Source organism: Mesorhizobium norvegicum (assembly GCF_004919685.1).
Lineage (GTDB): Bacteria > Pseudomonadota > Alphaproteobacteria > Rhizobiales > Rhizobiaceae > Mesorhizobium > Mesorhizobium norvegicum.
Window position 1 is genome coordinate 1 of record NZ_SMYZ01000012.1, and the last position, 230,686, is coordinate 230,686.

The following is a 230,686-nucleotide window of genomic DNA, read 5'->3' on the forward strand; positions in this document are numbered from 1 at the left end:
ACTCATCTGCTTACGACACAGCCCGCACGGCGGGCTTGAAACACCGGCCATGATCGTTTATATCAACCTCAAATTCTTGGTCGGTATGACGAAGAGTGGGTCCACCCGGTCCCGCTCTTTTTTATTACCTGCCGATAACTTCGGGTAGAGCGACAGGGCTTCAATGACTGCAACGGCAAGCGAGGGCGACGATCGCATCATCCGCGAAAGCGGCATCGATGCGCGCATCGCGCTGATCGTCCAGCCGGTTCTGCGCGGCATCGGCTTCCGCCTCGTGCGGGTGCATCTGTCGGGCCAGAACGGGCTGACGCTGCAGATCATGGCCGAGCGCGAGGACGGCACCATGACCGTCGAGGATTGCGAAGAGGTCAGCCGCGCGGTGTCGCCGGCACTCGACGTCGATGATCCGATCGAAAAGGCCTATCACCTTGAAGTCTCGTCGCCCGGCATCGACCGGCCGCTGGTCCGCAAATCGGACTTCACGACCTGGACGGGTCATCTGGTCAAGATGGAAACATCGATCGTCGTTGCCGACCGCAAGCGGTTCAAGGGCAAGATCGTCGAAGCCGGCGAAGACGATGTGCTGATCGAGCGCGAAAAGGCCGCCTATGGCGAGGAGCCGACGGTGCGGGTCCCCTATGACGCGATTTCCGAAACGCGCCTGATCCTGACCGACGATCTCATCCGCGACGCCCTGTCGAAGGACAACAGGGCGCGCAAGGAAGCCAAAAGAAATCGCGGCGAACCGGACGACGATGTGCCCGAGGGTGCGGAAGCGGACGCCACGGAAGAACACGAACAGGAACTATGATTGAGCTGCCGGGCGCAAAGGTCCGGCAAACAGGCTCGGGAGAAAAACGATGGTTGTAAGCGCCAACAGACTTGAACTGCTGCAGATCGCCGACGCGGTCGCGCGTGAAAAGTCGATCGACAAGTCGATCGTCATCGCCGCCATGGCCGATGCGATCCAGAAGGCGGCACGCTCGCGTTATGGCCAGGAGACCAACATCCGCGCCGACATCAACCCGAACACCGGCGAGATGAAGCTGCAGCGGCTGATGGAAGTGGTCGAGAAGGTCGACGACTACGCCACGCAGATCGCCATTTCCTCGGCCCGCGAGCGCAATCCCGACGCCCAGCTCGGCGATTTCATCGCCGAACAGCTGCCGCCGATGGATTTCGGCCGCATCGCCGCCCAGTCGGCCAAGCAGGTCATCGTGCAGAAGGTGCGCGAGGCCGAACGCGACCGTCAGTATGACGAATACAAGGACCGCATCGGCGAAATCGTCAACGGCACCGTCAAGCGCGTCGAATACGGCAACGTCATCGTCGATCTCGGCCGCGGCGAAGCGATCATCCGTCGCGACGAACTGATCCCGCGCGAAAACTACAAATATGGTGACCGCGTCCGCGCCTACGTTTACGACGTGCGCCGTGAGCAGCGCGGCCCGCAGATCTTCCTGTCGCGAACCCATCCGCAGTTCATGGCCAAACTGTTCACCATGGAAGTGCCGGAAATCTATGACGGCATCATCGAGATCAAGGCGGTCGCCCGCGACCCGGGTTCGCGCGCCAAGATCGCCGTTATCTCGCGCGATAGCTCGATCGATCCTGTCGGCGCCTGCGTTGGTATGCGCGGCAGCCGCGTCCAGGCCGTCGTCGGCGAATTGCAGGGCGAGAAGATCGACATCATTCCGTGGTCGCCTTCGGCCGCGTCCTTCATAGTCAACGCACTGCAGCCGGCGGAAGTCGCCAAGGTCGTGCTCGACGAGGATGCCGAACGCATCGAAGTCGTGGTTCCCGACGACCAGCTGTCGCTGGCCATCGGCCGCCGCGGCCAGAACGTGCGGCTCGCTTCGCAGCTGACCGGCTGGGATATCGACATCCTGACCGAGGCCGAAGAATCCGAGCGTCGCCAGAAGGAATTCGTCGAGCGTTCGTCGCTGTTCATGGAAGCCCTCGACGTCGACGAGATGGTCGGCCAGGTGCTTGCTTCCGAAGGCTTCACCAGCGTCGAGGAAGTCGCTTATGTCGATTCCGGCGAGATCGCCTCGATCGACGGTTTCGACGAAGACACCGCTTCGGAAATCCAGACCCGCGCCCGCGAATATCTGGAGAAGATCGAGGCCGAGCACGACGACAAGCGCAAGGCGCTCGGCGTCTCGGACGAATTGCGCGAAATCCCCGGTGTCACCACCGCCATGATGGTGACGCTCGGCGAAGACGGCGTGAAGACGATCGAGGACTTCGCCGGCTATGCCGCCGACGACCTCACCGGCTGGAAGGAACGCAAGGACGGCGAAACCAAGGTATTCCCCGGCGTGCTTGCCAATCACGGCGTCGCGCGTGCCGATGCCGAGCAGATGGTTCTGGCTGCCCGCCTCAAGGCCGGCTGGATCACCGAAGACGAGCTTGCGGCCGAAGAAGTCTCGGCTGACGAAGCCGTTGGTGCGTGAGGTGAAACCGCATCGCACCGAACCCGCCCCTGGACGAGATGAACGATCGCACCTGCATCGTTACGCGCAAACAAGCCGAACCGGATGAACTGATCCGTTTCGTCGTCGGCCCGGATTCGGCCGTCGTTCCCGACATCAAGAGAAATCTGCCCGGCCGCGGTTGCTGGGTGAGCGCCGACCGCCTACATATCGACAAGGCTGCGGCGAAGAACCTCTTTGCCCGCGCCTTCAAGGCACAGGTGGTCGTGCCGCCCGATCTTGGCGGCATGGTCGACGGGCTGCTTTCCAGATACGCTCTGGGTATGCTTGGTCTTGCCCGCAAGGCAGGCGCAATTTCGCTTGGTGCTACCAAGGTCGAGAGCGCGGTGCGCGGCGGATTGGCGCTTTTCGTGCTGCATGCGACCGAGGCGTCCGACGACGGCGTGCGCAAGATCAGCCAGGCGCGACGGGCGACAGTCCATCTCGGCGGGCCCGCTATCCTTGCCTACAAACTTTTCTCCGAGGCCGAGTTGAGCTTGGCATTGGGGGGTACAAATGTGATACATGCTGCCGTTCTCGCGGGAGACGCGGGCAGGGCGGTCCAGAAGCGCATGGTTGCGCTCGACCGGTATCGGGGCGGTTCCCCGGACGATCTGGCAATGCTTGCGGCTGTTGCTGACGAAGATGATGCCGCAGAGGATATGGAATGAGCGATACGAAATCGGGTGACGACAATACGCTGAGTGTGACGCCGAAGAAGACCTTGACGCTGAAGCGCCCCGGTATGGAACAGGGCACTGTGCGCCAGAACTTCTCGCACGGCCGCACCAAGCAGGTCGTCGTCGAAACCAAGAAGCGCAAGTTCTCGATGCCTGGCGACAAGCCGGAGCCGGTTGCCGCCCCCGTCTTCACACCGAAGCCGGCGGTTGTGGCCGCGCCCGTTGTGCAGGAAGCGCCGAAGGCGCCGCCACCGCCCCCACCAGCACCGGTCGAACGCGGCGGCATGGTGCTGAACGAACTGTCGCGCAGTGAAATGGAGGCGCGCCGCAGGGCGCTTGAAGGCTCCAAGGTGCGCGAGGTCGAGGACCGTCAGCGCGCCGCCGAGGACGCCAAGCGCCGTGCCGAGGACGAAGAGCGCCGCAAGCGCGAACGCGATGAATCCGCACGCCGCCAGGCCGAGGAAGAGGCGCGGTTGCAGACCGAGGCCGAGTCTCGCCGTCGGGCCGAGGAAGAGGCACGCCGCCGCGCGCCGCTGACCGCCGAACTGGCAACAGTCGACGACGAGGAAGAGGTCAAGCCGAAGCGGGTTGGTGCCGGCGCACCGGTGCGCCGTCCGGTCACGCCCGAAGTGGCGCGTCCGGCCAAGCCGACCAAGAGCGAGGAAGACCGCCGCCGTGGCAAGCTGACGCTGAATTCAGCATTGTCCGACGAAGACGCGAGGGCCCGTTCGCTTTCGTCGATGCGTCGCCGCCAGGAAAAATTCAAGCGCGCGATGCATAATGAGCCGCGCGAGAAAGTCATGCGCGAAGTGATCCTGCCCGAGACCATCACCATCCAGGAACTGGCGCAACGCATGTCCGAGCGCGCGGTCGACCTGGTCAAGTTCTTCATGAAGCAGGGACAGATCCTGAAGCCGGGCGACGTCATCGACGCCGATACGGCAGAGCTGGTCGCCACCGAATTCGGTCATACGGTCCGCCGCGTCGCCGAGTCCGACATCGAGGAAGGCCTATTCAACATCGCCGACAATGCCGAGGACCTGGTGACGCGTCCGCCTGTCGTGACGATCATGGGCCATGTCGATCACGGCAAGACCTCGCTGCTCGACGCCATCCGCAACGCCAATGTTGTTTCCGGCGAAGCCGGCGGCATCACCCAGCATATCGGCGCCTACCAGGTCGAGAAGAACGGTCACAAGATCACCTTCATCGACACGCCCGGCCACGCCGCCTTCACGGCGATGCGTGCTCGTGGCGCCCAGGCGACCGACATTGCCATCCTGGTTGTGGCGGCCGACGACAGCGTCATGCCGCAGACGATCGAATCGATCAGCCATGCCAAGGCGGCCGGCGTTCCGATCATCGTGGCGATCAACAAGATCGACAAGCATGATGCCGATCCGCAGAAAGTGCGCTCCGAACTGCTGCGCCACGAGGTTTTCGTCGAATCCATGGGCGGTGAAGTTCTGGACGTCGAAGTGTCGGCGACCAAGGGCACCAATCTCGACAAGCTGCTCGAAGCGATCCTGCTGCAGGCCGAAATTCTCGACCTGAAGGCCAATCCGGATCGTACCGCCGAGGGTGTCGTCATCGAAGCCCAGCTAGACAAGGGCCGTGGTCCCGTTGCCACCGTGCTGGTGCAGACCGGCACGCTGATGCCGGGCGACATCCTTGTTGCCGGCAACGAATGGGGCCGGGTGCGCGCGCTGGTCAACGATCGTGGCACGCAGATCAAGGAAGCGCCGCCGGCGATGCCGGTCGAAGTGCTCGGCTTGCAGGGCACGCCGCAGGCAGGCGACCGCTTCGCCGTGGTCAACAACGAGGCCCGTGCCCGCGAGATCACCGAATATCGCCAGCGTCTGGCGCGCGAGAAGGCGGTTGCCAAGCATGCCGGCCAGCGCGGTTCGCTAGAGCAGATGATGTCGCAGTTGCAGACGAGCGGGTTGAAGGAATTCCCGCTGGTCATCAAGGGCGACGTGCAGGGCTCGATCGAGGCGATCAACGCGGCGCTGGACAAGCTCGGCACCGACGAAGTGCGTGCGCGCATCGTCCATGCCGGCGCCGGCGCCATCACCGAAAGCGACGTGTCGCTGGCGGAGACTTCGGGTGCCGCGATCATCGGCTTCAACGTCCGCGCCAACGTCCAGGCGCGTGCTGCTGCAGTGGCAGCTGGCATCGAAATCCGCTACTACTCGATCATCTACAACCTTGTGGATGACGTGAAGGCGGCTCTGTCGGGCCTGCTGTCGCCGGAGCGTCGCGAGACCTTCATCGGCAATGCGCAGATCCTCGAGATCTTCGACATCACCAAGGTCGGCAAGATCGCCGGCTGCCGTGTCACCGAAGGCAAGGTCGAGCGTGGTGCGGGCGTGCGCCTGATCCGCGACAACGTTGTCATCCACGAAGGCACGCTGAAGACGCTGAAGCGCTTCAAGGACGAAGTTTCGGAAGTCCCCGGCGGCCAGGAGTGCGGCATGGCCTTCCAGAACTACGAGGACATGCGCGTCGGCGACGTCATCGAGTGCTTCCGCGTCGAGATGGTGACCCGGACGCTCTGAGTTCGAGTGACTTGTCCATACCGGGCGGTGGTCGAAAGACCGCCGCCCAAGGTCTATTGAGAATGGCCCATATGAGACATGCGGCACGGTCCCAACCCGCGCCTCACGCTTTCAGGATTGAGAAAAATGCCCCGTCCAACCACATCCAGCCCATCCCAGCGCATGCTGCGCGTCGCCGAGCAGGTGCGCCATGCGCTGTCCGAAACCCTGCAGCGCGGCGAGATCATCGATCCGCTGATCGAGAACACCGTGGTGTCGGTCTCGGAAGTGCGCATGTCGCCCGACCTCAAGGTCGCCACCGCCTTCGTCTCGCCACTCGGTGCCAAGGATACCGATGCGGTGGTCGAGGCGCTGAACAAGCACGCGAAATTCGTCCGCGGCCGTGTCTCAGGCGCGCTGCGGCAGATGAAGTTCATGCCGGAGTTCCGCTTCAAGCTCGACACCTCCTTCGACAATTTCGCCAGGATCAACGACCTGTTGAAGTCGCCCGAGGTGGCACGCGATCTGGGTCCTGAGGACCAGGGCAAGGACGACAACAAGGACACCGAATAGTGGCGCGCCGCGGCAAGAAGAAGGGCCGGCCGATCTCGGGCTGGCTGATCCTGGACAAGCCGGTCGGCATGGGCTCGACCGAAGCCGTCTCCAAGATCAAATGGCTGTTCCAGGCGGAAAAGGCCGGCCATGCCGGCACGCTCGACCCGCTCGCCTCCGGCATGCTGCCGATCGCGCTTGGCGAGGCCACCAAGACCGTGCCCTACGTGCAGGACGGCGCCAAGATCTATCGGTTCACCGTTGCCTGGGGACAGGAGCGCTCCACCGATGACCTCGAAGGCCCGGTGACGAAGGAGTCCGATCTGCGTCCATCGGAAGCCGAGGTCAAGGCGCTGCTGCCGAAATACACCGGCGTCATCATGCAGACGCCGCCGCAATTCTCGGCCATCAAGATCGCGGGCGAGCGCGCCTATGATCTGGCCCGCGACGGCGCGACAGTCGACATTCCGCCACGCGAGATCGAGATCGGCCGTTTGGACGTTGTCGAGCATAGCGCCGACCATACTGTTTTCGAGGTCGAATGCGGCAAGGGCACCTATGTGCGCTCGCTGGCCCGCGACATGGGCCGCGACATGGGCTGCTTCGGTCATATTTCCGAATTGCGCCGGGTCGAGGTCGAGCCGTTCACGCCAGAGGATTTCGTCACCATCGCCGAGCTGGAAGCCGCCCGTTTCGGTACGCAGGATGAAGACAGCGCGGACGCGACTGACGTCGCTGACGCGACGGACATCGCTGACGCGGTGGAAGCACCGATCGACTTCGACGCCATCGATGCGCTTCTGGTCGACACGTCGGCTGCCCTCGACTGCCTGCCGGAGATCGCCATCAGCGACGACGCGGCGACCAAGATCCGCCTTGGCAACCCGGTCATCATTCGTGGTCGCGATGCACCGGTGGAAGCCGAAGAAGCCTGCGCCACGGCGCGCGGCAAGCTGGTCGCCATCGGCGCCATCGAGCAAGGCATGTTCAAGCCCAAGCGGGTCTTTGCCGGCTGACACCTGTCGTCTAATGTCGAGCCGGGACTCGCGCGAGGGGCATATGGCAAAGGCTGAGGCGATCAAGAAGCGGGCGCCGGTGAAAACAAGGCGGCCGCCGGTCGGTGCGTCGCCCGGCACGCTGATCGCCGACCCCTCGGCGCGGCGCAGCGAACTCAGGCTGACCCTGATCTCGCCGCAGAAATTCAAGACCATCGAAAATGCCAGCATCGACGACCTCAACACCCATTGCGACAAATGGCCGGTCCTCTGGCTCGACTGCACCGGCCTCGCCAACATCCAGCTGATCGAGGAGATCGGCCGCATTTTCAGCCTGCATCCGCTGGCGCTGGAGGACGTCGTCAACACCGGCCAGCGGCCGAAAGTCGATTTCTTCGAGGACCATGCCTTCGTCGTCGTCAGGATGATCGACGATGTCACGTCGCACCGCTATGAGCAGATCGCCGTCTTCTTCGGCAACAATTTCGTCGTCACGTTCCAGGAGCGCGAAGGCGATCCGTTCGATCCCGTGCGCAAGCGCATCGAAAGTTCGGCGCCCAACCGGTTGCGCGCGCGCGGCGCCGACTACCTCGCCTATGCGCTGATCGATGCCGTCGTCGACAGTTATTTCCCGCCGATCGAGGCGGCCGGCGAGCTGGTCGACAGCATCGAGGACGAGATGCTGCATTCGACGCACAAGCATCAGATGCGGCAGCTGCATGAATTGCGCCGCGATGCCAATGTGCTGAAAGGCGTGCTGTGGCCGATGCGCGATGCGCTGGCGACGCTGATCCGCAACGACGTGCCCTATGTGAAGGCCGAAACCAAGATCTTTCTCAACGACACACTCGACCATTCGCTCAGGCTGATCGAACTGGTCGAAACCCAGCGCGACATGCTGACCGGCCTGATCGAGATGCATCTGTCGCTGAGCCAGGCGCGCACCAACGACGTCATCAGCTATCTCACCATCGTCTCGGTCATCTTCATGCCGCTCACCTTCCTGGTCGGCATCTGGGGCATGAATTTCGATCCGGCGTCTTCGCCCTGGAACATGCCGGAACTGAAAGCCTATTACGGTTATCCGGCATCGCTCCTGTTCATGGCCGTTGTCGCGTTCGGGCTGATCGCCTTCTTCAAATGGAAGAAATGGCTCTGACAAGGATAAATCAGGCCATTTCGGCCTGAAAAGCCGGCTTGTGAATTGGGCTGGTGTTTTCCGGGGAATTGCACTATATGCGCCGCAGCATAGCGCTAAGACGCTTTGCTTGCACCGGCCCCTGCTGGACGACATCCCGGCTGAGGGCGACCCGTTTCCTCAAACAGATAAGGAAAAACACGATGTCGATTACTGCCGAGCGCAAACAGGAATTGATGGGTGAATTCGCAACCGCCAAGGGCGACACCGGGTCTCCGGAAGTCCAGGTGGCCATCCTTTCCGAGCGCATCAAGAACCTGACCGACCATTTCAAGGACCACAAGAAGGATAACCATTCCCGCCGTGGTCTGCTCGCCCTCGTCTCCCAGCGCCGCAGCCTGCTTGATTATCTCAAGCGCAAGGACGACGCGCGCTACCAGACGTTGATCGAGAAGCTCGGTCTGCGCCGTTGACGAATTGACCGGCGGGCTTTCTTCGGAGAGCCCGCCGGTCGCGCATTCTGCCAGTCGTATCGGCTGGCCAGACCCGGTTTCGATCGTGCAGAGGGCACTCGAAACCGCCCATGGACGGTCATGGGGCAGGATTGCAGGACGCTCGCGCGCGCTCGCCGCGCCGAAATTACCCGAGCTTCCCGTTGTCTTGCCCGTGGCTGCCCGAGAAAGGAAGCCAGGGAAAGGGCATCCGCGCACCGTGAAACGGCGCGGCCCTTTCCTCATATTAAGGACAAGAGATGTTCAATCACCACAAAGTGGAAATCGAATGGGGCGGCCGTCCGCTCATCCTCGAAACCGGCAAGATCGCGCGCCAGGCTGACGGCGCAGTGCTCGCCACCTACGGCGAGACCAAGGTCCTCGCCACCGTCGTTTCGATGAAGGAGCCGAAGCCCGGCCTCGATTTCTTCCCGCTGACCGTCAACTACCAGGAAAAGACCTACGCCGCCGGCAAGATCCCGGGCGGCTATTTCAAGCGTGAAGGCCGTCCGAGCGAAAAGGAAACGCTGGTTTCCCGCCTGATCGACCGCCCGATCCGCCCGCTCTTCGCCGCAGGCTACAAGAACGACACGCAGATCGTCGTCACCGTTGTCCAGCACGATCTCGAGAACGATCCGGACATCCTGTCGATCGTTGCCACCTCGGCCGCCCTGACGCTGTCGGGCGTGCCGTTCATGGGCCCGATCGGCGGCGCCCGCGTCGGCTACATCAATGGCGAATATGTACTCAACCCGCATGTCGACGAGATGCAGGAATCCAAGCTCGACCTGATCGTCGCCGGCACCACCGACGCCGTGCTGATGGTTGAGTCCGAGGCCAAGGAATTGGGCGAAGAGCTGATGCTCGGCGCCGTCATGTTCGGCCACAAGGGCTTCCAGCCGGTCATCGACGCCATCATCAAGCTGGCCGAAGTTGCCGCCAAGGAGCCGCGCGACTTCACCGCGCCCGACTATTCCGCGCTCGAAGCCGAAATGCTGAAGATCGTCGGCGACGAACTCAGCTCTGCCTACAAGAACGTCGACAAGCAGAAGCGCTACGCCGCCGTCGACGCCGTCAAGGCGAAGGTCAAGGCCGCATTTGCCCCGGCTGAAGGCGAAGACGCCAAGTACACCTCCGAGCAGATCGGCACCGTGTTCAAGGAACTCCAGGCCAAGGTCGTGCGCTGGAACATCCTCGACACCGGCTCGCGCATCGATGGCCGTGACCTCAAGACGGTCCGCAAGATCGTCTCCGAAGTCGGCGTCCTGCCGCGCACCCATGGTTCGGCGCTGTTCACCCGCGGCGAGACCCAGGCGCTGGTCGTTGCCACGCTCGGCACCGGCGAGGACGAGCAGTATGTCGACTCGCTGACCGGCATGTACAAGGAGAAGTTCCTCCTTCACTACAACTTCCCTCCCTACTCCGTCGGTGAGACCGGCCGCATGGGTTCGCCGGGCCGCCGCGAAATCGGCCATGGCAAGCTCGCCTGGCGCGCCATTCGCCCGATGCTGCCGAGCGCTGACCAGTTCCCCTACACGCTGCGCGTCGTCTCGGAGATCACCGAGTCCAACGGCTCGTCGTCGATGGCGACCGTCTGCGGCACCTCGCTGGCACTGATGGATGCCGGCGTGCCGCTGGCCAAGCCCGTCGCCGGTATCGCCATGGGCCTGATCAAGGAAGGCGAGCGTTTCGCCGTTCTCTCCGACATCCTTGGCGACGAGGATCACCTCGGCGACATGGACTTCAAGGTCGCCGGCACCGCCAACGGCATCACCTCGCTGCAGATGGACATCAAGATCGATGGCATCACAGAGGAGATCATGCAGATCGCGCTTGGCCAGGCCAAGGACGGCCGTCTGCATATCCTCGGCGAGATGGGCCACGCTCTCTCCGGCGCGCGTTCGGAACTCGGTGAGTTCGCCCCGCGCATCGAAGTGATGCACATCCCGACCGACAAGATCCGCGACGTGATTGGTTCGGGCGGCAAGGTCATCCGCGAGATCGTCGAGAAGACCGGCGCCAAGATCAACATCGAGGACGACGGCACGGTCAAGATCGCTTCGTCCAACGCCAAGGAGATCGAGGCGGCGAAGAAGTGGATCCACACCATCGTTGCCGAGCCGGAAGTCGGCGAGATCTACGAAGGCACGGTCGTCAAGACCGCCGACTTCGGCGCTTTCGTCAACTTCTTCGGTCCGCGTGACGGCCTCGTCCACATCTCGCAGCTTGCCAACGACCGGGTCGCCAAGACCTCGGACGTGGTCAAGGAAGGCGACAAGGTCTGGGTCAAGCTGATGGGCTTCGACGAGCGCGGCAAGGTCCGCCTGTCGATGAAGGTCGTCGACCAGGCCACCGGCAAGGAACTCGCCCGCGACAAGAAGACCGAAGGCGAAGAAAACGCCGCCTGATCGGCCTGAGATCATGAATCGAAGCGGGCGCGGCTTAGGTCGCGCCCGTTTTCATTTTCGGGACGGGTTTCATTTTCAGCCCGTTTTTCTATTCGCAGATTGCCAAGACAGACCTCATTTCGAGATCGAACAATGTCCGCCGAGCCGCTGAAGACGCTTTTTCATCCCTTTGAGGCCGAGGCTGTTCCTCTGCCGGGAAAGGGCAATCGCGTCCTGTTTCTCGGCACCGAACCGGGTTTTCGCCTGCCTGAAGGCTTCGAGGCCGCGCTTCACCTCGTGCAAGGCTTCCGGCCGCATTTTAGCGCGCTACAGGCGTCTGGCTTCGTCGTCACCGCGCAAGTGGAAGGCGACGGCTTCGATATGGCACTTGTGCTGGCCGGTCGGCATCGCGGCCTGAACGAAGTGCGCATCGCTGAAGCGCTTGAGCGCGTGGCGCCGGGCGGCCTGGTCGTCGTTGCCGGCGGCAAGGACGATGGCATCGCCAGCCTGCGCAAGCGCGTTGACGAGCTTGCGCCGCTTGAGGGGCACCTGCCGAAATATCACGGCATTGCCTTCTGGCTGCGCCGGCCTGCCGATCTGGCCGCCACGGAAGAGTTGCGCACAGCCAATCCTGCCTTGCTCGTTGAAGGTCGGTTCCACACCGCGCCCGGCATGTTTTCCTTCGACCGGATCGACACCGGCTCGAAATTGCTGGTCGAAAACCTGCCCAATGATCTGCGCGGCAATATTGCCGATTTCTGCGCGGGCTGGGGCTATGTGGCTGCCGAGATCGCCGCCCGCTCCCCCGGCATTTTGGCGCTCGACCTCTATGAGGCCGATTTCGCCTCGCTCGAGGCCGCGAAGCTCAATCTGGCAGGGGTCAGCCAGTCGATCGCCAGGAATTTCTTCTGGGTCGATCTGCTGAAGGAACCGGTCGAGAAGCGCTACGACGCGATTGCCATGAACCCGCCTTTTCATCGCAGCCGGGCGGCCGAGCCGGAGATCGGCGCCGGCATGATCCGCGCGGCGGCCAAGGCCTTGAAGCCCGGTGGGCGGCTGTTCATGGTCGCCAACCGTCAGCTTCCCTATGAGCCGATCCTGGCGGCCGCCTTTTCGAGCCATGCCGAACTCGCTCGCGACGGCATGTTCAAGGTGCTTGTCGCGCGGCGTTGAAACGACATCGCGTCGCGCTCAATGCAGATTGGCGACGCGTCGGACCTCGTCGGTGACATGCGCGTCGCCGACCCTGAGCTTGAGGGGGGCCGGCCTGCCGAACAGGTAGCCCTGCACCACTTCGCAGCCGGCTGCCCTGAGCAGCGTCGCCTGGCTTTCGGTCTCGACGCCTTCGGCAATGATGCTGACGCCGAGCGCGCGAGACAGTCCGACGATGGTCGAGACGACCGCGCCGGAGTTGGAATCGGTATCGAGCCGGCTGACGAAGGACCGGTCGATCTTCAGCTTGCCGAACGAGAAGTCGATCAGGTAGCTCAAATTGGAATAGCCGGTGCCGAAATCGTCGACGGCGACCGAGATGCCCATATCCGCAAGCTGCTTCAGGATGGCGGCGGCGCGGTCGCGGTCCTGCATCATCGCCGTCTCGGTCACTTCCAGTTCCAGCCGCGACGGCTTGATGCCGGTGCTCGTCATGGTGTCGCGCACGATACCGACGAAGTCCTTGGTCATGAACTGCACGGGCGAGATGTTGACGGCGACGAAGCAATCGTCGGGCAGATGGCGGGCGTCGCTGCAGGCTTTGCGCAGCACCCATTCGCCGATCGGGCCGATCATGCCGGTTTCCTCGGCGATCGGAATGAACTCCATCGGCGGGATCATGCCGCGTTCCGGATGCCGCCAGCGGATCAATGCTTCGTAGCCGACGATGCGGCCAGTCGGGAGATCGAGCTGGGGCTGGTAGTGAAGATCGAAGTCACCGCGCTCGAAGGCTGTACTCAGTTCGGATTCGATCCATTGGCGATGGTCGGCGACCCTGCCCATTTCGGCATGGAAGACCGACCAGTTGCCGACGCCGCTGGCGCGCGCGTTCTGCAGCGCCAGATTGGAGCGGCGCAGGATGAGGACGGGATCGACGCCGTCCTTCGGCATCGCCACGATGCCCACCGACAGGCTGACCGATTGCAGGTGCGTGCCGAGATCATAGGGCTCCATCATCTCGTCGATGAGCCTCTCTATGGTGCTTTCCAAAGACCCTGAAACCTGGTTGTCAGGGAGCAGAATCGCGAATTCACCGGCACCGATGCGTCCGATCAGCGCGCGCTGCGGCACGCAAGTCTTCAATCGCTTGGTGAAGGCGCAGATCAACTCGTCGCCCTGGCTGTAGCCGATGGCGTCATTGATCTGCTTGAACCGATCGATGTCGATATCGATGAGGAACATCGGCTCGCCGGTCCGGCTTGTCGCGCATGCCGCCTCGGCAATCTTGCCGACCATCGCCGGGCGTGCCACCAGACCGGTCAGCTTGTCGAAATGGGTTTCCGTGAAGACGAAATCCGCCGATTCATCGACGCCGGCGAAGAAGGACATCGCGGCGACCGACGCCGCCAGTGCGCAAAGAGCGGCCATCACTGCGACCATCATGTCCGCGGAGATGCCGGCAAAGCCATCGCCGAGACCGAGCTTCAGGCCCCAGAGTCCGAGGACGAAACTGCCGAGGCCCGAACTCGCTATGGTGAGCAGTCGGAACACCGGTGTTCGCTTCGGGTTGCTGACGGCGGACATTGAAAGATCCCCAGAGTACGGGGCTTTCTAGCGGATACCTCCTTAAAATGAGTTTCCGCGAATGCGTCTAATTTTATTGGACCGAAAGTATTTCTTGATCGGGTTAAAGCCCGTCGCGTTGAAACGGGTTCAGTCGGTGCATTTTAAGCTTTTGTTTTATAAATGTCGTTGTCCCAAAACCGCTGCGCACTTTTGGGCGACACGCATTAGTCTCGTCCGCCGTCGGTCTGCTTCAATTCGTCGAGCGTCGGCATGGAAACGATGTGATAGCCGGAATCGACATAGTGGATTTCGCCGGTAACGCCGGAAGACAGATCGGACAGCAGATAAAGCGCGGAGCCGCCGACCTCGTCGATGGTCACTGTGCGGCGCAGCGGCGAGTTGCGCTGCTGGTAGGAGAACATGTGGCGGGCGTCGGAAATGCCGGCGCCGGCGAGCGTACGCACCGGTCCAGCCGATATGCCATTCACCCTGATGCCGCGCGGACCGTAGTCGTTGGCAAGGTAGCGCACACTGGCCTCCAGTCCGGCCTTGGCGACGCCCATGACATTGTAGTTCGGCATGACGCGGACCGACCCCGCATAGGTCAGCGTGATCATCGACCCGCCGTCCTGCATCAAGGCAGCGGCATGGCGGGCGATCTCGGTGAAGGAGTAGCAGGAGATCACCATGGTACGGACGAAATTGTCCCGGCTGGTGTCGGCGTAGAGGCCCTTCAGCTCGTTCTTGTCGGAAAAGCCGATGGCGTGGACGACGAAATCCAGCCCGCCCCATTCCTTGCCCAGGGTCTCGAACGTGGCGGCGACCGAAGCGCTGTCCTCGACGTCGCACGGCACGACCAGCGAGGCGCCGAGCTTGTCGGCCAGCGGCTTGACCCGGCGTCCGAAGGCATCGCCCTGATAGGTGAAGGCGAGTTCCGCCCCATGTTCGGACAATTTCCGGGCGATTCCCCAGGCGATCGAATGATCGTTGGCGACACCCATGACAAGCCCGCGCTTGCCCTTCATCAATCCGTCCATGGCCGGCAAATCCTTATGCGGAATAGCGCTGGAAAACGAGCGTGGCGTTGGTGCCACCGAAGCCGAACGAATTTGACAAGACAGTGTTGATCCTGGCGTCGTCGATGCGCTTTCGCACGATCGGCATGCCCTCGAATTCAGGGTCGAGGGTCTCGATATGGGCGCTTTCACCGATGAAGCCGCCCTGCATCATCAGGATCGAGTAGATGGATTCCTGCACACCGGCCGCACCCAGCGAATGGCCGGTCAAAGATTTCGTCGAGGTGATGTACGGCATCTCTGGGCCGAACACCTCGCGGATCGCGCCCATTTCCTTGGAATCTCCCACCGGCGTCGACGTACCATGGGTGTTGATGTAGTCGACCGGCGTGGAAACCGTGGCCAGCGCCTGGCGCATGCAGCGGACCGCACCTTCGCCTGAAGGGGCAACCATGTCGTGGCCGTCGGAGGTCGCGCCGTAGCCGACGATCTCGGCGTAGATCTTGGCGCCGCGCGCCTTGGCATGCTCCAGCTCTTCCAGCACCAGCACGCCGGCGCCGCCGGCGATGACGAAGCCGTCGCGATTGGCGTCATACGCGCGCGAAGCGGTCGATGCCTTGTCGTTGAATTTCGACGACATGGCGCCCATCGCGTCGAACAGGTCCGACATCGTCCAGTCGAGATCCTCGTGGCCGCCGGCAAAGACCATGTCCTGCTTGCCCCACTGGATCAACTCGTAGCCATTGCCGATGCAATGCGCTGAGGTCGAGCAGGCCGACGAGATCGAGTAGTTGACGCCGTGGATCTTGAACCAGGTCGCAAGCGTTGCCGATGCGGTCGACGACATCGCCTTCGGCACCGCGAACGGACCGATGCGCTTGGGACTGCCGTTCTTCAACGTGATTTCGGCCGCTTCGACGATGGTGCGGGTGGATGGTCCGCCCGACCCCATGACGATGCCGGTGCGCTCATTGGTGATGTCGCTCTCGCCGAGGCCCGCATCCGCGATCGCCTGATCCATGGCGACGTGGTTCCAGGCCGCACCTTGGCTTAGGAAGCGCATCGCACGGCGATCGATCATGGCCGATGGATCGAGCGTCGGCGCTCCCCAGACCTGGCAACGGAAGCCGTGTTCGGCGAAGGAATCGGAGAAGCTGATGCCGGATCTGGCGTCATGCAGCGAGGCTTGCACCTCGTTGGCATTGTTGCCGATCGACGACACGATGCCGAGGCCTGTGACTACGACACGTCTCATTCGCAACTCCTTCCAGGGGGGCCGGCCGGGGATGCCGGTCAGCCGACCGCCGACTGCTTGGACAGACCGACTTTCAAATCCGTTGCCGCGTATATGGGTTCGCCATCCGCCTTCAGCCAGCCATCGGCGATGCCGAGCACCAGCCGGCCTCGCATCACGCGCTTGAAGTCGATCCCATACTCGACCTTCTTCACCGAGGGCGTCACCATGCCCTTGAATTTCACTTCACCGGTCGACAGCGCCATCCCCTTGCCGGGTTCGCCGAGCCAGCCAAGATAGAAGCCCGTCAATTGCCACATGGCGTCGAGGCCGAGGCACCCCGGCATGATCGGATTGCCGATGAAATGGCAGGCAAAGAACCATAGGTCCGGCTTGATGTCGAACTCCGCGCGGATGAAGCCCTTTTCAAAGGCGCCGCCCGTTTCGCTGATCTCGGTGATGCGGTCGAACATCAGCATGGGCGGGTAGGGAAGCTGGGCATTGCCCGGTCCGAACAGCTCGCCGCGGGCGCAGGCCAGCAATTCATCGTACTCGTAGCTGGATTTACCCGCCATCAATCTCGTCCCCATATCGTTTGGGCTATCGGGTGCCCTTGTCGTTGGTTTCCTAACACAATCTGTTTCAGGCCGGAAACCGGCGTTTGCGCTTAACCTGCTCGTCTGCCTGGGTCAATGCGCGCTATTGATCGCATTCGGACGACAGAATATATGTCCTGAGAGGTCCGGTTTCGGCAGACGTTCATTTTTTTGCCATTCTGGGCGTGTCTTGGGGCGGAACTGTGGGGTTCGACGAGAAGATGGACCTGGACGGCCGGAAGGAAAATGTCGCTGTGGACAAGCGGGTCCGTGAAGCCGGCTTGAGGCCGACGCGTCAGCGCATTGCGCTGGCCGATCTGCTTTTCGCCAAGGGCGACCGTCATTTGTCGGCGGAGGAGCTGCACGAGGAGGCGGTTGCCGCCGGCGTGCCGGTATCGCTGGCCACCGTCTACAATGCCCTTCACCAGTTCACCCAGGCGGGACTGTTGCGCATCCTCGCCGTCGAGGGCGCCAAGACCTATTTCGACACCAACACCTCCGACCACCACCATTTCTACATCGAAGGCGAAAACCGCATATTCGACATCGCCGGCGGTCCGGTGACGGTTGCCAACCTGCCGGAGCCGCCGGAAGGGATGGAGATCGCCAATGTCGACATCGTGGTGAGGCTGCGCCCCAAACGCCGCGCATGATCGGCCAGGCCGGAATGATCAGCGAAGCCAGAATCATCTGCCGGGGATGAAACCCCTCGATCTCGTAATCCGGCTCGAATGGGCAATCGTGGCGCTGGCTGCCGTCGTTTTCTACGGTTCGACCGGTATGTCCTGGTGGCTGTTCGGATTGCTTATCCTGGCGCCTGACCTGTCGATGTCGGGCTATCTGGCCGGACCGCGCGTCGGTGCCCTTGCCTACAACGCCTTGCATATCCTGATCGTGCCCGTGCTGCTGCTGCTCGCCGGGCACATGTGGGGCAATGCGACCGCGATGGCGGTTGCGCTGATCTGGATCGCCCACATCGCCATTGACCGTGCGCTGGGCTACGGTCTGAAGCTGTCAACCGGATTTCAGGACACTCATCTGGGCCGTATCGGGCGCTAGACCTTGACCGCGAGGGATCGCGATCAAGAGCAAGAATCAGTCCTTGACCCGTTCGCCGGGATAAGCGCCCCAGACAACCGACTGGGCAAGCCAGCCGGTGTGGCCGTCGAACGTCATTTCGCACCACTGGCCGTCGCAGGATTTGATCGTACCCATCACGCCAGGTTCGATCATCGCGACCACCCTTGCGTCCTTGTCGGGGCTGTTGAGAAGGTTGATCTGGGCACCCTTGCCGCGCTGCCATGGTGCGACGATTGCCGTGCGCCGGCCGGAAAGCAGCGACTGGTTGATCCAGCCTTCCGACCCATCGGCATCGCGCACGCGGCGCCATGTGTCGAATTCCTGGATGATCTCCATCGGCAGGCCGGCCTTCATGTACATCCAGTCGACCGAGTAGTTGGCGCCGGGGCCGACGCGCGAGTTGACGCGGCCGGATTTCAGGCTGACGAATCGCGGCAGCGGCAAACCGCTCGGCCCGAGCGTGACGACGCTCTGGGCAGGTGCTGCGGCACTCTGCGCGGCCGCAAGAGGAGAATAAAGCAGAGCGCCGAGAAATGCTGCGCTGAGGGCCAGGCGAAGCGACGCGAAACCAGACACTTTCATTCCTTTCGGCGCTTGCCCAACGGCCTCGGCGCCCCTTTTTCTTTGTCTTCGGCGGCACCGCTTGTTACATGGGGTAATCGGCACCGCGACCGGCTTTCAGTTTCGCCGGTCTTGGTTAAAGAGGTCTCAACGAGATCGGGGTACGAGGAAACAATGGCAGGCAAAAAGAAGCCTCTCGTCGTCATCACGCGAAAGCTGCCCGACCCGGTCGAGACCCGCATGCGCGAACTGTTCGACGCAAGGCTGAATGTCGAGGATCGGCCGATGACGCAGCCGGAACTGGTTGCGGCGGTCAAGGAGGCCGACGTGCTGGTGCCGACGGTGACGGACCAGATCGATGCGGCGCTGATCGCCCAGGCCGGCGATAACCTCAAGCTGATCGCCAATTTCGGCAATGGCGTCGACAAGATCGATGTCACCGCTGCGGCCAAGAGGGGCATCACCGTCACCAACACGCCGAATGTGCTGACCGAGGACACCGCCGACATGACGATGGCGCTGATGCTGGCGGTGCCGCGGCGGCTGGTGGAAGGGGCCAACGTGCTCACCGGTGACAAGAAATGGGCCGGCTGGTCGCCGACCTGGATGCTGGGTCGGCGCATCTGGGGCAAGCGGCTGGGCATTGTCGGCATGGGCCGCATTGGCACCGCCGTCGCCAGGCGGGCCAAGGCGTTCGGACTGTCGATCCACTACCACAACCGCCACCGCGTGCTGCCGGCCGTGGAAGACGGGCTGGAGGCGACCTATTGGGAGAGCCTCGACCAGATGCTGGCCCGCATGGACATCATTTCGGTCAATTGCCCATCGACGCCGGCAACCTTCCACCTGCTTTCGGCGCGGCGGCTGGCGTTGCTGCAGCCCACCGCCTATATCGTCAACACCGCGCGCGGCGACATCATCGACGAGGAAGCACTGGTCAAACTGATCCAGGACGGCAAGATTGCCGGAGCCGGTCTTGATGTCTACGAGCATGAGCCGGCTTTGAACGGCAAGCTGCTGAAGCTCGCCGCCAAGAACAAGGTCGTGCTTCTGCCGCATATGGGCTCGGCGACGCTCGAGGGCCGCATCGACATGGGTGAAAAGGTCATCATCAACATCCGCGCCTTCGTCGACGGCCATCGCCCGCCGGATCGGGTGCTGCCGCTCAGGACCTGACGCCGTTGTAGCGCAACGTTCTCCGGTCTTTGGAATGAAAGCCCTGACTTACGAAAGAGCCTTGCGCATGGTGATCGAGGTCGGCCTGATGTAGCCCTCATGCGCCGTCCGCTCGGTCTCATGAAAACCGAAGCGGGCAAAGGCTGCATGGTTTGCGGTCAGCTCGATCCGCGTCTGAAGCTCGATGGCGCCCTTGCCGCGGCTGCGGGCAAGGTCTTCGACCGCCTGCATCAGCCACCGGCCAATGCCTTGTCCCTGGCAGTCCGGCGCCACGGCAAGCTTGCCGACATAGAGTTCCTCCGCCCTTTCAAGGGCAAAGACGCAGCCGACGATCCGGTTGCCCTTGAGCACCACGAAGCCGATCTCCCGTCGCGCCTTGTCCCGCAGGCTGTCGGCGGTCAGCAGGTGGGCCGAGGAGGGCGGGTCGATGACGCCGTCCATCGAGGCGAAGGCACGCATGATCAATGCGAGCACATCGTCCCAGCGGTCGAAATCGGCCGGGATCTGTGTGATGAGGACGGCATCGGTCCGCTCCACGGGGTCAGTTTCTCTTGTAGCGGATCGTATCGAAGCGCGCCGCCAGCGCATCATAGAGCAACAGCCGGCCGACCAGCGGTTCGCCGATGCCGGTGATCAGCTTGATCGCCTCCATCGCCTGCAGAGTGCCGATGACGCCGGTCAGCGCGCCAAGCACGCCGGCTTCGGCACAGGACGGCACCAGGCCCGGCGGTGGCGCTTCCGGAAACAGATCGCGATAGCCTGGGTTGGGCTTGCCGTCCTTGCCGTCTTCGAATGGCTTCAGCACCGTGACGGAGCCGTCGAAGCGTCCGACGGCGGCATGCACCAACGGCTTCCCGACGCTCGCGCAGGCATCAGCCACCGCATAGCGGGTTTCGAAATTGTCGGAGCCGTCGACGACGATGTCATAGCCGGCGACGAGGGCAGGTGCATTGTCCGGGTTCAGCCGGATTGCGTGCGTTTCAACCGTAGTGTTGGGATTGATGCGCGCGATTGTTGCCTTGGCGCTATTGGTTTTCAGCATGCCGACAGTGTCGGTGCCGTGGATGACCTGACGCTGCAGGTTGGACAGCGAAACGGTGTCATCATCGACCACGCCGAGCGTGCCGACGCCGGCGGCGGCAAGATATTCGAGCACCGGCGCGCCCAGCCCCCCGGCGCCGATGACCAGCACCCGCGCCTGCTTCAGCCTCTGCTGGCCGGCGCCGCCGATCTCGGGCAGCACGATATGGCGGGCATAGCGTTCGATCTCGTCGGCAGTCAGGGCGGCAGGGGTCATTGCCGGACCATATAGCGCCAGGAAAACCTTGTCAGGGGCTAATGCATGTCGCCTAAAAGTGTGAAGCGGACAACGACATGCATAAGAGCTAGATCGTTGGCCCAACCCTACCATGGTCGACCGTCAGGAACTGCGCACGACCTGCCAGGCTGGAAAACAGCGCCGCATCGGTTCCGGTCATGAATGCCTGGCAGTTCAAGTCCTCGAGGATGGAAAACAGCGCCGCGCGCCGCCCGCTATCGAGATGCGCGGCGATCTCGTCGAGCAACAGGATCGGCGTCATGCCCGACATTTCGCCGGTCAGCCGGGCATGCGACAGCACGATGCCGACCAGCAGCGCCTTTTGCTCGCCTGTCGAGCAAAGCTCGGCCGGCATCGCCTTGGGACGGTGCCGAACCACCAGGTCTGAACGATGCGGGCCCTCGAGCGTGCGTCCGGCGGCACGATCACGGTCACGGCCCTCGACAAGCGTCCGGCGGAAGCGCTCCTCGACATCGACCGCCGGCGCGGCGGCGATTTCGGCTTCCAGATCGCCCGAAAGGCCGATATCGGCCTGCGGAAACGGTCCCGTGTCGGGCAGCCTGTCGATCATGGCGGCGAGCAGGCGCACCATCTCGGCTCGCGCCGCGGCGATCGCCACACCGGTTTCGGCCATCTGCGTCTCGATCGCGTCGAACCAGCGGTCGTCTCGAGAACCTTCGGTAAGCAAGCGGTTACGACCACGCATCGCCTTCTCGTAGTCGATCGCACGTTGCCCGTGGTCGGGGTCGATCGCCAGCACCAGCCGGTCGAGAAAGCGGCGGCGATCCGCGGCCGGCCCGGTGAACAACGCGTCCATCGCCGGCGTCAGCCACACCACGCGCAGCCATTCCAGCATGTCCTCGGCCGAACGCGCCGGAGCTCCGTTGATGCGCACTCGTCTGCCGCCTTCGCCGGCGGTGTCTCCACCGGAAATGCCTGTTCCGATCTCGACCTGGCCGTCAGGCCCGTCGAGCCGGGCATGCAGCACAAAGCCGCCGTCGCCACCCTCGCGCGCGACGTCTGCGTAGGGCGCGCGGCGCAAGCCACGCCCCGGTGTCAAAAAAGAGATCGCTTCGAGGAGATTGGTCTTGCCGGCGCCGTTGTCGCCGGAAAAAACCACGGCACCTGGCGCCAGATCGATCGTCAGCGCCGCATAGTTGCGAAAATTAGTAAGTGTTAGCTTACTTATATGGTTCTGTGCCGGCAACCGCTATCCGCCTGTAGAGCGGTCCATCGTTTCACGGAAACGCAGAACCGCTCTATCTCTTTGTTTTGACGCAATTCCGGACGGAAAACCGCTTCACACTTTTCCTGGAATTGCTCTAGAAGTTGCCGCAAACATCGCTCTTGCCGCCGGTCCATCACAGGACCGAATTGCTGACACCGCGCCGGCTACACCCGCATCGGCATCAGCACATAGAGTGCGGTCTCGTCGGCCATGTCGTGGATCAGCGTCGGCGAACCCGCATCGGCCAGCATGAACTTGGCCTCCGTGCCGGTCAGCTGCGCGGCAACGTCGAGCAGGTATTTGGCGTTGAAGCCGATCTCGATCGGATCGGACGAATAGTCGGCGGCCAATTCCTCGGTGGCGCTGCCCGAATCCGGATTATTGACCGCAAGCGTCACCTGACCCTCGCTGATCGACAGCTTCACCGCGCGGCCGCGTTCGGAAGAGATGGTCGAGACGCGATCGACAGCGGCAGCGAAGCTCTGTCGGTCGATGATCAGCTTCTTGTCGTTGCCGGTCGGAATGACCCGCTGATAATCGGGGAAGGTGCCGTCGATCAGCTTCGAGGTCAAAACCACGCTGCCGATGGTGAAGCGGATCTTGGTGTCCGACAGTTCGGTGGTGACCGCAACATCCGGGTCGTCGACCAGCTTCTGCAGCTCGCTCACCGTCTTGCGCGGAATGATGATGCCCGGCATGCCCTCGGAACCTGCCGGTGCGTCGATCTCGGCGCGCGCCAGACGGTGGCCGTCGGTCGCCACCGAGCGCAGCTTCAGCTTGCCGCCAACCTCATGCGTGTGCAGGTAGATGCCGTTCAGGTAGTAGCGCGTCTCCTCGGTGGAGATGGCGAACTGGGTCTTCTCGATCAGGCCTCTCAGGGCAACCGAGTCGAGACGGAAGATATGCGAGAAGGATCCGGCCGAAAGCTCCGGGAAGTCGGATTGCGGCAGGCACTGGAGGCGGAAGCTCGATCGGCCTGACGTCACCGTCATGGCGTTGCCGTCCTCGTCCGTCTTCAGCATCACCTCGGCCCCATCGGCGAGCTTGCGAACGATGTCGTAGAGCAGATGTGCCGGAACCGTCGTCGCCCCGCCGCGCTCCACCTTGGCGGGCGTCGCTTCCGTCACCTCGAGGTCGAGGTCGGTCGCCTTCATTTCAAGGCTGGCGCCCTCGGCGCTGAGCAGCACGTTGGACAGGATCGGTATGGTGTTGCGCCGCTCGACCACACGGTGGACGTGGTTGAGCGACTTCAGGAGATTTGACCGTTCCAGGATAACACGCATGACGAAACAGGCTCGCTTGAATGAATGACGGGTCACCAGTGGGCGGCGCCCCGCGAAAGGTCTGAACAGGCTCAGAATCTGCCTAAACTGACAGGAAAAAACCAGCAAACGCAAGCCCGCGCCACCGGTTCGGGCAGGCTACGCCGGCTTTCTGGGGATAAAGGGCACGAAGTCCGCGAGCCGGTGTCGTAAAACCGAAATCCGGGCCGCTTCCAGGCGGCGCCACAAGCCCATTCCGGGCTCCGGGCCGCACTGGCAAGCCATTGAATTCCGGTGTTGTTCCGGTTCGCCCCCGGTTCCGGTCAGGCCTGGTCGTTGATCAACCGCCTCAAGAGCTCAAGTTCCTGCGCCAGCGTGTTGTCGTTGCCGGAAAGGTCCTCGATCTTGCGCACGGCATGCAGCACCGTGGTGTGATCGCGGCCGCCGAAACGCCGCCCGATCTCGGGCAGCGAGCGCGGCGTCATCACCTTCGACAGGTACATGGCGACCTGCCGCGGCTTGACGATGGTGCGCGTGCGCCGGTTGGACAGCAATTCGGTCTTCGACACATTGTAGTGGCGCGCGACGATGCGCTGGATGTCCTCGATACGAACCCGCTTCGGCTCGCCGGTGCGATAGATGTGGCCGAGGATCTCGTCGATCCGGTCGATGGTGATCTGCGGCTCGAAGGATTGACGGAACAGCAACTGGTTGAAGGCGCCTTCCAGTTCGCGTCCGCTGCCGGTCACGGTGCGTGCGACGTGATTGAGGATCTCTTCCGAAATGTTCAGCGATGCGTCATCGACCCTGGCGGTGGCAAGGCGCAATTTGAGCATGCCAAGGCGCATGGCGAAATCGGGCGCCGACATTTCAAGCGCGACACCGCCATTGAGGCGCGAACGGACCCGCGGCTCGAGCGATTCCAGCTCCGACGGCGGCCGGTCGGCGGCGACGACGACCTGCTTGGCGCTGTCCAGCAACATATTGATCAGGTGGCAGAATTCATGCTGGATCGACTTGCCCTGCAGGAACTGCATGTCGTCGATGATGAGCAGGTCGATGTCGCGCAGCTGTTCCTTGAGCGTCAGCGCGTTGTTGTCGCGGATCGCGGTGGCAAAGCGCCACATGAAATACTCGGCCGTGAGATAGACGACGCGCGACTTGGGGTTCTGCTTCAGCGATTCCGCGGCGATGGCCTGCAACAAATGTGTCTTGCCGAGCCCGACGGTTGCGTGAAGGAAAAGCGGATTGAAGCGCACCGCGCTCGATTGCGATTCCGCCACTGCCTTGGCGGCGGCGAAGGCCACCCGGTTCGACGGTCCCTCGATGAAGGAGCCGAACGTGTAGCGAGGGTCAAGCGGTGACCCCAGCACATTGTGGCGGAATTCACTCTCGATCGGTGTGCCCGGACGCGGAGCCGGTGCACGCTCTGTCCGGCCGGGACTGACGGTGCCGGCGGCAAGCGCCGTCTGCGTCTGCCGCGTCATCTTGCTGCGTGCAGGGACCACCTCCGGCTCGGCCTGGCTGCGTCCCTGACGGGTTGCCGTGCGCACGACAATGTCGATCTTGAGGAGATCGGGATCTTCCTGCTTCCACAGCTCGGAGATGAGGTCGAGATAGTGGCCGTTGATCCATGAGCGCAGGAAGGCGGTGGGCACCGAGATGCGGACAATGCCCTTGGAAGCCTCCGCGACCTTCATGCGGCCAAACCAGCTCGAATAGACTTCGGTTCCCAGGCGCGCCTTCAACTGGGTCTTGACCCGGTCGAATTTTTGTTCCGCGTCGCTGGAGACCGCCATGTCGTTTGCTCCGATCAAAGTTCCAGGAAATGGGAGGTCGCCCGTAAGTTCCCTTTCGATGCCGCTCTGCATGATCTTTTCCTTGTCCTTCCGTACCTGTTTTCCGCCGGGGATGCGCCTCCTGCATCCGATTCCGGCGACCTAAGTCTTTGCTACGATGTCCGCTGCCGCCGCCGGCAGATGAACGTCGCCCATTATCCAAGGGAACCGGTGCCGGCCCATGGAAGCCAGTCCGCGTTGGGTATGTCAGGGCAATACGACATCGTCCGGCGAAAAGAGCGCCGGCGCGCCGTCTACCTGCCATGTCTAGTTACGCCAGTCCCCTACCGTATCGAAAAAAGACAAACCAAATCGGTCCGCGGACTTGATCCGCGTTGCAAATCCCGCCAATTTAAGCTGGCCGATTCAGGCTGGGTTTAAGGCCCAGAGCCCGTCCCTTTCGATAGATCGACATTACCGAAATCGCTGTGGATAGGGCAAGGCCACCTCTAACGGATTTTTAAGGAATCTGGTTACTGGAGGCGGGTTCGAGTGGCGTGCCGCAACGGCACATTTTAACAAAGCCATTGTGATTCAAACCCTTTTCCGGCGAATATGAAAAACTGGGCGCTGAGAGAAATATTCTGAAATAATTCGCTTGACAGCTACTTGTCCCCCATCGGGTTGGCCCGGTGTGGACAAGCTGTGGATCACCATCTGTAAGCGTCTGAAAAGTATGGGCTATTTCTGATAGCCAAGAATCTTTAAGTCAGCCCTTTTCAAGCATGCCGACCAACAGCAGGCATGCATATGCCGGCAAAGTATTCCCAATCGTGAAATCCGCACAAGACGCCGTTTCCGGACATTCTTTTTAAGTGCTTGCCGGCAAACGAAAAAACCCGGCACAAGCGGCCGGGTTTAAAGAACGTCAGTCTAGGGAAGTAATGTCAGGCCGACAGAACTTTGACCCGCTGAGCCAGTCTCGACACCTTGCGGGATGCCGTGTTCTTGTGGATCACGCCCTTGGTTGCGGCGCGCATCAATTCCGGCTCCGCGATCTTGAAGGCAGCCTGTGCGGCAGCCTTGTCACCGGAGGCAAGTGCCTCTTCGACCTGGCGGATATAGGTGCGCACGCGCGAGCGGCGGTTCTTGTTGATCGCTGCGCGGCGGACGATCTTGCGCGTTGCCTTTTTGGCCGAGGATGTATTGGCCATGATGCCTCTCTTCTGATCTGGTCGGCGCATGCGGGATGCCGCAGGGCGCAAAAAACAAACGGGCAGCCACGGGGCCGCCTCGGTTGGTGGGGCTTATAGTTCAGCTTTTCCGGCGCGTCAACGCTGCCTGGCCTTCTTTTTGGCGGCCGACGGCCATCTTCTTCGCAGCTAAAGGATTGGCGTCAGCGGTTGGTGAATTTCGGCTTCCGCTTCTCGGCAAAGGCCGCCATGCCTTCCTTCTGATCGTCCAGTGCAAACAGCGAGTGAAACAGCCGGCGCTCGAACCGCAATCCCTCGGCAAGCGTCGTCTCGAAGGCGCGGTTGACAGCCTCCTTCGCCATCATCACCGACGGCAGCGAGAAAGCGGCGATCTTGGCTGCCGCCTTCAGCGCCTCCTCGACAAGCTCGCCGGCAGGCACGACCCGCGACACCAGGCCCGAGCGCTCGGCTTCGGCGGCATCCATCATCCGCCCGGTCAGGCACATGTCCATCGCCTTCGCCTTGCCGACGAAGCGGGTCAGCCGTTGCGACCCGCCCATGCCTGGAATGACACCGAGCGTGATCTCGGGCTGGCCGAATTTGGCCGTGTCGGCGGCGATGATGAAATCGCACATCATCGCCAGCTCGCAGCCGCCGCCGAGTGCATAGCCCGCCACCGCCGCGATAACAGGCTTTCGCGCCCGCGTAAGCTCTTCCCAGCCGACGAAGAAGTCTTGGGCGTAGGCGTCCGCATAGGAGATGGACTGCATCTCCTTGATGTCGGCGCCGGCGGCGAAAGCCTTTTCGGAACCGGTGATGACCATGGCGCCGATACCGGCATCGGCGCCGAAAGCGTTCACGGCTGCGACCAGTTCGGTCAGGACCTGCGAGTTCAGCGCGTTGAGCGCCTGGGGCCTGTTCAGCGTGATCAGTCCGACCTTGCCGTGCGTCTCGGTGATGATCGTTTCATAGGTCATGGCTGCTTCTCCTCGCTCGCGCTCGTCTAACTCACCGCTGACATGTCCGGCAATAGAAGGTCGATCGGCCGCTCTGTACGATCCGTTCGATGTGGCCGCTGCAGCCGGGCTTCGAGCAGGCTTCGCCTTCGCGGTCGTAGACGGCGAAGGAGTGCTGGAAATAGCCCAGCGACCCATCGGTCTGCATATAATCGCGCAGTGAGGATCCGCCGGCCGCGATCGCATCTGATATCACCGAGCGGATGGCTTCGGCGAGGTGTTCGCTTTGGGCCTGGGCTTTCTTTCCGGGTTTGGCGATCGTGCCCGCCTCACGCAGCGGCGACAGGCTGGCGCGCCACAGCGCCTCCGACACATAGATGTTGCCGAGCCCGGCGATCAGCCTCTGGTCGAGAAGCGCTGCCTTCAGCGGTGATCGTCGCCCTTTCATCAATGAGGCAAGCAGCGCGCCGTCCAATGTATTGCCCGTTGGCTCAACGCCTAACCCGGCCAGCATCGGATGGACGTCCGGCCCTTCCGCAAACAGCATGAAACCGAAGCGGCGCGGATCATTGAAGATCACGCGGGATCGGGCGCCTTCCGGAGATACGACATGGAAGACGACGTGGTCGTGATTGGAACTCTTCGAGCGGTCGTGGTGGAAGATACCTGGCATGTCGCTGCCGTCCGCCGTCTCGATGCGGAACGAGCCCGACATGCCGAGATGGCAGATCAGCACGGGACCGCCTTCCAGGTCCATCGTCAGATACTTGGCCCGCCGGCCGAGTGCCGTGATCGTCTTGCCGGTCAGCCGCTGCGAGAATTTCTCGGGAAATGGAAAGCGCAGATCCGGGCGGCGCGCCTCGACACGGGCAATGGTGGCGCCTTCCAGGACCGGCTGCAGTCCGCGCCGGACGGTTTCGACCTCCGGCAATTCAGGCATGACCGCCAATCGCCGTATAGAAAGAAGTGCCGTAAAGACCGTGCGCCAGCCCAAGATGCTCGGCCACGGTTTCGCCGATGTCGGCGAATGTCGTTCTCAGCCCGATGTCGCCGCCCTTGAAACCCGGTCCGGTGCCGATCACCGGAATGCGCTCGCGCGTATGATCGGTGCCTTGCCAGGTCGGATCGTTGCCGTGGTCGGCGGTCAGGATGAGAAGATCGCCCTGCCGCAGCCTTGCAAATGCCTCCGGCAGCCGCCGGTCGAAGGCCTCGAGCGCGGCAGCATAGCCTGCAACATCGCGGCGATGACCGAATTCGGTGTCGAAGTCGACGAAATTGGCGAAGACGAGATCGCCGTCGCCGGCATCGTCCATCGCGCCCAGCGCCTCGTCGAACATGGCCATGTTGCCCGCCCCCTTGCGCACCTGCGAAATTCCGCGATGGGCGAAGATGTCGCCGATCTTGCCGATGGCGATGACACGGCTGCCACGCGCGGTCAGCCGATCGAGCAGGGTCGGTTCCGGCGGTGGCACGGCGTAGTCATGACGGTTGTATGTGCGCTCGAAGGTGGCGGTGGTTTCGCCGACGAAAGGCCGCGCGATCACCCGTCCGATCCTCAGCGGATCAACCAGCCCGCGCACCACCTTGCAGAATTCATAGAGCCGCTCGAGGCCGAAATGGGCTTCATGCGCGGCGATCTGCAGGACCGAGTCGACCGACGTGTAGCAGATCGGCTTGCCGGTGCGGATGTGCTCCTCGCCGAAGCGCTCGATGATCTCGGTGCCCGGCGCATGACAATTGCCGAGAATGCCCGGCACCTTGCCTTCGCGGATGATCGCCTCGGTCAGTTCAGCCGGAAAGGCGGGAATCGTATCCGGGAAATAGCCCCAGTCGAAGCGCACTGGCAGGCCGGCGATTTCCCAATGGCCCGACGGCGTGTCCTTGCCGCTGGAAACCTCCTGCGCGGCGCCATGGAAGGCAGTGCTGAGCAGATCCGTCCCGCTGCTGGCAAAGCCCAGTCCCGTCGCGGTTTCGGCAGCCTTGCCAAGCCCGAGCGAGGCCATGTGGGGGACAAACAGCGGTCCACTGCGAAGCCCTTCGCGATCCGCGCGTCCTTCGGCACAAGCTTCCGCAATATGCGCGAATGTGTTGGCGCCGTCGTCACCGTAGCGGTCGGCGTCGGCCGCGCCGCCGATGCCGAAAGAGTCCAGAACGAAGAGGAAAGCGCGCGCCATCGAGTTGTTGCCAGTTTGAACGACCAGACATAGGGTTCCGCGACTTCATTGGCAATTCGGAAACCAAACGGCAACGGCTTGGCGCGATAGTCCAGTTATGTCGCCCAAAGATGTGCAGCGGTTTGGGCAACGAAAGAATGCATGTCGCAACGATGCGACGGGCATGGGTCTAGGAAAACAGACGGCGGTTTTGTCATGAGCGTTGCGCTGAAGGCGTCTGCTGCCCTCATGTTGGTGCAGGCCGTGCTCTGGTCCGATCCGGCGCATGCCGACTGGCGCGATGACATCGGCACGTTTCGCATCGGCATCGTTGCCGAGCCAGGCGCCGGCAACACCGTTCCGGGGCTGGCTGTGTTGACCGACGCCTACTCCAAGGCCTTGGGCATGAGGGTCGAGTTTGTCGTTGCCCGTGATTATGCCGCGCTGATCGAGGCGCAGGCCAATGCCCGCATCGAATACGCGATCTATTCGGCCACCGCCTATGCGACGGCCTCGCATCGCTGCTCATGTATCGAGCCGCTTGTGGCTCCGGTCGATTCCGACGGCGCGATCGGCATCCGCTCCGTTCTGCTGACACGGGACGGCAAGCTGCCCGATCTGGCGGCGATAGAGAGCCATCGCATCGCCATGGCGCCTTCGGGCAGCGTCGGCGGTTCTCTCTTGCCATTGGCGGCTTTGACGGCGGAAGGCCGCAAGGTTGCGGAAGATGCACCGTTTCTGGTCCATGCCGACTCGGCTGCGGCGGCCGAAACGATGCTGGTCGATGGCAGGGCCGATGGCCTGTTCGGTTGGGTGACGGCCGCGGCCGACGGCCAGCCGCAAACATCGGGCACGCAGGCAAGGCTCGAAGCGGCAGGGCTCTCGGTGGCGGCGCTTCGGGTCGTATGGACGTCTGGCTTGCTGAGATATGGCCCTCACGCCGTCCGTAGCGATCTCGATCCTGAAGCCAAGCGCCGGCTCACCGTGTTCCTCACCAACCTCAAGTCGATAACGCCGGATGTCTACGAGCTCCTGGAATCGAAACATTCCGGGGGCTTCGCTGTCGTGGCGCCAAAAGATTACGAGATGGCCATTGCTATCGTGCGCTTCGTCTCGGGCAGCGGTCCACAGCAGTAGCGCAAAAGTGTGTAACGGTTTTCCGTCAGGAATTACGTGGTAGAGCCGGAGCGGTCCTGCGAACCGCCTGGCTGTCTCTGTTCAACAGTCGCCGCAAGGGACAGTCACGCTTCTGCGGGGGCGCAGATAATAGGTTTCGCCCATCGTTATATTGCTGAAAGCGGAGGTCAATCCAAGCTTCTGTTGGTTGCTCGCCGTCCAGGCGATGACCGGCGTGTAGCCGAGATTGCTTTCGACGCGGATGAGGAAGGTGTTGGCGACCTTGAGCGTTGCTGGAACCGTGGTTTCCGTGGTCGCCGCGGGGCCGGCGCTGGCGACGCCGGCGACCAACTTGCGCGACCATACCACCAGTGCCCTCGTCGCATCGGCCGAGACCTGTATTGCCGTGATGGTGATGGTCGGGGTCGAGCGGTTGTAGGGCTGAAGGGTCACGCTGCCGATCTGCATGATGGCGTCGACATCCGCCTTGACGACGCTTGTCTGCTGGGTGACGAGATCGGCCACCATGCTGCCGATACGACTGACCTTCTTGCTGGTCTCGATGGCCTGTGACGCCTCCATTGTCAGGAAATACATGATCAGCAGAACAGGCATGATCAAAGCGAATTCGACCGCCGCGATGCCGCGGCGATCGGACCAGAATCGATTTGCCTTCCGCCAAACTCCCGCAGTCCTAAGATGTGCCCCCGCACGCATCATGCCCATTGCCCTTTTTCTTTTACTGCTTGTGCATCCGCCTCGAACTCAGTTGTCGAACGGCTCGTTCTGCCAGGTCACCGATGCGAAATGCAGAGTCTTGTTGCCGCCCATCGACTGCGCCAACAGGTCGGTCATGATTGGCCATTTGTAGAAGACGCGAAGCATGTTCCTCGATTCCGCCGCGCCCGCCGTTATGGAAAAGGGCACTTCGGCGGTGCCTTTGGTCAACTGAACATCGTTGTTTTTGATCTTGAAGCCCGCCGTGGCCGCGTCGGCGAATGTTGTATATTGGCGGAGATCCACCAGCAGCTGATTGGGACAATCCTGGGAAACGATGATCTCCAGCTTTGTGCAGATCATGTCCCGCAAATTGGTCCCGGCGACGTCGGTCGCCCTCAACTGGCCGGTGCGCAGCTTGCGCGCGACATCGTCGGTGATGTTGGCCATCACTTCCTGGCCGGCAAACGCGATGCAGCTTTCCAGAATGGCAAAGACAAGCAGGGCGAACGGAACTGAAAGGATTGCGAATTCTATTGCCGTGGCGCCGCGCTGGTCACGAAGGAAACGAGCGAAAAACCTTGGGCGTCTCGCCGTGTGGTCGCCTGCGCAGCCGAATTCCTTGCTCATGTCTGATCCTGCCGATCTCTATACGGTCTCGGAGGGAGCATTAGCGCAAACCGATTGAGGTCCGGTTTGGATGACCGTTAAAGTCAGCGTTGGCGTTTTAACCAGCTGATAACCTGAACGGCATTCGATTGCGCCATCCTACCGGCTGACGCTCATCTCCGCTTCAGAGGCCTTCTCCGCCTCGCTCTTGAAGGAGCTTTCGCAATAGGGCGTGCAGGACATCGTCTGTATTTCGGCGCGCCGATAGATACGCACGGACGAGGCGGCCTGCCGCACCACGGTAACCTGCTCGTCGACGATAGGGCTGCCATCCGTGTCGAGCACGACCAGATTGGTGACGCCGAAGCCTTTGCCGGTCAGCACGATCGTCGAAGCGTCCTGCACGGAAGCGTCGGCGATTGCCGGGTTGCCGACCACGATCGTGTCGGCGGGGCGCGACAGTTTGACGATCTTGGCCTGGTTCATCGTCACCTCGATGCCGGCGCCGGCCATCGCGGGCGCGATGAAGGTCGCGGCGGCAAGAAGCGCGGCAATCAGGATTGACGATCTCGGCTGGGCCATTGAGGCGCTCCACGCAAGCGGACTGATCAACGGAACATGAACGAGATTGGTGAACCAACGGTTAAGCACACGTTGTTGCCGATGGTACAACGGTCGGCAAGGCAGCCTCCGAGCTGCGTTCCGGCCGGGGTCGCAAGCGCCACCAAACCCGCAAACGAAGGGTCGGTCGGCACTTAGCCTGGAGTTAACCACGCAATATGTTCGAACCGGGAAAGGAATCGGTAAGGCTGTTTATTAAGCCGATCGAAAGAGCTTCTCCCTAGATTGGCAGCATCCGATCAACCATCACAGAAGTTGACGGAAGTGCTGTAACACGTGGAGTAGGAGCTCTCAAATGTCTAATCTCATCGCACGTTTTGTGAAGGACGAATCCGGCGCGACCGCTATCGAATATGGTCTGATCGCCGCTCTCATCGCGCTCGCCATCATCACCGGCGCCGGCGCGCTCGGCAATGCACTCAACGCCAAGTTCACCACGATCGGAACCACCTTGAACAGCGCGCCGGGCGGCAGCTGATCGGCCTTATCGCCGAGTACTTGGATTGCGTTCTGGAAAGGGCCGCCGCGTGGCGGCCCTTTTCCTTGCCGCTGCCAATATCAGTATCAGCCGTCTTTTCGTTCCGGGCCTCATCAATCGTTAATCGAACATGCCTAGATTGAGCCCGGTGAAATCGGACAATAGGCGTAGTGCCGATGCTTGAAGCCCTGATCTTCGTCGTTTTTCCGTTCTGCATGTTGTTTGCCGCGATCTCCGACATGCTGTCGATGACGATCGCCAATCGCGTGCCGGTACTGCTCGTCGTTGTCTTCGCGCTGGTTGCGCCGCTGACGGGCATGGAATGGGCGGCCTATGGCGGACATTTCGCCGCCGGCGCCCTGGTCCTTGCCGTGACGTTCGGCCTGTTTGCAATGGGCGGCATGGGCGGCGGCGACGCCAAGCTTCTGGCTGCCACCGCGATGTGGATGGGTCTCAACGTGAATCTCGTCGAGTATCTTGTCGCCTCGACAATCATCGGTGGCCTGCTGACGCTCGCGATCATCCTCTACCGGAAGTCGCTGCTTGCGGCCGTTACCGGCCAAAATCCGTTTCTGCGCCATTTCGCCGACGAGGCAAAAGGTGTTCCTTACGGAGTAGCCCTTGGGCTTGGCGGGTTGCTGACCTATCCGGATTCGCCTTTGATGGTATGGGCGCTGGCCAGGCTGGCGGCCTGAACACAATCTGATTTCTTTTATTGATCCGCGTTGCCCCAATAGGCTTTTCAACAAGGCCGGCCCGGTCATTTCCGCCGGTCAGGCCACATTCCGTCTAATTTATGTAAACCTTAAATTAATCACGATCGTAAGCATTACATTAACCTTGTTTTGACGATTGCCGCTGCAAAGTCCGGCTTGGCTACGTGGTTTGCCAGGGCAAGGGTTCGGACAGATGCCAGCATCGCGATTGATAATTCTGAGCGTGGCGGTGGCCGCGGCGGGTGGCGCTGGGTATGTCGCGAAAAACATGGTGGCACCGCCGCCCCAGGTGGTCGTCGATTCAGGCCCCCAGGCCCCTGCGGTGTCTCTGCAGGATGTGCTTGTGCTTTCGGGCGACGTTCCGATGGGCAGCCCGATCGAGAATAACATCGCCTGGCAATCCTGGCCCGCCGCCGGCGTCAACGCGAATTTCATCACCCGCACCGCCGAGCCTGAGGCACTGGACAAGCTGAAGGGTTCCGTTGCCCGTGTGGCGATGTACGCCGGAGAGCCTCTGCGGCGTTCCAAGTTGATCGGCGAGGGGCAGAGCTTCATGTCGTCGATCCTGCCTTCCGGCATGCGGGCGGTGGCCACGGCCATCTCGGCCGACACATCGGCCGGCGGCTTCATTCTTCCGAACGATTTCGTCGATGTCATCATGACCCGCAGGGCCGATGCCGCCAGCGGTGCCGCCGGCTTCAACACCGAGACCATCCTCAAGAACATCCGTGTCCTGGCCATCGACCAGACCATTCAGGAGGACGAGGAAGGCAAGAAGACCAGGGTGGGCCAGACCGCTACGCTGGAACTGACGCCCAAGCAGGCAGAGATCATCACCGTCGCCCAACAGATGGCGGATCGCCTGACCCTGGCACTGCGGGCGGTCGCGGACACACAGGAAAAGAATCTGGGTGAGGCCGACTATCTCGTTTCCGGCAATGGCCGCAGGGGAACGGTGAGGCTGATCAAGTCGGGCGAAGTTTCCGAAGTAGGGGCAAGGAAATGAGGCTAAATGGTAAACTGCCGGCAATTGTAGCCGCGGCATTCGGCCTGCTGCTCGTCGGAACGAATCTGCAAGGCGTTGTCGAGGCAAAGAACGCGCAGGTCACGGCATCGACGGCCACCCAGCGCGTCAAGCTCGGCCTCAACAAATCGGTGGTCATCGACCTGCCGAGCGATGCCTACGACATTCTCGTCGCCAATCCGGCGGTGGCCGATGCGGTGACCCGCACCGCAAGGCGCATCTATCTGTTCGGCAAGGCGGTCGGCGAGACGAACATCTTTGTCTTCGGCCCGAATGGCGAGCAGATCGTCAGCCTGGATCTGGCCGTCGAACGCGACGTTGCCGGTCTTGAGGACTATATCAAGCGCTTCATTCCGACGTCGACCATCAAGGTGGAACTGCTGAATGACAACGTCGTCCTGACAGGGACGGTCGACACGCCGCTGGACGCAAAACGCGCGGTCGACCTGGCGACGATCTTCGTCTCGGGCGGTGAAGCAACGACGGGACAATATTCGCAGACCGCGGCCGGCGGTTCGTCCCAGAGCGGTGTGGACATCAACAACCCGGACCAGGAGCGCCGCACCAGCAAGATCGTCAACCTGCTCCAGATCATCGGCGACGATCAGGTTACGCTGAAGGTGACGGTCGCCGAAGTCAGCCGCTCGGTGATGAAGCAGCTCGGCGTCAACATGGTCGGGAGCGGTAGCTCCAACGGCATCAGCTGGAATGCGCTGAGTTCTCCATCCTATGGATTGGGCAAGCCACTGTCGCAGTACTCGGGCCTGAGTCTTGGCAATGCGACTTCGCCTCTGCAGGCCTACATCAACGCGATGGAGCAATCCGGGGTCATGAAGACCCTGGCCGAGCCGACACTGACCGCCGTGTCGGGCGAGAAGGCGACGTTCAAGGTCGGTGGCGAGTTCAATCTCATCACCTCGCGTACACAAAACGTTTCAACCGACAACCAGACCGGCGAGATCACCTACACCAACACCAAGCTCGAATACGGCATAGGTCTCGAGTTCCAGCCCGTGGTGCTGTCGGCTGGCAGGATCAGCCTCAAGGTCAGAACCTCCGTATCGGAGCCGACCATGGAAGGTGCCGCCACCCTCGAAGCTGCCGGCAATTTGCCTGGAATGACTATGATGTCGATCCGCAAACGTCTGGCGGACACCACCGTTGAGTTGCCTTCCGGCGGCTCCATGATGATTGCCGGCCTGGTGCGCGACGATGTCCGTCAAGCTGTCGCGGGGTTGCCTGGCCTCACAAAGATTCCGGTACTTGGCACCCTCTTCCGCAGCAGGGACTTCGTGCGCAATGAGACAGAGCTGGTGGTCATCATCACGCCCTATCTGGTGAAGCCCGTGGCGCGCAACGAGCTTGCCAAGCCCGACGACAATTTCAACGCCGCCAGCGACGGCGCCGCCATGTTCCTTGGCCGCGTCAACCGCGTCTACGGCACCATGCAGACCGACAAGCCCAACGGCCGCTACCACGGCGTTGTCGGCTTCATCTACAAGTGAGCGGGGAAGCGGACATGTCTCAGTCAGCATTGAAGGCAAGGACCATCGCCACAACGATGCGCTTTGGCCGTTCGCAGGCCTGCCGGCGAGCCGTTCCGGCCCTGGCGGTTGCGGTTGTGGCGTTGCTGGCCGGTTGCGCCCAGCGCGACAGCATCACGGTCGGCGCCATTCCGGATGACTATCGCACCAACCACCCGATCGTGATCGCGGAGAAGAACCAGAAGATCGACCTGCCTGTTGGCGCAGGTGACCGCGGCATGACCGGCGCGCAGCGCGATACGCTTCTTGGCTTCCTGGATGGCTACGACAAGAGCGCCGCTCCGACGCTGACGATCCAGGTCCCGAGCGGATCGGCCAACGAGGTCGCCGCAACGGCGGCCGCCCGCGGTTTCGCCCGGCTCGCGATCGCCGCCGGCGTCAAGCGCAACCGGATCGTCGTCACCTCCTATCAGGCCGCCTCGAGCGAGGTATCCTCGCCGGTTCGCGTCGCCTTTGTCTCGGTGAGGGCCCAGACCGACAAATGCGGTCGCTGGCCCGATGACCTGATGGAGACATCGGAAAACAAACACTATGCCGATTTCGGCTGCTCCTATCAGAACAATCTTGCTGCCCAGATAGCCAACCCCAACGACCTGCTCGGGCCGCGCAAGTCGACCACCATCGATGCTGAGAATCGCGGCAAGGTGATCGACGTCTACCGTGCAAGAGGCATCTCGGATGAGTTCCTCGGCAATTCGGAAGTGACGTACTGAGCCGCAGTCTCGAACAGAACAGGCTACGCGAAAGAGCATGACGATGAGCAACCTTGCCTACGACGCCCCGGTGGATGGCAGCGATACCTCGCAGCAGGACATCGCCGCGATGCAGGCATTGCGGCCGATCCCGCGCATCTCGATCCAGGCATTCTGCGAGACCGAGGGCGTTGCCAATCCGGTCGAGCGCGCCGGCGAGGACCGCCGCATGACCAAGGCACATCTCAAGGTCCATATGGGCGGCGTCCCCACCGCCATCGAATTCTACCAATCGGCGCCAACGCCCAACCTGATCTTGCTGGAATCGCGCAGCGAGCCCAAGCAATTGCTGGAGCAACTCGCCCAGCTCTCGGAATATTGCGATCCGACTTCGAAGGTGGTGGTGATCGGTCATTACAATGATGTCGGCCTCTACCGCGAGCTCATCCGTAACGGCATTTCCGAATATGTGATCGCACCGGTGTCGATGGCCGACATCGTCAGCGTGGTGTCCTCGATTTTCATCGATCCGGAAGCTGAGCCGCTCGGCCGTTCGATCGCCTTTGTCGGCGCCAAGGGTGGCGTCGGCTCCTCGACGATTGCCCACAATGTGGCTTGGGCGATGTCCTCCCTGTTCAAATCCGAAGTGGTCGTCGCCGATCTCGATCTCGCTTTCGGCACGGCCAACATCAATTTCGACCAGGATCCGGCGCAAGGCATCGCCGAGGCGGTGTTTTCGCCGGAGCGCATCGATGAAGTCTATCTTGACCGGCTGCTCACCCAGTGCGCCGAGCATCTATCGTTGCTGGCAGCACCTTCGACGCTCGAACGGGTCTATGACTTCGATCCGGAGGCCTTCGCTCAGCTCATCGACACCGCCCAGCGCAGCGTGCCGCTTTTGGTGATCGATGTTCCCCATGTCTGGACGGGCTGGACCAAGAACACCCTGATCAAGGCCGACGAGATCGTCATCACGGCGACACCGGAACTGGCCAATCTACGCAACACCAAGAACCTCGTCGACATGCTCAAACGGCTTCGTCCCAACGACCCGCCGCCGAAGCTGATCATCAACCAGGCCGGCGTTCCAAAGCGTCCGGAGATTTCGCCGTCCGATTTCGCCGAGCCGCTCGGCCTGTCGCCAATGTCGGTCATCGGTTTTGATCCGTTGCTGTTCGGCAATGCCGCCAACAACGGACGCATGCTTGGCGAGATGGATGCCAAGAACCCGGTTGTCGCAATGATCAACGAAATGGCGCATGTGCTGACCGGGCGCAGTGAGATCAAGGCCAAGAAGAAGGCCGGGCTTGGCAGCCTGCTCGGCAAGTTCTCGCGCAACAAGAAGTGATGCTTCAGCAGTGGAATCGGTAGTCGATCATGTTTGGTAAAAGAGGCAGCGACGACGGCAACCGGTTCACGCCGGAATTTCGCCAGCCAGCACCGGCGCCTGTCGCGCCGCCGGCTGCCAGTTCTGCCGACACGGCAGTTCTAGCCCGGCCCGCGGCCGCGCCAAGCGCGCCTGTCGCGCCGCCGGCGCGGCGCGCGGTCGAGGCACCGCCATTGGCGCCTGAGCCGAAGCGGGCGCAGCGCGAAAAGAGCGAAACCTACTACGACACCAAGAGCCAGGTTTTCTCCGCGCTCATCGACACGATCGATCTATCGCAGCTCGCCAAGCTTGATCCGGAAAGCGCGCGCGAGGAAATCCGCGACATCGTCAACGACATCATCGCGATCAAGAATTTCGCGATGACGATCGCCGAGCAGGAAGAACTGCTCGAGGACATCTGCAACGATGTGCTCGGCTATGGGCCGCTCGAGCCGCTGCTCGCGCGCGACGACATCGCCGATATCATGGTCAACGGCTCCAAGAACGTCTACATCGAAGTCAACGGCAAGGTCGAGCAGACCGGCATCCGCTTCCGTGACAACCAGCAGCTCCTCAACATCTGCCAGCGCATCGTCAGCCAGGTTGGCCGCCGTGTCGACGAATCCAGCCCGATCTGCGACGCGCGTCTTCCCGACGGCTCCCGCGTCAACGTCATCGCGCCGCCGCTCTCCATCGACGGCGCCACGCTCACCATCCGCAAATTCAAGAAGGACAAGCTGACGCTCGATCAGTTGGTCAAGTTCGGCGCCATTTCACCCCAAGGCGCCGAAGTTCTCAAGATCATCAGCCGTGTTCGCTGCAACATCGTCATCTCGGGCGGTACCGGCTCGGGCAAGACGACGCTGCTCAACTGCCTGACCAACTATATCGACCGCGAGGAGCGCGTCATCACCTGCGAGGACTCGGCCGAGCTGCAACTGCAGCAGCCGCATGTCGTGCGCCTCGAAACCCGCCCGCCCAATCTGGAGGGCGAGGGTGAGGTGACGATGCGTGACCTGGTCAAGAACTGCCTGCGCATGCGTCCCGAGCGCATCATCGTCGGCGAAGTGCGCGGACCCGAAGTGTTCGACCTTCTGCAGGCGATGAACACCGGCCATGACGGTTCGATGGGAACGATCCACTCGAACAGCCCGCGCGAATGCCTGAACCGTATCGAATCCATGATCGCCATGGGCGGCTATTCGCTGCCGCAGAAGACAGTGCGCGAAATCGTCGTCGGCTCCATCGACGTGATCATCCAGGCAGCGCGCCTGCGTGACGGATCGCGTCGCATCACCCACATCACCGAGGTGATCGGAATGGAGGGCGACGTCATCATCACGCAGGATATCGTCCTCTACAACATCAAGGGCGAGGACGCCAATGGCAGGCTGCTGGGAGAGCATGTATCGACCGGCATCGGTCGTCCGCATTTCTGGGAGCGGGCCCGCTATTATGGCGAGGAGCAGCGCCTCGCCATTGCGCTCGAGGCGATGGAGAAACGCGCTGACTGACGCATCCTGGGGCGTAAGGGTTCGGGCCAATGTTTGGAATTGACGGCACAGTACTGGCGTTTGTAGTGCTCGCCGGCTTCAGCGCCGGCGGGGTCGCCTATGCATTCCTGTTCACCCGGATCAGCAACGAGAAACAGGTCGGCAAGCGGCTCGAAACGATCAAGACCGCCGAGACGGATCGTTCCGTCGTCAAGGCCTCGCGCGACCGCGCAGCGGAAGCCGTCAAGCGGCGCAAATCGGTTCAGGATTCGCTCAACGAGCTCGACGCAAAGCAGAAAACCAAGGACAGCGCGGTCAAGAAACCGCCGCTGAAAGCCCAGCTCCGTCAGGCCGGGCTGAAGACCACAATCGAGCGCTTCTATATATACTCCGCCATATGCGGCCTCGCTTTGACGATGGCTGCCTTTGTGGCCGGAGCGCCGCTGATCGTCTTGCCGGGGGTGCTGCTGGCCGGCGCGCTCGGCCTGCCGCGCTGGTTCGTCTCGTTTCGTCGCGCCCGCCGCGTCAAGGCATTCCTCAACGAATTTCCAAACGCGCTCGACATCATCGTGCGCGCCGTAAAATCCGGCCTGCCGCTGAACGACGCCGTGCGCCTGATCGCCAACGAATCGCCCGAACCGGTGAAGACTGAATTTCGTCGAATCGTCGATTCCCAGCAGATGGGCCTGTCGATCCCCGATGCGACCTTGCGCATGCCCGAAACCATGCCTTGCACGGAGGCAAGCTTCTTCGGCATCGTCATCCAGATCCAGTCGCAGGCCGGCGGCAATCTCTCCGAGGCGCTGGGCAATCTTTCGCGCGTGCTCCGCGATCGCAAGAAGATGAAGGCCAAGGTCGCGGCGCTGTCGATGGAAGCCAAGGCGTCCGCCGCGATCATCGGTGCGCTGCCCTTCATCGTCGCCTTTCTCGTCTACCTGTCGAGCCCGGCCTACCTGATGCCGCTGTTCGTCACCAGCGTTGGACACCTGATCCTTGGGTGCTCGGCAGTCTGGATGTCGATCGGCATCTTTGTGATGCGCAAAATGATGAACTTCGAAGTCTAGGATCGCGGCATGACCGAGCAAGTCATCAAAACCCTGACGGATCCGACCTTCCTGATCGCGCTGCTGGTCGCCATTGCGGTGTTTGCGACCGTCTTCACCTTGCTGCCGGCGTTTGGCGGAAACCAGCTCAAGTCGCGCATGAAAACAGTCGCACTGGAACGCGACGAACTGCGTGCCAAGCAGCGCGCCCGGCTTGCCGTCGAGGCGGATCGCCGTCGCAAGGGCCTGCGCGAGGAACAGTCGGTTGGCATGCGCAACATTGTCGACCGGCTGGATCTGAGGCGCGCGCTCGCCGACGAGGGCACGTTGCAGAAACTCAAGGTGGCCGGGTTTCGCGGGCAAAATCCGCTGACGCGGTTTCTTTTCTTCCGTCTCGTGCTTCCCTTCGTCGGCTTCGCGCTGGCCGCAATCTACATCTTCGTCCTCGGCGGATTGCCCGACAAACCATTGGTCATCAGGCTGTTCGTCTGCATCCTCGTTGCGTATGGCGGCTTCTACGCACCGGTCGTCTACGTCAACAACCGCGCCACCAAGCGCAAGCAGTCGATCCAGATGGCATGGCCGGATGCGCTCGATCTGCTGCTGATCTGCGTCGAATCGGGCATGTCGGTGGAAGCAGCACTCCGCAAGGTCGCCGACGAGATCGGCGCGCAATCGGTGGCACTGGCGGAAGAATTCATCCTCACCAACGCCGAGCTTTCCTATCTGCAGGAGCGCAAGCAGGCCTACGAGAACCTGGCAAGCCGCACCGGCCTGGATTCGGTCAAGTCGGTGTCGCAGGCACTCGTCCAGGCCGAGCGTTACGGCACGCCGGTGGCGCATGCACTGCGCGTGCTTGCAGCCGAAAGCCGCGACATGCGCATGAATGCGGCCGAAAAGAAGGCAGCCGCCTTGCCGCCAAAGCTCACCGTGCCGATGATCCTGTTTTTCCTGCCGGTGCTTTTCGCCATCATTCTGGGCCCCGCCGGCATTCAGGTCAGCCAGCGCGGTATCTTCGGAGATCATCCGGCACCGGCTGCAGCCCAGTAACGACAAGGCAAATCCCTGCACGACATCTGAAAAAGCCGCGCTGCATGCAGCGGGCTTCTTCATTGATGGTCGCTACAAGGATCGTCGTCTCAGTTGGTCGCGGACTTTGACTTGTCCTGATCCTTGAGCTGGCTCCAGGCGTTTTGCTGGGCCAGCATCTGCCTGAGATAGGCGACGTTGGCCTGCGCCTGTTCGGGCGAGAGTTCCTGTGAGGCGATCTTCTCGGCTTCGTCGAAACGGCCCTGCAGGCCGACGACCAGCGCCAGGTTCTGACGGACCCGGCTGTCCGCATTCGGCTGCTGCGCGGCCGAGCGCATATAGGTTTCGGCGGTGCGCAGGTCACCTTCCAGCACATAGGACATGCCGAGATTGGAGAGCACCGAAGGCTCGTTCGGCTTGAGTTCGAGCGCCTTGCGGTAAAGCTGGCGCGCATCGTCCTTCTGGCCGGTCTGGTCGAGAATGGCCGCTTCGGCCGACACCAGCTTCCAGTCGGGATATTCCGGTGTCTGAGCGCGGCGCACGGCATCGAGTGCCGCGTCGAGCTGGCCGTTGGCGGCCAGCGCCTTGCCATAGGCGGCGAGCACGTCACGATCCTTCGGCATGGCGATCGCCAGCTTGCGCATCACGGCGAGCGACTGTTCGGCGTCGCCATCCATCTGCAGTGCCGCGGCATAATTTGTCGCTATCCGCTTGTCGTTGGGGTTCCTGGCGTAAGATTGGCCAAGTGACGTCGTCGCAGTGTGCAGTTCTCCCGCCGACATGGTTTCCAGCGGTTTGCCGCTGGTGCGCCCGATCGAGCCGGTGGAGAGCTTGTCGGTTCCGCAGCCGGCGACGCCCGCTGCGAGCACCAGCGCAAGGGCCGTGATGATGAGCCGTTTTCCCCTGGCGTTGATCGTGCGGTTGGTCGGCATGGCTACCTAAGCCTCCATTCATGCGCGGCCATTGCGTGGCCGTCTTCCCTCCCGCAGAAATATTCTGTTAACCCTAACGGACGGTTAAGAACGGCGACTCGAAGGTCGCCGCATGGAGAACATCGAATGCCTGTCGAACTCGTCGAGAAGAAACTGCCGGGCTCACTGCCGGTCCATCTGGTCGCCAGGGACGGTCTGGACGCAGCCGGTCTTGCGCCAGCCGCTGTCGCCTGGGCCAGAGCCAACGGCTTTTCCGGCGAGGCAGGCAGGACGCTGGTCGTTCCTGGCGAAAACGGCGCGCTCGGCGGCGCCTTGTTCGGTGTCGGCGATGGCGAAGGCGCGCTCGCCCTCGGCGCGCTGTCGAAAGCCTTGCCGGAAGGCGACTGGCATTTCGCCTCGGCGCCGGTCGAGCCCGAACTGGCGGCAACCGCGCTGGCGCTCGGCGGCTACGTCTTCACCCGCTACGGCAAGAAGTCAGGCAAGGCGCTGCGCTTCGAACTGCCGACCGGCGTCGAAGCCGGGCGCGTTCGCCGCATTGCCGATGGCGTCTTCCTGACACGTGATCTGGTCAACACGCCGACCAGCGATATGGGCCCGGAAGACCTGGAGCAGGCGGTGCGGACCCTGGCCGGCAGGCACAAGGCCGAAGTCTCGGTGGTGACGGGCGACGATCTCCTCGAGCAGAATTTCCCGATGATCCATGCCGTCGGCCGCGCGTCGGTCGGCGCGCCGCGGCTGATCGACATGAGATGGGGGCGGCAAAGCGCGCCGAAGGTGACGCTGGTTGGCAAAGGTGTGTGTTTCGACACTGGCGGTCTCGACATCAAGCCATCGTCCGGCATGCTGCTGATGAAGAAGGACATGGGCGGTGCCGCCAATGTCCTTGGTCTCGCCTCGATGATCATGGCTGCCGGGCTGAATGTGCGGCTGCGCGTGCTCATTCCCGCGGTCGAGAATTCGATCGCCGGCAACGCCTTCCGGCCCGGCGACGTGCTGGCAAGCCGCAAGGGCATCACAGTCGAGATCGGCAATACGGATGCCGAGGGGAGGCTGGTGCTGGGCGATGCGCTGGCGCTGGCCGACGAGGAGGAGCCGCAGCTTCTGGTCGACATGGCGACGCTGACAGGGGCTGCCCGTGTCGCGCTCGGCCCCGACCTGCCACCTTTCTATACCGGTGACGAAGCGCTGGCAGCCGAACTGGCGGCGGCTTCCGTCGCGGTCGAAGATCCGCTGTGGCGCATGCCGTTGTGGCGGCCTTACGATGCAAAACTGTCGTCGAAGATCGCCGACATCAACAATGTCACCACGGACGGTTTCGCCGGCTCGATCACGGCGGCACTGTTTCTCAAGCGCTTTGTCGAAAAGACCGCGGGCTGGGCGCATTTCGACATCTTCGCCTGGAACCCCGCCGACCGTCCGCATGGCCCCGCCGGCGGCGAGGCGCAAGGCATTCGCGCGCTGGAGCGGGTCATCTCGAAACGCTTTGGCTAACCATGATCCCGAGTGGGAACCGGTTTTCTCGGACAAACGGAAACCGTTTGTCCAGAGATCATGGTTCAACAAGAAGGTCAGAAACTGAAACGGAACCGAAACAATTTGCCGTCATGCTGGCGTGATGTCGATTGCGATGCGCCCGAGCCAGGCCTTGCGACTGTGGCAGCAAGTGATGCTGTCGCAGGTGCGCGACGACGCGCCCGATCTGACCATGCGCCAGACGGCGATCCTGTTCACCATCTATCTCGATCCGCCGCCGCACACGGTGCGAGGGCTTGCCGCGCGCCTCAATGTCACCAAGCCGGTCATCACCCGCGCGCTTGACACGATGGGCGCGCTGAAACTGGTGTCGCGCCATCGCGACGAGTTCGACAAGCGCAATGTTCTGATCCGGCGCACGGTCGAGGGCGCGCTCTTTGTCGAGCGCTTCGGCGATGGTATCATTGCCAAGGCCCACGAACTGCCGATTTGACCCACCAGACTTGATCGAGTTGCCGATTTGACTGCCAGGGATGCCCGCCTTCACGCTTTCCGTTCCGACCTCGCCGATGCACGGCTGAAGGGTGAGGTCGCCGCCGAGCGCTTCGTTGCTGGCCGGCCGGCGCGGATCACCGCGGCCGTGGCCGACATGCGCAAGGCACCGCGGCCGGATGCCGGCGTCAACACGCAACTTCTGTTCGGCGATGATGTCCTGGTCTTCGAAGTGGCCGAAGGCTGGGCGTGGGTCCAGGCCGAACGTGACGGCTATGTCGGCTATGTCGCCGACACAATGCTGGGCGGGCGGGACCATGCGCCCACGCACATCGTCTGCGTGCCGCGCACCTTCCTCTACCCCGGGCCGGATCTGCGCTTTCCAATCGCCGGACAATTGTCGATGGGATCGACGGTGACGGTGACGGATGCCACCGAGACGCGTGGTACACATTATGCCGTCCTGTCCTCTGGCGAGGCGTTGATCGCAGGTCACCTGCGGTCAATCGGCGAAGCTGCTGCTGACTATGTCGCGGTTGCCGAGACGTTTCTTGGAACACCGTATCTCTGGGGTGGCACTTCCGGCTTCGGCATCGACTGTTCGGGCCTGGTGCAACTGGCGATGCGCATGGCCGGCAGCGACGTGCTGCGCGATTCCGACATGCAGGCAGCGACACTCGGCGATCCGCTCGAGCCGGGTCCTGATTTCTCAGGGTTGCGGCGCGGCGATCTGGTGTTCTGGAAGGGCCATGTCGCCGTCATGACCGACGCCGACACGATGATCCACGCCAACGGCCACACCATGCTGGTGTCGCGCGAAGGGTTGAAGGACGCCGTCGTCCGCATCGGCTACCTCTATGGCGGCCCGACGGGATTCAGGAGGCCGTAGCTTTTCTTCCTTCGCCCCGTTCACGGGGAGAAGGTGCCCGAAGGGCGGATGAGGGGCGGCGCGAGCATTTAAAGGTTCGCGCTGCCCCTCACCTGCCTCCCGGCATCCTCTCCCCGTAAACGGGGCGAGGAAAGCTCTCCACGATCACCTTTTGTTCCGATTTTCCTTGGCGTTCGCGCGCCGTCGCGCTACCTCTGGCGGGTGACAGAGCAGCCGCGCCTTGCCGAACAGAATGCCACCGTGGCCCTGCCCGAACCATTTATCAGATGGTTTGGCGAGAAAGGCTGGTCGCCGCGTGTCCATCAGATTGAACTTCTGGCGAGAGCCCAGGCCGGACAGTCGGTCCTGCTGATCGCCCCGACCGGCGCCGGCAAGACGCTGGCCGGCTTCCTGCCTTCGCTGACCGAACTGGCCAACCGGCCAAGGCGAAAGCCAGGCCAGGCGCATCGCGGAATCCACACGCTCTACATCTCGCCGCTGAAGGCGCTTGCCGTCGATATCGAGCGCAATCTCGGCAAGCCGGTGGAGGAGATCGGCCTGCCTGTCACCATCGAGACGCGCACCGGCGACACCCCTGCCCACAAGCGCCAGCGCCAGAAGCTGGTGCCGCCCGATATTCTGCTGACCACGCCCGAGCAGCTGGCGCTACTGATCGCGGCGCCTGACGCCCGACGCTTCTTCGAGGATCTGCGCTATGTCGTGCTCGACGAGTTGCACTCGTTGGTGACGTCGAAGCGCGGGCATCTGCTGGCGCTCGGTCTGGCGCGGCTGCGCAGTTTTGTCCCCGGCTTGCAGACGATCGGGCTGTCGGCGACGGTGGCCGAGCCGGACGAGTTGCGGCGTTGGCTGGTCGGCCAGAATCCGCCGGGCGCCATGGCTGGCCTGATCACGGTGGCCGGCGGGGCCAAGCCCGATATCTCCATTCTCGACTCGGAACAGCATGTGCCGTGGTCCGGCCATTCGGCCCGCTACGCCATTCCCGAAATCTATGAGGCGATCAAGCGGCACCGCACGACGATCCTGTTCGTCAACACACGCAGCCAGGCGGAACTCCTGTTCCAGGAATTGTGGCGGGCAAATGAGGACTCGCTGCCGATTGCCTTGCATCACGGCTCGCTCGATGTCGGTCAGCGTCGGCGCGTGGAGAAGGCGATGGGCGAGAATGCGCTGCGCGCCATTGTCGCGACGTCGACGCTCGATCTCGGCATCGACTGGGGCGATGTCGACCTGGTCGTGCATGTCGGCGCGCCGAAGGGTGCGAGCCGGCTGGCGCAGCGCATCGGCCGCGCCAACCACCGCATGGACGAACCGTCCAAGGCAATCCTCATTCCGGCCAATCGTTTCGAGGTGCTGGAATGTCGGGCCGCCCTCGACGCCAATTATCTCGGTGCGCAGGACACGCCGCCGCTGATCGCCGGCGCGCTCGACGTGCTGTCGCAGCATGTGCTGGGCGTCGCCTGCGGTGCGCCCTTCGATGCCGATCTGCTGTTCGAAGAGGTGCGCGGTGCCGCGCCCTATGCCGGGCTGGCGCGTGAGACCTTCGACCGCGTCGTCGATTTCGTCGCCACCGGCGGCTACGCGCTGAAGAATTACGAGCGCTACGCCCGCATTCGAAAGACGGCCGACGGGCTGTGGCGCGTCTCGCATCCGCGCATCGCGCAGCAATACCGGCTGAATGTCGGCACCATCGTCGAAATGCCGGAGCTCAATGTCCGCTACGTGAGGCAGGGCCGCGGCATGGCGGGGCGCGGCGGGCCGGTGCTGGGCAAGGTCGAGGAGTATTTCGCCGAGACGCTGCGGCCCGGCGACAACTTCCTGTTTGCCGGCAAGGTGCTGCGCTTCGAGGGCATCCGCGAGAACGAATGCGTCGTCTCCAATGGCGCCGGCGCCAACATCATCGTGCCGTCCTATGCCGGCGGCAAGTTTCCTTTATCGACCTATCTCGCCGATCAGGTGCGCGGCATGCTGGCCGACAGCGACCGCTGGCAGGCGCTGCCCGAGCAGGTGGCCGACTGGCTGCGGCTGCAGAAGGAAAGGTCGGTGCTGCCGAAGCGCGGCGACCTTCTGGTCGAGACCTTTCCACGCGGCAACCGCCACTACATGGTCGCCTATCCCTTCGAGGGCAGGCTGGCGCACCAGACGCTCGGCATGCTTTTGACGCGGCGGCTGGAGCGGGCGAATGCCCGCCCGCTCGGCTTCGTCGCCACCGACTATTCGCTGGCCGTCTGGGCGCTGGACGACATGGCGACACTGTTCAAGGCGAAGAAGCCGTCATTGGCCGCCTTGTTCGACGAAGACATGCTGGGCGACGATCTCGAGGCCTGGCTGAACGACAGCTGGATGCTGAAGCGGACCTTCCGCACCTGCGCGGTCATCGCCGGGTTGATCGAGAAACGCTTTCCTGGCCAGGAGAAGAGCGGCCGCCAGGTGACTGTGTCGGCCGACCTCATCTATGACGTGCTGCGCAGCCACGAACCGGACCATATCCTGCTGCAGGCAACGCGCACCGATGCGGCGGCCGGACTGCTCGATGTCAGCAGACTTGCCGAGATGCTCTCGCGCGTGCGTGGTCGAATCATGCATAAGCATCTTGAGCAGATATCGCCGCTGGCGGTGCCGATCATGCTGGAGATCGGCAAGGAATCGGTGAATGGCGGCGCCAATGAGTCCTTGCTCATGGAAGCCGCCGATCTGGTCGAGGAGGCCATGGGCCAAAGATGAGTCTGATTTCCTGATGAATTTTTCGCTGGCGCGCGCATCGCTGATCGCCGAGGCCGACCTTGTCGGCATCGCCGGCGAGCGCGCCGTCTGCGACCCGCGCGGCGTGCTTTATTTTCCGGATCTGCGGCTTCTGGCCGTTTCCGACCTGCATCTGGAAAAGGGTTCGTCGCTGGCACGGCGCGGCACGCTGATCCCGCCCTACGACACCGGCGCGACCTTGCTGAGACTGCAGGCGGTGATATCAGACTACCAGCCATCGATCGTCATCAGCCTGGGCGACAGTTTTCATGATGGCGGCGGCGCCGAGCGTATGCACGCGAGCTTCCGCGAGCGGCTGGAAGCGCTGATATCGGGCCGCGACTGGTTCTGGGTTGCCGGCAATCATGATCCGGAAGCACCGGCCGACCTGCCCGGCGAAACAGTGCGCGAACTGGCCATCGGTTCGCTGCTGTTCCGGCATGAGCCATCGAAGCAGCGTGTCGAAGGCGAAATAGCGGGCCATCTGCATCCTTGCGCCCGCATCGTCCAGCGCGGCCGTTCGGTGCGGCGGCGCTGCTTTGCCGGCGACGGCGGCCGCATGATCATGCCGGCCTTCGGCGCCTATACAGGTTCGCTCAACGTGCTCGATCGCGCCTATGCCGGGCTGTTCCGGCCGGACACGCTGATGGCATACATGCTTGGCGCGGACCGCATTTTTGCGATTTCACGGTCGATGCTGCGGCCCGGCTGAGGTCGCTGCCAGGTCCTTGGGCGGAACTCAAGTTTTCTTAAGCGCAGCTTGAACGCGAGCGAGCGCTTCTTCCGCGCCGTGGTATCCCTGCGCTGCTGATCGCTTCAGCCATTGAATGGCAAGCGCGGAGTTTTTTTCGACGCCAACACCTTTTAGGTACATTATCGCCAAATTATACTGAGCCTTGCCACTATTATTTTCAGCTGCCTTCTTGTACCAAAAGAAAGACGTTTGCAGGTTCTTCTCTACATACTGTCCATTAAGGTATGAAGTGGCCAAGCTTAACTGGGCAGTGACCTCACCTTGCTCTGCGGCTTTAGACCACCAAACAATGGCATCCGCCCCGCTCTGTGGCACTCCTTTGCCAAAGAAATACGCATCACCAAGATATTGCTGGGCTTTGCCCAAACCCTTAGCCGCAGCTTTTCGCCAGAATTCGACCGCGCGGGCATCGTCTTGAGTAAGTCCTTTTCCCGTTGAGTATAATAGGCCGATACTCAACTCGGCTGCCGGAAAATCTTGTGCGGCTGCTTTGGCCCACCACTCCGCCGCCTTGGAAAAGTCTAACGGCACCCCCAATCCCTCGGAATACATAAAGCCAAGATTATATTCCCCAATAGCATCCCCGGTTTTGGCAACCGCCTCCCATTCCTTGAAAGCCTCCACATAATTCTTTGCCTTGAAGGCTGAGTCCGCTTCGTGTGCGCCTGCTAGGGAATCGTGAGAAGTAAAAATCAAAAATCCTGCTACGCAAACTCCCCGTCCAAGACGCATTATTGAGTTAAGGATAGTGATGATCATCGCTCGATATGCCGATCTGGAGCATGCGTTGGCGAAGAATTACAATAAATTTCTCCAGATCACAACTTTGGAAAGGCACTGATTTTCTGCTATCCGGCGCTTCAATTATCTTGGTTTGTCGGAATGCCTATCGCCCGTAGTAGAGCGTAACCGTGTGCTTCGCCTCGGCGAAGAACAGCCAGCGTTCGACCAGCATGCCGGCGAACTGGACGATCGCGGCGAGCAGCGACAATGCCGCTGCGAAGGGCCGGGGCAAGGCGAATGTGGCGGCAAGCAGCAGGACGGGCAGGGCGAAGGCCAGACCCTGCGTGATCTGGCGCAGCCGCGTGCTGTGTTTGCGCGCGATGCGGAAACCCATTTCCTTGAGCAAATAGTTCTCCTCGGTATGCGGCCATTCCAGCGACCGCACCGAGCCGCCGGCCAACCCCGTCGCGGTGTTGGCGGTGGTCGCGATCTCCAGCCTGTCATTGTAGCGCCAGGTAGCCAGCTTCCAGCCCCAGCCGAGCAAGGTCACCAGGATGCAGGTCGCCAGAACCGTTTTCGAACCGAGAGCGAAACCTTGCAGCAACGCGTTCAGCAGCACGCTGCCGGTCATCGCCGAGAAGATGAGATAGCCGGGCAGGGTGAAGCGGCTGTGCCACTGCGCGATCGGTTTCAGCGACGCATAGATCATGCCGGTAGTGCAGACGGTGACGACCGCGCCGATGGACGCCAGCAACCCGGCAATGGCCACCCAGCCACCAGTGCGGCCCAGGAACACCCAGCCGATGCCGAACAAACCCGCCGGGATGAAGGTGATGACCGACGCAACGCCTTCGCGCGACAGCCAAGAACTGCGCCACTGCGAGAACGCCCGCCAGGCGCGTTCGGGGCGGCCGAGATGACCCGTCGACGACAGCAGCCCGGCCACGATCAGGCCGAGCGCCAGGCCCATGCCGATGAGGCCCAGCCAGAAATCGGGCGAGATGACTTGGAGTCCTCCGAGCACGCCGAGCAGCGCGAGCAGGCCGTAGCCGGCGCCCGTGGCGGTGGTGAAGAAGACGACGGAGAAGGCTGGATGCATGGGCTAGTTCGAAAGCATGCGGTCGACCCAGCCGAGGAAGCCGCCTTCGGCCCGCACCGGTTCGAGGGCCGGCGCGGCCACCGATGCGGCACGTGTGGTATGGGCGCGCGGCGGCAGGTATTTGTTGGTCGGGCGATAGCCGAGCTCAGGCATCAGGTCGACGCCGCCACGCTCCGCCACCAGTTGCGAGACAGCCGACAGGGGATCGCCCAGGTCGCCGAAATGGCGGGCGCTGGTCGGGCAAGCGGCGACGCAGGCCGGCACGCGGTCTTCCTCTGCCAGATTGTCATTGTAGATGCGGTCGACGCACAGTGTGCACTTCTTCATCACCCCGACATCGGTATCGAATTCGCGTGCGCCATAGGGGCAGGCCCAGCTGCACAATTTGCAGCCGATGCACTTGTCCTCGTCGATCAGCACGATGCCGTCCGAGGCCCGCTTGTAGGAGGCTCCAGTCGGGCAGACGGTAACGCAAGCCGGCGTCTCGCAATGCAGGCAGGAGCGCGGGAAGTTCACCGTGCGCCCGCCCATCTCCGTCGTATGCTCATAGCTGTGCACGCGGTTGAACCAGACGCCGTCGACATGGCCGCCATAGGGGTCGATGTCGGTCAGCGGCGCCATGTGGCCGCCGGTGTTCCATTCCTTGCAGGCGGTGACACAGGCCTGGCAGCCGACGCATGTGTCGAGATCGATGACGAGGCCGAGCTTCTTGCCGCTTTGACTTGGCAGACAGGTCATTCGGTCGCCTCCCTTGCCCTGCGGAATTCGGCGCCGAAAGTCAGTTTGTCGGGCGAGGGTTCGAAATGCGGCGGCTGCTGGAAACGTTCGAATTGCGGTTCGGTGAAGCCGGCTTCCTCGGCCGCGCATTTGACGATGCGCACGCGCAGGTCGAACCATGCCGCCTGTCCGGTGACCGGATCGGAGTTCGAATAGCGTTTGCCGTTGACGTCGGCCGAGGTCTGGTCGCCGATGATATGGTTGAGCAGGAAGCCGCGGTTGGATTCAGCCGCGTCGTCCTTCAGCCCCCAGCTGCCGCGCCGCTTGCCGATGGCGTTCCAGGTCCAGACCGTGCTTTCGTTCACCCCGTCGATCAGCTTGATCTGCCCCTTCACTCTGCCGTTGATGCTTTCGATCCACACCCAGTCGTCATCGACAAGACCGAGGCCAGCTGCCGTCTGGTGATGCACGAACAGCCGGTTCTGGCTGGTGATTTGCCTGAGCCACGCATTCTGCGATCCCCAGGAATGGTACATGTGCATGGGCCGCTGCGTCAGCGCATGCAGCGGATATTTTTCGAGGTCGACGACCGCTTCCTCGAAAGGCGTGTACCAGAACGGCAGCGGGTCCATGTAGGTCTCGATGCGCTGGCGATCGCCCTTTGGTGGCAAGACAGGGCCATGGCCACGCGCGGCGAGGCGGAAGCGCTGCAGCGGCTCGGAATAGAGCTGGAAGACGATCGGCTCGGCCTTCGGGATGAAGCCCATGCTCTCGGCGAAGTCGAGATAGGAGCGGTTGGCCATCTTGTAGTAGCGCTGGTCATCGGCGAAATCGTGGTGCCAGAAGCCGCCATTGTCGATGTAGCGCTGCAACTGGTCCGGATTGGCCTCGCCCCTGCCGGTCGAGGTCCCATCCTTGCCGCGCCAGCCGGCGAGCGGGCCGATGCCGGGCGTGCGCTCATGGTTGACGATGTAGTCGGCATAGTCGCGGTATCTGGCCGAGCCGTCTTCATCGACGAAACCGGGCAGGCCAAGCCGCGCGCCGAGTTCGATCAGCACCGACTGGAACGGCCTGACGTCGCGGTCGGGCTCGACGACGGGATGGCGGATGGCGTCGCCGGGTCCGTCGGCATGGCTGATCGGCCGGTCAAGCAGGCTGATGCAGTCATGGCGCTCGAGATAGGTCGTATCCGGCAGCACGAGGTCGGCGAACGGTACGGTCTCGGAATAATAGGCATCGGAATAGATGATGAAGGGGATCTTGTAGTTGCCCGCACCGTCGTGGTCGGTCAGCATGGCAATGGTCTCGACGGTGTTCATCGAGGAATTCCAGGCCATGTTCGACATGTACATCATCAGCGTGTCGATCCTGTAGGGATCGCCGGCCCAGGCGTTGCGGATGACGGTGTGCATCAGGCCGTGCGCGGCCAGCGGCGCGTCCCAGGAATAGGCCTTGTCGATACGAACAGGCGTGCCGGCCTCATCGACCAGCAAATCGTCCGGCCCGCAGACGAAACCGAGCGGCATGCTGTCAAGCGGCGTCATCGGCTTGACGGTCTTGCCCGCCGGTTTCGGCCCTGGCGGCGCGGATCGGGGGTAGGGCGGCTTGAAACGGAAACCGCCGGGAACATCCACGGTGCCCAGCAGCACCTGAAGTAAATGGATGGCGCGGCAGGTGTGGAAACCGTTCGAGTGGGCCGAGATGCCGCGCATGGCATGCATCGAGACAGGCCGCCCCTTGATCGTCTCGTGGCGGCGCCCGGCCCAGTCGGTCCAGGCGATCGGCAATTCGATCGTCTGTTTAAAGGCGACATGGGCGAGTTCGGCGGCGATCCTGCGGATCGTGTCGGCGGCAATGCCGCAGCGCTCGGCGACCGCGTCCGGGGCATAGCTGTCATCGAGGTAGCGGTCGGCAATCAACTGGAACACCGGAACGCAGTGGCGCCCGCCGATCGTGAAGCTGCCGGTCAGCGCCGGTTTCGCACCGGCATCGGTGGCGCTGACCGGCGTCTTCGCCACCCTGTCCCAGGCCAGCGGATTGCCGTGGGCATCGCGAACGAACAGACCGTCATCGGCCGCACCCGGCTCGTGGATGACGAGGACGTGAGCGTTGGTGTAGCGGAGCAAATAATCGAGATCGACGCGGCCGGCTTTCAGCAATTCGTGGATGAGAGCGAACACGAACAGGCCGTCGGTGCCGGGTCGGATGCCGATCCAGTCGTCGGCAATGGCGTTGTAGCCGGTGCGGCACGGGTTGATCGACACCACCTTGGCGCCGCGCGCCTTGAGTTTGCCGAGGCCGATCTTGATCGGGTTGGAATCGTGATCCTCGGCGACGCCGAACAGCATGAAGTACTTGGTGTTGTCCCAGTCGGGCTCGCCGAACTCCCAGAACGAACCGCCGATCGTATAGAGGCCGCCGGCCGCCATGTTGACCGAACAGAAGCCGCCATGGGCGGCGAAATTCGGCGTGCCGAACTGGCTTGCCCACCAGCCGGTCAAGGATTGGGATTGATCGCGGCCGGTGAAGAAGGCCAGTTTCTTGGGGTCGGTCCGGCGTATGGCCGAGAGCCGTTCCGTGGCGATCGAGAACGCCTCTTCCCACTCTATCTCGCGGAACTCGCCAGAGCCGCGCGGGCCGGTGCGCAGCAATGGCTTCTTCAGCCTTGCCGGGCTGTAGTGCTGCATGATGCCGGAGCTGCCCTTGCCGCAGATCACGCCGCGATTGACCGGATGGTCCTTGTTGCCGTTGATGTAGCGGACCTTGCCATCCTTGATGTGCACATCGATGCCGCAACGGCAGGCGCACATGTAGCAGGTCGTCTTGGCGATGCTGTCGGAAACGTCAGGCGAGGTGTCGACGCCATCGCCTTCATCGGGTGCGCGCGTGTCGGCGAGCGGGCGTTGCGATGGTGCCGAATTCGCGCCGCGCGGCGGTCCCTGCATCATGATCCGTTGGTGCCTGCGCGGCCAGCGGATTTGGCCCGTGTCTTCGGTCCGGGGCCGCGCATGTAGTGCTCTTCCGGGTGATAGCGATCGCCGGCCAGCCGCCGCCTTATGCCGCGGGTCCAATGCGCAAGCAGGGATCTGAACCGCCCGATCATTCTGCTCTCTGCGATCTCTCGGCGAATTTTTTCTAACTTCACTCGAAAACTTAGAATGAAGCTATCGATCTGTCTAATCAGTTGTTCTTGTAAATTCGATCGATATTGGTTCTTAATGCGCCATGACCCTGGACCAGTTGCGCATTTTCGTCGCCGTCGCGGAGCGCAGCCATATGACCAAGGCGGCGGAACTGCTGGGCATTTCGCAGTCGGCCGCATCGGCCGCCATCCGGGCGCTTGAAGAACAGCACGGCGTGCATCTGTTCAACCGGGTTGGCCGCAACATCGAGCTTGCCCAGACTGGACACCGGTTCCTGCCCGAGGCCAAGGCCGTGCTCGAACGGGCCGCCGCCGCCCGCAATGTGCTGGAGCACGTCTCGCAGACGGTCACCGGCAGCCTCTCGATCGCCGCCAGCCAGACCATCGCCAGCTACTGGCTGCCGCGCCGGCTGGCTTCCTTCCACGAAGCCTATCCCGCCGTCAGGCTGAGCGTCAGCATCGGCAACACCAGGCAGGTGGAGGCCAATGTCCTCGATGGCGCTGCGGATCTCGGCCTGGTCGAGGGGCGCACCGAGTCCGACATCTTGCGCCGCACCAAGGTCGACGTCGACAGGCTGATGCTGGTGGTCGCCAGCTCGCATCCGGAGATCGCCGAAGTCGCGCCCGGCCACTCCGACATCAAGGACCTGCGCTGGATCATCCGCGAGGGCGGTTCGGGCACCCGCGAGGTGCTGGAGGATCTGGCGCGCCGCGAAGGAATTTCACTTGCCGATCTGCAGATATTCCTGGTGCTGCCGAGCAATGAGGCGATCCGCCAGGCGGTCGAGGCGGGGGCCGGCGCCACCATCATTTCAGAGCTTGTGGTGGCCCGCGCAGTGGCCGAAGGCAGTCTCAGGTCCGTGCCGCTCGAACTGCCGAAACGCGACTTCGCCATGATCACTCATCGCGATCGTCAGGCAAGCCTGGCCCAGATGGCGCTCAAGGCGCATCTCGGCGCCGGCGAAACGGTGCCCGCTCGCCCGTGAGTGGGCCGCGTCAGCCGAATTTTCGCTGAGCATCCAGCGCCAGGCCAAGTCCGACCGAGCCGAACATGTCGCCTTCGATGACGGATGCCTGCGGCACCAGCGACAGGATTTCTCGCCTTGCCAGCGGGATCGCGGTCGATCCGCCGGTCAGGAACACCGCAGTGATGTCGGATGGCTTCACCTCAGCGTCCCGGATGGTCTGCCCGACCGTGGCGGTGACCCGCTCGATGTCCCGGGCAATCGTGGCATCCAGCCCGCTGCGCGTGATCTCGGCGGCGAACTCCGCACCCGGCAGCTTCACCGCCACATGGGCGGACGGCCTGTCGGTCAGCTCTATCTTGGCCTTTTCGACAAGTGCCGCCAGCGCGTGTCCGTAGCGGTGTTCGACGATGTGGATGAAGCGGTCGACCATGTCGGCGCGCTCGGCCTCGTAGCGGATCTGGCGCAGATGCGTCATCGCCTTGGCGGTGTAGACCAGGTTGATGCGCTGCCATGTCGCGAGGTCGATGAAGTAGCTTGCCGGCAGATTGCGCTTGCCATCCTTGGTTGGCGTCAAATAGCCGAGCTGCGGCATCACATGATCGATGCTCAGCAGCCGGTCGAAATCCGTGCCGCCGATATGGACGCCTCGGCTGGCCAGGATGTCGTCCTTGCGGTCGAGCGACCGGGAGCGCTCCGGCGAGACACGCACGATCGAGAAGTCCGACGTGCCGCCGCCCATGTCGATGATCAGCGCCAGTTCCTCGCGCGTCACCTTCTGTTCGTAGTCGAGCGCCGCCGCGATCGGCTCGAACTGGAAAGCGATATGCTTGAAACCCTGGGCGCGCGCGGCCTTTTCAAGTTCGCCTTGGGCGTTTGCATCGGCCTCGGGATCGTCGTCGACGAACTGCACCGGACGGCCGAGCACCACGGTCTCGACCATGCCGCCGGCATCTTCCTCCAGCTTTTTGCGCAGATGCCCGAGGAACAGGCCGACGATCTCCATGAAGCCGATCGAGCGCGCCTTGATGCGGGTCTTCTCGTGGGCCAGCGAACTGCCGAGCACGCTCTTCAGCGAACGCATCAGCCGGCCATCGATGCTGTCGGTGTAGTTGGCGATGGCGTGGCGGCCAAAACAGGTGCGGTTGTCCTCGAAGTTGAAGAACACGGCACTGGGCAGTGTCACTTGGCCGTCTTCAAGCGCGACAAGGCGCGGCTGCCCATTGCGGACCACGCCAACGGTGGAGTTTGAAGTGCCGAAGTCGATGCCGCCGAAGGCTGGTCGCATGACAAGTTCCTGTATTTGTCGTCGGCGAGCCGACAGGCGCCATGAGAAATCGCGCGCTGCCCGGGGACGGGCGGCTCTGCCGAACCGAATTGTTTGTGTCTGCAAGTTGGCTGGGGAGCGCGGTCTACCGCATGCTCCCGCAAAGGGAAACCACTTTTCGGGAAAAGTTCTAATCGCGCCGGAAGATCAGCCGTCCGAGCCAGCCGGTCAGCATGGCCAGCGATATCGCGAAGACGCCATAGAGGAAGGAATAATTGTGGGCGACACGGAAGATCGACTGTTCGAAACCGGATTTGCGGATTTCGAGCTGGGCCGAGCTTTCCTTGATGAACAGGCCGCTCTTGAACAGGAAGGCACGCGCCTTGTGGGTGCCGACCGGAACGTTCGGCGCCAGCCTGACGGTGGCGCGGAACAGGTTCTGCGACAGGAATTGCACGCCGCCGACATTCTCGCTGTAAAGGCCGGTCGCCGACTTGCGCTCGCGCAACGCAGCGGTGAATTCCTCGATGGTCGCCGGGCTGTCGCCGGCATCGGCGGGCTGCATGTAGAGGTTGGAGGCGCCGAGCGACAGCTGCTTGTAGCTGTTGGGCTCGGTGATGTCCTGCAACGGCCGCGTCGTCGCCACCGAATAGGACACCGGCACGTTCTCGAAGGTCTCGGAGTCCAGATTGACCCAGACGCCGAGCACGCGGTCCTTGCGGCGCACCACCACCGGTTTGGGCGGGCCTTCGAGCACGACGATGACATCGTAACGGCCCTGGCGCGCGACGAGTGGATCAGGATTTTCCAGCGAACCGAAGATGGTCAGGTCGGCGCCGGAAAAGCCGGCGGTGATCGAGACATTGTCGGTGGAGAGCCCGATCTGGATGCCTTCCGTCAGCGGGGTCTGTGCCTTCGCCGGCGCGGCGGCCGCAAGCAGTGACAGGAAAATGGCGGTTGCGAATACGTTCGGAGCCCTCATCAGTTAAGGCCTGCGGCGGACAGCGAATAGAGATTGGGCGGGGTGACGAAAAGATCGATGGCCAATCGTATTGCCACCGCCAGCACCAGCAGCGCCAGCAAGGCCCTGAGCTGCTCGCCGCGCAGCCTCTGACCGGCCTTGGCGCCATATTGCGCGCCGGCCACGCCGCCCGCCATCAACAGGAAGGCCAGCACGACATCGACCGTCTGGTTGGTGGTGGCGTGGACCAGCGTCGTATAGGCGGAGGTGAAGATGATCTGGAACAGCGAGGTGCCGATGACGACGTTGGTCGGCACTTTCAGCAGATAGATCAGCGCCGGCACCATGATGAAGCCGCCGCCGACGCCCATGATCGACGACAGGAAGCCGATGCCGGCGCCAAGGCCAAGCACCGGGATGACGCTGACGAACAGTTTTGAGGCCCTGAAGCGCATCTTCAGCGGCAAGCGGTGGATCCAGTTGTGCTGGCCGGATTTCTTCAGCACCGGTGCCGCACCGCTGCGCGTGGCGCGCAGCGCATTGACGCTTTCGACCAGCATCAGCCCGCCGACAGTGCCGAGCAGCACGACGTAGAGCAGCGAGATGAACAGATCGAGCTGGCCGAGGCGGCGCAGGAAGGCGAAGACGTAGATGCCGCCGGTGGAGCCGATGATGCCGCCGGCCAGCAACACCCCACCGAGCTTGAAGTCGAGCGTCCCTCGCTTCATGTGCGAAAGGACGCCGGAGACGGAGGAGGCGATGACCTGGTTGGCGCCGGTGGCGACCGCGATCGCCGGGGGTATGTTGTAGAAGATCAAGAGCGGCGTGATGAGGAAGCCGCCGCCGACGCCGAACATGCCCGACAGGAAGCCCACCGCCGCACCCATGGCCAGCAGGACGAAGACGTTGACGGAAATTTCCGCGATCGGGAGATAGATGCCCACCCGTCAGTCTCGATCAGTTCTGCCTGTCGGCGAATGCAACCGTTGCGGGCATCTTGGACCGACAAGCCAATTCGTTCTTGCGCCGGAGGTGCTGCGAAGTCAAACCGCGCCACGCCGCCGAAACAAAAAACATCTCAATCAGTTAACAGGCAAATGTGTGGCAAGGGCGTCGTGGAAGCGACGCCTCTGCCGTTATTTGCGCGCCAGCAGCGCCTTGACCAGTTTTTCATCGACCTCGCCGGTCGCCGGCATCTTGTTGTCGGTCTGGAAAGCCATGATCGCAGTCTTCGTCTTCTGGCCCATCTTGCCGTCGGCGCCGCCGGCGTCGTAGCCGTTCTTGTTGAGAATGCGCTGGATGTTCTGGACGGCCTTCGTCATGTCGATGCTGGCGGTCGTCTGCGGTGCGCCGTCCTGCCAGGATTCGGGAATGTCGGCCGAATTGGCTGCCGCATCCAGCGGCTTGGCCTTCCACAGTTCGGCCGCGGCGCGGGCGCGTTCGAGCTGCTCGGGCCGCAGCGCGTTGGCGATCTCGTCACGCTTGGCCGCGGCATCCTTGTCGCCCGTCTTGGCGACCAGCGCGAACCATTTGTAGGACTCTTCGAGGTTCTGCTTCATGCCGACGCCCTTGGCGGCGAGGATGCCGAGATTGAACTGGCTGTCCTTGACGCCGACATCGGCCGCCGCCTGGAACCAGTGTGCGGCCGATTCATTGTCGGTCACGCCGTCTGCCGCCATGGCGAACAGCACGGCCAGATTGTGCATGCCGCTGGCGTTGCCCTGCGCCGCGGAAAGCTGGTACCAGGTCTTCGCCTTCTTGATGTCGCGCGCGACGCCGATGCCCTTTTCGTAGAAATTGCCGATGCGGTATTCGGCCGGCGCGAAGCCGAGCTCCGCCGACTTCTCGTACCATTTGGCCGCTGCCGCCATATCTTCCTTGACGCCGCGCGACTCGGCATAGCGCGAGCCGATCTCGAACAGCGCCTTGGCATCGCCGCCGGCGGCGGCATCGCGCAAGGCGACCGGGCCGGCGTCAGTGGGAATATCGAACTTTGCCGTCGTCGCCGCCGGCGAAGCGTCCACTGGCGCAACCGCGCCCGTGGTGTCCTTGGCGGCGGTCGGCTGAGCCGCCATCGGCTGGGTGTCGGCATCGGTTGCTTCAGCGGATGGCGCAGCAGCCGGGGCAGGCACGGCAGAAGCTGTCGTGTCGGACGCCGCCGCGTTCGCATCGGCGGTTGCCGCCGAAGCGAACGGTGCAGGAGCCGGCTGGGCTGGCGGCGCGGCATCCATCGACGGCTCGGCGCCTGGCGGCGTGGCCATCGGGGTTTGCGATGCCTTATCGTCCTTGGTTAGCGGTTCGGACGGTTCGGCCTGTCTGACGACACGGTCCGGCGCGCTTTCCGCTGCCGGAGGCTGAATGTCTGTCTTCGGCTGGCCGGCGGCGTCGAATGAGGCGGTTTTCACCGGCTGCGAGGCGACGATCGGCGCGACATCGTTGCTTGCCACCTGGGCGGGATCGGCGAAGAAGGCCTTGCCCAGTTGCAGGGCGCCCAGCGCCAGCAAGATCGCGGTCGTCCCCATCAGGATCGGCTTGCGCCGTGCCTTGAGCAGGTCGCCGATCCGCAGCGCCTTCACCGGTCCAGTCACCGTCGACTGGCGCTTCAGCGCATCGGCCTCGGCGGCAGCGGCCTGGGCCGCGCGCCGGGCCGCGGCGATGAAATCCGATTTCGCGGCATCGGTGTCGCTGGGCTTGGCCGGCTGGCCGCGCTCGTCACGCACGCGTTTCATGATGGCATTGAGGTCAGGTGCGCCGGAGCCGGGCTCCAGCGGCCGGTTGGCCATTTTCGGATCGAGCGGCTCGTCGAGATCGACGCTCGGTATTGGGGCACTCGGCGCCGAGCCGGCCAGTGGCGGAATGTCCGCCTCCTTCTTGCCCTTGAAGGCGCGGGCCAGCCCGCCGAACATCGATCTGCGGCCGCCCGCCTGTTCGTTCTTCTCGACAATCGTGTCGGAGCCGAGAGCAGCCATGGCCGCAGCCGCTGCGGCTTCGGCGGGCGTGCGCGTGCCAATACCCAGGCCCAGGCCGCTATGCGTGCCCAGATCGCCACGAGCACCCGGCTCATTGCGCAGGATGGCGGCGGCGCGGCCATCGAGATCGGCCATGTCCCCAGTCAATGGCAGTGGCTGATAGATATCCATCGACGGTGCGTCGACGGCCATCTTGGGTCGCCGTGCGCCGCGCCAGTTGCTCGGCTCGACCGGTGCCGCATCCAGGAGTTCGCTCATCGCCTCGACCGGCTCGCCGGGTTCGAGCGAACCCAGCCGGTCGACGATCTTGAGCAACGTGTCGTGGATGGCCTCGAATGTTCTCGAATTGCGCTCGTCGGAGCGCCGCGTCAGCGTTTCAAGCGTCTTCAAATCCTGGGCGAGGCCGGAAACGGCGGTCGTATTGGCGCTCGAACCGGCCAGCGATTGCACTGCGTTCTCGGCCGCTTCGCGCGCCGCGCCAAGGATGGAATCGCGGGTTCCAGCGAGTGACTTTTCAATTTCGTTGAGACGCGGGCTGATGTCCTCGAATTCCGGCAGCGGCATGCTGGGCTTGGAAAGATGGGCGGACAGGCCGGCGACCTGCGCCTCCAGGCTGCGGATCAGCGCCGGATCGATGCCGGCCACCTGCGCTGCCGATGCGTCCAGCCGGCTTGAAATGTCTTCGAGCCGGCTTTCCAGGCCGCGGATCGCCGCTTCGCCTGCGGGATCGGGAACACGCGTTTCCATGCGCTTGGCCAAAGCGGTGAAGCGGGCATCGATGGCTTCCATGATGCCGGCGCTGTCGACCTGCGGCATGCGCTGGTCGAGCCTGTCGGCAACCTCGTCCAGCCGGCGTTCGAGATCGCGGAACAGCATGTTGCCCTGTTCGATGGCGTCACCCTGGCGGCGTTCCATCATGCCCGACAGCACGTCGAAGCGCTGCTCCAGCCCGTGGAAGATGTAGTCGGGGTCGGGCATGGCGGGCGCCTGATCGATCTTGTCGGCGATGAGTGCGATCTGCTTGGCCAGGCGCTCCATCGCCTGCTCGGGCAGATTGGCGCGGCCGGCGAGCTCGTCGACCCGGCTCGACAGCGTACCCAGCCGGTCCATGACCGCGTTGCCGGGCCGATCCTGCGCCACTTCCTCGATCTGGCTGGCAAGCGAGTCGATCCGCCTCTCGATGCGCTCGAAAGCCTCGTGGTCGAATGAATTGGCTTGCGCCGCGACCGTCGATGCGACGATGGCGCGGGAAATCTCGTCCAGCCGCTCGTCGATCATGCCAAGCGTGTCGCTGCCGCGGTTGTCCTGCTGGCTGGCGAAGTGATCGACGGCGCCGGCAAGCGTGCGCACCTTTTCCTCGAGCGAGCGCAGGGACAGCGATTCCGGCAGGTTGTTGACGGCATTGCTGATCTGCTCCAGCCGGTCGGTCAGAACAGACAGGCCCGGGTCGTCCGAGCGCTTGCGCTGATCGGCGTCGACACGGTCCTCGAAAGCCGTCCAGCGGCGATCGAAATCGTCCCAGCGGCGGTCGACCTTCTGCACGCTCTCTTCGCGCGCCAGCGTGTCGAGCGCGGCTTTGACCTGTTCGAGCTCGAGCCGCAGCATGTTGACGCTTCTGTCGTCGCTCTTCTCGGCCAGCGTCTGGATGGCGCCGGAAAGCCGTTCGAATTCAAGACCGAGTTCGGCGCTGCCCTTGGCCGAAGCGCCGGGCCTGGCGCCCGACTGGAAAGCCCGCTCGATCTCCTTGCGCAGTGCTTCGAATTCGCGCTGCAGCCCTGATGTCATCTGGTGGCGCAATTCCTCGCGCATGCCGCGCAACTCGCCGGCGATCTTGCCGACCATGGCCACGCCGTCCTCCTGGCCGCGCACGCGATCGATGTCGCGGGCAATGGCCTGGTAAGCGGTGGCTCCCTGCATCGGGCTCTTCGGGCGCGGCGCCGGCTGCGGATCCTCATACCAGCGCTGCTGGCCGGCGGACCGGGCGGCGGCGGGATAGCGCGCATCGGCGCCATATTGGCGGGGGTCGGGTTGGCGGAGATCTGGTTGGCGGGGATCGGGACGTGCCATCGGATCCTCGCGCGTCCGCTCCAGCCGCTGCTCCAGCGTCTCCAGCGACTGGTTCAACTGCTCGAGCGTGGTCTGCGGCCTGCGCTGCCTGCCGGCGTTGAGTGTATCGAGATAGGACCGCTTGCTGTTCATAGGTGCGTCCGTCTTTCAGAATGGCTGGCTCGTGGCCAGTTCCCCCAAGTCCCTGTCGGAACGAAGGCGACCTGCGGCTATGCCGCGGCGGAAGACGAGCTTCCCGGGTTCTCACCCGCGCTCCGAAAAACCGTGAAAAATTCGATACAGGATAAACACGGGTAGCCGACGTGCCCACATTTCCCCCAACGTGGTAAACAACGCGTTAACCAAACTTAAGAAGTTGCAAGGATGTTGGCTGCCGACTTGGCGGTGCGGCATAAAGCTCACCGCGCAGAACGCCCTTGCGTCATGAGGCGGCTATCGGTATAGAATTGACGTAAACGTAAAAGGCGCATCGAGCGTGCTGTTTGCGATTTGTTTGTTGAAACCACGACGGGAAGCACGCCCCTGCTTCCAGTCAGGCGACGCACGGTCCAGGACCGCGACGCCACCAGACGGGGAAAGCCAGTGACCATGAAGCTTATCTCGGCCGGCGAGACCGCGGCCAATACCAATATGTCTATCGAAGCCGGCGAGGACCTTGTCCGCATCGGCGAGATGGCGAAGAAATACGGAGTGACGCTGCGCACGCTGCGTTTCTACGAAGACAAGGGCCTGCTCAACCCGCAGCGTGACGGTTCGACCCGTCTCTACACGCGCCGCGACAAGGCCCGGCTGAAGCTGATCCTGCTTGGCCGCAAGGTCGGGTTCTCGCTGCGCGACGTCAAGCAGATGATGGATCTCTACGATCCGACCGGTTCAAACACCAAGCAGCTCAAGCTCGCGCTGGACAAGTCGGAAAAGCAGCTTGCCCGCCTGCAGAAGCAACGGGCGCTGATCGACGACGCCATCAGCGAGCTGAGCGGCTCGATGTCGGCGGTGCGCCAGATGCTCGCCGAGCGTTCGGCGCCGCAGGCGAGTGCCGCGAGCTAAGTCATCCGCTGATTGTCTGACGATCAAAGCCGCGTGGTCTCTGCCGCGCGGCTTTTCGTTGTCTTGGTCCCATCCCTATAGCCTTTCGGCGCTGGCTTGCGCGACGTCGCGCCGCTACGCTCATTGCCGCAGTGGGCGGGAAATCTTGTCGCATCGAAGAAATTGACGTTTACGCAAACGTCAATTTTTGCTATCCCGCTCACAACATGGGTCCGCATGCCGCCCCTGGCTTGTCATCGGGGCGTCCGGACCGGGTTTGCAGGGTGGAGAAAAGGCATGCCGACATACAGGGCTCCAGTCCAGGACACGCTGTTCGTGCTCAACGAGGTGCTGGGTTATCAGCGCTATTCGAACCTTCCCGGATTTTCCGACGCCACGCCCGATGTGCTCGAGGCGATCCTCGCCGAAGGCGCCAAGCTCGCCGAAAACGTCATGCACCCGCTGAACCGTGTCGGCGACATGGAAGGCTGCGTGCGTCATGACGATGGCTCGGTGACCACGCCGAAAGGCTTCAAGGAGGCCTTCGACCAGTATCGCGAGGGCGGCTGGATGGGATTGGCCGCACCGGTCGAGTTCGGCGGCCAGGGCCTGCCCTATGCCGTGCACACAGCCGTCGCCGAATATATGGTCTCGGCCAACATGTCGCTGATGATGTATCCGGGCCTGACGCAAGGCGCGATCGCGGCGGTCATCACCCACGGCACCGACGAGCAGAAGGCCAAGTGGCTGCCCAGGATGATCGAAGGCGCCTGGACCGGCACCATGAACCTGACCGAGCCGCATTGCGGCACCGATCTCGGCCTGCTGCGCACCAAGGCGGTGCCGAACGGCGATGGCACCTACAAGATTTCAGGCCAGAAGATCTTCATCTCGGCCGGCGAGCACGACATGTCGGACAACATCGTCCATCTGGTGCTGGCCCGCATCGAGGGCGCGCCGGAAGGCGTCAAGGGCATCTCGCTGTTCATCGTACCGAAGCTCATGCTCGATGCATTGGGCAATCCGGGCACCAGGAACACGGTCTCCTGCGGCTCGATCGAGGAGAAGATGGGCATCCACGGCAATTCGACCTGCGTCATGAACTATGACGAGGCGCAAGGCACGCTGCTCGGCGAGGCCAATGGCGGCCTGAAGGCGATGTTCACGATGATGAACGAGGCACGCCTTGGCGTCGGCCTGCAGGGGCTTTCGCTGTCGGAGATCGCCTACCAGAACGCCGTCGCCTACGCCAAGGACCGCTTACAGGGCCGCTCATTGTCGGGGCCGAAGGCGCCGGACAAGAAGGCCGATCCGATCATCGTCCATCCCGACATCCGCCGCAGCCTGATGACCATGAAAGCCTTCAACGAGGCCGGCCGCGCGCTGGCGCTGTGGACGGCGATCAAATCCGATATTGCCCACCGCTCCGGTGACGACAAGGACCGCCAGGCCGCCGACGACTACACCGGCCTGATGACGCCGGTGGTCAAGGGCGTGCTCACCGACAAGGGCTTCGACCACGCCGTCATGGCGCAGCAGGTGTTCGGCGGTCACGGTTATATCGAAGAGCATGGCATGAGCCAGTTCGTGCGCGATGCCCGCATCGCCATGATCTATGAAGGCGCCAACGGCATCCAGGCGCTCGACCTCGTCGGCCGCAAGCTCGGCCTGAATGGCGGCCGCGCTGTGCAGGCTTTCTTCAAGGAGGTCGGCGAATTCTGCGAGGAGAACCGCTCCGACGAGAAGATGGCGCCGTTCACCAAGGCCTTGAAGAAGGGTCTCAACGATCTGCAGGCGGCGACCATGTGGCTGGTGCAGAACGGCATGGCCAAACCCGACAATGCGGGCGCCGCCTCGACCGACTACATGCATCTCTTCGGCCTTGTCGCGCTGGGCTACATGTGGGCGCAGATGGCCAAGGCGGCACTTGGCAAGACGGGCGCCAATGGCGCTCAGTCCTTCTACGGCAACAAGGTTGTGACGGGGCGCTTCTTCATGGAGCGGATCATGCCGGAGACATCAGCTCATCTCGCCCGCATTTCGAGCGGCGCCGACACATTGATGGCACTGCCGGCGGAAGCGTTCTAAAGATGATCGGCGTCCCCCTCCCCCGTGAGGGGAGGGTGGCCCGAAGGGCCGGGTGGGGTCCTGCGTGAAGTGCGCCGACCTCAACTCTGACGATGTGCTCTGGGAGGAGTATCATACCAACATGACCAACCCAGCCGAAATCCTGAACCTCCCCAAGCCCGCCTGGGCGGCGGACGAGGTCGGCATGCTCTACGACATGGCGCACCGTTTCATGTCGGAGGAGATCGCGCCGCGCTACGACGAGTTCGAGAAGAACGAGATGGTCGACCGCGAGAGCTGGCTGAAGGCCGGTGCGGCCGGCCTGCTCTGCGCCTCGATGCCGGAAGAATATGGCGGCTCGGGCGGTACCTTCGCGCATGAGAGCGCCATCATCGAGGCAATCGGCCATGTCGGCGTCGACGGCTTCGGCATCGGCCTGCACAATTCGATCGTCGCCCCCTACATCCTCCACTACGGCTCCGAGGAGCAGAAGAAGAAATGGCTGCCGAAGCTGGCGACCGGCGAGCTGATCGGTGCCATCGCCATGACCGAGCCCGGCGCCGGCTCCGACCTGCAAGGCGTCAAGACGCGGGCGCAGAAGGATGGCAACCAGTACAAGATCAATGGTTCCAAGACCTTCATCACCAACGGCCAGCTTGCGAACTTCATCATCGTCGTCACCAAGACCGATCCGGAGAAGGGCGCCAAGGGCACATCGCTGATCGTCGTCGAGACCGATGAGGTCGAAGGGTTCCAGCGCGGCCGCAACCTCGACAAGATCGGCTTGAAGGCCAACGACACGTCTGAACTGTTCTTCAACGACATGCGCGTGCCGACCTCCAACCTGCTCGGCCACGAGGAAGGGCAGGGCTTCGTCCAGCTGATGCAGCAATTGCCGCAGGAGCGGCTGCAGATCGGCACTGGCGCCATCGCCATGATCGAGCGGGCGCTGGCGCTGACCATCGATTACGTCAAGGAGCGCAAGGCGTTCGGCAAAGCGATCATCGATTTCCAGAACACCCAGTTCAAGCTGGCCGAACTCAAGACCGAGGCCACCATCGGCCGCGTCTTCTACAATGATTGCGTCACCCGCCACATCGCCGGCGGCCTTGATCCCGTAACCGCGTCGATGGCCAAGTACTGGCTCAGCGACCTGCAGGGGAAAGTCGTCGACGAATGCCTTCAACTGCATGGCGGCTATGGCTACATGAATGAATATCCGATCGCCCGCATGTTCCGCGACGCTCGCGTCCAGCGCATCTACGGCGGCACCAACGAGATCATGAAATTGCTGATCGGACGCTCGCTCTAATGCATGTCGCTCAAAAGTGGTCCCGGTTTTGGGGGATCGACATGCATCAGTTTAAAGTCGTTCGATAAACCAGGGAGCAAGAAAATGGCTGAAGCTTATGTCTATGACGCCGTGCGCACGCCGCGCGGCAAGGGCAAGAAGGACGGATCGCTGCACGAGGTGCCAGCGGTGCGGCTTGCCGCCAAGACGCTCGAAGCGTTGCGCGACCGCAATGGGCTCGATACCGGCACTGTCGATGACATCATCTTCGGCTGCGTCGACCCGGTCGGCGAGGCAGGCTCTGTCATTCCACGCGCCGCAGCCTTCGAGGCCGGCTACGACACCAAGGCGCCCGGCATGCAGATCTCGCGCTTCTGCGCTTCGGGGCTCGACGCCATCAATCTCGGCGCCGCCAAGATCGCGCAGGGCGCCGATGAGATCGTCATCGCCGGCGGCGTCGAATCGATGTCGCGCGTCGGCATGGGCGCCTCCGGCGGTGCCTGGTTCATGGACCCGTCTGTCGGCCTGCCTGGCTGGTTCGTGCCGCAAGGCATCTCGGCCGACCTGATCGCCACCAAATACGGCTTCTCCCGCGACGACGTCGACGCCTATGCGGTCGAGAGCCAGAAGCGCGCCGCAAAATCCTGGGCCGATGGCCGCTTCAAGAAGTCCGTCATCCCGATCAAGGACCAGAACGGCCTGACCATCCTCGACCATGACGAGCACATGCGCCCGTCGACCGACATGCAGTCGCTGGCCTCGCTCAACCCGTCCTTCGTCATGCCTGGCGAAATGGGCGGCTTCGACGCTGTCGCCGTGCAGAAGCATCCCGAGGTGGAAGAGGTCAACCACGTCCACCATGCCGGCAATTCGTCCGGCATCGTCGATGGCGCTGCGGCCGTGCTGCTCGGTTCGAAGAAGGCCGGCAAGGCTATGGGCCTGAAGCCGCGTGCCCGCATCCGCACCTTCGCCAACATCGGCTCCGAGCCGGTGCTGATGCTGACTGGTCCGGTCGACGTCACCGAGAAGCTGTTGAAGCGCGCCAAGATGAAGCTCTCGGACATCGACCTGTTCGAGCTCAACGAAGCCTTCGCCTCCGTGGTGCTGCGCTACATGCAGGCGTTCGACATTCCGCATGACAAGATCAACGTCAATGGCGGCGCCATCGCCATGGGCCATCCGCTCGGCGCCACCGGCGCGATGATCTTCGGCACAGTGCTGGACGAGCTCGAGCGCCGCGATCTCAACACCGCTTTGGTGACGCTGTGCATCGGCGCCGGCATGGGCACCGCAACCATCATCGAACGCGTCTGACGGGGAGAGAAACGATGAGCTATACCAATTTCACCCTCGACATCGACGCCGACGGCATTGCGCTGATCACCTGGGACATGCCTGGCCGTTCGATGAACGTCTTCACCGAAGAGGCGATGCGGGAACTGAACGCCATCGTCGACAAGGTGGCTGGCGACGCCGTCATCAAGGGCGCGGTGATCACCTCCGGCAAGGACACCTTCTCCGGTGGTGCCGACATCACCCTGCTGCAGAAGATGCTGACGACCTTCGCCACTGACAAGGGCAAGGACGCCGAAAAAGCCACCAAGGCGCTGTTCGACAATGCCGGCATCATGACCGGCCTGTTCCGCAAGCTGGAGACTTGCGGAAAGCCGTGGGTGTCGGCGATCAACGGCACCTGCATGGGCGGTGCCTTCGAATTGTCGCTCGCCTGCCACGGTCGTGTCGCCGCCGACAGCGACAAGGTGAAGATGGCGCTTCCCGAGGTGAAGATCGGCATCTTCCCAGGTGCCGGCGGCACCCAGCGCGTGCCGCGGCTGACCGATCAGCAGCAGGCGCTGCAGATGCTGACCTCCGGCCAGACGCTGTCGCCGCAAAAGGCCAAGTCGATGGGCCTGATCCATGAGATCGCCGAGCCGGCCAGGCTGGTCGAGACCGCCAAGGCGATGATCAGGAACGGCCTGAAGCCGGTGGCGCCGTGGGACGAGAAGGGTTTCAAGCTGCCCGGCGGCCAGATCTATTCGCCGGCCGGCTTCAATCTGTGGCCGCCGGCCATCGCCATCCTGCGTCGCGAGACCTACGGCAACTATCCGGCCGCCGCCGCGATCCTCAAATGCGTCTATGAAGGCCTGCTGGTGCCGTTCGACACCGCCTTGCGCATCGAGCAGCGCTACTTCACCGAGATCATGCAGACCAAGGAAGCGGCGGCGATGATCCGCTCGCTGTTCGTGTCGCTGCAGGAACTGAACAAGGGCGCCCGCCGTCCGGCCGGCGTGCCCGAAACCAAATTCAAGAAGATCGGCATTCTCGGCGCCGGCTTCATGGGCGCCGGCATCGCCTATGTCACCGCCAAGGCCGGCATTCCGGTGGTGCTGCTCGACCGCGACCTGGAGTCGGCCGCCAAGGGCAAGGCGCATTCCGACAGCCTGATCTCGGATCAGGTGAAGAAGGGCCGCGCCAAGCCGGAGGACAAGGACAAATTGCTGTCACTGATCACGCCGACGGCCGACTATGCCGACCTTGCCGGCTGCGATCTGGTGGTCGAGGCGGTGTTCGAGGATTCGGCCGTCAAGAAGAGCGCCACCGAACAGGCGGAAGCCGTGTTGAAGCCATCGGCGATCTTCGCGTCGAACACCTCCACCATCCCGATCTCGTCGCTGGCCAAGAATTCGGCGCGGCCGAAGAATTTCATCGGCATCCATTTCTTCTCGCCAGTCGACAAGATGATGCTGGTCGAGATCATTTTGGGCAAGAAGACCGGCGACAAGGCGCTGGCCACGGCAATCGACTTCGTCCGCGCCATCAAGAAGACGCCGATCGTCGTCAACGACACGCGCGGCTTCTACGTCAACCGCTGCGTGCTGCGCTACATGTCGGAAGCCTACAAGATGCTGATTGAAGGTGTCCCGGCGCCGATGATCGAAAATGCGGCGAAAGCCGCCGGCATGCCGGTCGGCCCCTTGGCGCTGACCGACGAGACGGCCATCGACCTTGCCCAGAAGATCATGAAGCAGACCATCAGGGATTTGGGCGACAAGGCCGTCGATCCCAAGCAGATGGCGCTGATCAACACCATGGTCGACGATCACGGCCGCTTCGGCCGCAAGAACGGCAAGGGTTTCTACGATTATCCGGCCAAGCCCGCCAAGAAGAAGCTGTGGCCGGGCCTCAAGGATCTCTATCCGCAGCTTGCGCCCGAGAAGGTCGATTATGAGGAGTTGCAGCAGCGGCTGCTGGTCACCATCGCGCTGGAGGCGGCCCGGGTGATGGAAGAGGGCATCGTCACCGACCCGCGTGAGGCCGATGTCGGCTCGATCCTCGCCTTCGGTTTCGCGCCCTACACCGGCGGTGCGCTGTCCTACATCGACGGCATCGGCGCCAAGGCATTCGTCAAGATCGCCAAGACCTTGCAGAAGAAATACGGCGCCGAGTTCAAGGCGCCCAAGCTGCTGCTCGACATGGCGGAGAAGGGCGAGAGCTTCTACCAGCGCTTCGATCCCTATGTGAAAGGTGAGACCAGGAAGGCGGCATAGACTGGCCCCGCACTGTGGACAAGATGGTGGCCCGGGGTTAGAACGGGGAAGGTATTTTTTCCTGTTTGAAGGAGAGCAAGACGTGCTCTCGCATGACCGTGTCTGGGCCGCCATCGATGCTCTTGCCGAGCGCTATTCGCTTTCGGCCTCGGGTCTGGCCAAGCGCGCGGGGCTCGATTCCACCGCCTTCAACAAGTCGAAGCGGCTGTCGTCGGATGGCCGGCCGCGCTGGCCCTCGACCGAATCGCTTGCCAAGATCATCGAGGCGACAGGCGCTTCGCTCGACGAATTCACCGGTCTGATCGAAGGCCGGCCCGGGATCAGCAATGGTGCTTCGACCGGCCATGCCGCTTCGGTCGCCCGCAGAAGCTCCGTGCCGTTGCTCGGTTTTGCCCAGGCCGGCGCCGGCGGCTTCTTCGACGATGCCGGCTTTCCGGCCGGGCAGGGCTGGGATCTGGTCGAACTGCCGGCGCAATCGACCGAGAGTTCCTATGCGCTGCAGGTGCAGGGCGATTCCATGCTGCCGCTCTACCGCAATGGCGACGTCCTCATCGTCGAACCGGGGGCGGTCACCCGCAAGGGCGATCGCGTCGTCGTCAAGACCACCGCCGGCGAGGTAATGGCCAAGGTGCTCGAGCGCCAGACCGTCAAGTCGATTGCGCTGGTCTCGCTCAATCCCGAACATCCCGACCGCGATATTCCCATGCGCGATGTCGAATGGGTGGCGCGGATTGTGTGGGCAAGCCAGTAGGTCCGGCTGGTGCGGCTGCTTCATATTGCCCTGTCGGTTCTGATGGTCCCGGTGATGGCGGCCATGGTCGTCACTGGCGGTCGCACGCTGAAAGGAAGCGACAGCGTCGTCACGGTGGATCAGCTTGATCCGGGCGCCGATACGATCGCGCAGCAAGGCGCCGAGACGGTGCCTGAAGAGCCGGCCACATCGGCCATAGCAGCTCCACAGCCGCCAAAGCCGGCGCCACATTCGAGGGCGATCGATCCCGAAATTGTCGCCCCACCGGAACTGCCCGCCGAGGGGCTCGAACGGGTCGAGCCGCGCGAGCCGTTGAGCAAGCTTGCGCTGGCCGTGCCGCCCAAGCCGAAAATGCCTGACGACTGGAACGGCACAAAGCTGTTCCAGCCGGTTGCGCCGGCCGCCGGCCTGATCGAAGCGAAGGGCTACTCGGTCGCGGTTTCCGGCATCGACATCGTCAGGCAGGACGAGACCTGTAGCGATGACGGCAGATCCTGGCCATGCGGCGTCCGTGCGCGGACGGCGTTCCGCGCCTTCCTGCGCGGCCGCGCGGTGGTCTGCACCGTGCCGCCCGAGGGCGGCCGCGACCTGATCGCCGCCGAATGCCGGATCGGCAAGCAGGATATCGGTCAATGGCTGGTCGAAAACGGCTGGGCGCGCGCTGCCAAGGGTGGGCCCTATGTCGAGGCCGGGGACAAGGCACGCACGGCGAAGAAGGGCATTTTCGGATCGGCGCCTGATCTGTCCGGCATGCCGGCAATGCCGGCCGCACCGAGCCCGGCGCCTCAGGCGCCGAGTTCGATCCTGGAAGAGGTCGACGGCGTGCTCAAGCCAGCTGACCAGCCAGCGCCCGCTCAATGAGCGCCCGCGTCTCGGCAATGCCATAGAGCGCGGCGAACGAACCGAAGCGCGGGCCGCGCTCCTGGCCGATCAGCACCTGATAGATCATCTGGAAGAAGGCACCCGATACGCCGGGGCCGCCTTCCGGGCTCTGCTTGGAATGATCCTGATAGCGTTCGATCCTGCGTGCGACGTTGAGCGAAGCGTTCTGGATCGCTTCACCATTGGCGTCCGCTGGCAGCGCGCCAAGCGCCGTGTCGAGGGCTTGCAGCGCCTCGCGCTCGACCTCGTCGGCCGGGCGGAAGGTTTTCGTCGGCTTCACGAAATCGTCGAAATAGCGGATCGCATGGCCGACCAGCTGGTCGAGTTCGGGATGTGTCTTTGGCGTCACCCCTTGCGTGTGGCGTGAGATGAAGCCCCACAGCACATCCTTGTTCTGCGCGTTGGAAGCGCTGACCAGATTGAGCAGCAGCGAGAACGGCACCGGCATGTCGATCGCGGGCGGGTTGCCGTCATGCATATGCCAGACCGGGTTGCCCAGCCGTTCCTTCCAGTCCTGCCGGGGATACGCGGCAAGGAAGGTATAATATTCGTCCACAGCCCGCGGGATGACGTCGAAATACAGCTTCTTGGCCTGCCGCGGCCGCTGGTACATGTAGAGCCCAAGGCTTTCGGTCGGCGCATAGGTCAGCCACTCGTCGATGGTCAGGCCGTTGCCTTTCGACTTCGAGATCTTCTGGCCGTTCTCGTCGAGGAACAGTTCGTAGACGAAATGCTCCGGCGCCCGTCCGCCCAGGATGTTGCAGATGCGGTCGTAGACCACGGCATTGGTCTGGTGATCCTTGCCGAACATTTCGAAATCGACGCCAAGGGCTGCCCAGCGCATGCCGAAATCCGGCTTCCACTGCAGCTTCACGCGGCCGCCGGTGATCGAAAGCGTGGTCTCGGTTCCCTCGTCGTCGAAGGTGATGGTGCCGGCCTGGGCGTCGACATGCTTCATCGGCACGTAAAGCACGCGGCCGCTCTTCGGCGAAATCGGCAGGAACGGGCTGTAGGTCGCCTGCCGCTCGGGGCCGAGCGTCGGCAGCATCACCGCCATGATCTGGTCATAGCGTTCGGCGGCGCGCAGCAGCATCGCGTCGAAGCGGCCGGACTTATAGTATTGTGTCGCGCTGGCGAATTCGTAGTCGAAGCCGAACGTGTCGAGGAAGCGGCACAGCATCGCGTTGTTGTGGTCGGCGAAGCTGGCATAGTCGTCGCCGAAGGGATTGGGGACCGACGACAGCGGCTTGTGCAGGTGCTGCTCGAGTGCTGCGCGATCCGGCACGCTGTCGGGTATCTTGCGCATGCCGTCCATGTCGTCGGAAAAGCACAGCAGCTTGGTGGCAACCTTGTCCTGCGTCAGGACGCGGAAGGCATGGCGCACCATCGACGTGCGCGCCACCTCGCCGAACGTGCCGATATGCGGCAGGCCGGACGGTCCGTAGCCGGTCTCGAACAGGATCGTTTGCGGAAAGTCGGTGCCTTTGTAGCGTTCGATGATCTTTTTGGCTTCTTCGAACGGCCATGCCTTGCTCTCGGTCGCGGCCGCCAGCAGCTCGGGATTGAGATCGATGATGTTTGATCCCGCCATGTCACTGTTTTCCAAATCATTCGCCAGCCCAAATCATTCGAAGGCGGGGCTGGCGCCAAGGGTTTTTCAACCGGTCTCTAGGCGTGCCCGCCTTGGGCGTCAACGCGTGCGGCGCTTTTTCCTTGCGGTGCAGATTTAGCGTTCCTACCTTCGAGGTCCGGTTCAAGGAGAAAAAATTGCCGACACCGCATGAAGCCCTGATCTACCTGATGGTCATCACCTCGGCCTCCGATCGCGACATGACCGATGTCGAACTGGCGCGGATCGGCGAGGTCGTCCGCTCCTGGCCGGTGTTCGAGGACTTCAACCACGACAGACTGGTCGGCGTCGCCCAGGCCTGCCAGAAGCGCCTGCACGAAAAGGACGGGCTGGAAGGCGTGCTGGCTGAAGTCGCCGAGGCCCTGCCCGAGCGCTTGCGCGACACCGCCTATGCCGCCGCCTTCGAGGTGGCCGCCGTCGATCTCGAAATGCGCATGGAAGAAGTGCGGGTGCTGCAGCTGATCCGTCGTCAGCTCGATCTCGACACACTGACGGTCGCGGCAATAGGCCGTGCCGCCAAGGCCCGCCTGCGTACGCTCACCTGAATATCAGCAGCGCCCTAGAAAAAGCTGACCGGAACCGGATCAGAAAAAACTGACCGGGAAATAGCGCAAATAGAATTCGGCGAACGTGCCTTTCATCGAAATCTCCTGCAGCGCGTAGTCGAGCGCGGCGGCCAGCGCCGGATTGTCCGCTTTGGTGGCGATGGCCATGCCGGTGCCCAGATATTCGGGCGCCAGATAGGGACCGCCGGCAAAGCGGCAGCACCCTGCCGCATCCGAGCCGCCCAGCCAGAAGGCCAGGCGCATGCCGTCGCCGAAGGCCGCGTCGACCTTGCCGGCCTTGAGATCGTTGTAAAGGTCTTCCGGTCTGTCGAAAGTGACGACCTGAACCGTGTTGAAGTAGTCGCGCAGCATGCGCTCATGCGCTGAGCCCGATATGACGCCGACACGCTTGCCGTGCAATTTGTCAAAGACGGGTTCGGTCAGCGCCTTGCTCTTCGGCATGATGAAGCGCGCCGGGAACTGCAGATAGGAGCGCGAGAAGGCGTAGGTCGCGCGCGAGTCCGGCGTTGCGGCGATGCCGGCTATGATCGCCTCGCCTTCGTCTTTCTGCAGTGCGCCTTCCAGCTCGCTCCAGGGCAAGGCCTGGATCTGGCACTTTTCGACGATGCCAAGCTCGGCGCAGATGGCGCGCGCCAGATCGATGTGGAAGCCGGACAGCTTTCCCGAGCCGTCGAGGAAATTGAAGGGCGGGAAGTCCGTGGTGGTCAGGAATCTCAGCCGGGGCAGCGCCGAGAGGTCCGGCTTGGGCAGCCGCTCCTTGGCATCCCACAGCACCGGAACCTGAGGTGCCGCCGCGCGCGCACCACCGGCGAACGACAGCAATCCGATCAGCATCGCAAGGGCGAAGGATCTCCACTGGAACGCCAAGATAAAACTCCGCCACACTCGTGCTCGCACCGGTTTTGGTACGAAAATGGCACAGGCACAATGGTTTTTGATTTCAACACGCCGATTTCAGGATATGATTTAGCCGGTTTGCAAATCAGCTTTGGCCGCCTTGGTGAGAGGATCAAGGCCGGAACCACAGAATAAGCATGCGGTTTGCAATCCGTGGTCGGTGGCGAAGTGTAAATCAGGCACGCATCATTGGCCGCAATGCATGAGGCAACATGGGGTTGATGTTGCGATGAGTCAGTTCGATCGCACGCTGGAATTCATAGACCAACTGCAGCACGCCGCAACGGCGGCGGCGGTCTGCGAAAGGCTGCTTGGCATAACGTCGGATTTCGGTCTCACCGCATTGATGGCGGGAACCGTACCGCAGCCAGGCACGCCGGCCGGCCAGCAAAAGCAGCATGTGCTTCTCTGCGATTGGCCTGGCGAGTGGCTGGAGCGCTATGTGGCGCGCAACTATGTCGATCACGACCCCGTCGTCAGCCATATGAAACAGCTGCAGGCGCCCTTCCAGTGGCGCGAGGCGTCGCAGAGCATCCGCATAGACAAGAGCAGCGGCGAGGTGATGGGCGATGCCGGCGCCTTCAAATTGCGTGATGGGCTGGCCTTCCCGTTGATCACGCTCGACGGCCAGATCGTCATGGTGTCGCTGGGCGGCGAGGCCGTGGAATTGTCCGCTGCCGAGTTCGGCCAGGTGTCGTTGGTGTCGACCTACGCGGTTGGCCGCGCCATGCAACTCCACACCATGGCGAGCAAGACCATCGATCATATCGTGCTGACGCCGCGCGAGCGCGAATGCCTGCAATGGGCCGCCGTCGGCAAGTCGGAATGGGAGATTTCGCAAATCCTCGGCATCTCCGAACACACCTCGGAGAAACATCTTCTTAACGCCAAAAGCAAACTCGGTGCCGTCAACCGGGTTCAAGCCGTCGCCGAAGCGATAAGGCGAGGCTACATTAGTTAGGTCGGCCGTGCCGACCTGAAATCCTTGCCTACGCGATCACGCAATTTTCTCATCAAAGCACGGCCGTATCTTCCTCTGAACACAGGAGACGGCGGAATGCTTTTTTCCCTTACAACCCAGGAATTGATGGAACGTCCCGACCTTTGGGAGGCCGTCCATAGGCTGCGCTACAAGATATTCGTCGAGGAGATGGGATGGGATGATCTCAGGCGCCCCGACGGGCTCGAACGCGACCAGTTCGATCATGACGAGGCAGTGCATCAGATCGTCATCAGAGGTGACGAAGTCGCGGGCTATCAAAGGATGTTGCCGACCACGCGGCCACATCTGCTGACTGAGGTTTTGACCGACCTTTCCGAAGGAACGCCGCCATCGGGCCCAAACATCTGGGAGTTGACCCGCTATGCGGTGGCTCCCGGTTTTCGTGATGGCCGTCGTGGCGTCTCGACCGTCGGCACCGAACTGATCGCCGGATTCGTCGAGTGGGGGCTGAAACGCGGCGTCGACAAGGTGATCATCGAGTTCGAGCCGATGTGGGTGCTGCGCGCCTTGCAGCTGCACTTCCTGGCGACCCCGCTGGGCTATCAGCGCACCTATGGCAACCAGCAGGTGGTCGCAACCCTGCTCACCTTCAACGAGCACACGCTCGATGTGGTGCGGTCGCGCCGCAATCATTTTGCTCCCGTGCTGGCCAGGGGATATCCCGACATGCTCGGCCAAAGGCGTGCGTCATGAGGTCGGAGACAGTCATGAGCACATACCCGCGACCCGAACTCCGCAATCACACGCTGGTCGTCACCGTGTCGTCGAATGATGGCCGGCCGGTGCTCGACAGGAGAGCCTATGAAAGCCTGGCAAAGACCTTCCATGAAGCGGCCGACAATGAGGAAGTCCGCGTCGTCGTGTTGCGCGGCCTGGCAGGCTGTTTCTGCCTCGGCGGCGATTTCTCCGAATTCCTCGACGCCACCAAGCACCAGAAGCTGATCGCCGCCGTCACCGATCTGTTTCGCACGCTGGCGACATTTCCCAAGCCCATCCTTGCCTGCGTTGACGGCGATGCCGTCGGCGTCGGCTGCACCATCCTGTTCCATTGCGACATGGTGATCGCGTCCGATGAAAGCACCTTCCGGGTGCCGTTCGTCGATTTCGGCCTGGTGCCGGATGCGGCGACCAGCATCCTGGCGCCACAGAAGCTGGGCTATGCCGGCGCTTTCCGCTTCTTCTGCCTCGGCGACACGCTTCGCGCCGAGGATGCCAAGGCGCTCGGCCTCGTCGCCGAGATCGTGCCGGGCGGCAGCGTAGAGGAAGCGGCGCTCGGCCGGGCGAGACAGCTTGCCAAGAAGCCGGTCGCTGCCCTGCTGCAGACGCGCGGCCTGCTGAAGGGGAACACCCAGGCGCTCTGTGACCGCATCGACCAGGAGATTTCGCTTTTCCAGCAGGCGCTGCAGGACGACACCACGCTGCGGCGATTGCAGCGCATCGCCCGGCTGGCGGCTTAGGAGTCACGAGGAAAAAAGCATCGCCGCGCGGCCCTTGGCCGCGCGGCGCGGAAGCGTCAATCCTGCTTGCCGAGGAATGACGGCCCTTCGCCGATGATCTTCTTGTCCTCCTTGGCGATCACGTCGAGATCGCGCCCGTCATAGGGCAGCGACAACAGGATGCGCCGCATGACCGCCAGCCGGGCGCGTCGCTTGTCATTGGCCCGCACGATGATCCACGGCGCGAACTCCTTGTGGGTGCGCTCGAACATGGTGTCGCGCACCTCAGTGTAATCGTCCCACTTGGTGATGCCGGCAACGTCGATCGGCGAAAACTTCCAGCTCTTCAGCGGGCTGTAGCGGCGGTCGTGAAAGCGCTCGAGCTGCGTTTCCCGGCCGATGTTCAGCCAGAACTTGAAGAAGTGGATGCCCTCGTTGGAGATCATCCGCTCGAAATGCGGCGTCTCGTCGAGAAACTGCTCGTGCTGCTGCGGTGTGCAAAAACCCATCACCGGCTCGACGCCGGCGCGGTTGTACCAGGATCGGTCGAAGGTAACGAATTCGCCCGATGTCGGGAAATGGTCGACATAGCGCTGGTAGTACCATTGCCCTAGCTCGGTCGGGGTCGGCTTGGTCAGCGCCACATTGCGTGCCGTGCGCGGGTTGAGGTACTGGCGCACCACGAAGATCGTGCCGCCCTTGCCGGCAGCGTCGCGGCCCTCGAACAGCGCCATCACCCGTTTGCCGGTCGACTGCAGCCAGGCCTGCGCCTTGACCAGCTCGATCTGCAATTTCTCGAGCGTCTCGTCATACTCGTCGCTTTTCATCTTCTTGTCGTAGGGATAGCCGCCGGCGATCAGCTTGTTGTCCTCGACCCAGTCGGGAAGCACGGGATTTTCGATGTCGAATTCCCGCTCCTTGCCGTCGATCCTGATCTTCAGCGGCCCCGAAGTCGGCGCGGTAGAACTTTCCTTGGCTTTTTTCATCAAGACGAACCCTTTCCAGCTTCCGGACTCATGCTATTGGGAGCCACTACAGCGCCGCGCGTCCGTTTGGACGCGCAAAGAACGCTGTAGCACTTATAATTTGCGCATGATCCTTTCCGAAAATCGATTCCCGATTTTCGGGGTCATGCGGCAAGCGGCCCAGCGGAAGTTTCCGTCACCGTGCGGCCGGGTGCGCAGGCATGGGGTGCGGGCTCGCGAGCGAATGGCTGACCTGGACGCAGAGCAGAAAGACACGGGGCAAACCATAGCCGCTCGGCTGTGGATCAGCCGCTGGCTGCTGATGGCCGGTATCGTTGCGGTCCTCGCTGTTTATGCCTTGGCCGCGATTTCAGCCTATGTCGTCCTCGCGGCGCTGCTCTTGCTACTTGCCGCGGCAACACTGCCGACCACCGGCGCGCGCCCATCCATCGAGAGCGGCGCTGCCATCGAGGCAATCGGCCTGCAACGGCTCTCCGGGGAATATCTGGCCGCCGCCGTCGCCGATCCGCTGATCATCTTTGACCGCACCGCCACCATCGTCCACGCCAATGCCGCCGCTTTCGCCGCCTTCGGCGGGATCGCGCCGGGCATGTCGCTATCGTTGAAGTTCCGGGCGCCGGAAATGCAGGCGCTGCTGGACGGCGTGCTGTCGGGCGACGTTGCCTCCGATGTCGTCGACTACACGGAAAAGCTGCCGGTCGAACGGGCTTACCGGGTGAGCGCGTCCTCGGTCGGTCACGCCACCGATCTCTATGTGCTGGTGTTCAAGGATCAGAGCGAGGCGCGCAGGATCGATCGCATGCGTGCCGATTTCATCGCCAATGCCAGCCACGAATTGCGCACGCCGCTCGCCTCCATCGCCGGCTTCATCGAAACGCTGCGCGGGCCGGCCCGCAACGACCCGGCGGCGCGCGATCAGTTCCTGCAGATCATGCAGAGCCAGACCGGCCGTATGGCGCGCCTGATCGACGATTTGCTGTCGCTGTCGCGGCTTGAGATGAAGCCTTATCTGAAGCCTGGAACCGAGGTCGATCTGCGCGAGACCGTTGACAGCGTCATCGATTCGCTTGGACCGCTGGCCAGGGAAAACAGCGTTGCCATCGAGCGGGACTATGCCGATGGGCCGCTTGACGTGCCGGGCGATCGCGACGAGCTTTTCCAGGTTTTCGAGAACCTCCTGGAAAACGCCTGCAAATACGGGCAGTCGGGCGGGCGCGTGACGGTGTCGATCGCGCACAGCGATGCCGGCTCAGAGCCCGGCATCGACGTGACCATCAGGGATTTTGGTCCAGGCATTCCCGAGGAGCACATTCCGCGCATCACCGAGCGCTTCTACCGCGTCGATGTCGAGACCAGCCGCACCCAGAAGGGCACCGGCCTTGGCTTGTCGATCGTCAAGCATATCCTGACGCGCCACAACGCCAGGCTTTCGATCAAGTCCGAGCTCGGCAAGGGCGCGGCATTCTCGGTTCATTTGCCGACGCACTGATATCGCCCTAGTTTCGAAGGGACTGTTTCTTTTTTCTGTCATCCGGCTAGCGTATCAGCGGGGATTCGAGGAAACGACTCAAAGTCAAAACACCCGTGGGAAGGCATTTTGCCATGCAGTCCGTGCACATCGTCAGCGCCTATGACGAGGAGCTGAAATATCTGTCGAAGCGCATCGCGGCGATGGGCGGCCATGCCGAGCGCATGGTCGAGCAGGCGATCGCCGCTTTGGTCAATGCCGATCCGGGACTGGCTCAGAAGGTCATCCGCGACGATGCCGTGCTGGATGAAGGGCAACGCGAAATCGACGACAAGGCGATCATCATCATTGCCAAGCGTCAGCCGATGGCGACGGATTTGCGCGAGATCGTCGGCACCATTCGCATCTCCGCCGACCTCGAACGGGTTGGCGACCTCGCCAAGAACGTTGCCAAGCGGGTGGTCGCCGTCACCGACGGACGCCAGCCGACCAGTCTGTTCCGTGGCCTCGAGGCCCTGGCCAACCTGGCGCTGACCCAGCTCAAGGAAGTGCTCGACGTCTACGCGTCTCGCTCGGTGGAGAAAATCGGCTTCGTGCGTGACCGCGACGACCAGATCGACGCCATGTACACATCGCTGTTTCGCGAATTGCTGACCTACATGATGGAAGATCCGCGCAACATCACGCCCTGCACGCACCTGCTGTTCTGCGCCAAGAACATCGAGCGTATCGGTGATCACGCCACCAACATCGCCGAGACCATCTACTACATCGTCACCGGCGAGCAGTTGCCGGCCGAGCGGCCCAAGGGCGACAAGACCGACAAGATCGGTCTTTCCGAGACGCTGCCGGTGAAGTGAACGGCCGCCTCTCGAACCGTCACCCGAATTACGCTAAGCTTTCCGGGCTTTGCCTCTATCCTCGTCCGTGGATTTGCTTCGGGAGGTCGTGATGGAAAATGTTCGGAACCTGACCCCGGCGTCTGCGCCGGCTTCCGGCATTATCGCTTGCGGCGTCTACACGGCCGGGCGCCGCATCGCCGACATCCCCATCGAGGAAGCCGGCGAATGGGCAAAAAAATCCGGTCATGTCGTCTGGATTGGCCTGCTCGAGCCCGACCGCAACCTGCTGCTGCGCGTTCAGGCGCAGTTTCACCTGCATGAGCTGGCGATCGAGGATGCCGAGCACCCGCACCAGCGGCCGAAGATCGAGCAATATGGCGACGCCTTGTTCATCGTCGCCCGCACCGCGCAGCTGATCGACGGCCGGGTCACCTTCGGCGAGACCCATTTGTTCGTCGGCTCAGGCTATATCGTCAGCGTCAGGCACGGTCCCTCGACGTCCTATGCCGCCGTTCGTCAACACTGGGAAAGCTGCCCGCATTCGCTGGCCAAGGGCGAGGATTTCGTCCTCTACGCCATTCTCGATTTCATCGTCGACAATTACATGCCGGTGCTCGAGCAGATCGAGGACGAAGTCGAGGTGATCGAGGACAGGGTTCTGCTGAAGCCGATGACCGGTCCCGACATCGAGCGGCTCTATATGCTGCGCCGCGATCTCCTGCGCCTGCGCAATGCAGCGCTGCCGCTGGTCGAAGTCTGCCGACGGCTGACCAGCGCCGATCTGCCGCAGATCCATACAGCCATGCACCCGCTGTTTCGCGACGTCACCGATCACATCCGCACCGTCCAGGAAAAGATCGACAGCCTGCGCGAGGTGCTGGCGTTCGCCTTCGAGGCCAGCCTGCTGGTCGGCCAGAGCCAGGAAACGGCGAACACCAAGAAGCTCGCCTCCTGGGCCGCCATCCTGGCGGTGCCGACAGCGCTCGCCGGCATCTACGGCATGAATTTCAGCGACATGCCGGAACTGAAGATGGAATACGGCTACCCGATGGTGCTGGCCACGATCGCGCTGATCTGCGCGTTCCTCTACTGGCGGTTTCGCAAGAATGGGTGGCTGTGAGCGAATAGCGAATAGGGAGTAGCGAATAGCGAACACAAAAACGGCTTGCTTCCTGTCACAGAAGCCAAGCCGTTTCTATTCGCTATTCGCTATTCGCTATTCGCTATTCGCTATTCGCTATTCGCTATTCGCTATTCGCTATTCGCTCAGCGACTCCGCCGCCGCTCCGATGCCGGCTGGAACGCCACGCGGGCGTGATACTTGCAGTAGGGTCCGGTTTCGGCGGCCTCGTTGCCACAGAAATGGAAGTCCTCCGAAAGCGGATCGCCGTTCGGCCATTTGCAGGTCCGCTCGGTCAGCTCGACGAGCTGCAGGTGCCGCGAGATCGGCAGCACGACATTTTCGACCGGGCGGATGTAGTGGCGTGCCACCGGTTCGGCGTCGAACTGCGTCTGCAAGGCCGTCGCGCCGATCGATGTCGTGACATGGCGCGTGGCCGTTGCGGCGCGCGATACCGATTTCTGAACGGTCGATCCTTGCGCCGCCTTCTTCTGGCGTGCCGGCGTGGCCGTCGAACGTCCGCGGCCCGACAGTTTCAGCCGGTGCACCTTGCCGATGACCGCGTTGCGGCTGACCCCTCCAAGCTGTGCAGCAATCTGGCTTGCGCTCAGACCCTCCGACCACAGTTTCCTGAGAAGTTCTACCCGCTCGTCAGTCCAGTTCATGAGACCGCGCTCCTCTAAGCGTGCGGCAATCGGAATCCTTTCCCGGCCCGGCAATATTTGCCGGGGCAGACACCACATATATCTGGTGATTAGGTCCGCCGCACGAAATCTAGTTATTTCTCGACTACAACTACTCTATGCGCTGACTCGGTGACAAGAGTCCCAAGGGCAACACGAATCGGTTTTTTCGGTTTTCCCCAACTTGCCCGGTCGCTCATGAGCCGGCATCGCGTCAGGGGGCTTGCCGCGCGGCACTACGCGACGTTTTCGTTGACTTCATGGCCGAAAAACACGATAAGCCGCACAGGCCGCCGCTTTGGCGGCTTTTTTGATTTTCCGGTACCGGAGACGCATATAATGAGCGGTTCGGCGCTTTACGAGACCTTTGCTCGCGCACCCCTGGCCTTCGACCACGGGGAAGGCACCTGGCTGATTACCGACAAAGGCGAGCGATATCTCGATTTTGCCGGCGGCATCGCCGTAAACTCGCTCGGCCACAGCCATCCGCATCTGGTCGCCGCACTCACCGAGCAGGCCGCCAAGCTCTGGCATGTTTCCAATCTCTATGAGATTCCGGGGCAGAGCCGGCTCGGCGAGCGGCTGGTCGACGCCACTTTCGCCGACAAGGTGTTCTTCACCAATTCCGGCGCCGAGGCGCTGGAATGCGCAATCAAGACGGCGCGCCGCTACCAGTTCGTCAACGGACACCCCGAGCGCTTCCGCGTCATCACCTTCGAAGGCGCCTTCCATGGCCGCACGCTGGCGACCATCGCGGCCGGCGGCCAGTACAAATATCTCGAAGGCTTCGGCCCCAAGGTCGAAGGTTTCGATCAGGTCGGTTTCGACGACATCGACGCCGCCGAAAAGGCGATCACGCCGGAGACGGCCGCCATCCTGATCGAGCCGGTGCAGGGCGAGGGCGGTATCCGTCCGGTGCCGACGCAATCGCTGAAGCGGCTCAGGCAATTGTGCGAGCAGCACGGCCTGCTGTTGATCTTCGACGAGGTCCAGTGCGGCATCGGCCGCACCGGCAAGCTGTTCGCGCATGAATGGTCAGGGGTTACGCCAGACATCATGGCGATCGCCAAGGGCATTGGCGGCGGCTTCCCGATGGGCGCCTGCCTTGCCACGGATGAAGCGGCCGTCGGCATGACCGCTGGCGTGCATGGCACCACGTTCGGCGGCAACCCGCTGGCCATGGCTGTCGGCAACGCCGTGCTCGATGTCGTGCTGGAAGACGGCTTCCTCGAAGATGTCCAGCGCAAGGCGCTGCTGCTGAAGCAGGGGCTTGCGTCGGTCGCCGACGAGTTTCCCGAAATCATCGAGGACATCAGGGGCGCGGGGCTGATGCTCGGCCTCAAATGCGCCATGCCCAACACCAAGGTGAACATGGCATTGCGCGACCAGCACCTGCTGGCGGTGCCGGCCGGCGACAACGTCATTCGCCTGTTGCCGCCGCTCACCGTCACCGATGCCGAGATCCACGACGCGCTCAACCGCATCCGCGCCGGCGCCAAGGGCCTGGCGGAGGCGATCGCCTCCGCCGCCGCGAAGTAATCCCGGAACCATTCCTAATGTCAGTTCGCCATTTCACCGATCTTTCCGCCGTCTCCGAAGGCGATCTGCGCTTCATGCTGGACGATGCGGTGGTGCGAAAGGCCCGCCTCAAGGCCGGCGAGCGGACCAAGCCGCTCGAGGGCAAGGTGCTGGCGATGATCTTCGACAAGCCGTCGACGCGCACGCGCGTGTCCTTCGACGTCGGCATGCGCCAGCTTGGCGGCGAAACCATCATGCTGACCGGCACCGAGATGCAGCTCGGCCGTTCCGAGACCATCGCCGACACCGCCAAGGTGCTGTCGCGTTATGTCGATGCGATCATGATCCGCACCACCTCGCACGAGCGGCTGCTGGAACTGACCGAGAACGCCACCGTGCCGGTGATCAACGGGCTGACCGATGACACCCATCCCTGCCAGCTGATGGCCGATATCATGACCTTCGAGGAGCATCGCGGTCCGGTCGCAGGCAAAACCATCGCCTGGACCGGCGACGGCAACAATGTGCTGCATTCGCTGCTCGAGGCCTCGGCCCGGTTCCGCTTCAACCTCAACGTCGCCGTGCCCGAGGGCAGTGAGCCGGCGCAGAAGCATATCGACTGGTCGCAGGCACATGGCGGCAAGCTGCACTTCACCCGCTCGCCCGAGGAAGCCGTCGATCAGGCCGACTGCATCGTCACCGATTGCTGGGTGTCGATGGGCCAGGAGCATCGCGCCCGTGGCCACAACGTGTTCTCGCCTTATCAGGTCAATGCCAAGCTGATGGCGAAGGCCAAGCCGGACGCGCTGTTCATGCACTGCCTGCCGGCGCATCGCGGTGAGGAAGTGACCGACGAGGTCATCGACGGACCGCATTCGGTGGTCTTCGACGAGGCCGAGAATCGGCTCCATGCCCAGAAGGCCGTGCTCGCCTGGTGTCTTGGCGCATGAAGTGTCTGGGAGCTTGATCTGCGGGGGTGTGATGCCTATTTGCGCCGCATCACGCAAATCAAGCGCGTTTCGAGGCATGCTCCCGAGAGGGCGGCTTGGCCGCGCCCTGGAGCTTTGTCATGTTGGAAACCTATCAAGTGACTGAACATCACCCCAAACTCGGCGAATTCGGCTACGCCGGCGACGATCATGTCGTGCCGTTCGAGGTCGGCCCGCTCGATGTACGTGGCCGCACCGTCCAGCTCGGACCGATGCTCGACGCCATCCTCAGCCGCCACGATTATCCCGAGCCGGTCGCCCGCCTGCTGGCGGAGGCCTGTGTGCTGACGGTGCTGCTCGGCACCTCGCTCAAGTTCGAGGGCAAATTCATCCTGCAGACCCGCACCGACGGGCCTGTCGACATGCTGGTCGCGGATTTTTCCACGCCCTTGGCATTGCGCGCCTATGCGCGTTTCGATGCCGACCGGCTGGAGGCGCTGGTCGCGGCAGGCGAAACGTCGCAGCAGACCCTGCTCGGCAGCGGCGTGCTGGCGCTGACCATTGACCAGGGCGCTCATACGCAGCGCTATCAGGGTATCGTCCAACTCGATGGCGAGACGCTGGAAGATGCGGCACGCACCTATTTCCGTCAGTCGGAGCAGATTCCGACCGATCTCAGGCTGTCGGTGGCCAAGCTGCTGACGCCCGGCCCCGGCGGCGCCCGCGAGCAGTGGCGCGCCGGTGGCATCCTGGCGCAGTTCCTGCCGCAGTCACCCGAACGCATGCGCGTGCCGGACCTGCCGGGTGGCGATGGCGATCCGCGCGAGGAGATCCACGATCCGGCCGACAATTCCTGGCAGGAGTTGCTGGCGCTGCTCGGCACCATCGAGCCGACCGAATTGATCGACCCGACGATCGGCGCCGAGCGGCTGCTCTACAGGCTGTTCCACGAGCATGGCGTGCGCGTCTTTGGCGGCGTTCCGGTTGCCGACCAGTGCTCGTGCTCCCGGGACAAGATCCGCGGTATCCTAGAGGGTTTTTCCGCCCAGGAGATCAAGGACAGCACCGAGGACGGCGGCATCCACGTCGCCTGCGAATTCTGCTCGAAGCAATATGACTTCGACCCGGCGGAATTTGCGGCTCAGTAGTAGGGTTTTTCCTTCTCCCCGTTTACGGGGAGAAGGTGCCCGAAGGGCGGATGAGGGGCAGCCACCGTTGTGCAAAGATAATCTCACGAGTTCGGCGCCGCCCCTCATTGCCCTGCCGGGCATTTCTCCCCGTAGAACGGGGAGAAAGAGGCTAATTCACCGTCCGCCTCGTTCCCGGCAGATCCAGTGAAAACGCCGGGATGGCGATGTCGAACGTCTCGCCCCGCTTGTTGCGCATCGTGTAGTGCCCGACCATGATGCCGGATGGTGTCGAGAGCGGGCAACCGGACGTGTACTGGTAGCTGTCGCCGGGATTGAGTTCAGGCTGGTCGCCGACCACGCCGGGGCCGCGCACCTCCTCGACCCGGCCGGTGCCGTCGGTGATGTGCCAATAGCGCGACAAAAGCTGAACGAAATCGTCCGATTGATTGTCGATCGTTATCTGATAGCCCCAAACATAGCGGTTCTCTGAGGGATCCGAGCGGTCCTCCAGATAGAACGGCCTGACCTGCACTTCGATGTTGCGCGTGACGGCGCTGTACATAAGCGGCTCCAAAACAATCCGGTAACTTTCGGCGCTCCACGCGGGCTGGTCAACGGTGCGCGTCCTGTTATTGCGGCCTCTAGTGCACGTCGCCCAAAAGTGCCTCGGTTTTGGGAAAACGACATGCATAAAAACAAAGACATAAAGCGCGTCGCCCGACTCCGATCAAACACGACGCGCTTTAGGGGCAAGTGGCGGCAAAGAATGTCATTTAAGTGACACATGACAATGATGGTGTGCGCCGACCAGTGCCGCGCGACTCGGGCGCTCTGTCGAACTGTTGAAATCGGTCGTCATGCCAGCCAGATTGTTCTGGCGGACCGGTTTTTCTGGAGTGACCGGATCTCGATGGAACTCACTCTCATAGCCGCCACGCTTTCGACTGCTCTCATCCTCTCAAATCTCGCCAGCATCGTGCTTGCCGCTTCGCGCCTGAAACGGCGCCACACCATCGCACCGCCGGCCGGCAAGCCACAGCCGGTGTCGATCGTCGTGCCGTCGCGTGGCGTCGAGCCGTTCACGCATGAGACGCTGGAGCGCGCCTTCTCGCTCAACTGGCCGCGCTACGAGCTGATCTTCTGCGTCGCCCATGCCGACGATCCGGTGGTCAAACTGATAAACAGGGCGATTGCCCGGTTTCCGAAGGTGCCGGCCCGGCTGCTGATCGGCGACGACCGCATCAGCGCCAATCCGAAACTCAACAATTGCGTCAAGGGCTGGGAAGCGGCCCGGCACGACTGGGTTATCCTGGCCGATTCCAACGTGCTGATGCCGAGGGATTACGTCCAGCACCTCATGGCTGCCTGGCGGCCCGACACCGGCCTTGTCTGTTCGACGCCGATCGGCTCGCGGCCGGCCGGCTTCTGGGCTGAAGTCGAATGCGCTTTCCTCAACACGCTGCAGGCGCGCTGGCAATATGCCGGCGAGGCGCTTGGCCTTGGCTTCGCCCAGGGCAAGAGCATGCTCTGGAACAAGCCGATGCTCGACGCCAATGGCGGCATCCGCGCGCTGGCCGCCGAGATCGCCGAGGACGCCGCCGCGACCAAGCTGGTCAATGGCCTCGGCCTGCGCGTCAATCTCGTCGCCGCGCCCTTCGAGCAGCCGCTCGGCCGGCGCACGTTCGACGAGATCTGGTCGCGTCAGGCCCGCTGGGCGCGCCTGCGCCGCGTCACCTTCCCCCTGTTCTTCGCACCCGAAATCCTGACCGGCGCGGTCGTGCCGCTGGTGCTTGCGCTGATTGCGGCGGCAAGTGCCGGCGTCAGCCTCTGGGCAACCGCCATTGCCGTATTGGCGGCCTTCTACCTTCCCGAGTGCGCCCTGGCCTGGTCCAAGGGCTGGTACCTGTCGCCACGCATGGTCGCGGCGATCATGGCACGCGACCTGATCCTGCCGGCGATGTGGGCGCGGGGCTGGCTCGGCGGCGCCGTCGACTGGCGCGGCAACGCGATGACCATTGGCACCAAGGCGGCCGAACTGGAAGAGACGCCGTCCGGCGCCTGAAGGCCCTCTTATCTGGCCTTCAGCGCCTGCGCGATGTCCTCAAGCAGATCGTCGGTGTCCTCCAGGCCGACCGACAGTCTGAGCGTGCCCGGCCCGATGCCGAGTTCGGCGCGGGCCTCGTCACTCAGATTCTTGTGCGTCGTCGTCGCTGGGTGGGTGATCAGGCTCTTGGCGTCGCCGAGATTGTTGGAGATCAGCACGATGTCGAGCGCGTTCTGCAAGGCGAAGGCCGCCTGCTTGCCGCCCTTGACGTCGAGGCAGATCAGGGTCGAGCCGCCCGACATCTGCTTCTTGACGATATCGGCCTGCGGGTGGTCGGCGCGGCCGGGATAGATGACACGGGCGATTTCTGGCCGCTCGGCCAGGAAATCCGCGATCCGGCCTGCGCTTTCCGTCTGTTGGCGCACCCGTAGCGGCAGCGTCTCCAGACCCTTCAGCAGCGTCCAGGCGTTGAAGGGCGACAGGCTGGGCCCGGTGTGGCGGAAATAATCGTGCAGGTTCTCGTCGATCCACTTCTTGTCCGACAGGATGACGCCGCCGAGGCAGCGACCCTGGCCGTCAATATGCTTGGTCGCCGAATAGACGACGATGTGGGCGCCGAGCTGCAACGGCTTCTGCTGCAAGGGCGTGGCGAAGACATTGTCGACGATCAGTCGCGCCCCGATCGAATTGGCAAGCGAGGCGACCGCAGCGATGTCGACCACCTCCAGCGTCGGATTGGTCGGGCTTTCCAGGAAGAACAGCTTGGTGTTCGGCTTGACCGCCTTTTCCCAATTGGCGATGTCGGTGCCGTCGACCAGCGTCGCCTCGATGCCGTATTTGGGCGCCAGCGTCTCGACCACCCAGCGGCACGAGCCGAACAGCGCGCGCGCCGCCACGATATGATCGCCGGCCTTGGCGCTGCACAAAAGGGCTGCCGTCACCGCGGCCATTCCGGACGCGGTGGCGCGGGCGTCTTCCGCACCTTCCAGCGCGCACATGCGTTTTTCGAACATGTCGACGGTCGGATTGGCGTACCGCGAATAGATGAAGCCCGGCTCCTCGCCCTTGAAACGGGCTTCGGCGGCCTGCGCCGTTTCGTAGACATAGCCCTGGGTGAGGTAAATCGCTTCCGACGTTTCGCCGAAACCGGAACGCAGCGTTCCGCTGTGCACGAGTGCCGTCTGAGGCTTCCAGTTGCGCTTGTTGGTGCTCATCGCTCTTCTTCCAGACACAAAAAAACCGGCCGCGAAAGTCGCAACCGGTCCATAGGGCCTTGCGGCCCGACGGTCCTTTAGCGACTTGTTTAACGTGGCTGCAAGCCGACCGGCCAAATCACCACGGGATAACGACCCTTTAGACCCGCGCCACGCTTGCGTCAATTGCCGGCTTGATTAAGAGGTTTGTACCAGCGGCTAAGGAGCGGAGCCTTGCGGCAGACAGGCATTCTTCCCGATCAGGACATCTCGGCGCTGTTCCAGTCCGGCGCGCTGAAGTCGACGCGTGCGCTTGATGCCGACCAGATCCAGCCGGCCAGTCTTGATCTCAGGCTCGGCGACAAGGCCTGGCGGGTGCGTGCTTCCTTCCTGCCGGGCCCCAACCACAAGGTTTCGGAAAAGCTCGACCGGCTGCAGCTGCACGAAATCGATCTGGCCGAGGGCGCGGTGCTGGAGACCGGCTGCGTCTATATCGTGCCCTTGCTTGAAAGCCTGGCATTACCGGCGGACATTTCGGCTTCAGCCAATCCGAAGAGTTCGACCGGGCGGCTCGACATCTTCACCCGCGTCATGACCGATCGCGGCCACGAGTTCGACAAGATCGCCGCCGGCTATCATGGCCCACTCTATCTGGAGGTCAGCCCGCGTACGTTCCCGATCGTCGCTCGCACCGGTTCGCGTCTGTCGCAGATCCGTTTCCGCTCCGGCAATGCGCTGCTCTCGGAAGCCGAGCTGCATGAGTTGCATCGCGCGCAGATGCTGGTCGCCACCGAGCCGCCGAACATTTCCGGCGGCGGCATCGCGCTGTCGATCGACCTCAACGGCGATCAAAACGGCCTGGTCGGCTACCGCGGCAAGCATCACACCGGTCTCGTCGATGTCGACAAGCGCGCCGCACAGGAGGTCGTCGACTTCTGGGAGCCGATCCACAAGAGCGGCGCCGGCGAGCTGGTGCTCGATCCCGACGAGTTCTACATCCTCGTCAGCCAGGAGGCGGTGCATGTACCGCCGCTCTATGCCGCCGAGATGACGCCCTTCGATCCGCTGGTCGGCGAGTTCCGCGTCCACTATGCCGGCTTCTTCGATCCGGGCTTTGGCCATTCCGCGTCCGGTGGCACCGGCAGCCGGGCTGTGCTCGAAGTGCGCAGCCACGAAGTGCCGTTCATCCTCGACCATGGCCAGATCGTCGGCCGGCTGGTTTACGAGCACATGCTGAAGCGGCCGCAGGCGCTCTACGGCACCGATCTCGGCTCCAACTACCAGGCGCAGGGCCTAAAGCTGTCCAAGCATTTTCGCGCCGCGCGCTGAGCGTCTATCACCGTCAGGCAAAATACTTGCCTGCACTGGCTCGCCATGCTTGGCTGCCTTGCTGGTCGTCAAGCTTCAAGGGGAACCAAGAAAATGCAGATTTCGAAATGGATCATATCGGCAGCAGGCGCTGCCATGCTGGTGCTGGCGGCCGGCTCGCTGTCGCAGGCGCAGGAAAAGATCAAGATCGGCACCGAGGGCGCCTATCCGCCGTTCAACACCATTACGGCGGACGGCAAGGTCGAGGGCTTCGATATCGACATCGCCAATGCGCTGTGCGCGCAGATGAAGGTCGAATGCGAAATCGTCACCCAGGACTGGGACGGCATCATTCCCGCCCTGCAGGCCAAGAAATTCGATGCCATCATCGCTTCGATGAGCATCACCGAGGAGCGCAAGAAACAGGTCGCCTTCACCAACAAATACTATACGACACCGCTCGCTCTGGTGGCGCCGAAGGACAGCGATCTCACCTCGACCGAACCGGCAGCCCTGGCCGGCAAGACGGTCGGCGCCCAGGCTTCGACCACGCAGGCCGACTATGCCCAGAATACCTATGGCAAGGCGGGTGCGGAGGCAAAACTCTACCCAACCCAGGAAGAGGCGATCACCGACCTGACCAACGGCAGGCTTGATGCCGTTATCTCGGACAAGTTCGTGCTGATGGACTGGTTGAAGAAGGCTAGCGACGGCTGCTGCAAATTAATCGGCGACGTCAAGGGTACGGAAACGCAAGCCGGCATTGCCGTCCGCCTGGAAGACACCGCACTGCGCGACAAGCTCAACGCGGCCATCGACGCCATCGTCGCCGACGGCACCTACAAGAAGATCCAGGCCAAGTATTTCGACTTTGATATTTATTGAGGTTGGAGTTGCCAATCTCCCCCCTCGTGGGGGAGATGCCCGGCAGGGCAGAGGGGGGCGCGAAGGATCGCCAGCCTCTCCCTCCCAGCAGCCAAGAATACCCTGCACTCAAAGTTAGTCGATTGAGACGCCGGAGGGACAGCGCCCCCCTCTGGCCTGCCGGCCATCTCCCCCACAAGGGGGGAGATTACGCCCTCAAAGCGCCTTCACGGCCACCTTCACCGGCTGTTCGATCTCAAGCGGATTGCGCAGCGGCAGGCCGAAATCCTTGGCCTCGATCTCGAACACGTCGCCGGCCTCGGTCTTGATGCCGTCGGCGAAGGACAGCGTCGCCGTGCCGAACATGTGCACATGCACGTCGCCCGGCTGGCGGAAGGCTGCATATTTGAAGTGATGATGTTCGAGATTGGCGATGGTGTGCGACATGTTCGCTTCCCCGGACAGGAACGGCTTTTCCCACAGCACCTCGCTGTCACGCACGATGCGCGAGGTGCCCCTGATATCGGAAGGCAGGTCGCCGATCAGGATCTCCGGGCCGAACGAGGCGTTGCGCAGCTTGGAATGGGCGAGGAACAGATAGTTCACGCGCTCGGTGACGTGGTCGGAGAACTCGTTCGACAGCGTGAAGCCGACGCGGAACGGCGCGCCGTCATCGCCGATGACATAGATGCCGGCCACCTCGGGCTCTTCGCCGGCATCCTTGGCGAAAGCCGGTGACAGGAGTGCGGCACCTGGTGCCACCGCCATCGTGCCGTTGCCCTTGTAGAACCATTCCGGCTGCACGCCGATCTGGCCTGTCGCGGGCTTGCCGCCCTCCAGCCCCATGCGGAACATCTTCATGGAATCGGTCAGCTGCTCCTCGCCATCGGCGCTGAGCTTCTTGTGCATGGAATCGCGTGTCGCAGCTGAGCCGAGATGCGTCAGCCCGGTGCCGGTCAGGTGCAGATGCGCCGGGTCGGGGTGGTTGATCGGCGACAGCAGCCGCCCCTTCTTGTAGGCCGCCTCGAGATCGACCGTCTCGCCAAGCCCCTTGCGTTCGATCAGCGCGACGAGGCCGACGCCGGTGCGGGCTGCCTCCATCGCTAGCGAATAGACGCTGCGGGCGCCGTTGATGATCCGGGTCTTGCCGCCATTGCGGGCGACGACGCGGATGGTCTCGGCGTCGTCAAGGATCTGGGAGATCAGCATGATGAATCCTCTCTCATTTGCCTTGGCAGGTTGCCAAAACGGCAAACCTTGCTCAGCGCGGCCGGGACGTCGTCCATGCCACGGTTGATAGTCTCCGTTCGGATTGCGCTCGCGGGCCTGGTCCCTCAGGGGACTTCTTTACGCCGGCGGGTCTGCCGGCAGCGCCGCGATCGTATGCCTCCTGCTTGCCTCGCCTAAAGCCTGTTCAAGCCTTGTTCTTGTTGTAGACGTCGAAGATCACGGCGCCGAGCAGCACCAGGCCTTTGACCACCTGCTGCCAGTCGACATTGACGCCCATGATCGACATGCCGTTGTTCATGACGCCCATGATAAAGCCGCCGACCACCGCGCCGATGACCTGGCCGACGCCGCCCATCGCCGAGGCGCCGCCGATGAAGACGGCAGCGATGACGTCGAGCTCGGAGCCGAGGCCCGCCGCCGGCACGGCCTGGCCGAGGCGCGCCGCGATGATCAGGCCGCCGAGCGCCGACAGCACGCCCATATTGATGAACACCATCAGCGTCAGTCGCTCGGTGTTGATGCCCGACAGTTGCGCCGCCTTGGCGTTACCGCCCATGGCGTAGATACGGCGGCCGATGGTCATGCGCTTGGTGACGAAGACGAACAGCGAGATCAGCACGCCCATGACGAGAAGCACCACCGGCAGGCCCCTGTAGCTGGCGAACTCATAAACCAGGAACAGCGCCAGCGCGCTGGCGACCAGCGTCTTGATGATGAACAGAGGGAAGGGCTCGGCCTCATAGCCATGGCGTTCGCGCTTGCGTCGCGTCCTCACCCCGAAATAGGCATAGGCCAGCACGGCGATCAGACCGAGCACGATCGTCGTCATGTGCAGTGTCAGGCCGCTGCCCATGATGGTCTTGCCAGCCGCGTTCACCGTCGGCGGGATCAGCGTCAGCGGGCCGATCACATCCGGGATGAAGCCGGAGCTGAGCATTTTGAAGTCGTCCGGAAGCGGACCGACTGAGGATCCGCCGCCCAGCAGCGCCTGGCAGATGCCGCGGAAGATCAGCATGCCCGCCAGCGTCACGATGAAGCTCGGTATTCGGTGATAGGCGATCCAATAGCCTTGCGCCGCGCCGATCAGGCCGCCCACGATCAGGCAGACGATCGAAACCACCAGCGGATTGCTGAGCGGTCCGAGCTGCCAGATGACCATCATGTTTGCCGCCAGCGCGCCGATGAAACCGGCGACCGATCCGACGCTGAGGTCGATATAGCCGGAAACGATCACCAGCAGCATGCCCAGCGCCATCACGATGATGAACGAGTTCTGCTGCACCAGGTTGCTGAGGTTGACCGGCTTGAACAGCGTTCCCGACGTGGTGAACTGGAAGAACAGCATGATGACGATCAGCGCGATAATCAGGCCGTATTCGCGCAGGTTCGTCGTTAGCGCCGAGACGGCGATGCGCGGGCGCTGTTCTTCGGCGACGTTGCCCTGCGGGGCGGGGGCGATTTCGGTGCTCATGCTGCTTTTCCTTCTCCCCGAACGATGGCGCGCATTATTTTTTCCTGGCTTGCTTCCGCCGCGGGCATTTCGCCCACCATGCGCCCTTCGTTCATGACGTAGATGCGGTCGGTGATGCCGAGCAGTTCTGGCATTTCCGACGAAATGACCACGATCGCCTTACCTTCGGCGGCGAGCCGGGCGATGATCGTGTAGATTTCGTACTTGGCGCCGACATCGATGCCGCGTGTCGGCTCGTCGAGGATCAGCACTTCCGGGTCGGCGAACAGCCATTTCGACAGCACCACCTTCTGCTGGTTGCCGCCGGAAAGATTGCCGGTCATCTGATAGACGCTGGAAGCGCGGATATTGGTCTTCTTGCGATAGTCGTTGGCAACGGCGAGCTCGCGCATGTCGTCGATCACGCTATGGCGCGACACGCCGCTAAGATTGGCCAGCGTGATGTTGTGCTTGATATGGTCGATGAGGTTGAGGCCGTAGGTCTTGCGATCCTCGGTCACGTAGGCGATTCCGTGTTCGACCGCCCTGCTCACCGAGGAGACATCGATCGGCTTGCCCTTGAGCAGCACCTCGCCCGTGATGCGGCGGCCATAGGAGCGTCCGAAGATGCTCATGGCGAATTCGGTGCGGCCGGCCCCCATCAGCCCGGCAATGCCCACAACCTCGCCCTTGCGCACATTGATGTCGATGCCCTTGATCACCTGCCGGTCGGCATGGAGCGGGTGATAGACCGACCAGTTCTTCACTTCGAACACGACCTCGCCGATATCAGGCTCGCGCGGCGGATAGCGGTCGTCGAGTGAACGGCCGACCATCGAGGTGATGATGCGGTCTTCCGAGATGTCCTTCTTGGCCAGTGTCTCGATGGTGCGCCCGTCACGGATGACGGTGACCTTGTCGGCGACCCGGTTCACCTCGTTGAGCTTGTGCGAGATCAGGATCGAGGTCATGCCTTGCCGCTTGAATTCGAGCAGAAGGTCGAGCAGCGCCTGGCTGTCCTTTTCGCTGAGCGACGCCGTCGGCTCGTCGAGAATCAGCAGCTTGACTTCCTTGCTCAGCGCCTTGGCGATCTCGACCAGCTGCTGCTTGCCGACGCCGATATTGGTGATCAGCGTCTTGGGGTCCTCCTTGAGGCCCACCTTCTTCAACAGGGCGCTGGTGCGCGCTTCGTTGGCATTCCAGTCGATGACGCCGTATCTGGCGTGCTCGTTGCCGAGGAAGATGTTTTCGGCAATCGACAGCATCGGCACCAGGGCAAGCTCCTGGTGGATGATGACGATGCCCTTGTGTTCGCTGTCATGGATGCCTTTGAAATGGCATTCCTGGCCCTGAAAGATGATCTGGCCGTCATAGGTGCCTGTGGGATAGACGCCCGAGAGCACCTTCATCAGCGTCGACTTGCCGGCGCCGTTCTCGCCGACCACGGCATGGATCTCGCCCTCCTCGACGCTGAGGTTGACGTTCGACAGCGCCTTCACGCCGGGGAACGTCTTGGTGATGTCGCGCATCTCCAAAATCGTCGAGGCCATGGGAACTACCGCTCCTTGAGAGGTCGGCAAACACTGCCGGCGAGGTCGGTAACAATACCGGGCTCGCTGGTGAACGAAAAGGGGCCCTGCGTTGCGCAGGACCCCTGACTTTGTAACCGGGGTTACTTCAGCTCGTCGGCCTTGATGTAGCCGGAGTCGACGACCAGTGCCTGGTAGTTCGACTTGTCGACCTCATGCGGCGTCAAGAGGATCGAGGGAACGACCTTGACATCGTTGTTGTAGGTCTTGGTGTCGAGGCCATCCGGCTTGCCACCCGAGAGCACCTTGTCGACGAGCTCAACGGTCGACTTGGCCAGTTCGCGGGTGTCCTTGAACACGGTCGAGTACTGCTCGCCCGAGATGATCAGCTTGACCGAGGCGGTCTCGGCGTCCTGACCGGTCACGACCGGCCAGGGCTGGGCGTCCGTGCCGTAGCCGACGGCGCGCAGCGAGGCGGTGATGCCGCGCGACAGGCCGTCATAGGGCGACAGAACGCCATCGACGCGGCTGCCGTCCGAATAGTTGGCCGACAGCAGATTGTCCATGCGCGCCTGGGCGGTGGCCGCCAGCCAGCGCAGCGTGCCGACCTTGTCCATGCCGGTCTGGCCGGACTTGATCTTGATCGAGCCGTCGTCGATCAGCGGCTGCAGCACGGAAATCGCACCATTGTAGAAGAAGAAGGCGTTGTTGTCGTCGGGCGAGCCGCCGAACAGTTCGACGTTCCACGGCTTGGTGTTCGGGAAGCGCTCCTTGAGGCCCTTGACCAGCGAATTCGCCTGGATGACGCCGACGCCGAAATTGTCGAAGGTGGTGTAGTAGTCGACATTGGCGGTCTTCTTGATCAGGCGGTCATAGGCGACGACGACGACACCGGCGTCAGCGGCCTTCTGCAGCGCATCCGACAGGGTGGTGCCGTCGATCGAAGCGATGATCAGCGCCTTCGGGCCCTTGGTGATTTCGTTTTCCAGCTGGCTGAGCTGGTTGGGGATGTCGTCCTGCGCATATTGCAGGTCGACGGTGTAGCCGAGAGCCTCGAGCTGGGACTTGACGGCGTCACCGTCATTGATCCAGCGCTGCGAGGTCTTGGTCGGCATCAGCACGCCGACAAGACCCTTGTCGGCTGCGTGCGCCGAGTAGGTCATGGCAGCGATGCCAAGGGCCGCGACGGCGGCCAGTGTCTTGATGATTTTCACTTTAACTCTCCCTGGTTGATGGACGCGGCACCCCGGGGGTCGCGGGCCGCGCAATCGTGCAGAAGCGCCAAGGCACTGCTGCCGTCATATCGATCTCCGGTATCCTCCCATGGCCCCGAGGCGCTGATTTCAATCGATACGATTTTTCTCGTCAGCGACCGTCACGTCTCGGAACGCGCGAAGGGTGTGGCTCTTTGCCATAACTGTCAAATGCGATCTTTGATGGTTGCTATATCATGGTTGGTATATGTTATTGCGGTGTGACGGGCTGATCCCAATGCCGCCCGTCGGCGAGCAGAAGAGAGGGGAAAGTAATGGCTGCGCTAGGGAATGCGACTGCAGTTTCAAATGGTTACAGAGAGACGCCAGGCGATGGCGAAACCCTGCTGCGCAGCGGGCTCAGCCTGCGTCACATGCGCATGATCGTCGCGCTCGACGATCATGGCCGGGTCAGCGCGGCGGCGCAGGTGATGAACATTTCGCAGCCGGCGGCCTCGCGCATGATCAGCGAGATGGAGGCGGTGCTGGAGGTCAAGCTGTGTGAAAGATTGCCGCGCGGGATCACCTTGACGCCCTACGGCAAGGCTTTGGCCAGGCGCGCGCGCTCGATCCTCTTGGAGATGCGCGAGGTCGACCGCGAGATTTCCGAGCTCAAGGCGGGCAAGGGTGGTTCGGTTTTCCTCGGTGCCGTGACGGCGCCTGCGATCGAGCTGGCGGTGCCGGCAATTCGCGAAATCCGCCGCATCTATCCGCGCATCGAGATCACCATGCAGGTCGAGACCTCCAACGTGCTGGCGCGCGAGCTGATCGCCACGCGCCATGATTTCATCATCGCGCGCATCCCCGACGACCTCAATCCGCGGCTGTTCGAGTCGCGCGTCATCGGCGTCGAGAAGGCGTGCCTGATCGTGCGCCGCGGCCATCCGCTCACCAAGGGAAAGGCGGTGCGGCTGGAAGAGACCGCCGCCTATGACTGGGTCTTCCAGTCGGGCGGCTCGCCCTTGCGCCAGGCGATGGAGAGCAATTTCCTCAACCGCAACATCGCTTTGCCGGACCGCATCCTCAACACCAGCTCACTGCTTCTGACCCTGGTCATGGTTGCGCAGTCCGATGCCATTGCGCCGGTCTCGGTCCAGGTGGCGAAATTCATCCAGAACCCCGACGGGCTGGCCGGCGCCATCGATGTCGTCCAGACCGAATTCGACATCGAGGTCAGGCCCTACAGCCTGATCACGGTGAAGAACCGCGTTCTGTCGCCGGCCGCCAAGATGCTGCATGATTTCATTCTGCGGGAAGTGGGTTGATGGGTGGCTCGGGTAGGGTTGTCTGGCGTCGAGTTCGATCGGGCGCGCAAAGCACATGAAAGAGCCGCCAGGCCGAGGCTAGCGGAAGCGAGCCGGGAACATTGTTTCCTGCCGATGCGTTCATGATCTTGCAAGGGACGATTTCTTCTGGAGACTGAACATGTGCAGCTTCGAAATCATCGATCTGCTTTACGTGGTCGAAGCCTGCAAGCACGATCGATCGGTCGGGAATTTCGTGTCCATGGCTGAAAGCGTGGAAGAATTGCGGGTACTGACCGGCGATTTCGTTTCATCGGATGACGCAGTGGCAAACGCCCTCGCGACGGTGGCGCTTGCGCGAGGCTGCTCGGTTTTGTTCGACGAACAAGCAGGCGCTGAGATTGTTTCTGGCGCCCTAGACTGGAGCGGGTAGAGGGAATCGAACCCTCGCGTTCAGCTTGGGAAGCTGACAAGCTACCATTACATCATACCCGCGCGTGTTCTCGTTATCATGACGGCATAGGCTCGGGCAATCGCAAAGCCACCCAAACCAAAGGCTGATTGTGTCTGCCGATTCGGCACTCAGCCGGCTGGGAGACTAGTTGTCGTCACCGCCATCGTCGCCACCGCCGCCGTCATCGCCACCGCCGGAATCATCGCCGCCGGAACTGTCGTCGGCAGCGTCGCCGTCGTCACCGCCGTCGGAATTGTCTTCCGCGGCGGAAGCATCGGTGTCGTCGGTTCCGGAAGCCTCCGGCTGATCGCTCGGCTCTGTCGCCTGGTCGCTCGCGCCGTCAGTTGTCGCATCCGCTTTGCTGTCCGAACTCTCGTCGGTAGCCTCACTGTTGGCCTCCGAGGTGAATTCCTCCGATGATGCGGTGGCCTCCACAGTCGTCTCGGATGATTCGTAGCTCGCCGTCATCTCCTGGCTGTATTCGCTGTAGAACTCGGAATAGCTGAAGGTCGTTGCAACGGACCAGCTTGTCCATGTCGCGACAGTGACGACATCGATGGCGGTTTCGTAGCTGCTCAGCGTGATGGTGCTATTGGAATTGTAGGACTTGCCGTCGCGATAGCAATCGAACCGGAAGTCGGATTTGCCTGCTTTCGCCCAATAGTAGACCACCGTATCGACATCGATCGGCTTGTGGATCTTGTGGCCGTGGACCTTGGCAATCACGTCGCCCGGCTTGATGCCTTGCTTTTCGCCGGCACCACCAGGCTTCACCGACAACACGAGGACGCCGTGGGCGTGTGGCTTGAGTTTGAATTCCTTGCGCACCGTGTCGTTGATTGGCAGCAGAACCGCTTCGATCGCCCTGGAAACATAAGGCGTGGGCAGTTTGACATCGCCGCTGAGCGCGTAGGCGTTGGTCGAGTAGGAAATCGGAACTGCCGCCAGATGCAGCGCCCAGGCCAGACTGAAAACGGCCTTGGAAAATTTTGTCGCGCGTCGCTTTGTCATAACCCCGTTCCCCCCTGTGAATGCCAGTCTTGCGGAATCACCAGCCGTCAGCACTAACATGAATTAGCCAGGGCTGAAGTGATGTTCCCAACAATCTTTTCCTTTGACCGGCAGCGCGGCGGAGCGAGGCTCTCATTTTGGATGCCCGGCACTTCGCACCGGCGCGGCAGGGTCAGGTGCCGGGCAGGTAGATCACCGCGTAGTCGTCCGCATAGGCCCGCTTCCAGCCCAGCTGGTCGAAGAAGGGGATGCGGTTGTCGCCGGAGGCCAGCAGCGCCCAGCCGATTGCGTATTTCTTCAACCGGGCTTCGAGAAGCGGCTTGCCGTTGCTCTGGCCCGTCTCGTCATCGGCCTTTGTGAAACCGCCCAGGAACAGCTGGTCCGTCCGTCCGTCGATATAGGTCTTGATCCCGTGGAAGATCAGCGTCCCGCCGAAATTGTAGGAATTCATCACATTGCCGGACAGATGATGGCTTTCAGCGAAGGCCAGCGCCCCGCTGGCCGACGTCTTCGGGCTCGGCGCGACCTGATGGATACTGCCGAGCACGGCGACCCCACTGACCGTCAAGACGGCCGCCGCGCCGCAGATCGCGTAGAATCGCCTGGCGAAGAATTTTTCCAGTCCGTCGCGCTTTTGCGCCAGCCATGCGGTGGCTGAAAGCGAGGGGTATTGCTGCGCGACCTCGACTGCGATCACCAAGGGAACCAGCAGGAAGAACAGATACACGAAACGCACATGAGCGAGATAGACATGCAAGGTGAAGACGACGAACAAAGCCTTGGCCCAGCCAATTCGCAACCGTGATACCAGAAGCCCGAAAAGCCCCAGCAGCATCGCCACTTCCTGGACGGAGTTCTCCGGCTGATTGAATGCTTTCCATTCCATGATCAGCGGCACAGCCTCATTGCCGTAAGCCACGGCGAGCGTCGCCAGGATGGCCTGGACGCCATAGGGGTGGATCAGGCTGACCAGCGGGCAAAGCAGACCGAATGCGATCCATTTCGCCAGGAGGGCTGGTTTCGACAGGCCTGTGCGCGCCAGCAGATCGAGACCGGCGAAAGCCGCGATGATGAAGCTCAGGGTGAAGGTGGCGTGCAGGTTCGCCCACAAAACGACCAGCACGAGCAGCCACCAGGGCGGCGCCCGTTCTTCCCTTGCCGCACGAAAGAGCATCTCCGTCCAGATGACGATGATCGGGAAGGTCAAGACATGCGGACGCGCCGTGAAGATCGACATGATCAGGAACACCGCGGCGAAGGCCAGTATAGTGGCCAGGATCGGCTTCAGCCAGGCGCTGAGAAACCACCCCATCAGGAAAACCGTCAGGGAAATCGAAGCGATGATAACGGTGACCACCCCGTTCCAGCCTCCTGCCCGGTAGGCAAGAGCCAGCACGACCTGCCCCAGCCATTCCTTGGCAATCCATGGCTGGCCGGCAAACGTGTAGGAATAAGGGTCGACTGTCGGAAATGTCCGGTTTGCCAGCAAATCCAGCCCGACCTTCACTTGCCACCAGCTGTCTGGATCCTGCAGCGTGGAACCGGCTTTTGCAGTCAGTATCGCCGCCATCGCCCAAGCCGTGAACAGGCAGAATATCAGGCGGGTCCGCTCGTCGTGCGTTGCGGCTTCCACACCGGCCTGGGCGTTGTCCATAGCGCGCCGCCTCTGATTGTTTGCGATGATAGTTTGGTTCATGGAATTCGACTGCTCGGCGCCCGCCAAAGCTCATCGTTCACCCGAACGTTCCCCTCTGCTTTGTCGTCTGCGCGACTTTCACGTCCGACAAACACGAAGTGAGCCGAACCGAGACAGAAAACGACCGAATAGACGCAGATCGCTTCCAGGTGAACCAGGGAGCTTTCGGTAATGCCTGCTGAGCGAACGGCGATCGCGACCGCCAGATTGACGTTGTAGGCGACCAAGAAGATGCCCCCATATCGAAACAGGGTTCCTAACCGGAAGCCATCAGCCCGTGTGAAGGTCCATTGGCGGTTGCGGAAGAAGCCGAGGACAAGGCCGGTGACATAGCCCGTGGCGTTGGCGAGGATGTCGTTAAGGCCGAGCGCAAGCCCGGCCAGAATGACCGCGTACCCCGACGCCGTGTTCAACAGACCGACGGCGCCAAATCGCAGCATCCTGGGAAAGTCAAACGGCAGGCTTGACCGCATGCGCAAAATATTGGGCTCCGACAGGAATCTTGGTGAGGAAACGCTCGAACGGCCTCAGCCGCGCAAGCAGCCGAGGAAAGAAAATCCGGTAGATGACCCTTGTGTCGGCAAGGCCCGCCTCGGCCATACGCCTGCGCATCTCGCGGGAATTTATCAAAACCGCGTTTTCGTCGAAGGCGCAGTTTCTCACCGCATGCGTGGTCAGCGGGTTCCACGGATTGTGCTCGAAAAGGAAGAAGCTGCCGCCATCGGCCAGTACCCGGCCGATCTCCGCGAGCAGTCCGATCTGCAGGTCCTCGGGAATGTGGTGGAAGACGCAAGCCGCGAAGGCCAGGTCGAAGCTGCCATCGGCAAAAGGAATTGTCTTGCCGTCGAAATGCGTGAAGGCGGCCTGGCCGGGAAAGCGCTTGCTGGCGATGTCGAGCGATTCCCGCGACGGATCGAGCAAGGTGATCTCTGCGTCGGGAAACGCGTTGCGCATGTGGCCGAGCGAATTGCCGACACCGGCGCCGAAATCGAGTATCCGTCGCGGTTTCACGCCGGCCCGCCGCAGCGTCGCGGCGACGTCGTCGATCTTGTACCTGGCGAAGAAGTCCGGCGTTTCGCCGCTCAGCCTTATGCTGGCGGCATGCTGCTCCTGGTACTCGCGCGCAAACTGGTCGAACTCGGCCTCAAGCACGTGCGGCTCTCTTTGCGATCTTCTGCAAACGATGGACCGGCAGATCCTTGTCTCTGGCTGCCCGGTTGCGCGAAACGATCTCGTTGACGAAATAGAGCGGCCGCCGCTTTGTCTCCATGTACATGCGTCCGAGATACTCGCCGAAGATGCCAAGCACCATAAGCTGGACGCTGCCGAGGATCAGCATGATCGCAGCAAGGCTGGTCCAGCCGGGCAACACGTTTCCGACCGACCATTCGAACAGAGTATAGCCCAGCACGACCAGCCCCAGAAGTCCGAACATCATTCCGAGCAACGAGGCGAACCGCAAGGGGACGATGGAGAAGCTGGTCATCGCATCGACCGCCAGAAGAACCATTTTCTTCAGCGGATAATGGGTGGTGCCGGCAAAGCGACGGTGCCTTTCATACGGGAAAGCCACCTGTTTCAGCCCGATCCAGCTCACCATGCCGCGAATGAACCTATAGCGTTCGGGCATCGCGTTCAGATGGTCGAGCGCGCGGCGGCTCATCAGCCGGAAATCGCCGGTATTCGGGGCGATATCGACGTCGACCAACCGGCGCAGCAAGCGATAGAACATCGAGGCGGAAGCGAGCTTGAACCAGCTTTCGCCGTCGCGCGTCAGCCTCTGGCCGTAAACGACATCGAAGCCTTCGTTCATCTTCGTCATCATCGCGCCGAGCAGCTCAGGCGGATCCTGCAGGTCGGCATCGAGAATGAGAATGCGCTGGCCGCGGCAGAATTCGAGTCCCGCGCTTAACGCGATCTGGTGGCCATAGTTGCGGGCAAGATCGATGGCGACGACGTGGTTGTCCTTTTCGGCCAGCTGGAAAATGGCCTCGCGCGTGCCGTCGGTCGCGCCATCGATGACAAGGACGATCTCGTAGGAAGGGCCTTGTTCCAGGCATGCGGCCGTTACCCGCCGATGCAGTTCGGCCACCCCGGCCAACTCGTTGTAGCATGGGACGACCACCGACAGCATGACGGCGCGTCGCGCGGTGTTTTTCTCCGTCTCCACCAAAAGCCTTGCTCCCGCTATTCGATTGGGAATAGCGGCAATTGGTTAGAAAACAGATAAGCCAGCGGGATCGGCCGCGGCCGCGGTTAGCCGTCTTTTCCGCTGACAGCGGTCACGGAACGAACCGGCAGTGCCATGCGGATGCGGGCGCCTTGCCAAGACCCCGCCAATATCCGAATGGTGCCGTCATGCAGCAGCGCGATCTGCCGGGCAAGGTTCAATCCCAGACCCGCCCCGCGCGATTGCGGCTGCAAGCGGTAGAAAGGTTCGAAGACGTTCTCGTGCTCATCCGCCGGAATGCCCGGGCCTTCGTCGTGGACTTCGACGCCGCCGGTCTCGTCGACGGCTATGGTGATCGTGCCGGAGCCGCTGCCATGGTCGATGGCATTGCGCACGAGATTTGCAAGCGCCCGCTCGATCTGCAGGACGTTGACCTCGACATGGACCTTGCCGGCTGGCGGCTCGAAGGCAAGATCGTAGCCTGCTTCGATGGCGAGCGGGGCGAAGTCGGCGGCGACCCGGCTGACAAGGTCGCAGAGATCGATGATCTGGCGCTGGTCCGCGGGGCGGTCAAGCAACTGGTGGTCGAGCAGCTGCTGCGCAAGATGCGACAGGCGCTCGATGTCATGCAGCAGGCGTGCACTTTGCGGCTCCTGCTTCAGCAGTTCGGCGCGTGTGCGCAAGATGGCAATCGGCGTGCGCAGTTCATGGGCCGCGTCGGTGAGGAAGCGATTGTGCCGGTCATAGCCTTGGGCGAGGCGCGCCAGCGTCTGGTTGAAGGCATGCACCAGCGGTGCGATCTCCTGCGGCACATTCTTGACCGGCAACTGCATCGCACGGGTGCCGATGTCGATGCGCGCGGCCTGCTGGACGGTGTCGACAAGGCCGGCAAAGGAACGGCGCACGACGGCAGGCGTCGTCACCAGGGTCGTGGCTCCCATGACGAGGACAATCGGCAACAGCAGGATGACGATGATGACCGCGAGCGCGGGAAGCGCCTTCTCCCAGTTCCGGCTGCCGTCGGGATTCCTGGCGACGTCGACGGTGGCTGAAATGTTGACTTCAAGGCCGTCGGTCTCGTTGCGTGACGACCGTGTCGCAGCGATGATCTGAACCGTGCCGGCCTTGGTCGAAACCCTTTCGAGATAGGCCTCCGGCCTCAAATCATCTTCGGAAAACCCGATGGTGGCATGATCGGCCGCACCCAGCAGATCGCCAAAATCCCTGGCGTAGACGTCAGGTATGATGCCGAAGCGGACGCTCTGGCCGCTGCCGTCGCGGATGATGTACCAGACATTGGGGAAACCCTCACGAAACGAACGCAACTCGTCGGTCTCATGGACGGTCAATTTGCCATTGCCGTCGCGATCGACGGCATCCTTGATGGCTGCAACGGCAGCCTCGTTGTCGACAAGAAGCCGTGGATCGGCGATCCATAGCGCGGCCGCGCAAAGCACGATGAAGATGAGGAGCGTCGCCGCCTGCAGCAGGATCAGCCGCCGCACCAGCACCCATTGAAGCGAGCGTGTGCGCGGCTTTTTCACGAAGCCACCCGCAGGAGATAGCCGAGGTTGCGGATCGCCCTGATCTCGATGCCGGCAGCGACATCGTCAAGCTTGCGGCGCAGCCGCGAAATGTGCGCATCCAGTGCATTGGATCCGATCTCGTCGTCGAGGGCGTAGACGGCTTCTTCCAGGGCGCCGCGCATGATGGTCCGGCCCGGCCTGCGGAGGAGCGTTTCGAGCACCAGCCGTTCGCGCCGCGGCAACTCCAGTGCCTGGTCCTCGACAAGCGCCTCGCGATGACGGAAATCGTAGGTGAGGCGGCCGACCACCGTCTGGTTGGCGCGCGAGGTGAACGAACGCCTGTGCAAGGCATTGAGCCTGGCAACCAGTTCCACCGTGGCGAACGGCTTGACCATGTAGTCGTCGGCGCCGGCATCGAGCCCGGCTACCCGGTCTTCGAGACCGCTGAGCGCCGTCAGCGCGATCACCGGCACGTCCAGATGCAGGGCCCGCAGGCGCGGGATCAGGCTGAGACCATCGCCATCCGGCAGGCGGCGGTCCAGCACCACGGCGTCATGATAGCCGAGCCGCGCCACGGCTTCAGCATCCGCCAGTGTCGCGGCATGGTCGACGATGATGTCCTGGCGCTCGAGCGCCGTCTTCAGCACCGAGGCCATTTCCGGTTCGTCCTCGATCAGCAGGATGCGCATGCGCACTCTCCGTCACGGGCAGCCGGCAGGCTGTGGCAAATCATTCGCATTCCAGCTTCGGTTGACGAAAATTGGTGATGAACCATCGGCCGCCCGAGGCGCGGGCGTAGAACGTATAAAAGCATTCCTGGCGCTCGATATAGCCAGGCGTTTCGGTCTCTTCGTAGACGGTTCCGTGTTTTGTATGGCGCACCTCGCCGCTGGAGGTCCCGGAGACCGCGCTGGTGGAAATCTTGCGCCACTGATAGGCTCGCTCGCCTTGGTCGAGATCAACGACGGCGGTTGGCGGACCGTAGTCCAGAATGACCGATTCGACCGGTTGCCCGATGTAGTTCTTCATGATGTCGGAGGCGCATCCCGCCAGCGCCAGCACGATTGCGACGAAGAACGCCTTCGAGATCCACACAAGATGGTTTGCGCTGCGTTTGGACATATCTGATTCCCATCATCAAGGTCATCCGCACCTAGGGTGTGAAGATTGCATCGACATTACGCAGAATCTGGTGTGGTCTGCCGATGCGCGTCGATGCCGGTGCTGAGGCAGGCACGCAATTGCGCGGCACCCATTATCTCTGGGCACCGCGCTGTTCGAATAGACTGCAAGACGGCTGGATTCAGCCGAACCCGTGGCCTGCCCTAGAACCGATAGTTGATGCCGGCCTTCAGTTCGTGGCTGCCGATGGTCGCCTTGGATTTGCCGAAGGCCGATGTCGTTTCGACACCGGGTGTGCGCACATAGTCATATTCGACCTTGGCCGAGAGGCCGCCGGCAAAACCTTGCTCGATACCGGCGCCGACCAGATAGCCGAGTTTCCACCCGTCGATACTGTTCACCTTGTCGCCCTTGTCGAATTTGGTCAGGGCGACGCCCCCAGTTCCAAACAGCAGCGTCTGGTCGAAGCTCAAGCCGGCTTTGGCCTTGGCGGCACCGCGCCACTTTTCCTTGATCTTGCCGCCCTCGACGTCGTGCTCGGCGCCGCCCAGATAGGAACCTTCGATCTCGGCACCGAGAACCGCTGGACCCATCTGCTGGTTGTAGCCGGCCTGAACGCCGCCGCTGAGGCCATTCCTGCCGGCAAACGGGTTCGGCATCCCGGTGAACGCCGTGCCGCCATGCACGCCGACATAGGCGCCGCTCCACTGGAAAGCAGGGGGATCATTGTAGGCGGGCGCAAGGTCGGCGGCCATCGCCGGCCCGAGGAGGCACACGGCAAGGGCACTTGCCGTCAGGATGATCTTTGCTTGAGAGAACACTGCATTACTCCAACACACGCGCGCATCCGGCAATCGATACGCAGGTTAATTCCCGAGGAGCTCGACCGTTGGGGCGGTCGAACTCCGATTTGGTGTCTTTCAGGGATGGTTGCGCGGTCCTGGGACTGGCTTTCGCCAGCTGTGGTAGGGGGGTCAGAGCGTCCGCGCGGCCAATCACCTGAAAGACGCCGACTGTTTCGCAGGCGAAAATTGCACGCACATTGCGGGAAATCGAAAAATGAAGATTTTTCGCTTTATTTTCAACAAATTGAAGCGATGCTGTTTACGCAAATTTAACAGTCTGGCGCGGATTTGGTCAGGTCGGCAGCACAACCTTGCCATGCAATCGCTTGGTGGAGGCCTTTGGCATCCCGTAAAACTGTCGGCTTGAAGCCGGCAAGCCAAGTGCGTATGTCTGGGCCGACGCCCTCGAGTCTGGGTACCTCAATCTGGAGACGGGCCTTGTCCGCACTGACGCGCTTTCTCGGCGACTCGCCGCTCAGGGTGATCCTGAAGCTGGTGGTGGTGTCGTTCCTCGTCGGCCTCGTCATGCATGCCTTCGGCTGGTCGCCGATGGATGTGTTCTACGGCATTCAGAAGTTCTTCGTCGACCTGTGGAATCTCGGCTTCCACGCCATCGACCGCTTCCTCGGCTACATCCTGCTCGGTGCTGCGATCGTCGTCCCGGCTTTCATCCTGCTCAGGCTCGCCAACTACAGGAAGTAGCTATCAGGTGTAGCCCGAGGCCACCTCGAACAGGATGGCGTGGCGCGCGGCAAGCGCGGGCACATCGGTGGAGTAGCCACCGCCGATGACGCCGCAGACCGGAATGCCCTGCGCGCGAAAGTGGCGGATCACCATGTCGTCGCGGGCGCGCAGGCCGTCATCCGATAGCGAGAGCCTGCCAAGCCGGTCCTCGGCATGGACGTCGACACCGGCATTGTAGAACACGATGTCCCAACGCGCTTGGGTGGCCAGCTCCGGCAAGATACCACCGAGCCTTTCGAGATAAGCGGCGTCACCCGTGCCATCGGGCAGCGCGACATCGAGGTCGGAGGCGATCTTGCGCACGGGGTAGTTGCGGTCGCCATGCATGGAAAAGGTGAACACGCGCGAATCATCAGCGAGAATATCCGCCGTGCCGTCGCCTTGATGCACGTCGAGGTCGACGACCAGGATGTTTCGGGCCGCGCCTTCTGCGAGCAGGACCAGCGCGGCAACGGCGACATCATTGAAGGTGCAGAAGCCCGCACCTTGCGCGCGCCGTGCATGATGGCTGCCGCCGGCGGCGTTGCAGGCGATGCCGTGGCGCAAGGCGAGCCGCGCCGCCAGCACAGTGCCGCCGGTGGCAAGCTGCGCGCGCAGCGAGACACGCGGGCTCACCGGAAAGCCGATCTCGCGTTCGATCTTTTCGGGCACCGAACAGCTGATGACCTGGTCGACATAGTCCGCCGCATGGGCAAGTTTCAGCCATGACGCCGGCGCCGGTTCGGCGGTGTTGAGCGCGTCGCGTCCAGCCAGTCCGCGTGCGTGCAAGGCGTCCATCAGCAGCGGATATTTACTCATCGGAAAGCGATGGTTGGTGGCGAAGCCGGCGTCGTAGTCGGGATGATGGACGATCTGCAGGGGCATGAACTGGATCCGGCGGCCTCGCGCCAGACCGGGGATTTCGGTTGGCCCTCGCGGGAAGAATGATTGCGCGGTGGCCGGAAAATGGGGCACATCGGCTGTTCGATCAAGCCGCAATCAGCAAGGCAGCAATCCTTGGACAAGGGTGCAACCTCAGCCGACGCCAGATCCTCAATCGACCCCGGATCTTTTGTCGTCACCAACCGTTCCGTGCTCGCCATCGCCGTGCCGATGACGCTTGCCTATCTGACGACGCCCATGCTCGGCCTCGTCGACACGGCTGTCGTCGGTCAGTTCGGCGATGCCGCCCTGCTCGGCGGCCTGGCGGCGGGCGCGCTGGTCTTCGACGTCGTCTTCACCACCTTCAATTTCCTGCGTTCGGGCACCACCGGCCTCGTCGCCCAGGCGTTCGGACGCGGCGATGCCCTTGAGGAACAGGCGGTGTTCTGGCGCGCCGTGCTGATCGCTGTCGTCGCCGGCATCGTGCTTGCGGCCCTTGCGCCGCTGGTCGCCATCGCCGGGCAAAAGTTCATGGGCGCCGAACCGCGCGTCAGCGAGGCGATGGGCGTCTATATCCGCATCAGGCTGCTCGCTGCGCCCTTCTCGCTGATCAACTACGCCATCCTTGGCTACGTTCTGGGACGCGGCGAGGGCGGGCTCGGGCTGATGCTGCAGCTGGTGCTGAATGGCATCAACATCGCGCTCTGCTTTCTGCTTGGATTGGAGCTTGGCTGGGGCGTTGCCGGCGTCGCCTGGGCGACCGTCACCGGCGAGTTCCTTGCCATGCTGCTCGGCCTGGCGATCGTGATCCGCCGGTTCCGCGCAACGCCGCCTTTGCCGCGCCATCGCCTGCTCGACATGGCCGCCTTCCTGCACATGCTGTCGCTTAACCGCGACATCATGATCCGCTCGTTCTCGCTGCTCGCCGCCTTCGCGCTGTTCACCCGCCAGGGCGCGCAGTTCGGCACGGTGACGCTGGCCGCCAACGCCGTGCTGATGAATTTCTTTCTCGTCGCCGGCTATTTCCTCGATGGCTTCGCCACCGCTGCTGAACAGCTGGCGGGCCGTGCCGTCGGCGCGCGTGCCGCCGCGCCGTTCCGACAGGCCGTGCGGCTGACGCTGTTCTGGGGCTTCGGGCTGGCGGGGGGCGCGACGCTGGTGCTGCTGTTTGGTGGCGCCAATCTGGTTGCTCTTGTGACGACATCGGAGGAAGTCCGTTCAGTGGCCGACATCTACCTGCCATGGGCGGCATTCACCGCGCTGAGCGGTGTGCTGGCGTTTCAAATGGATGGCGTCTTCATCGGCGCGACCTGGTCGCGCGACATGCGCAACATGATGCTGATGTCGTTCCTCGTTTTCGCGGCCGCGCTGCTGACCCTTGCGCCGGCCTTCGGCAACAATGGACTTTGGGCGGCGTTGCACATTTTTCTGCTCGCGCGCGGCTTCAGCCTGCTGACGATCCTGCGGCTGCGGATGCGGACAGCGTTCAGCTGAGCGGCCTCATTGCCCATTGATCGAGATGGCTGTCGCGCAACTCGCGAATGGATCTGAGCCGTTCCGTGTCGGCAAAGCGTGCCATCCCGGCGACAATCCGGCCCGGCAGTGCCGGTCCGGCATAGATCATGCTGGTGTAGAGCTGGACGAGATCAGCACCCGCGCGGATCTTTTCCAGTGCCGTGTCGGTGGAATCGACGCCGCCGACACCGATGATGGCAAGCTCCGGCCCGAGCAGCTTGCGCATCTTCGCCAGCACGGTGGTCGAGCGTTCGAACAACGGCTTGCCGGAGAGTCCGCCGGTCTCGCGAGCGGTGTTGGCGCTGCGCAGCGTCGGTCGGGAGATGGTGGTGTTGGAGACGATGACGCCGTCGATCCGCTTCTCGGTGACCTCGGCGGCGATGTCCTCCAGCTCGGCCTCGACCAGATCCGGTGCGATCTTGAGGAAGACGGGCGGCTGCGCTGGTGCCGCAGCGCGCGCGGCCATGACACGCGACAAAAGTTCGCCGAGCTGTTCGCGCGCCTGCATGTTGCGCAGGCCCGGCGTGTTGGGCGAGGAGATGTTGACGGTGAGATATCTGGCGTATTGCGCAAACCGGGAGACACCGCGCTCATAGTCACTGACGCGGTCGGTGCTGTCCTTGTTGGCGCCGATGTTGACGCCAACGATGCCGGTGCGCCCCTTGCGTGCGGCCAGGCGCTTTTCGGCGGCCGCGTGGCCTTCATTGTTGAAGCCCAGCCGGTTGATCACCGCTTCATCCGCCGTCAGCCGGAAAATGCGCGGCTTCGGATTGCCGGCCTGCGGCAGCGGCGTGATCGTGCCGACCTCGGCAAAGCCGAAACCCAGGCCAAGCAGCGCGTCGGGCACCTCGGCGTTCTTGTCGTAGCCCGCAGCCATGCCGAGCGGATTCGGAAACTCGAGGCCGCAGACCGTCACCCTCAGCCGCGCGTCGCGCGTCGTCCGCGCGCCGACCGGCAGGCCGCATCGCAGCGCCGCGATCGATAGGCCATGCGCGGTTTCCGGGTCGAAGGTGAACAGCAGCTTCTGGCCAAGCCGGTCGAGCACGCTCATTCGGCCTCCAGTGCCGGAAACTGATGCACACCATCGGCGCCAAGCGGCAGTGGCCGGACCCACAGCACGGCCTTGAGGTCGAGCGGACCATAAAGATGCGGAAACAGCGCGCCGCCGCGCGAGACCTCGTATTTCAACGCGGCGCCCAGGCTGGTCCCGTCGATGGCGACCAGCAGAAGGTCGGTCTGGCCGGCAAAGTGCTTTGCCGCCGTTTCCTTGACCTGCGCCGCCGTGGAGAAATGGATGAAGCCGTCGGCGACATCGATCGGCGCGCCGGTGAAGCGGCCATGCGTTTCGGCCTCGCGCCAGGGCGCCTGCGGGGTTATCTTGTAGATAATCGGAGACATGGTTGCGCTATAGAGCAATTCCAGGAAAAGTGTGAAACGGTTTTACGTCCGGAATTGCGTCAAAAAGATTCCGAACCAGCCACGCGGGAAAGGCCACGCCAAGGGTCTTCCCCATTTCCGGCGCAAACATGCGATATTTCAGGCCTTGGCCATGGAGGACAACATGCGTCTGCAGCACATCTTGATCCCCGCCGCGCTCGTTTCGCTGGTCGCGGCTTCAGCATATTCGGAAGAAACCGACCGCTACCGGCTGGAAAAGTCTGACAACGGCTATGTCCGCATGGATACGCAGACCGGCGCCATGTCGATCTGCGAGGAGCGCTCGGGCCAGCTCGTCTGCAAGATGGCGGCCGACGAACGCGCTGCTTTCCAGGATGAGGTCGACCGCTTGCAGACCTCGATGAAGGCGATGGACGAGCGCGTCACCAAGCTCGAGAATTCGCTCTCCACCCGCCTCGAATCGAAATTGCCGAGCGAGGAGGATTTCAACAAGACGATGAGCTATATGGAACGCTTCCTGCGCGGCTTCATGGGCATCGTCAAGGATATGGACAAGGACAACGGCGCCCAGCTCAATTCGCAGAAGACCTGAGCGTCCAAAGTAGGGAAAACGCGGCGCGCTGGCTTTGCCGCTTGAAAACAGCGCGCAGCCCCTCATAATCGTCCAACTGATCCCGAAAAAAGCAAAAATCATCGGGGGATTCGGGGAGGGACATTTGCCGTCGGGCTATTCTTTCGTCATCGCCGACGATCACCCGCTGTTTCGCGGCGCGCTGCGTGAAGCGCTCGCCGGCATCGGCAATGTCGCCGCCATCCACGAGGCCGGCGATTTCGAAAGCGCCAAGGCGCTGGTGGTGGCCAACGAGGATATCGATCTGGTGCTGCTCGACCTGTCGATGCCGGGCGCCAGCGGCCTCTCCGGCCTGATCTCGCTGCGTGGCATCCATCCGGCGGTGCCGCTGGTCGTGGTGTCGGCGCATGACGATCCGGCGACCATCAGGCGGGCGCTCGATCTAGGCGCTTCCGGCTTCATCTCCAAATCGGCCAGCATGGAAGAGATCCGCAGCGCCGTGCAATCGGTGCTTGCCGGTGACATTGCAGCACCGGTCGGCGTCGATCTCGGCGTCGAGCGCGATCCCGAAATATCCGACCTGATCAAGCGCCTGCAGGCGCTGACACCGCAGCAGACCCGGGTGCTCGGCATGCTGGCCGAGGGCCTGCTCAACAAGCAGATCGCCTATGAGCTCGGCGTCTCCGAGGCCACCATCAAGGCGCATGTCTCCGCCATCCTGCAGAAGCTCGGCGTCGACAGCCGCACCCAGGCGGTGATCCTCCTGTCCAAGATCGGCAGCGACCCGCTGCAGCCGACAAGCTGATCCCCAGGGCGCCCCTGTTCAATCAGAACAGTGTTCAATCGGAGCACTGAACCTCCGTCCGCCGCATCGGCCTGGCGTTGAAGCTCGCGAAACTGATGGCGGCCATGATCCAGACGCCGATCGCGCCATAGAGCATGACCCAGCCAAAGCCGTTGCGCAGCGCATCCTGGGCGACGGTCCCGGCGAGCCCGGAGATGGGATTTCCAGCAGCGATCGCTTCGGCGAGGAGACGCAATCGGGCGGCGTCGAGGTCAGGCAGCGCTTCCCCCAGATGCGCCAGCACACCGCTGGCCAGGATGAAGCCCATCACCGCGATGTTCAGCGCCAATGAAACCATGCGAGCGCTCATGTCGATGCCGGAGGCCATGCCGGCGCGGTCGCTCGAAACGGAACCCGTCGTTGTGTTGGTGACAGGTGTGTTGGCTATTCCCAGACCCGTCCCGGCGATCAGGCAGCCGGGCAGCATCGTCAGCCAATCCGGCCGCGCGGCGGCACTGCCGAACTTCATCACGATGAACCCGACGCCGATGATGACGAGGCCCGCCGGAATGATGATGCCGGGCCGATAGCGCAGCGAAAAGCGCTCTGCCAAGGGCGGCAGCACAAGCGTCGGCAGCGTGTAGGCAAGCAGGGCAAGGCCGGTCGAGACGGTGTCATAGCCGAGCCCGGCGTGGAACCAGATCGGCAGGTAGATCATGAAAGGCCAATAGCTGAGGTTCATCGCCGCCGAGCCGACGATGGCGCCGGAAAAGGGCCGGATCCGGAAGACCGAGAAGTCGAACATCGGCCGCCGGCTGACCTTCTCGGCAATGAGGAAGGCGATGAAGCTCGCTATCGAGATACCGAGGATCGCCAGCGCGGTTGGGCTGGAGAAACCCAGATCCGGCCCCTGGATGATGTAGAAGACGAGACAGAAGACCGACGGCGACAGCGTCAGGATGCCCGCTATGTCGAGCTTGCCCGCCAGCGGGTCCTTCGATTCGTGGACGCCCATCAGAGCGAGCACGAATGCCAGCGCCGCAACCGGCACGTGGACAAGAAACACCCATTGCCAGCTCGAGACCGCGACGATACCGCCGCCGATGATGGGGCCGAAGCCGAGGCCGGTGCCGAAGATGACGCCCCACCAGCCCCATGCGACGGCGCGTTCGCGTCCTTCCCTGAATTCATGCGACAGCACGGCAAGCTGGCAGATCAGCATCGCACCGCCGCTCAGGCCTTGCAGAAACCGGGCGACGATGAGCGTGGAGACGCTTTCGGCGACGCCGCAGATCAGTGATGTCAGGCCGAAGGCGGCGATGGCGACCAGAAAGACACGCTTGCGCCCGTAACGATCGGCAATCGTGCCGACCGCCATCAGCACCGTCGTGACCGCGATCGTATAGGCGTTCATCACCCATTGCAGTTGCTTGAAGTCGGCGTGCAGCACCTGCTCCAGTGTCGGCAGGATCGTGGGAACGCTTGAAATCTCCAGACCGAACATCAGGCACGCCAGGCAGGCGGCAAACAGAACGATGATGCCTCGGCGGGTCAGTACAGTGGGCATGGTTCAACCTTTCGAACGTATTTGGCGGCAATCGGCGAATCCATCGCAGCTCGCCCGGCGCGCGTATGGCCCAGGGTAGGCGAGGCTTGATCATTTTAGAATTGCATGGCTGGCTATTTCAGAGACAACAAGTGCGGATAGCTGACATGACGCTGGACGTAGATGCTGTGAAAACATTCGTTGCCATCGCCGATCTTCAAAGCTTCACGCGCGCGGCCGAGGCTCTTGGCAGCACGCAAGGGGCGATCAGCGTGAAGCTGAAGCGGCTGGAAGAGCGCGTCGGCCAGAAATTGATCGAGCGCACACCTCGGCTGGTGCGCTTGTCGGCGCAGGGCGCGGTGTTTCTTCAGCCCGCGCGCGACTTCCTCGCCGCGCACGACCGCGCCATTGCCAGCCTGTCTTCGGTGCGCCGCCGCTTCACACTGGGCATCGCCACCCATGTCGGAGGCGCGGAAGTCCCGACATTGCTGGCACGGCTCAATGCGCATGACCCGGCGCTCACCATCGAGGTGCGGCTTGACGATTCGCGCGACCTGCTGGACGCCTTCGATCGTGGTGAGATCGATGCCGCGATCATCCGCCGGGAGGATGACCGGCGCGATGGTGAAGTGCTGGCACCCGAACATTTCGGCTGGTACGCCGCCCCGGACTTCGTCTACCGGGCCGACGAGCCGCTGCGCCTGGCAGCATCCTCGCCATCCTGCGGTATCCGCAACATCACGACCCGCGCGCTCGATGCTGTTGGAATACCGTGGACGGAAGTGTTCCTTGGCTGCGGCTCCTTCGCCGTTGCCGAAGCCGTCTCGGCCGGCCTCGCAGTCTCGGTGTTTTCCTGCCGGCTTGCCCCGTCCGGCACCATCGAGGTCAGCCGGAAGTTCGGGCTGCCGGCGCTGCCGCCCTCCGAGATCGTGCTGCTTTCTACGCTCACGGACGCCAAGTCCCGGGAGGCGCTGAGGACGCTTGCAATGGCCTTTCGCGAGCATCGTCCGCCCGTGGCGGGCAATGCCGGGCGGCCCCGGTTCCGCAATTCCCAGATGGTCGACAGCCAGTCGTGACCGCCGGTCGCGCCGGCAACGCCAGGCGCCGGATGTTATTCGGCCGCCGATGCCAGCGGCCTGACCCTGGCCATCATCGAGCGCAGCACCGCCGGTTTGAGCGGCTTGTTGATCACCGCAATCTCGAGCCCGCCCGCGGCCGTGCGCACCTCGTTGGAGCGGTCGGCGGTGACCAGCACGGCCGGCAGATTGTCGCCATGGATCGCGCGCAGCCTGACGATGATATCGAGACCGGTTTCGCCGTCGAGATGGTAGTCGGCAAGGACGATGTCCGGGCGGTGCATCGCGGTGCTCTCCAGATCCCTCGAGCCGGACACGGTGTCGACGTTGCAGCCCCAGCCTTCGAGCAGGAGCCGCATGCCTTCGAGGATGCGGGCGTCGTTGTCGATGCACAGAACGTGCAGCCCGGCCAGCGAGGCTGTCGCGCGGGCCGGGGTTTTGGTTTCGATCTCGCGCCGCGGCTCCTGCACGGCCGCCACGGGCAGGATGACGGAAAAGCGCGTGCCCTTGCCCGGATTGGAAAAGATCCGGATCTCCAGGCGCAAAACCCGGGCGATGCGGTCGACGATGGAGAGGCCGAGACCGAGGCCCTCGGCCTCGCGCGCGCCTTCGTCCAGCCGGGTGAATTCGTGAAAGACCGTGTTCAGCTTGTCGCCGGCGATGCCGATGCCGGTGTCGATCACCTGGATCTCGGCCAGTTCGCCGCGCCGCCTGACGCCAACCAGAACGCGGCCGTGGCGCGTATATTTGATGGCGTTGGAGACGAGGTTTTGGATCAGGCGCCGCAACAGGTTGCGGTCCGTGGTCACGGTCAGCGATGACGGCATGATCGTCAGCTCGAGTTTCTTTTCAGCGGCCAGCGGTCGGAAGTCGTTGCCGATCTGGCGCAGCAATCCGTCGAGGTTGAAGGCGGTGTCGTCCGGCTTCATCGCACCGGCGTCGAGGCGGGAGATGTCGAGCACGGCGCCGAGAATGGTCTCGACCGATTCCAGCGAGGATTCGATGTTGACCGCTGCCTTGCCGGCCGGCCCCTTGCCGGCCTTCTCGATCAGCGACGAGCAATAGAGCCGGGCGGCGTTCAGCGGCTGCAGGATGTCGTGGCCGGCGGCGGCGAGGAAGCGCGTCTTGCCGAGATTGGCCTCCTCGGCCAGCATCTGCGCCTGCGCCAGCTCCTCGTTGACGCGGGTCAGTTCGATGGTGCGGGTCTTGACGCGCTGCTCCAGCGATTCATTGGCGCGTTTCAGTGCCAGGTCTTGTTCGACGCGTCCGGAAATGTCGGCATAGGTGGCGACGATGCCGCCGTCCGGCATCGGGTTGGACCGCAGTTCCAGGATGCGGCCGCTGGTTTTCAGCTCCATCTGCCACGGGCTGACGAAGCTGGTCAGCCGGTTGAGCATGGCCACGCGCTGCTCCGCCGGAATGTCGCCGCGCTCCGAGAGATGGCGCAGGATGCTGTCGAGCGATACACCGACCTGGCCCATCTCGTCGGGCAGGTCGAACAGGGCCCGGTACTGGCGGTTCCAGCAGATCAGGCGGAAATCGCGGTCGAAGACGGTGATGCCTTGTTCCATCTGGTCGAGCGCGATCTGCAGCAGGTCGCGGTTATGCTGCAGCGCCTCGGTGGCGTCGTCGAGCAAGCGGAAGGCATCCCTGGATTCGCGGTCGTGGCGCCGAAACAGCAGCGACAGGATCAGCCGCGCCGAGGAGGAGCCGACGGCGCTGGCCAGCAATTGCTCGGAAAAGCGGATGACGTCCATGCTCGCCTGCTCGTTGCCGTGCAGCGATGTTCCGTTGGTCTTTTCGAAAGACTGGAAGGAGCGCTCGGTGCGCTCGACGCCAAGATAGCGACCGATCGTGTCCTTGAGGTCGTTGACGGTGATGGCGGTGCGGAAGCGGCGCAGGCTGGGCATCGGGCCGGCATCGCGCGGCACGAAGATCGACGCCTGGATGCGCTCCAGCGGCACCGATGCGCGCGAGAGGGAACCCAGCACAAAGAACACCGCGTTGATCGACAGGCTCCACAACACGCCGTGATTGAGCGGTTCGGCCACGGTGCCGAACAGGGCCTGCGGCCGCAACGCTTCGAAGCCGAACAGCCCGTGCACGATGATGCCGGTATCGGGTGCGGCAAGCGATGGAAACAGCAGCGTGTAGCCCCAGACGAGGATGCCGGCGACCATGCCAAGTGCGGCACCCCGGCCATTGGCGCCGCGCCAGATCAGCCCGCCGATCAGCGCCGGCGCAAACTGCGCGATGGCGGCGAACGACATCAGGCCGATCGACGACAGGCGCGCGCTGTTGGTGCTCTCGCGGTAATAAAGGAAGGCGATGAACAGCAGGATGAAGATCGCCCCGCGCCGCACATTGAGGATGAGCGTCGACCAGTCTTCGTTCTCGGAGGTCGAGGTCTTGAGCAGGCGGCGCACGAACAGCGGAATGACGAGGTCGTTGGAGATCATGATCGACAGCGCCACGCTCTCGACGATCACCATCGCCGTCGCCGCCGACAGCCCGCCGATGAAGGCCGCCATCGCCAGCACGTCATGGCCGCTGAACAAGGGCAGCGACAGCACGTAGAGATCGCTGCTGGTCCCGGTGCCGACCAGCGACAGGCCGGCAAACGCGATCGGCAGCACGAACAGATTGATCGCCACGAGGTAGAGCGGAAACACCCATGTCGCGGTGCGCAGTTCGGCCTCGCCACGGTTCTCGACGATGGTGACGTAGAACTGCCGCGGCAGCATGATGATGGCAAAGCCGCTCAGGCAAGTCAGCACCAGCCAGGTGGCGAGCGAGGTGTTGTAGCTCATCGCCTGCCGAACCTGTGCATTCTGGGCGAGCTTGTCGAACATATCGCCCGGACCGCCGAAGATCAGGAAGGTGACCATCAGGCCGATGGCCAGGAAGGCGGCAAGCTTGACCACGGTTTCGACGGCCACCGCCAGCACCAGCCCGTCCTGGTGTTCTGTGGCGTCGGCGTGGCGTGTGCCGAACAGCACCGCAAACAGCGCCAGCAGCATGGCGACGACCAGCGAGATGTCGCTGACGAAGGGATCGAAGGAGGGCGGCGATCCCGTATAGTGCTCGACCATCAGGCTGACCGAGCCGGAAATCGCCTTCAACTGCAGCGCGATATAGGGGACCGCGCCAATGGTGGCGATCAGCGTGGCGATCGCCGCGACAGTAAAACTCTTGCCATAGCGTGCGCCGAGGAAGTCGGCGATCGAGGTGATCTTCTCCGTCTTGGCCAGCCGCACGATGCGGTTGAGCAGCGGAAAGCCGAACACGAAGACCAGCACCGGGCCGGTATAGATACCCAGGAATTCGAGGCCGCGTTCGGAAGAGAGGCCGACCGAGCCGAAGAAGGTCCAGGACGTGCAGTAGATCGCGAGGCTGAGCGCGTAGATGAAGGGCCGGGCTCGGCTCGGCCCTGAAATGGCCGAGCGGCGGTCGCCCAGGCTGGCGATGGCGAACAGCAGCGTCACATAGGCGATCGCGATGATGACGATGAACAAGCCCTGCACGCCGGCAAGATCCTCCCTGTGCCGAATTTCAACCCGGCTTGCCCAGACGCAATCACAGCTTGGCTTCCGAGTCCATCACGGCTTTGGGTGCATGAAGGCCGTGATTTCCGGGACTGCCGCAGGGTAAGGAGAAACCGGTTGCTTTCTCCTTTTTGCCGATGTTGCAACCGGAGGTTTTTGTTATGTTGCCTCAGGTCGATGCCCGCAAGGACGGAAACGGCAGCTCGGCCGGTCATGACAAGGAGGGTCGAATGCTGAAAGAATTCCAGGAATTCATTTCCAAGGGCAATGTGATGGACCTTGCGGTCGGCGTCATCATCGGCGCGGCCTTCGGCAAGATCGTAGATTCTCTTGTCAACGACATCATTATGCCGATCGTCGGTGCGATTTTCGGCGGCTTGGACTTCAACAACTATTTCCTGGGGCTCTCCTCGGCCGTCAACGCCACCTCGCTGGCGGACGCCAAAAAGCAAGGCGCTGTTTTCGCCTATGGCAGCTTCATCACCGTGGCGCTGAACTTCATCATCCTCGCTTTCATCATCTTCCTGATGGTCAAGGCAGTGAACAACATGCGCAAGCGGCTTGAGCGCGAGAAGCCGGCTGCACCAGCCGCTCCGCCGCCAGCCGACGTCGCGCTGCTCACCGAAATTCGCGACCTGCTCGCCAAGAGATAGACTGATCAGGTTCTTCTGGACCAAAACCCCGGTCGTTCGCGGCCGGGGTTTTCTGTTTTCGCATCTGGTAAGGAGCGCTGATAAACGCCCGAGATCGGAACGGACCCGCCCATGACCCTCATCGACAGCTTGCGCACGGAGGCCCGCGCCGCGCCCGAAAGCGGCATTGTCGCCGTCGTCAACTACGGCCGGCTGCGCGAGGGCATGATCCCGCTCTGGGCCGGTGAGGGCGATTTGCCAACGCCTTCATTCATCACCGATGCCGCGTCGAAGGCGCTGGCCGGCGGCGAGACGTTCTACACCTGGCAGAAGGGCATCCCCGATCTCAGGCAGGCGCTTTCCCGCTACTATGCCAGGCATTTCGGCGAGACCTTCCCCGAGGAGCAGTTCATCGTCACCGGGTCCGGCATGCACGCCATCCAGCTGGCGCTCGACGCGCTCGCCGGTGCCGGCGACGAGGTTGTCTATCTGTCGCCGGCCTGGCCGAACTTTGATGCTGCCGCGGCGATATCGGGAGCCGTTCCGGTAGCGGTCACGCTCGATCATTCCGGCAATGGCTGGTCCTGCGACGTCGAGAAGATTGCGGCGGCGATCACGCCGCGCACAAAAGCGCTGTTCATCAACACGCCGTCGAACCCGACCGGCTGGACCGCCGATCATGAAACCTTGCAGGCGATCCTCGATCTTGCGCGCGCGAAAAATCTCTGGATCATCGCCGACGAGATCTATTCGCTGTTCCACTACAGCCATGGCCGTGCGCCGTCCTTCCTCGACATCGCCACGGCGGAAGACCGCATCCTGTTCGTCAACAGTTTTTCCAAGAACTGGGCGATGACCGGCTGGCGCGTCGGCTGGATCAAGACGCATCCCGCCTTGCAGCAGGTGTTCGAGAACCTGATCCAGTATTCCAACTCCGGCGTCGCCCAGTTCATGCAACGCGGCGCCGTCGCAGCGCTTGATGAGGGTGATGGCTTCGTTGCCGAACAGGTGGAACGGGCGCGCAAGGCACGCGATCTGGTCTGCGGCATTCTCGGCGCCACAGGCCGCGCCCGGTTCACCGTGCCGCAAGGCGCGTTCTATCTTTTCTTCACGGTCGACGGCATCACCGATTCACGCGCGGCTGCCTTCGACATCGTCGACAAGGCCAATGTCGGCCTGGCTCCCGGTACGGCCTTCGGTCCCGGCGGCGAAGCCTTCCTCAGGCTGTGCTTCCACCGCCGCCTCGACCAGATCGAGGAAGCGGCGCACCGGCTGGCGACGTGGATGAAGAACGCCTGAGCCGCTGACGGAGCCCGAATTGACCGGAAGCGCAGAAAACCGTGTCAGATGGCCGCCGGAGTAGAGTTTCAAACGGCTTCAGCCGCCTGACTTGGGCACCAGCAGGGGAATGATCCGGTCGCTCTTGGCCACAGATGGCCGGCCGGCGGAGCCATAGGGAATGCCGAGCGCATCCCAGGTCTCGACCAGCGCGTCCTGCAACTCCGCGATCAGTGCATCGGAGTGGAACGGCGTCGGCGTGATGCGCAGACGTTCCGTGCCGCGCGGCACGGTCGGGTAGTTGATCGGCTGGATGTAGATGCCGTGCACGCCGAGCAATCGGTCGCTGGCCATTTTGCAGGCCTCCGGATCGCCGACCAGCAGCGGTACGATATGGGTCGGCGAGTCCATCACCGGCAGGCCGGCGGCCGAGAGGATCTGCTTGGTTCGCGTCGCCTGCTGCTGCTGTGCGTCGCGCTCGGCCTGCGAGCGCTTGAGATGGCGGATCGACGTGGTCGACGCGGCGGCGATCGCCGGCGGCAGCGCCGTGGTGAAGATGAAGCCTGGCGCATAGGAGCGCACGGCGTCGATCACCGCACTGGTGCCGGTGATGTAGCCGCCCAGCGTGCCGAACGCCTTGGCCAGCGTGCCTTCGATGATATCGATGCGGTCGGCCAGGCCCTCGCGTTCGGTAATGCCGCCGCCGCGCGGCCCGTACATGCCGACGGCATGGACCTCGTCGATATAGGTCATGGCGTTGTAGCGTTCGGCGAGCTCGACGATCTGCCTGATCGGCGCGATGTCGCCATCCATCGAATAGACGCTTTCGAAGACGATCAGCTTGGCGCGTTCGCGGCCAGCCGCCTGCAGCAGGCTTTCCAGATGCGCGACATCATTGTGGCGGAAGATCTTCTTTTCCGCACCGGAGCGCCGCACGCCTTCGATCATCGAGGCGTGGTTCAACTCGTCCGAGATGATCAGGCAGTTGGGCAAAAGCCGAGCGATGGTCGAAATCGAGGCTTCATTGGAGACAAAGCCGGAGGTGAAGACGAGTGCCGCTTCCTTGTCGTGCAGGTCGGCAAGCTCCAGTTCGAGCTCGACCAGCGGGTTGCTGGTGCCGGAAATGTTGCGGGTGCCGCCGGCGCCCGAACCCATCTTGCCGGCCGCGTTCTGGAAAGCGGCGATGACGTCGGGATGCTGGCCCATGCCGAGATAGTCGTTGGAGCACCAGACGGTGATTTCCTCAGCGCGGCCATTGGAACGCCATATGGCGCGCGGAAACTTACCCGCGATGCGCTCGAGATCGGCGAAAACGCGATAGCGACGCTCGGCATGGAGCTGGTCGATCGCTTCTTCGAAGAACCGCTGATAGTTCATGTCGACTTCCCAATTTTGCGCGGGATCATAATCATTGCCCTATTGGTCGTCCACCGGGCCTTTTTGGTCAAAATGCCACGCCCCGGACCTGTTCCTAACGACCACGGATCGTGGCCTATTCCCTTGATGTGGATCAATTTTGTTTCAGGACGATGCCACATGCCGACAATGCCGGTTACCACGAGTTCTAATGGCCAGGCGGCAGGCTTTCCAGTAAGGCGGGGGTTGAGACAGTTTCCGATAAATCTTGAGATGCGAGGTCGCGGATGACAGTTTTGGTAACAGGCGGCGCCGGTTATATCGGCAGCCATATGGTCTGGGAGCTGCTGGATGCCGGCGAAAGCGTGGTCGTTCTCGACCGTCTTTCGACCGGCTTCGAATGGGCGGTGGCGCCGGAGGCAAAGCTGGTCGTCGGCGATGTCGCCGACAGGGAATTGGTCGGTTCGATCATCAGGGACAACAAGGTCGACGCGATCATCCACTTCGCTGGTTCGATCGTGGTCCCGGAATCGATGGCCGATCCGCTCGGCTATTATGAAAACAACACCAGCAAGACGCGCACGCTGATCGAGACCGCGGTCCGAGAGGGCGTGCCCAATTTCATCTTCTCCTCGACGGCGGCCGTCTATGGCGGCGCCGGACTGGAGCCGGTGCGCGAGGATGCCCGCCTAGCGCCGGAATCGCCCTACGGCCTGTCTAAGCTGATGAGCGAATGGATGCTGCGTGATGCGGCGATCGCGCATGGGTTGCGCTATACGGCACTACGCTACTTCAACGTCGCCGGCGCCGACCCAAAGGGCCGCACCGGCCAGTCGACGCCGGGCGCCACCCATCTGATCAAGGTCGCCTGCGAGACCGCGCTCGGCAAGCGGCCGTTCATGCAAGTGTTCGGCACCGACTATCCGACGCCGGACGGCACCTGCATGCGCGACTACATCCATGTCAGCGACCTGGCGGCGGCGCATCGCCTGGCCTTGCAGCGGCTGCGCGCCGGGGGACAAAGCCTCGTCGCCAATTGCGGCTACAGCCATGGCTACTCGGTGCTCGAGGTCATCGACAGCGTGCGCCGCGCCTTCGGCCATGATTTCGAGGTGAAGATGGGCGATCGTCGCCCTGGCGATGCCGCGGCGGTGGTTGCCAATTCGGATCTCGCCCGCGCCGAACTCGGCTGGACCCCGCAACGCGACGATCTCGACCAGATCGTTGCCGACGCGCTCGCCTGGGAGCGTATCCTGACCGGCAAGAACTCGGCGCGGGGCTGAGCCGGGTTCTCCCAAGGGCTCGCAAGGCACGCGGCGAAGCGCTATTGAAGGCGTTCGCGGCACGGCGTGGAGGCGCCGCGCCGCGTCGAGCTTTGGGGGATGGCATGAAGATAACGGTGCTCGGGGCCGGTGTCGTCGGTACGGCGGCCGCCTATTATCTGGCGAGCGACGGCCACGAGGTCACCGTGATCGAGCGCCATGCGGCGCCGGCACGCGGCACCAGCCAGTCCAACGCCGGTCTGGTGTCGCCAGGCGATGCCACCGCCTGGGCTTCGCCGGCGGCGCTGAAGACCTTCCTGCGCGCGCTCTACAACCATGATCTCGGCATCAAGGTCCGGCTGCGCTTCGATCCGTACTTCCTCGCCTGGAGCCTGCGCTTCTTGCGCCAATGCACGAAAGAGCGCCTGCGCGCCAACAGCCGGGTCAAGCTGCGCCTGGCGCTCTATTCGCGCGACTGCATCAACGCCATCTCGGCCGAAACTGGCATCGGCTATGATGAGCGCAAGAAGGGCATCCTCTATTTCTTCCGCTCGCAGCACAGCCTCGACACTGGCACCGACAATTATCGCTACCTGGCCGAGCACGGCCTGCCGATCGAGATTGTCGGCCGCGAGCGGCTGATCGAGCTTGAACCGGGTCTTGCCGGCGTGAAGGAAAAGATCGCCGGCGGCGTCTATTCGCCGATCGACCAGACCGGCGATTCCCGGCAGTTCGTGGAAAAACTCGCGGCCCACTCGGCCGAAAAACTCGGCGTGAGGTTTCTCTACGGTACGACGGTGGAGGGCCTCGACATCGAGGGCGATCGGGTGCGCGCGGTGATGACTTCGGCCGGACCGGTTTCGGGCGATGCCGTGGTCATCTCGATGGGGCCGGAAAGCGGCCTGCTCGGCCGCCGCTACGGCATCGACCTGCCTGTCTATCCGGTGAAGGGTTATACCGCGACCATTCCGCTGGAGGACGAGAGCAAAGGCCCGACCATGGGCGGCGCCGATGAGGACCAGCTGATCGCCTATTCCAGGCTTGGCAACCGGCTGCGGCTCGCCTCGACCGCCGAATTCACCGGCTTCGACCGCAGCCACAAGCCCAGCGACTTCGCTGCCATGTTCAGGACCGGCAAGGATCTGTTCCCCGGTGCCTTCGACGAGAGGAAGGCCGAGCTGTGGGCGGGCCTGCGGCCGATGATGCCTAACTCGGTGCCGGTCATCGGCCAGGCGCGCTGTGAGAATCTCTATCTCGACACCGGGCACGGCCATGTCGGCTGGACCATGGCCTGCGGCTCCGGCAAATTCCTTGCCGACCTCGTCGCCGGCCGCAAGCCGGAGATCGACCCGCAAGGGCTGGTCTACAGGGGCTAGAGATGTCGGGACCGCAAGTCGCCATCGACCTTGGCCGCATCGAGCGCAATGCGCGCACGATCGTCGAGCGCTGCGCGCTGTCGGGCATCAAGGTGTTCGGCGTCACCAAGGGCACCTGCGGTATGCCGCAAGTGGCGCGCGCCATGTTGCGCGGCGGTGTCGCCGGCATCGCCGAATCGCGCTTCGAGAACATTCGCCGGCTGCGCGACAGCGGCATCAACGCGCCGATCATGCTGCTGCGCAGTCCGCCGATGGCGCGTGTCGAGGAGGTGGTGCGCACCGTCGACATCAGCCTGCAGTCGGAACTCGCCACCATCCGCGAGATTTCGCGCATCGCCGAGCGCATGGGCCGCGTCCACGACATCATGCTGATGATCGATCTCGGCGATCTCCGCGAAGGCATCTGGCCAAACGATCTTATTCCGACGGTCGAACAGATCCAGGAATTCAAGGGCGTGCGCATTGCCGGCATCGGCACCAATCTCGGCTGCTTCGGTGCCATCATGCCGACGCCGGAAAATCTCGGGCAACTCGTCGCCCATGCCTACAAGACCGAGCGCCTGTCCGGCAAAAGCCTCGACTGGATTTCCGGCGGCGCCTCGTCGTCGCTGCCTCTGCTGCTCGAAGGCAGACTGCCGGCCGGCATCAACAATCTGCGGGTCGGCGAAGCGATCCTGCAGGGCGGCGTCGAGACCTTCCGCGACACGCCGTGGGCCGAGCTCGAACCCGATGCCTGCCGGCTGACCAGCGACATTATCGAGGTCAAGCTCAAGCCGTCACGGCCGATCGGCCAATCGGGCTACGACGCCTTCGGCAACCAGCCGGTCTTCCCCGACGAGGGCGACAGGCTGCGCGCCATTGCCAATATCGGCCGCGAGGACGTGCTGGTCGAGGGGCTGACGCCGATCGCCAAGGGGATACGGGTGCTCGGCGCCTCCAGCGACCATCTGCTGCTCGACGTCGCCGATGCCGATCCGCCGCCGGCCGTCGGCGACCGCGTCGCCTTCCGCATGAGCTATGGCGCCATGCTGCTGGCGATGACTTCGGAATACGTCGAGAAGGCCCCGATGCACGACGTCGAGGACTTTTCCGGCCGCAAGATGGTGCAGATCACGGCCGAGCAGGGGGCTGCCGGCATCCTGGCTCGGGAAGGCACCGGCGCGCGGCTGGAAGCGATGAATTTCGACGTCGTCGAGTTGGCCGATGTCGAACGGCCGCCATCGGGGCTGATCCGGCTGACTGCCGGCGCCGACCGTCGCATCGCTCACAAGGCGCTGACCGCAACGGCGCGCGCGACGCATTCCTTCGGCCTGATCTGGATCGATTCCATAGCCGCCCTGATGCCCGAGGACGAGGACGGCATCGACCTGCCGGAAGGCTCGGTCCTGGCGCGTACCCTCGGCCTCGACCACAAAGCGGGTGCGCTGCAGCCGCAGCTGTCGCCGGAGAATGTCGTCATTGTTGGCTTGCGCCATGCCGACCCGGCCGAGGCGCGGGTGCTGAAGGATTCGCGCGTGTCAGCCTTCACCATGACCGATATCGATGCCATGGGCATGCGCGACCTGATGCATGAAGCGATCCGCATCGCCACATCAGGCACGCAAGGTTTTCACGTCAGTTACTCGCCGACCGCAACCGAATTCGCAGGCTGGGCTGCGGGTTCCGGCGGGCTGACCGTGCGTGAAACGCATCAGGCGATGGAGGCGATCGCGCTCTCGGGCGGGCTGCTGTCCATGGATGTTTCGGGCCTGACCGCAGGCCTGGAGCCTCGCATCGGCATCGACGTGATCAATTTCGTCATGTCGGTTTTCGGCAAGCGGATCTTGTAGCTGAGCATGATCCCGAAAAGTGGGTTCCGGTTTTCGCTGGAGATCATGCTCAAACAGACAGACCCTATCCCTGCACTTTGACTGCCGCGCGCCAGGCACTGACATAGTCGACCCACACCGGGTCGGTCGGAGGCTCCATTTTTTCGCCTTTGCCCTGCGCCATCAGTTGATCGGTCGCCAGCAATGCGGCGCCGATGCTGGTGCCGGTGGCGGCTTCGGACGCAACAACGGCGCGTGCCGTGCTGGCTGCCAGCATGCCGACAAAGAGCCGGTTGCGGGCAAAGGGGCCTTCGACAGTGGTCGGGCCGTCGGCGCCGATCAGGTCGAGGCAGGTCGCCGTCATCAGCGCCAGATAGAACGAGATGGCAGCAAAGCGCTGACCATTGTTCATGTTGTCAGCGTTGAGCCATGTCGCAGTCTGATGCGGGAACGGCCCCGAGCCTTGCTGGGTCGACGGCAGCAGCAGCATCTGTCGCGCCAGCACGGCGCCGACATCGGCTTCGGCCCACTGCTCCGGCTGGTCCTTCGTCAGCACGGAAAACTCGCGGCCACCCATGAAGCGCGCCGAGGGAACAGGATTGCCGAGTGCGTTGACATTGACCAGCGTGTCGCGCGCGGCATCCAGCGCAATCTGTTTGCCGCCAACCGCCATCGACACCACCCAGGTACCGGTCGAGACGACAGAGAAAGGCGGCTTGTCGGACAGCAGATGCGGCAGCAGCGACGCGTTGGAATCATGCAGGCCGCAGAAGACCGGCGTTTGCGGATCGAGTCCGGTTCGCGCCGCAACGATGGGCAGGATCGGGCCGAGGCGATCGCTGGCCGGCCGCACCGGCGCCATCAGGCCGCGCCAGTCCAGGCTGTCGACCAATGATGAAAAATCCGCCGTCCACGGGTTCCACAGATCGGTGTGGCAGCCGAGCGAAGTCACCTCGTTGGCGGCGATGCCGGTCAGGCGCAAGGCCCAGTATTGCGGGTACATCAGCATCGCGGCAGCCCTGGCGAATTCCGCCGGGAAGTTCTTCTGCTGCCAGAAGAATTGCGCTCCGAGATTGAGGCCGAGCGGCAGGCGCGGCGTGCCGGTCTCGGCGAAAGGTGGGCGGATCGCTTCATAATCCGCCGCCAGCCTGTCGGGGCCGTCGAATTCATAGTCGAGCACCGGCAGCACCAGCTCGCTCGCGGCGTCGACCAGTGCGCCCGTCGCGCCATGGGTGGTGATCGATATGGCGTCGATGCGCTGTTCGCGGTTGAGGCTGGCAAGGCTGTTGAGGATGAACGTCCAAAGTGCCCCGACATCGTGATGCGGGTAGGGCGCCTGCCGCACCGGCGCATTGGCCGTCCGGCGCAGCGCGACCTCGCTCAACGTCGCGAGGTCGACCAGAGCCACCTTGGCGTTGGTCTTGCCGATGTCGATTACGGCGACGTGGCGCATCGCACTCATGCCATATGGAACACGGTTTCCAACGGCACGGCCACCGGCTCGTTGTCCGGCTTGGTTTCCATGATGTCGGCCATGTGTGCCCACCAGCGCTGCATCACCGGATGCTTGGGCAGTTCGTCCATGCCGTGGTCGTCTCGCCGCCACAGCACGCCGAACAGGATATTGGTCTCCTCGTCGAGGTGGATGGAGTAATCGGAGACGCCGGCCTGCTTCAGCAGTGATACCAGCGCCGGCCAGATCTCGTCGTGACGCCGCTTGTACTCGACCTTCATGCCGGGCTTCAGCTTCATCTTGAACGCGTATTTCTCAGGCATCAGCGCCCTCCGCGCAGCCGCCGCCAGACGATCGGCAGCGCGATGACGATGATCAGCAGCAGGCCGATGAAGATCGACATGACGATGCCGGGCACATTGAGCAGGCCAAGCCCGAAGGTCACCAGCCCCATGATGAAGGCGGCGAGCACGACGCCCAGAATGCTGCCTGCGCCGCCGAGAATGCTGACGCCGCCGAGCACCACCATGGTGATGACTTCCAACTCATAGCCCTGCGCGATCGACGGCCGGGTCGAACCGAGGCGCGAGGTGATCAGCACCGAGGCGATGCCCGACATCAGCCCGGTCAGGCAAAACAGGATGAACTTGGTGCGGCCGACGCGCACGCCGGAAAATTGTGCTGCGACCGGGTTGTTGCCGATGGCAAAGACGCGGCGGCCGAAACTCGTACGGTGCAGCAGGAACCGGTAAACGACAGCCGCAATGAGGAAGAGCACCAGTTCGAACGACACCACCCACCAGACATAGCCCTGGCCGAAAAAGGCGAAGCTTGAGGGGTAGCCCTTGTAGGCCTGGTCGCCGAGGATGATGAAGGCGATGCCGCGAAACAGGCTCATCGTGCCGATGGTGACCACAATCGACGGCAGGCCGAGCCTTGTCACCAGCAACCCATTGAAGGCGCCGCAACCAAGCCCGACGACGATGCCGATCAGCACCAGCACCGGCGTGCCGGCGCCGGCCTGCACCGCCATGCCCATCATCGTCGACGCCAGCGCGATGATGGCCGCCACCGACAGGTCGATCTCGCCCGAAATGATCAGCAGCGCCATGGCGAAGGCGATCAGGCCCTTCTCGGTGAAATTGAAGGTGAGATCGGACAGCGAGTACGGGTCGAGGAAATAGGGCGAGGCGAAGCTGTTGATGGCGAAGATGGCCACGGCCACGACGACCAGCAGCGCTTCCCAGGAAAAGATCGCCGAACGGAACGGCTTGTCGAGCCGGTCGGGAATGTGGCGCGGGGCAGGGATGTCGGTCATGTCACCGCCTCCACCTTTCTGAGGATGATGCGGCCCTGCTGACGTTCGCCGCGCGCATTGAGCACCACGGCCAGAATGATGGCGCTGCCCGAAATCGCCATCTGCCAGAAGGGCGAGATGTTGATGACCGGCAGCGCGTTGGAGATGATACCGAGGAACAGCGCCCCTAACACCGCGCCGCCGACCGAACCGATGCCGCCGGCGATCGAGATACCGCCGATGACACAGGCGGCGATGATGTTGAGCTCATAGCCGTTGGCGACCTCGACCGAGGCGATCACGTAACGCGAGATCCAGAGATAGCCGGAAAGGCCGCCGATCATGCCGGAGATGCAGAAGACGATGAACTTCGTCCGGCCGACATCGATGCCGGCATAGACCGATGCCGTCGGGTTGACGCCGATGGCATAGATCGAGCGGCCGAGCGCGGTGCGTGTCATCAAGATGAAGAACAGCGCAATGACCAGGATGGCGATCCAGGACAGCACCGGAATGCCGAGGAAGGCGGCGCGCTGAAAGCCGATGAAGTCAGCGCTCATCTTGTCAGCGTTGACCCAGGCGCCGCCGGACAGGACGAAGGTGGCGCCGCGATAGATGGTCAGCGTGCCCAACGTCACCACGATCGAGGGGATGTTCAGCCGCCAGACCAAAAGGCCGTTGATGGCGCCGAGCACCAGCCCGACCAACAGTGCGATAACGATCAGCAGCGGGATCGGGATCGCCGGATGCGCGGCGTTCAGCATCGCCACCACCATGCCGGTGAAGCAGAGGTTGGACGCCATCGACAGGTCGATCGACCGGGTCAGGATGACAACCATCTGGCCTAGCGCCAGGATCATCAGGATCGAGGTGTCGTTGAACACCTGGCGCAGATTGCCGGGGTCGGCAAAGGCCGGGAAGCGCGTCGAGATCAGCCCGATCAGCACGACGATGGCTGCGAACAGCCAGATTTCGCGGTATTTGAGGAAAGCCTTCATGCCACGATCCCCGCTGCCGTCCTGACCAGCGTCTCGGCGTCCAGCCCCTTGTTGTCGTAGACCGCCACAACGAGGCCTTCGCGCATGACCACGACGCGGTCGGACATGCCGAGGATTTCAGGCAGTTCCGACGACACCATGATCACCGACAGGCCTTGCGCCACCAACTCGGCCATGAAGCCGTGCACGGCGGCCTTGGAGCCGATGTCGATGCCCTTGGTCGGCTCGTCCAGGATGATGACCTTGGGCGCGGTCGCCAGCCATTTGGCGATGACGATCTTCTGCTGGTTGCCGCCAGACAGCGTACCGACATCCTGACTGAGTGAGGAGGCGCGCAGGTCGAGCCGCTCGGTGTAGGAGCGGGCCAGATCGAACTCTTCCGCCAGCCGCAGCAGGCCGGATTTCGAGGTGCGCTTGAGTGAAGGCAGCGAAACGTTCTGGAAGATCGGCAGGCCGATCACCACGCCCTGCTTGCCGCGCTCCTCCGGCACGTAGACGATGCCGGCATCGATCGAATCCGCCGCCGATTTCGGCGCGATCGTCTTGCCTTCCAAGGTAATCGTGCCGGCTGATATGCGGGTGATGCCCGATATTGCCTGCATCACCTCGCTGCGCCCGGCGCCGACAAGGCCGTAGAAGCCGAGGATTTCGCCCTTGTGCAATTCGAAGCCGATGTCGTTGAACTCGGTCGGGTGCGACAGGCCGGAGACGGAGAGCACAGGCGCGCCGATCTCGGCCTTGCGCTGCGGGAAGATGTGGTCGACCGCGCGGCCGACCATCAGGCGCACGATCTGGCTCTGGCCGGCATCCTTGATCAGGCCTTCACCGACCATCTCGCCGTCGCGGAACACCGTGTAGCGGTCGGCGATGCGGTAGATCTCGTCGAACTTGTGGCTGATGAACAGGATAGCCTTGCCTTCGCTCTTGAGGAACTCGATGAGCAGGAAAAGCTCCTCGATCTCCTTCATCGAAAGCGCGGCGGTCGGCTCGTCCATGATGACGATCTGCGCGTCGATCGACATGGCGCGCGCAACGGCGACCAGATGCTTGTTGGCGATGCCGAGGTCCTTCAGCCGCGCGTCGGCGTCGATATGGCCGGCATGCATGGTGTCGAGCACTTCGCGCGCATTCTTGCGCATCGTGCGCCAGTCGATGGTGCCGAAACGCGTGTGCGGCGCGTGGCCGAGAAAGATGTTCTCGGCGACCGTCAAATCGTCGAACAGCACGGTTTCCTGGTGGATGGCGGTGACGCCATAGCCAAAGGCGGCGTGCGCGCTGGGCAGGGTGACGGCTTGGCCGTCGATGCTGATTGTGCCCGCATCAGGCTGGTAGATGCCGGTCATGATCTTGACCAGCGTCGACTTGCCGGCGCCGTTCTCGCCGATCAACGCGGTCACCTGGCCCGGATAGAGCGACAGGCTGACATTGTGCAGCGCGCGCACGCCGGGAAAGCTCTTGGTGATGCCGGACAGCGTCAGGCGTGGAGCCGAGGCCAGAGGCCGCTCCTTCACCGTGCCGGGTTGGGCTGTCGTGTCCATAGTCGTATCAAGCCCTGAAACAAGGTCCGTTTAAAGTCGCGGCGGGACGTGAGCCCCGCCGCGACAACTCTAGAGGGCTCCAGATCAATAGATCTTGGAGAACTTCTCGATGTTCGACTTGTCGAACTGGAAGGGCGGAGCCATCGCAGCCGAATTGGTGTCGTCGAGCGTCACCTTGCCGACGCGGCCGATCGACAGTGTGGCACCGGGCTTCGCCTCTTCCTTCTTCACCGCCAGATCATGGGCGAGGTAGACGGCGGAGTAGCCGAGATCGATCGGATTCCACAGTGCAACCGCCTGGCTGGCACCGTTGTCGATGAACTTCTTGAACTCGGACGGCAGCGCGAGACCGGTGACATTGACCTTGCCGATCAGGTTTTCGTCGGTGACGACCTGGGCGGCGGCGACGACGCCGACGGTGGTCGGCGCGATGATCGCCTTGAGGTTCGGATAGGACTTCAGCAGGCCCTTGGCTTCGTCGGTGCTCTTGGCCGAATCGTCATCGCCATAGACGGTGGCGACGAGTTTGATCTTGGGGAATTTCTCCGGCAGGATCTTCTTGGCTGCATCAATCCAGGCGTTCTGGTTGGTGGCGGTCGAGGAGGCCGACAGGATGGCGACGTCGCCGCCTTCCGGCAGGTAGTCGGCGGCGAGCTTGATGATGGTCTCGCCGATCAGGCCGGTGTCGGACGGGTTGAGGTGAAGCTGGCGGCCTTCCTTGGCGACGCCCGAATCCCACGAGATGACGGTGATGCCGCGCTCCATGGCCTTCTTCAGCACCGGCACCAGCGCGTCGGCGTCATTGGCCGAAATGGCGATTGCGTTGACCTTCTGGGCGATCAGCGAATTGACCACTTCGATCTGCGCTTCGGCGGTCGCCTTGGTCGGGCCGGTGTAGATGATGTCGACATCGCCGAGTTCCTTGGCCGCCTCTTCGGCGCCCTTGTTGGCGGCATCGAAGAAGCCATTGCCGAGCGACTTCACCACCAGCGCGATCTTGACGTTTTCGGCATAGGCTGCATTCACGAACATGGCGGCAGAGAACGCCGCCGTTACCATCAGTTTCTTCAAAAAGCTCATCGAATATCCTCCCTTGAGCGTTGCATTCCATCGCCGCTGCTGGTGTGAGGGTGTCTCAGGCCTGCAGTGAAGATTCTTCCTTTGCCGACTTGCGGGCGACGATCAGCGTCACGCCTGCGGTCTCCAACATCTTGGCTTCGCGATCCTCGATGCCGTCATCGGTGATGACCGTGGCGATGCGCGACAGGCCGCACAGGATCAGGCTCGAGCGTTTGCGGAATTTCGAGGAATCGACCAGCACCACCAACTCGTCGGCCTGGTCGATCAGTTTCTGCTCCGCCTGGATCAGCAGCGGGTCGCCTTCCATCAGGCCGAGCGGCCCCAGCCCTTGAGCGCCCATGAACATGCGGCGCGCATAGAAATTGCGCGTCACGTCATTGTCGAAGGGCGACAGGATGATGTTCTGCTCGCGGTAGATCGTGCCGCCAGACAGCATCACCGTGTTCTTGGAGTGCTTGAGCAGGTGCTCGGCGATCGGAAACGAATTGGTGAAGATCGGCATGCGGCGGCCGGTCAGGAAATGCACCATCTGGAAGGTGGTGGTGCCGCCATTGATGATGATCGGCTCGCCATCCCCACAAAGCTCGACCGCTTCTCGTGCGATCGCCCGCTTTTGCGAGGCGTTGATCGTTTCGTTGACGGAAAAGGGCCGGCCGGCCAGCCCGATGAACTGTGGCGGCGAGATTGCTTCGGCACCGCCGCGCACCCGGCGCAGGCGCTTTTGCACGTGAAGAGCCGCGATATCGCGCCGGATCGTCGCCTCGGAGGACTCCGTCAGATCGACCATCTCCTGCACCGTCACAACAGGCTTTTCCTGGACGGCGGACAGAATGATCCTGTGGCGCTCTTTTTCGTGCATGGTTCCTCCCTGCCCGAGCATCTAGGCACCCAAAACGCGCAATGTCAATCATTTCCGATCATATAATTTCATTGTGCAGTGCAATATGATCGATCTTGATCGTTTATGATTGACAAGCCGGCTGCTTGCGTAGACATTCCCGCCAAAATGGACTGCGGATTTTTGCGTCCCAGGGAGGATACCTATGCTCGACAAGCGCACCGGCGCGCGCCTCGCCAATTTGTGGGATGATGCGAAGGCCAAAGGGATGAGCGAGCCGGAACTTCTGGTCTATCGCTCGAACACGCTCGGCTCGGACAAGCGCGTCACCAACTATGGCGGCGGCAACACCTCATCGAAGATCTGGCAGAAAGACCCGCTCACCGGCGAGGCCGTCGAAGTGCTCTGGGTCAAGGGGTCCGGCGGCGACAGTGCTTCGATCAAGCTCGACGGCTTCGCCACGCTCTACATGGACAAGCTGCGCGCGCTCAAAGGCCTTTATCGCGGCGTTGAGCACGAAGACGAAATGGTCGGCTTCCTGCCGCACTGCACCTTCAACCTCAATCCGCGCGCGGCCTCGATCGACACGCCGCTGCATGCCTTCGTGCCGAAGCCTTTTGTCGATCACATGCATCCCGATGCCATCATCGCCATTGCCGCCGCCAAGGATTCCAAGGCGCTGACCAAGGAGATCTTCGGCGACGCCATCGGGTGGCTGCCATGGAAGCGTCCGGGCTTCGAACTCGGCCTGTGGCTGGAGAAATTCTGCCTCGAACATCCCAGTGCCAAGGGCGTCATCCTGGAAAGCCACGGCCTGTTCACCTGGGGCGACACCCCCAGGGAATGCTACGAGACGACGATCTCGGTGATCAACCAGGCGATCGAATGGTTCGAGCGCCGCTCCGAGGGCCTGGCCATCTTCGGCGGTGAAGTGGTTAAGTCGCTCGATGCCACCGAGCGCCGCGCCATCGCCGTCAAGCTGATGCCCAGGATCCGCGGACTGATCTCGGAAAAGAGCCACAAAACAGGCCATTTCGATGATTCCGCCGCCGTGCTCGAATTCGTCAACTCCAGGGATTTGCGGCCGCTGGCGGCACTCGGGACCTCGTGCCCTGACCATTTCCTGCGCACCAAGATCCGCCCGCTGGTCATCGAGTTCGATCCGGCAAAACCCGATGTCGATGCGGTCATCGCGCGGCTTGCCGACGATGTCGCGGCCTATCGTGTCGGCTACCAGGCCTATTACGACAGCTGCAAGCATGCGGACTCGCCAGCCATCCGCGACCCCAATGCCGTTGTCTATCTGATGCCCGGCGTCGGCATGTTCACCTTCGCCGGCGACAAGGCGACGGCGCGTATTTCGGGCGAATTCTATGTCAACGCCATCAACGTCATGCGCGGCGCCTCCACCGTCTCGTCCTATGTCGGCCTGCCCGCACAGGAAGCCTTCGACATCGAATACTGGCTGCTCGAGGACCTGAAGTTGCAGCGCATGCCGAAGCCGAAATCGCTTGCCGGCCAGATCGCGCTGGTCACCGGCGGCGCCGGCGGCATCGGCCGCGCGACGGCCAACCGGCTGCTGCGCGAAGGCGCCTGCGTTGTGCTGGCCGACATCGACGAAACAGCGCTGGCCAGCGCCAATGACGAACTGGCCAAAGCCTATGGCAAGGATTTCGTCCGCCCGGTGCTGATCAACGTCACCTCGGAGGACCAGGTTATCTCCGGCTTCGCCGAGACAGCGGTCGAGTTCGGCGGCATCGACATTCTGGTGTCGAACGCTGGCCTTGCCTCCTCGGCGCCGATCGAGGAGACGACGCTGGCGCTGTGGAACAAGAACATGGATATCCTGTCGACCGGTTATTTCCTGGTCTCGCGGGAAGCGTTCCGGCTGTTCCGGGTGCAGAAGATCGGCGGCAACGTCGTCTTCGTCGCGTCCAAGAATGGCCTTGCCGCCTCGCCCAACGCCGCTGCCTATTGCACCGCCAAGGCCGCCGAGATCCATCTCGCCCGCTGCCTGGCGTTGGAGGGCGCGGAAGCGCAGATCAGGGTCAATGTCGTCAACCCGGACGCTGTGCTGCGCGGCTCGAAGATCTGGACCGGCGAGTGGAAGGAACAGCGCGCCGCTGCCTACAAGATGTCGACCGACGATCTGGAGGAGCATTATCGCTCGCGTTCGATGCTGAAGCGTTCGGTCTTCCCCGAAGACATCGCCGAAGCGATCTATTTCTTCGCCTCCGACATGTCGGCCAAGTCGACCGGCAACATCATCAATGTCGACGCGGGCAACGCGCAGAGTTTTACGCGCTAGGCCTTCTTCCTTCTCCCCGTTCACGGGGAGAAGGTGGCCCGAAGGGCCGGATGAGGGGCAGCGCTGACGGAACGCATTTGGGAGGAATAGCAGTTTGTCCGAAACCATCATCTCCGCCGACCTCGTCGACAAGGACAACGCCGCGCGCAAGGCCAACCTCGAGCGCGACTATGCCTCGCTCGGCGAGCGCCTCGACCGTCGTGGCATCGCCATCGACGCCATCCGTGACAAGGTCGAGAAATTCGCGGTGGCGATCCCGTCCTGGGGCGTCGGCACCGGCGGTACACGCTTTGCCCGTTTTCCTGGTGCCGGCGAGCCGCGCGATATCTTCGACAAGATCGAGGACTCTGCCGTCATCCAGCAATTGACGCAGGCGACGCCGACCGTGTCCCTGCACATTCCGTGGGACAAGGCCGACCCGAACCGGCTGAAGCAGGCAGCCTCGCGCTTCGGCCTCGGCTTCGACGCCATGAATTCCAACACCTTCTCGGACGCCAAGGACCAGGCGCTTTCCTACAAATTCGGCTCGCTGTCGCATGCCGACGCCGGCACGCGCCGGCAAGCGGTCGAGCACAATCTCGAATGCATCGAGATCGGCAAGACGCTCGGCTCCAAGGCGCTGACGGTGTGGATCGGCGACGGTTCGAATTTTCCAGGCCAGGTCAATTTCGCCAGGGCGTTCGAGCGCTATCTCGACGCCATGAAAGAGGTCTATGCCGGACTGCCGGACGGCTGGAAGCTGTTCAGCGAGCACAAGATGTACGAGCCGGCCTTCTATTCCACCGTCGTGCAGGACTGGGGCACCAACTACATGATCGCCAGGGAGTTGGGCGACAAGGCGTTCTGCCTGGTCGACCTCGGCCACCATGCGCCCAACGTCAACATCGAGATGATCGTCTCCCGGCTGATCCAGTTCAAGAAACTCGGCGGCTTCCATTTCAACGATTCGAAATATGGCGACGACGATCTCGATGCCGGTTCGATCGACCCCTACCGGCTGTTTCTTGTCTTCAACGAACTGGTCGATGCCGAACTTTCCGGCGCCAAGGGTTTCGATCCGGCCCATATGCTCGACCAGAGCCACAACGTCACCGATCCGATAGAAAGCCTGATGCTGTCGGCGGTCGAGGTGCAGCGCGCCTATGCGCAGGCGCTGCTGGTCGACCGCAAGGCGCTGGAAGGCTACCAGGACAGCAACGACGCGCTGATGGCTACGCAGACGCTGAAAGCCGCCTACCGCACCGATGTCGAGCCGATCCTGGCCATGGCGCGGCTGAAGACCGGCGGCGCTATCGACCCGGTCGCGGCCTATCGGGCGGCGGGTTACCGCGCCAAGGTCGCGGCGGAACGCCCCGCGGTCGCCGGCGGGAGCGGCGGGATTGTCTAAGGCCGAGCCAGTCCCCCTCATCCGGCCGCTTCGCGGCCACCTTCTCCCCGAGGGGAGAAGAGCCGCGCGTCAACGTCGGTGACCTCCTCTCCTCTCGGGGAGAGGTCGGATTGCCCCGAATTGCCCTTTGCAGTTCGGTTGGCAATCCGGGTGAGGGGGCTCTTTCTCACGCTCCTTTAATTGTTAGTGGACTCGATCCGTCCAACACGGTCTTCTAGGCGTCCCCCCGCCAGGAGAACCGCCATGCCACTCAACCGTCGGACGCTGATCGCCGCCAGTCTTTCCATCACCTTCGTCCTGGCGCCGTTGACGAGTGTCTTCGCCGCCTCGCCGGCGCCAGCCAAGGGCGAGCACGGCATGGTGGTGACGGCCCAGCACCTGGCGTCGGAAGTGGGCATCGAGGTCTTGAAGAAGGGCGGTAATGCTGTCGATGCGGCGGTTGCCGTCGGCTATGCGCTCGCCGTCGTCTACCCCAATGCCGGCAATATCGGCGGCGGCGGCTTCATGACCATCCGTTTCAAGGACGGCAAATCGACCTTCCTCGATTTCCGCGAACGCGCGCCGCTGGCGGCGACCAAGACCATGTATCTCGACAAGGACGGCAACCCGGTGAAGGGCGCCAGCCTCAACGGCTATCTCGCGGTCGGGGTGCCCGGTTCCGTCGCCGGCTTAGAGATGGCGCGCGAAAAATACGGCAAATTGTCCCGACAGGATCTGATGGCGCCGGCGATCGCCTATGCCAAGGATGGATTCATCCTCAAGCAGGGTGACGCCGCCTCTTTTGCCGGCAGCGCCGACCGGCTGGCGAAGGATCCCGCGGCTGCCGCCATCTTCTTGAAACCCGATGGCAAGCCCTATGGCATCGGCGAGCGCCTGGCCCAGCCGGACCTCGCCGCCTCGCTCGTCGCCATTTCGGAAAAAGGCCCGGATGCCTTCTACAAGGGCGCCATCGCCGATGCCATCGTCAAGGCGAGCGGCGCCAAGGGCGGCATTCTGGCCAAGCCGGATTTCGAGCAATATGCGGTCCGTGAACTGAAGCCCGTGACCTGTAATTATCGCGGCTACGAGATCACTTCCTCGCCACCGCCCAGCTCCGGCGGCGTCATCATCTGCGAAATCCTCAACGTGCTGGAAGGCTATCCCTTGTCCTATCTCGGCGAGGGATCGGCGGAGACCGTCCATGTCATGGTCGAGGCGATGCGCTACGCCTATGTCGACCGCAATTCCGCGCTCGGCGATCCTGATTTCGTCGACAACCCGGTCTCGAAACTGCTTGATAAGGCCTACGCCAAGGATATCCGCGACAAGATCGATCCGTTCCGGGCCGGCGTGTCGCAGGACTTGATGCCGAAGGGCTTTGGCGAGAGCAAGGAGACGACGCACTATTCGATCATCGACAATGACGGCAATGCGGTCGCGGTCACCTATACGCTGAACGGCTCCTTTGGCGCCGGCGTCGTCGCCGATGGCACCGGCATCCTGCTCAACAACGAGATGGACGATTTCACCCAGAAGCCCGGTGTGCCCAACCTCTATGGCCTGGTCCAGGGCGAGGCCAACGCCATCCAGCCGAAGAAGACGCCGCTGTCGTCGATGAGCCCGACCGTGGTGGCCAAGGACGGCAAGCCGTTCATGGTCATCGGCAGCCCCGGCGGCTCGCGCATCATCACCATCACGCTGGAAGCCATCGTCAACGTCATCGACCACGGCATGAACATCCAGGAGGCCATCGACGCGCCGCGCATCCATCACCAATGGCTGCCCGATACGGTCTATATCGAGCCGTTCGGCCTGTCGCCGGATACCGAAAAGCTGCTGGCCGGCATGGGCTATCATCTCGATCTCGCTGACCAGACCTGGGGCCAGGCGGCCGGCATCCTGGTCGGCGGCAAGAGCCTGGCGGAAATCGAGAAGGGTGGCGGCGCCCGCTACAACGGCGCCATCGACAGCCGCGCGTCCTCTGGCGAGGCGCTCGGATATTAGGCGAATTAGGAAGGATCGTGCGATCTCTTGAATCGAGCACCGGCTTAGAAGGCCAGTGCTGGACTTTCTGTCTTCTGGTTCACAACACCAGCGTGATGGTGGACGCAACCAGCATCAAGGCGGCAATGCCGACGAACAGCGCATAGATGCGCGGCCGGTCGAGCAGCAGCGCGTTTCCGGATATCCAGGCAGACGTGGCGCCGCCAAGCGCGAAGAGGAAGCCGTTGCGGTGCCCGAAGACCATCGATGCGGCCATCAGCCCGCCAATGATCAGCGCGCCGAACACGATGATCACGGCAACGGCGTATTTCTCGAAATCGTTGCCGCTTCCCATGCTCGGACCTATCGCGTTCAACGTCGGCAGGTCGTCCGGATCGAAGGGGTTCGTCGACCCATACTCGTCTTGACCGGCAGGCTCTCGCATCATTCGTTCTCCGTATAGCGGCAACAAATCATCAAGCCTTGCCGAGCGCAACCCGATCGCGCTGCCTTGATGCGTTCGACCGGTCTTTGACGTCTTCAGGCGTCGGCTTGCCGCCGGCTTTTTTGATTCGTGCCCTGGCCGTCTTTTGGTCTCAGGCAATCCAGGACACGGCCGCCCGAAGGCGACCGTGGCCCCCTCTATCATGGAATGCATTCGTGGAGGAAAAATGATGCGGGGCGCGGCTTGGGCTTCGCGGGCAGCGATTTTCGGTGGGGGTGACGCCGCACAGCACCATGACGGGGCCGAATCGCCCCAGCGCGGATGGGGAAACAGGGTCGCGCCGGATCGCGGCCCTGGACGCGTCGCATCGTCACGGGTTCATGCGGCGCGCTTCAAGTGGCTGTTCGATGCATGCCAGATCACTGCCAGTCGAGGCAGGCTGGCTGGCATGCATCAGAACTTCATGCTGAGGCTGCCCTTGATGACGCGGCCTTCGCCATAGATGCAGCTGAGGTCGGCATTGCTGCCGGCTTCATAGCAAGTCGAATAGTAGGTCTTGTCGAACAGGTTGGAGACATTGAGAGCCGCCTGCCAGCCGTTCTTCTTGTAGCGCAATGCCGCGTCGACCAGCGTGTGGCCAGGCACGTTCACTGTGTTCGCATTGTCGCCGAAGCTTGCGCCGATATAGCGCACGCCGGCGCCGACGCTCAGGCCCTCGAGCACGCCGCTGCCAACCTCATAATTGGCCCACAGCGATGCCTGGTGTTCCGGCACCCTGGCCGGGCGGTTGCCGATGATGGCGGCGGCATCGCTGGTTATCTTCGCGTCGAGATAGGTGTAGGCCGCAATCATGCTGAGACCGGAAGCCAGATCTGCGTTGGCCTCGATCTCGAGGCCACGATGGCGGACTTCTCCGGTCTGCACCTGGTAGACGGGATTGGCTGCTGCCGTCGGCACATTGGTCTTGCGCAGGTCGAAAAGTGAAGCGGTGATGAAGCCGGGGAAGAAGGTCGGCTCGTATTTCACGCCCACTTCGTACTGCTTCCCCAGCGAAGGCAGCAGCGCGTCTCCGGACTGGGTCGGGCCGATATTGGTGGTGAAGGATTCGGCATAGCTGGCATAGGGCGTCAGCCCGTTGTCGAAGAGATAGCCGATGCCGATATTGCCGGTGAAGGCATGGTCCTTCTGATCGTAGCTGCCTGTATCGTCGAGTCGGTCGAAATTGGTGTGGTCGATCCAGGCCTGCCGGCCGCCGACGGTCAGGACCCAGTGGTCGGCGATCTTGGACTGGTTTTGTGCATAGAGACCGACCTGGCCGATCGTCTCCACGCGATCCGTAATGATGAGGCTCGGCGGCGTGACCGGGATCGAATAGTCCGGGTTCTGGGTGTCCAGCGGCGGACCCTCGCCGTAGCCGTTGCGCCCGTCGACCGACTGTCTGCTGTAGTCGAGACCGAACAACAGCTTGTTTTCGATAGCACCGAAGTCAGCCTTGTATTCGGCCTGGTTGTCGACGTTGAACAGCCTTGCGGTCTCGTCCACCGTGAACAGGGTGCGCGACATCGTATGATCGTCGATCATGTCCGGGCCGCCAAGCCATTCGCCATAATAGAGCTGCCGGTAGTCGGTGTCCTGCTGCGAGTAGCGCAGATTTTGCCGCACCGTCCAATGGTCGTCGAACTCATGGCTGAACTGGTAGCCGATCGAACCATGGTTGGCATCGAAACGGTCGAAGTCGGGCGAGCCGGTGAAGAAATTGCGCGGCAGATTGCCATACTGCGCCGGCAGGAATTGAATCGGCGTCAGCCTGTCCCACTGGTAGTTGGCCAGGATGGTCAGCGAGGTCTGCGCATCCGGCTGCCACTTCAGCGCCGGCGCGACGAAGATACGGTCGTTGCGGGAATAGTCGGTTTCGAGCTCACCGTTGCGAACCAGACCGGTCAGCCGGTAGGACCACACGCCGGCATCGTCGATCGGGCCGCCTATATCCAGCCCGGCCTCGACCGTGTTGAAGCTGCCATAGCTGAGGAAGCCGTCATAGATCGGCTTGTCCGTCGGCCGCTTGGTGACGGCATTGACCATGCCGCCAGCCTCGTTCTCGCCGTAGAGCACCGAGGACGGTCCCTTCAGCACCTCGATTCGCTCCAGCCCGTAGGGCTCGATCTTGAAGCCTGAGAAGTCGACCACCTTCTGCGGCAGCCCGTCGCGATAGATCGCCGACGTGCAGAGGTCAAACCCACGAATCAGGCATTGGTCGAAGCGATCGTCGATGCCCCATGGCGAAATGGTGACGCCGGCAAGATAGGACAAGGCGTCCTCAAGCTGCCCTGGCTGGCGGTCGTCGAGCTGCTTGCGGGTCACCACCGAAATCGAGCGCGGAATTTCCTTCAGCGGCGTGTCGGTCTTCGAGCCGGTGGTGGTGTTCTTGGCGATGTAGCCGTCATCCGGTCCGACCGGGCTGTCGCTCTGTCCCTCGACATTGATCGGGTTGAGTTCGGTCGCGGTTTCCTGCGCAAGGGCCTGGGTGCAAAGCAGGGTCGAAAGCGATGCGACCACGAGGCCCTGGGCCCGGCTTCGCCGACGCGCCGCACGATATGCACTCAACCCCATCTCGATACCCCTCATGCCTGTAATGCGCGCAGGGGTGTTCCGCCCTGCGCTAATTTCAAATTGTTGACTCATTTAGTCATCTTCAATCTTGACTATTAAAGTCATGTTTCATAGTCAACCGGCCATCGGCTGCCGACAGCCAGATTTTTTGAACCGCGTCGTGTTGGAGAAAAACCGTGCCTGAAATCCACGCCCAGCCGGCTTTCCGCGCAGGCGCCGCGCGGTGATGGCAGCCCTTGAATCCCACAGGGCTGACCGTCTGCGCGATCGGATCACACGGCGCGGTGTGCTAGGGCTTTTCGCTCTGCCCTTCGCTGCAATTGCATCGCCATCTGCCGCGGCGAAGCCGCTGCGCATCGTCTGCCTGGATGACGGGCTGGCCGAGACCTTGCTCATGCTCGGCGTCAGCCCGGTCGCCATTGCCGGTCGCGACATCTGGGAGACCTGGGTGGTCGAACCGCCGCTGCCGGCTGAGATCGCCGATGTCGGCACGCTGCTCGAACCCAATCTCGAATTGCTGCAGCAGCTCAAGCCCGACATCATCCTGTCCATGCCGTATCTCGACGGCATCAAGCCGCTGCTCGAACGCGTGGCGCCGGTGACGACGATCGGGCTCTATACCGAGGCCGGGCAACCCTATCAGCGCGCCCTCGAGGCAACCCGCCAGCTTGCCAGGCTTGTCGGCAAGGAAAGCGAAGGCGAGGCACTGATCGCGGCGACGGATGCGTGTTTTTCAGAAGCTCGCCAGCAGCTGGCGCCGCTTTCGGCGCGGCCGATCTATGCCGTCAGCTTCATGGACCCGCGCAATGTGCGCGTCTACGGCAGAAAAAGCCTGTTTCAGGAGGTGTTCGACCGCATCGGGCTCGCCAACGCCTGGACGGCCGAGACCAACTATTGGGGATTTTCGACCGTCGGCATCGACGGCTTGGCGACATCCAGCGACGCGCGCCTCGCCTATCTGGAACCCTTGCCCGAGGGCGCGGGCGGCACGCTGACCGAAAGTCCGGTTTGGAACGCCATGCCTTTCGTGCGCAACCGCTCGATCATGCGCCTTCCCGCCGTCCATATGTTCGGAGCGCTTCCGTCCGCCACCCGTTTTGCTCGGGTCCTCGCGTCGGCGATGACTGTGGGGGCCGCCCGTGGCTGAGGATGCTGCGGCCATTGCCCAAGGGGGAAAGCCTGCGTTGGCCGGCCGGGCCTCCCCATGGAGCTTTCTTGGCAATCAGCCGGTAGGCGCGATCCTGCTTTGCGCGATGCTGCTCGCGGCGGCGATAGCGGCAACCGTCTCGAACCTCACCGTGCAGCTGCCATCGGCGCTCTGGCTCCAATCGCTCGCCGCCCCCGACATCGCCGACATGCGGCAGGTGCTCGTCCACTACGCCTTCCTGCCCAGGCTTGCCGTCAGCCTTTTGTGTGGTGCGGCGCTCGGACTTGCCGGAACCGTGCTGCAACAGGTTCTGCGCAATCCGCTCGCCTCGCCCGAAACGGTCGGCGTCTCGGCCGGTGCCTATCTGGCGCTGGCGCTGGCGACGCTTCTGTCGCCATCCCTGCTTGCCTTCGGCCGCGAGTGGGTGGCGCTGGCCGGCGCATTCATGGCCCTTGCCGCGGTCTTCGCTTTGTCCTGGCACAAGGGCCTGTCGCCGCTTTCGGTCGTGCTGGCGGGGCTGGTCGTCAGCCTCTATGCCGGCGCCATTGGCGCCGCTCTCATTGTGCTGCGGCATGAATGGCTGGCCAGCCTGTTCATCTGGGGCGCCGGTTCGCTCGGCCAGCAGGACTGGTCGACGACGCTGTGGCTTTTGCCACGCATCGGCACTGCTGCGCTGGCGATCTTCCTCATGGTGCGGCCGCTGACCTTGCTTGGCCTCGACGATGAGGGCGCGCGCAGCCTTGGCGTGCCGCTCGGCGCCTATCGCTTCGCCGGACTGGCAGCCGCCGTCACGCTGATCGCCTTTGTCGTTGCCGCTGTTGGCGTCATCGGTTTCGTCGGCCTGGCCGCAGCGACGCTTGCGCGCATCGGCGGCGCCCGACGGCTGGGCCAGCAGCTGGTGATGGCGCCGCTGATCGGCGGCGCATTGCTGTGGGCCGCTGATCAGGCCGTGCAGATCGCCACCGGACCGCAAGGCGACCTACTGCCGACCGGAGCGATCACCGCACTTCTCGGTGCGCCGCTGCTGCTCTGGCTGCTGCCGCGCCTTGCGCTTGGGTTGGAAAGCCCGGCTTTGACGGCCGAGCGCCTGCCACGCGCAAGCCGGCCCGGCCTCCTAATGGCGGCGATCGGCCTGGCTTTGCTTTTGCTGCTGGGCCTGGCCTTGCTCTATGGACCGGGCCCGCATGGCTGGACCTTCGCTTTCGGCGACGAGCTGCGGCCCCTGCTGGCGTGGCGGTGGCCCCGCGTGCTTGCAGCGCTGAGCGCCGGCGCCATGCTGGCGCTCGCCGGGCTGATGATGCAGCGGCTGACCGGCAATCCGATGGCCAGTCCCGAAGTGCTGGGCATCAGCGCCGGTGCCGCGCTCGGCATGATGGTGGCGTTGTTCTCTATCTCCGATGCAGGCCGTCCGCTGCAGACCGCGGCGGCAACCATCGGCGCCTTCGCCGCTTTGCTGGTGACGCTGGCGATTGGCCGCCGTGCCGCCTATGCGCCGGAGCGGCTGTTGCTCGCCGGCGTCGCCCTGACCGCCTTGTTCGACGCGCTGATCCTGGTGCTTACCGCCACCGGCGATCCTCGCGCCATGCTGCTGCTCAACTGGCTCACCGGCTCGACCTATGGCGTCGATGTCGGCGCTGCCCTGCTGACCGGCGGCATTGCCGTCTGCCTCTTCGCGCTCGCGCCTCTCTTCATGCGCTGGCTCGACATCCTGCCGCTCGGGCCCGCCGCGGTTCAAGGCCTTGGCATAAACCTGAAAATGACGCGGCTTCTCGTGCTGCTGGTGGTCGCGGCACTCACCGCCGCCTCGACGCTGATCGTCGGTCCACTGACCTTCATCGGCCTGATGGCGCCGCATCTTGCCCGTCGCCTTGGCCTGTCCCGTGCGCTGCCGCAGGCCATTGGCGCGGTGCTCGCCGGCGCGCTGATCATGGTCGCCGCCGACTGGATCGGCCGCACCGCCATCTTCCCGCGCCAGATCCCGGCCGGTCTCGTCGCCACGCTGATTGGCGGACCGGTCCTGATGTGGCTGCTGCGCCGCCGCTGACCTTTTTGCCCCTGTGGGGATATTGTGGAGATATCCATGTCCAAGTCGATGCCAGCCCTGATCGCCGACACGACGGTCCACGACCTTGTCCCGGCGCATGGCGGCGCGCCCTGGCGGATATTCCTGCATGTGCCGTCCAGGCCAGCGCCCGAGGCCGGCTGGCCGGTGCTCTACATGACCGACGGCAACGCCGTCATCGGCACAGCGGTCGACGCCATGCGCGCGCAGGCCTTCTATCCCACGGGCACCAATGTCGGCTGGGGCGTTATCGTCGCCATCGGCTACCCGGTCGAGGGCGCCTATGACCCGCTGCGCAGGTCATGGGATCTCGGCCCGCCGCCGGGCAAGACCTATCCGCCTTTTTATGATGGCACCCCGGATGTCCGGACCGGCGGGGCAGGGGAATTCCTTGCCTTCATCGAGGACGAGCTGAAGCCATGGGTCGCCAGTCGGGTCACGGTCGATGCGAGCCGCCAGGCGCTTTACGGCCATTCCTTCGGTGGCCTGTTTGCGCTCTATGCCCTGTTCACGCGGCCTTCTGCCTTCCAGACCTGGATCGCGGCGAGCCCCGCCATCTATTGGGAGGATCGCGCCATCGACCGCTTTCTCGAAGCCTTCGAGGCCGCCATTCCCGACGGCCTGACGGCGACCATGATCCTGTCGGCCGGCGAATACGAGACAGAGAAGCTGGCGCCGTTCCAGATTGGCGCCGAGGACGAGGAAAAGCGCCTGCAGCAGAAGAAGGTGACACGCACCGACGAATTCGCGCGGGCAATGGCGGAGCGGCTTGATGCTTTCCCAGGCGTGCGCGCGAGCTTCGAACTGCATGCTGGCGAGAACCACATGTCGATCCTGCCGGTCACCGTCAATCGCGCGGTTCAGGCGGCGTTTGCGGTAAGGGGGAAGGATACCGCCCTTTGCTGAACGCTGCAGCAAGGTGGTCGGCGCCTCGCGCTGTCATTCCTGTGAAGGGGAGGCGCTCAATCGACGGTAGGAGACGCCGCCGAAGTTTGCCGTCACAAAGTCCGTGACGGACATCTTGCGCTTGCCTCCGTCGCTGCAGGCGTAAACCGGCCAACCGGCATCGCTGCATTCGCTGGCAGCGCAGATGCGCGCCAGGCAGTTCCCGATAGTCAGCCGGAAGCCGCCCTTGCCTGCGAAGCCTTGCAACAGGCTACCGTCCGCCGAGCGCCATGTCCGCGCACGGAATTCCGCCCGCAAAAGCAGGGGTTCGAGAGGGACCGCAAGGTAGGTTTCGCCGGCACGCCCCGCAAGCTGCAGACGGAAGCGCGCCATTGCGGTCGTGTATGCGGTCACAAGATCCGCTTGGCGAAAATAGGCGGTCGCCAGGCTTGAGCGGTCAAGCAGATGAGACATCCACTCGCCGGCCTCTACCGGCCTCACCAAGGCAACAAAGGCAACAAAGGCAAGAAAGGCGAAACAAGCTCGTGACATTTTCCAGCAGCCATATCGATCTCGGCGTGCCGGTTTGCCCCCCGGTTGCCCTCCTATAACATCCCGCCAATCGGCGCCTGGCGCAAGCCGCTTGCAGAGGCAGTCCAGAAGGCCACCGAGCAAAGCCGCCTGGAGCCGAAGACGGTGACCCGCATCGACGAACTTATGTGGGCGATGGCGAGGTGGAGGCGGCGTTTGCGGCCAGGGTGAAGACCTTCACCAGCCAAGGTTCCTTAGCCGATGCGAGCCGGCGGCAGCTCGAACAGGGTGGCGCCGTTCTCCTGGCCGCGCTCGACATAGCCGATGACTCCGAACCATCTTGCGACATCCGGCCCCTGGAGCCAGCTGCGCGAGTGGATGGGGAGGTTGCCGGCGAGTGCCTGGATGTGCCGGATATGCCGCTTGCAGAAGCGAACGGTGGCGGCACGGAAGAAATCCTCCTGCGCGGCAAACAGCGTGTCGGCGGCATCGCTGTTCTCATGCCAGGCGACGATCGCCACGGCCTTGTCGCCCTCGACAAGCGCGTGAGCACGGCCTTCCTTAAAATTCATCATCAGATTGTCGTAGGCGACCTTGCTGTCCTTGCCGGCGGCCACGTATTCGTCCGACATCCGTTTGGACAGACCGCGAAAGACATCCTCCAGATCCCCGAGCGTTGCTGCGCGTGCTCTCATTTCTCCTCCTGACGCCCCGGCAGGCAGTTTGCCCTAAGGTTGGGGGATCACCAAGCAAATCAAATCCGCCGGCGGCCTAATGTGCGCAAAGTGATTTCGCCCAGCGAATGCGGGATTGCGCGGCCTTCTACGCCGGCAAGCCTGCGATGCGCATGGCGTCGGTGACGTCATCGATGATTTCAGGCGCAAGTCCTACGGCGGCGGACCAGCGGCCGATGGTGAAGTGCGGGTCGAGCGACAAAAGCCGCGCTCCCGCCGCTTTTGCCTCGTCGAGCCGCCCGAGCCTGGCCAGCGGCGCGGCCAGCCATCCGTGCAGCATGCTGAACCCGGGGTTCATCTCCACCGCCCGTCGGCCTGATATGACGGCCTGCTCGTGCCGGCCGGTGAGAAAATTGCCGAATCCGATCATGCCTTGCGGCACGCAGCTCATGGCGTCGAGGGGGTTCAGCCGTAGCGCCTGTTCGCCCCAGTCGATCGCCCGGGCAGCGTCGCCGCCATAAGCCACCGACACGCAGCCGAAGGCATAGACGAAGGCGCAGGACGCGCTGAGCGTCAAAGCCTGCGCAAACGCCTCGTCGGCCAGCCTGCGATCATGCTCCACGATGCCGATCGTGAACCCGGCCAGAGCGAGCGCCATGGCGTCGCCCGAGCCATGCTCGATCGCCGCATGGGCATGGCGGATCGATCGTTCCCGATTCTCCGGTTTCATGCCGCCGCGCACGAACAGCGACTGATGCGCCCAGGCGGCAAAGCCATGGGCAAGGGCATAAGTCGGCTCGATGGCGAGCGCCTGGTCCAGCAGCGGCAGGGCCTTGGCTGCGCCCTGCGGCATGAAGGTGTAGACATCGGGCAGTGCGCGCAGCAGCAGATCATAGGCGTCGAGACTGTCGGGGCGCTGGCGCTTGACACGTTCGATCTCGGCCCGGCGCAGATTGGGTTCTATTGCCGCGACCACGCTGATGGTGATCTCGTCCTGCAGCGCGAACACATCGGTCAGGTCGCGGTCGTAGCGCTCGGCCCACAGATGGCTGCCGTCCTCCGCGTCGATGAGCTGGCCGGTGATGCGCACACGGCTTCCCACCTTGCGCACGCTGCCTTCCAGCACATAGCGCACGCCGAGCTCGTGTCCGACCTGCTTCACATCCACCGCGCGGCCCTTGTAGGTGAAGCTTGAATTTCGCGCGATAATGAACAGCCAGCGGATCCGCGAAAGACCGGTGATGATGTCCTCCACCATGCCGTCGGCAAAATAATCCTGCTCCGGATCGCCGCTCAGGTTCACGAAGGGCAGCACGGCAATGGACGGACGGGCGGGAATGCCCGAGCCAGGCTTCGGTTGCTCCGCCGCTGCCGTGGCCCCGGCCTCCTCGCGCACGGCGCCGACGAAGCGAAGGCCCCTGCGCAGGATGGTGCGGATCAGACGCTGCTCCTCGCCATTGTCGTGCAGCGCATTGCGCGCTGCGTTGATGCGGCTGGCGAGCGTGGCGTCCGAGACGATACGCCCCTGCCAGACCGCGTCGATCAAATCGTCCTTGCTGACCACCCGCTCGCGATTGCGGATCAGATATTGCAGCAGGTCGAACACCTGCGGCTCGATGGAAATCAGGTCGCTGCCGCGGCGCAGTTCGCGCCGATCGCCGTCCAGGGCAAAATCCTCGAAGAGATACGGCAACTTGCTGGCTCCAGATCGCGCGGGAAATAGCGACTCTCAACACTGTAGCCGTGTCGTCGACGCAAAATCAAAGTGATCTCAAGGTAAAATCAAGAGGTCCTGAAGGTCGCCTCAAAGCGAGCCCGCCGGCCCTGGCGCATAGTCCTCCTGCAACCAACGCAAACAACACTTTGAAAAGGAGAACTCAAATGTCGAACACAGCAGCAAAATCCGTCGTCCTCGTCCATGGCGGCTTCGTCGATGGCTCCGGCTGGGACGGCGTCTACCAGATCCTCAAGAAGGACGGCTATGACGTGACCATCGTCCAGAACCCGACCACCTCGCTCGCCGACGATGTCGCTGTCACCAGGCGCGCCATCGCCGCCGCTCCCGGCAACGTCATCCTGGTCGGCCACTCCTATGGCGGCGTGGTGGTGTCGGAAGCCGGCACCGATCCGAAGGTGGCAGGTGTCGTCTATATCGCAGCCTTCGCGCCGGATGCCGGCGAATCGGTCTCGAGCCTGATCGCCAACCCGCCGCCCGGAGCGTCGGTGCCGCCGATCCTGCCGCCCGTCGACGGCTTCCTGATGCTCGACAAGGAGAAGTTCGCGGCCTCGTTCGCCGCCGATGTCCGTCCCTCGCTCGCCTCCTTCATGGCGGATTCGCAGGTGCCTTGGGGTGTGGCAGCGCTCGAAGGCAAGGTCACCGCTCCGGCCTGGAAGGTGAAGCCCTCGTGGTATCTGGTCGCCACGGATGACCGGATGATCCCCCCACCGGCGCAGCGCCAGATGGCAACCCGCGCGCAGGCGACGACGGTTGAGGTCCCCGGCAGCCACGCGGTCTATGTCTCCAACCCCGCAGCTGTCGCCAAGCTCATCGAACAGGCGGCCGCCGGCAAGAACTGAGCCCGCATCACCCGCGATGGACAGCCTCGGCGCTTGGCGGCGCCCGGGCCTGTTGCTTTGCTGGGATGATCCGTCCGCGAATGCTACCGAGCTCATCAGAGCTCGCGGCCCGAGGTCGGACGCACCAAACGCCGCTCTCCGGCAAGACGCCACTCGTCAGTGCCACCCAGAAGAGCAAGTCGCAATTGGCGCAGAGCTGACTTTTTAGACCAAACCCAGTAATCGGGCCGTTCCCCGGCGTGTTGCAGCCGACCTCGGCGAGCCTTTCGGTGATAACTTAAGAGCCGGGGATTGTTTCCTTTTTTCCGCCGGTGCCAGCCGGCAGAGGTTGCCGATGCAAGCGGTCTTATGGTCCGGTCCCCGCGACGAAACCATTCCGGCTTCGTCGGCGCCTGAATTTTGCACGATTCTATTGCCTGAGCCGATTGGTGCTACACTGGCAAGCCAGTCAACGCGACGGACCTGTGTTCGGTGATATGACCAAAGTAACCGCTTTACCCGACAGAGTGGATTTCGACGTGGCCGCAGATGAGACGTTGCTTGAGGCGGCTCTCAGATCGGGCGTGCCATTTGCCCACGCATGCGGCGGCAGGGCGAAATGCTCGACATGCCGCGTTTGGGTTCTCGACGGCATTGAGGCTTGCCCGGACCGGAATCCGGACGAAACCCTGATGGCGAACCGGTTGAGATTGGCCGATGAGGTTCGGCTGGCCTGTCAGCTCAAGCCGAAAGGCGAGCTTCGCGTCCGACGCCTGGTGCTAGACGAAACCGACATGATGATCACCAGCCAGCTTGGTGCTTCTGCCGCGACGCGTTGCGGCGAAGCAAGGCATGTTGCGGTCTTCTTCAGCGACATTGTAGATTTCACAGCGCTGTCGGAGCGGCTTTGCCCCTACGACGTGATGTATCTGCTCAATCGCTACTTCGCCCAGGTCGGCGACATCATCGAGCAGAATGGCGGTTTCATCGACAAACTGATCGGCGATGGGCTCATGGCGATATTCGGTATCGACGACCAGCCAGACGCTCCGCTCCGCGCCGTGAACGCCGCACTTCAGACCCTCGCCACAGTCGATCGTCTGAAGCCGTTCTTTGCCTCGATGTATGGCATCGATTTCGATATTCGCATCGGGCTCAACTATGGCGAAGCCGTCATCGGCACATTGGGTTTTGCTGGACACGAACGTCTCACGGCCATCGGCGACGTTGTAAATCTGGCCAGCCGGGTCGAGTCCGCCAATAAAGATGCCGGTACGCGCCTGCTGATATCCGAGGCCCTCCGCGACCAGATCGCCGAAAAGGTGGAAATCGGCGACTTCGTCAGGGTACGCCTTCGCGGTACCGGCGAGCGCACAAGCCTGTTCGAAATCGTCAGGCTGAAGCCCGAAATTGACGCCGAGCTGAATGCCAAGGGGCTTCGCGAAACCATCCGTCACGGCGGCAGGAGGTGGGTTCGCGCTTTTTCCGAAGACGAGCTTCAGCCCTACGAACGTCGGATTCTCGATTTTGAAGATTACGATATCGTCGTCGTTCGCGGATCCGACAACTATTGCGCCTTCAACAATGCCTGCCCGCATCTTCATCTGCCGCTCTACGAACGCCGAAGTTCCGCTCAGGCCGAAAAGCTGAAGCTCCCGCACATGGAGAGCACGATCACCGCAGATCTTGGCTTGGTCTGCCGCTGGCATCAGAGTTGTTTCGACCTGTCTACCGGCGAAATCAGGGAGTGGGCGCAGCTGCAGCAGGATGGTACCGCGCCGGGCTATGAATTCGCGGGTAACATTTCGAAAAACCGCGCAAAACTGATCGTATATCCCTGCCGAAAGCAGGACGGCTTTGTGTGGATCGGGCTCGAGTGAAGCGACGTTCCGATATTTCAGTTTTCCGTCGCTATTGCATGCAATTGTCCGGATCGGGTCATTCTGGTCGGTTGTGGCCTGTCTGTTCACGTCCGGTCAAGAAGCAATCCCGGACATCTGAGTTCACCCGTTGGTGATGCACATCGCAGCGACAGTAAGCACCTTTACGCTTGCCTTGAAGACATCCTATTTTGGAGGATAGTAGCCGCTGGTGGGCATAGAATGTCGGTACTGCCTTTCTTAAGAATTTACGCGCCGCTCAACGCGGTGCTGGCTGCGCCTGGGCTTCTGGCGGTGGCTGCCCTCACGATACCGGACATGTCCGGACGAAGCAGAGTGGCTCTGGCTGCCCTGCTCGCTGTCATTTGGGGCGCCTATCTCCTGCAGATGGCCGCGACGCTGCTCAAGCGCCGGGCGGAAGACGTACGGAACAGGACGCCCGAAATCGCCATCGATGTGCTCGCGGTCTTGGTTCCACTCGCCGCATTTCTGCTCGTCGGCACGCCCGACCGGAGCCTCTACTGTGCTGTCTGGCTGCTGAAACCGCTACGCGACTCGACTTTCTTCCCGCTGCTGGGCAGGATCCTGGCCAACGAAGCGCGCAACCTGATCGGCGTCACCACGGTCTTCGGCGTCGTTCTGTTCGGTGTCGCGCTCGCGGCCTATGTCACCGAGCGCGACATCCAACCAGAAAAGTTCGGCAGCATCCCCCAGGCAATGTGGTGGGCGGTGGTCACGCTGTCCACCACCGGCTATGGCGATGCTATTCCGGCAAGCTTCGCCGGCCGCGTCCTTGCCGGGGCGGTCATGATGAGCGGCATCGGCATCTTCGGGCTCTGGGCTGGCATTCTTGCCACCGGCTTCTATCAAGAAGTCCGTCGCGGGGATTTCGTCCGTAATTGGCAATTGGTCGCCGCCGTGCCGTTGTTTCAGAAGCTCGGCCCGGCCGTGCTAGTCGAGATCGTGCGCGCGTTAAGACCTCGCACGGTGCCGGCGGGCGCCGTGATCTGCCGCGTTGGCGAGCCCGGTGATCAGATGTTCTTCGTCGTGGAGGGGCGCGTCAGCGTCGCGATACCGAACCCGGTGGAGCTTGGCCCTGGCGCCTTCTTCGGCGAGATGGCGTTGATCAGCGGCGAACCGCGTTCGGCGACCGTCAGCGCCGCAACGGTGGTCTCACTCCTGTCGCTGCACTCGGCGGATTTCCAGATGCTGTGCGGCAGCAGCCCTGAGATCGCGGAAATCATCCGCAAGACCGCGCTCGAGCGGCGCGGCGCACCGAGGGCTTGACCGTACTGGCCGTCGACCACCGGATCGCCGTCGCGGATCGTCTCCAGCCCGTTGATGCAGCGGATCAAGGTGCTCTTGCCCGAGCCCCTCGGGCCGCAGACGACGACCACCTCGCGCGGTTCGACGCTGAGCGTGATGTCCTTCAGCACATTCAGCGCGCCGAACCGTTTGTTGACGCCGCGAAGTCGATCATGCCGGTTTTTGGTCTGGCTTGGTTTGGTCATAGCTGTCCGCCCTTTTGGGTCGTCACAACTAAGATGGCATCGCCCCAAAATTCCATTGCTGAATCGGCGATGTAGCACTCGGCTGCCTCACGAATCAGCCTAAGTCAAGAGATACCCGCTTGCGAGCCGGGTATTTTGCTGACATGCTCTGTTTTTTATGGGGTTTTGCACCTTGGCAGGTGTTCAAATGGAAGGGCTAGAGCATGGCAAAGGAATCTTCGAATACCGTTTCTTCGGAAAAGAAGGCGGACGCAAATCTGATAGGTAACGCAGAAGGAAACGGGCTGAACTTCATGGGAGTTCAGGCTCGCGAAAACGGAGGCGCCGGCGACGCTGTAGGTGTCGACAAGATACGTGATCTGCTGTTCGGCAACCAGATGCAGGACTATGACCGCCGTTTTTCCAAGCTTGAAGAACGGGTGTTGCAGCGCTTCAAGGATGTCGAATCCGAGGCCAAGCGCAATCTCGAAATGTACGAGTCGAATGCAAAGAAGCAGATCGATTCGCTTGCGGGGCAATTGCGGAGCGAAAAAGACTCACGAGCCGATGCCGACAAGGAGATTGACCGGAATCTTCGCGAGCAAAATCAGGCCCTTGAAAAGCAGGTGCGCGCGTTGTCGGATCAATTGAGCGCACTTGAGCGCGACGTTTCGGACCGGATAAATCGAAACGATCATTTGCTGCGTGAGGAAATCAAGCAAAAGAATGAAGGCGTTCAGATGCTGATTGAGAAGATGTTTGCCGATCTCAGCAACGTCAAGACCGACCGAAATCTTTTGGCCGGCCTGTTTGTCGAGGTTGCAAAATGTCTGAATCAGGATCCTGTCGGCAGCAAGAGCAACTCGGACCGTAGCTGGAAAGTGAGTTGATGGGACCTTGACGTCAACCGTCGACCCAGTCAGCCTTCCGCAAAGAACAGCCTCGAACGATACAGAGATTGATCGCGAGGCTCTGGCTCGTCTTTTGATCGAAATTGCCCGGAACGTTGATCCGGACTACCGTGCGCGTTTCGAGGCAGTTCCAACCGCCGATCCTCGCATGGAAACGCTGCGCCAGTTGCTGGTCAGTCGCGAAATCTCGGAGCTTTCACGAGTTACGCATCTGCTGGACGAACCGGAGCAGCTTGCGGCAGCCGTGGGCGACATTCTTCCCAGTGCGGCCGCACGAGCGCCTCATGCGCAGCTCGGCGAGGCGCTTGCGCCCGCTGTCGAAAGGGCTGTGCAGCGGTCAATCCAGAAGAGCCCGCGCACGCTGACGGATATATTATACCCGGTGTTTCTGCCGGCAATTCGCAAGTCGATCGGGGAAAAGATCGACCAGACCTTTCAGTCGCTGAATGAAACTTTAAGACACATATTCACCTGGCATGGGCTCAAGTGGAGATTTGAAGCTTGGAGGACAGGTGCAAGCTTCTCAGAAGTTGTTCTAAAGCATTCTCTTATCTATCGTGTAGAGCATGCCTTTCTCATTAACCGTAATTCCGGGCTTTTGATAGCGCACGTAACTGCCGATAATGCGACGAGCGAAGATCCTCAGCTCATTTCTTCGATGCTTAGTGCAATTCAAGATTTTGTGAAAGACTCATTTAACGAGAAAGAGCAGAGCGGCCTGGACACTATCCGTTTTGGCGACCTTCGTCTCTGGTCGGAAGTTGGACCGTTTGCGACCCTGGTTTCGGTGATCCGGGGAAATCCTCCAGAGGAATTGCATGAAATAGTTCGCGATGTATTGCTTCGCATCCATGAGGAATGCTCCCAGGCTTTAGTGGAGTTTGACGGCGACAGTTCGCAATTGGCCGGCGTAGAGGCGCAATTGCAGACCTGCGTCGAGCAGAAGCAGGAGGAGTCAAACGAGGGATTTCCGTGGCTGGTGGCGGCTGTGGCCCTGCTGTTTTTGATTCTGGCAGGCGGTTGGTTCTTTCTTTCCTGGCAATCCGGGCAGCGCTGGCAGGCTTATGTGTCGCGCTGGCAGGCTTACGTGTCGCGACTGGAGGCTCAGCCGGGCATCATCGTTGCCGAACAACAGGTACGCGATGGCCAATTCTATGTTGCCGGCCTGAGAGACCCGCTTGCCGCCGACCCGCAGTCGCTGTTGTCTGGAACGCAGGTCGATCCCGCCCGCGTTCATTCGCAATGGCAATTCTATCAGAGCCTTGAACTGGAGTTCGTGCTGAAGCGGCTGACGGCGTCGCTGGCTCCGCCGGATTCAGTACGACTATCGATCGACAATGATCGCATCGTTGCCGAGGGTGAGGCTCCCGACACCTGGATAGATCGGGCGCGCGCTGCGGCCCAGCAGCTTTCGGCAGGCGGGCCGGTCTTCGATATCTCCAGGGTTCGTGACGTAAGCCCCGAAGTACTCGAGGCGGAGCGCTGGCAGGCCTATGTGTCGCGGCTGGGGACCCAGCCGGGCATCATCGTTGCACAACAAAAGATACGCGACGGCCAATTCTATATTGCCGGCCTGAGAGACCCGCTTGGCGCCGACCCGCAGTCGCTGTTGTCTGGAACGCAGGTCGATCCCGCCCGGGTTCATTCACAGTGGCAATTCTATCAGAGCCTTGAGCCGGAGTTCGTGTTGAAGCGGCTGACGGCGTCGCTGTATCCGCCGGATACAGTACGACTTTCGATCGTCAATGATCGCATCGTTGCCGAGGGCGAGGCGCCCGACACCTGGATAGATCGGGCGCGCGCAGCGGCCCGACAGCTTTCGGCAGGCGGACCGGAATTCGACATCTCCAAGGTTCGTGATGTGAGCCCCGAAGCACGCGCGGCGGAGCACTGGCAGTATTATGTGTCGCGACTTGAGGCCCAACCGGGAATCATCGTCGCCCAACAAACGGCGAGGGGCGGACATTTCTACATTTCCGGCCTGAGAGACCCGCTTGCCGCCGACCCGCAAGCTCTGCTGTCCGGAACGGAGGTTGATCCTGCCCGCGTTCATTCACAGTGGCAATTCTATCAGAGCCTTGATCCGAAGTTCGTGGTGAAGCGACTGACGGCGTCGCTGACCCCGCCGAAATCGGTCCGGCTTTCGATCATCCAGGGTCGCATCGTTGTCGTGGGTGAGGCTCCTGCCACCTGGATCAACCGGGCGCAGGCCGCCGCCGAACAACTTTCGGCGGACGGAGTGGTTCTGGATGTCTCGCAGCTGCGTGAGCTGGACCTTGCAGAACTCAATCATTTGAGAGAGGCCATCCAGACGACCGATATTTTCTTCTCTTCCGGCAAAGTTGTGCCGGGACCAGAGCAGACGCCGGTTCTCGACAGATTGGCGGATCAAATAAAGGAATTCGCCCAAAATGCCCGCAAGTCAGGCGTAACAGCGCGGTTCATGTTGACCGGCCATTCGGACACCACCGGCCGTGAGACGGCCAACGCGTCGATCAGCGCCGCCCGCGCCGAGACAGTTCGTGCGCTTCTCAACAAGCGCGGCGTCGCTCCGGAACTGCTGCTGGTTCGGGGCGCGGGCACCTTTGAACCGGCGGTGCCTGAAAATAGTCAAACTGGTAGCTCCACCAATCGCCGGGTTTCGGTTACGGTAAACCTGGACTAGGCGGAGCCCAAGATGTTGCAAAAAAAGATCTGTATGTTGGGCGGGTTCTCTGTCGGAAAGACGAGTCTGGTTCGCAGGTTTGTGAAAAGCATCTTTTCAGAAACCTACTTGACCACGGTGGGAGTGAAAATCGACAAGAAGAGTGTCGCACTCCCGGACAAAACAGTGGATCTGATTTTGTGGGATTTGGCCGGCGAAGACGATATCGGCTCATTCCGCGTCAGCCATGTGCGAGGTGCGACAGGGCTCGTGCTTGTCGTCGATGGAACCCGCGCCGCTACTCTTGCCGCCGCGCTCACGCTGCGCGAGCGGGTCGAGGCCGAATTCGGTGCTATGCCGTTTGTATTGCTGTTCAACAAATCCGATCTGGCCGATCGGTGGGTAATACCGGATAGTGAGATTAACGAACTGAGGCAACGTGGATGGCAAATCTATCTAACAAGCGCGCTTTCGGGTGAGCATGTCGATGATGCGTTTCTTCAACTTGCTTCGATGGTTGCCAAATAGACCATGCATAGATTGCCAAGAGAAGTCGGAAACTGGATTTACAATTTCTTCTACAACGAGCACTCTATCGCATATGTGAAAATTGACGCCCAGCTTCGCATAGCGGCGAAGGGCGGTAACGTTGAACATTACGGGCTCTCATCCCTTCGCATCGGTAAGCCTGTTACCGATCAGCTTGAATTCATGGAAGGTTTGCTGCCTTGCCCGGAACTTCCATATCATATGGCTATGGTCGAACTGCCCAGCGGGCGTGTCGCGGACCTTCATCTTTTTGCCGACGACGACTGCGTGTGGCTGCTCTTTCTTGACGCCACTGCCGAACGCGACAACAAGCAGCGGCTTCAACAGAAGGCTTATGAAATGACGCTCCTGCAAGAGAGGGAGCGTCAACTCAACGAGAAATTACAATCGACGAACGAGGCGTTGAGGAAGAGCCAGGAGGGATTGTCGCGTGAATACCAGCGCGCCGAATCCCTGCTCCTCAACATTCTTCCGGCGTCGATCGCGGAGCGGTTGAAAGCGCACAAAAAAATTGCAGACAACCACGCGGAGGTGAGTGTGCTTTTTGCCGACATCGTCGGTTTTACGGAAAGAGCGCGGAGCGTCGGAGCCGTAACGACGCTCGCTATTCTAAATTACTTCTTCAAGGCGGCGGATCGGCTCTCGGAACGACATGGCTGCGAAAAGATCAAGACAATCGGCGATTGTGTGATGGTGGTCGCTGGCCTGCCCACCGCGCGATCCGATCATGCAGAAGCCCTTGCGCACTATGCACTTGAACTGCGGAGGGCGGTCAAGCGCGAACGCTTCGCGGGAGAACCGATAAGACTGAGAATTGGAATTCACTCGGGACCAATCGTCGCCGGCGTCATAGGCAAAAGGCGGTTCGCCTATGACCTGTGGGGCGAGACGGTTAATCTCGCCTCACGTATTCAAACGTCCGCGGAGCCCGATGAAATCCGTATTTCCGATGCAACCCGCCAACTGCTCGGACCAAAATTTGCTTGCGACCCGCTCGAGGAAACGGAATTGCGTGGTGCAGGTCGTGTGCGAATGTGGCGGCTCCCGGCCTGATTTGCCGCCTGGCAGTGCCGAACCCTAGAGCGCATGCATCTCAAGCTAGTCAAACATCATGGTTTCGAATGTCCGCAGAGGTGCGCGAAGCAGTCGACAACCGAGCGACCGCCAAAGGTCTGGCCTGGGTCAACTCAGGACATCGGATCCTGAGATTTAACGTCTGCTATCGTTCTTCCCTGCACCACAAGCGGACCTACTGCTTCCGGCCCCGCTGCAGACAGACAGAAAGGTGCCTCATGTCGGCCATAGACATCACCGTTGCAGCTACCTGAAAGAAGACGTCGCCAGAAGCGGACACCCCGATCGCCAGTTCACCTACATCGGCCCGATCGGATTGGTCCTCATTCGAACCGGTTGTTACGTGCACGGTCTTCTTCTTGCGCGCTCCGCCGTTCAGCGTCGATTTTCGCTTGTAGCCTCTTTCTTGCCTCGACCAGCGGTTCGGCAAGAGCGGGCGCATCGTCCACGACCAAACTGTTCAGGAGCTTTAAGCGGCCCTCGAGCTTTGACGTAAGTGAGCCGCTCCACTTTAATGGGAGGAGCCGATGAACGATCTCGTTCAGCGAGGAGTGGTTCCGGTGCTTTCTCCAACAGCTTCTTCGCGAGTGGTGTCCATTCGTGCGGTTCACCCTCCTTTGGTCGGTTGAAGAGCAAGACTATGGATGCGGCCAGGGGATAGCGTATCGTTGGATCGCGGTCGCACCAAGTGATTACGGTTTCGTCCACGCCGACGCAACTCAAGCGGTAGCGGCTTGCCCATCGCGGTCTCCTTTCAACCGCAATGAATCATGAACTCAAATCAAAGGGAATCCTGAAGCCCTTAAAACGCGGCACACTTTAGGCGATCTGCGGTTTTTTGGTAATACAAATTGAAAATTGCGCCGTCATGTTTCACAACAGGTCGGTACAGCCAGGACGGTTCCGAAGCCTGCGGCCTTGTCATGGTCCTCAAGGCGAGAATTCGAAAAGACGTTAAACAATGACCCAGCACGCAGAAAATGCTCGAATTCTTATGTACAGCCACGACACGTTCGGGCTCGGCCACTTGCAGCGCTGCCGGACGATCGCGCATTCGCTGGTCGAGGATTTCCGCGGACTTCAGGTGCTTATCATTTCGGGTGCGCCTATCGCTGGCGCCTTCGACTACCGCGCCCGTGTCGACTTCGTGAAGATCCCCAGCGTCATCAAGTTGCGCAACGGCGAGTACACCTCGCTGGAAAAGGATATCGATCTGCATGAGACGCTAAGGATGCGCCAGTCGATCATTCGCCACACAGCCGAGACCTTCCGGCCGGATATCTTCATCGTCGACAAGGAACCGCTCGGCCTGCGCGGCGAGATCGAGGACACGCTGTCCTACCTCAAGACGCGGGGCACCACGCTCGTGCTTGGCCTGCGCGAGGTGATGGACGCGCCGCATCTGCTCGAAGCAGAGTGGGCACGCAAGGATGTGATGCGCAAGATAGGCCTGTTCTACGACAAGGTCTGGGTCTATGGTCCGCCGGATTTCTACGATCCGTTGACCGGCTTGGATGTGCCGCTGGCCGTCAGGGCAAAGATGAAGTTCGTCGGCTTCCTGCAACGGAGCCTGCAGAAGAACGAGTTGCCCGGCCACCGGCCCGAGGGCGACTATATCCTCGTTACCACCGGCGGCGGCGGCGACGGCGCCGAACTGATCCACAACGTCATCGATGCCTATCAGCAGGATTCGCCATTGCAGCATAGGGCGCTGATCGTGCTTGGGCCTTACATGCCGGCGCGCAAGCGCAACAAGCTGCTCAAGAAGGGGTCCAAGATCCCCTGTATCAAGATCATCGAGTTCGACAACCGCATGGAAGATCTGATTGCCGGCGCCAAGGCGGTAGTGGCGATGGGCGGTTACAACACCTATTGCGAGATACTGTCTTTCGACAAGCCGGCGCTGATCGTGCCGCGCGTCAAGCCCCGCGAGGAACAACTGATCCGAGCACAGCGCGCGGCCGAACTCGGCCTCATCGAGATGCTTTTGCCGGAAGAGGCCGAGGATTCCCAGCGGTTTGCCGATGCACTGAAGGTGCTGCCGGACCGGCCCCGTCCATCGCAGAGCAATCCGCATCTGACGCTGGAAGGGCTGCCTCATATTTCCGAAATCGTCGCGGAGCTGCTCGACCGGCGGGCCGGCCATCACCTTTCGGTCGTTGAAGGCATGAACTGAGTTGCAACATCGCAAGATCGTCGTGGTTCTGAAGGGCTATCCGCGGCTGTCGGAAACCTTCATCGCGCAGGAACTGCTCGGTCTAGAGCGTGCGGGGTTCGACCTGGTACTCGTCGCGCTCAGGCGGCCGACCGACGCAAAACGCCACCCCGTGCATGACGAGATCAAAGCGCCCGTCCATTATCTGCCGGAATATCTGCATGAAGAGCCGCTGCGCGTGCTTCGCTCGCTGTTTGCTCATCTGCTGCGGCCGGGCTTCTGGCGCGCGCTCGGATCGCTGGCTACCGATCTCCCCCGCGACTTTACGCGCAATCGCGCGCGCCGCTTCGGGCAAGCGCTCGTGCTGGCGGCCGAATGGCCCGAAGACGCGGGCTGGCTGCACGCACATTTCGCGCACACGCCGGCATCGGTGACGCGCTATGCCAGCGAGCTTCGTGGCCTGCCCTGGAGCTGCTCGGCTCATGCCAAGGACATCTGGACTTCGGCGGACTGGGATCTGGCTGGCAAGCTTGCCTCGGCGCGCTGGACGGTCACTTGCACGAAAACCGGCTTCGACCGTCTTAAAAAACTCGCTAACGGCAACTCGTCCGTGCATCTGAGCTATCATGGGCTCGACCTTGATCGCTTCGGCAGTTTCGGCGAGGCGCGACAACAGCATGACGGCTCGGCGCCGGACGAACCGGTTATCGTTCTGAGTGTCGGGCGCGCCGTTGAAAAGAAAGGTTACGATACCTTGCTGGAGGCCCTTGCCCTCTTGCCGGGTGATTTGGCGTGGCGTTTCGAGCATATCGGCGCCGGCGAGGAACTGGAACGGCTCAAGGCGCTGGCGCAAAAGCTCGGACTTGATGGTCGCGTCTCCTGGAAAGGCGCGCTCGCGCAGGAGGAGGTGCTTGAGCACTATCGCCGCGCCGACATCTTCGCCCTGGCCTGCAGGATCACCGCAAATGGCGACCGGGACGGTCTGCCGAATGTTCTGGTGGAGGCGGCTAGCCAGCGGCTTGCCTGCGTGTCGACCGATATTTCCGGCGTGCCGGAGCTTTTATCGCCGGATGAAACCGGGCTGCTGGTTCCGACGGAAAACCCGATTGCCCTGGCACAGGCGCTGGAGCGCCTGATCCGTGATCCCGTGCTGCGTGCCCGCCTCGGCGACGCCGCGGAGCGGCGCGTGCGCGCCAATTTCGATCATATGGCAAGCATTGGACAGCTCAAGGAACTGTTCGAGCGGGAGTGGCGGGCCGCCGAATGAAGCGGCTGCGCGCTTTCTTCTATGTCCAGCACCTGCTCGGCATCGGCCATCTCGCGCGCGCCAGCCGCATTGCGGCAGCTTTGGTCGATGACGGGTTCGACGTAACCGTGGTGACCGGCGGAGCGCCGATCGCGGGGTTTCCGGGACTGGGTGTAAAATCTGTAACCCTGCCGCCTGTCACCTCCGGTGATGAAGGATTTTCCGGACTTGTCGACCTGCAGGGCAAACCCATCGACGATGATTTCAAGAAATGGCGTTCAGAGATGCTGCTGCAGGCATTCCGGGACTGCAGGCCTGATATCGTCATTGTCGAGGCGTTTCCATTTGGACGCCGGCAGATGCGTTTCGAACTCTTGCCGCTGATCGAGGCCATCGACGCGACGTCGCCCAGGCCGCTGCTGGCGACGTCCGTCCGTGATATCCTTCAGGAGCGCGTCAAGCCGGGCCGGAACGAGGAAACGGTCGATCTCGTCAACAGGCATTTCGACCTTGTCATGGTCCACGGCGATCCGGCTTTCGCAACCATCGACAAGACATTTCCGCTGGCCGGGGCGATTAGGACCGAGGTCACCTACACAGGGCTCGTTGCCGCGCCGCCATCGCCCGCGGCCTCCGAGCGCTTCGACGTTCTGGTGTCGGTTGGCGGCGGGGCTGCCGGAAAGAGCCTTGTCAGCTCCACCGTCGCAGCGGCACGGAAAGCCAACAACGCTTGGAAATGGTGCTTGATCACCGGCCCAAACCTGCCGAAAGACGAGTTTGACGCGATCGCACGCGACGCCACGCCGGGCCTGTCCATCTTCAGGTTCCGCGAGGATTTCGCCAGCCTGCTGACCGGCGCCCGCCTGTCAGTCTCGCAGGCGGGTTACAACACGGTCTGCGATGTCCTGCGCGCGGGTTGTCGCTCCCTGCTCGTTCCATTTGCAGCCGGCGGGGAAACCGAACAGACGGTTCGCGCCCTGATGCTCGAAGAACTCGGTCTTGCAACGGTGCTGATGGAAAAGAACCTAACGCCTCAAGATTTGGCGCAAGCGATCGAACAGGCGCTTGTGGGACCGACGCCATCCGCGCATCGTCTCGATCTGGAAGGCGCGCGTCGCTCGGCGCAAATCCTGCGCGAGCGGTATCGAACATGGTCCCTAAAAGCGGGGCACGGTTTCGGAAAGGTTTTGGGCGAGATGCATTAAACAGTTCCGATCAGCATGAAGCGCGTATAATTTTTCGTCGGCAGTTCGCCGGAGAACCGCACCTCCCGTAGCGCCGCCATTGCTTCGAAGGCCGCAAGTGAAGCCACGCAGTTGATGTGCGTCGGCTCGCTGAAATAATCGTTCGATTGCAGCAGTACATTCGCGCCCCGCGGAAGCAGAGCAAGCCAGGCGCGCAGATCGGCGATGTGTTCGCAGCTCGTATTGATCGTCAGGTCGGGCCGCCCGGCCGCATAGTCGAGTGCGTACATATCCGCCGTCAGCGCCCGGAACCGGTCGCCGGCTTCCCGGTTGAGGGTCCGGGCGACCGGCGCGACTTCGGGATCGATGTCGATGCTATCGACCGCCGCGATGTCGAAGCGGGCGTCGTTGAAAAGCATTGCCGGCAATACGCCGTACCATCCACCCAGAACCCATATGCGCCCGAACCGGCCGCCGAGGGTTTCGAACAGCCTGTCGAGCGCCCACATCTTGCAGGCGACCTGTTTGTGGTTGAAGGCGTTGGCGATATCGGCCTTCGGATGCTTGGTGATGACGCGCGCCAGCCCTGCCACGAGAGGGCAGTTGACATAGGCAGCAATTCCCCGCGTGAGGTCCAAGGCTTGCTCGTGCCAGTCCATGCCGGCATTGCGTGGTTGCGTGACATCCATCATAGTCGTCTTGTATGGCGGGATTTCGGGCGACACAACGCAATCTTGCCCCCCGCAAGGCTGTTTGATCCGCGGATGTAACTATGCTGCTAGCCGCTTTGCCATCGCCCGGTGCCGGAGAGAGCCGGCTGCATCTGTCCGGACCGTTGGCGTCATCCGTGCACTGCAGCTTCGAGCTTGTCGTTGGGGACGAAGAAATCGCCGACACGCCATTCGCCAGCAGGTGCGTTTCCATCCTGCATCCTTCCAACTGAAGGGTCCGCAGTCGCATATGGAACCCAGCCTAGCCCGCTATATCTGGACGCACACCAAGAAGCAGCAGCTCTGGATATTGATGATCGTCGTGCTTTCGATGATCCCGTATTTCATGTCCTTCGACCTGCCGAAGCTGATCGTCAACGGCCCGATCCAAGGTAGGGGCTTCGAGCAACCGGGCGCGACCCATCCATTCATGAGGCTACACTATAACCTGCCGTTCATTGGAGAGGTCCAGTTCTTCTCCGGTTTTCAGCTCGACCGCACGGCGACGCTGTTTGCCCTGAGCCTCGTGTTCCTCTTGCTGGTCGTCATCAACGGTCTGTTCAAACTCTACATCAACACCTACAAGGGCCGCCTCGGCGAACGCATGCTACGGCGTATCCGCTTCGATCTGGTCGACCGTGTGCTGCGTTTTCCGCCGGTTTACTTCAAGCGGGTGAAATCCGCCGAAGTGGCGACCATGGTGAAGGACGAGGTGGAGCCGCTGGGCGGCTTCATCGGCGACGCCTTCCTGCAGCCGGTACTGCTCGGCGGCCAGGCGCTGACGGCCATGCTGTTCATCATGATCCAGAACGTCTGGCTGGGAATGATAGCGGTCGTGATCGTGGTGATCCAGATCGTGCTCATCCCGCGAATGCGGCGGCGGCTGATCGTGCTCGGGCGCCAACGGCAGTTGACGGCGCGCGCGCTTTCGGGCCGGGTTGGCGAAATCGTCGACGGCATCGGCGCGATTCACGTCCACGATACATCAAACTACGAGCGCGCCGACATAGCTGCCCGGCTCGGGCTCATCTTCAAGATCCGCTTCGATCTTTACCAATGGAAATTCATGGTGAAGTTCCTCAACAATTTTCTCGCGCAGCTCACGCCCTTTCTGTTCTACATGATCGGCGGGTATCTGGTCATCCAGGGGCGGCTGGACGTCGGCCAGCTCGTGGCCGTGATCGGCGCCTACAAGGACCTGCCCGGACCGATGAAGGAACTGATCGACTGGGATCAGGATCGGCAGGATGTCCAGGTCAAATATCAGCAGGTCGTTGAACAGTTCACAGTCGAGGGTATCATCGCGCCGAGAATCGAGGCATTGACGACCGACGATCCCCCTCCGATGATCGACCCGCTGTCAGCGATCAGTCTCTCCATAGCAGACGATGGCGGTGCAGTGCTCCTCGACCGCATCTCCCTCCAGGTCAAGCCGGGTGAGACGGTGGCGCTGGTCGGGACCGCAACAGGTGGAGCGGACGCACTTGCAGAAGCCTTCGCGCGGCTGGTCTGGCCGAACAGCGGAAGGGTCGCTTCGGGCGCCGACGACCTGCTTGAACTCCCCGAAGCAGTGACCGGCCGGCGCATGTCCTATGCCTCGTCGGATGTTTTCCTGTTCCAGGCAAGCCTCCGCGATAACCTGCTCTACGGGTTGAAGCATGCGCCACTGACATCGGTGCCTTATGAGGGTGTCGCAGCAGACCAGCGCCGCTGGGACATCGAGGAGGCGCGCCGGTCGGGCAATCTGGATCTTGATATCCACAGCGACTGGATCGACTATGCTTCCACCGGCGCTACCGGCCCGTACGACCTCTTTGAACCCGTGCGCCGGGTGCTCGACGCGGTTGTTCTGTCGCGCGACATTCTGGATCTTGGCTTGCGCTCTTCGGCGGACCTCACGCGTCACACGGAGCTTGCCAGGCGGATCGTCGAACTGCGTGCGGCGCTGCGAACCCGGCTGGAACAGGAAGGGCTGAGCGGACTGGTCGTTCCTTTCGAACCGGGCGCCTACAACAAGGAAGCAACGATCAGCCAAAACCTGCTCTTCGGCGCTGCCGCCGGCCCCGAACTGGCCGACAGGGCCCTGGCGGCCAATCCCTATTTTGCTTCCGTGCTGAGGCAAGCCGGCCTCGACCTCACGCTCTACGAAATGGGCATGGAGATCGCCAAACAGGCGATCGAGTTGTTTGCAGACCTGCCGCCCGATCACCAGTTCTTCCAGCAGCTCGCCTTCATGAGCGCCGAGGAGATACCCGCCTACGAAACCTTGCTGCAACGGCTCAAGAACCGTCCTCACGAGGCGGTTTCGGAGAACGATCGCGCCATGATCGTCACCTTGAGCTTTGCCTACATCGAGCCTCGGCACCGCTTCGGCCTGCTGAGCGACGAGCTCATGAGCAAGATCGTCGCTGCACGCAACCGGTTCTATGAAAACCTGCCGCCCGAACTGCAAAATGCGGTCGAACGGTATGATCCTGCCAAATACATTGCCGCGGCCACCGTCATGGATAATGTCCTGTTCGGGCGTGTGGGCAACAACCATCCCGACGCTCCGGACCGCATACGCTCCATCGTCTATGACATTCTTGACGAACTGGGGCTTTATGCCGAACTTCTGGATGTCGGCCTGGACTTCAACGTCGGCTCCGGCGGCAGGCGGCTGACCGGTGGACAGCGACAGAAGCTCGATGTTGCCCGGGCCCTGCTCAAGCGTCCCGATTTTCTCATTCTCAACCGGCCGCTGTCGGCGCTCGACCAGCGCATGCAGGATAAGGTGCTGCGAAACGTGCTCGAGGAAGCCAGGTGCGACGGCCATTCGCCGGCAATTGTGTGGGTCGTGACGAATCCGGCAATGGCGATGATGTTCGATCGCGTTATCGTCTTCGACTCGGGTCAATTGGTGGAAGACGGAACACACGAGACACTTGTGGCAGGGAACGGTATCTTCAAGGAACTGCTGTCATAGAGCAACGGACATTCAGATGGGATCATTCTGCCGGTGGGAATTTGCTACAAGGTCAAGGGATTCGGGGAAGGGCGTAGCGGGACTACATCCGCGCCGAAACCCGAAGGATTTGCCGCAAATTCCTCCGGCTCTTCGGGTTTCCGGCTGGCGGACGCCCATTTTGTCAGGCGGTATCGCCCGATCGCCCGACATCGCCACCGCGTGGTTCGCCTCGCCATCCCGGAAACAGAATTGATTCCATCTGGGCGTCCGTTGTTCTAGTCTGGCAACGCGAATTTTGGGAAGGTTTGCGACAATGCTGCTCAAGGATGAAGTTGGAATGCTGCAACGCATTCCCTTGTTTTCTGGCATCGAGTCGACAAAGCTCAAGCTGCTTGCGTTCACATCCGATCGCGTGAGCTACAGCGCCGGCCAGATCCTTTTCCGGCAGGGCGACGAGGGAGACGCCGCCTATGTCATCCTTTCAGGCAGGGCGGATATTCTGGTCGATTCCGACCGCGGACCGATAAAAGTTGCCGAAATGGTGCCAAATTCGATTGTTGGCGAGATCGCCATATTGTGCAACAGCTCTCGCACTGCCACCGTCAGAGCGGCAAGTCCGCTGGAAGCCTTGAGAATCAGCAAGGATCATTTCCTGAGGCTCATGAAGGAGTACCCGGAAATGACCATCGAGATATTGCGGGTTCTTGCCGATCGCCTAAGCCATACGACCGCCGATCTGATCGACGCACGAAGCGCCAAATGACGAATGAGGTGAGCTCAATCCTCGCTGTCGTGATGGCACTGGCCTCAGAAGGTCACCCGGAGAAAACCTGTCTCGCCTAGCAGCAGTTGTTTGGCTAGGATGGGCGACGGGGACAGCGAAGGGGTAGCATGGACGACGACGTTTTCCTGGTCAGGTTTTGGGGCGTGCGCGGCAGCATTTCGGTATCGGGGCCAGAATTCTCTCGCTATGGCGGCAACACAATCTGCGTTGAGATGCGATGCGGCAAGCACACGCTTCTGTTCGACGCGGGCTCTGGCCTGCGGCCTGCCGGCGGGGCGCTTCGGGCGTCGGGGGTAACGGATTTCGATCTGTTTTTCACCCATTGCCATTACGATCACATCATCGGGCTGCCGTTTTTTGCGCCGATCTATGACCGGAGCGTCAAGGTTACGCTTTGGTCCGGGCATCTTGCAGGACGCATGACGACCCGGCAGATGGTCGATAAGTTCATGCGGCCGCCGTGGTTTCCGGTGAAATTGGAGATCTGCAAGGCAAGCCTCGACTGCCACGATTTCGTATCCGGAGACGTGCTTCGGCCGCGCCAAGGGGTGGTGGTCCGAACCGGCAGTCTTAACCATCCGGGCGGCTGCATAGGCTACCGGGTCGAATGGGGCGGCCGCGTCGTGGCGGTGATCACCGACACTGAGCACGAGCCGGACAAACTCGATCAGGCGGTGCTCGGCCTGATCGAAGATGCCGACCTCGTCATTTACGATTGCACCTACACCGAGGAGGAAATGGAACGCCGCCGCGGTAACGGGCACTCGACATGGCAACAGGGCGTCAGGCTCTGTGAGGCGGCCGGTGCGCGGGGGCTTGCGCTGTTTCACCACGATCCGACGCGCACCGACGAGGAACTGGACGAGATCGAGAAACTGGCCAAAGACAGGTTTGCCGGCGCTTTTGCCGCGCGGGATGGCCAGACGCTCAAATTTCCAGTCTCATTGCACAAAAGGCGCTGAGCTATTTTCCTCTACCGGCGCTGCGCCCGATCAATGTCCTGATCGGAAGCCATGCGCAGGCTTCAGTCCGTGCGGTGACTGTGAACAGCCGTTCGAGGAAAAGCCAGGCCGATTCATCGTGTACGAGGTGGTGGGTGAGCAGGCCGACCGGTTCGCCGCCGTCGAATGCATGCTGCAATTGCGCGATGATAGCCTGAACCAATAGGCCATGATCGCGGCAGCCGCGCGTGCCATGCCAATCCATGATGTCGACATTGCTGTTGATGACCGCCAGTGAAGCCGGCTTCGGCGACCCATAGACCGACAATGCAGCAAATCCTATCGATCCAAGGTCGGATACCAAGCCGGCGTCGATCCTGTTCCAGGGTGGCACCAGCATCGGAACGGCACGTGCGCCGTGCAGGCTGGTTAAGTGCGTCAGCCCGCGAGCCAGCTCATCCAGCACCGCCTCGCGTGGCCGATGCGCGCCGAGCTCCTGCTTTTTCAGGTCCTGGGGCGCATGATTTCGGTGCGCCCAGCCATGGATGGCGACCGTGGCATGCGGCGCCTCGTCAAGCCGGGCGACAAGCTTCTCATCGGTCAAGGCCGGAATGACGGCCAGAGTGACCGGAACCGCGAATTCACCGGTGAGGTCGAGCAGCCGATCAAGCGCAGGCGTTGGATCCACGGCGTCATCGTCACGCAGCCAGAACTCTGCCTTGCGGTCCGCCCGTTGCCAGCGCGCCAGTTCTTCCACCAAGGGCTGCCAGATCGGATCGGATGTCATGAGACCGGAATCTTCGCAAAAAGTTCGGCCAGACGCGCCGCTGCGCCACCGAGGGAACGTTCGTCGAGGACGAAACGTCTGGCTTCCACGGCCATGATGGTTCTTTCGTCGTTACGGGCCAGAAGCCTTTCAATGGCGGAAGCAAACGCCGCCACATCGCCCGGCTGGGTGAGAAACCCGGTCTGGCCATCGCGCACGACCTCCGGCACGCCGGCGATGTCCTGAGCCACCACCGGAAGGCCGGCGGCCTGTGCTTCAAGATAGGCAACGCCATAGGCCTCGCCGTAACCCGGCCAGACGTAAATTCCGCCGGTGTAGAGGACGTCCGGCACGGCGGCTGGCTCAATCGCGCCGAGCCATTCGATACGGTCGGCGGGCAGGCCGGCGAATTGTGCTTTGACCTCGTCACGGGCAGGCCCGTCGCCGACGACCGACATGGTCCAGGGCAGGTGGCCGATCGAACCGAGCGCCTGCGCCAGCATGCGATAGCTTTCGACTTTGTCGCCCGGGCGCATCATGGCGACGGTAACGAGGCGCGTCGGACAACCCCGTGCCGGCATTTCCCTGAATACCGATGTGTCGATGAAGGGCGAAAGCATACCGAAAGCTGCGTCAGGAGCAGCGTCCGTCAGTCCCTGGCGATCCCTTTGCGTGAAGCAGATGTTCAGCGCTGCCTGTTCGATGGCTCGCACCACCAACGCTTGCGTGTCGGCCCACAAGCCGGCGTTGCGCCGCCTAGAATAGGAGGCTTCCGCTGTCACATAGGGGACAGCAAAGGCCGACGCCAGCTCGGGTCCGATCAGGTCGGGCGCCTTGTAATAGGGATGATAGGAGAACCAGAGATCGGGCTTGCCGTCACGATCCCAAAGCTTTGTCAGCCGCGCGGCTTCCTCTTGGGCCTCGATCTTGAGCGCATCGAAACTTTTCGGCTCCGGTTGGCGTAGATAGAAGCGCAATTCGGATGCCAGTTCGACGCTATGGCCGCCATGCTCCAGCGCTTTGACCAGCATCCGTGCCATCTGGCGGTCGCCGGAGACAACGGGATGATTGGGTGACTTCAGCGGCGCGTAGAAGGCAATTCGCATCGTCGGACCCTATCATCGGAAAGCCTGCGCAAGTCAATTTCCAAGCATGATCGACTTCACCTTCAAGCCGTGGAATGTGCTATCTGATGCTCATGGAAACAGCTGCCGCGTCCGACCCGTTTGTCGCTTCCTTGCCGGTCTTCGCAAAGTTCGAAAGCGTTGCCGATATCGATAACTATCGGCCTCTCCCCGATGGCTGGGCGCTGGCCACCGCCGACATCGTCGGCTCGACCAAGGCGATCGAGGCTGGGCGCTATAAAACCGTCAATATGGCCGGCGCCAGCGTCATTTCGGCGCTGCTCAATGCGCTGGGTCGGCAAGATCTTCCCTTTGTCTTCGGCGGCGACGGCGCGCTCGTGGCGTTTCCCGGCTCGGCGCTGGAGATCACCCACAACGCGCTGGCGGCTGTCCAGAGATGGGTGGCGGACGAACTGGACCTGACCTTGCGTGCCGCAATCGTGCCGATAAAGGATATAAGAGCGCGAGGCCTCGACGTTCGCGTGGCGAGGTTCCAGGCCTCCGAAGCAGTCTTCTATGCCATGTTCGCCGGCGGTGGCGGCAGTTGGGCGGAAGCCGAGATGAAGGCGGGGCGCTACCGCATAGATCCTGCGCCGGCCGGCACGCGGCCGGATCTGACCGGCCTCTCCTGCCGCTGGAACCCGATCGAAGCCCGGCATGGCGAAATCGTCTCGATCATAGCAATACCAGGGGCGTCGCGCGACTTGCGCGGTTTTCAGTTTCTGGCTTCCGACATCATCGCCCTTGCCGGCAGGCAGGAACGCGATGGCCACCCGGTGCCGGTGAACGGGCCGGACTACAGTTTTCTGCCCGCCGGCCTCGATGTCGAGGCGCGGGCCATGGCGCCGGCAGGATGGCGGTGGCTATCGAAGCTGTGGATAGTCTTCCTGATGACGCTTACGGCTGTTACCGATAGATATGGCTGGACGATCGGCCGTTTCGATCCGAAGATCTACAAACGCGACGTGGCCAGCAATTCGGATTTCCGGAAGTTCGACGACGGCTTGAAGATGACCATCGACGTTGACGCGGATGTGTTGCAACGGATCGAGAACCGGCTGAGACAGGCGGAGGAGGCGGGCATCTGCAACTATGGCCTGCACCGCCAGAAATCGGCCTTGATGACATGCCTCGTCGCCTCGCCGCTGCAGCGCGATCACGTTCATTTCATCGATGGCGCCGCCGGCGGCTATGCGATGGCTGCCGCAAGCCTGAAGGCGAAGGTGCCGGTCTGATGACGGCTTGCGGAAATCGATTCTCCGCAATATGCCTCGGCCATGGTTCTTGGGACGAGGTGAGCCTCGCCATGGAAGCGGACAGCCTGTCCGAATTGACGGGAAAGCAGATTGTTGGACGCCTCACGATCGACATATGACCGTCTTCTGAACCGGATTTCGACGCGCGCCGCGCAGGTCGGCGTGATCGGACTGGGCTATGTCGGGTTGCCGCTGGCAGTTGCGATCGCACGCGCCGGCTTCCCGGTTTCCGGCTTCGACATCGAAGCCCAGAAGGTCGAGAGCCTGAACACCGGCCAATCCTACATTGAGGCGGTGACGTCGACGGCCCTTGCCGGCCAGGTGGCGAGCGGACGGTTCCGCGCCACTGCGGATTTTGCCGAGCTGACCGTCTGCGATGTCATTATCATCTGCGTTCCGACACCGCTGACGAAACACCGTGAGCCGGACCTCTCCTTCGTCAGGAACACGGCAGGCACCATCGCGAAGCATCTGCGTCTTGGCCAGCTGATCGTGCTGGAATCGACTACCTATCCCGGCACCACCGACGACGTGATCAAGCCCATACTGGAAGAAACCGGCTTGCAGTCGAGGAGAGACTTCTTCCTCGGCTTCTCGCCCGAACGCGAGGATCCCGGCAACCGCAGCTTTGAAGTCGCGACGATCCCCAAGGTCGTGGCAGGCGACGGCATTGAAGCGGCGACGCTCGTGCAGGTTTTCTACCAGGGCGTGGTCGAGACCGTCGTTCCGGTTTCCACCACGGCGACCGCCGAGGCGGTCAAGCTGACGGAAAACATCTTCCGCTCGGTCAATATAGCCCTCGTCAACGAGTTGAAGGTCGTGCTCGGTGCGATGGGCATCGACATCTGGGAGGTGATCGAGGCGGCAAAGACCAAGCCCTTCGGCTACATGCCTTTCTATCCTGGCCCCGGACTCGGCGGGCACTGCGTTCCGATCGATCCCTTCTACCTGACGTGGAAGGCGCGCGAATACGAACTGCCGACCCGCTTCATCGAGCTGGCGGCAGAGATCAACACGGCCATGCCGCGTCATGTGGTCGATGAACTGGCCAAGGCGCTGGACCGGCGCTGCGGCAAAGCGCTCAGCCGCTCGCGCATTCTCATCATAGGGCTAGCCTATAAGAAGAATGTGCCCGACATCCGCGAAAGCCCCTCACTGCGGCTCATTGAACTCATCGAGGAATGGGGCGGCAAGGCGGAATTCCACGACCCGCATGTTACCGAGATCCCGACCACACGGGAGCATATGGCGATCAAGGGGCGTCGCTCGGTCGAATTGACCGAGGCGGCCTTGAAGGATTTCGATGCTGTCGTCGTTGCAACCGACCACGACGCGATCGACTATCAGGCGATCGCTGATCACGCCCTTCTGATCGTCGACACACGCAATGTTTTTGGCCGCCTCGGGCTAGCCCGAGAGACGGTGGTGAAGGCCTGACGGCGTCTGAGCCAGCGAATTTCTTGCCCGATGTCAGGATCGGGATTGCACTCCGCCGGCACGCTCGCCACATATGTGCCCCAGGAGATAGATGCAGTTACGCCTGCTCCTTGCCTGCAAGGACAGTCATTCGGGAAATTCTTCGCCGGCTTTTGCCGCCGAAGCCGACTTCATTGGCTTCGAGGGTGTGGCGGATCAAAGGAGATGGCTCGTCTTCGACGGGTTTCGAGATAGTATGAGCACAGCGCAAGCAGAAATTTCCACCATTCTTATGGATAAGGTTGCCGATTGGCTGACCCAATCGGCGCTGGCCGGCAACGACCTGGAAACATTGGTAAAAGGCTTTTGTGAACGGCTGGCTGCTGCCGGCCTGCCACTGAAGCGGGTGCATTTGAGCTTTTCGATGCTTCATCCGCTTTATGACGCGCTTGGCTTCACCTGGCTTCGCGGCCAGGGCATGGAAATGGAAGGCTTCCGCAAGGAGGGCGGCGTGCAGTCCGACAGATTCCTGACCAGCCCATACTACCATCTGCTCAGCAACAAGCTCGACCATCTGCGGCGCCGGTTCAACACGTCGGTGCCGTCGGAGTTTCCTGTTTTCGATGAACTCAAGCTTATGGGCGTCACCGATTACATGGCTTTCGTCCATCCCTTCAACGGCAACACCAGTCAGGGCATGTTGGGGTCCTGGTCCACCGACAGTGCTGCAGGCTTCAGCGACAGCATGATTTCGGCGCTGCTGCGCATCCAGAACCATCTCGCTATCGCAACCAAGATGGCGGTACTCACCAAGCTCGCCGACAACATGATGACCACTTATCTCGGCGGCGACGCCGGAAAGCGCGTGCTCGACGGCCAGATCAAGCGCGGCGAGGGTGATACAATCCGGGCCGCACTGGTCATGGGCGATATGCGCGGGTCGTCAAGACTTGCCGAAACCTCCGGCCGCGAAGTCTATATCGATACGCTGAACCAGTTTTTCGACGCCGTTGCTGCACCGTTCAACCGCAAAGGCGGGCAGATCATGAGTTTCATAGGGGATGGCTTCATTGCCGTCTACCCTTGCGAAAGGCACCGCTCGCAGTCCGAGATCGCCTGCCAGGCTGCTCTTGCGGCAGCGCACAAGGCCAGCGCGCGCATGATGGATCTCAATCAGCGCAGAAAGAAGCAGGGATTGGGCGACATAAAATTTGGCATCGGCCTGCATGTCGGCAATGTGATGTTCGGCAATGTCGGGCTTACCGACCGGCTCACATTCTCTGTCTTCGGCTCGGCTGTAAACGAGGTCCAGCGCCTCCAGACCCTGACCAAGAAATATCCGCACAGCGTTCTCGCCAGCAAAGACTTCGCCGGCTATTGCGGCGCCAACAGCTGGCTGACGCTCGGCGAGGAGGAACTGGCGGGCATCAAGCAGAAGCTGACGGTGCTTTCACCCGATCTGTCGGGTGCTCTCGCACTCGAGGAAGACGGTGCGCTGCAGCCGATTTACGACCGAAGATCGGACGCCGAGCAGCTCATGCTGCTTCATCGCGATGCTTCGCGGCTGTCGGCGGGCGACCCGAGGAAGCTCCAGTAACCGCCACGATCTGATCCGAACGCCTCTGGTACGCAGTCCGGTCGCCGGTTTCGCCGGGGAACTCGTTTCGAATCCAAGTTGCTCTGGGCTGGCAATGCGCTAGTCTTGCTTCTGGGCCTGCCGCCCGGCAGGCCGCCAGAGTGGGGCTGGTGTGAGAATGAATTCGGGTGTTGATCTGCTGCGGATCGAGGATCTTGGCATCTCTTTTGCCATTATCGGGGGACCGTTGCATGCCGTCAGGCGTGCAAATCTTCGCGTCCTGCCCGGCAAGGTTACCGCGCTTGTGGGCGAGTCCGGTTCCGGAAAATCGGTTCTCAGCCAGGCAGTGATGGGCATTTTGCCGAACACAGCCCATGTTCGCGGCCGTATCCTGTTTTCCGATCCTGAAAAGCCCGGCACGACGCAGGATATCCTGCAGATGCCGCGTGACGGACCCGAAATCCGGGCGTTGAGAGGCAGCCGCATCGGCAAGATCTTTCAGGAGCCGATGACATCGCTGTCGCCGCTGCACACGATCGGCAACCAGGTCAGCGAATCCCTGCAGATTCATACGCCCATGGCTCGGGCGGAGCGCAAGGCGCGGACCGAGGAAATGCTCGGCCTCGTCGGCTTTCCCAATCCCAAGCGCGCCTATGACATGTATCCCTTTGAACTTTCGGGAGGATTGCGGCAACGCGCCATGATCGCCATGGCGCTTATCTGCCGGCCTGCTTTGTTGATCGCCGACGAGCCGACGACGGCGTTGGACGTCACCATCCAGGCGCAAATCCTGCAATTGCTGCGCGGGCTTCAGACCAAGCTGAACATGGCGATGCTGCTGATCACACACGACCTCGGCGTGGTCGCCAATGTCGCCGACGAGGTGGTCGTCATGTACCATGGCGAGATCATGGAAATGGGGCCTGTCGAGGCGATATTCCGCCGGCCGGGCCACCCTTACCTGAAGGGCCTGATGGCAGCCGTTCCGCATTTCGACCTGAAGCCTGGTGAAAGGCTAAAGGCGCTCCGCGAGGTGCCGGTGAATGTCGAGAACCTGCTCGGCAAGCAGACTGCGCCGGCATCGAAGGGGCCGGACGACATCCTGCTGTCGGTGAGGGATCTGACAAAGACCTTCACCATCCGCAAGTCCGGATGGTTCGGCGGGGGTCATCAAACCTCTGTTCGCGCCGTGGACGGCGTGAGCTTCGACATCAGGCGGGGTGAGTGTCTGGGTCTGGTCGGCGAAAGCGGCTGTGGCAAAACCACCGTCAGCAAGATCCTCATGCGGGCCATCACCCCCAGCGGCGGTTCCGTGATCTTCAACGGCCGCGATGGACCGACCGACGTCCTGGAAGCCGAGAAAGACGCCCTGCGCATGCTGCGCGCGAAAATCCAGATGGTCTTCCAGGACCCGGTTTCGTCGCTTTCACCTCGCATGACGGTGGAGAACATCTTGAGCGAGCCGCTGGAGATCCATCAACGTGGCAATGCCGCGTCCCGACTCGCCACGGTCAAGAGCCTGATGCAGGCAATCGGGCTCGATCCGCGCTTCATAAAGCGCTATCCGCACAGTTTCTCCGGCGGGCAACGTCAGCGTATCGGCATCGCGCGTGCGTTGGCGTTGGGGCCCGAACTCCTGATCTGCGACGAGCCGGTTTCGGCGCTCGATGTCTCTGTCCAGGCGCAGATCCTGAATCTTCTGAAGGACCTGCAGAAGGAACTGGGCCTGACCTATCTGTTCATATCCCACAATCTGGCGGTGGTGGACTACATGGCAGACCGCATCGCGGTGATGTGCGGCGGGCGTATCGTCGAGCTGGCGCCGCGCGAAATTCTGCTCAGGAAACCGATCCACCCCTACACGCGCTCGCTGGTCGCCGCGGTACCTTTCCCCGATCTCGACAGGCCGATGGATTTCAAGACGCTAAAGCTCAGCGGCGCTTCCGACACCAGCGCATGGGGACCGCAATTCCGCGACGAGGGCGACGAGGATAAGCTGTCACCACTCGATCTTGGCGGTGGCCACCTCGTGCTGGCCCGACATTCGGCCGATGTCAGCGAGCTACGCCATTGATCAGCCGGCGCACCGTCCTTGGTCTCATGGCTTCGGCATTTCTGCCGGGCACGTCGCGCGCCGGCGATCTGGAGCCGGAATTTCTTCGGCAGCAGCTGACGGCCAGGGCGCTGCCGGCACTCGCTGAGCGCCTGCCCAAGAGCCCGCGAGCGCTGAATCTCGCTGCGATGGGCCGGCAGCCCGGCCAGTATGGCGGCACGCTGCGGACGATCATCGGCAGCCAGAAAGATATCCGGATGATGACGATCTACGGGTATTCTCGCCTGGTCGGCTATGACGAAAAGCTCAACCTGCAAGCCGACATTCTCGAAAGTTTCGACGTAGCGGATGATCGCGTCTTCACCTTCAAGATACGGGAAGGACACAAATGGTCCGACGGCAGCCTGCTGACGCCGGAGGATTTTCGCTATTGCTGGGAAGATGTCTGGCTGAACGATGAGCTTTCGCAAGGCGGGCTCGCCCCGACCCTGCTGGCGGACGGCAAGCCGCCACGCTTCGAGATCGTCGATCCGCTGACGGTGCGCTACAGTTGGGATGCGCCCAATCCCGACTTCCTGCCCAAGCTCGCTGCTGCCGCGCCGATATCGCTCGTTCTACCGGCCGCCTATCTCAAGCAGTTCCACAAGAAATATCAGGATCCATTCCGGCTCGCCGGCCTGATGAAGGAGAACCGGGCCAAGAAATGGACGCTCCTGCATATACGCATGTCGCGGCAGTATCGCCCGGAGAACCCGGAACTGCCGACGCTCGATCCCTGGCAGAACCGGACCAAGCCGCCGGCCGAGCAGTTCATCTTCGAGCGCAACCCGTTCTTTCATCGAACAGACGAGAATGGCCGGCAACTGCCCTATGTCGACCGGATTGTCATGAATGTCAGCTCGTCGGCGATCATTTCCGCCAAGACCGGTGCGGGGGAGAGCGACCTGCAATCGATGGGAATTGACTTCACCGATTACTCCTTCCTGAAGGACGCGGAGAAGCGCTACCCGGTGAAGATGCATCTGTGGAAACGCACACAGGGTTCGCGGCTGGCGCTGCTGCCCAATCTGAATTGTGCCGACCAGGTGTGGCGTGGCCTTTTGCGTGACGTGCGCGTGCGCCGCGCACTTTCGCTCGCTGTGGACAGGCGCGAGATCAATTTGGCCGTGTTCTACGGATTGGCGCAGGAAAGTGCCGATACGGTCCTGCCGGAGAGCCCGCTCTACCGGCCGGAATTCGCGAAAGCCTGGATCGCCCATAATCCCGACCAGGCCAATGCCCTGCTGGACGAGGTCGGGCTGCAGGCACGTGGCGATGACGGCGTGCGGATACTTCCCGATGGACGCCCGGCGCAGATCATCGTGGAAACGGCCGGCGAAAGCACGCTGGAAACCGACGCGCTCGAACTCATCACCGATCACTGGCGCAAGATCGGCATCGCTTTGTTCATCCGGACTTCGCAGCGCGACATCTTCCGCAGCCGCGCGCTTGGCGGCCAGATCATGATGTCGATGTGGTCGGGCATCGATAACGGCGTGCCGACCGCCGACATGAACCCGTACCAGCTGGCCCCCACCATCGACGACCAGCTGCAGTGGCCGCTCTGGGGTGCTCACTATCTGTCCCATGGCAAGATGGGCGAGGCGCCCGATCTTCCTGAAGTGGTCGAGTTGATGGCTTTGCTCAAGCGCTGGAACGGATCGACCGGAGCCACGGAGCGCGCCGAAATCTGGAATTCAATGCTGTCGATCTACACCGATCAGGTGTTCTCGATCGGCACGGTGAACGCAACGCATCAGCCGATTCTGGCGTCCTCGCGGCTGCGCAATCTGCCTGACAAGGCGCTCTACGGCTACGACCCGACCTCCTATTTCGGTGTCTACATGCCGGATACATTCTGGCTTGGAGGCTCCTGAGCGTGCTTCGATATCTTGTTTGGCGCATCGCCGTGATGGTTCCAACGCTGATGGTCATATCGGCGCTGGTGTTCACCATCATCGAACTTCCGCCGGGCGACTATTTCGACAGCTATGTCGCCGAGCTTCGCGCCCAGGGCGAAGCGGTGGATTCCGATCGCATCGAGATGATGCGCAAGGAATATGGTTTCGACCAGCCGCCGGTCATTCGCTACTTCTACTGGGTCGGCGGGATGCTGCACGGCGATTTCGGCTATTCCTTCGAATATGAGCTGCCGGTTCGCGACGTCGTCGGGGACCGAATGTGGCTGACCGTGCTGGTTTCCTTCGTCACGATCATCTTCACCTGGCTCATCGCCTTTCCGATCGGCATGTACTCCGCCACGCATCAATACAGCTGGGGCGACTACGGCCTGACTTTCTTCGGCCTTCTCGGCCTTGCCATTCCGAATTTCATGCTGGCGCTGATCCTGATGTATTTCGCCAACATCTGGTTCGGCACGTCCATCGGCCATCTCATGGACCAGCAATATCTCGGCGAGCCGATGAGCTGGGCCAAGGCGAAGTCGATCCTCGCCCATCTCTGGATCCCGGTCTTGATCATCGGCACCGGGGGCACGGCAAGCATGATCCGGCGACTGCGCGCCAATCTGCTCGATGAACTGCACAAGCAATATGTGGTGACGGCGCGTGCCAAAGGCCTTCATCCGTTCAAGGCACTGGTCAAATATCCGATGCGCATGGCGCTCAATTTCTTCATTTCCGATATCGGCTCCATCCTGCCGGCCATCATCTCCGGCGCCGAAATCACGGCGATCGTGCTGTCTTTGGAAACGACCGGGCCGATGCTGATCAAGGCGCTGCAAAGCCAGGATATGTATCTGGCGGGGTCGTTCCTGATGTTCCTCGCCTTCCTGACGGTCATCGGTGTGCTGATTTCCGACCTGGCGCTGGCGCTGCTTGATCCACGAATTCGTTTGCAGGGTGGCAGCACCAAATGAACACGCATTCGCCGCTGCCCGCTCCGGGCGCTCCACTGCAACACTACATTTCCAGCGCGCCCTTTGACCTGCAGTCGGTCGAGGCGATGACGCCGGGGCAGGCGAAGGTCTTTCAGGCGTCGCAGTTGCGGCTGATGTGGTGGAAATTCCGCAAGCACCGGCTTGCCCTCATATCCGGCATATTCCTGGCAGTGCTGTATTTCGGCATACTGATCTGCGAGTTCCTGGCGCCCTACAATCTGCACACGCGCAACATGGACTACATCTATTCGCCGCCGCAGCAGGTGCACCTGTTCCACAATGGCGAATTCGTCGGGCCGTTCGTCTATGGCCGCCAGATGATGCTGGATATGGACACGCTCAAGCGGAACTACATCGACAAACAGGATGATGTTCAGCGGCTCCGTTTCTTCTGCAAGGGCGACAGTTACCAGTTCTGGGGCCTGATCGAAGGTGACCGCCATTTCGTCTGCCCTGCCGAAAACGGCCAGCTCTTTCTGGCCGGCACTGACAGGCTGGGGCGCGACGTGCTCTCGCGCATGATCTATGGCGCACGCATTTCACTGACAATCGGCCTCATCGGCATCAGTTTCAGCTTCCTGCTCGGCATCGTCATCGGCGGACTGGCCGGCTATCACGGCGGTATCTTCGACTTGATCGTTCAACGAATAATCGAAGTTCTGCAATCGATTCCCAGCATTCCGCTATGGCTGTCCCTGGCGGCTATCATGCCGATAACCTGGAGTCCGATTCTGATCTATTTCGGCATTACCGTCATCCTCGGACTGCTCGACTGGACCGGACTGGCGCGGGCCGTGCGTTCAAAGCTTCTGGCCTTGCGCGAGGAGGATTACGTTCTGGCCGCGCAGTTGATGGGCGCCGGGAGCAGCCGCATCATCAGGCGGCATCTCATTCCCGGCTTCATGTCGCATCTGATCGCGACGGCGACGCTCTCCATACCCGGCATGATCCTGGGCGAGACGGCACTGAGCTTCCTCGGGCTCGGCCTGAGGGCGCCGATAACCAGTTGGGGCATCCTGCTTACCGAGGCGCGCAGCGTCAGCGTGATCGCGTTCTATCCATGGCTGCTTTTGCCGATGCTGCCCGTCATTCTCGTCATCATGGCGTTCAACTTCCTCGGCGACGGCTTGCGGGACGCCGCGGACCCCTACAAGTGAGATCGCTGTTCCGCCGCGCGGCCTGCCGACGACTCGACCCGGTATGACGCTTGTCGGCGGCCGGTTGCGCTATTGCAGGGTTCGTCGTTCGCCTCTATATGCGGCAAGCCTCGATCGGGGCTGCTGGTTCAGGACGTACAATCGCATATGAGTCGCCTCGATAATTTCATCAGCAGGATGACCGCACAGCGCGACATTCTCAATAAAATCTGCCCCGAGGTGGCGAAGATGGAGGGGCTTGTGCTCGAGCTCGGCCTCGGCAATGGCCGGACGTTCCACCATCTGCGCGAGCGCCTGCCCGGGCGCCGGATCGTGGTGTTCGACCGCGAAGTTGGCGCACACGCCAGCTCAATTCCCGAAACCGAAAACCTCGTGCTCGGCGAAATACGCGAGACGGCCCGCAAGTTCGTTGGCATCGACGCCGCTCTTGTTCATGCCGACATCGGCACCGGCTATGACGATCGCGATGCAGTGACTGCCACCTGGCTTCCCGATCTGATTGCGGGCATGCTTCGCGTCGGCGGCTTCGCGGTGAGCGGCACGCCGCTCGATCACCCGCAGCTGCAACGCCTGCCGGCGCCGACTTCGGAGCCCGCCGATCGTTATTTTCTCTGCAGGCGCGTGTGAGGGTGGAGACAAGTCTTTACGGACCAAGTCTTCAAGGGATCGTATAGACTGCTATCTCCCGCTCAATGCCGCGCAGCGAGACCTCGTGGGGCACGGGCGTCAGTGCGTTCCTGCGCAACAGATCGGCGGTAAGATTGTCGTCGACCACCGCACGAGTGGCGAAGATCGCCTGTGCAGTGGCAAGGTTCTGGACCCGCGAAGCAATGTTGACCGTCTGGCCGAAATAGTCCTGCCGCTCGTTCATAGACACGGCGATGCAGGGGCCGGCATGGACTCCGATCTTGAGCAGCAGATCCTCGCGCCCGCTCTTGTCGTTGAGCGCACGCATGGCATCGCGCATCCTGAGGGCCGCAGCCATCGCACGATCAGGCGTCGCGAAGGTCGCCATCACCGCATCACCGATCGTCTTCACCACCGCGCCTGCCTCCGCCGCGACGATCTCGTGCAGAACCTGGAAATGCTCGCGCACGAGATCGAAGGCTGAAAGGTCGCCCACCCGCTCGTAAAGCGCGGTCGATCCGCGCAGGTCGGTGAACAGGAAGGTCAGGCTGGTGATCTTCAGGCGCTGGTTGATGTCGAGCGTATCCGTGCGATAGAGATCGCGGAACGTCTGGTTGGTGAGCAGGCGCTTGGCGGTCAGGAAGGGCCGGCGTTTGCCCAGCAAATCATGCAATGCCTGGCCGGCGATGAAGACCGTCGGCAGCACGCGGGTGTCGGTCCTGTTTTCCAGCGAAATGCGCATCGGGCCGGGTTGCATCTCCAGCGTCTGGCTCTGGACATGGTCGCGGTCGAAGACCAACGAGAGGCTTCGCCGCTCCTTTGTTGGTTCGCCCTTCCCGTCGATGAACTGCGCTGAATGGGTGACCGGCTCGAAGACGATGATGAATTCGGACGGAAGCTGTATGGGCAGAACCGCCTTTTCACCGGGCGCAAGCTCGATATCTTGCAGCGAGAACGCTTCCATCTTTTTCGCGAAATCGTCTTCCGGCAGATCGACACCGGACGCCCAGTAGATCTGGCGGAAATATTCCACCAACGGCAGTTCGTGTGGATTGTGGGCGGCAATCCTGCGCACGCGGGGACTGACGGTGAATGTCACCTCGACCATCTCGTCGAGGGTCGGCGAATAGCCCTCGGAGCACAGCGCACAGGTGTATTCGTCCTTCTGCAGGGTTTTCAGCGTGGCGTTGGTGTCGAGCACGCCACCACAGCCGGGGCACAGAACATTCCAGGAAATGTCGAAGATGCCCACCCGCGCCGCATGGAGAAAGGCGCTTATGGCGCGTTCTTCGTCGAGGCCATGCTTGCTGGCGAAGGCTGGCGCATTGATGCGGCAAAGTTCGCGGTCCTTGCCCTCCGCGATGGTTCGCTTGATCGCGTCGATTGCCTGTGGATCGACATCGGTCGATTGCCGCAGAAGCGAGAACAGATCCTGAGCTTCGTTCATCGTGCAGGCTCCGGAAAATGCGCCCCCGAGTCGTGTTGACCGGACCGATCTTTGGTCCGAGTGCTCCATTTTACTTCGAAACGGACCGTACGGCCATTCGAATAGATAAGCCTGGTGACAGTTCAATTTCCGTATATTGTACTTCGCGTACCCAAACGGATATAATCCATGAGATCTGATTCCCTTGCGGTAGTCCCGCCAGTCCAGAATGGGCCGGACTACCTTGACTTCATGGATCGAATGACTGAGTACCCGCGCCTTGCCTACAGCATGAAAGCCGTTCGCAAGGCAGGCGACCGGCTGGCAAAACCTATTCAGTTCGGACGGGACATCACTGTCGGCCAGTACGTGGACGCACTCGAAATCTTCTCAATCGCCAATAGCTGGCGCGACTCGCACTTTCTGCCGATGCGGAGCGTTCGGTTCTCGGTCGGTCACCACATGAGAGCCCTGCGACTGAAGGGCGACATGGCATCCCGTCCGAAGCGTATGGCATCCATTCGTCGGAAGCTTCGAGAGTCCACCACCAATTTGGACACCATGAACGACATCGGCGGTTGCCGAGCGATCATGGCCGACATCAAAGGTGTTCGCTCGCTTCTCGCATCGATGCGAGACAAGTTCCCCCATGAGATCCACTCTCGGGAATTCAACTATATCGATGAGCCGAAGCCGGACGGCTATCGAAGTCACCATATTGTTTTCAAGTACCGACCCAGAGATGCCGACACTGAGGCTTTCGAGGGACGACGCATCGAATTGCAAGTTCGGACCAGACTTCAGCATTCATGGGCAACTGCAGTTGAGGCTGTCGGGCTATTCCGGGGCCAGGATTTGAAGCACGGAAAGGGCGAGCAGGATTGGCTACGCCTTTTCCAGCTTATGTCGGCGGAATTCGCGCACGTTGAGCAGTGTCCCGCTCATATCGGTGTTCCGGATCACAATGACCGGGTGCGAGAATTGCGGGATATCAACAAGCGTATAGGTGCGACCAGCATACTAGAAGACATCAAGAATCTTACCCATTACTCAGAGAACTTCGTACGGCCAACGGAAAAATCTCGATACTATTTGATCCAATATGGAAAAGATCATAACGTGACCATCGAACCATTCTGGACGCTTATGTTAGGCGCGCGGACATTGGAAGAGATAGAGAAAAAAATCGAGCTAAGGGGCAATGGTGCAACGGCTGTCTTGGTCGAGGTAGATAAGGTCGAAAAGCTTGTTGAAATGTATCCGAATTACTTCGGAGACGTTTCCTTATTTGTTCGCAATCTGAAATCCATCTGCATGGGAAAGGCGGCTATCGAATACAGTCTAGCCCCCGCAACAGGTGGTAGCTCCCAAGCCCTACGAAAAGCCCGATTATGGTTGGCTTAAGCGTCGCTTCCGTTTGAAGTAGCCGGACCATCGGCCTTCCTCGGCAGAATTCGCCCTATAGCCCGTTCGAAATCCTTGCCGCTTTCATCAGCCTCTAGCTCACGAGCGGCTTCCTTGAACCGCTCGGATTGCTCTTTCTGACTAAGCTTTTCAGCCTTTTTGGGCTTTGGCTTTGGGGCGGTATTTGGACGGTCACCAGACGCCATAGAGTGCCTCACCTTGCACTAGTCGTTTCATAGGTCAGGCGCTTGCCGACGATGCCGTCAAGGATGCGAGCGGCCCGCGCCTCGTCGTTCACGCCAAGGGCTACGCGCGAATTATGGCGGAAGTCAAATTCGGCAAGGTAACGGTGAAGATGCTTCTCGGCACAATGCTGATAAAGTGCCGCGCATACCGCGCTTGAAGACGCTGAAACAGCTTTCGATGGTGTTCGAATGGATGACGGCGCCGGCCTCGTAGCGAACGTATTCGCCGCCAGTGTGCTTAACGCTCTCATGGGCCGCGAAGTGGTCGCTTATCCCGCCGTAAAGCTTGCTCTCGTCGGTGTAGGGAGAGCTTTCGTGGTGGACGATTAGGCCGAGAATGGCGCGCTTGTTCGACGGGCCAGTCTTGCCTCTACGATCATGCCATTGCCGCCAAGCGGGCCAAGCTTGCCGTCACGCATGGCTTCACCGATGCGGTGCGAGATGAACCAAGCGGTTTTCAAGGTCACGCCAAGGGTGCGGTGAAGCTGATTGCTGGAAATACCCTTCTTGGACGAAGCGATAAGGAAGATAGCCTGTAGCCAATGGTTGAGCTTAACGTGGCTGGCTTCAAAGATGGTGCCAATCTTCACGGTGAAGGGCTTGCGGCACTGGTAGCACTTATAGGTGCCGATGCGGGTGCTCTTGCCTTCCATCTTCGCAATGCGCTCAAAGCCGCCGCAATGCGGGCAAACAGGACCGTTCGGCCAAATCCTGGCCTCTACGAACTTGTAGGCTGCGGCTTCGTCGTGAAAGTGGCGGTCTGAAAGCACGGACATCGGTCTAACTCCTTATGGAATCGACATAATCCGTTTATGTGGGTACGTCAAGTATAATATGCGGTGCAATTTCCATTCGGCGGATTTTCACCGGCCGCAAGCGGCACTATGATGGGTGCATGGGGCATTCATCTTTGGGGCTTTCTCCCATGCCGGTACCCGACAACCCGCCATTTCCCGCGGCTCTGCGCCTTTTCTCGGCGGGGGTCATCATCGTCCTGATCGTAGGCGCAGGCCTGTTTTTTGCGCCTGCGCTGGTCAAGCCGCGCTGGCCTTGGGCCGTCACGCCGTTCAATGCCCGCTTCCTCGGCGGCTTCTACACCGCCGAAATGGTCGTGATGGCGGCGCTGCTGGTCTGGAATCGCTGGTCGCCCGGCAGGCTCGTGCTCGTCATGGCCTTCATCTTCACCGTCATCGTGTCGGTGGCTTCGTTCATCAATCTCGGCTATTTCAACTTCGAGCGCAAAGCGCCCTGGCTCTGGTTTTTGGTCTATCTCGCTTCGGTCGCGGTATCCGGGCTGTTCCTGTGGCGGGCCAGGGCCCGTCCTTCTGCAAAAGGCGTGACCTTAAGCCCCGCATGGCGCGGCTATATGCCGGTGGAATCGGCGATCCTTGGGCTCTATGGCGTCGGCCTGTTGCTGCTTCCCCTGACATTCGGCGGCTTCTGGCCATGGCCGGTCGATGCCTTCCACGCTCAGGTCTACAGCGCCATCTTTCTCGCCGGTGCGGGCGGCGCATATCTCGTCTGGAGAAGCGCGCCGCGCGAGGAACTGCTGGTGCTCGGCCTGGCGCAGTTTCTGGTTGGCTCGCTTGCCATCCTTGGCCTCGTCATCACCGACGCCACGGTGCACAGGATCGGCTGGACGGCGACCGGGACATTGTGCTGGCTCGCCCTTTTTGGCTGGATCGGCATCAGCGGCGTTTTCAAACTATATGCCGCCTCCCGGTATTTTGGCTCGCAATCGGCCTCATAGGTGCAGAGACGGCTGGATTTTCAGGTGACGTCCGGTGCATCGTGCCGGGCCGATTGCCTTCGCCGGGAAAACCATGACCAGCACGACCTCGCCATCCCTAGAGAAAATCCAGCCGCAGCTCCGGTCTGTCCGGCCAAGCGATGCGGAGGCGCTTTGCGCTATCTTCAACATGCCGGGCTTCCGCTGGGGGACGCTCAGGATGCCCTTCGAGATGGTGGAGCAGGTGGAGCGGCGCATTGCCAAGTCCGGCCAGGAAACCACCTGGATCGTTGCCGAGTTGGACGGCAAGGTCGTCGGCCATGGCAGCCTGGTCGTGCAGGGTTCGCCGCGCCGTTCGCATATCGGCGAGATCAATATCGGCCTTGACGATGCCTTTGTCGGCAAGGGCATCGGCTCTGCCATACTTGGCGCACTGCTTGACGTGGCCGACAACTGGCGCGCCCTGAAGCGGGTCGAATTGACCGTCTATGCCGACAACGAACCGGCCATCCGCCTCTACACCAGCCACGGCTTCGAGGTCGAAGGCCGGCATGTGAAGGCCGGTTTTACCGACGGACAGTATCACGACCTCTTGAGCATGGCCCGGCTGCGGTTCTGATGACCGCCGTCTTTGCCCCAGCCCCTGCGCCTCCGGTGGAAATTCTGGCTGTGCTGTCGCTGCTCTGCCCGGAAGTCGTGCGCGACATCGAGCAGAACTGGAATGCACCGGTTTCCGACTATGCCCGCCATCTGTGGCGGCCGGTGGCAAGGCCTGCATCGGACCCGGCGATCGCTGCCCGCTCGATCCTGCGCGAAGTCATGCATCAGCGCCTTGGTGTGATCATGCAGCCTGAAGAGATCCGCAAGGCCCTCGAAGAGTTCGAGCACAGACCGGTGATCCAGTCCGGCCTGCACTGCCTGCTTCTGATGGACCGGATCACCTTCGATGCTCTCCTGCTTGCCTGGCTCGGCGCGGTCGAAAACGGGCTGTCGGCCTTCTTCGCTTTCATGGGAACGACGATGACCATGGAGACAATTGGCCGGGAGGGGCCGGGATGGCTCGATGTCGGCGACGACAAGGTCAACCTGTTTGGCATGGGGCGCCACAAACTGTGCCGTAAAAGCGTCTGCGTGGCCGGTCCCGTCTCCCTCAACAAGCGCGCGCTCGAAGCGGTGGGCGATGAAACGGATGCCAGCCGCTGGCTGGGCACGCTGCTTGCCAGCCAGGACAAGGTATTTGGAACCGCCGCCGATGCGCTGACAGCCCTCAACGAGGATCTGGTCGCCGATTGGGATCGTTCCGGCATGGCCCGGCCGGTTTTCATCGATGATCGGCTCGCCGCTTCCGTCGTGGCGCGGCATCTGGACAGTGACGGCCTTCTTTCCAGGCTGCTCATCGAGCCCGCAAGACGCCAGCGTCTCGAACATGCCATGCAAGAGGCCGCATCGGGACCATTCGCCAGATTCCTGCCGAGTGCCACGGACTATTTCTGGGGTATCCGCGAGGAGCGCGTACGCAAGCTCGTGCTCGAGAACGGGCAGTTGATCGAGCCTGACAGGCCGCATGGTCTTTCCATCCCGTTCGAGCGGCTGCAGCTCAGGCAGGCGCTGCTGGACGGCGTGCTGCTGCCGAACTTGTTCCTGACGTTCCTCGTCCTTGCCATATTGCCGCGCGTGCGGGTTGTGGGCGGCCTGAGGCAGATTGGCTATGTAGCGCTTTTCCACTCGATCCTGCTGGCTGCGCTGGACGAGAACGCGCCGGAAGAGCGCGAGCTGGCTGCGGAGCTGCAGGTTCGGGAAAATGCCTGGGGCATGCGGGTCATCGATGAAAAGATCTCGGTCCGCGAGCAACTTGCCGGCGTGCCGGAAGGGGCGCTCTTCCCGAAGCTGCTCCGGCAATACCGATTGCGGACATTTGCCGAGACGACCGACGACCTGAAACTGGTTCGCGAAAACGCCCGATGGCGCAAGATCGGCCAGGCAGAGATCAAGGTGACCTGAGCCTCACCTGTCATTGCACCACACCGGCCTTGCGGAGCCCTTCGACCATGAGTTCGAAATCGGCAGGGTTCTTGTAAGGCAAGACCTTGCGACGGTATTCCAGCGAATAGTCGGGATTGACGCGAAGCACCTCCTGCCATGCCGCGCGGGCCTCCTCCAAACGGCCCAGATGGCCGTAGCTGGCGGCCAGAAGCGCGCGCGAGACGTCGGTGACGGCATTGCGAGCCAGCCGTTGCAGCAAGAGGTCAACGGCCTCTTCGTATCTTCCCAGTTGAAACGACGCCAAAGCCTGGAAATGCAGAAGCACATCGGGAAAGTATGGGTTCAAGGTCTTTCCCCGGGCGAAACTCTCGAGGGCTTCCTCGGATCTGCCCGAATAGTACATCGCCTCGCCGAGGCAGACGTGCGCTTCGGCGAAGTTCGGATTGAGGACCAGAGCGCGCTCGACCTCGTCAATGGCCTCATCGTGCCGTCGTGTGTACAGCTTGGCTATCGCCAGCGCCCAGTGCGCCCAGGGATCGCTGTCATCCAGCGTTACAGCTCGCGTCGCGGCTTCTTCCGCTTGCGCCATCGATTCCGGCGGCAACGCACCCCACCTGTTCAGGTAATCGATTCCGTGCGTGAGGGCGAGGAAAGCGTAGGCAGAGGCAAACTTCGGGTCCAGTTCGGTGGCACGTTGCAAGAGCTCGCGGGCGGCGACGTTCGTGTCCTTCGTCAGCCGGTGCCACAGCTCCCGGCCCCGCAGGAAACAGTCATACGCCTCGGTGTTGCGCGCGTGCTCGGGCGCCAGCCGCTGACGGTCACCCTCAGTCAGGTTGAGTGCCAGCGCACCGACTATCTGCTGCGTCACGTCGTCTTGCACGGCGAATATGTCGGTCAGGTCGCGATCGAACCGCTCCGCCCAAAGATGGCCGCCCGAGGTTGCATCGATGAGCTGCGCGGTGATGCGCACCCTGTTCCCCGACTTGCGTACGCTGCCCTCAAGTATATGCCGCACGCCGAGCTTCGTGCCCACCTCCTGCACGTGGACGTTCTGGCCCTTGAAGGTGAACGACGAATTGCGTGCGATGACGAAGAGTTGCGACAGTTTGGACAGCGCCGTGATGATGTCTTCAGAGATGCCGTCGGCGAAGTAGTCCTGCTCGGCGTCACCGCTCATGTTGGCGAACGGCAGGACGGCGATCGACAGCTTCGGCGGCGCTGCCGTCGCTGGCCGGCTCGCCGCGGTTTCCGAGGTCGCGGCTGCCTTGGTCCCGGCGCTGCCGACTTGCAGCGAATAGACCCGGATCGGCTCGGCGATGTTCTTGAGCTGCGTGCTGCCGAGATCGCTGACCGAGAGGTCGAGCCTCGCCTTGACCTGGCGATAGGCATCCTCGGACAGGCAGATGGCACCGGGCGCCGCGACGCCCTCCAAACGCGAGGCGATGTTGACGCCGTCGCCCATCAGGTCGCCGTCGCTTTCTTCAACCACATCGCCCAGATGGATGCCGATCCTGAACTCGATGCGGCGGTCCTGCGGCACGCCGGCATTGCGCTCAACCATACCATTCTGAACCTCAACGGCGCAGCGCACGGCATCCACCACACTGCGGAACTCAACCAGCGCCCCATCCCCAGTGCGCTTGACCACCCGCCCGTTGTGCACTGCGATGGTCGGATCTATCAGGTCGCTGCGCAGTGCCCGCAACCTCGCCAAAGTAAGGTCCTCGTCCGCGCTCGCGAGCCGGCTGTATCCGACCACATCTGCAGCCAGGATCGCGGCTAGCTTACGATTCTCGCTCATGGTCCGTCTCCTCATCTCCACGATAGCAGGAAGACGGAGGGGAAGAGGGAATTTTCGTAAACGACGGCCACGCCGCCGCCCGAATCGGCGGCGCTCTGCCCCAGGACCCGCACTGACTGCTCGATGCCCATTTTACGCTGCCGCTTGCTGGTCGACGGCTATCGGTTCATCCTTGTGAATACCCTGGCCGTGAAGTGCGTGGCGAGATCACGCCGTCACGGCCCCTAGTGAGGTCTTGTTCGATGGACTGCTTGGGCTGCGGTTTCGAGGTTGAGGGCGGTTATGCTTTCTGTCCGAGGTGTGGCAGGCGCCAGCCCGTGCCATGCGCCAGTTGCGGCTACCTCTGCGCACCTGATTTCGAGTTCTGTCCGAAATGTGGGGCAAGCGTCGGTGCGCCCGCAAAAGCCGTCGAACGGCCTGCTCCGACACCGAGCCGGACCATTGTGCCGCCTTCTCGAACTCCGTCGCCGCTTCCGAACATCGAAAGCGAAGATGGGCTGCATCCGGTCTCTGACGCCGATCGCCGGACGGTAACGGTCCTGTTCGCCGACCTTTGCGGCTTCACGACACTCAGCGAGCAGCTCGACCCCGAGGTGATGCAAGCGCTGCAGAACGAACTGTTCAAGGAACTGACGGCGGCCGTGCGAAACTTTGGTGGTTTCGTCGACAAATTCATCGGCGATGCACTGCTCGCTTTGTTCGGTGCGCCGGTCGCGCATGAGGACGATCCGGAACGTGCGCTTCGCGCCGCTCTCGACATGATCGCCCGGACGGCGCGGCTCGGCGAAAGCGCCTCCCACTCCGGCTCGCCTCTGTTACTCCACATCGGCATAAACACTGGTCCGGTCGTCACTGGCGGATTGGGCATCGGCACCGCCAAATCCTATTCGGTGACCGGCGACACAGTGAATACGGCGCAACGCCTGCAATCGCTGGCCGCACCGGGTGAGGTGCTGGTAGGCGAGCTCACTCACAGGCTGACCCGGCATGCCTTCTCTTACGAGTCGCTGGGTGATGTCGTGCTTCGCGGCAAGGCTGGCAGTGTGCTCGTCCATCGACTGGATGCACCGCTTGCGGCGCCGCGTGCAGCGCGTGGGCTCGAGGCGCTCGGCCTCAGCGCGCCGATAATAGGTCGTGGTGCGGAGCTCCATAGAATGCTGGCGAGCCTTGACCAGGCGTGCGGCGGCTCGGCCCAACTTGTCCGCCTCGTCGGAGAAGCCGGTATCGGGAAATCGCGGCTGGTGAAGGAGTTCGTCGCCCGCGTCCGCGACGAGGATCGTTTTCGCAACGTCGCGGTGCGGCAGGCCACGTGCTCACCGCTGGGCGAACAGTCATTTGGCGCCTTGGGCGCAGTGGTGCGCAGCGCTGCCGGGATGATGCAAAACGACAATGGCGACGAAATGCGCGGGAAGCTCGCAGGCCTGCTTACCGATCTCGGCCTGCAGGGCGAGGAGGCGAAGCGGCTGATGCCTTTGCTCTACCATGTGCTTGGCCTTGGCGACCCCGATGCCACCTTGCAGCATGTCGAGCCCGAGCAACTGCGGCGGCAAATTCTCTACGCAGTCCGCACAATCATCGAACGGCGGCTTGCGTTGTCGCCGCTGTTGATTGTCGTCGAAGACCTGCACTGGGCCGACGCCGTGTCGCTCGAGGCACTGCGTTTCGTGATGGACAGGTTGGAACGCACGCGGTTGATGTTGCTGGTCACGCATCGTCCGGCGCTGGACAACGACCAGCTCGACTCAAGTCGGGTCAGTCACACAGCGCTCAGGCTTTCGCCGCTCAACAGTGACGACGGACGCAGCCTGCTGGCGGCGCTTTTCGGCGAGAGCTGGGTAAACTCCGCAGGAAGGCTTCCGGACCAGCTCCTCGAGCGCGCGGGCGGCAACCCCCTTTTTGTAGAGGAGATCGTTCGCGGCCTTATCGATCGCGGTGTACTGGTGCGCGAGGGCCAGCGATGGCGGACTGTGGCAGGCGAAGTCGCAACCGGCATTCCCGCCACTATCCAGGCAATGTTGCTTGCTCGCGTCGACCGGCTGCCCCAAGAGGTGCGCCGGTTGGCCCAGGAAGCCGCGGTGATCGGCCCGCGCTTCGATGCCACACTTTTGAAAACCGTGACAACCGACCCCGGCCGGCTAGAAGCCGGCTGCGAACTGCTTTGCGATGCGGAAATCATCGAGGAAGTTGCCGGATCAGGCTCGGTCTCGTCGCAAAGCTACCGCTTTACGCAAACATTGCTGCAGGACGTGATCTACCAGAATCTGCTCCTGCAACGCCGGACCGACATTCACGGGCGGGTCGGTGCTGCCTTGGAGCAACTGTGCGGCGACAAGCCGGAACGGCTCGAGGATTTGACCGTGCTCGGTCATCATTTCGCACAGAGCGCCGAGCGGGAGAAGGGTGCGCATTACCTGCAGGCGGCGGGCGATCGCGCTCGCATGATATACGCCAACGACGACGCCCTTCGTTTCTACGAGCGAGCACTGACTGCGTTGGACGCGATCGGGCAAACACCGCTCAAACTGGCAATTGCCGAGCGCATTGCCGATTTGAGCGGCCCGGTAGGCCGCCGCGAGATCGCCCACCACCACTACGAGACGGTGTTGCAGGCATACCGCGAGTCAGCCGATCGTGTCGCTTCGGCGCGCGTTTTGCGTAAGATCGGTCGGCTGCTCTGGGACGTCGGCAAGCGGGACAATGCAGAATCCCGCTATGCTGAAGCGGCAGCGCTCCTCGATGGAGCGGATGCCCCGATCGAGCAGGCGCATCTCTGGCAAGAACGTGGCCGACAGGCGTTCCGTAGCGGAGATCACGCTCTCGCGGCAAAATGGGCGGACGCGGCGCTGGATTGCGTACGCTCTCTGACAACCGAGCATGTCTCCGAGGTCGGGTGCGATGCCACTCTTGTGACCGCCGAGGCACTTAATACCAAGGCTGTCGCGCTGGCTCGTCTTGGGCGAAACCGTGAAGCCGTGCGTCAGGTTGAGCGTAGCATTGAATTGGCCGAAGCCGCCGGTCTACTGGGCGCGGCCTGCCGCGGCTACACCAATCTCGGCGTGCTTTACACGACCATCGATCCGGCAAGGGCGATGGAGGTCTGTCGGCGCGGTCTTGAAGTGGCGCGCCATATTGGTGATTTGGGTTTCCAGGCGCGCCTCCTCGCCAATCTGGCGGTCGCTTGTTGTACTTTCACGGATCGTTGTCCAACGGAGGGCGTGCCCGCTGCCGAGAAGGCCATCGAGATCGACCGGGCGCTCGACCAGCGCGAGCACCTGCCGGTGCCGTTGATCGTGCTTGGGCAGATCCACCAGTGCCACGGCCGTCCGGAACTGGCGGTTGGCTTGTTCCATGAAGCACTCGACGTAGCCCGCGAAACGGGCGACCCCCAACTGCTGTTTCCGTGCTATGATGGTCTCGCAACGCTTAATCTCGACCTCGACAATCTGGCCGAGGCCGAACGCTACTTTTCCCTGGCGCAGGGTATATGCGCCCAGCACGGGCTCGACCCGGAAGCGCTTGTGGTGCTGCCTTTTCTCGACTAGCCGGGTGGGAGGTTGGAAATGTCCGCGCATAGTGACTTGGTACCGCTTCAACCGGGCGACCGTGCGCCGAACTTGATACTCGACGCCATTACCCAGGAAGGCAAGATCGCGCTTGACGACTTTCGCGGACAAAAACCGGTGCTGGTCGGCCTGTTTCGAGGTCTGCATTGTGCGTTTTGCCGGCGCCATATCGCCGCCCAGGCGCGGCTTGATCCGGAGTTGCGCGAAAAGGGCGTGGAGAGCCTGACGGTGGTCAACACGCCGATCGAACGGGCGCGTCTCTATTTCCGCTACCACCCGATGCCGAATCTGCTTGCGGCCTCCGACCCTGAACGCGCTTCACATCGTGCTTTTGGACTGCCCAATCTCGAGTTCACCCAAAACGAGACGAACTGGCCGTACAAGGTCTCGATGGCAGCGGCAATGGATATGCGGGTCGACATACCAGGCGAGTTGCCCGGTCCCATGGATCCTATGGCGGCCGGCGAAATCCTCAACAAGAAGGACCATTACGAACTGACCGAAGCCGACGAGCAGATGATGGCAACGGGACACGGACAACTGGTCGGTCAGTTCCTACTGGACCGGCAGGGGATCGTCCGCTGGAGCTTCACGGAGGTTCCGGAGGGTGGGCGATACATGTTTGGGGCGCCAAGCCCGCAGGAGCTGATGTCAGCCGTGTCCCAAGTCGCCCAATAGACTTGCGAACGAGGTAAACGGGCGGACACAGGCCCACTACCGTTCATTCGAGCACGGCCTCGACAGTGGCAACAAAGTCATCGAGCGAGCGATCCCCGCGAATCTCGATGCGCGGAAGGTCGATGGGATCGCAATCGAGGTCCGCCGGCCCGTGTCTGCCGCCGAAGCCGATTCGATAGCCGCACTCCTTGGCCAGCCGGCCAAGCCGTCGGTCGGTGACAGAAAAGGGTGCCGCGAACGCCGTGGTTGGCCGACCGGTCCACCGTTCGATGAACATACGAGAGCGCAGGAGCTCGGCGGCCAGGTCAGAGCTCGACAGATCATCGATCGCGCGATGCGTCGCCAGATGGCTTCCGAAGAACGCACCTTCGGCGGCGAGGCGTCGCACCGTCCCGGCGTCCATAAGCTGCGTCGGCGGACCGCTGTCGGCGTCCCACTGCGCACTTTCACCCACCAAGTCCGTCACCAGGAACACTTCCGCGGTCAGGTCGTTCGCGCGCAAGGTCGGCCAGGCATGGTCGGCAAAGTTCTGGAAGCCGTCATCGAAGGTGATGAGCACTGGGCGGCCAACGAAAGGGTGACGGTTGGCGATGGACTGTTCCAGCTGCTCGGACCCAATCGCGTGAAAGCCATTGGCGCGCAGCCATGCCATCTGGCTGGCGAATGCGGCGGGCGTGAGCCGAAAACGGGCGAGCGCGGCCGGACCTTCATCGGCGACGCTGTGGTACATGAGGACGGGGATACGCTGCCGCCGCTCGCTACGCGCGACGTCGCGGCGCAAGGCCCGCGCCCCGCCCCAGACGATATTTCGCGCGACCCCGATTTCGATGGGCGCGCGGATCGGCACACGATCAATCCTCGGTTCCGTCGCCAGATCGTCCGGAGACAGGCGGCGGAAGCGGTCTATGCGATAGAGCTCGGTCTGGATCGATTGCTCCAAGACGAGGCCTTCGGTCGCTGCCAGCGTCTCGGAGATCGCTTGCGCACCGAATGTGTTCCAGTCGAAGCCCGTCCTTTCGACATTGTCGCGCAGCACGAATGCGTGTGCGCTGATGAAACTGCCGCCAGGCGCCAACGCCTCAGCGAATTTTTTGGCGATGCGCCGCAACTCGGCGAGGTCATCCAGATAGTAGAGCACTTCCGAACAGAAGATCAGATCCATCTCACCCGGCAGCGTGTCGGCAGCGAAATCCAGTACGCCGAACTCAACATTCGGCTGATCGCTGCATCGCGCGCCTGCCCGCTCGATGGCTATGGCGGAGATGTCGGTTGCGGTCAAATGGCCCACACGCGGTGCCAGCTGCCGCGTGAAGTGGCCCTCCGCGCAGGCCAGCTCAAGCGCCCGTCCGATGGGACCGGCAGGCAGGATTTCGAGCTGCCGCTGATATTTTTCCTGCTCATAGAGCGAACCGTAGTTCCAGGGGTCCTCGGTCGCGAAATAGCTATTCCAGAACGCCGTGCGATCATTCCTATCCTTGGTCCGTGCTCGGCGCGGCGCTGCAGGAGGCTCTGCAGGTTCGGCGCTCGACCGAACCAGCTCCAGCGCTTCCGCGGCCAATTGCGCGAGTTTGCCGAAGTGGCTGTCCGGATCGGGCCCGCGTCCCGCTGTGGACAACAATGCCTCGGCTGCAACCATGTTTGACGCGTCGGCACCGGCGCCTTTTTGCGGTAGAGGCGATCGTCTCGCAAGTCTTGCGGAACTGTCTGAAAGCCGCTCAGGCGGCACGACATCCAGGATCAATTCGATCCAATGATCCGTTGTCACTGTCCCGAGTACGCCGAACTGCACGACAGCCTCGATCTGGCCATCCATCATCAGGTAGGCATAGATTTGATCGATTCCTTCCGGCAGTTCGGTCGAGGTCGGATTTCGAGCGTCGACGCGAAGTCCAAGTGTTCGCGCCAGCCTGCGCGGCGCGGCAAGATCGTCGACGTCGAGAAGCATTTGCTCAAGCTGATACTGGACCCGGCGAGCCGCTACAGGATTGTTCCAGACCTTGCCGAGTTCGATGATCAACTCGGTGAGGGAGCCGCCGAACCTGTCCCACCTGGCAGCCAATTGCTCTGGCACCGATAGGCTTCCTGCCATAAGGCCATCGACGGCCACCCTTGCGATCTCACGCGCCCACTTACGTCCTGCCGGGAGCGCGCGCAGGGACTGCGGGTCGATCGAGCGCGAGCCGCAGCCGCAATCCGACGCGGCGTTCCACAACGCGAACCACGCGAGTGCTTCGAAAGCGGTGCCGCCGTTCGCATCGATAGCTCCATTGGCGTGTGCCGATGCCGGGTGTTTGACCCTGGGATCATGAGAAAAGCCGCGGGCGATCACGATTTCCGCATCGACCAGCATCTGCGTCGAATTGCGGGAGAGCGAGTTGAGGCTGGCCCGATAGAAAGCGAGCGGCTCGTCGACCATCACCCAATTTTTGCCCAGACGTGCGAGGCGCTGCCACAGATCCCAGTCCTCGCAGGTGCGCAGCGATACATCGAAACCACCCAACTCGACAATTGTCTCCCGGTCGACCAGCAGCGCGTGAGTGCGGATGGCACACCGGCGGGCGAATGTTTCGAAGGGCTGGATCGCAACCTCCGTTGAGATGCTCGACGGGGTGGGTTCGCCGTCGGGCATCACGCGCCGAGAACCGCAATAGGCGGCCACTGCATCGGGAGCGGTTTTCAGTGTGGCCAGCATTTTCGCAAGGAAGCTGGCATCCACCCAATCGTCCGCGTCCAGAAACATGAGCCAGTGGCCGCGCGCTGTCGAAATCCCGCTATTGCGCGCGCCGGCGGCGCTATACGCGCAAGAGCTCAACGTCCGAAATCGGGCATCGTGCTCCACATAACCGGCGATGATCGCGGGGGTGCGGTCCGTGGAGGCGTCGTCGACAATGATCGCCTCCCAATCCACTATTTCCTGATCGAGAAGGCAATCGAGTGCGCGCGCCAGCGTTACCTCCGCATTGTGCGCAGGAACCACGATGGAAACCAAGGGATTATGCGCCACGCCGTCTTACTCGCGCCTGGTTCGAAGGTAGAACAAAAGTCCCGAAACATGGCCGGCGATTTCCCGCCAAAGGAAACGATCCTCAGGGACGCTGTTCGACGCTGATCCGTCCGTCGACCCATCGTCCACCACGACTATATCCAGTGCCTGGTAGGTCTGCCAGCGGATGCTGGCAAGCGTTGCGCCGACGGTTTGTTCGGCATTGAACATCGGTACCCCATCGCCTACGGTAGCATTGTCCTGGATCATCGAGCTTTCGTTTTCTTCGGCAAGAGTCGGCGAATGTCAAAAACGGATGACGGCATCGGATGGCAGCACAGCGCTGTCAAGATCGGGCGAATTAGAGGCAGGCAAAAAGACTTGAAGACAGGCTGAATAGCAAGCGCGCATGCCCTCGTTGCATGGGCCTGTGATCCTGGTCCCGGGCGTTCTGCGCCCAGCATCACGGATGCCCAGTTCATAGAACGGCTGGAGGCTTGGGCCGAGGTTGGAATGCCCCGCCCCCGGCGGCAAATAAACACCGCCAAGTACCCGGCGCAACGGTCTGGCTTGGAACGATGACGCCTTGCACCACAACATCGGTTTCTCCAAGGTAGGGCAACGACGGACATAGATGTCGTTGTTCGCCGATTTGACCGGAAGGTTAACAGCACGATGCCGCTCATGATTAGACGATTGGGAGCCAGGACTCTGCCGCGCCCGGCACGACGTCTCGGAGATCTGACTGCGATGTTTGTCCTGATTGCCCGGCCGCTCGTCTTTGTAATCATCCTCCTGTTGGCTAGTCAGGCACAGGCGCAGACGCCGGCGACCGTCCCACCTGAAAGGGTCAAACAGCTGTTCGAGCTTCTCGACGATCCGTCGGTGAAAACCTGGGTGGCCGAACAACGAAATCAGGACGCCGGATCGACGGGCGCGCCTGCCGAGGCAGGAGCTTCGCCGACCGGCGCATCGTCCGAGGCCGTGGCCCCACCCGGCCAGATGAATACGATGGCATCCTCGATGCTCGATCGGATCAGGCACCATATCGAAAGGATCGTGCGGACTTTGCCCCTGTTGCCAGGCCAGTTCGCTCGCGTTCGGGCAGAGACCATGCAGGACATGTCCAGCAAGGGGCCTGTCAGCGTATTGATCCTGATTGCGATGTTCATCGCTGCCGGCCTGGCGCTCACTTGGGCGACGTACAAAGTCACCCGTCCATTTCGTCTTTGGGTTATCGCGCAATCGAAGGATACGCCTGTCGGGCGGGCCAAGAAGATTGGCGGTCGCGCGCTTTATTCCAGCATGCTGATCGTCTCGTTCGCACTGGGCAGCGCCGGCGCGTTCATGTTGTTCGACTGGCCAATGCTTATCCGCGAGATTGTGCTGACCTTTCTGATGGCGGCGGTCGTTACATGGGGTGTGCGCCTGTACGTCATGGCCACGCTCGTCCCTTCCTTCATGAACGTCGAGAACGCCGTCGAGGTTCGTGCTTTGCCGATCACCAACGAAACGGCCGACCATTGGTCCTATTGGCTACCCCGGATCGTCGGGGTCTTCGCCTTCTTCGGCGCCGCGTTCATCCTCTTGCCGGGTCTCGGCATAGATCAGGACGGAATGATGGTCCTGTCACTGGGCGCCGATTTCATCCTGCTGTTGCTTTTCCTGCTGGCCATTTGGCGTCGGCCAAGAATACATGGCGACGGTGTGCGCCAAAGCGGTCACACGGCAGTGACATGGTTGTTGACGGCTTATTTCGTCGTTCTGTTCCTGCAGCGCATCGCCGGCCTCTACACCTTCTTCTGGTTTACCTTCGCGGCATTCTTCCTGCCCTTGGCAATCGTGCTGACGGAGCGCGGGGTCAATTTCGTTCTGCGGCCGGGTTCGGAAGACGCCGGCCGGCCTACGATCCCGGCGGTGATGATCGCTGTCATCGATCGCGGAATCCGGATGATTTTCATCCTGGCGGCGGCTTACTTTCTCGCGCGTGTCTGGGGTCTGAACATGCAATCCATGCGGGACAGCGATACGACGACGATGTTCATATTGCGCGGCTTGATCAATGTCGTGGTCATTGTCCTCGCAGCCGATTTCGGCTGGTCGATCATCAAGGCTTTGATCGAACGAAAGCTGGGCATCGCGATACCGCACCCTGTGATCAGCGAGGAGGAGGTCCCGACCCTCGATCCGCAGCAGGCGCGGCTGCACACGCTCTTGCCGATCCTCCAGAACATTCTGCTCGCAGTGATCGTCGTGATGGCGGTGCTGATGATGCTCGCCTCGATTGGCATCCAGATCGGCCCGCTGGTCGCCGGCGCTGGCGTCGTCGGTGTCGCTGTGGGCTTTGGGGCACAAACCGTCGTCAAGGACGTCATTTCGGGCGTGTTTTTTCTGCTCGATGATGCGTTTCGTGTCGGCGAATACATTTCCTCGGGCAATTACAAGGGTACGGTGGAGAGCTTTTCGCTGCGCTCGGTGAAGCTGCGCCACCATCGTGGTCCGCTGTTCACAATACCCTTCGGTGAACTCGGGGCAGTCCAGAACCAAAGCCGTGACTGGGTTATCGACAAATTCAACATCACCGTTGGCTATGACACCGATATCGACTTCGCCCGCAAGCTGATCAAGCGGATCGGCCTCGAACTGGCGGAAGATCCCGAGTTCAAAAACTGGGTGCTCGACCCGATCAAGATGCAGGGCGTACAGGAATTCGGCGAGTACGGCATCGTATTGAGGGTCAAGGCCATGACCAGACCCGGAGGCGCCTTCGGCATGAAACGCAAATTCTATGTGCGGCTGCGCCAAGCCTTCAAGGAGCAGGGCATCGAACTCCCATTTCCGACAGTCCATGTCCAGGGGCTACAAAACCCCCATGGGGCAGAGAATGCACCGTTGGAGATCACACCCGAGTTGCAAATGGCCGTCGCGCAGTCGCACACCAATCGACGCAGAAAAAAAGCTAGCACAACAGAGTAGGAAAGCTGTGACACCTGCCGGTCACAGCGCGGTGCTGTTGCTGGGGTTCCTCGTCGTAACCGCGGTTCGGTCGTAGGGGATTGCTCGCCACCTAGCTTGTCGTCGTCGCCGCAAACTGGATCCTGATGTCCGGTCTGGTCACGCCTTTCGCCGCCCATCGTTTCCGGGTCTTCGGCCGCGATCTTGCCGACGGCGCTGGCGACGTTGCGCGCGTCTGAGGCAGCGGCTTTGCTCTTGCCGGCGAGCTCAGGGCCGTAGAGTGGATTGGCCGAGTTGCCGAGCGATTCGCCGCAGGCGTTCAAATCCTTCGTCACCACGTCGACGACGGCGATCGAGTTGTCTGGCAGCGCGTTGTGATCCGGCGATAGCTCAGCATTCTCAAGCAGCTTCGAGTGCTCAGCCGGGCAATCTCAGCTAGCGATCATCCTTGCTCCTGCCGAACATCACTCGCTAAGCCAACGTGCCATCAACTGAACGTCTTAGGGACGCGCTGCGTCATGTGGACGAATTCCACAATCGAACTAGTGTCCAGCTTCGTAGAAATGTGCACGCGATGAGAATCCACAGTCCGACGCGACACATTGAGGGCATTGGCTATCTCTTTCGTTTCCCATCTCCGGCAGATCATGGTCAGGATCTCGCTTTCCCGCGGCGTAAGTTTTGAGAGCAGCGCTATTACCTCTTGTCGCTCAAGCGCGATGAGACAACGATAGCTAAGACGGATTAACTAGCGCGGCAACGTGTAATCGATTGATTTTATTGAGAAATATTTGGTGCCCAGAGGCGGATTCGAACCACCGACACGCGGATTTTCAGTCCGCTGCTCTACCAACTGAGCTATCTGGGCCTGTTCCGGCAAACGAAAACTCGTTGACCGGATTTCATGAAGGCGCCGTGGGGCGCCCCTTGAAAGCGCGTGGGTTATAGCACGGGAATTCGGCCTGTCCAGCGCCCAGATGGCGATTTCAGACAGGAAAAGCGATGCCGTGCAGTGCCCCGGTTTCCATGCTGCTTGCATGGCCGGAATGGCGCATAGCATGGCACGATCCGGCCTTCGTCACGCTCGTCTGCGTCGTTATTGCGGGCTGAAATGCCATGACACGTCTTTTAGCCGGCGATCGAGGCACAGCAATGCTTTCGCGGCACCAGGCGCGCCGCTGCCTATCTGGCGCCGGTCACGCCTCTGCGAAAATCGGAGGGCGACATGCCAGCCAGCTTGCGGAACGATTTGTTGAAGGCGCTGAGCGAGCCGAAGCCGGAGTCCATGGCGACGCGCAGCACATTGGCGTCCTGATGCATTAAAAGCGCCTGCGCGTAGCTCAGCCGCAGCAGGTTGACATATTCGTTGAGCGTCATGCCGGTCGATTTCTTGAACAGGCTCATGGCGTATTTGGGGTGGATGTCGGCGGCGGCTGCTATGTTCACGCAATCGATGTCGTAGAGGAAATTCTCGGCGATGAAATCGCACATGCGTCCGACATTGCGCGACGACTGTTGGTCGAAAGGGGTGCCCGTTTCCTGGCCGGGCGCGGTCCCGGGCACGAGCCGGTAAGGCTCGAACCGAACCCGCTCCAGCCGCAGCAGCAATTCGTTGACGGCGTGTTCGGCCTTGGCCTGGTCGCCGGACCGGGCGTAGCGGTTCCAGCGCTCGAAATTATGGTGGTCGGACTGGTCGGTGGCGCCAGTCACCAGCGTGGCGCCCGTCATCAGCCGATGCCTTATATCAGTGGGCAGGTGCAGGCGGAAGAAATGCACCAGCGGCAGATGCGCTCCGGCATAGATGGCGTCGTCGGACAAATCATCCATCTGGTGCGGCAGGCCACCCCAGAACAGGCACATCTCGCCGGCCGAAAGCGAAATCTCGTGGTCGTTCATGCGATAATGCACGCTGCCGCGCACGATGAAATTCACCTCGACCTGGGCGTGCCAATGTGGCTTTAGCATCACCAGGGGATTGGTGTGAAACATCTGCAGGAGCAGCGGCAGGCCTTCCACGCTGCTGGCGCCAGGCTGGTAAAACGGCCGCTCAGGCATCTTACTTTCCGCCAATTTCATATTCCCTTTGACGGCGACAGGCCCTGCCCACTGCATAGTCTAGCCACGCTCACAGTGAGAGAGCAAATGAAATGGGAGGATTTCTATGCGCATCACAATGACCTGCGCCGCGCTCGCGCTTGCCCTGGGCTCAGCCCCGGCCTTTGCGCAATCCGGCGAAATCACCATCTGGAGCTGGAATGTCGCGGCTTCATCGCTGAAGGCGACCATTGCCGGCTTCAACAAGCAATTCCCCGACGTCAAGGTCACGGTCCAGGATCTCGGCAACCAGCCGACCTACGACAAGTCGATCGCCGGCTGTGCGGCCGGCGGCGTCGGCCTGCCGGACATCGTCTCGATCGAAAACGGCGAGGCCGAGAATTACTGGAGCCAGTTCCCCGACTGCTTCGTCGACCTGCATACGCTGGGCTACACGGCTGAGGACCAGGCGAAATTCCCCGACTTCAAGCGCACCGAGCTCGAAGTCGGCGACAAGGCCTATGCGATGCCGTGGGATTCGGGTCCGGTCGCCGCCTTCTATCGCCGCGACTTCTACGAAAAGGCCGGCGTCGACCCGGCGTCGATCAAGACCTGGGATGATTTCATCGCCGCCGGCAAGAAGGTCCAGGCCGCCAATCCGGGCGTCACCATGACCAATGCCGATTTCAATGGCGATAGCGAATTCTTCCGCATGATCTCCAACGAACAGGGCTGCGCCTATTTCGCCGCCGACGGGCAGTCGATCACGGTCAACCAGCCCAAATGCGTGGACACGCTCACCAAGATCAAGGAGATGAAGGACGCCGGCATCATCTCGTCGGCCGACTGGGGCACCAAGATCACCAACAACACCGCCGGCACCGTCGCCACCCAGATCTATGGCGGCTGGTACGAGGGCACCATCCGCACCGAATCGGCCGGTGAAAACGGCAAATGGGGCGTCTATCTGATGCCGAGCCTCACCGCCGACGGACCGCGCGCCGCCAATCTCGGCGGGTCTTCGCTGGCCATAACCTCGGCCTCGAAGAACAAGGAGGCGGCCTACGCCTATCTGAAATACACGCTGGAGACGAACGAAGGCCAGATCACCATGCTCAAGGAGTTCGGCCTGGTGCCTTCGCTGGTGTCGGCGCTCAACGACCCCTATGTCTCGGAAGGCCTGCCCTATTGGGGCGGCCAGGCGGTGTGGAAGGACATTCTGGCCACCTTGCCCAAGGTTGTTCCGAGCCGCGGCACGCCGTTCCAGAGCGATGCCGAAATCATCGTCCGTGCCGTGCAGACCAAATATCTGGGCGGCGGCTACCCCGACGCCAAGGCGGCACTCGACGATGCCGCAAGCCAGATCGCCGCGGCGACCGGATTGCCCGTCAAATCGTGACCACCGGCGGGCCGAGTGATGCGTCCTGCGAGAACGTTGGCGCTGCCCCTCATCCCCCCTGCCGGGACCTTCTCCCCGTATAGTGACGGGGAGAAGGGAGATTGCCGCAGCGCCGGTGCCCTTTCCTGCAACGCCGGTGATTGACGAAACCATTGATGACAGCGCCCCTCTCCCCGTCACTATACGGGGAGAGGATGCCGGCAGGCAGGTGAGGGGCGGCGCAGACCTCGAAGATTGAATACCAACACGCCACCCGAACGGGCGGAAAGCAAAAGGGAAGGAGGCAAAAAGATGCGCAACCGCAACGCCACGGCCTATCGCTTCCTCACGCCCTATCTGCTGATCTTCGCAATCTTCTGGGTGTGGCCGATCATCAGCTCCTTCATGATCTCCTTCCAGGCGACGCGCACCGTGCCGTGGCGGTTCGCACCAGGCTTCAACTGGGGCCGATTGATCGGCGATCCGGCCTTCTTCAACGCGCTGAAGAACACGCTGCTCATCCTGGTCATCCAGGTGCCGGTGATGATCTCGCTGGCGCTCGTCATGGCGGTGCTTTTGAACTCGCCGCTCTTGAAGGCGCGCGGCCTCTACCGCTTTGCCTTCTTCGCCCCGGTGGTGGTTGGCGAGGTCGCCTATTCGGCGGTGTTCCGGCTGATGTTCAACCTCGATTTCGGCATCATCAACAAGCTCCTGAACAGCATCGGCCTGCCCAAGATCGACTGGTTCTCCAACGTCACGCCGGCGATGGCGCTGATCATGATCGCGGTGACCTGGCGCTGGGCCGGTTACAACGCCATCATCCTGCTCGCCGGCATGCAGTCCATTCCCGAAGATGTCTACGAGGCGGCGACGCTCGACCGCGTCAGCAAGCTCAAGCAGTTCTTCTACATCACCCTGCCGTTGCTCAAGCCGGTCATCGTGTTCTGCCTCGTGCTGTCGATCATCGGCACCATGCAGCTGTTCACCGAGCCGTTCCTGATCACCGAGCGTGGCGGACCGGGCGGCGGCACGGAGACGCTTGGCCTGCTGCTTTACCGCCAGGGCTTTCGGTCGCTCAATTTCGGCTACGCCTCGGCCGTTGCCTACACCATGGCCGGCCTGGCGATCGCCATCACGCTGGCGCAGCTGTGGCTGACGAGGGGACCGAAATGAGTTCGCGCTCCTCCGCCAGACTGGGACGCAGCATCGCCCTGCATCTGGTCCTGACGCCGCTGGCGCTGATCTGGCTGTTTCCGCTCTGGATGATGGTGGTGTTCTCGACCATGCCGGACAACGGCATCTTCAGCCCCGGCATCGAGCTTTTGCCGCACGGCAATTTCATCGACAATTTCAACAATCTGCAACGTGACACCAACTTCGTCGGCGCCATCGGCATTTCGGTCTCGGTGGCGGTAACCTACACATTCCTGTCGGTGCTGCTGACGTCTATGGCCGGCTGGGCGCTGGCCCGGTACCAGTTCTTCGGCAAGGGCGCGGTCGTCGCCATCATCCTCGGCACCATCACGCTTCCCTATGCAGTCGTGCTGATCCCGCAATTCATCATGGTGGCGCGCGACTTCAAGCTCGCCAACACCTGGGTGGCGCTGATCGTGCCGCCGCTGTTCAATTCGCTCGGCGTGCTGTTCATGCGGCAGAGTTTTTCGATGATGCCGGACGACCTCTTCGATGCGGCGCGCGTCGAAGGTGTGAAGGAATGGCGCATCTTCCTTTTCGTCGCACTGCCTCTGGCGCGGCCGATGCTGGCGGCGCTCGCCATCATCCTGTTCCTCGCCTCCTGGAACAATTATCTGTGGCCGCTCCTGATCAACAGCCAGCCCGGTTCGATGACAGCACCCGTGGCGCTCGGCACGCTGATCGGCCTCACCAAGGTGTCATGGGGCGGCATCATGGCGGGCGCGGTGATGCTGACGGTGCCGATGCTCGTCGTCTTCGTGCTGTTGCAGCGCCATTTTATCGCCGGCATCGCCGCCGGCGCGGTCAAGTAAGTAAGGGGCAGCATGGCAACCGTCACGCTCAACAATGTCGTCAAGCGCTTCGGTGTCTTCGAGGTCGTCCATGGTGCCAGCATCGACATCAAGGACGGCGAATTCGTCGTCTTCGTCGGCCCTTCCGGCTGCGGAAAATCGACGCTGCTCAGGATGATCGCCGGGCTCGAGGACATCAGCGGCGGCGAGATCGCCATCGGCGGCAAGGTGGTGAACGATGTCGAGCCGGCCGACCGCGGCATCGCCATGGTGTTCCAGTCCTACGCACTCTATCCGCACATGAACGTCGAACAGAATCTGAGCTTCGGGCTGAGGATGACCGGCAATCCCAAGGCCGATACCGACCGGCGGGTGAAGCGGGCGTCCGAGATCCTGCGTATCAGCGAATTGATGGACAGGCGCCCGAAAAAACTCTCCGGCGGCCAACGCCAGCGCGTCGCCATCGGCCGCGCCATCGTGCGTGAACCGCAGGTGTTCCTGTTCGACGAGCCGCTCTCCAATCTCGATGCCGAATTGCGCGTCCAGATGCGGGTCGAGATCTCTCGGCTGCACAAGGAACTCGGCGCCACCATGATCTATGTCACGCACGACCAGACCGAGGCGATGACACTGGCCGACAGGATCGTCGTGCTGCGTGCCGGCCATGTCGAGCAGATCGGCCGGCCGCTCGATCTCTATGACAATCCCGACAACCAGTTCGTGGCGGGCTTTGTTGGCTCGCCGAAGATGAACTTCATCAACGGCCGCATTGTCGGGCACGATGCGCGTGGTGTTGTGGTCGAGCTGGCGGGTCAGGAGAAGACCCGCATCATACAACCGCTGACCGGCGCTGAACCCGAAACAGGGAGCCCAAAAATCGGAAGCCCAGAAATCGGCAGCAAGGTCATCGTCGGCGTGCGGCCCGAACATTTCGGCAATGCCGGAGAGGGCGACACCGACCTTGTGGTTGCCATCGACGTGGTCGAGCACCTGGGCGGCACAAGTTTCCTCTATGCCAGAACGGCCAACGGCGACGACGTGGTGATCCAGCGCGACGCGGCAAAGGTCCCTGACACGCCCGAGATCACCGTTTCCATCCGCAAATCCTACCTGTTCGACGAAAAAGGACTGCGGCTGCGCTGACCGCCGGCCCTTTCCAGCCTTCAAGGAGAATGACAATGAACGCAGCAACGCCCATTCGCTGGGGCATTCTCGGTCCGGGCAGCATCGCCCAGTCCTTTGCCGGCGGCGTGGCCGGCTCGCGCACCGGAAAGCTGGTCGCCATCGGCGCGCGCAATCCCGCCAAGCCCGGTCTCGCCGAGAGTTTTCCCGGCGCCCGCATTCTCGACGGCTACGATGCACTGCTCGCCGATCCCGACATCGACGCCGTCTACATTTCGATACCGCATCCCGGCCATGCGCAATGGGCGATCAAGGCGGCCGAGGCTGGAAAGCATGTGCTGTGCGAAAAGCCGCTTGCGCTGACCGCCTTCGAGGCCGACGCCATGATCCATGCCGCGCGCAAGGCCGGCACATTCCTCGGCGAAGCCTTCATGTACCGGCTGCACCCGCAGACGCTGAAGCTGGTGGAACTGATCAGGTCGGGTGTCATAGGCGAGATCAGGATGATCAAATCGAGCTTCGGCTTCGCCATGCCGGGCTTCATGCCGCAGCACCGGCTCTATGCCAACGATCTCGCCGGCGGCGGCATTCTTGACGTTGGCGGCTATCCCGTCTCGATGGTGCGGCTGATTGCCGGCGCGGCAGTCGGAAAGCCCTTCAGCGAGCCGGACAAAGTGGTCGGCACCGCCCATCTCGGCCAGTCCGGCGTCGACGAATGGGCCTCCGCGCTGCTGCATTTCTCAAGTGGCATTGTCGCCGAAGTCTCCTGCAGCATCTCGCTCAACCAGGACAATGTCTTGCGCATCCTGGGCACCAAGGGCCGCATCGAAGTGCCGGACTTCTGGTTCGCCGGCGGCAACCGTGACGTCGGCCTGGGCCAGATCGAAATCATCGCATCCGATGGCGCGCGCGAGACCATCAGCGTCAACGAGAAACGCCATGTCTATTCCTTCGAGGTCGATGCAGCGGGTGAGGCCATCCGCGCCGGGCGGCAGGAATTCGCCTGGCCGGGCATGGCATGGGCGGAAAGCCTCGGCACCTTGCGTGTGCTGGACAGATGGCGGGCGGCAGCCGGCCTCGAATACGGGATCGAGAAGGCCCAACAACGCGTCAACACCATCTCCGGCCGGCCATTGCGATCGGGCGGCACGGCGATCGCCAAGCGCACGATCCCTGGCCTGTCGAAGCCGGCGTCGGTGGTGGCGCTCGGCTTCGAGGATTTCCGCACCTTCTCCTCCGGTTCGATCCTGCTCGATGCCTTTTTCGAGGCCGGCGGCAATCTCTTCGACACCGGCTATGTCTACGGCGCCGGCTATACCGAGAAGCTGCTTGGCGAGTGGTTGAAAAACCGCGGCGTGCGCGCGCAATCGGTGGTCATCGCCAAGGGCGCGCATTCGCCGCTCTGCTATCCCGATGTGATCGGCAAGCAGCTCGACCAGTCGCTCGACCGGCTGCAGACCGATCATGTCGATGTCTATTTCATGCACCGCGACAATCCGGATGTGCCGGTCGGCGAATTCGTCGATGCGATGGATCGCGAGGTGAAGGCTGGCCGCATCCGCGGCCCGTTCGGCGGCTCGAACTGGACGATGGAACGCATGGATCAGGCGATTGCCTACGCCGAACGCACCGGCAAGCAAAGGCCCGGCGCGCTGTCCAACAATTTCTCGCTGGCCGAAATGCTGGAGCCGATCTGGGCCGGCTGCATTACGTCCTCCACGGATGCGTGGAAGGCTTGGCTGACCGCGCGGCAGATGCCGAATTTTGCCTGGTCGAGCCAGGGGCGTGGCTTCTTCACCGACCGCGCCGGGCGCGACAAGCGCGACAATGAGGAACTGGTGCGGGTGTGGTACTCGGAGCGGAATTTCGGCCGTCGCGACCGGGCGATCGAACTTGCCGCGAGACTGGGCAAGAGCCCGATCCATGTTGCGCTGGCCTATGTGCTCGATCAGCCATTCCCCTCCATCCCGCTGATCGGTCCACGCACGCTGGACGAACTCGATGACAGTCTGCGCGCCCTCGACATCACGCTTTCGCGGGCCGATCTCGAATGGCTGGACGGCGGCAGCCTGCACGCTGCCTGATGCATGTCGCCCAAAAGCGCGCAGCGGTTTTGGGATAACGATTTGCATGAAACAAGGACCCAAAAGCGGCGTCAGGTCTCGTCATCAGGCGCCCTGACGCCGCGCCTCGCCGGGGTTCTCAAATTGGCATACATGCCGGTGGTGCGGAATTGGCTCGGCGTGATGCCGTAGCAGCGACGGAAGACCTTCGAGAAATAGTTGGCGTCCTCGAAGCCGCACAGGATGGCGACTTCCTTCACCGGCAGGAAATCCGCCTTTGTCAGCAGCTTCGCCGCGCGTTGCAGGCGCTGCTGCAGCACGAATTCGGCGGGCGGCAGGCCTTCGCTTTCGGCGAAGCAGCGTGAGAAATGGGCCCGGCTGAGGCCACTGATCTGAACCAGGTCCGCCACCGGCAGCGGCCTGTCGAGATTGGCATTGATGTGATCGATGACCGGCTGCATGACGCTCTGTTTTTCGGCAAAGGCATGTGAGCCGAAGACATCGTCATACAGCGCCATCGCAGCCTCGTAGGCGACGGCCGAAGCAGCCCCCGGCGAAGCGGCCCCTTTGATCAGACGCAGGCTGCAATCGGCAAGATGATCGATCGTCGCCGGCTGCAGCCGAAATACCGGACCAGAGACGCTGAGGATCGACTTGTGGATGCGCAGCGCCTCCTCGCCGTTCATCGAAATCCAGAAATATTCCCAGCGCTCGTCCCCGGCCAGCCAGTAGCGGTGGTTGTGCGGCACCAGCACCAGCAATGTGTCGTTCTTCTGCAGGCGGTAGTTGCGGTTCTCGTAGCGCAGCCGGCCGGTTCCGCTGATCGTGTGCTGGAGCACGGTGAACGGTGTCTGGCCGCGCTTTCGCCCGTCCCAGTCGTAGATCTCGTCCTCGCGCACTTCATAGCCCGTGCTCGTCGGCATGGCGTGCAGGCGCTGACGGCCACGCGGCAGCGAGATCGTGCGCATGGACTGTCCGTTGGCGATCAAATCTTGCAGCACAAAATTACCCTTGAAAGCATAATCCTTCTCTGGTCGCGCTCGCGAATAAGCGCATAATCCCCGTCGAAAAGCGAGAGAGATCCGCAGTCGAGGAGCGGACGGGGAGGTTGGCGAGCCGGATTCCGGCTTGTCCTGCATACATGTCGCGGCATGTGGCGACAGCTTCCCATTGTCATTCCTTGTCTGCCATGTGAACGGAATGAGGTGCGGCTGATGAGTTTCAAAATCGCTATCATCGGTGCCGGCAGCGTCGGCTTCACCAAGAAATTGTTCACCGACATCCTCTGCGTGCCCGAATTCAAGGACATCGAATTCGCGCTGACCGATGTCAGCGAGCACAATCTCCAGATGATCAAGGCTATCCTCGACAGGATCGTCGAGGCTAACCGATTGCCGACCAGGGTGACGGCGACCACCGACCGCCGCAAGGCGCTCGAAGGCGCACGCTACGTCATCAGCTGCGTGCGGGTCGGAGGTCTCGAAGCCTATGCCGACGATATCCGCATTCCCCTGAAATACGGCATCGACCAGTGTGTCGGTGACACGATCTGTGCCGGCGGCATTCTCTATGGCCAGCGCAACATTCCGGTGATCCTAGACTTCTGCAAGGACATACGCGAGGTCGCCGAGACGAACGTCAAATTCCTGAACTACGCCAACCCGATGGCGATGAACACCTGGGCAGCGATCGAATACGGCAAGGTCGACACTGTCGGGCTCTGCCACGGCGTCCAGCACGGCGCCGAGCAGATTGCCGAGGTGCTGGGCGCGAAGTCCAGGCAGGAGCTCGACTATGTCTGTTCCGGCATCAACCACCAGACCTGGTTCATCGACCTGCGCCTGAACGGCCGCCCCATCGGCAAGGACGAACTGGTCGCCGCCTTCGAAGCGCATCCGGTCTATTCGCAGCAGGAGAAGCTGCGCATCGATGTCCTGAAGCGCTTCGGCGTCTATTCGACCGAAAGCAACGGCCATCTTTCGGAATATCTGCCCTGGTACCGCAAACGCCCCGACGAGATCACGCGCTGGATCGATATGTCCGACTGGATCCATGGCGAGACGGGCGGCTATCTCCGCTACTCCACCGAAACCCGCAACTGGTTCGAGACGGAATATCCGCAGTTCCTCGAAGCGGCATCACAGCCGATCGATCGGGAGAAGCGCTCCAACGAGCATGCCAGCCACATATTGGAGGCGCTGGAGACCAATCGCGTCTATCGCGGCCACTTCAACGTCAGGAACAACGGGGTGATCACCAACCTGCCGCAGGACGCCATCATCGAGTCACCCGGCTTCGTCGACCGTTTCGGCATCAACATGGCCGCCGGCATCACGCTGCCCGAAGCCTGCGCCGCCACCTGCATCGCCTCGATCAATGTCCAGCGCATGTCGGTGCATGCCGCGATATCAGGCGACATAGACCTTCTGAAGCTCGCCGTGCTGCATGACCCGCTGGTCGGCGCGGTTTCGACGCCGGAGGAGGTCTGGCAGATGGTCGATGAAATGGTCGTCGCCCAGGCGGCCTGGCTGCCGCAATATGCCCATGCGGTTCCGGCCGCCAGGGAGCGGCTGTCGACATCGGCGGTGAAGACCCGCGAGTGGGCGGGCGCCGCACGGCGCAGCGTTCGCTCGATCGAGGAACTGCGTGCCGAAAAAGCCCCGCTGAAGCAAGCCGGCTGAAACGGGCCGGCTGAAACCTCATGCGGTGATGGTGGATCTACGGGAGGCGGATCCACTGCCACGAAACCGTTTTAATTCGAGGAGAAGCGGAGCAGGTGCAAACGCTCCGGAACAAACAAGAGGGAGAGAGACAGTGAGGAATTTACGCAATATCGGCCTTGCCGCCGGACTGGCGCTGAGCGTCTCGGTCTCGGCACTCAATGCATACGCTTCCGAGCCGACGGTTCCGCCGGCACCGACACCGTTCCCCGCCGAGGGCAAGATCAACTATGTCGCGCGTGACTCCATTCTGGAGTTCAAGGCGCTCCCCGAATACCACGAGCCCGACTGGGTCACCGAGAAATACGTCAAGACCGGCAAGCTGCCGCCGGTGAAAGACAGGCTGCCGAAAGAACCGCTGGTCTTCAAGACGGGCAACATGCAGGACGGCATCGGCGTCTATGGCGATACGATGCGCCATGTCATCGGCGGACGGCCGGAAGGCTGGAACTACGGCGCCGGCCAGACGCAAGGCTGGGGCGGCATCGATATCGGCCTTTCCGAATGCCTGACGCGCACCGCGCCGCTGTTCCAGGTCGAGGCGAAGGACACCGAACCGCTGCCGAACCTGGCCAGGAGCTGGGACTGGTCGAGCGACGGTCACAAGCTGACCATGCATCTGGTCGAAGGGGCGAAGTGGTCGGATGGCGTTGCCTTCAACGCCGACGATGTCATGTTCTACTGGGACGACGAGGTCGTTGATCCCAATGTCTCGCCGCTGAACGGCGCCACGCAGGAAACCTTCGGCGTCGGCACGACGCTGAAGAAGATCGACGACTACACCGTCGAGTGGACCTTCAAGGAAGCGTTTCCGAAACAATATCTCTATGCGATGGCCTACGGCACCTTCTGCCCTGGCCCCGCGCACATCCTGAAGCCGCAGCATCCGAAATATTCGAAGAACACCTACGACCAGTTCAAGAACGCCTTTCCGCCGGAATTCATGAACATGCCGGTGATGGGCGCCTGGGTGCCGGTCGAGTATCGGCCGGACGACATCATCGTCATGCGCCGCAACCCCTACTATTGGAAGGTCGACGAGAAGGGCAACCAGCTGCCTTACCTCAACGAGCTGCAATACAAGCTGTCGACCTGGGCCGACCGCGACGTCCAGGCGGTTGCCGGCTCGGCCGACTTCTCCAACCTGGAGCAGCCGGAAAACTTCGTCGCCTCGCTGAAGCGTGCTGCGGAGGCAAATGCGCCCGCACGCCTGGCCTTTGGCCCGCGGCTTATCGGCTACAATCTGCGCATGAATTTTTCCGCCAATGGCTGGGGCAACCCGGACGAACGCGGGCAAGCCGTGCGCGAGCTGAACCGCAACGAGGACTTCCGCAAGGCCGTCACCATGGCGCTCGACCGCAAGGCGCTCGGCGACTCGCTGGTCAAGGGCCCGTTCACCGCCATCTACGCCGGCGGCCTGTCGTCAGGCACCAGCTTCTATGACCGCGATTCGACCGTCTACTACCCCTTCGACCTCGAGGGCGCCAAGGCGGAGCTCGCCAAGGCCGGCCTCAAGGATACGGACGGCGACGGTTTCGTGAACTTCCCGGCCGGCACCGCCGGCGGCAAGAACGTCGAAATCGTGATGCTGGTCAACAACGACTACACAACCGACAAGAGCCTTGCCGAAGGCGTCGTCGCCCAGATGGAAAAGCTCGGAATTCGGATCGTGCTCAACGGGCTCAACGGCACCCAGCGCGACGCCTCGCAATATTCCGGCCGCTTCGACTGGCTGGTCCGGCGCAACGACCAGGAGCTGACATCGGTGGTGCAGAATACCGAGCAGCTCGCTCCCGTTGGCCCGAAGACCAGCTGGAACCACCGCGCGCCCGAAAGCGGCGAGGTAGACCTGATGCCTTTCGAAAAGGACCTCGTCGATATCGTCAACAAATTCGTCTCGTCCGAGGACAACGACCAGCGCGCCAGCCTGATGAGAGAGTTCCAGAAGATTTCTACGGAACACGTCTACAATGTCGGCCTGACGGAATATCCTGGCGCGCTGATCATCAACAAGCGCTTCTCGAACATTCCGCAGGGCACGCCGATCTTCATGTTCAACTGGGCCGAGGATTCAATCATCCGCGAACGGGTCTTTGTCGCCGCCGACAAGCAGGCGAAATACGAATTGTTTCCGCAAGAACTGCCCGGCAAACCCGGAGACAAGGGTCCGATGGATTAGGTTTACCTCCCTGACCAAGAGAACTCCGGCCGCGCCGCTGGCGCGGCCGGACAAAACCAACCTCCGGACGCACCAAAGGCGCGATCGGCGAGACAAGGAAGCGGACCGTCCATGTTGCGATTCCTGCTCACGCGCATAGCGTCGGCAATACCGGTCCTCGCCATTCTGAGCCTGGTCACCTTTGCCATCATCCAGGCGCCGCCGGGCGACTATGCCGACTACATCCGCTCGCAGCTGATCAACCAGGGCGGAGCCTCCTTCGCCGAGGCCGACGCGCAGGCCAAGGCCTATCGCATCGAGCATGGCCTCGATAAGCCGCTGCCCGTCCAATACCGCAACTGGATCGGCGGCATCATCACCCGCGGCGATTTCGGCTACAGCCTCTATTACAACAAGCCGGTCGCCGATGTGGTCGGCGAGCGCCTGCCGCGCACGCTCCTTCTGGCACTGGTCTGCCATCTGCTCGCCTCGGTGCTCGGCATCACTTTCGGCATATGGGCGGCGACGCGGCAATATACCTGGATAGACTCGACGCTGTCGGCCATCTCCTTCCTCGGCATGACGGTGCCGCGCTTCCTGATGGCGCTGATCATTGTCTATCTCATGGTCTTCCAGTTCAACGTGTCGGAGATCGGCAGCTTCTTCTCGCCGCAATATGGCGGCGCGCCGTGGTCGTGGGCCAAATTCGTCGACCTGGTCAAACATGTCTGGCCGGTCGTGGCGATCGCCACTTTCGGCGGCCTCGCCTACAATATGCGCGTCATGCGCGGCAACCTCCTCGACACGCTGAACGCACAATATGTCGAGACGGCCAGGGCCAAGGGGCTGACCGGCGCCGCCGTCGTCATGCGCCACGCCGTGCCCAACGCGCTGCACCCGCTCGTCATGTATCAGGGCGTGGTGCTGCCCTACATGCTCACCGGTGAGATCGAGACGGCGATCATCTTCGCGCTGCCGACCGTTGGCCCGGCGATCGTCGGCTCCATGGCCGTCGGCGATGTCTATGTCACCGCCACCTTCATGATGGTCCTGTCGGCGACGCTGATCGTCGGCAACATCATCGCCGACATGCTGCTCGTCCTGCTCGATCCGCGCGTCCGCCAGTTCGGGGAGGGTTAGAGATGTTGGCGCGCGATCCATCACCTCCACCGCTGCCGGCCGAAGGCCCCATCGTAGCCAAACCGGCGCGCGGCAATGAGAGCTACATGGCGCTTGTCTGGCGCCGGCTGAAGCGCTCCTGGACCGGCATGGCCGGGCTTTGGCTCGTCGTGCTTCTGCTGGCGATGGCCGTATTCGCCGAGTTCATGGCGCCAATGGACCCGAAGGTCACGGATGTCGGCTTCGCGCCGCCGCAGCTGCCGAGCTTCCATGACAAGGACGGCGGTTTCGTCGCGCGGCCGAGGGTCTATGCGCTGGCCGATTCGGCGGACCTCGATCCGGTTACCTTCCAGCCGGTCGTCGGTCCCGATTATGACCATCCAAGGCTGCTTGGTTTCTTCGTGCATGGCGCGCCCTACAAGCTGTTCGGGCTGTTGCCGGCGGACCGGCATCTGTTCGGCTCGCTGGACGGCCAGCCGGTGCATTTCCTAGGCACCGACAAGTTCGGCCGTGACGTGCTGTCGCGCGCCATCCACGGCTCGCGCGTCTCGCTGATGATCGCGCTGACGGTCGTCTTCATCATCACCGTCATCGGCACCACCGTCGGCATGGTCTCCGGCTATTTCGGCGGCAGGTTCGATGTCTGGATGCAGCGCTTCGTCGAACTGGTGCTCGCCTTTCCGCAGCTGCCGCTCTATCTGGCGCTGACGACGCTGATCCCGGTCACCGCTCCCACCAACGTCTTCCTGGCTTTCGTCATCATCGTCATGTCGGCCTTGGGCTGGGCGCAGATGTCGCGCGAGGTGCGCGGCAAGACGCTGGCGCTGGCGCGGATCGAGTATGTGCGCGCCGCCATGGCGGTCGGCGCCACCGACCGGCGCATCATCATGCAGCACATCTTTCCCAATGTGATGAGCCATGTGATCGTCGCCGTGACGCTGGCGATCCCGACGGTGGTGCTGCTCGAATCCTTCCTCGGGTTCCTCGGCTTCGCCGTCAAGCCGCCGCTGATTTCGTGGGGCCTGATGCTGCAGGACACCGCGACCTATTCCGTCATCGGCACCTATCCCTGGATCCTGTCGCCGGTCGGTTTCGTGCTCGTCACCGTCTTTGCCTTCAACGCGCTGGGCGACGGCCTGCGCGATGCCGTCGACCCTTATTGAGGTGGCACAGATGTCCGTCGCGCTCGCCGAATCCTTCGCACCAATCGTTCGCCACGACCATGACGGACGCCAGGACCAGCCCATCATAGACGCCCGCAACGTCGCCGTGGCCTTCAAGGTCGAGCATGGCGTCGTCGAAGCGGTCAAGGACATCTCGTTCCAGCTCTATCGCGGCGAGACGATCGCCATCGTCGGCGAATCCGGTTCCGGCAAGTCGGTGACGGCGCGCACCGTCATGGGACTGCTGTCGCGGCGCGCCACGGTGTCGCCCGGGTCGAGCGTCTGTTATGACGGGCAAAACATCCTGAAATTTCCCGAGAGCGCCCGGCGCAAGCTGCGTGGCAACCGCATCTCGATGATCTTCCAGGAGCCGATGAGCTCGCTCAATCCGATCTATACGGTCGGCAGCCAGATCGTCGAGGCGATCAGGGTGCATCGCAAGGTCAGCCGCAAGCAGGCATGGGCACGAGCACTCGAACTTCTGCAGCACGTGCAGATTCCCGATCCCGCCGCGCGGCTCAAGCAATACCCGCACCAGCTCTCGGGCGGGCAACGCCAGCGGGTGATGATCGCCATGGCGCTGGCCAACAATCCCGATGTCTTGATCGCCGATGAGCCGACGACGGCGCTCGACGTCACGGTTCAGGCGCAGATCCTCAACCTGATCCGCAGCCTGCAGAAAGAACTGCGCATGGCGGTGATCCTGATCACCCACGACCTGACCGTGGTGCGCCAGTTCTCCGACTACGTCTACGTCATGCAGCATGGCGAAATGTGCGAGCACAACGTCACCGAACGGCTTTTCGCCGATCCGCAGCATCCCTATACGAGGCGGCTGCTGGCTTCCGAGCCGCGCGGGCAGCCGAAGCCGCTGCCGGAGGGCTGCGGCACCATTCTCGAGGCCAGCGGCGTGCGCGTCTCATTCATGCTGCGTCATGGCACCTTCCTGAAGCCGGACTGGCGAGAGCTGGTCGCCGTCGACGACCTTGGCCTGAAACTCTGCCGCCATGAGACACTGGGGCTGGTCGGCGAATCCGGCTCCGGCAAGACCACCTTCGGCCAGGCCCTGCTTAGATTGATCGACGCCAAGCGCGGCGAGATCCGTTTCGACGGCAAGCCGATCCACGGCCTGTCGCGGGCCGAGATGCGGCCGCTGCGCTCGCGCATGCAGATCGTCTTCCAGGATCCGTTCTCCTCGCTCAACCCGCGCATGACGATCGGCCAGATCATCGAGGAAGGGCTGATCGTCAACAGCATCGGGGCGACGCGGCGCGAGCGGGTCGAACGGGTGCGCGACGCGCTGGTCAGCGCCGGCATGCCGGGCGATATACTGTCGCGGTTTCCGCACGAATTCTCGGGTGGCCAGCGGCAGCGCGTCGCGATCGCCCGCGCCATCGCGTTGGAACCCGAATTCATCCTGCTCGACGAGCCGACATCGGCGCTGGACCTCTCCGTCCAGGCGCAGATCATCGACCTGCTGCGCAAGCTGCAGGACGAGCGCGGCCTCAGCTACCTCTTCATCTCGCACGACCTCAAGGTGGTGCGCGCGCTGTGCCACCGCGTCATCGTCATGCAGAACGGCAAGATCGTCGAACAGGGCCCCGTCGACGACGTCCTGTCCAATCCCAAGACCGCCTACACCGAACGGCTCGTCAGGGCCGCTTTCGACGTGGCCTGAACATATGCCGGAGGTTAGCATGGCAAGAAATCCCAAGATCACGTTCATCGGCGCCGGCTCGACGGTGTTCATGAAGAACATTGTCGGCGACGTGCTGCAGCGCCCGTCGCTTGCTGGCGCGACGATCGCGCTGATGGACATCAATCCGCAGCGGCTGGAAGAGAGCGCCATCGTCGTCAACAAGCTGATCGCGACGCTCGGCGTCAAGGCGAAGGCCGAGACCCATTCGGACCAGCGCAAGGCGCTGGCGGGCGCAGATTTCGTCGTCGTCGCCTTCCAGATCGGCGGCTACGAGCCCTGCACGGTCACCGATTTCGAAGTGCCGAAGAAATACGGCCTGCGCCAGACGATCGCCGACACGCTCGGCGTCGGCGGCATCATGCGTGGCCTCAGGACCGTGCCGCATCTGTGGAAGATCTGCGAGGACATGCTCGCCGTCTGCCCTGACGCGATCATGCTGCAATATGTCAACCCGATGGCGATCAACACCTGGGCGATATCGGAGAAATATCCTGAGATCAGGCAGGTCGGCCTCTGCCATTCGGTGCAGGGCACGGCAATGGAACTGGCTGAAGACCTCGACCTTCCCTACGAAGAAATCCGCTATCGCTCGGCCGGCATCAACCACATGGCCTTCTACCTCAACTTCGAGCATCGCCAGCCGGATGGCTCCTACCGCGACCTCTATCCCGATCTCGTGCGCGCCTATCGAGAAGGCCGCGCGCCCAAGCCCGGCTGGAACCCGCGCTGTCCCAACAAGGTGCGCTACGAGATGCTGACCCGGCTCGGCTATTTCGTCACCGAGAGCTCGGAGCATTTCGCCGAATACACGCCCTATTTCATCAAGAACGGCCGCCCGGACCTGATCGAGAAGTACGGCATCCCGCTGGACGAATATCCCAAGCGCTGCATCGAACAGATCGAGCGCTGGAAGGGGCAGGCTGAGGCCTATCGTTCGGCCGATCGCATCGAGGTCGAGCAGTCCCGGGAATACGCCTCCTCGATCATGAATTCGGTCTGGACCGGCGAGCCATCGGTGATCTACGGCAATGTCCGCAACAATGGCTGCATCACCTCGCTGCCCCGGGATTGCGCCGCCGAGGTGCCGTGCCTGGTCGATGCCTCCGGCATCCAGCCAACCTATATCGGCGATCTGCCGCCGCAATTGACCGCGCTGATCCGCACCAACATCAACGTTCAGGAACTGACGGTGCGGGCGCTGATGACGGAGAACCGCGAGCACATCTATCATGCGGCGATGATGGACCCACATACCGCCGCGGAGCTCGATCTCGACCAGATCTGGTCACTGGTCGATGATCTTCTCGCCGCTCACGGAGACTGGCTGCCGGCCTGGGCGCGCTTGAAGCGCAAGAACGAGGCAGCCTGACGCCTTATTTAGGAGCGTCGGGGTCCGTCTCTTCCTCGTCGTCGCGGGCCGAGATGACATAGGCGCCCTTCAGCCAGCGATTGAGGTCGATGTCCTTGCAGCGCGTCGAACAGAACGGAAAAGTGTCGCGCGCCGATGGCTTGCCGCATTCGGGGCAGGGGCGCTTTGGGCGCAAGGGCGTGACTTTGGGGTCGGAACTCATAGCCGTGCGCCTGACAGCCAGCCGCCATGCACCTTGAAGCCTTCGCCGCTCAGCAGCGCGACGGTCTCATACAGCGGCAGCCCGACGATGTTGGTGTAGGAACCGACCAGCTTGACGACGAAGGCGCCGGCGAGACCCTGGACGGCGTAGCCGCCGGCTTTGCCGCGCCATTCGCCCGAGGCGACATAGGCGTCGATCTCTTCGCGCGGCAGCCGCTTGAAGCGCACCCGCGTCTCGACCAGCCGCTGGCGCAGCTTGCCGCCCGGCGTGATCAGGCAGATGCCGGAATAGACCCGGTGCGAACGGCCCGACAACAGCCCGAGGCAGTTGGCGGCATCGTCGAGGGTCTCGGCCTTGGGCAGGATGCGCCGCCCGACGGCGACCACCGTGTCGGCGGCCAGCACGAAGCCCGGTGCATAGTCGGCTTCGGTCTTCAGCGACGCGAATGCCTTCTCGGCCTTTTCCTTCGACAGCCTCTTGGCCAGCGAGCGCGGATGCTCGGCACGCAGCGGCGTTTCGTCGACATCGGCCGGCAGCACGCGGTCCGGCTCGATGCCGGCCTGCTGCAAGAGCTCGATCCGGCGCGGCGAACCCGAGGCAAGCACCAGCTTCTGCAAAATGCTCATCGCGGACCAGTCGGGCTTTGCTTACTTGAAACGATAGGTGATGCGGCCCTTGGTCAGGTCGTATGGCGTCATCTCGACCAGAACCTTGTCGCCGGTCAGCACGCGGATGCGATTCTTGCGCATGCGGCCGGCCGTATGGGCGATGATCTCGTGTTCGTTTTCGAGCTTTACCCGGAACATCGCGTTGGGCAACAATTCCGTTACGACACCCGGAAACTCGAGGACTTCTTCCTTCGGCATTCGATACCTTTGCTTGGATGGCAGTTCCGGCGCTTAGATTTCAGGTCGAACAGACCTGAAATCATCCGACTCTAGCCGGAATTTCGGCGGAACCTATATGATAATCGTCCGCTTGTGAACACGCTTAATCGGCGGCCTCCGGAGGCACGAATCGACGCCCGATCCGCGCTTTCAGCCGCTCGCGCACGTCCCGGTAGGCCGCCATGATCTGTTCGCGCGTGCCGCCGGCATCGGTCGGGTCCGGCGTCGGCCAGTATTCGACCTCGACGGCGAGCGAGCGGGTGAGTTCGAGTGCGGCGTGGTGCGCTTCCGGCGCCAGCGTGACGATCAGGTCGAAATAGTCGTCCTCGAGATCGTCCATCGTCTTCGGGTGCCGCTCGCCCAGCGTGAGACCTTCCTCGGCAAGCACGGCATCGACGAACGGATCGCGCTCGCCGGCGCGAACGCCGGCCGAGGCGACGAAGATGGTGGCGGGCAGCATCCGCCGCGCCAGCTGCTCGGCCATTGGCGAGCGCACGGCATTCATGCCGCACAGGAACAGGATCGAACGGGGCAGGCCGCCGGGTGCCAGGGCTAGCCCCGCCAGTGCAGCACGCAGACCAGCGTGAACAGCCGGCGCGCCGTATCGAAATCGATGTCGATCTTGCCGGACAGCCGGTCCATCAGCGTCTGCGAGCCCTCATTGTGCAGGCCGCGGCGGCCCATGTCGATCGCCTCGATATGACTTGGCGTCGAGGAACGGATGGCGTCGTAGTAGCTTTCGCAGATCATGTAGTAGTCCTTGACGATGCGCCTCAGCGGCGTCAGCGACAGGATATGAGTGACGACGGCGGCACCGTCCTCGCGCGCCACGGCAAACACCAGGCGCTGCTCGGCCAGCGACAATTTCAACCGGTAAGGGCCGGCGCCGCCGTCATTGACAGGTTGAAAACTGTTCTCCTCGATCAGGTCGAAGATCGCCACCGCGCGTTCATGCTCGACATCGGGTGTCGAACGGCCGATCGATTCATCGAGTTCGACATCGATCAGCCTGGCGCGGGTTTGATCGGAGTCCGACATAGCGCCTACATGTTCAACCGTATGGCGACGGAGCGTCCGTGCGCATCAAGGCCTTCCGCCTTGGCGAGCGCAATCGCCGCCGGCGCCAAGATCCGCAACTGCTCCGGTCCAAGCTTGAGGATCGACGTGCGCTTGACGAAATCGAGCACGGATAGCCCGGACGAGAAACGTGCCGAGCGTGCCGTCGGCAGCACATGGTTGGAGCCGCCGACATAGTCGCCGATGGCTTCCGGCGTATGGCGGCCGAGAAAGACGGCGCCCGCATTGCGCATTCGCGTCAGAAACCCCTCGGCATCGTCGATTGCCAATTCGACATGTTCGGCGGCGATGCGGTCGACCAGCGGCAGCGCGGCGTCGATGGTCGGCACCAGGATGACGGCGCCGAAATCGCGCCAGCTCGCTGCTGCCGTCTCGGCCCGCGGCAGGCTCTGCAGCTGGCGCTCGACCGCCTGTTCGACAGCGATGCCGAAGGCCGGATCGTCGGTGACCAGGATCGACTGCGCCGATGTGTCGTGCTCGGCCTGGGCCAGCAGATCGGCAGCGATCCAGTCCGGATCGTTGCTGCCGTCGGCCACGACGAGCACTTCCGATGGCCCGGCGATCATGTCGATGCCGACGGTGCCGAAGACCTGCCGCTTGGCCGCCGCAACATAGGCATTGCCCGGGCCGACGATCTTGGCGACCGGCCTGATCGTTTCGGTGCCGTAGGCAAGGGCTGCGATCGCCTGCGCGCCGCCGACGCGGTAGATTTCCGACACGCCGGCGATATCCGCGGCCACCAGCACCAGCGGATTGATGATGCCGCCGGGCGCCGGCACGACCATGACGATGCGTTCGACGCCGGCCACTCTGGCCGGTACGGCGTTCATCAGCACCGAGCTTGGATAGCTCGCCGTGCCGCCCGGCACATAGAGCCCGACCGCCTCGACCGCCGTCCAGCGCCAGCCGAGCTCGACGCCGGCGGCATCCGTATAGCGATCGTCCTTCGGCCGCTGCCGCTCATGGTGGGAGCGGATGCGGTCGCGCGCAAATTCCAGCGCCTCGATCGTCTTTGGGTCGGCGGCCTTGTAAGCCTGGGCGATGTCGTCCTTCGAGACGGCGATGCCTAGCCCAGCCAGATCGGCGCGATCGAATTTCTGTGAATAGTCGATCAGCGCCGCGTCGCCCTCAGTGCGTACACGCGCGATGATCTCGCGCACCACGGCATCGACATCGGCGGACACTTCCCGCTTGGTCAGCAGGAAGGCGGCGAAACGCTGCTCGAAATCGGCATCGGACTGACGAAGCATAATGGCCATCGGACGCTCAGGCCTTGTGGATGGGGCGCGAGGTGGCTTCCCACGCCCCGCCGATATCGGCAAGGCGGGCCTCGATGCATTCGACGTCGAGCATGATCGCGCCGCCGCCCGCAAAGATCAGCTCGACGATGCCGGCCGGCTTGCTGATCTCGATGAAGCTGATTGCCAGCAGGGACAGGATTTCGGCCGGCTTGTCGCGGTCAATGCCGCTCGTCTTGGCGCCCAGCACCCGGTCGAAATGCAGCACGGCCTGCCGCCGCTCATTATGCTGGCGAAACAGGCCGGATTTGGCCTCCCAGACGAAACGGTTCATGGTCAGCAGGAAACGCTTGGCCGCAGGCAGGAATTCGAGGTCGCTGACTTTCAGTACGGCGTCCTGGACATGGGCCGAAACAATGCTCAGGTCCTGGTCGTCGAGTGCGATAAGCTTAAGGGCGGTCATACGGATTTCGCACCTGAAGGTTGACAATTCAACCTTCTGTTAGGCGGTCTTTCCGATCGGTGCAACCACGCCGCAAGTCGCAGCCAATTGACTAAGCCGAAATCCGTTCGATCACCGCGCCGCAGTTGGACAGCTTTTCTTCCAGCCGCTCGAAGCCGCGGTCGAGATGGTAAACCCGGTTGACCGTGGTTTCGCCTTCCGCAGCCAGGCCGGCGATGACCAGCGACACAGAGGCGCGAAGATCGGTCGCCATGACCGGGGCGCCCTTCAGCTTCGGCACACCGTCGACGATCGCCGTCTGGCCCGAAAGCGTGATGTGGGCGCCGAGCCGGGCCAATTCCTGCACATGCATGAAGCGGTTTTCGAAAATCGTCTCGGTGATGCGCGATTTGCCCTTGGCCATGGTCATCAGGCCCATGAACTGAGCCTGCAAATCGGTCGGGAAGGCCGGGAAGGGTGCGGTCGTCACGTCGACGGGCGAAATGCCGGCGCCGTTGCGCTTCACGCGAATGCCGGAATTGGTCGGCGTGATTTCGGCGCCCGTCTGGGCGATCACGTCGAGCGCGGTCTGCAGCAGCTCCGGCCGCGCGCCCTCGAGCACGACGTCGCCGCCGGTCATGGCGACGGCCATGGCATAGGTGCCGGTCTCGATGCGGTCGGGAATGACGCGCACGCGCGCGCCCGACAGCGATTCGACACCGTCGATGGTGATGGTGGGCGTTCCGGCGCCATAAATCTTCGCGCCCATGGCGTTGAGGCATTCGGCCAGGTTGACGATCTCAGGCTCGCAGGCGGCATTTTCCAGCACAGTCTCGCCCTTGGCGAGTGCCGCTGCCATCATCAGCACATGGGTGGCGCCGACCGAGACTTTCGGGAAGATGTAGCGGTTGCCGACAAGGCGGCCATTCCGGGTCTTGGCGATGACATAGCCGGTGTCGACGTCGATATCGGCGCCCAGCGCCTGCAGGCCTTCGAGGAACAGATCGACCGGGCGCGTGCCGATGGCGCAGCCGCCCGGCAGCGACACCTTGGCTTCGCCCATGCGGGCCAGCAACGGGCCGATCACCCAGAACGACGCGCGCATCTTCGACACCAGCTCGTAGGGCGCTGTCGTGTCGACGATGTTGCGGGCGGAGAAATTGATGGTGCGCGAATAGCCCTCATTCTGCTTCTCGCGGCGGCCATTGACCGAATAATCGACGCCGTGATTGCCCAGAATGCGGATCAGCTGCTCGACATCGGCCAGATGCGGCACGTTTTCCAGCGTCAGCGTGTCGTCGGTCAAAAGCGAAGCGATCATCAGGGGCAGGGCCGCGTTTTTCGCGCCCGAGATCGGAATGCTTCCGGAGAGCTTGTTGCCCCCGACAATTCTGATGCGATCCATGGAAGAACGTCCCTCTCGGCCAAAAAGGCCGGTTCAATCGTTTGAGTAGCGGCCCGTCTAGACCATTGGCCGGCTTGGTTCAAGAAATAGGATTTCGCCCAGCCCGGGCCAAGAGTGGCCGATTTGAGTTAATCTTTTTGTATTTCCTTCGATGCAGCAAGCCCGTCCGGGCGCTGATCGGCCTCGCCGGTCCGCCGCGAGCGCGACTGCGCCTTGCGCTTCTGCAGATTGGCGCGCAATTGCTCGGCGAGCCGGTCCTTGCGGTTGGCGCCGCCCTTTTTCGCTGGACCATCCTTTTTCAGTGGAATTACCTTGTCGTCCATCGTCCCGCCTCGGCTGGCGACCAGCCAGCCCGCCATTCAGGGATAGCCAACATTGTGGCGCCGCCATGTCATTAAAAGCTATCCGGCAAGCCTTTCACAGAAGCGTTGCACTTGGCCTTGCGCTTGCCGGTTCGATATGGCAGAAGCCCCGCCATCAGCGGCTGCGGTAGCTCAGTGGTAGAGCACTCCCTTGGTAAGGGAGAGGTCGAGAGTTCAATCCTCTCTCGCAGCACCAGTTCCCAAAGATCATCCTTGTTGCGCACTTTCGTCCTCAGCATTTGCGAGGGCGAGGCGGGTGCATAGCTATTCCATGGGTTGAGAACCCGCGTCTCATCCGGCAGTTGCACATATCAGGAAGGGCGCGGCGATCATGCCGGCAGCCCTGATCAGCAGCGCATTGCTCCAGAAAGAGTTGCAAGAGGCAACCTCCAGTCGAAGCCCATTCTCGGGATGACACGATTCGTTAACCAAGATGCTGTTCATCGGCAGACGTGTTGTGGGATGGATGCCTGTCTGCGCCGGTCAAGTCCATGCCTTGTCAGGTCGAGGACGCCGAGGCTCTTCATCTTGGCGCAGACCTCAAATCGCCCGAAACAAAAACAATCTGCAAGGCATGAACGTGATTGAAAACGAGCAAAACGCGCCCGGCGCTTCCCATCGTTGGACATTGCTGCCGGCCATCGTAGCAGCGTTCCTTTGCCTGTGCGTCACCAGCGCGTTCGCGGAGACGCGCGCTTTGAAGATCCAACATCTCCATACGGGCGAGAAGGCTGAAATCGTCTTCAAGCGCAACGGGCGCTACGATCCGGCGGGGTTGAAGAAGATCAATCTCATGCTGCGCGACTGGCGTCGCAACGAACCGACGAAGATGGATCCGCGCCTGCTCGATCTTGTCTGGCAGGCCTACCGCGCCAGCGGCTCGACAGCCTATATCCATGTGGTCAGCGCCTATCGTTCGCCGGCGACAAACGCAATGCTGCGCAGCCGCTCGAAGGGCGTGGCGAGGGAGAGCCAACACATGGTTGGCCGCGCGATGGATTTCTTCCTGCCGGATGTGCCGCTGAAGAAGCTGCGCGACATCGGCCTCAAGATGCAGGGCGGCGGCGTGGGCTATTACCCTACTTCCGGTTCGCCTTTCATACACATGGATGTCGGCAATGTGCGGCATTGGCCGGGCATCAGCCGCCAGGAACTCGCCAAGGTATTTCCGAACGGCAATACGCTGCATGTGCCGAGCGACGGCAGACCGCTGCCCGGCTATGAGCAGGCGTTTGCCGCCTACAAATCGCGCAAGGGCGCCGGCACGCCCAACATCGAGCTGGCAAACGTCGACGGCGGCCAACGCAAGCCGGCGCGTGGCCTGCTGGCGACGCTTTTGGGCGGCGGAGACGAGTCGGATGATGTCGCGGAAGCGATGCCGGCGCCACGCAAACCGCCCAAGTCCGTCGAACCCAGACCGGCCGGACAGGGTATCGCTATCGTGCCGCCACAGGATGCCCAGCGGGCGGACATCCAGATGGCTGCCAGCGATCCAGGCGAGGAACCGCCAGTTGGGCAGAAGGGAAAGACGCCTGAAGCGATCGTCATGGCCATGGCACCGGGCTCAGTGCCGCTGCCCGCCTTCGCACCGCGCACCGAGCTCACGGCACCCGTTCCCGCCCCGGAAACCGCACCGTTCGCAATCGCCGGTGCGTCCACGGCGCGGGCCGAACTAGCCAAGCCGACAGCAACCGACGCCGGCGTTCCTTTGGGCAAGGCGGATGCCGCTGCCGCCAGCGTCGCGCAGGACATGGTGGCGCTCAACATCCCCTTGCCGACATGGCGGCCGGAAAGCCCGACACGCCAGCCGGAAGCAGTCAAATCTCGCGACGCAATCGGTGCCTTGCTGGCCCTGAACCACGCCGATGACGGCCTTGACAGGCTGACCGGCCAGCGGATTGCAACCCCTGCATCGGAAAGCGAAGATCGGGTCAGGACCAGCCCGAAGGCAGACCGCGTCCAGCCACGTCTCGATCCCGAAGCAACCGCCGTCATTGTGCCAGCCGCATTGTCCGGCCGGCCGATTGGGACAGGTCGCGGCATCGCCGGTGGCGCCGGGCCTGCGACGGCGCGGCTTGTTGCCGCCAATTTCATCCGCACGGCGCCGGAGCACGTCTATCTCGACGGATTCCAGCCGCGAGGACAGACGTCCGATCACCGCCGTTTCACCGGCTCCGCGGTCAAGTTCTTGCCCATCGCCAGCTTCAAATAGGCTGGCCGCGTCCGGGATTTGACCTATCCGGTAGCGAGCAGCCGCTGGCGTGTCGTGCAAGCGAATGCACCCGTTCGACCTGACATGAAATGTGGTGCACGATACGGATCGCGGGGTCGTCGAGGGATTGCGCAACCTATCCTGAAACCTTGCCGGATGGCTCTGTAAGATAATTTCCAAATTTGACAATCATGCATGAAATTGTAAGATAATCATCTTCCGTCAGCGATAGGCGATGACCATGTCCATCCGTGAAGAACTGGCCAACACGACCGTGGCGTTCACCTCCGCGGAAGAAAAGATCGTTCAGGTCCTGCTTGCCGATTATCCCATGTCGGGGCTCGGTACCGCGACCAGGCTGGCGCGGCGCGCCGGTGTCAGCGACCCGAGCGTGACGCGGCTGATGACCAAGCTTGGCTATGTCGGCTTTGCCGACTTCCAGGCGCGCCTGCTCACCGAAGTCGAATCCAGGCTGCATTCGCCGCTGTTGATGATGGAGGCCAAGCGTCCGGGCGGCTCCAGCGAAGGCACCGCACTCGCCTATTTCCATTCGGTTTCCGACAGCCTGGAGCGCACCCGCACCGCGGTGCCGGTGCAGGCCTATACGCGCGCCGTCAACATGCTGCTCGAGAGCAAGGGCCAGGTGGTGCTGCTGGGCGGCCGGTTCAGCCGGCATATCGCGTCCATGCTTGCCGGCTACCTCCTGCAGTTCCGCTCCGGCGTGCGCGACATCGGTTCATTGAGCCCTGCCGATTTCGACCTGTTGATCGACCTTGGCAAGCGCGACCTGCTCGTCGTGTTCGACTACCGGCGCTATCAGTCGGATGTGGTGAGCTTTGCCCAGCAGGCAAAGGAACGCGGCGTCTCCGTCCTGCTGTTCACCGATGTGTGGCTGTCGCCGATAGCTGATATCGCCGATCTGACCATGGTTGCGGCGATCGACGCCAATTCGCCGTTCGACACGCTGGCCACCGCTGTCGCCCAGATGGAAACCGTCTTTGCCCATGCGCTGGAGGGCCATGGCGCGGGCGTGCGCAAGCGCATCGAGGACATCGAGAAGATCCGCAGCGCCAATGCGGTCACGCTCGATGCCGCCCTATCGCCTGCGGCCGACGACGTCAAACCAAAAACCACCAGGAAATAGCGTCGATGCGCCCGGCGCCGTCGCGATGCAAGGAACCAAGAAATGCCTGACAACCAGACCATCATCGACGCCGTGCAGGCTGAGATCGAGACCGATCGCGACTGGTTGATCGGGCTGACCCGCGACATGGTCCGCATCCCTTCGGTCAACCCCAAATTCGAGCCCAACCCGGCGATCAACCGCGAGGCGGATGTCCAGGCGCTGCTTGAGCCGATCCTCAAACAGGACGGATTCAAGACCGAGCAATGGGATGCCTTGCCCGGCCGACCCAATCTGGTCGGCGAATGGGCGGGAGACGAGGACCGCAGCCTGATCCTGTGCGGCCATATCGACGTCGTGCCGGTCGGTGCGATGAAGGATTGGTCGGTCGATCCGTTCGGCGGCGAGATCACCAATGGCCGTCTCTATGGCCGCGGCGCCGTCGACATGAAGGGTGGCGTCGCCGCCTGCATCGCTGCCGCGCGTGCCATCCGCAAAGCGGGCATCACGCTGCAAGGCCGGCTGGCCATCCACTCCGTCGTTGACGAGGAGGCAGGCGGGTTCGGCGCCATGGATGCCGTGAAGAAGGGCAAGCTCGCCAAGGCGGTGCTGGTCGCCGAACCGACCTGGGGCGATGTCCTGCCGGTCGAAGGCGGGCTCGAATGGGCGCGGGTGACGATCCGTGGTCGCAACGCCCATTCGGCGCTGCGCTACAATGAGATCTATCCGCAGCGCCACAACAAGGAGCGGCTGGAGCCGGGCGTCAATGCGATCGAGATCGCCGCCCGCTTCGTCGCCGCCGTGCGCCAGTATGAGCTGGACCGGACGCGGGCGAAATCCCATCCGCTGCTGCCGCTCGGCATGAACACCATCAACATCGGCGTCATGCATGGCGGCACCGGCCTTGGCGAACACGGCCTGCCGACCGTGATGACCAACCCGGCCATCATTCCCGATGTCGCGGTGCTCGACCTCGATATGAAATTCCTGCCGGACGAGAATTCGGCCGACTATCGCCGTGACTTCGAGACTTTCGTCCATCATTTCGCGCAAACCGATGCATGGCTGCGCGACAATCCGCCTGCGATCCAGTGGGAGCTCGGCGGGCTGTATTTCCCGCCGATGAACACGCCGGTCGATCATCCGCTGGTAACCTCGCTGATGAAGCGCAAGGCGATGGTCGGCAAGGCGCCGCAGGCGCGTGGCTTTGTCGCCGTGTGCGATGCCGCGCACTATGCCGGTGCTGGCGTCGACGGTGTCATCTTCGGCCCGTCGGGCGACGGCTTCCATGGTTCCGATGAGTATGTCGAGGTCGAATCGGTGGTCGAAACCGCCAAG

General features: G+C 62.4%; 191 protein-coding genes, 3 tRNA genes, 2 pseudogenes and 1 riboswitch (1 of these 197 cut by a window edge). Of the genes and pseudogenes, 110 read left to right on the top strand and 86 right to left on the bottom strand.

Annotated elements, in window-relative coordinates:
* Positions 1–163: 163 nt before the first annotated feature.
* The 10 genes from rimP (at position 164) to FCU66_RS04670 (ending at position 12,427) form a co-directional block, all read left to right on the top strand.
* The gene (gene rimP, locus FCU66_RS04625; protein WP_136619585.1) at positions 164–811 is read left to right on the top strand and encodes a ribosome maturation factor RimP; all 648 of its coding nucleotides are present in this window, start codon (positions 164–166) and stop codon (positions 809–811) included.
* A 49-nt stretch (positions 812–860) separates the two neighbouring features.
* Positions 861–2,456: a transcription termination factor NusA gene (nusA, locus tag FCU66_RS04630; protein WP_109666377.1), complete on the top strand. Its 1,596-nt coding sequence runs from the start codon at positions 861–863 to the stop codon at positions 2,454–2,456.
* A gap of 38 nt (positions 2,457–2,494) precedes the next feature.
* Positions 2,495–3,145, top strand: coding sequence for an RNA-binding protein (locus FCU66_RS04635; RefSeq protein WP_136619586.1), 651 nt, complete (start codon positions 2,495–2,497; stop codon positions 3,143–3,145).
* Positions 3,142–5,712, top strand: a complete 2,571-nt coding sequence (gene infB / locus FCU66_RS04640) for a translation initiation factor IF-2 (RefSeq protein WP_136619587.1) — start codon at positions 3,142–3,144, stop codon at positions 5,710–5,712. The genes FCU66_RS04635 and infB overlap by 4 nt, the downstream gene beginning before the upstream one ends.
* A gap of 126 nt (positions 5,713–5,838) precedes the next feature.
* The gene (gene rbfA, locus FCU66_RS04645) at positions 5,839–6,264 is read left to right on the top strand and encodes a 30S ribosome-binding factor RbfA (RefSeq protein ID WP_136619588.1); all 426 of its coding nucleotides are present in this window, start codon (positions 5,839–5,841) and stop codon (positions 6,262–6,264) included.
* The gene (truB, locus tag FCU66_RS04650) at positions 6,264–7,259 is read left to right on the top strand and encodes a tRNA pseudouridine(55) synthase TruB (RefSeq protein WP_136619589.1); all 996 of its coding nucleotides are present in this window, start codon (positions 6,264–6,266) and stop codon (positions 7,257–7,259) included. Before rbfA ends, truB begins: the two co-directional genes overlap by 1 nt.
* A gap of 43 nt (positions 7,260–7,302) precedes the next feature.
* Complete coding sequence (corA, locus tag FCU66_RS04655) at positions 7,303–8,397, top strand: magnesium/cobalt transporter CorA (protein WP_136619590.1); 1,095 nt, start codon at positions 7,303–7,305, stop codon at positions 8,395–8,397.
* Positions 8,398–8,579: 182 nt separating this feature from the next.
* The gene (gene rpsO / locus FCU66_RS04660; protein ID WP_006202929.1) at positions 8,580–8,849 is read left to right on the top strand and encodes a 30S ribosomal protein S15; all 270 of its coding nucleotides are present in this window, start codon (positions 8,580–8,582) and stop codon (positions 8,847–8,849) included.
* A 278-nt stretch (positions 8,850–9,127) separates the two neighbouring features.
* Entirely contained in the window at positions 9,128–11,275 is a 2,148-nt protein-coding gene (gene pnp / locus FCU66_RS04665; RefSeq protein WP_136619591.1) for a polyribonucleotide nucleotidyltransferase, read from the top strand.
* A 132-nt stretch (positions 11,276–11,407) separates the two neighbouring features.
* Entirely contained in the window at positions 11,408–12,427 is a 1,020-nt protein-coding gene (locus tag FCU66_RS04670) for a class I SAM-dependent methyltransferase (protein WP_136619592.1), read from the top strand.
* An 18-nt stretch (positions 12,428–12,445) separates the two neighbouring features.
* Here the strand turns inward: FCU66_RS04670 and FCU66_RS04675 are convergent, their stop codons facing one another.
* The 4 genes from FCU66_RS04675 to fabA all read right to left on the bottom strand — a co-directional run bounded on the left by FCU66_RS04675 (position 12,446) and on the right by fabA (position 16,797).
* Entirely contained in the window at positions 12,446–13,990 is a 1,545-nt protein-coding gene (locus tag FCU66_RS04675) for a putative bifunctional diguanylate cyclase/phosphodiesterase (RefSeq protein ID WP_136619593.1), read from the bottom strand.
* 206 nt (positions 13,991–14,196) lie between these two features.
* Positions 14,197–15,009: an enoyl-ACP reductase FabI gene (gene fabI, locus FCU66_RS04680; RefSeq protein WP_109666399.1), complete on the bottom strand. Its 813-nt coding sequence runs from the start codon at positions 15,007–15,009 to the stop codon at positions 14,197–14,199.
* Positions 15,010–15,022: 13 nt separating this feature from the next.
* Positions 15,023–16,243, bottom strand: coding sequence for a beta-ketoacyl-ACP synthase I (fabB, locus tag FCU66_RS04685; RefSeq protein ID WP_136619594.1), 1,221 nt, complete (start codon positions 16,241–16,243; stop codon positions 15,023–15,025).
* A 38-nt stretch (positions 16,244–16,281) separates the two neighbouring features.
* Positions 16,282–16,797 (bottom strand): 3-hydroxyacyl-[acyl-carrier-protein] dehydratase FabA, encoded by a 516-nt coding sequence (fabA, locus tag FCU66_RS04690; RefSeq protein ID WP_013527885.1) that lies wholly within the window; start codon positions 16,795–16,797, stop codon positions 16,282–16,284.
* Between the two features lie 242 nt (positions 16,798–17,039).
* Here fabA and irrA point away from each other — a divergent pair, with 242 nt between their 5' ends.
* Complete coding sequence (gene irrA / locus FCU66_RS04695) at positions 17,040–17,471, top strand: iron response transcriptional regulator IrrA (protein WP_168991974.1); 432 nt, start codon at positions 17,040–17,042, stop codon at positions 17,469–17,471.
* 46 nt (positions 17,472–17,517) lie between these two features.
* Entirely contained in the window at positions 17,518–17,877 is a 360-nt protein-coding gene (locus FCU66_RS04700) for a DUF4260 domain-containing protein (protein WP_136619596.1), read from the top strand.
* 36 nt (positions 17,878–17,913) lie between these two features.
* On the opposite strand, the gene FCU66_RS04705 is transcribed toward FCU66_RS04700, so the two are convergent.
* Complete coding sequence (locus tag FCU66_RS04705) at positions 17,914–18,474, bottom strand: SH3 domain-containing protein (protein ID WP_136619597.1); 561 nt, start codon at positions 18,472–18,474, stop codon at positions 17,914–17,916.
* Between the two features lie 159 nt (positions 18,475–18,633).
* Between FCU66_RS04705 and FCU66_RS04710 the strand changes: the two genes are divergently transcribed.
* The gene (locus FCU66_RS04710; protein WP_136619598.1) at positions 18,634–19,635 is read left to right on the top strand and encodes a 2-hydroxyacid dehydrogenase; all 1,002 of its coding nucleotides are present in this window, start codon (positions 18,634–18,636) and stop codon (positions 19,633–19,635) included.
* Positions 19,636–19,683: 48 nt separating this feature from the next.
* Here FCU66_RS04710 and FCU66_RS04715 read toward each other — a convergent pair whose 3' ends face one another.
* The 9 genes from FCU66_RS04715 to FCU66_RS04755 all read right to left on the bottom strand — a co-directional run bounded on the left by FCU66_RS04715 (position 19,684) and on the right by FCU66_RS04755 (position 29,544).
* Positions 19,684–20,172 carry a GNAT family N-acetyltransferase gene (locus tag FCU66_RS04715; RefSeq protein ID WP_136619599.1) on the bottom strand — a complete coding sequence of 163 codons (489 nt, stop codon included), beginning with the start codon at positions 20,170–20,172 and terminating at the stop codon, positions 19,684–19,686.
* Positions 20,173–20,176: 4 nt separating this feature from the next.
* Positions 20,177–20,932 carry a molybdopterin-synthase adenylyltransferase MoeB gene (locus tag FCU66_RS04720; protein WP_136619600.1) on the bottom strand — a complete coding sequence of 252 codons (756 nt, stop codon included), beginning with the start codon at positions 20,930–20,932 and terminating at the stop codon, positions 20,177–20,179.
* Positions 20,933–21,020: 88 nt separating this feature from the next.
* On the bottom strand, positions 21,021–22,160 hold the full coding sequence (gene recF, locus FCU66_RS04725; protein ID WP_136619601.1) for a DNA replication/repair protein RecF: 1,140 nt from the start codon (positions 22,158–22,160) through the stop codon (positions 21,021–21,023).
* 185 nt (positions 22,161–22,345) lie between these two features.
* Entirely contained in the window at positions 22,346–23,464 is a 1,119-nt protein-coding gene (gene dnaN, locus FCU66_RS04730) for a DNA polymerase III subunit beta (RefSeq protein ID WP_109666422.1), read from the bottom strand.
* 302 nt (positions 23,465–23,766) lie between these two features.
* Positions 23,767–25,242 carry a chromosomal replication initiator protein DnaA gene (dnaA, locus tag FCU66_RS04735; protein WP_246093787.1) on the bottom strand — a complete coding sequence of 492 codons (1,476 nt, stop codon included), beginning with the start codon at positions 25,240–25,242 and terminating at the stop codon, positions 23,767–23,769.
* Positions 25,243–26,168: 926 nt separating this feature from the next.
* Positions 26,169–26,435 carry a 30S ribosomal protein S20 gene (gene rpsT / locus FCU66_RS04740; protein ID WP_013533694.1) on the bottom strand — a complete coding sequence of 89 codons (267 nt, stop codon included), beginning with the start codon at positions 26,433–26,435 and terminating at the stop codon, positions 26,169–26,171.
* 182 nt (positions 26,436–26,617) lie between these two features.
* Positions 26,618–27,391 carry an enoyl-CoA hydratase gene (locus FCU66_RS04745; RefSeq protein ID WP_136619603.1) on the bottom strand — a complete coding sequence of 258 codons (774 nt, stop codon included), beginning with the start codon at positions 27,389–27,391 and terminating at the stop codon, positions 26,618–26,620.
* 31 nt (positions 27,392–27,422) lie between these two features.
* Positions 27,423–28,310 carry a bifunctional DNA-formamidopyrimidine glycosylase/DNA-(apurinic or apyrimidinic site) lyase gene (gene mutM, locus FCU66_RS04750; RefSeq protein WP_136619604.1) on the bottom strand — a complete coding sequence of 296 codons (888 nt, stop codon included), beginning with the start codon at positions 28,308–28,310 and terminating at the stop codon, positions 27,423–27,425.
* Entirely contained in the window at positions 28,303–29,544 is a 1,242-nt protein-coding gene (locus tag FCU66_RS04755) for a phosphopentomutase (RefSeq protein WP_136619605.1), read from the bottom strand. The genes mutM and FCU66_RS04755 overlap by 8 nt, the downstream gene beginning before the upstream one ends.
* 195 nt (positions 29,545–29,739) lie before the next feature.
* On the opposite strand from FCU66_RS04755, the gene FCU66_RS04760 reads away from it, so the two are divergent.
* Positions 29,740–30,660, top strand: a complete 921-nt coding sequence (locus FCU66_RS04760; protein WP_168991975.1) for a phosphate/phosphite/phosphonate ABC transporter substrate-binding protein — start codon at positions 29,740–29,742, stop codon at positions 30,658–30,660.
* A gap of 81 nt (positions 30,661–30,741) precedes the next feature.
* Here the strand turns inward: FCU66_RS04760 and FCU66_RS04765 are convergent, their stop codons facing one another.
* The 3 genes from FCU66_RS04765 to FCU66_RS04775 form a co-directional block, all read right to left on the bottom strand.
* Positions 30,742–31,359 carry a TadE/TadG family type IV pilus assembly protein gene (locus FCU66_RS04765; RefSeq protein ID WP_136619664.1) on the bottom strand — a complete coding sequence of 206 codons (618 nt, stop codon included), beginning with the start codon at positions 31,357–31,359 and terminating at the stop codon, positions 30,742–30,744.
* A 45-nt stretch (positions 31,360–31,404) separates the two neighbouring features.
* Positions 31,405–31,986, bottom strand: a complete 582-nt coding sequence (locus FCU66_RS04770; RefSeq protein ID WP_136619607.1) for a TadE/TadG family type IV pilus assembly protein — start codon at positions 31,984–31,986, stop codon at positions 31,405–31,407.
* A 138-nt stretch (positions 31,987–32,124) separates the two neighbouring features.
* Entirely contained in the window at positions 32,125–32,547 is a 423-nt protein-coding gene (locus tag FCU66_RS04775) for a pilus assembly protein N-terminal domain-containing protein (protein ID WP_136619608.1), read from the bottom strand.
* A gap of 334 nt (positions 32,548–32,881) precedes the next feature.
* Between FCU66_RS04775 and FCU66_RS04780 the strand changes: the two genes are divergently transcribed.
* The 9 genes from FCU66_RS04780 to FCU66_RS04820 all read left to right on the top strand — a co-directional run bounded on the left by FCU66_RS04780 (position 32,882) and on the right by FCU66_RS04820 (position 41,992).
* Positions 32,882–33,064, top strand: coding sequence for a Flp family type IVb pilin (locus tag FCU66_RS04780; protein WP_136619609.1), 183 nt, complete (start codon positions 32,882–32,884; stop codon positions 33,062–33,064).
* A 176-nt stretch (positions 33,065–33,240) separates the two neighbouring features.
* Positions 33,241–33,759, top strand: coding sequence for an A24 family peptidase (locus FCU66_RS04785; RefSeq protein ID WP_136619610.1), 519 nt, complete (start codon positions 33,241–33,243; stop codon positions 33,757–33,759).
* Between the two features lie 214 nt (positions 33,760–33,973).
* Positions 33,974–34,786, top strand: coding sequence for a Flp pilus assembly protein CpaB (cpaB, locus tag FCU66_RS04790; RefSeq protein ID WP_136619611.1), 813 nt, complete (start codon positions 33,974–33,976; stop codon positions 34,784–34,786).
* The gene (locus tag FCU66_RS04795; protein ID WP_136619612.1) at positions 34,783–36,309 is read left to right on the top strand and encodes a type II and III secretion system protein family protein; all 1,527 of its coding nucleotides are present in this window, start codon (positions 34,783–34,785) and stop codon (positions 36,307–36,309) included. The genes cpaB and FCU66_RS04795 overlap by 4 nt, the downstream gene beginning before the upstream one ends.
* 14 nt (positions 36,310–36,323) lie before the next feature.
* Complete coding sequence (locus FCU66_RS04800) at positions 36,324–37,061, top strand: CpaD family pilus assembly protein (protein ID WP_136619613.1); 738 nt, start codon at positions 36,324–36,326, stop codon at positions 37,059–37,061.
* Positions 37,062–37,098: 37 nt separating this feature from the next.
* On the top strand, positions 37,099–38,388 hold the full coding sequence (locus FCU66_RS04805) for a CpaE/TadZ family protein (RefSeq protein WP_136619614.1): 1,290 nt from the start codon (positions 37,099–37,101) through the stop codon (positions 38,386–38,388).
* A gap of 29 nt (positions 38,389–38,417) precedes the next feature.
* Complete coding sequence (locus FCU66_RS04810; RefSeq protein ID WP_136619615.1) at positions 38,418–39,920, top strand: TadA family conjugal transfer-associated ATPase; 1,503 nt, start codon at positions 38,418–38,420, stop codon at positions 39,918–39,920.
* A gap of 29 nt (positions 39,921–39,949) precedes the next feature.
* On the top strand, positions 39,950–40,963 hold the full coding sequence (locus FCU66_RS04815) for a type II secretion system F family protein (protein WP_136619616.1): 1,014 nt from the start codon (positions 39,950–39,952) through the stop codon (positions 40,961–40,963).
* Between the two features lie 9 nt (positions 40,964–40,972).
* Positions 40,973–41,992, top strand: a complete 1,020-nt coding sequence (locus tag FCU66_RS04820; RefSeq protein WP_136619617.1) for a type II secretion system F family protein — start codon at positions 40,973–40,975, stop codon at positions 41,990–41,992.
* Between the two features lie 89 nt (positions 41,993–42,081).
* Here FCU66_RS04820 and FCU66_RS04825 read toward each other — a convergent pair whose 3' ends face one another.
* On the bottom strand, positions 42,082–42,903 hold the full coding sequence (locus tag FCU66_RS04825) for a tetratricopeptide repeat protein (RefSeq protein ID WP_136619618.1): 822 nt from the start codon (positions 42,901–42,903) through the stop codon (positions 42,082–42,084).
* 126 nt (positions 42,904–43,029) lie between these two features.
* On the opposite strand from FCU66_RS04825, the gene FCU66_RS04830 reads away from it, so the two are divergent.
* The 5 genes from FCU66_RS04830 to pdeM all read left to right on the top strand — a co-directional run bounded on the left by FCU66_RS04830 (position 43,030) and on the right by pdeM (position 49,208).
* On the top strand, positions 43,030–44,394 hold the full coding sequence (locus tag FCU66_RS04830) for a leucyl aminopeptidase family protein (RefSeq protein ID WP_136619619.1): 1,365 nt from the start codon (positions 43,030–43,032) through the stop codon (positions 44,392–44,394).
* Positions 44,395–44,518: 124 nt separating this feature from the next.
* Entirely contained in the window at positions 44,519–44,869 is a 351-nt protein-coding gene (locus tag FCU66_RS04835; protein WP_136619620.1) for a MarR family winged helix-turn-helix transcriptional regulator, read from the top strand.
* Between the two features lie 27 nt (positions 44,870–44,896).
* A complete protein-coding gene (locus FCU66_RS04840; protein WP_136619621.1) occupies positions 44,897–45,757 on the top strand; it encodes a C40 family peptidase in 861 nt (286 codons plus the stop codon).
* A gap of 201 nt (positions 45,758–45,958) precedes the next feature.
* Positions 45,959–48,478, top strand: a complete 2,520-nt coding sequence (locus FCU66_RS04845; RefSeq protein ID WP_136619622.1) for a ligase-associated DNA damage response DEXH box helicase — start codon at positions 45,959–45,961, stop codon at positions 48,476–48,478.
* Positions 48,479–48,491: 13 nt separating this feature from the next.
* A complete protein-coding gene (pdeM, locus tag FCU66_RS04850; RefSeq protein WP_136619623.1) occupies positions 48,492–49,208 on the top strand; it encodes a ligase-associated DNA damage response endonuclease PdeM in 717 nt (238 codons plus the stop codon).
* Positions 49,209–49,235: 27 nt separating this feature from the next.
* Here pdeM and FCU66_RS04855 read toward each other — a convergent pair whose 3' ends face one another.
* The 4 genes from FCU66_RS04855 to FCU66_RS04870 form a co-directional block, all read right to left on the bottom strand.
* Positions 49,236–50,009, bottom strand: coding sequence for a tetratricopeptide repeat protein (locus FCU66_RS04855; RefSeq protein ID WP_136619624.1), 774 nt, complete (start codon positions 50,007–50,009; stop codon positions 49,236–49,238).
* A 127-nt stretch (positions 50,010–50,136) separates the two neighbouring features.
* Complete coding sequence (locus FCU66_RS04860; RefSeq protein WP_136619625.1) at positions 50,137–51,072, bottom strand: dimethyl sulfoxide reductase anchor subunit family protein; 936 nt, start codon at positions 51,070–51,072, stop codon at positions 50,137–50,139.
* Positions 51,073–51,075: 3 nt separating this feature from the next.
* The gene (locus tag FCU66_RS04865; protein ID WP_136619626.1) at positions 51,076–51,810 is read right to left on the bottom strand and encodes a 4Fe-4S dicluster domain-containing protein; all 735 of its coding nucleotides are present in this window, start codon (positions 51,808–51,810) and stop codon (positions 51,076–51,078) included.
* Complete coding sequence (locus tag FCU66_RS04870; RefSeq protein WP_168991976.1) at positions 51,807–54,737, bottom strand: molybdopterin oxidoreductase family protein; 2,931 nt, start codon at positions 54,735–54,737, stop codon at positions 51,807–51,809. The genes FCU66_RS04865 and FCU66_RS04870 overlap by 4 nt, the downstream gene beginning before the upstream one ends.
* A gap of 277 nt (positions 54,738–55,014) precedes the next feature.
* Between FCU66_RS04870 and FCU66_RS04875 the strand changes: the two genes are divergently transcribed.
* The gene (locus FCU66_RS04875) at positions 55,015–55,917 is read left to right on the top strand and encodes a LysR family transcriptional regulator (RefSeq protein ID WP_136619627.1); all 903 of its coding nucleotides are present in this window, start codon (positions 55,015–55,017) and stop codon (positions 55,915–55,917) included.
* 10 nt (positions 55,918–55,927) lie between these two features.
* On the opposite strand, the gene FCU66_RS04880 is transcribed toward FCU66_RS04875, so the two are convergent.
* The 4 genes from FCU66_RS04880 to FCU66_RS04895 all read right to left on the bottom strand — a co-directional run bounded on the left by FCU66_RS04880 (position 55,928) and on the right by FCU66_RS04895 (position 63,292).
* Positions 55,928–57,184 carry an Hsp70 family protein gene (locus FCU66_RS04880; protein ID WP_136619628.1) on the bottom strand — a complete coding sequence of 419 codons (1,257 nt, stop codon included), beginning with the start codon at positions 57,182–57,184 and terminating at the stop codon, positions 55,928–55,930.
* Between the two features lie 169 nt (positions 57,185–57,353).
* Positions 57,354–58,145 carry a TIGR02186 family protein gene (locus FCU66_RS04885; RefSeq protein ID WP_136619629.1) on the bottom strand — a complete coding sequence of 264 codons (792 nt, stop codon included), beginning with the start codon at positions 58,143–58,145 and terminating at the stop codon, positions 57,354–57,356.
* The gene (locus FCU66_RS04890; RefSeq protein ID WP_136619630.1) at positions 58,145–59,068 is read right to left on the bottom strand and encodes a sulfite exporter TauE/SafE family protein; all 924 of its coding nucleotides are present in this window, start codon (positions 59,066–59,068) and stop codon (positions 58,145–58,147) included. Before FCU66_RS04890 ends, FCU66_RS04885 begins: the two co-directional genes overlap by 1 nt.
* Before the next feature lie 192 nt (positions 59,069–59,260).
* Positions 59,261–63,292, bottom strand: a complete 4,032-nt coding sequence (locus FCU66_RS04895) for a peptidoglycan-binding protein (RefSeq protein ID WP_136625396.1) — start codon at positions 63,290–63,292, stop codon at positions 59,261–59,263.
* A gap of 456 nt (positions 63,293–63,748) precedes the next feature.
* On the opposite strand from FCU66_RS04895, the gene FCU66_RS04900 reads away from it, so the two are divergent.
* The 7 genes from FCU66_RS04900 to FCU66_RS04930 all read left to right on the top strand — a co-directional run bounded on the left by FCU66_RS04900 (position 63,749) and on the right by FCU66_RS04930 (position 72,704).
* On the top strand, positions 63,749–64,207 hold the full coding sequence (locus tag FCU66_RS04900; protein WP_136619666.1) for a MerR family transcriptional regulator: 459 nt from the start codon (positions 63,749–63,751) through the stop codon (positions 64,205–64,207).
* A 276-nt stretch (positions 64,208–64,483) separates the two neighbouring features.
* Positions 64,484–66,274 carry an acyl-CoA dehydrogenase gene (locus FCU66_RS04905; protein WP_136619631.1) on the top strand — a complete coding sequence of 597 codons (1,791 nt, stop codon included), beginning with the start codon at positions 64,484–64,486 and terminating at the stop codon, positions 66,272–66,274.
* 121 nt (positions 66,275–66,395) lie between these two features.
* Entirely contained in the window at positions 66,396–67,565 is a 1,170-nt protein-coding gene (locus tag FCU66_RS04910) for an acyl-CoA dehydrogenase family protein (protein WP_136619632.1), read from the top strand.
* Between the two features lie 84 nt (positions 67,566–67,649).
* Positions 67,650–68,858, top strand: a complete 1,209-nt coding sequence (locus FCU66_RS04915) for an acetyl-CoA C-acetyltransferase (protein ID WP_136619633.1) — start codon at positions 67,650–67,652, stop codon at positions 68,856–68,858.
* Positions 68,859–68,872: 14 nt separating this feature from the next.
* Complete coding sequence (locus FCU66_RS04920; RefSeq protein WP_136619634.1) at positions 68,873–71,092, top strand: 3-hydroxyacyl-CoA dehydrogenase NAD-binding domain-containing protein; 2,220 nt, start codon at positions 68,873–68,875, stop codon at positions 71,090–71,092.
* A gap of 82 nt (positions 71,093–71,174) precedes the next feature.
* The gene (locus FCU66_RS04925) at positions 71,175–71,843 is read left to right on the top strand and encodes a S24 family peptidase (RefSeq protein WP_136619635.1); all 669 of its coding nucleotides are present in this window, start codon (positions 71,175–71,177) and stop codon (positions 71,841–71,843) included.
* Between the two features lie 9 nt (positions 71,844–71,852).
* Positions 71,853–72,704 (top strand): thermonuclease family protein, encoded by an 852-nt coding sequence (locus FCU66_RS04930; protein ID WP_348640054.1) that lies wholly within the window; start codon positions 71,853–71,855, stop codon positions 72,702–72,704.
* Here the strand turns inward: FCU66_RS04930 and FCU66_RS04935 are convergent.
* Positions 72,670–74,316: a lysine--tRNA ligase gene (locus FCU66_RS04935; protein WP_136619636.1), complete on the bottom strand. Its 1,647-nt coding sequence runs from the start codon at positions 74,314–74,316 to the stop codon at positions 72,670–72,672. The genes FCU66_RS04930 and FCU66_RS04935 overlap by 35 nt on opposite strands.
* Positions 74,317–74,492: 176 nt before the next feature.
* Here FCU66_RS04935 and FCU66_RS04940 point away from each other — a divergent pair, with 176 nt between their 5' ends.
* Entirely contained in the window at positions 74,493–74,900 is a 408-nt protein-coding gene (locus FCU66_RS04940; protein ID WP_082525486.1) for a tellurite resistance TerB family protein, read from the top strand.
* Positions 74,901–74,939: 39 nt separating this feature from the next.
* Here the strand turns inward: FCU66_RS04940 and FCU66_RS04945 are convergent, their stop codons facing one another.
* Positions 74,940–75,788, bottom strand: coding sequence for an ABC transporter substrate-binding protein (locus tag FCU66_RS04945; RefSeq protein WP_136619637.1), 849 nt, complete (start codon positions 75,786–75,788; stop codon positions 74,940–74,942).
* A 259-nt stretch (positions 75,789–76,047) separates the two neighbouring features.
* Here FCU66_RS04945 and FCU66_RS04950 point away from each other — a divergent pair, with 259 nt between their 5' ends.
* The 3 genes from FCU66_RS04950 to FCU66_RS04960 all read left to right on the top strand — a co-directional run bounded on the left by FCU66_RS04950 (position 76,048) and on the right by FCU66_RS04960 (position 78,278).
* A complete protein-coding gene (locus tag FCU66_RS04950) occupies positions 76,048–76,779 on the top strand; it encodes a helix-turn-helix transcriptional regulator (protein WP_136619638.1) in 732 nt (243 codons plus the stop codon).
* Positions 76,780–76,875: 96 nt separating this feature from the next.
* On the top strand, positions 76,876–77,514 hold the full coding sequence (locus FCU66_RS04955) for an acyl-homoserine-lactone synthase (RefSeq protein ID WP_136619639.1): 639 nt from the start codon (positions 76,876–76,878) through the stop codon (positions 77,512–77,514).
* 14 nt (positions 77,515–77,528) lie between these two features.
* The gene (locus FCU66_RS04960) at positions 77,529–78,278 is read left to right on the top strand and encodes an enoyl-CoA hydratase-related protein (RefSeq protein ID WP_136619640.1); all 750 of its coding nucleotides are present in this window, start codon (positions 77,529–77,531) and stop codon (positions 78,276–78,278) included.
* A gap of 56 nt (positions 78,279–78,334) precedes the next feature.
* Here the strand turns inward: FCU66_RS04960 and ppk2 are convergent, their stop codons facing one another.
* Complete coding sequence (ppk2, locus tag FCU66_RS04965; protein WP_136619641.1) at positions 78,335–79,243, bottom strand: polyphosphate kinase 2; 909 nt, start codon at positions 79,241–79,243, stop codon at positions 78,335–78,337.
* 223 nt (positions 79,244–79,466) lie between these two features.
* On the opposite strand from ppk2, the gene FCU66_RS04970 reads away from it, so the two are divergent.
* The 3 genes from FCU66_RS04970 (at position 79,467) to FCU66_RS04980 (ending at position 82,673) form a co-directional block, all read left to right on the top strand.
* Positions 79,467–80,732 carry an ATP-binding protein gene (locus tag FCU66_RS04970; protein ID WP_168991979.1) on the top strand — a complete coding sequence of 422 codons (1,266 nt, stop codon included), beginning with the start codon at positions 79,467–79,469 and terminating at the stop codon, positions 80,730–80,732.
* A 113-nt stretch (positions 80,733–80,845) separates the two neighbouring features.
* On the top strand, positions 80,846–81,571 hold the full coding sequence (phoU, locus tag FCU66_RS04975) for a phosphate signaling complex protein PhoU (protein WP_136619643.1): 726 nt from the start codon (positions 80,846–80,848) through the stop codon (positions 81,569–81,571).
* Between the two features lie 91 nt (positions 81,572–81,662).
* On the top strand, positions 81,663–82,673 hold the full coding sequence (locus FCU66_RS04980) for a magnesium and cobalt transport protein CorA (protein ID WP_136619644.1): 1,011 nt from the start codon (positions 81,663–81,665) through the stop codon (positions 82,671–82,673).
* Positions 82,674–82,819: 146 nt separating this feature from the next.
* On the opposite strand, the gene FCU66_RS04985 is transcribed toward FCU66_RS04980, so the two are convergent.
* Positions 82,820–83,338 (bottom strand): GcrA family cell cycle regulator, encoded by a 519-nt coding sequence (locus tag FCU66_RS04985; RefSeq protein WP_136619645.1) that lies wholly within the window; start codon positions 83,336–83,338, stop codon positions 82,820–82,822.
* 357 nt (positions 83,339–83,695) lie between these two features.
* Between FCU66_RS04985 and FCU66_RS04990 the strand changes: the two genes are divergently transcribed.
* The 3 genes from FCU66_RS04990 (at position 83,696) to FCU66_RS05000 (ending at position 86,951) form a co-directional block, all read left to right on the top strand.
* The gene (locus tag FCU66_RS04990; protein ID WP_136619646.1) at positions 83,696–84,895 is read left to right on the top strand and encodes an aspartate aminotransferase family protein; all 1,200 of its coding nucleotides are present in this window, start codon (positions 83,696–83,698) and stop codon (positions 84,893–84,895) included.
* Positions 84,896–84,912: 17 nt separating this feature from the next.
* Positions 84,913–85,824, top strand: a complete 912-nt coding sequence (gene argF, locus FCU66_RS04995; RefSeq protein ID WP_136619647.1) for an ornithine carbamoyltransferase — start codon at positions 84,913–84,915, stop codon at positions 85,822–85,824.
* Between the two features lie 119 nt (positions 85,825–85,943).
* On the top strand, positions 85,944–86,951 hold the full coding sequence (locus tag FCU66_RS05000) for an Hsp33 family molecular chaperone (protein WP_168991980.1): 1,008 nt from the start codon (positions 85,944–85,946) through the stop codon (positions 86,949–86,951).
* A gap of 151 nt (positions 86,952–87,102) precedes the next feature.
* Here FCU66_RS05000 and apaG read toward each other — a convergent pair whose 3' ends face one another.
* Positions 87,103–87,495 carry a Co2+/Mg2+ efflux protein ApaG gene (gene apaG, locus FCU66_RS05005; RefSeq protein ID WP_013533640.1) on the bottom strand — a complete coding sequence of 131 codons (393 nt, stop codon included), beginning with the start codon at positions 87,493–87,495 and terminating at the stop codon, positions 87,103–87,105.
* Between the two features lie 348 nt (positions 87,496–87,843).
* Between apaG and FCU66_RS05010 the strand changes: the two genes are divergently transcribed.
* Positions 87,844–88,995: a ceramide glucosyltransferase gene (locus FCU66_RS05010; protein ID WP_136619649.1), complete on the top strand. Its 1,152-nt coding sequence runs from the start codon at positions 87,844–87,846 to the stop codon at positions 88,993–88,995.
* Between the two features lie 8 nt (positions 88,996–89,003).
* Here FCU66_RS05010 and FCU66_RS05015 read toward each other — a convergent pair whose 3' ends face one another.
* The gene (locus tag FCU66_RS05015) at positions 89,004–90,191 is read right to left on the bottom strand and encodes an O-succinylhomoserine sulfhydrylase (RefSeq protein WP_136619650.1); all 1,188 of its coding nucleotides are present in this window, start codon (positions 90,189–90,191) and stop codon (positions 89,004–89,006) included.
* A 57-nt stretch (positions 90,192–90,248) separates the two neighbouring features.
* A riboswitch (SAM riboswitch) is annotated at positions 90,249–90,326 on the bottom strand.
* A gap of 78 nt (positions 90,327–90,404) precedes the next feature.
* On the opposite strand from FCU66_RS05015, the gene FCU66_RS05020 reads away from it, so the two are divergent.
* Both FCU66_RS05020 and FCU66_RS05025 read left to right on the top strand, forming a co-directional pair.
* A complete protein-coding gene (locus FCU66_RS05020) occupies positions 90,405–91,499 on the top strand; it encodes a 2'-deoxycytidine 5'-triphosphate deaminase (protein WP_136619651.1) in 1,095 nt (364 codons plus the stop codon).
* Positions 91,500–91,592: 93 nt separating this feature from the next.
* The gene (locus FCU66_RS05025; RefSeq protein ID WP_136619652.1) at positions 91,593–92,363 is read left to right on the top strand and encodes an ABC transporter substrate-binding protein; all 771 of its coding nucleotides are present in this window, start codon (positions 91,593–91,595) and stop codon (positions 92,361–92,363) included.
* Between the two features lie 195 nt (positions 92,364–92,558).
* Here the strand turns inward: FCU66_RS05025 and araD1 are convergent, their stop codons facing one another.
* The 4 genes from araD1 to chvE all read right to left on the bottom strand — a co-directional run bounded on the left by araD1 (position 92,559) and on the right by chvE (position 97,765).
* Positions 92,559–93,551: an AraD1 family protein gene (gene araD1 / locus FCU66_RS05035; RefSeq protein WP_136619653.1), complete on the bottom strand. Its 993-nt coding sequence runs from the start codon at positions 93,549–93,551 to the stop codon at positions 92,559–92,561.
* A 205-nt stretch (positions 93,552–93,756) separates the two neighbouring features.
* A complete protein-coding gene (gene mmsB, locus FCU66_RS05040) occupies positions 93,757–95,043 on the bottom strand; it encodes a multiple monosaccharide ABC transporter permease (RefSeq protein WP_136619654.1) in 1,287 nt (428 codons plus the stop codon).
* Complete coding sequence (mmsA, locus tag FCU66_RS05045) at positions 95,040–96,572, bottom strand: multiple monosaccharide ABC transporter ATP-binding protein (protein WP_136619655.1); 1,533 nt, start codon at positions 96,570–96,572, stop codon at positions 95,040–95,042. The genes mmsB and mmsA overlap by 4 nt, the downstream gene beginning before the upstream one ends.
* 122 nt (positions 96,573–96,694) lie before the next feature.
* Positions 96,695–97,765, bottom strand: a complete 1,071-nt coding sequence (gene chvE, locus FCU66_RS05050; RefSeq protein ID WP_136619656.1) for a multiple monosaccharide ABC transporter substrate-binding protein — start codon at positions 97,763–97,765, stop codon at positions 96,695–96,697.
* Positions 97,766–98,079: 314 nt separating this feature from the next.
* Between chvE and FCU66_RS05055 the strand changes: the two genes are divergently transcribed.
* Entirely contained in the window at positions 98,080–99,069 is a 990-nt protein-coding gene (locus tag FCU66_RS05055; RefSeq protein WP_136619657.1) for a LysR family transcriptional regulator, read from the top strand.
* A gap of 160 nt (positions 99,070–99,229) precedes the next feature.
* Positions 99,230–99,481 carry a hypothetical protein gene (locus FCU66_RS05060; RefSeq protein ID WP_136619658.1) on the top strand — a complete coding sequence of 84 codons (252 nt, stop codon included), beginning with the start codon at positions 99,230–99,232 and terminating at the stop codon, positions 99,479–99,481.
* On the opposite strand, the gene FCU66_RS05065 is transcribed toward FCU66_RS05060, so the two are convergent.
* From FCU66_RS05065 to FCU66_RS05110, 10 genes are all read right to left on the bottom strand, one after another.
* Positions 99,470–99,543 (bottom strand) — tRNA-Gly (locus FCU66_RS05065). The genes FCU66_RS05060 and FCU66_RS05065 overlap by 12 nt on opposite strands.
* 103 nt (positions 99,544–99,646) lie before the next feature.
* Positions 99,647–100,513 carry a PDZ domain-containing protein gene (locus FCU66_RS05070; RefSeq protein ID WP_168991981.1) on the bottom strand — a complete coding sequence of 289 codons (867 nt, stop codon included), beginning with the start codon at positions 100,511–100,513 and terminating at the stop codon, positions 99,647–99,649.
* Between the two features lie 172 nt (positions 100,514–100,685).
* The gene (locus FCU66_RS05075) at positions 100,686–102,167 is read right to left on the bottom strand and encodes a hypothetical protein (protein ID WP_136619660.1); all 1,482 of its coding nucleotides are present in this window, start codon (positions 102,165–102,167) and stop codon (positions 100,686–100,688) included.
* A gap of 38 nt (positions 102,168–102,205) precedes the next feature.
* Positions 102,206–102,682: a GtrA family protein gene (locus tag FCU66_RS05080; protein ID WP_246680262.1), complete on the bottom strand. Its 477-nt coding sequence runs from the start codon at positions 102,680–102,682 to the stop codon at positions 102,206–102,208.
* Complete coding sequence (locus FCU66_RS05085; protein WP_136619662.1) at positions 102,660–103,361, bottom strand: class I SAM-dependent methyltransferase; 702 nt, start codon at positions 103,359–103,361, stop codon at positions 102,660–102,662. Before FCU66_RS05085 ends, FCU66_RS05080 begins: the two co-directional genes overlap by 23 nt.
* The gene (locus FCU66_RS05090; RefSeq protein WP_181956531.1) at positions 103,354–104,343 is read right to left on the bottom strand and encodes a glycosyltransferase family 2 protein; all 990 of its coding nucleotides are present in this window, start codon (positions 104,341–104,343) and stop codon (positions 103,354–103,356) included. Before FCU66_RS05090 ends, FCU66_RS05085 begins: the two co-directional genes overlap by 8 nt.
* 122 nt (positions 104,344–104,465) lie before the next feature.
* The gene (locus FCU66_RS05095) at positions 104,466–105,923 is read right to left on the bottom strand and encodes a sensor histidine kinase (RefSeq protein WP_136617098.1); all 1,458 of its coding nucleotides are present in this window, start codon (positions 105,921–105,923) and stop codon (positions 104,466–104,468) included.
* Complete coding sequence (locus FCU66_RS05100; RefSeq protein ID WP_136617099.1) at positions 105,920–106,594, bottom strand: response regulator transcription factor; 675 nt, start codon at positions 106,592–106,594, stop codon at positions 105,920–105,922. The genes FCU66_RS05095 and FCU66_RS05100 overlap by 4 nt, the downstream gene beginning before the upstream one ends.
* A 40-nt stretch (positions 106,595–106,634) precedes the next feature.
* The gene (locus FCU66_RS05105; protein ID WP_136617100.1) at positions 106,635–107,027 is read right to left on the bottom strand and encodes a hypothetical protein; all 393 of its coding nucleotides are present in this window, start codon (positions 107,025–107,027) and stop codon (positions 106,635–106,637) included.
* Between the two features lie 203 nt (positions 107,028–107,230).
* A complete protein-coding gene (locus FCU66_RS05110) occupies positions 107,231–107,848 on the bottom strand; it encodes an outer membrane protein (RefSeq protein WP_136617101.1) in 618 nt (205 codons plus the stop codon).
* A gap of 462 nt (positions 107,849–108,310) precedes the next feature.
* Between FCU66_RS05110 and FCU66_RS05115 the strand changes: the two genes are divergently transcribed.
* Positions 108,311–108,574: a DUF6460 domain-containing protein gene (locus FCU66_RS05115; RefSeq protein WP_136617102.1), complete on the top strand. Its 264-nt coding sequence runs from the start codon at positions 108,311–108,313 to the stop codon at positions 108,572–108,574.
* A gap of 3 nt (positions 108,575–108,577) precedes the next feature.
* On the opposite strand, the gene FCU66_RS05120 is transcribed toward FCU66_RS05115, so the two are convergent.
* Positions 108,578–109,480, bottom strand: coding sequence for a histone deacetylase family protein (locus FCU66_RS05120; RefSeq protein WP_136617103.1), 903 nt, complete (start codon positions 109,478–109,480; stop codon positions 108,578–108,580).
* Positions 109,481–109,612: 132 nt separating this feature from the next.
* Between FCU66_RS05120 and FCU66_RS05125 the strand changes: the two genes are divergently transcribed.
* Positions 109,613–110,971, top strand: coding sequence for an MATE family efflux transporter (locus FCU66_RS05125; RefSeq protein WP_136617104.1), 1,359 nt, complete (start codon positions 109,613–109,615; stop codon positions 110,969–110,971).
* Here FCU66_RS05125 and FCU66_RS05130 read toward each other — a convergent pair.
* Together FCU66_RS05130 and FCU66_RS05135 are read right to left on the bottom strand one after the other, a co-directional pair.
* On the bottom strand, positions 110,964–112,043 hold the full coding sequence (locus tag FCU66_RS05130; protein ID WP_136617105.1) for a quinone-dependent dihydroorotate dehydrogenase: 1,080 nt from the start codon (positions 112,041–112,043) through the stop codon (positions 110,964–110,966). The genes FCU66_RS05125 and FCU66_RS05130 overlap by 8 nt on opposite strands.
* Positions 112,040–112,390 carry a DUF952 domain-containing protein gene (locus tag FCU66_RS05135; RefSeq protein WP_136617106.1) on the bottom strand — a complete coding sequence of 117 codons (351 nt, stop codon included), beginning with the start codon at positions 112,388–112,390 and terminating at the stop codon, positions 112,040–112,042. Before FCU66_RS05135 ends, FCU66_RS05130 begins: the two co-directional genes overlap by 4 nt.
* A 163-nt stretch (positions 112,391–112,553) precedes the next feature.
* On the opposite strand from FCU66_RS05135, the gene FCU66_RS05140 reads away from it, so the two are divergent.
* Positions 112,554–112,982, top strand: a complete 429-nt coding sequence (locus FCU66_RS05140) for a hypothetical protein (RefSeq protein ID WP_136617107.1) — start codon at positions 112,554–112,556, stop codon at positions 112,980–112,982.
* Between the two features lie 124 nt (positions 112,983–113,106).
* Positions 113,107–113,766, top strand: a complete 660-nt coding sequence (locus tag FCU66_RS05145) for a response regulator transcription factor (RefSeq protein WP_136617108.1) — start codon at positions 113,107–113,109, stop codon at positions 113,764–113,766.
* Between the two features lie 34 nt (positions 113,767–113,800).
* On the opposite strand, the gene FCU66_RS05150 is transcribed toward FCU66_RS05145, so the two are convergent.
* Entirely contained in the window at positions 113,801–115,312 is a 1,512-nt protein-coding gene (locus FCU66_RS05150) for an MFS transporter (RefSeq protein ID WP_136617109.1), read from the bottom strand.
* 146 nt (positions 115,313–115,458) lie between these two features.
* On the opposite strand from FCU66_RS05150, the gene FCU66_RS05155 reads away from it, so the two are divergent.
* Complete coding sequence (locus FCU66_RS05155) at positions 115,459–116,367, top strand: LysR substrate-binding domain-containing protein (protein ID WP_168991804.1); 909 nt, start codon at positions 115,459–115,461, stop codon at positions 116,365–116,367.
* A gap of 35 nt (positions 116,368–116,402) precedes the next feature.
* On the opposite strand, the gene FCU66_RS05160 is transcribed toward FCU66_RS05155, so the two are convergent.
* Positions 116,403–119,891 (bottom strand): PAS domain-containing hybrid sensor histidine kinase/response regulator, encoded by a 3,489-nt coding sequence (locus FCU66_RS05160; protein WP_136617110.1) that lies wholly within the window; start codon positions 119,889–119,891, stop codon positions 116,403–116,405.
* Between the two features lie 251 nt (positions 119,892–120,142).
* On the opposite strand from FCU66_RS05160, the gene mscL reads away from it, so the two are divergent.
* Together mscL and FCU66_RS05170 are read left to right on the top strand one after the other, a co-directional pair.
* Entirely contained in the window at positions 120,143–120,565 is a 423-nt protein-coding gene (gene mscL / locus FCU66_RS05165; RefSeq protein WP_136617111.1) for a large conductance mechanosensitive channel protein MscL, read from the top strand.
* Positions 120,566–120,676: 111 nt separating this feature from the next.
* Complete coding sequence (locus tag FCU66_RS05170; protein ID WP_136617112.1) at positions 120,677–121,843, top strand: pyridoxal phosphate-dependent aminotransferase; 1,167 nt, start codon at positions 120,677–120,679, stop codon at positions 121,841–121,843.
* Between the two features lie 78 nt (positions 121,844–121,921).
* Here FCU66_RS05170 and hemA read toward each other — a convergent pair whose 3' ends face one another.
* The gene (hemA, locus tag FCU66_RS05175) at positions 121,922–123,199 is read right to left on the bottom strand and encodes a 5-aminolevulinate synthase (protein WP_136617113.1); all 1,278 of its coding nucleotides are present in this window, start codon (positions 123,197–123,199) and stop codon (positions 121,922–121,924) included.
* A gap of 266 nt (positions 123,200–123,465) precedes the next feature.
* Between hemA and galE the strand changes: the two genes are divergently transcribed.
* The 3 genes from galE (at position 123,466) to FCU66_RS05190 (ending at position 127,645) form a co-directional block, all read left to right on the top strand.
* On the top strand, positions 123,466–124,461 hold the full coding sequence (galE, locus tag FCU66_RS05180) for a UDP-glucose 4-epimerase GalE (RefSeq protein ID WP_136617114.1): 996 nt from the start codon (positions 123,466–123,468) through the stop codon (positions 124,459–124,461).
* Positions 124,462–124,565: 104 nt separating this feature from the next.
* Entirely contained in the window at positions 124,566–125,816 is a 1,251-nt protein-coding gene (locus tag FCU66_RS05185; RefSeq protein ID WP_136617115.1) for a D-amino acid dehydrogenase, read from the top strand.
* Positions 125,817–125,818: 2 nt separating this feature from the next.
* Entirely contained in the window at positions 125,819–127,645 is a 1,827-nt protein-coding gene (locus FCU66_RS05190; protein ID WP_136617116.1) for an alanine racemase, read from the top strand.
* Between the two features lie 64 nt (positions 127,646–127,709).
* Here the strand turns inward: FCU66_RS05190 and FCU66_RS05195 are convergent, their stop codons facing one another.
* The 7 genes from FCU66_RS05195 to FCU66_RS05225 form a co-directional block, all read right to left on the bottom strand.
* Positions 127,710–129,086 (bottom strand): FGGY-family carbohydrate kinase, encoded by a 1,377-nt coding sequence (locus tag FCU66_RS05195; protein ID WP_136617117.1) that lies wholly within the window; start codon positions 129,084–129,086, stop codon positions 127,710–127,712.
* Positions 129,083–129,400, bottom strand: coding sequence for an L-rhamnose mutarotase (gene rhaM / locus FCU66_RS05200; RefSeq protein WP_136617118.1), 318 nt, complete (start codon positions 129,398–129,400; stop codon positions 129,083–129,085). Before rhaM ends, FCU66_RS05195 begins: the two co-directional genes overlap by 4 nt.
* Positions 129,400–130,395 carry an ABC transporter permease gene (locus tag FCU66_RS05205; RefSeq protein ID WP_136617119.1) on the bottom strand — a complete coding sequence of 332 codons (996 nt, stop codon included), beginning with the start codon at positions 130,393–130,395 and terminating at the stop codon, positions 129,400–129,402. Before FCU66_RS05205 ends, rhaM begins: the two co-directional genes overlap by 1 nt.
* Positions 130,392–131,372, bottom strand: coding sequence for an ABC transporter permease (locus FCU66_RS05210; RefSeq protein ID WP_136617120.1), 981 nt, complete (start codon positions 131,370–131,372; stop codon positions 130,392–130,394). Before FCU66_RS05210 ends, FCU66_RS05205 begins: the two co-directional genes overlap by 4 nt.
* Positions 131,369–132,910 (bottom strand): sugar ABC transporter ATP-binding protein, encoded by a 1,542-nt coding sequence (locus tag FCU66_RS05215; protein ID WP_136617121.1) that lies wholly within the window; start codon positions 132,908–132,910, stop codon positions 131,369–131,371. Before FCU66_RS05215 ends, FCU66_RS05210 begins: the two co-directional genes overlap by 4 nt.
* An 84-nt stretch (positions 132,911–132,994) precedes the next feature.
* Positions 132,995–133,990 carry a rhamnose ABC transporter substrate-binding protein gene (gene rhaS, locus FCU66_RS05220; RefSeq protein WP_027055502.1) on the bottom strand — a complete coding sequence of 332 codons (996 nt, stop codon included), beginning with the start codon at positions 133,988–133,990 and terminating at the stop codon, positions 132,995–132,997.
* A gap of 55 nt (positions 133,991–134,045) precedes the next feature.
* The gene (locus FCU66_RS05225; RefSeq protein ID WP_013897232.1) at positions 134,046–134,849 is read right to left on the bottom strand and encodes a DeoR/GlpR family DNA-binding transcription regulator; all 804 of its coding nucleotides are present in this window, start codon (positions 134,847–134,849) and stop codon (positions 134,046–134,048) included.
* A 184-nt stretch (positions 134,850–135,033) separates the two neighbouring features.
* On the opposite strand from FCU66_RS05225, the gene FCU66_RS05230 reads away from it, so the two are divergent.
* The 3 genes from FCU66_RS05230 (at position 135,034) to ggt (ending at position 140,506) form a co-directional block, all read left to right on the top strand.
* Positions 135,034–137,136: a bifunctional rhamnulose-1-phosphate aldolase/short-chain dehydrogenase gene (locus FCU66_RS05230; protein ID WP_136617122.1), complete on the top strand. Its 2,103-nt coding sequence runs from the start codon at positions 135,034–135,036 to the stop codon at positions 137,134–137,136.
* A 94-nt stretch (positions 137,137–137,230) separates the two neighbouring features.
* Positions 137,231–138,523, top strand: a complete 1,293-nt coding sequence (gene rhaI, locus FCU66_RS05235) for an L-rhamnose catabolism isomerase (protein WP_136617123.1) — start codon at positions 137,231–137,233, stop codon at positions 138,521–138,523.
* A gap of 243 nt (positions 138,524–138,766) precedes the next feature.
* Complete coding sequence (ggt, locus tag FCU66_RS05240) at positions 138,767–140,506, top strand: gamma-glutamyltransferase (RefSeq protein ID WP_136617124.1); 1,740 nt, start codon at positions 138,767–138,769, stop codon at positions 140,504–140,506.
* A gap of 79 nt (positions 140,507–140,585) precedes the next feature.
* On the opposite strand, the gene FCU66_RS05245 is transcribed toward ggt, so the two are convergent.
* Entirely contained in the window at positions 140,586–140,933 is a 348-nt protein-coding gene (locus FCU66_RS05245) for a hypothetical protein (protein ID WP_168991805.1), read from the bottom strand.
* A 450-nt stretch (positions 140,934–141,383) separates the two neighbouring features.
* Entirely contained in the window at positions 141,384–143,534 is a 2,151-nt protein-coding gene (locus tag FCU66_RS05250) for a TonB-dependent siderophore receptor (RefSeq protein WP_168992246.1), read from the bottom strand.
* Between the two features lie 232 nt (positions 143,535–143,766).
* On the opposite strand from FCU66_RS05250, the gene FCU66_RS05255 reads away from it, so the two are divergent.
* From FCU66_RS05255 to FCU66_RS05265, 3 genes are read left to right on the top strand one after another with little or no spacing between them, the layout of a single operon-like run.
* The gene (locus FCU66_RS05255; RefSeq protein ID WP_168991807.1) at positions 143,767–144,687 is read left to right on the top strand and encodes an ABC transporter substrate-binding protein; all 921 of its coding nucleotides are present in this window, start codon (positions 143,767–143,769) and stop codon (positions 144,685–144,687) included.
* Complete coding sequence (gene fhuB / locus FCU66_RS05260) at positions 144,680–146,731, top strand: Fe(3+)-hydroxamate ABC transporter permease FhuB (RefSeq protein ID WP_136617126.1); 2,052 nt, start codon at positions 144,680–144,682, stop codon at positions 146,729–146,731. The genes FCU66_RS05255 and fhuB overlap by 8 nt, the downstream gene beginning before the upstream one ends.
* Before the next feature lie 36 nt (positions 146,732–146,767).
* Complete coding sequence (locus FCU66_RS05265; protein WP_168991808.1) at positions 146,768–147,655, top strand: alpha/beta hydrolase; 888 nt, start codon at positions 146,768–146,770, stop codon at positions 147,653–147,655.
* Between the two features lie 33 nt (positions 147,656–147,688).
* Here FCU66_RS05265 and FCU66_RS05270 read toward each other — a convergent pair whose 3' ends face one another.
* The 3 genes from FCU66_RS05270 to FCU66_RS05280 form a co-directional block, all read right to left on the bottom strand.
* Positions 147,689–148,048 (bottom strand): hypothetical protein, encoded by a 360-nt coding sequence (locus FCU66_RS05270; protein ID WP_246093792.1) that lies wholly within the window; start codon positions 148,046–148,048, stop codon positions 147,689–147,691.
* Positions 148,049–148,419: 371 nt separating this feature from the next.
* Positions 148,420–148,860, bottom strand: coding sequence for a hypothetical protein (locus FCU66_RS05275; RefSeq protein WP_136617128.1), 441 nt, complete (start codon positions 148,858–148,860; stop codon positions 148,420–148,422).
* A gap of 127 nt (positions 148,861–148,987) precedes the next feature.
* A complete protein-coding gene (locus tag FCU66_RS05280; RefSeq protein ID WP_136617129.1) occupies positions 148,988–150,532 on the bottom strand; it encodes a winged helix-turn-helix domain-containing tetratricopeptide repeat protein in 1,545 nt (514 codons plus the stop codon).
* Between the two features lie 188 nt (positions 150,533–150,720).
* Here FCU66_RS05280 and FCU66_RS05285 point away from each other — a divergent pair, with 188 nt between their 5' ends.
* The 3 genes from FCU66_RS05285 to FCU66_RS05295 all read left to right on the top strand — a co-directional run bounded on the left by FCU66_RS05285 (position 150,721) and on the right by FCU66_RS05295 (position 154,562).
* Positions 150,721–151,416 carry an alpha/beta fold hydrolase gene (locus FCU66_RS05285; RefSeq protein ID WP_136617130.1) on the top strand — a complete coding sequence of 232 codons (696 nt, stop codon included), beginning with the start codon at positions 150,721–150,723 and terminating at the stop codon, positions 151,414–151,416.
* A gap of 476 nt (positions 151,417–151,892) precedes the next feature.
* A complete protein-coding gene (locus FCU66_RS05290) occupies positions 151,893–153,275 on the top strand; it encodes an adenylate/guanylate cyclase domain-containing protein (protein WP_136617131.1) in 1,383 nt (460 codons plus the stop codon).
* A gap of 222 nt (positions 153,276–153,497) precedes the next feature.
* On the top strand, positions 153,498–154,562 hold the full coding sequence (locus tag FCU66_RS05295; RefSeq protein WP_136617132.1) for a cyclic nucleotide-gated potassium channel: 1,065 nt from the start codon (positions 153,498–153,500) through the stop codon (positions 154,560–154,562).
* Here the strand turns inward: FCU66_RS05295 and FCU66_RS05300 are convergent.
* Positions 154,499–154,786, bottom strand: a pseudogene (locus FCU66_RS05300) (ATP-binding cassette domain-containing protein); the annotation flags it as partial. The gene FCU66_RS05295 and the pseudogene FCU66_RS05300 sit on opposite strands and share 64 nt — an antisense overlap.
* Before the next feature lie 203 nt (positions 154,787–154,989).
* On the opposite strand from FCU66_RS05300, the gene FCU66_RS05305 reads away from it, so the two are divergent.
* The 7 genes from FCU66_RS05305 to FCU66_RS05335 all read left to right on the top strand — a co-directional run bounded on the left by FCU66_RS05305 (position 154,990) and on the right by FCU66_RS05335 (position 164,549).
* On the top strand, positions 154,990–155,655 hold the full coding sequence (locus FCU66_RS05305; protein ID WP_136617133.1) for a coiled-coil domain-containing protein: 666 nt from the start codon (positions 154,990–154,992) through the stop codon (positions 155,653–155,655).
* A gap of 7 nt (positions 155,656–155,662) precedes the next feature.
* Positions 155,663–158,341: an OmpA family protein gene (locus tag FCU66_RS05310; protein ID WP_136617134.1), complete on the top strand. Its 2,679-nt coding sequence runs from the start codon at positions 155,663–155,665 to the stop codon at positions 158,339–158,341.
* A 12-nt stretch (positions 158,342–158,353) separates the two neighbouring features.
* Positions 158,354–158,848, top strand: coding sequence for a Rab family GTPase (locus tag FCU66_RS05315; protein WP_136617135.1), 495 nt, complete (start codon positions 158,354–158,356; stop codon positions 158,846–158,848).
* A gap of 3 nt (positions 158,849–158,851) precedes the next feature.
* Positions 158,852–159,922 carry an adenylate/guanylate cyclase domain-containing protein gene (locus FCU66_RS05320; protein ID WP_136617136.1) on the top strand — a complete coding sequence of 357 codons (1,071 nt, stop codon included), beginning with the start codon at positions 158,852–158,854 and terminating at the stop codon, positions 159,920–159,922.
* 982 nt (positions 159,923–160,904) lie between these two features.
* Entirely contained in the window at positions 160,905–162,119 is a 1,215-nt protein-coding gene (locus FCU66_RS05325; RefSeq protein WP_136617137.1) for a glycosyltransferase family protein, read from the top strand.
* 1 nt (position 162,120) lies between these two features.
* Positions 162,121–163,365 (top strand): glycosyltransferase, encoded by a 1,245-nt coding sequence (locus tag FCU66_RS05330; RefSeq protein WP_136617138.1) that lies wholly within the window; start codon positions 162,121–162,123, stop codon positions 163,363–163,365.
* Positions 163,362–164,549, top strand: coding sequence for a glycosyltransferase family protein (locus tag FCU66_RS05335; protein ID WP_136617139.1), 1,188 nt, complete (start codon positions 163,362–163,364; stop codon positions 164,547–164,549). The genes FCU66_RS05330 and FCU66_RS05335 overlap by 4 nt, the downstream gene beginning before the upstream one ends.
* On the opposite strand, the gene FCU66_RS05340 is transcribed toward FCU66_RS05335, so the two are convergent.
* On the bottom strand, positions 164,546–165,217 hold the full coding sequence (locus tag FCU66_RS05340) for a class I SAM-dependent methyltransferase (protein ID WP_136617200.1): 672 nt from the start codon (positions 165,215–165,217) through the stop codon (positions 164,546–164,548). The two genes, FCU66_RS05335 and FCU66_RS05340, sit on opposite strands and share 4 nt — an antisense overlap.
* Before the next feature lie 271 nt (positions 165,218–165,488).
* On the opposite strand from FCU66_RS05340, the gene FCU66_RS05345 reads away from it, so the two are divergent.
* The 3 genes from FCU66_RS05345 to FCU66_RS05355 all read left to right on the top strand — a co-directional run bounded on the left by FCU66_RS05345 (position 165,489) and on the right by FCU66_RS05355 (position 169,931).
* Positions 165,489–168,203 carry an ABC transporter transmembrane domain-containing protein gene (locus tag FCU66_RS05345; protein ID WP_136617140.1) on the top strand — a complete coding sequence of 905 codons (2,715 nt, stop codon included), beginning with the start codon at positions 165,489–165,491 and terminating at the stop codon, positions 168,201–168,203.
* A 295-nt stretch (positions 168,204–168,498) separates the two neighbouring features.
* The gene (locus FCU66_RS05350) at positions 168,499–168,948 is read left to right on the top strand and encodes a cyclic nucleotide-binding domain-containing protein (RefSeq protein ID WP_136617141.1); all 450 of its coding nucleotides are present in this window, start codon (positions 168,499–168,501) and stop codon (positions 168,946–168,948) included.
* Positions 168,949–169,076: 128 nt separating this feature from the next.
* A complete protein-coding gene (locus tag FCU66_RS05355; RefSeq protein WP_136617142.1) occupies positions 169,077–169,931 on the top strand; it encodes an MBL fold metallo-hydrolase in 855 nt (284 codons plus the stop codon).
* Position 169,932: 1 nt separating this feature from the next.
* Here the strand turns inward: FCU66_RS05355 and FCU66_RS05360 are convergent, their stop codons facing one another.
* Positions 169,933–170,697, bottom strand: a complete 765-nt coding sequence (locus FCU66_RS05360) for a polysaccharide deacetylase family protein (protein WP_136617143.1) — start codon at positions 170,695–170,697, stop codon at positions 169,933–169,935.
* Positions 170,694–171,782 (bottom strand): glycosyltransferase family 4 protein, encoded by a 1,089-nt coding sequence (locus FCU66_RS05365; RefSeq protein WP_136617144.1) that lies wholly within the window; start codon positions 171,780–171,782, stop codon positions 170,694–170,696. Before FCU66_RS05365 ends, FCU66_RS05360 begins: the two co-directional genes overlap by 4 nt.
* A gap of 92 nt (positions 171,783–171,874) precedes the next feature.
* Between FCU66_RS05365 and FCU66_RS05370 the strand changes: the two genes are divergently transcribed.
* The 8 genes from FCU66_RS05370 (at position 171,875) to FCU66_RS05405 (ending at position 182,823) form a co-directional block, all read left to right on the top strand.
* Complete coding sequence (locus FCU66_RS05370; RefSeq protein WP_136617201.1) at positions 171,875–173,035, top strand: DUF3095 domain-containing protein; 1,161 nt, start codon at positions 171,875–171,877, stop codon at positions 173,033–173,035.
* Positions 173,036–173,149: 114 nt separating this feature from the next.
* Complete coding sequence (locus FCU66_RS05375) at positions 173,150–174,493, top strand: nucleotide sugar dehydrogenase (RefSeq protein WP_136617202.1); 1,344 nt, start codon at positions 173,150–173,152, stop codon at positions 174,491–174,493.
* A gap of 235 nt (positions 174,494–174,728) precedes the next feature.
* Positions 174,729–176,069, top strand: coding sequence for an adenylate/guanylate cyclase domain-containing protein (locus tag FCU66_RS05380; protein ID WP_136617145.1), 1,341 nt, complete (start codon positions 174,729–174,731; stop codon positions 176,067–176,069).
* Between the two features lie 157 nt (positions 176,070–176,226).
* Positions 176,227–178,122, top strand: coding sequence for an ABC transporter ATP-binding protein (locus tag FCU66_RS05385; protein ID WP_136617146.1), 1,896 nt, complete (start codon positions 176,227–176,229; stop codon positions 178,120–178,122).
* Complete coding sequence (locus FCU66_RS05390) at positions 178,119–180,017, top strand: ABC transporter substrate-binding protein (protein ID WP_136617147.1); 1,899 nt, start codon at positions 178,119–178,121, stop codon at positions 180,015–180,017. The genes FCU66_RS05385 and FCU66_RS05390 overlap by 4 nt, the downstream gene beginning before the upstream one ends.
* A 2-nt stretch (positions 180,018–180,019) precedes the next feature.
* On the top strand, positions 180,020–181,018 hold the full coding sequence (locus tag FCU66_RS05395; protein WP_136617148.1) for an ABC transporter permease: 999 nt from the start codon (positions 180,020–180,022) through the stop codon (positions 181,016–181,018).
* Entirely contained in the window at positions 181,015–182,196 is a 1,182-nt protein-coding gene (locus tag FCU66_RS05400; protein WP_136617149.1) for an ABC transporter permease, read from the top strand. Before FCU66_RS05395 ends, FCU66_RS05400 begins: the two co-directional genes overlap by 4 nt.
* A gap of 147 nt (positions 182,197–182,343) precedes the next feature.
* Complete coding sequence (locus FCU66_RS05405; protein WP_136617203.1) at positions 182,344–182,823, top strand: class I SAM-dependent methyltransferase; 480 nt, start codon at positions 182,344–182,346, stop codon at positions 182,821–182,823.
* A gap of 31 nt (positions 182,824–182,854) precedes the next feature.
* Here FCU66_RS05405 and FCU66_RS05410 read toward each other — a convergent pair whose 3' ends face one another.
* A complete protein-coding gene (locus FCU66_RS05410) occupies positions 182,855–184,270 on the bottom strand; it encodes an adenylate/guanylate cyclase domain-containing protein (protein WP_136617150.1) in 1,416 nt (471 codons plus the stop codon).
* A 240-nt stretch (positions 184,271–184,510) separates the two neighbouring features.
* Between FCU66_RS05410 and FCU66_RS05415 the strand changes: the two genes are divergently transcribed.
* Complete coding sequence (locus FCU66_RS05415) at positions 184,511–185,653, top strand: RelA/SpoT domain-containing protein (RefSeq protein ID WP_246093793.1); 1,143 nt, start codon at positions 184,511–184,513, stop codon at positions 185,651–185,653.
* Positions 185,654–185,867: 214 nt separating this feature from the next.
* Here the strand turns inward: FCU66_RS05415 and FCU66_RS05425 are convergent.
* Positions 185,868–186,674, bottom strand: a pseudogene (locus FCU66_RS05425) (IS1595 family transposase).
* 149 nt (positions 186,675–186,823) lie between these two features.
* Here FCU66_RS05425 and FCU66_RS05430 point away from each other — a divergent pair.
* The 3 genes from FCU66_RS05430 (at position 186,824) to FCU66_RS05440 (ending at position 189,628) form a co-directional block, all read left to right on the top strand.
* Positions 186,824–187,648, top strand: a complete 825-nt coding sequence (locus tag FCU66_RS05430; protein ID WP_136617152.1) for a hypothetical protein — start codon at positions 186,824–186,826, stop codon at positions 187,646–187,648.
* Positions 187,649–187,721: 73 nt separating this feature from the next.
* Entirely contained in the window at positions 187,722–188,246 is a 525-nt protein-coding gene (locus FCU66_RS05435; protein WP_136617153.1) for a GNAT family N-acetyltransferase, read from the top strand.
* Positions 188,246–189,628 carry a hypothetical protein gene (locus FCU66_RS05440; protein WP_136617154.1) on the top strand — a complete coding sequence of 461 codons (1,383 nt, stop codon included), beginning with the start codon at positions 188,246–188,248 and terminating at the stop codon, positions 189,626–189,628. The genes FCU66_RS05435 and FCU66_RS05440 overlap by 1 nt, the downstream gene beginning before the upstream one ends.
* Before the next feature lie 10 nt (positions 189,629–189,638).
* Here the strand turns inward: FCU66_RS05440 and FCU66_RS05445 are convergent, their stop codons facing one another.
* Complete coding sequence (locus tag FCU66_RS05445; RefSeq protein WP_136617155.1) at positions 189,639–191,411, bottom strand: adenylate/guanylate cyclase domain-containing protein; 1,773 nt, start codon at positions 191,409–191,411, stop codon at positions 189,639–189,641.
* Between the two features lie 242 nt (positions 191,412–191,653).
* Between FCU66_RS05445 and FCU66_RS05450 the strand changes: the two genes are divergently transcribed.
* Both FCU66_RS05450 and FCU66_RS05455 read left to right on the top strand, forming a co-directional pair.
* Positions 191,654–194,953, top strand: coding sequence for an adenylate/guanylate cyclase domain-containing protein (locus FCU66_RS05450; protein ID WP_168991810.1), 3,300 nt, complete (start codon positions 191,654–191,656; stop codon positions 194,951–194,953).
* Positions 194,954–194,971: 18 nt separating this feature from the next.
* Positions 194,972–195,652: a redoxin domain-containing protein gene (locus tag FCU66_RS05455; RefSeq protein ID WP_136617204.1), complete on the top strand. Its 681-nt coding sequence runs from the start codon at positions 194,972–194,974 to the stop codon at positions 195,650–195,652.
* Positions 195,653–195,695: 43 nt separating this feature from the next.
* Here FCU66_RS05455 and FCU66_RS05460 read toward each other — a convergent pair whose 3' ends face one another.
* Both FCU66_RS05460 and FCU66_RS05465 read right to left on the bottom strand, forming a co-directional pair.
* On the bottom strand, positions 195,696–198,656 hold the full coding sequence (locus FCU66_RS05460) for a trifunctional glycosyltransferase/class I SAM-dependent methyltransferase/polysaccharide deacetylase (protein ID WP_136617156.1): 2,961 nt from the start codon (positions 198,654–198,656) through the stop codon (positions 195,696–195,698).
* Between the two features lie 6 nt (positions 198,657–198,662).
* Complete coding sequence (locus FCU66_RS05465; protein WP_136617157.1) at positions 198,663–198,905, bottom strand: glycosyltransferase; 243 nt, start codon at positions 198,903–198,905, stop codon at positions 198,663–198,665.
* A 480-nt stretch (positions 198,906–199,385) separates the two neighbouring features.
* Between FCU66_RS05465 and FCU66_RS05470 the strand changes: the two genes are divergently transcribed.
* Positions 199,386–201,611, top strand: coding sequence for a mechanosensitive ion channel family protein (locus FCU66_RS05470; RefSeq protein ID WP_136617158.1), 2,226 nt, complete (start codon positions 199,386–199,388; stop codon positions 201,609–201,611).
* Positions 201,612–202,077: 466 nt separating this feature from the next.
* Here FCU66_RS05470 and FCU66_RS42750 read toward each other — a convergent pair whose 3' ends face one another.
* The 3 genes from FCU66_RS42750 to FCU66_RS05485 all read right to left on the bottom strand — a co-directional run bounded on the left by FCU66_RS42750 (position 202,078) and on the right by FCU66_RS05485 (position 203,666).
* Entirely contained in the window at positions 202,078–202,335 is a 258-nt protein-coding gene (locus tag FCU66_RS42750) for a LuxR C-terminal-related transcriptional regulator (protein WP_136617206.1), read from the bottom strand.
* Positions 202,336–202,382: 47 nt separating this feature from the next.
* Positions 202,383–202,458 (bottom strand) — tRNA-Phe (locus FCU66_RS05480).
* A gap of 314 nt (positions 202,459–202,772) precedes the next feature.
* Positions 202,773–203,666 carry a helix-turn-helix domain-containing protein gene (locus tag FCU66_RS05485; RefSeq protein WP_181956530.1) on the bottom strand — a complete coding sequence of 298 codons (894 nt, stop codon included), beginning with the start codon at positions 203,664–203,666 and terminating at the stop codon, positions 202,773–202,775.
* 85 nt (positions 203,667–203,751) lie between these two features.
* On the opposite strand from FCU66_RS05485, the gene FCU66_RS05490 reads away from it, so the two are divergent.
* The 5 genes from FCU66_RS05490 to FCU66_RS05510 all read left to right on the top strand — a co-directional run bounded on the left by FCU66_RS05490 (position 203,752) and on the right by FCU66_RS05510 (position 210,193).
* A complete protein-coding gene (locus tag FCU66_RS05490; RefSeq protein ID WP_136617160.1) occupies positions 203,752–205,023 on the top strand; it encodes an extracellular solute-binding protein in 1,272 nt (423 codons plus the stop codon).
* Between the two features lie 291 nt (positions 205,024–205,314).
* On the top strand, positions 205,315–206,175 hold the full coding sequence (locus FCU66_RS05495) for a carbohydrate ABC transporter permease (RefSeq protein ID WP_136617161.1): 861 nt from the start codon (positions 205,315–205,317) through the stop codon (positions 206,173–206,175).
* Positions 206,172–207,008, top strand: a complete 837-nt coding sequence (locus FCU66_RS05500) for a carbohydrate ABC transporter permease (protein ID WP_136617162.1) — start codon at positions 206,172–206,174, stop codon at positions 207,006–207,008. The genes FCU66_RS05495 and FCU66_RS05500 overlap by 4 nt, the downstream gene beginning before the upstream one ends.
* A 12-nt stretch (positions 207,009–207,020) precedes the next feature.
* Positions 207,021–208,130, top strand: a complete 1,110-nt coding sequence (locus FCU66_RS05505; protein WP_136617163.1) for an ABC transporter ATP-binding protein — start codon at positions 207,021–207,023, stop codon at positions 208,128–208,130.
* Between the two features lie 35 nt (positions 208,131–208,165).
* Positions 208,166–210,193 (top strand): aldo/keto reductase, encoded by a 2,028-nt coding sequence (locus FCU66_RS05510; protein WP_136617164.1) that lies wholly within the window; start codon positions 208,166–208,168, stop codon positions 210,191–210,193.
* 71 nt (positions 210,194–210,264) lie between these two features.
* Here the strand turns inward: FCU66_RS05510 and FCU66_RS05515 are convergent, their stop codons facing one another.
* Positions 210,265–211,140, bottom strand: coding sequence for an AraC family transcriptional regulator (locus tag FCU66_RS05515; RefSeq protein WP_136617165.1), 876 nt, complete (start codon positions 211,138–211,140; stop codon positions 210,265–210,267).
* Positions 211,141–211,386: 246 nt separating this feature from the next.
* Here FCU66_RS05515 and melA (FCU66_RS05520) point away from each other — a divergent pair, with 246 nt between their 5' ends.
* The 6 genes from melA (FCU66_RS05520) (at position 211,387) to melA (FCU66_RS05545) (ending at position 220,400) form a co-directional block, all read left to right on the top strand.
* Entirely contained in the window at positions 211,387–212,853 is a 1,467-nt protein-coding gene (gene melA, locus FCU66_RS05520; protein ID WP_136617166.1) for an alpha-glucosidase/alpha-galactosidase, read from the top strand.
* Positions 212,854–212,986: 133 nt separating this feature from the next.
* Positions 212,987–215,071 carry an ABC transporter substrate-binding protein gene (locus tag FCU66_RS05525; RefSeq protein ID WP_136617167.1) on the top strand — a complete coding sequence of 695 codons (2,085 nt, stop codon included), beginning with the start codon at positions 212,987–212,989 and terminating at the stop codon, positions 215,069–215,071.
* A gap of 111 nt (positions 215,072–215,182) precedes the next feature.
* A complete protein-coding gene (locus tag FCU66_RS05530) occupies positions 215,183–216,190 on the top strand; it encodes an ABC transporter permease (RefSeq protein WP_136617168.1) in 1,008 nt (335 codons plus the stop codon).
* A gap of 2 nt (positions 216,191–216,192) precedes the next feature.
* On the top strand, positions 216,193–217,332 hold the full coding sequence (locus tag FCU66_RS05535; protein WP_136617169.1) for an ABC transporter permease: 1,140 nt from the start codon (positions 216,193–216,195) through the stop codon (positions 217,330–217,332).
* A 10-nt stretch (positions 217,333–217,342) separates the two neighbouring features.
* Positions 217,343–219,010, top strand: coding sequence for an ABC transporter ATP-binding protein (locus FCU66_RS05540; protein ID WP_136617170.1), 1,668 nt, complete (start codon positions 217,343–217,345; stop codon positions 219,008–219,010).
* Between the two features lie 19 nt (positions 219,011–219,029).
* Positions 219,030–220,400, top strand: coding sequence for an alpha-glucosidase/alpha-galactosidase (gene melA / locus FCU66_RS05545; RefSeq protein ID WP_136617171.1), 1,371 nt, complete (start codon positions 219,030–219,032; stop codon positions 220,398–220,400).
* Positions 220,401–220,404: 4 nt separating this feature from the next.
* Here melA (FCU66_RS05545) and yacG read toward each other — a convergent pair whose 3' ends face one another.
* From yacG to FCU66_RS05590, 9 genes are all read right to left on the bottom strand, one after another.
* Entirely contained in the window at positions 220,405–220,602 is a 198-nt protein-coding gene (gene yacG, locus FCU66_RS05550) for a DNA gyrase inhibitor YacG (protein ID WP_136617172.1), read from the bottom strand.
* On the bottom strand, positions 220,599–221,228 hold the full coding sequence (locus FCU66_RS05555) for a Maf-like protein (RefSeq protein ID WP_136617173.1): 630 nt from the start codon (positions 221,226–221,228) through the stop codon (positions 220,599–220,601). Before FCU66_RS05555 ends, yacG begins: the two co-directional genes overlap by 4 nt.
* A 21-nt stretch (positions 221,229–221,249) precedes the next feature.
* Positions 221,250–221,468, bottom strand: a complete 219-nt coding sequence (gene infA, locus FCU66_RS05560; RefSeq protein ID WP_006200926.1) for a translation initiation factor IF-1 — start codon at positions 221,466–221,468, stop codon at positions 221,250–221,252.
* A 124-nt stretch (positions 221,469–221,592) separates the two neighbouring features.
* A complete protein-coding gene (locus tag FCU66_RS05565) occupies positions 221,593–222,054 on the bottom strand; it encodes an arsenate-mycothiol transferase ArsC (protein ID WP_136617174.1) in 462 nt (153 codons plus the stop codon).
* Entirely contained in the window at positions 222,042–222,527 is a 486-nt protein-coding gene (locus FCU66_RS05570) for a UPF0262 family protein (RefSeq protein ID WP_136617175.1), read from the bottom strand. The genes FCU66_RS05565 and FCU66_RS05570 overlap by 13 nt, the downstream gene beginning before the upstream one ends.
* Positions 222,528–222,532: 5 nt before the next feature.
* The gene (gene hisD, locus FCU66_RS05575; RefSeq protein ID WP_136617176.1) at positions 222,533–223,825 is read right to left on the bottom strand and encodes a histidinol dehydrogenase; all 1,293 of its coding nucleotides are present in this window, start codon (positions 223,823–223,825) and stop codon (positions 222,533–222,535) included.
* 7 nt (positions 223,826–223,832) lie between these two features.
* Positions 223,833–224,267: a DUF2948 family protein gene (locus FCU66_RS05580; protein WP_136617177.1), complete on the bottom strand. Its 435-nt coding sequence runs from the start codon at positions 224,265–224,267 to the stop codon at positions 223,833–223,835.
* Positions 224,268–224,358: 91 nt separating this feature from the next.
* Positions 224,359–225,651 (bottom strand): UDP-N-acetylglucosamine 1-carboxyvinyltransferase, encoded by a 1,293-nt coding sequence (gene murA / locus FCU66_RS05585; protein WP_109670551.1) that lies wholly within the window; start codon positions 225,649–225,651, stop codon positions 224,359–224,361.
* A 128-nt stretch (positions 225,652–225,779) separates the two neighbouring features.
* On the bottom strand, positions 225,780–225,974 hold the full coding sequence (locus tag FCU66_RS05590; RefSeq protein ID WP_136617178.1) for a hypothetical protein: 195 nt from the start codon (positions 225,972–225,974) through the stop codon (positions 225,780–225,782).
* 160 nt (positions 225,975–226,134) lie between these two features.
* Between FCU66_RS05590 and FCU66_RS05595 the strand changes: the two genes are divergently transcribed.
* The 4 genes from FCU66_RS05595 to FCU66_RS05610 form a co-directional block, all read left to right on the top strand.
* Positions 226,135–226,209: transfer RNA gene (locus FCU66_RS05595), tRNA-Thr, on the top strand.
* Between the two features lie 378 nt (positions 226,210–226,587).
* Complete coding sequence (locus tag FCU66_RS05600; protein WP_136617179.1) at positions 226,588–228,225, top strand: peptidoglycan L,D-endopeptidase MepK; 1,638 nt, start codon at positions 226,588–226,590, stop codon at positions 228,223–228,225.
* Positions 228,226–228,466: 241 nt separating this feature from the next.
* A complete protein-coding gene (locus tag FCU66_RS05605; RefSeq protein ID WP_136617180.1) occupies positions 228,467–229,369 on the top strand; it encodes a MurR/RpiR family transcriptional regulator in 903 nt (300 codons plus the stop codon).
* Positions 229,370–229,411: 42 nt separating this feature from the next.
* Positions 229,412–230,686, top strand: partial view of a M20 family metallopeptidase gene (locus FCU66_RS05610; RefSeq protein WP_136617181.1) — the 5' portion only. It continues 42 nt past the right edge of the window; 1,275 of the gene's 1,317 nt are visible here — the first part of the coding sequence; its start codon is at positions 229,412–229,414; the stop codon falls past the right edge of the window.

Excerpts from the sequence above, each read along its gene's own strand:
- FCU66_RS04800 (WP_136619613.1), top strand. The coding sequence starts at position 36,324 with ATGTCTCAGTCAGCATTGAAGGCAAGGACCATCGCCACAACGATGCGC.
- FCU66_RS05105 (WP_136617100.1), bottom strand. The coding sequence starts at position 107,027 with ATGTCCAAACGCAGCGCAAACCATCTTGTGTGGATCTCGAAGGCGTTC.
- FCU66_RS05455 (WP_136617204.1), top strand. The coding sequence starts at position 194,972 with ATGTCCGCGCATAGTGACTTGGTACCGCTTCAACCGGGCGACCGTGCG.
- ppk2 (WP_136619641.1), bottom strand. The coding sequence starts at position 79,243 with ATGAAAAAAGCCAAGGAAAGTTCTACCGCGCCGACTTCGGGGCCGCTG.
- FCU66_RS05440 (WP_136617154.1), top strand. The coding sequence starts at position 188,246 with ATGACCGCCGTCTTTGCCCCAGCCCCTGCGCCTCCGGTGGAAATTCTG.
- FCU66_RS05025 (WP_136619652.1), top strand. The coding sequence starts at position 91,593 with ATGCAGATTTCGAAATGGATCATATCGGCAGCAGGCGCTGCCATGCTG.
- FCU66_RS04935 (WP_136619636.1), bottom strand. The coding sequence starts at position 74,316 with ATGGCGGGATCAAACATCATCGATCTCAATCCCGAGCTGCTGGCGGCC.
- murA (WP_109670551.1), bottom strand. The coding sequence starts at position 225,651 with ATGGATCGCATCAGAATTGTCGGGGGCAACAAGCTCTCCGGAAGCATT.
- nusA (WP_109666377.1), top strand. The coding sequence starts at position 861 with ATGGTTGTAAGCGCCAACAGACTTGAACTGCTGCAGATCGCCGACGCG.
- fabI (WP_109666399.1), bottom strand. The coding sequence starts at position 15,009 with ATGGACGGATTGATGAAGGGCAAGCGCGGGCTTGTCATGGGTGTCGCC.
- rhaS (WP_027055502.1), bottom strand. The coding sequence starts at position 133,990 with ATGAGCTTTTTGAAGAAACTGATGGTAACGGCGGCGTTCTCTGCCGCC.
- FCU66_RS05510 (WP_136617164.1), top strand. The coding sequence starts at position 208,166 with ATGAACGCAGCAACGCCCATTCGCTGGGGCATTCTCGGTCCGGGCAGC.
- FCU66_RS04720 (WP_136619600.1), bottom strand. The coding sequence starts at position 20,932 with ATGACCCCTGCCGCCCTGACTGCCGACGAGATCGAACGCTATGCCCGC.
- FCU66_RS04775 (WP_136619608.1), bottom strand. The coding sequence starts at position 32,547 with ATGGCCCAGCCGAGATCGTCAATCCTGATTGCCGCGCTTCTTGCCGCC.
- FCU66_RS05170 (WP_136617112.1), top strand. The coding sequence starts at position 120,677 with ATGACCCTCATCGACAGCTTGCGCACGGAGGCCCGCGCCGCGCCCGAA.
- FCU66_RS05405 (WP_136617203.1), top strand. The coding sequence starts at position 182,344 with ATGAGTCGCCTCGATAATTTCATCAGCAGGATGACCGCACAGCGCGAC.
- FCU66_RS05605 (WP_136617180.1), top strand. The coding sequence starts at position 228,467 with ATGTCCATCCGTGAAGAACTGGCCAACACGACCGTGGCGTTCACCTCC.
- FCU66_RS04760 (WP_168991975.1), top strand. The coding sequence starts at position 29,740 with ATGAGCGTTGCGCTGAAGGCGTCTGCTGCCCTCATGTTGGTGCAGGCC.
- FCU66_RS05185 (WP_136617115.1), top strand. The coding sequence starts at position 124,566 with ATGAAGATAACGGTGCTCGGGGCCGGTGTCGTCGGTACGGCGGCCGCC.
- rpsO (WP_006202929.1), top strand. The coding sequence starts at position 8,580 with ATGTCGATTACTGCCGAGCGCAAACAGGAATTGATGGGTGAATTCGCA.
- FCU66_RS05070 (WP_168991981.1), bottom strand. The coding sequence starts at position 100,513 with ATGACAAAGCGACGCGCGACAAAATTTTCCAAGGCCGTTTTCAGTCTG.
- FCU66_RS04970 (WP_168991979.1), top strand. The coding sequence starts at position 79,467 with ATGGCTGACCTGGACGCAGAGCAGAAAGACACGGGGCAAACCATAGCC.
- mmsA (WP_136619655.1), bottom strand. The coding sequence starts at position 96,572 with ATGGCCTCGACGATTTTGGAGATGCGCGACATCACCAAGACGTTCCCC.
- FCU66_RS04960 (WP_136619640.1), top strand. The coding sequence starts at position 77,529 with ATGAGCACATACCCGCGACCCGAACTCCGCAATCACACGCTGGTCGTC.
- FCU66_RS04875 (WP_136619627.1), top strand. The coding sequence starts at position 55,015 with ATGACCCTGGACCAGTTGCGCATTTTCGTCGCCGTCGCGGAGCGCAGC.
- FCU66_RS05450 (WP_168991810.1), top strand. The coding sequence starts at position 191,654 with ATGGACTGCTTGGGCTGCGGTTTCGAGGTTGAGGGCGGTTATGCTTTC.
- rhaM (WP_136617118.1), bottom strand. The coding sequence starts at position 129,400 with ATGCCTGAGAAATACGCGTTCAAGATGAAGCTGAAGCCCGGCATGAAG.
- FCU66_RS05410 (WP_136617150.1), bottom strand. The coding sequence starts at position 184,270 with ATGAACGAAGCTCAGGATCTGTTCTCGCTTCTGCGGCAATCGACCGAT.
- FCU66_RS04915 (WP_136619633.1), top strand. The coding sequence starts at position 67,650 with ATGGCTGAAGCTTATGTCTATGACGCCGTGCGCACGCCGCGCGGCAAG.
- FCU66_RS05060 (WP_136619658.1), top strand. The coding sequence starts at position 99,230 with ATGTGCAGCTTCGAAATCATCGATCTGCTTTACGTGGTCGAAGCCTGC.
- ggt (WP_136617124.1), top strand. The coding sequence starts at position 138,767 with ATGCCACTCAACCGTCGGACGCTGATCGCCGCCAGTCTTTCCATCACC.
- FCU66_RS05540 (WP_136617170.1), top strand. The coding sequence starts at position 217,343 with ATGTCCGTCGCGCTCGCCGAATCCTTCGCACCAATCGTTCGCCACGAC.
- pnp (WP_136619591.1), top strand. The coding sequence starts at position 9,128 with ATGTTCAATCACCACAAAGTGGAAATCGAATGGGGCGGCCGTCCGCTC.
- FCU66_RS05245 (WP_168991805.1), bottom strand. The coding sequence starts at position 140,933 with ATGATGCGAGAGCCTGCCGGTCAAGACGAGTATGGGTCGACGAACCCC.
- mmsB (WP_136619654.1), bottom strand. The coding sequence starts at position 95,043 with ATGAGCACCGAAATCGCCCCCGCCCCGCAGGGCAACGTCGCCGAAGAA.
- FCU66_RS05225 (WP_013897232.1), bottom strand. The coding sequence starts at position 134,849 with ATGCACGAAAAAGAGCGCCACAGGATCATTCTGTCCGCCGTCCAGGAA.
- FCU66_RS04880 (WP_136619628.1), bottom strand. The coding sequence starts at position 57,184 with ATGCGACCAGCCTTCGGCGGCATCGACTTCGGCACTTCAAACTCCACC.
- argF (WP_136619647.1), top strand. The coding sequence starts at position 84,913 with ATGTCAGTTCGCCATTTCACCGATCTTTCCGCCGTCTCCGAAGGCGAT.
- FCU66_RS05290 (WP_136617131.1), top strand. The coding sequence starts at position 151,893 with ATGACCAAAGTAACCGCTTTACCCGACAGAGTGGATTTCGACGTGGCC.
- FCU66_RS04765 (WP_136619664.1), bottom strand. The coding sequence starts at position 31,359 with ATGATGCGTGCGGGGGCACATCTTAGGACTGCGGGAGTTTGGCGGAAG.
- FCU66_RS05315 (WP_136617135.1), top strand. The coding sequence starts at position 158,354 with ATGTTGCAAAAAAAGATCTGTATGTTGGGCGGGTTCTCTGTCGGAAAG.
- FCU66_RS05435 (WP_136617153.1), top strand. The coding sequence starts at position 187,722 with ATGACCAGCACGACCTCGCCATCCCTAGAGAAAATCCAGCCGCAGCTC.
- FCU66_RS05230 (WP_136617122.1), top strand. The coding sequence starts at position 135,034 with ATGCTCGACAAGCGCACCGGCGCGCGCCTCGCCAATTTGTGGGATGAT.
- fabB (WP_136619594.1), bottom strand. The coding sequence starts at position 16,243 with ATGAGACGTGTCGTAGTCACAGGCCTCGGCATCGTGTCGTCGATCGGC.
- FCU66_RS04780 (WP_136619609.1), top strand. The coding sequence starts at position 32,882 with ATGTCTAATCTCATCGCACGTTTTGTGAAGGACGAATCCGGCGCGACC.
- FCU66_RS04745 (WP_136619603.1), bottom strand. The coding sequence starts at position 27,391 with ATGACCTATGAAACGATCATCACCGAGACGCACGGCAAGGTCGGACTG.
- araD1 (WP_136619653.1), bottom strand. The coding sequence starts at position 93,551 with ATGCTGATCTCCCAGATCCTTGACGACGCCGAGACCATCCGCGTCGTC.
- infB (WP_136619587.1), top strand. The coding sequence starts at position 3,142 with ATGAGCGATACGAAATCGGGTGACGACAATACGCTGAGTGTGACGCCG.
- FCU66_RS05120 (WP_136617103.1), bottom strand. The coding sequence starts at position 109,480 with ATGCCCCTGCAGATCGTCCATCATCCCGACTACGACGCCGGCTTCGCC.
- FCU66_RS05400 (WP_136617149.1), top strand. The coding sequence starts at position 181,015 with ATGAACACGCATTCGCCGCTGCCCGCTCCGGGCGCTCCACTGCAACAC.
- FCU66_RS04805 (WP_136619614.1), top strand. The coding sequence starts at position 37,099 with ATGACGATGAGCAACCTTGCCTACGACGCCCCGGTGGATGGCAGCGAT.
- FCU66_RS04785 (WP_136619610.1), top strand. The coding sequence starts at position 33,241 with ATGCTTGAAGCCCTGATCTTCGTCGTTTTTCCGTTCTGCATGTTGTTT.
- FCU66_RS05210 (WP_136617120.1), bottom strand. The coding sequence starts at position 131,372 with ATGAAGGCTTTCCTCAAATACCGCGAAATCTGGCTGTTCGCAGCCATC.
- FCU66_RS04830 (WP_136619619.1), top strand. The coding sequence starts at position 43,030 with ATGCCTGTCGAACTCGTCGAGAAGAAACTGCCGGGCTCACTGCCGGTC.
- cpaB (WP_136619611.1), top strand. The coding sequence starts at position 33,974 with ATGCCAGCATCGCGATTGATAATTCTGAGCGTGGCGGTGGCCGCGGCG.
- FCU66_RS05430 (WP_136617152.1), top strand. The coding sequence starts at position 186,824 with ATGCCGGTACCCGACAACCCGCCATTTCCCGCGGCTCTGCGCCTTTTC.
- FCU66_RS05285 (WP_136617130.1), top strand. The coding sequence starts at position 150,721 with ATGTCGAACACAGCAGCAAAATCCGTCGTCCTCGTCCATGGCGGCTTC.
- FCU66_RS05265 (WP_168991808.1), top strand. The coding sequence starts at position 146,768 with ATGTCCAAGTCGATGCCAGCCCTGATCGCCGACACGACGGTCCACGAC.
- FCU66_RS04865 (WP_136619626.1), bottom strand. The coding sequence starts at position 51,810 with ATGACCTGTCTGCCAAGTCAAAGCGGCAAGAAGCTCGGCCTCGTCATC.
- FCU66_RS04795 (WP_136619612.1), top strand. The coding sequence starts at position 34,783 with ATGAGGCTAAATGGTAAACTGCCGGCAATTGTAGCCGCGGCATTCGGC.
- FCU66_RS04895 (WP_136625396.1), bottom strand. The coding sequence starts at position 63,292 with ATGAACAGCAAGCGGTCCTATCTCGATACACTCAACGCCGGCAGGCAG.
- FCU66_RS04815 (WP_136619616.1), top strand. The coding sequence starts at position 39,950 with ATGTTTGGAATTGACGGCACAGTACTGGCGTTTGTAGTGCTCGCCGGC.
- FCU66_RS04770 (WP_136619607.1), bottom strand. The coding sequence starts at position 31,986 with ATGAGCAAGGAATTCGGCTGCGCAGGCGACCACACGGCGAGACGCCCA.
- FCU66_RS04670 (WP_136619592.1), top strand. The coding sequence starts at position 11,408 with ATGTCCGCCGAGCCGCTGAAGACGCTTTTTCATCCCTTTGAGGCCGAG.
- FCU66_RS05495 (WP_136617161.1), top strand. The coding sequence starts at position 205,315 with ATGCGCAACCGCAACGCCACGGCCTATCGCTTCCTCACGCCCTATCTG.
- FCU66_RS04910 (WP_136619632.1), top strand. The coding sequence starts at position 66,396 with ATGACCAACCCAGCCGAAATCCTGAACCTCCCCAAGCCCGCCTGGGCG.
- mscL (WP_136617111.1), top strand. The coding sequence starts at position 120,143 with ATGCTGAAAGAATTCCAGGAATTCATTTCCAAGGGCAATGTGATGGAC.
- rpsT (WP_013533694.1), bottom strand. The coding sequence starts at position 26,435 with ATGGCCAATACATCCTCGGCCAAAAAGGCAACGCGCAAGATCGTCCGC.
- FCU66_RS04860 (WP_136619625.1), bottom strand. The coding sequence starts at position 51,072 with ATGCATCCAGCCTTCTCCGTCGTCTTCTTCACCACCGCCACGGGCGCC.
- FCU66_RS05340 (WP_136617200.1), bottom strand. The coding sequence starts at position 165,217 with ATGGATGTCACGCAACCACGCAATGCCGGCATGGACTGGCACGAGCAA.
- apaG (WP_013533640.1), bottom strand. The coding sequence starts at position 87,495 with ATGTACAGCGCCGTCACGCGCAACATCGAAGTGCAGGTCAGGCCGTTC.
- FCU66_RS05010 (WP_136619649.1), top strand. The coding sequence starts at position 87,844 with ATGGAACTCACTCTCATAGCCGCCACGCTTTCGACTGCTCTCATCCTC.
- FCU66_RS05500 (WP_136617162.1), top strand. The coding sequence starts at position 206,172 with ATGAGTTCGCGCTCCTCCGCCAGACTGGGACGCAGCATCGCCCTGCAT.
- FCU66_RS05445 (WP_136617155.1), bottom strand. The coding sequence starts at position 191,411 with ATGAGCGAGAATCGTAAGCTAGCCGCGATCCTGGCTGCAGATGTGGTC.
- FCU66_RS05365 (WP_136617144.1), bottom strand. The coding sequence starts at position 171,782 with ATGCGAATTGCCTTCTACGCGCCGCTGAAGTCACCCAATCATCCCGTT.
- FCU66_RS05130 (WP_136617105.1), bottom strand. The coding sequence starts at position 112,043 with ATGAGCGTGCTCGACCGGCTTGGCCAGAAGCTGCTGTTCACCTTCGAC.
- FCU66_RS05205 (WP_136617119.1), bottom strand. The coding sequence starts at position 130,395 with ATGACCGACATCCCTGCCCCGCGCCACATTCCCGACCGGCTCGACAAG.
- FCU66_RS05515 (WP_136617165.1), bottom strand. The coding sequence starts at position 211,140 with ATGCGCACGATCTCGCTGCCGCGTGGCCGTCAGCGCCTGCACGCCATG.
- FCU66_RS05505 (WP_136617163.1), top strand. The coding sequence starts at position 207,021 with ATGGCAACCGTCACGCTCAACAATGTCGTCAAGCGCTTCGGTGTCTTC.
- FCU66_RS05345 (WP_136617140.1), top strand. The coding sequence starts at position 165,489 with ATGGAACCCAGCCTAGCCCGCTATATCTGGACGCACACCAAGAAGCAG.
- FCU66_RS05580 (WP_136617177.1), bottom strand. The coding sequence starts at position 224,267 with ATGACCGCCCTTAAGCTTATCGCACTCGACGACCAGGACCTGAGCATT.
- hisD (WP_136617176.1), bottom strand. The coding sequence starts at position 223,825 with ATGGCCATTATGCTTCGTCAGTCCGATGCCGATTTCGAGCAGCGTTTC.
- FCU66_RS05385 (WP_136617146.1), top strand. The coding sequence starts at position 176,227 with ATGAATTCGGGTGTTGATCTGCTGCGGATCGAGGATCTTGGCATCTCT.
- FCU66_RS04870 (WP_168991976.1), bottom strand. The coding sequence starts at position 54,737 with ATGATGCAGGGACCGCCGCGCGGCGCGAATTCGGCACCATCGCAACGC.
- FCU66_RS04675 (WP_136619593.1), bottom strand. The coding sequence starts at position 13,990 with ATGTCCGCCGTCAGCAACCCGAAGCGAACACCGGTGTTCCGACTGCTC.
- dnaA (WP_246093787.1), bottom strand. The coding sequence starts at position 25,242 with ATGGCGGTCTCCAGCGACGCGGAACAAAAATTCGACCGGGTCAAGACC.
- FCU66_RS04755 (WP_136619605.1), bottom strand. The coding sequence starts at position 29,544 with ATGGCGCGCGCTTTCCTCTTCGTTCTGGACTCTTTCGGCATCGGCGGC.
- FCU66_RS04635 (WP_136619586.1), top strand. The coding sequence starts at position 2,495 with ATGAACGATCGCACCTGCATCGTTACGCGCAAACAAGCCGAACCGGAT.
- FCU66_RS04905 (WP_136619631.1), top strand. The coding sequence starts at position 64,484 with ATGCCGACATACAGGGCTCCAGTCCAGGACACGCTGTTCGTGCTCAAC.
- FCU66_RS04820 (WP_136619617.1), top strand. The coding sequence starts at position 40,973 with ATGACCGAGCAAGTCATCAAAACCCTGACGGATCCGACCTTCCTGATC.
- FCU66_RS05360 (WP_136617143.1), bottom strand. The coding sequence starts at position 170,697 with ATGACATCCGATCCGATCTGGCAGCCCTTGGTGGAAGAACTGGCGCGC.
- FCU66_RS05090 (WP_181956531.1), bottom strand. The coding sequence starts at position 104,343 with ATGCTGTCGGTGGTCGTCCCATGCTACAACGAGTTGGCCGGGGTGGCC.
- FCU66_RS05215 (WP_136617121.1), bottom strand. The coding sequence starts at position 132,910 with ATGGACACGACAGCCCAACCCGGCACGGTGAAGGAGCGGCCTCTGGCC.
- FCU66_RS05415 (WP_246093793.1), top strand. The coding sequence starts at position 184,511 with ATGACTGAGTACCCGCGCCTTGCCTACAGCATGAAAGCCGTTCGCAAG.
- FCU66_RS05535 (WP_136617169.1), top strand. The coding sequence starts at position 216,193 with ATGTTGGCGCGCGATCCATCACCTCCACCGCTGCCGGCCGAAGGCCCC.
- FCU66_RS05600 (WP_136617179.1), top strand. The coding sequence starts at position 226,588 with ATGAACGTGATTGAAAACGAGCAAAACGCGCCCGGCGCTTCCCATCGT.
- corA (WP_136619590.1), top strand. The coding sequence starts at position 7,303 with ATGGCAAAGGCTGAGGCGATCAAGAAGCGGGCGCCGGTGAAAACAAGG.
- FCU66_RS05100 (WP_136617099.1), bottom strand. The coding sequence starts at position 106,594 with ATGCGCATCCTGCTGATCGAGGACGAACCGGAAATGGCCTCGGTGCTG.
- FCU66_RS05490 (WP_136617160.1), top strand. The coding sequence starts at position 203,752 with ATGCGCATCACAATGACCTGCGCCGCGCTCGCGCTTGCCCTGGGCTCA.
- FCU66_RS04710 (WP_136619598.1), top strand. The coding sequence starts at position 18,634 with ATGGCAGGCAAAAAGAAGCCTCTCGTCGTCATCACGCGAAAGCTGCCC.
- FCU66_RS05055 (WP_136619657.1), top strand. The coding sequence starts at position 98,080 with ATGGCTGCGCTAGGGAATGCGACTGCAGTTTCAAATGGTTACAGAGAG.
- irrA (WP_168991974.1), top strand. The coding sequence starts at position 17,040 with ATGGACCTGGACGGCCGGAAGGAAAATGTCGCTGTGGACAAGCGGGTC.
- melA (WP_136617171.1), top strand. The coding sequence starts at position 219,030 with ATGGCAAGAAATCCCAAGATCACGTTCATCGGCGCCGGCTCGACGGTG.
- FCU66_RS04900 (WP_136619666.1), top strand. The coding sequence starts at position 63,749 with ATGAAGCTTATCTCGGCCGGCGAGACCGCGGCCAATACCAATATGTCT.
- FCU66_RS05355 (WP_136617142.1), top strand. The coding sequence starts at position 169,077 with ATGGACGACGACGTTTTCCTGGTCAGGTTTTGGGGCGTGCGCGGCAGC.
- FCU66_RS05350 (WP_136617141.1), top strand. The coding sequence starts at position 168,499 with ATGCTGCTCAAGGATGAAGTTGGAATGCTGCAACGCATTCCCTTGTTT.
- FCU66_RS04990 (WP_136619646.1), top strand. The coding sequence starts at position 83,696 with ATGAGCGGTTCGGCGCTTTACGAGACCTTTGCTCGCGCACCCCTGGCC.
- phoU (WP_136619643.1), top strand. The coding sequence starts at position 80,846 with ATGCAGTCCGTGCACATCGTCAGCGCCTATGACGAGGAGCTGAAATAT.
- rimP (WP_136619585.1), top strand. The coding sequence starts at position 164 with ATGACTGCAACGGCAAGCGAGGGCGACGATCGCATCATCCGCGAAAGC.
- FCU66_RS05325 (WP_136617137.1), top strand. The coding sequence starts at position 160,905 with ATGACCCAGCACGCAGAAAATGCTCGAATTCTTATGTACAGCCACGAC.
- FCU66_RS04920 (WP_136619634.1), top strand. The coding sequence starts at position 68,873 with ATGAGCTATACCAATTTCACCCTCGACATCGACGCCGACGGCATTGCG.
- FCU66_RS04700 (WP_136619596.1), top strand. The coding sequence starts at position 17,518 with ATGAAACCCCTCGATCTCGTAATCCGGCTCGAATGGGCAATCGTGGCG.
- FCU66_RS04985 (WP_136619645.1), bottom strand. The coding sequence starts at position 83,338 with ATGAACTGGACTGACGAGCGGGTAGAACTTCTCAGGAAACTGTGGTCG.
- FCU66_RS05555 (WP_136617173.1), bottom strand. The coding sequence starts at position 221,228 with ATGAGCATTTTGCAGAAGCTGGTGCTTGCCTCGGGTTCGCCGCGCCGG.
- FCU66_RS05075 (WP_136619660.1), bottom strand. The coding sequence starts at position 102,167 with ATGGACAACGCCCAGGCCGGTGTGGAAGCCGCAACGCACGACGAGCGG.
- FCU66_RS05015 (WP_136619650.1), bottom strand. The coding sequence starts at position 90,191 with ATGAGCACCAACAAGCGCAACTGGAAGCCTCAGACGGCACTCGTGCAC.
- mutM (WP_136619604.1), bottom strand. The coding sequence starts at position 28,310 with ATGCCTGAATTGCCGGAGGTCGAAACCGTCCGGCGCGGACTGCAGCCG.
- infA (WP_006200926.1), bottom strand. The coding sequence starts at position 221,468 with ATGCCGAAGGAAGAAGTCCTCGAGTTTCCGGGTGTCGTAACGGAATTG.
- FCU66_RS05465 (WP_136617157.1), bottom strand. The coding sequence starts at position 198,905 with ATGATCCAGGACAATGCTACCGTAGGCGATGGGGTACCGATGTTCAAT.
- FCU66_RS05485 (WP_181956530.1), bottom strand. The coding sequence starts at position 203,666 with ATGAAATTGGCGGAAAGTAAGATGCCTGAGCGGCCGTTTTACCAGCCT.
- FCU66_RS05080 (WP_246680262.1), bottom strand. The coding sequence starts at position 102,682 with ATGCGGTCAAGCCTGCCGTTTGACTTTCCCAGGATGCTGCGATTTGGC.
- rbfA (WP_136619588.1), top strand. The coding sequence starts at position 5,839 with ATGCCCCGTCCAACCACATCCAGCCCATCCCAGCGCATGCTGCGCGTC.
- melA (WP_136617166.1), top strand. The coding sequence starts at position 211,387 with ATGAGTTTCAAAATCGCTATCATCGGTGCCGGCAGCGTCGGCTTCACC.
- FCU66_RS05275 (WP_136617128.1), bottom strand. The coding sequence starts at position 148,860 with ATGAGAGCACGCGCAGCAACGCTCGGGGATCTGGAGGATGTCTTTCGC.
- FCU66_RS05305 (WP_136617133.1), top strand. The coding sequence starts at position 154,990 with ATGGCAAAGGAATCTTCGAATACCGTTTCTTCGGAAAAGAAGGCGGAC.
- FCU66_RS05320 (WP_136617136.1), top strand. The coding sequence starts at position 158,852 with ATGCATAGATTGCCAAGAGAAGTCGGAAACTGGATTTACAATTTCTTC.
- FCU66_RS04855 (WP_136619624.1), bottom strand. The coding sequence starts at position 50,009 with ATGATCATCACTATCCTTAACTCAATAATGCGTCTTGGACGGGGAGTT.
- FCU66_RS04885 (WP_136619629.1), bottom strand. The coding sequence starts at position 58,145 with ATGAGGGCTCCGAACGTATTCGCAACCGCCATTTTCCTGTCACTGCTT.
- FCU66_RS05295 (WP_136617132.1), top strand. The coding sequence starts at position 153,498 with ATGTCGGTACTGCCTTTCTTAAGAATTTACGCGCCGCTCAACGCGGTG.
- FCU66_RS05530 (WP_136617168.1), top strand. The coding sequence starts at position 215,183 with ATGTTGCGATTCCTGCTCACGCGCATAGCGTCGGCAATACCGGTCCTC.
- yacG (WP_136617172.1), bottom strand. The coding sequence starts at position 220,602 with ATGAGTTCCGACCCCAAAGTCACGCCCTTGCGCCCAAAGCGCCCCTGC.
- FCU66_RS05000 (WP_168991980.1), top strand. The coding sequence starts at position 85,944 with ATGTTGGAAACCTATCAAGTGACTGAACATCACCCCAAACTCGGCGAA.
- FCU66_RS05590 (WP_136617178.1), bottom strand. The coding sequence starts at position 225,974 with ATGGACGACAAGGTAATTCCACTGAAAAAGGATGGTCCAGCGAAAAAG.
- FCU66_RS04810 (WP_136619615.1), top strand. The coding sequence starts at position 38,418 with ATGTTTGGTAAAAGAGGCAGCGACGACGGCAACCGGTTCACGCCGGAA.
- FCU66_RS05150 (WP_136617109.1), bottom strand. The coding sequence starts at position 115,312 with ATGCCCACTGTACTGACCCGCCGAGGCATCATCGTTCTGTTTGCCGCC.
- FCU66_RS05195 (WP_136617117.1), bottom strand. The coding sequence starts at position 129,086 with ATGAGTGCGATGCGCCACGTCGCCGTAATCGACATCGGCAAGACCAAC.
- hemA (WP_136617113.1), bottom strand. The coding sequence starts at position 123,199 with ATGAACTATCAGCGGTTCTTCGAAGAAGCGATCGACCAGCTCCATGCC.
- fabA (WP_013527885.1), bottom strand. The coding sequence starts at position 16,797 with ATGGCGGGTAAATCCAGCTACGAGTACGATGAATTGCTGGCCTGCGCC.
- FCU66_RS05140 (WP_136617107.1), top strand. The coding sequence starts at position 112,554 with ATGCGTCTGCAGCACATCTTGATCCCCGCCGCGCTCGTTTCGCTGGTC.
- FCU66_RS05470 (WP_136617158.1), top strand. The coding sequence starts at position 199,386 with ATGTTTGTCCTGATTGCCCGGCCGCTCGTCTTTGTAATCATCCTCCTG.
- FCU66_RS04950 (WP_136619638.1), top strand. The coding sequence starts at position 76,048 with ATGAGTCAGTTCGATCGCACGCTGGAATTCATAGACCAACTGCAGCAC.
- FCU66_RS04980 (WP_136619644.1), top strand. The coding sequence starts at position 81,663 with ATGGAAAATGTTCGGAACCTGACCCCGGCGTCTGCGCCGGCTTCCGGC.
- FCU66_RS04835 (WP_136619620.1), top strand. The coding sequence starts at position 44,519 with ATGTCGATTGCGATGCGCCCGAGCCAGGCCTTGCGACTGTGGCAGCAA.
- FCU66_RS05190 (WP_136617116.1), top strand. The coding sequence starts at position 125,819 with ATGTCGGGACCGCAAGTCGCCATCGACCTTGGCCGCATCGAGCGCAAT.
- FCU66_RS05255 (WP_168991807.1), top strand. The coding sequence starts at position 143,767 with ATGGCAGCCCTTGAATCCCACAGGGCTGACCGTCTGCGCGATCGGATC.
- galE (WP_136617114.1), top strand. The coding sequence starts at position 123,466 with ATGACAGTTTTGGTAACAGGCGGCGCCGGTTATATCGGCAGCCATATG.
- FCU66_RS05380 (WP_136617145.1), top strand. The coding sequence starts at position 174,729 with ATGAGCACAGCGCAAGCAGAAATTTCCACCATTCTTATGGATAAGGTT.
- FCU66_RS05155 (WP_168991804.1), top strand. The coding sequence starts at position 115,459 with ATGACGCTGGACGTAGATGCTGTGAAAACATTCGTTGCCATCGCCGAT.
- pdeM (WP_136619623.1), top strand. The coding sequence starts at position 48,492 with ATGAATTTTTCGCTGGCGCGCGCATCGCTGATCGCCGAGGCCGACCTT.
- FCU66_RS05370 (WP_136617201.1), top strand. The coding sequence starts at position 171,875 with ATGGAAACAGCTGCCGCGTCCGACCCGTTTGTCGCTTCCTTGCCGGTC.
- FCU66_RS04825 (WP_136619618.1), bottom strand. The coding sequence starts at position 42,903 with ATGCCGACCAACCGCACGATCAACGCCAGGGGAAAACGGCTCATCATC.
- FCU66_RS05335 (WP_136617139.1), top strand. The coding sequence starts at position 163,362 with ATGAAGCGGCTGCGCGCTTTCTTCTATGTCCAGCACCTGCTCGGCATC.
- FCU66_RS04955 (WP_136619639.1), top strand. The coding sequence starts at position 76,876 with ATGCTTTTTTCCCTTACAACCCAGGAATTGATGGAACGTCCCGACCTT.
- dnaN (WP_109666422.1), bottom strand. The coding sequence starts at position 23,464 with ATGCGTGTTATCCTGGAACGGTCAAATCTCCTGAAGTCGCTCAACCAC.
- FCU66_RS05570 (WP_136617175.1), bottom strand. The coding sequence starts at position 222,527 with ATGTCGGACTCCGATCAAACCCGCGCCAGGCTGATCGATGTCGAACTC.
- FCU66_RS05135 (WP_136617106.1), bottom strand. The coding sequence starts at position 112,390 with ATGTCTCCGATTATCTACAAGATAACCCCGCAGGCGCCCTGGCGCGAG.